Here is a 185,302-nt window from a genome sequence, read left to right on the forward strand (position 1 = left end):
GCGGCGACGCTGACGCTCACCTCGGGCACGCTCGTCAACGCCCCCGGCGCGCAGATCAACGCGCTCGCCGGCTCCGGCGGTGCGCGCAACCTGCACGCCCAGTACGACAACCAGGGCACGATCAACGTCTCGCAGAACCTGACGACGAGCCGCGCCTCGGCGGACCTCGCCAACGGCGGCACGATCAACGTGACGGGCGGCAACTACACGGTCGTGCTCTCGGGCACGACGCCGTCGTGGACCACGACCGGCACGATCAACGTCGCCGCGAGCCGCACCCTGACGCTGCAGGGCGTGGTCGCCGGCGGCGCCGGGATGGACTTCTTCTACGACAACGGGACGCTGGCCGGCGCGGGCACGGTGGCGCTGCTCAACTCGACGCTGCACCTGAACCGCCCGCTCGCGACCTCGGCGATCGGCGTCTCCGCCTCGACCTCAGTCCTCGAGGGTCCCGACACGCTGCGCGTGGACGCCGGCGCGCCCACGCTCACCTCGTCCACGATGGACGGCCCCGTCGTCTGCTCGGCCGGCTCGCTCACCGCCACGAGCTGCGACTGGAACGGGCTGCTCGACATGCGCGCGGGCGGATCGCTCGAGATCCGGGGCACGAGCACGTTCAACGGCACCTTCCAGTCGGCCCCGGGGAGCACGGTGCGCCTCATGGGGCTGTCGGCCTCGAACACGGCGCTCACCGCGACGGTGCCCATGCAGAGCAACGGCCTGTTCGAGCTGGGCACGGCGGGCGCGACCGCGGCGACGCTGAGCCTGAACGGCACGTTCACGAACGGGCCGACGGGCACGCTGCGCACGCTGGTGAACGGCGGCGGCGCGCGGCAGCTGCTGTGCGCGCTCGACAACCAGGGCCTGTGCGACCTGCAGCAGACGATGTTCCTCAGCCGCGCCACGTCGGCGCACGCCAACTCCGGAACGCTGCACGTCGCGGCCACGAAGACACTCACCGTGGGGGGCGCGAGCTTCACGAACACCCCGACCGGGACCCTCGCGGGCGAGGGCACGATCACGATGTCGGGCGCCACGGCGCTCGCTCAGTCGGGCACCGTGAGCCCCGGCGCCTCGCCGGGACGCCTCGCCTTCACCGCGACGAACTGGCCGTGCGCCGCGACGTCCGTCTACAACGTCGAGGTCGGCGGCGACGCGGCGGGCACCGGCTACGACCAGGTCGCGATCACCGGCGCCGCGCAGCTCGACGGCACGCTCAACGTCTCGCTCGTGAACGGGTTCCTCCCCACGCCGGGCCGCCGCTACGTGATCGCCACCTTCGCCTCGCGCACGGGCACGTTCGCGACCGTGAACGGCCTCGCGTACGGCCCGGGCCAGATGTGGACGGTCGCGTACAGCGACACCGACGTCGTGCTGCTCGCCATGGACCAGACGTGGACGCGCGTCTTCCCGACCGGCACGCCGCCGCTCGCGCGCGACGGCCATACCGCCGTCCTCGACCCCGCGGGCGACCGCATGATCGTCTTCGGAGGCCGCGGCGACGCGGGCCCGCTCAACGACGTGTGGGTGCTCACCCACGCCACGTCGGGCAACGGCAGCCAGTGGATCGCGCTCGCTCCGACGGGCACTCCGCCCGCGGCGCGCGCCGACGCGAGCGCCGTGTACGACGCGGCGACGAACCGCATGATCGTCCACGGCGGTGACGACGCGGCCGGCACGCCGGCGCCGTTCGGCGACACGTTCGTGCTGACCAACGCGAACGGCCTCGGCGGCGCACCGCAGTGGATCGCGCTCACGCCCGCGTCCCCACCGTCGGCACGCAGCGGGCACGGGGCCGCGTACGACGCGGCCACGAACCGGATGATGCTCTTCGGCGGCTCCACGACGCCGGGCGCCTGCGGCGGCGCGCTCGCCGACGCATGGGTGCTGGAGAACGCCAATGGGCTGGGCGGGGCCCCGGCGTGGACCGCACTCTCGCCCGCCGGCACGCCTCCCTCGGGACGGAGGTTCGCCGGCGTCGCCTGGGACGCGGCGAGCGCGCGCCTGCTCGTCACGGGCGGCGAGGACGAGTGCGGAGCGGCGAACACCGAAGCGTGGGTGCTGGACGGCGCGAACGGGGTCTCCGGCCCCGCCGCCTGGACCGCGCTCTCGCCCGCGTCGCCCGCGCCCGCGGGCTGGGCGCGCGCGCGCTACGCCTACGACGCGGCGTACCAGTGGACCGACGCGTTCGGCGGCACGCTGGGCGGCGGCTACGTGGACACCAGCTACGTGCTCACCGGCGCGGCTGGCGGGGGCGGCACGAGCTGGATGCGCCGCCTGTACTGGGGCACCCGCCCGGCGGCGCGCGAGCTGCACAGCATGGTCCTTTCGGACGCGAACCACGTCGCGGTCGTCTTCGCCGGGCTGACCGCGGGCGGTCGCGTGAACGACGTCCACCGCCGCGACATCGACCTCGGCGCGGTGCTCGACGTCGAGCCGCCGGTCACGCCGCCTTCGGCGCTGCCGCGGGTGACCGCGTTCGCGATGCCGCCGTCACCGAATCCGGCGCGCGGCGACGTCGCGCTCGCCGTGGACGTCGCGCGCGACCAGCGCGTCGAGCTGGACGTGTTCGACCTCGCCGGCCGGCGCGTCGCCTCGCTGCATTCGGGGCTGCTCCAGGCCGGCCGCCACGCGTTCCGCTGGAGCGGCGCGGACGCGCGCGGCGCCTCGGCGCCGGGTGTCTACCTCGTGCGGTTCCACGCCGACGACCGCACGCAGGTCGTGCGCCTCGTGCGGCTGCGCTGATCGCGGACCGCTCCGCGGTGAGGGAAGCGGGCCGGGAGGCGACTCCCGGCCCGATTCGCGTTCAGGCGCCGCGGGACGGCGTGCGCCGCCCGGGTGACGGGCGGCCGAACAGCGACTGCTTCGCCCCCTCCGTGATCGCCGCGACCGCCGGGTCCGTCAGCCGCCGCTCGGCGCTGATCGCGAAGAACTGCTCGCGGCACTCCTCGGTCCGTCCGAGACGCGCCAGGCCGTAGCGCTCGACCGCCTCGCGCTCGGCCACCGCGGGAATCGGCAGGACACCCAGCCCGTCGGCGGCGGCGATGGTCATGAGCGCGCCGTCGTCGTACTCGGCGACCACCCGGGGCCGCAGACCGCGCTTTTGGAACCAGTGGTCGAGCGAGCGGCGCAGCGCCGTGCGCTGGGTCGGCAGCAGCATCGGAGCGCCGTCGAGCACGCGCGGGAACCGGGCGCGCGCCCCGCGGGCCAACGCCGCCGTCGCACAGAAGGCGACGCCGCACTCGCCCAGCGGGTGGTTGAACGCCCGGATGTTGAGCGAGCTGGGCGCCGGCTCGTCGGCGAGGACGAGGTCGAGACGGTGCGCGCCAAGCTGCCCGAGCAGGTCGGCGGCCGAGCCCTCGCTCGCCACGACCCGCACCGGCGGGCCGAGACGGAAGAGCGGGCGCATGAGCGCGTGGCTGACCGGCTTGGGCAGGGAGTCGGCGACCCCGATGCGCACGAGCCGCGGGCGCGTCGCGCTGGCCCGGCTCACGGCCTCCACCAGGTCGTCGCCGAGCGCGAAGATCTCCTCGGCGTAGTCGAACACCCGGCGGCCGGCATCGGTGAGCGCCAGCCCGCGGCCCGCCCGGCGCGTCAGCTTCTCGCCGAGCTGGGCCTCCAGCGCCTTGACCTGCGCCGAAATGGTCGGCTGCGAGACGTGCAGCCGCTCGGCGGCCCGGCGCAGGCCGCCCTCGCGCGCGACCATCCAGAAGTAGCGCAGGTAGTGGAAGTTCAGAGGAGCCACCCGCGCAGACTATTCGGTATCGCCTAAGCGTTCATTAGAAAAGTCGTCATGGTCTAACCGTGCCCGCGCGGACATATTCGCCGCGACACCCGGCGCGGGCGCTCGGCGCCCCGCCTTTCCACTCAACCGCGAGGTTCCTCCTGGTATCCGTGCCGCTCATCGCCTGGGTCGGCTTCACGATCTTCATCTTCTTCATGCTCGCGCTCGACCTGGGCGTCTTCCACCGCCGCAGCCACAGCATCAAGGTGAACGAGGCTCTCGGTTGGACGCTCACGTGGGCGACCCTGGCCGTGCTCTTCGGCCTCGGGCTGTGGCGCCTCGAGGGACCCGAAAAGTCGCTCGAGTTCTTCACCGGCTACCTGCTCGAGCTCTCGCTCAGCGCCGACAACGTCTTCGTCATGGCGCTGCTGTTCGGCTACTTCGCGGTGCCGGAGAAGTACCAGCACAAGGTGCTGTTCTGGGGCGTGCTCGGCGCCGCCGGAATGCGGCTCGCGTTCATCCTCCTCGGCACCACCCTGGTGCGCCAGTTCGAGTGGGTGCTGTACGCGTTCGGCGTGCTCCTCGTGATCGCCGGGTTCCGGATGCTGGTGAACCGGGAAGAGCAGATTCACCCGGAGAGAAACCCGATCGTCCGCCTCATCCGGCGCGTGATGCCGGTGGCGAAGCGGTTCCACGGCGACCGCTTCGTCGTGTTCCGCGGCCGTCGCTGGTTCACGACGCCGCTCTTCATCGTGCTGCTCAGCGTCGAAGCCGCCGACCTCGTGTTCGCGATCGATTCGATTCCGGCCGTGTTCTCGGTGACCCTCGATCCGTTCATCGTCTTCACGTCGAACGTGTTCGCCATTCTCGGGCTGCGTTCGCTCTATTTCCTGCTCGCCCGCGCGGTGACCGCGTTCCGCTACCTCAAGCCGGCGCTGGGCGTGGTGCTCGCCTTCGCGGGCGCCAAGCTGCTGCTGGCGCACACCCCGTGGAAGATCGACAACATCGTCGCCCTCGGCTTCGTCGGCACGACACTCACCGCCAGCATCATCGCGTCCCTGCTGCACAGGCCGCGCGGCTCGCACGCGGGACGCGGCGGCCCCCCGGCCTGACCTGGCGCCGCCCGCGGCCGCGTCCGGAACACACCTCGGCGCCGGGCGGAAGCAGTCGCGCTGCTCCACCCGGCGCCGCCGGCTTGTGGCTGTGGTGGTCTATCGCAGGTGCGAGATGCGCTTCGTGAAGGTGCCCTGCGCGCTGGTCATGCGGACGAAGTAGATGCCCGCGGCGAGCGGCCGGCCGTCGTCGTCGCGACCGTCCCACGTCAGGCGGAAGACGCCCGCCTCGCGGGCGCCGTCGGCGAGCGTGCGCACCGCGCGCCCGTCCACGCCGTAGAGCACCACCCGCACCGGCCCCGGACGAGCGAGGCCGAAGGCGATGGTCGCCTCGCCGCGCGAGGGGTTCGGGAAGGGCAGCGAGAGCATGGTCGTCGCCGGAATCTCCGGCGCCGTCTGCTCGACCGAACCCGCGAGATCCACCGGCCGGTTCCAGGCGTCCCGCGCCCGGGCCGAACCGAGGGCGATGGCCGGATCGCCGGCGGCGAGCGCCCGGAACTCGACCGTCGCGACGACCCCGTCGCCGGCGAACCCGCTCTCGCGGGCGCCGAGCAACGCCACATCCACCGCCCCGGGCTTCGGTGAGAACGCGACGCCTCCCAGCTGATCCAGCCAGGCGCCGGCATGAACGCCGACCGGCTCGGCGATGCCCTGGGTCCAGTCGAGGGCCGCCGACAGCGCCTGCACGCGGCCGGCGCCCGTGACGCGCAAGCGCACGGCGAACGTCTCCCCGGGCGAGACCTGCTTGGGCGCCTCGATGATCAGCGCATCGCGCGCGGCGCCGCCCGCCGCCGGCTTCGCCGCCAACTGCGGCTGCGGGCCGGTGCCGAAGTTGATCGCCAGCATGACCAGGTCCTCGAAGTTGATCGCCTGGTCCGGAAGCGGCAGGCCGTTCACCGAGTAGTCGCTCGTCGGACCGACGTCGAGGTAGCGCACCGGTGCGACCGCGGCGCCGGTGAAGCCGTAGGAGCCGCCGAGCGCCGTGATGTCCTCGGTGAACACCCGGTTGTTGCCGACGCCGAGCCCTTCGGGCGAGCCGTCGGCGAAATCGCCGAGCAGGTAGTTGAGCGAGGCCGGCTGGTTCGAGGGTCCCGAAACGTTGGCGCCCGCTCCGTGAACGAACGCGACGTAGTGCCAGTAGTCGCGTCCGCCGGCGCTCTTCGGAACCTGCGGAACGTTGACCTCGTCGGTCTGACCCGGCGCCGTCACGGCCGTGAGCTCCCACGGCGGACCGGGCGTCGCGCTCGCCGGCGGCGCCGGCGGCGAGCCGCTTCCGTCGCCGTAGAGCGGGTAGTCGCCGTAGCGCGCTCGATAGACCTGCACGGCCGTGCCGCCGGGGGTGGCGGTCCAGCCGAGCGTCACGCGCTCGGTGCCGTCGCCGTCGTTCCCCGTGCGGACGGTGCTCGCGGTCAGATCGGTGATCGCCGCCACCGAGACCTCGGTCACGGTCAGGACGACGTCGAACTCGGTCGTGGCGACCCCGTCGCCGAGCCGCACCTTGAATGGATGGACGCCCGGACCCTGCGCCTCGCTGGGGGTCCAGGTGAACACGCCGCTGTTGCCGTCGATGGCGGCGCCCGCAGGTTCGCCGGAAAGGGAGAACGTCAGCGTCTGCGCCGGAAGATCGGCATCGGACCCGGTCGCCGTGAACGTGTAGGCGACCAGTTCGGGAATCGTCGCGGCCGCGGGCGCGCCACCCAGCACCGGCGCGACGTTGACCTCGGTCACGCGCAGGGTGAAGGGAGCCTCCACGAAGTCCACGCCGTCGCTGAGTCGGACCGTGAACGGGTAGTCGCCCGGCCCCTGGGACTCGTCGGGCGTCCACGCGAACGCGCCGGTGCCCGGGTTGATCGTCGCGCCCGCCGGCACCGTGCCCTGCAGCGAAAACGTCAGCGGCTGCGAAGGAATGTCCGCGTCCGAGCCGAGCGCCTGGAAGGCGTACGCGACCAGTTCGGGGATGTCGATCGTGCCCGTCGGCACGCTCGCGAGCACCGGCGGGTCGTTCACCGGCGTCACGACGATCGTGAACGTGCGCAGTCGGCTGTCCACGCCCCCATTGGCGGTTCCGCCGTCGTCGGTGGCGGTCACCGTGATGATCGCGGTGCCCGTGGCATTCGCGGCGGGCTGGAACGTCAGCGTCCTCGTCGCGCCGGAGCCGGTGACGACCGGGTCGGGCACGACCGCCGGATTGCCGGAAACGGCCGCGAAGCCCACCGACTGCCCCGCCTCGTCGGCTCCGCCGCCGGGGCCGACGCCGGTGATCGAAACCGCCGTCGGGCCGGGATCCTCGGAAACGGACTGGTCCGCGATGGCGTCGTAGTCCGGGCGGTCGTTGACCGGCGTGACGGTGATCGAAAACACCTTCACGGTCGCATCCACGCCGCCATCGGCGGTGCCGCCGTCGTCGGTGGCGGTCAGCGTGATGGTCACCGTGCCGTTCGCGTTCGCGGCGGGCGTGAAGTGCAGCACGCGGGCGGTGCCCGATCCCGTGATCGTCGGGTTCGGCACGATGGACGGATCGCTCGAGACCGCCGCGAACGACAGCACCTGCGGCGTCGGCCCCGCCCATTCGTCCAGCGGGCCGGCGAACACGCCCCCGAAGTTGACGTTCACCGTCCCGGGATCCTCGAGGACGGTCTGGTCGGCGGGCGCGTTGAAGAGCGGCGCGTCGTTGACCGGCGTGACCACGTGGTTCGCGACCCCCACGGCCGAGCTGAACGCCGTGCCGCCGCCGCGCGTCGTCACGCTCGCGGTGCCGCCGTCGCTGCCGCTGGTGCGGTCCCAGGCCAGCAGTTGCAGCGTGACCGTGCCGTTCCAGTCGGCGTTCGCCAGGAACCTCACGCGGTTGCCCGGCTCGTCGGCGAGCAGCAGCGCCGACGTCAGCGCGACGGCGCCGACCGGCGACCATGAGGAGCCCCCGTTCATGGAGAACTCCCAGACGCCTCCGGCGTTGGCCTGCGCGTCCGCGATCGCGATGCCGCGCTGCGCGCCGTTGTCCGGATCGCTGACCGGATCGCCGCCCGCGCCGCTCGCGAGGATCTGCGCGACCGTCGCGCCCGTCGCCGCAGGACCCGTGTCCTCGAGAATCGCCGGCAGCGACATCGCCGTCGAGATGTCGAGCGTCGGCGCGACATTCACCTCGTTGACCGTCACCCCGAAGGAGCCGGTGCCCGAGAGCGCCGGCGTGCCGTCGTCCTCGACGCGCACGTCGATCGTGTAGGAGCCCGGCCCCTGCGCCTCGGACGGGTTCCAGTCGAAGACGCCCGCCTCGGTCAGCGTCGCGCCGGCCGGCGGCGAACCCTGCAGGTAGAACTTGAGCGTCTGCGGCGGGGACTCGCCGTCGGTCGCCGCGAGCACGAGGTGCAGGTTCGTTCCTTCGTTGACCGTCTGCGGCGCCACCGGCGTGAGGACCGGAGCGGTGTTGGAGACGATGGTGAACACCGCGTCGCTGACGTCCGCGCCCGGGTTGCCGTTCGAATCGGTCGCCCGCACCCGCACGAGCGCGGTCGTGCTCGGCGTGTTCGGCACCGCCCACGAGTACGAGCCGTCGTTCGGCTCGCCCGTCGCGACGGCGGTCCAGCCGGAGCCGCCGTCCGTCGAGTAGTCGATGGAAACGGTCGGCACGGTCCCCGAAGCGTCGCTGGCCGACCAGGTGATGGCGTGGGTGGACTGATACGACCAGGTTTCCCCGCCATTGGGAGCGGTGACCGTGACCACGGGCGGCGTGTTGTCAATCGTCACGGACGCGACGGAGCCGGTGTTGACCGGGAGCGGCTGGTTGTTGCAGTCGCGCATCGTCACCGACTGGATCGTGACCGTGCCCGTTGCGGCCGCCGCCGAACTGCGGACGCGGACGGTGAACAGCGTGCCGGTCTGCGACGCCGGGCCACACGAGCCGCCGAGCGTGACGCCGTCCACGGTGTAGTTGCCGCCGCCATTGGAGATGACCTGCAGGTTGGTCGAACGTCCTCCCGCGGTGAGGAAGTCACCGAGCACGATGTCGGGGTCGCCGCCCCCGGTCGTGAGCGCGTCGAACTCCGCCGACAGCTGGATGCGCACGCTGAAGCCCAGCACGGGCGTGGTGGCGTCCCGGCTGAGGGTCACGGGGACCTGCACGGCCGGCAGCGCCGGCCCGATCGTCGTCCCGGGCGAAACCGCGTTCACGAGCCCGGGCGTCTGCGCGAGCGCGGGACCCGCGAAGGCGACCACCGCCAGCGCGAGGGCCGACAGCGCCCCGCGAACCGGAAACTTCGAAATGCCGTGCATCGGAAACACCTCCCCGGGGGAACGGGTGAAGAAACGGACGAACACGAACTTCGCTGGCTTCATCGGACCACCTGCACGCGCCGGGTCTGCACGACCTCCCCGGCTTCGAAGCGGACGAGATAGAACCCGGCGGGAACGGCGGCGCCGGTGTCGCCGCGGCCGTCCCACGTGACCACGTGGAAGCCGGCCGGTCGCGCACCGTCCTCGAGGTGCCGCACGACGCGGCCGGCGAGGTCGAACACGGCGAGCCGGGCGCGCGACTCGCGCGCGAGGGTGAACGAGACCGACAGCGAGCCGCGGAACGGATTGGGGAACACCGCTCCGAGCAGGGTCGCCCCCGGAACGGCGGGCGGCCGCGGCGAGTCGGAGCCCAGCGTCACCGGGTGGTTCTGCGCGTCGCGCGCCAGGCTGCCGGCGAGGCGGACTCCCGGGTCTCCGTCGCGTACGGCGCGGAAGCGCACGATCGCGAGCGTGCCCTCACCCGAGAGGCCGGGCGCCGCCCGGCCGAACACCGCCGCGTCCACGACTCCGGGCCGCGGCGAGAGCAGGCCGCCTCCCGCGGCGGTCAGCAGGTACCCGGCGGCGATGCCCTCGGGCTGCGCGACCGTGGCATCCCACGCGAAGCGCGCCGAGACCGCGTGGACGCCACCCGTGCCCCGCATGCGCAGCTGGACTTCGAAGAACTCGCCGGCCCGCACGTTCGCGGGGGCTTCCAGCGACAGCTCGTCGGCCTGCCACGCCACGTGCTCCGGCTGCGCCCGCGCCGCGATCGCGGGCAGCGGGACCTCGAAGTTGAGCGCGTAGAGCACCAGGTCCTCGAAGTCGAGCCGTCCGTCCGGCGTCGGGCGCGAACGGAGCCCGTAGTCCGCGGTCGGACCGACGTCGAGGCAGACGCGCGAGTCGGCCGTGCCGAAGGTCTGGCCGTACTCGCTTCCCAGCGCGGTGAAGTCGGCGATGCTGACCGTGCCGTCGCCGGCCTCGCCGGCTCCCGAGCAGACCGCCGCGCCACTGCTGACGTCGCCGAGCAGGTAATCGAGCGTTCCGCCCGTCACGTTCGACGGGCCGGAAACGACCGAGCAGGCGTTGGTGACGAACGCGACGTAGTGCCAGGCGTCGCGCACCGGCGGCGAATCGTCCGTTCCGGAGGCCGTGACGCCCGTCAGCGTCCAGCCCTCCGCGGCGGCGGCCGCCGGATTCGCCGGCGCGGCCGGAACCGCGCCGTGATCCGTGCGGTAGAGCGGGTAGTCGCCGAATCCCTTGCGGTAAACGGCCACCGCGTCGCCCGCCGTGACCCCGCTCCAGGTCAGCCGCACGCGCGAGCGGCCCGAGCCGGGGTTGGCGGTGGCGATGCCGGCGAGATCGGCGATGACCGCCGGCGCGCCCGCGTTGCACGCGCCGCAGGTGATGCCGACGTCGCGCAGCAGCGGAGAGCGGTCGAGCCCGGGGTTGGCCGACAGCGCCGCGGCGTACTGGACGTAGCTCGCCACCCCGCCGACGGGGTTGCCGGAAGCCGCGATCGGGGCCCACGCGCTCCAGGTGCCGTCCGGCGAGGGTGTGTCGCCCTTTCGCGCCGACATCGCCAGCGAAGTCCCCGCGGGAACGTCGGCGCTCCACGTCATCGCTCCCCACGACGAGCTCGTTCCCGAGTCGTAGACGCGCGAGGTGAACGTGCCGCTCGCGCCGTAGGGCGTCAGGCGCAGCCAGTCCACCTGCAGCACCGGGCTGGCGAGCGCGTAGTCGCTGATGCCCGGGCGCATCGGGGCCGACAGCGCCACCGCCCTGCGATCCACGCTCGCCCCGTCAATCGCGAAGATCACGCTGTCCGGGCGCCATTCGATGCGGTAGCGGTGCGCGCTGCCCAGATAGCCGGCGGCGTTGAGGACCGCGATGTCGGTCGTGGTCGCGCCGTCGTTGATGCGCGTGAAGAAGGTGTTCGGCGTGCTCGCGGTGCCGAACATCGCCCACGCCTGCGTTTCGCTCGCGAACATGCCGCTTCCGCCGGTCGTGTTGTCGCCCGCCCCGAGGCCGATGTTCTGGAAGGTCTCGCCCGCGAAGGTGGCGACGAACTCGAGGACCACCGGAACCGGAGCGGTCGGCGTCCAGCCCGCGGTGCTGGTCGGCGTCAGGCGCGCCCCGGTCACGCTCACCTGCCCGCCGGAGACGCTCGCGGTTCCGCCGGTCCACGACACGCTGGTCCAGTCCGGAGTCAGGCTCGCGCCCGAGAACTCGGCGGCAAGTACCGGCGCGAGCGCGACCTCGCCGTCGGCCTCGAACGTGACGATGGTGCCGGCGTGGGCGCCCGCGCCGAAGTCGGCCTCGGTCGCGTCGCTCAGGCACGGCTGCAGCGGCGTCGTGAAGCTGAGTGGCGCCGTCGGCGGCGCGGGGGCGATCGCTTCGTTGCCCGCGGGATCGGTGGAACGAACCCGGAACCAGTAGGTGTTGCCGGCCGAGAGCCCGGCCAGCACGAGCGAGTGCGATCGGACCGAGGCGGCGTCCGTGGCGCTGAGCGTGAGCGCGTCGGGGCTCGTCCCGTAGTCCACCCGCGAGGTCGCACGTTCGTCCGTGCTCCACACGACCGTCGCGCTCCCGCCGTCGGGCGCCGGCGTCGCGACGATTCCGGAGATGACGGGCGGCGTGAGGTCCGGTCCGGTCGAGCACGCGATCGCCACGTCGCGCAGGACGGGAGTCGCGTACGCAGGCGCGGTGCTGGAGAGGTCGGCCCGGTACTGGACATAGCGGGAGTTGGCGCCGACCGACGCGCCGCTCGAGAGCGGGTCGTAGGGCGTCCACGTCCCGTCCGGCACCGGCGTGTTGCCGGTCCGCACCGACATCGCGAGCGCCGTTCCCGGCGGAGTCGCGGCGGACCAGGTCAGGGCACCCCAGTTCACGGGGCCGCCGCCGTCGAACACGCGGCTGAGGAACGCTCCCGAGGCGGCATACGGCGTGACCCGCAGCCAGTCCACCTGGAGCGTGCCGCCGCCGGAGCCGACGTCGCTGATCATCGCCACGGAGTTCGTCCCGACGGAGGCGGGCAGCGTGGTCACCAGCACGCCATCCACCCAGAAGTCGAAGCTCGCGGCGTTCCAGTCGATGCGGTAGCGGTGCGGCGATCCCAGCAGTCCGGAACCCAGCGCGACGTTCGCGCCACCCCAGGTGCGGGCGTAGAGCGAACCATCGGGCGAGCCGCTCTGGCCGATGACGACCCACGGCGCGTTGAACGCATCGTCGGCGGCGAAGCCCACGTTCTGGTAGGCCGCCGAGGTGAACGTCGCCACGAACTCGAGCGAGCGACCTGGGCCGAAGGTCGCGACGGTCGAGGCGTGCCAGGCGTCCACCGTGAGCGCGCCGCCTGCGACCGTGGCGCTGCCGCCGCCATAGCTCGCCGCGGTCCAGGCGGCGGACAGCGACGTGCCCGCGAACTCCTCCGCGATCCCCGCGGGCTTCAGCACGACTTCGCCGTCGCCCTCGAGCGCCACCATCGTGTTCGCGTCGGGCGTCCCGAGCCCGAAGTCGGCGGCCGTCTGGTCGGCCGGGCAGGGCGCTGCGGGCGTCACGAACGTGAGCGTCGCCGGTGCGACCGGCGAGGAGGCGCCGTTGCCCGACACGTCCGCCGAGGTCACGCGGTAGTAGTACGTCGTTCCGGCCATGAGCCCGGCGAGCGCGAGCGCATGCGAGGAGACGAACGCGCCGTCGGTCGCGCTCGAGCCGAGCGAGCCGGCCGACGTGCCGTAGTCCACGCGCGAGTTCGCCGGCTCGTCGGTCGTCCACGACACCGTCGCCGATACGCCATCGCCTCCCGGCGTGGCCGATACGGCCGAGATCGCCGGCGGCGTGCCGTCGGGCGTGGCCGTGCACGCGATCGCCACGTCGAGCAGCGCGGGCGTCGTCGCGACATCGCCGGTCGCGAGGTCGGCCCGGTACTGCAGGTACCGCGCGGACGCGCCAATGCTCGTCCCGGGGGACGCGATCGCCGCGAAGGCTGACCACGTGCCGTCGGGAACCGGCGTGTTGCCGTGGCGTTCGAACATCGCGAGCGTCGTTGCGGAGGGCAGCGTACCGGTCCAGGTCGCGGTGCCCCAGGTCGCGAGGCCGCCCGCGTCGAAGACGCGAGACAGATACGATCCGGACGCGGCGAACGGCGTCAGGCGGACCCAGTCGGCCTGCAGCGGGTTGCCGCCGACCGGCCCGTCCGCGACGATCGGGCGCATGTTCGCGGCGATCGTGCGCGCGTGCGTGGCGACCAGCGATCCGTCGATCAGGTAGCGCACCTCGTTCGCCGCCCACTCGATGCGGAAACGGTGCGGAGCGCCGAGCCAGCTGCCGGGAATCGCCTCGTTCAGCTCGGTGCCGTCGTTCGTGCGCGCCATGAGCGCGCCACCCGAGCCGGTGCTGAAGATCGCCCACGGTGCGCCGTTCAGGTCGTCGCCGAACCCGGCGTGCTGGCCGGGAGCGGTGGCATCGAAGGTCGCGGCGAACTCGACCGCGCGGCCGGGCGGGTAGTAGCCCGAGGTCGTGACGTACGCACCATCCACGCTCACGTGGCCGCCGCCCACGACCGGAGCCGCGCCGCCGTAAAGTCCGGAGATCCAGCCGGCCGGCAGGCTGGCACCCGAGAACTCGGCGCCGGCCGCGGGCGCCAGGATCAGCTCGCCGTCCGCGGTCTCTGCGACGTACGTCGCCACGCCCGGCGTCCCGGCGGCGAACTCGGCCGCCGTCGCGTCGCTCGCGCACGGCGGGCCCTGGGTGGTGAAGCTGGCGGCCGCCGAGACAAGTGGCGGTTCGGTGGCGGAGTTGGCCGACACGTCGGCCGAGGTGACGCGGTAGTAGTAGGTGATCTCGGGCGTGAGCCCGGGCAGCGTCAGGCCGTGAACGCCGACGAATGCGCCGTCGGAGACGCTCAGCGTGAGCGCATCCGGCGCGGTGCCGTAGTCCACGCGCGAGTTCGCCAGCTCGTTCGTGTTCCAGGCGATCACGGCGCTCGTGCCGCCGACGCCGGAGGTGGCCGAGACGTTCGTGATCGCGGGCGGCGTCGCGTCGGGGCCGCTCGCGCAGGCGACGTGCACGCTCGCCAGCTCGGGCGCGACCGCCGGGTCGCCGGTCGCGAGATCCGCGCGGTACTGCAGGTAGCGAGTCGTTCCGCCGACCACGAATCCGCTCGCGGGCACCGGGGTGAACGCCGTCCAGGTTCCGTCGGGTGCCGGCGTGTCGCCCTGCCGGCTCGCGAGCTGCACGCTCGTGCCGGCCGGCAGCGTCGCGGTCCACGTCATCTCGCCCCACGTGGTCGGCGCGCCGCCGTCGTAGACGCGCGAGAGGAACGAGCCGCTCGTGACGAAGGGAGGCGCGACGCGGATCCAGTCCACCGACAGGACCGCGCCGCCCACCGTGTAGTCGCTCATCGCCACGCGCATGGGCGTGGCCGGACTGTTGGGATCGGTGTGGACCAGCGTCCCGTCCACCCGGAACTCGACGCTCGCGGCCTTCCAGTCCACGCGGTAGCGGTGCGGCGAGCCGAGCAGGCCCGCGCCGAGACCGGAATCGTAGAGCGTGCCGCCGATGTTGATCCGCGCGTACACCTGGTCGCCCGCGGTGCCGGTGCCGAACATCGCCCACGGCGGAACGTTGAAGATTCCCCCACCCCCGACCTCGTCGGTGCCGCCGCCGAAGCCGACATACTGGTGCGGGGCCGCGGTGAAGGTGGCGACGAACTCGACGGAGCTGCCGGCGCCCCAGGTGGTCGTGGCCGGCTCGGTGTTGAAGCGCACGCCGTCCACCGCGAGCAGGCCGCCTGAAGCAGTGGCGGCGCCGCCGGCGGCGAACGGGAACGCCTGCCACTCGCCGGTCGGCGGCAGCGCGGCGAAATCGGCGCCCGCCGCGGCCCGCAGGCTCAGCTCGCCGTTGCCGGTGGCGGTGACCACGATGCCCGCATCGGGCGTCCCGGCGGTGAACTGCGACTCGCTGTCGTCCAGGAAGCAGACGGACGCGGGCGTCGCGAACGTGAGCGGCGCGCCCGGCGGGGCCGGCTCGGTCGCGGCGTTGGACTGCGCGTCGGCCGAGGTCACGCGGAAGTAGTAGGTCGTGAGCGGCGCGAGGCCGGTCAGCGTCACCAGGTGGCTGGTGACGAGCCCGGCGTCGGTGCCGGAGAGCGCGAGCGGATCGGCCACGGTCGCGAAATCCACGCGCGAGTCGGCCGGCTCGGTCGTGGTCCACGTGACCGTGGCCGTGCCGTCGTCGTGCGGCGTCGCCACCACGTTGGTGATGAGCGGCGCGGTTTCGTCCACGTTGTACGTCGCGACGTAGCTGCCGGCGACGGCCGGGAAGAACGCGTAGGGAATCCCCTTGATCGTTTCGGTCGTGTAGGCGACCGGCGTCCCGCCGAGGGTGATGCCGGTGAACGGGCCGATGGCCGAGGCCATCGGCACCATCGCGCGCATGTTCCTCGAGCCGGCCGCGGCGGAGATGGTGAAGCTGAGCGTGTTGCCGCTCCACGCCAGGCCCCCGAACGACGAGTTGTTGCGGCCGTCGAGCCAGTCGAGCATCTGCTTCGCGGAAACGACCGGCACCCCGCGCGCCTGCGCGACGGCGACGATGTCGTTCGAGCCCTGGTGGTTGGTGTTGTCGAAGTGGAGGTTCGCGGTCAGGACGGCGTAGTAGCCCTCGGCCCCGAGCGCCCGGTTCAGGAGCTCGGTGGTCGGCGTCGTGAAGGAACTGTAGGAGTCGTCCGTCAACTGCGTGTTCGCCTGGTAACAGTCAATCAGGGTGCCGTCCTCCTTCGCGAAGCGCATCGGCAGACCCGAACCGGTGAAGTGTCCGCTCACGCCGTTGAACCATGCGTACGGCCAGTAGTAGAAGTTGGTGTCGAACCGGATTCCGTTCCGGGCCTCGAGCTCCGGAACGGCGGTGTAGTCGGTCCACGCGATGCAGTGCGTCCGGTTGGTCTGCGGCAGGGGGATGCCGGGGAAAGCGGCGGCGAAGTCGGCGCGCTGGCCGATCGCGTCCGACTCGTACTGCGCCGCGGGCACCGATGCGCAGCCCGTGTTGATGTGCTGCGCGATTTCGAAGCCGAGGCTGTTGTAGAAGACGGCCTGCGCGTTCGTGAATCCCGTGCCGACGAACTCGTAGCCGGTGGCGCGCACGCACTCCCAGTCCTCGAGCGAGCAGCCCACCGGGCTCTCGCTCCGGTAGATGTCGAAGCGCGGCTGCATTCCGCCGTCGCCGTGGTTGTCGCCGGTCATCACGACCGCGGCCTTGAGCCCCTTCGGCAGGTACCAGAAGCGCGGCAGCGGCATCCGGTGCAGGTTGCCGAGCGTCATGATGTTCGAGAGCAGTCGCTGCTGCTCGTCGGCCTGCGGGATCGCCACCTTGGCGAGGTCCACCCAGTCGGGTTGCGGGTCGAACGAAGCGTTGCCGTAGAACAGGTCGTCGGAACGGATCGGCGGAATTGCGCCGTCACGCTTCTGGTTCTTCCACGCCGGGTTGCCCTGGCGGGTCAGGACGACCGAGCGGGCGAGGTCGTAGGTGAACGCCACCGCCTTGCCGCCGTTTGAGCCCACGTCCCGGGTCGTCACCGCCGGGTAGGGCGTGGCGGTGGTCGCATTCGAGTAAAGGGTCGCGAGACTCGTGGCGCCACTCAGCGTGTAGAGGTCCGCCTTGCCGTGGAACTGGATCGTCTGGCCGACGATACCGGCGCCGGGCGCCGAGGCGGTGTTCACCAGCAGGTAGTCGTTCGAGAGCGTGTCGCCGACCGGGGTCACGCCCAGCAGCCCGGCCAGTTGCGCGTCGGGACGCATCGCCACCAGCGTGCCGCCCGCGGTCGTCCAGTCGGAAAGCATCGTGACCTGCGCCGCGTCGAGCGGCATCTCGCCGAGAATCACGACGTCGTACGCGGCGAGCACCGCCGGGGTCACCAGCGAGACGTCCATCGCGGTGAACGCATTGAGTCCTTCGGCGCGCAGGATCTCGACGTAGTAGCGGCTGAACGGATTGGCGGCGGCGCTGACGACGAGGATCGGGCCGCCCGGACCCTCGGTGGGCGGCGGAGGCGGCGGATCGCTGGTGGTGAACGACCAGCTCACGTCGGCGGCGAGCGCGTTGCCGGCGAGGTCCCGGACCCTCGGGTCGGCGGCGCCGCCCTTCACGGTCGCCGTGTAGCTCGCCGACCAGGCCAGCGCGGAGATCGGCGTGAGCGTCGCCCGGCGCAACGGGACGCTGTAGGTCACGGTCGCGGGGACCAGCGCGTTCGAACCGTCGCGCAGCTCGAACGAGGTGCCGTCCACGCTCGCGGGATCGATCGGCTCGTTGAAATCCACGCTCACCGCGGCGCCGGCGGCGACGTCGGTGGCTCCGCTCGCGGGCAACTGCGAGACGACCACCGGCGCAGTCACGTCCGGCCCGACTGAAGTCGCGAACACGACGTCCACCCAGTAGTTCGTCGAGATGTACGTCTGGTTCGGGAAGGTCGGGTTCGCCGACAACGCGTAGAGCCCGTTCGGCCCGTCCTCGCCGTCGGCGAGCGCGCGCAGCGGCGGGCTGTCCACGCCGGCCGCGAAGAACCCCGTGTCCTCGGCGTAGTACCCCGTGTTCGTGTGGTACGACGCCACGTAGGTGGTGGCCGCGGTGATCGCGACCGGCGCGCCGAACGTCACTTCCTGCCAGCCGGTCGCGGTCTCGCCGGTGAAGGTCGCGCTCGCGAGCAGCGTCCCACCGCTCGTCCACAGGCTGCCGACGTGGGTGCCGGTGTTGCCCGCGCCCTTGTAGAAGCGCACCCCCGTCACCCAGCCGTCCACCGCGGCGCGGAACCTGAAGCCGAGTTCGAGTGCCTGGGCGTCCGCGGCCGCGGCCGTGCCCGGCAGCGTCGCGGCACTCCAGACCGTGCACGGGCAGTTGAATCCGGCGACGGTGAACGTCCAGGTCGCGTCGGACGCGAGCGGGTTGCCGGCGAGGTCGGTGATCCGCGGGCTGCTCGCGCCGCCCGCGAGGCGCGCCGTATAGGTGCCGCTCGCGAGCGCCGCGGCCGGCACCAGCGTCGCGGTGCGCGTGTAGACGTTGTACGAGACGCTCGCGGACACGAGTGCGCTCGTCGCGTCGCGCAGCTCGAAGGTGGCGCTGGTGACCGTCGCCGGGCTCAGGGCCTCATCGAAGGTCGCGTTCACCGTCGCGGTGGGCGCGACGCCGCCGGCGCCGTTCGCGGGCGTGGTCGAGGTCACGGTCGGCGCGACCGCGTCCGGGGCCGTGGTCGTGAAGGACCACGAATAGTCGGTCGCGAGCGCGACGCCCCCGAGGTCCTTGATCCTGGGGTCGGTGACGCCGCCCACGAGCCGCGCCGTGTAGGTCGCCGACGCCGCCAGGAGCGTGGCGGGCGTCAGGGTCGCGGTCCGGCTCACCGGCTCGTAGTCCACGGACGCCGGGACCAGCGCGTTCGTCCCGTCGCGCAACTCGAACGTGGACGTGGTGACGGTGGCGGGATCGAGCGGCTCGCTGAACGTCGCGATGATCGCGCCGTTGGTCGCGACGCCGGTCGCGTTGTTGCCGGGGTTCGTCGCCGTCACGGTGGGAGGAGCGGAGGGCGAGCCCTCGGTCACGGTGACCGCGACCACGTTCGGGCCGGAGGCGCCGGGCGCCTCGAGATTCCCGAGGTCGTCCCACGCGCGAGACTTGAGCGTCACGCTGCCGGTGACGGCCGGCGTCCACGAAAAGGTCCACGACGTCGTGCCGGTCGCCGCCTGCCAGGTCGCGCCACCGTCCACGGACACGTCCACGCCCACCACGATGCCGCCCGCCTCGGAAGCCGTGCCGCTGATCGTGACGGCCGTCCCGGTGGGAAGCGACGCGCCGGGCGCCGGGAAACCGATGACGCTCGCGGGCGGCGTCGCGTCCGCGGACGCCGTGGCCGCGACCAGTCCGCCGCCCGTTTGCAGCGTCGCCGGCTGCGCACCCATGTCGGCGAACAGGTTCACGGTCGCCTGCTGCATCGCCAGGTTGGGCGCGTCGCTGCCCCGGTCATGGCTGTTGTCGAGGCCCCAGGACCACTGGCACGTCCCCGCCCCGAACACCAGCGCGCCGCTGGCCCGACGCACGAGCGACAGGTGGTGCGTGTCGCCGCCGACGTTCGTGCTCGACAGCCACACACGGCCCGGCGGGTAGTGCGCGCCGTACGCCGTCTGCTCGGGATCCCATTCGTAGCCGAGCGTGCCGGGGGTGAGCGTCGCGGTCTGGCCGGCTCCGAGCAGGGCGACGCTGGTGTTCCGCCAGAAGCGCAGATCTTTGTAGGCGTCGGGTACCTGCAGCGTGCCGGTCGTGCCGTTCCAGCTGATCTGCCCGGTCAGCTCGTTCTCGGGCCGGCAGCCGTCCGCGAGCGGGAACGCGCAGCCATCGCGCCACAGGCCGGTCCAGTCCGTCGTGTTGGGGTCGCACTTGCCGCCGCAGGTGTTCTCGCCGAGCGTGCCTTCCTTGTAGCAGACCAGCGTGCGGTAGGGCGTGGAGCCGAACGCGCTGCTCTCCCAGCGCGTCTTCCAGTAGACCTCGTTGCCGCTGAAGAACGCGAGGTGCCGGCCGGCGTCACGCGCCGCCTCGACCGCGGCGCGCGCGCCTCCCGACCAGTACTCGTCGTGTCCGACCGCGAGGAACACCCTGTGGTTCAGGAGCAGCGAGCCGTTGCGATCGGTGTCCACGTCCGTCGTGTAGGTGACGTCGTAGCCGTTCGCCTCGAGCCAGCGGACCATCGGGTACTCGGCGTTGAACAGCCAGTCCTCCTCGGCGCCACCGCCGCCGCCGCCCGCGCGGGTCACGAACGGACGGTTGTAGCTGACCTTCGTGGCGTGCCCGCCGGGATAGCCGCTGACGCTGCCGACGTAGAGGCTGTTCCCGCCGAACACGTTGTACGCCTGCCAGGTCGCATCGGAAGTCTTGAAGACCAGGTCCGACGTGCTCTCGTCGTCACGCAGCACGAATGCGATGTGGCTGGCGCCGCCGTCGTCCTCGCGCACGAGCCGCGCCAGGTAGATGCCCGACACCGAGCCAGCCGGCGCGCTCCAGGACGCCGAAACGCTCCAGCCGCCGCAGTCCACGAGGCCGGTCACGGGATCGGCCGCGGGCACCGCCTGCACGGCGCCCGCGAAAGGCCCGAGGGTCGTGACCTTGTGGGCGCCGTCTCCGCCGTACCAGCCGAGCCGGTAGATGTCGATCCGGAACGTCGCCGCGGTGGTGCTGACCTTGAAGTCCACGGTCGCGCCGGTCGTGGCGGTGACGTTGGTGCTGATGTCGGTGGCGAACCCCTGGATGGTCGGATCGCCCGAGCCCGCCACCTGCCACTCGCTCGCCGGGCTGCCGGGCTTGAGGTTCTCGTCGGTGATGGCGTTGCCGCGCGCGGCCGCGGGCGACAGCGAAACGAACAGGACCACGCCCAGCAGGGCCCTCGCGCAGGCCACGGCGATCGCGGATCGGTCCAGCTTCGTCACGTGCATCGTGCACCTCTCCCTGGCGGTTCGAAGCGGGGCCGAGGGCGCCCCGCGGTCGGAATGAAAAGCGCCCCGAGGGACAGGGCGCGTCGGTGAGCCGTGAAGTTTTCGCCGCGGCATGCGTCGCCCGCCGCCCCGGAACAGGGCGGACAAGGACGAAACCGGCCGGCTCCGTGGGGGGAGTCGGGCACTCGCATGGGCGGGTCTCCTTCCCCGTCGGAAGGAGTTGCGGCCTCGGCGTGCGCACCGGCGGGCGGGTGGCGCGCCTCAATTCAGGCAAGCTGGTCGTCCGGCGCCCGAACTGCGAATCGCGCCCGGGCGACGCCGGAGAGCGGGGGATCGCGGTGTCGCCGCCTGCTCGATGCGACGATCAGCCTGATGCTTCGCGATGACGACGCCGGAAGTCTGAACTCGGCCTGAACTCGATGCAACGAACTTGTGAGCCCGAACGCGCCGCACGGCGGTTTCGTTCGCCTTCTTCCGCGGGATGTTTAGTGCGATGCGACTCGGCGAAGAGTGGACACAACATCGCCGGGGCGCCCGGGGAGGAAGCGCGAAGTCGTTCGGGTCGTTCAGCTCCCGGACTGGAACCTGGCGACGTAGTCCTCGAGCGCGGCCTGCAACCCGACGTCGCGCTGCGCCCGCTCGGAGAGGAACCACTTGTGCTCGAGCACCTGGCAGTAGAGCTCCGCCGGGTCCGCGACGTGCTCGAGCAGCGGCGCGAGCGTCCTGAGCGCCGGCTCGTACTGCTCGCGCTGCCAGCGGTAGGCCGCGACCGAGAGCGGCACGCTGCGGTCGAGCTCGCGCGAGAGCGTCGCCTTGAGTTCCTTGATCTCGTTCAGCATCTGCTCGGCCTGCCGCTCGCCGACCGACAGGCCGGTCAGTCCGTGGAACTGATGCCTGTGGTAGTCGCGATCGGTGACGATGGCGCGAATGCGCAGGCGGTCCCCGCCTTCGGCCGTCTCGATCTCGACCTCCCCCACCGAGAAGCCGAGCGCGTTGAGCCGCCGGATGCGGTCCTGGATGCGCCAGTGCTCGTCACGCCCGATCATCTCGGCGCGCGTCGCTTCGGCCCACAGCGCCTCGTACTGCTCGCGGATTCGCGTGCCGGTCTGCTCGGCGTCGAGCGAGCCGGGCACCTCCATGAAGGCCTCGAGGTCGGCGAGATCGCCGGCGACGTTTTCCTCGAGGATCATCAGGTCCTGCCGGCGCGCGCCGTCGCCCAGCGCCTCGTGATGCTCGCTCGTCTCCGCGTCCACGAGGTAGGCCTGCAGCTCGCCCGCGTCGCGGCGAAACAGCGTGTTCGAGAGCGAGCAGTCTCCCCAGTAGAAGCCGGCCAGGTGCAGGCGCACGAGCAGTCCCGCCATCGCGTCCAGAAGCCGGTCGCGGTAGCGGTGCAGCCCGGGGTTCTGGAACAGCGTGCGGTACGGAAGCGCGCCGTCGAGGAAGCGGGTGACGAGGACGCCGCCTTCCTCGCCGTCCTCGCGACGCACGCGCGCCCTTCCGACCGGCGTCACCGCCGGCATGCGGCGCTCCTCGAGCAGCGAGAGCAGCTCGTACTCGCGTTCGGCGACCGAGCCCGGCAGTTCCTTGCACGCGTACACGACCGGCCCGTAGCTCACGAACAGCACCTCGTGGCGCGAAAGCCCGCGCGGCAGCTGGACGACGCGCCGGCAGTCCTCCGCCCAGCGCGCGAGCGGCAGGTGCCAGGGCAGGTCGAGGAAGTCCGGATGACCCTGCCGGACCTGCAGGGACCGGAGCCCGCGCTCAGGGGCCGGGTCCACCTACTCCTCGCGCCAGGCCATGCGCACGCCGCGTCCGGCCAGTCCGTCCACGATGAAGCGATAGGCGGCCTCGTTCCGCCCGACGTGTTCGAGCGGGTGGACTCCCGGCTCGCGCGCTCCGCCGCGCGCCAGCAGCGCGGCGGTCACGGCGGTCGTCATCGCGGTCGTTCGCGCCATCGCGGTCATCCCGGTCGCGGCGTCCCAGCGGTCCACCAGCGTCAGCCGCTCGCGCCGTCCGTCCTTCCAGCGCACGCGCACGACCAGCGCCACCAGGTCGCGCGGCTCCGGCACGACGCACCGCGCCCGGAACTCCTCGAGAAACCTTCCGCTCTCGACCAGCGGCCGCACCTGGGCCACGTGCCCGGGCCAGCGAAGCGTGCGCTCGCACATGTTCGGCACGTCGGCGAAGGTCTCGATCGCCGTGCGCAGGCCGTCGGAGACGAACGCCTCCATCTCGCCCACTCCGTCCACCTGCACGTTTTCCACCTGCGAGAAGACCGGCACGACCGTCGGTTTCCCGTCGCGCACGAACCGCGCGGGCCGCACGTATTCCTCGAGCAGGTCGTCGAGCGACCAGGTGACCACGTAGCCGTAGGGCCGGCTCGCGTCCTGCGCGACACCGCCCACGTCCATGACCAGCTCCTCGATCGCGCCCTGGGACGCGGCGTGACCGGCCGAGAGGTGCGAGAGCCCGGGCGCGAGGCCGCAGTCGGGCACGATCGCCACGCCGGCGGCGCGCGCCTGCGGATCCAGAGCGAGCGGGTTCTCGGCCGCGAAGCTCACGTCCACGAGCGGACGCTTCGCGTCGATCGCCGCGCGCATCGTGGCGAAGCCGAAGCGCGAAGGCAGCGCGCCGACCGCGAGGTCGTAGCCGCTGATCAGCCGGGCCACGGCGAGCGGATCGGAGCAGTCGGTCTCGACCCACGCCAGGTTGCCGGCGTCCGGCAGGAGCGGCGCGCGGAGGTCGGCGACCTCCACACGCGCCTCGGGAAGCGAGCGCGCCAGGTCCGCGGCGATGACGCGGCCCATCTGGCCCCCGCCCAGGACGACGATCTTCATGGCACAAGACTCCCACGGGCCCGAGGCATCGGAACGCACGCGGGTAGTCTAAGGGAGGGCAGCGGCGGCGGCACTCGTGCGCCCCGGCGGCGGTGGCCGCGGGAGCGCACGGAGCGCGGAGTGGCGGATCAGTCGAGCACGACGGTGCGGCGCGTCGCTTCGAGATCTCCCTGCCTCAGCCGCAGAAAGTAGATTCCGGCCGGCACGGCCCCGCCGCGGGACAGGTCCACGACGTGCCGTCCGGCGCCGAGCGCCCCCACCGGCGTCCTCGAAACCTGCCGCCCCGCCAGGTCCATCAGCTCGAGCACCGCGGGGGCGGCGGACGGGAGCGCGAACTCCACGTTCAGCCGCCCGCCACGCGCCGGGTTCGGCCGCGATCCGCGCAGCGCGAACTCAAGGCCCGGTGCGCCCGGATCGTCCACGTCCGTCGTCTGCCCGGGCCCGACGACCGCGAACGGGCTCTGCCTCCCGTTCCGGTCCACGGCCGTCAGCTTGTAGTAGCCGCCCGGAGCTCCGGTGTCCGCGAATCCGGTGTCGGCCGTCGCCGCGATCCGATTGCCGGGGGTGGGCACGAAATCGGGCGTTGCTCCCCGATGGAGCCGGAAGGTGGCGAAGTCCGCCGCGGGACTCACGCCCCAGTGCAGGTTCGTGGCGCCGCCCGAAAAGCTCGCGGTGAACGGCGCCGGCGCCGGTGGTGGGAGATTGTCCATGGTGTAGCCCTGTCCGGGCGCGGAATCGAGGAACGAGTACGGGTCCGCGGAGGCCGCGCGCACCATGAACGCCGAATACTCGAGCGCTGTGTTGGTGGCGTCCGCGAGCGTCGGAATCACGACGTTGTACTCGGACTCGCCGTGCGCCGGCACGGTCGCGACCCAGGTCCAGCCGGCCAGCTGGGCGGACGCGGGCGCCGCGGCGGAACCTGCGCCGGTCGCCCGAGCGGCGGGCCCGGGCAGCGGATCGTTCCGGCGGTAGATCTCATAGCCCGTGATCGTGAGCCCGGACCCGGGCGCGTCCGCCGTGGAGCGCAGGAAACGGATCTGCGCCTGCCGGCCCTGGTCGTTCCCCACGTCCGAGACGAGCGCGACGGAGGCGGGCATCGCGTACTTGACGACCCGCGAGTTGTTCGTGTCGGCGATGTAGACATTACCCGCCGCGTCGGCGCTGATGCCGATGGGCGCGTTGAGCTGCCCGCCGCCCGCCCCGAATCCGCCCCACCACGCGAGCGGCGTGCCGCCGCTGCTGAAGCGCACGATGCGATGGTTCGCGTAGTCGGCGACGTACACGTTGCCGATCGCGTCCGCGGTGACGGATGCCGGCCTGGCGAGCGATCCCGCCGGCGTGCCGGCCGTGGTCCAGGCGCCGAGGAAGCTGCCGTAGTCGGTGAACTGCTGTATCCGGTTGTTCATCTGGTCCACCACAAACACGCGGCCCGACGCGCTCACCGCCACGCCATAGGGGCCGTTGAACTGCCCGTTCCCGAAGCCCGGAGAACCCCACTTGAGCGCGAAAGCGCCGAGGGTCGTGAACTTCTGGATACGGGAGTTGCTGTAGTCGGCCACATAGACATAGTTCGCCGCGTCACAGGCGATGCCTGCCGGCGAGTCGAACTGTCCGTCGCCGTTGCCCGGCGTTCCCCACTGACCCAGGTAGGCGCCATTGCGCGTGAATCTCTGGATCCGATTGTTGTTTCCGTCCACGACGAAGACGTTTCCCAGGTGGTCCGCGCAGACGCTGCGTGGCCCGTCGAACTGCCCGTTGCCCGTGCCGAAGGCGCCCCACTGGGTGAGATACGCGCCCGTAGCCGAGAACTTCTGCACGCGGTTATTCTGGGTGTCGGCCACGTAGACATTGCCGGCGTCGTCGGTTCCGACGCCCCACGGGCCGTTCATCTGACCCGCACCGCCGCCGAAGGCGCCGATCGTCAGTACTGGGAGCGGCGCCCCCTCGGCAACGGGCGCACCCGCGCCGCTGAACTTCTGGACCCGGCGCGCGTCGTAGTCCGTGACATAGAGGTTTCCGGCCGCGTCGCAGGCCACATCCGATGGCGCGTTGAACTGTCCGTCGCCGTATCCGAAGGAGCCCCACTGGGTCAGAAGCGTGCCGTCCGCCGCGTACTTGAGCACCCTGGATCCATCGTGGTCGGCGACGTAAACATTTCCCATCGCGTCCAGTCCGAAGCCCCCGTCCGTGAAGTCCCCCGCCGGCAAGGGCCACGACGCGAGGTACGCGCCCGAAGGGGCGAACCTCACGACCTTCGCGTTCGTGTAGAAGCCGGGATCGAAGACCACGACATTGCCGTCGGGATCAATCTCGACCTCGCTCGGCCACCACAGGTTGGCGATGCTTCCGAACTGGCTCAGATAGACGCCGCCGCTCGAGAACTTCTGCACCCTGGCGTTGTTCGAATCCACGACATAGACGTTTCCCGCGCGGTCCACGGCCGCTCCGAGGGGGCCGTTGAATTGCCCGTTGCCGCTGCCGCTGGCGCCCCATTCGAGCAGGAGGGCGCCGGAACCGGAGTACTTCCGCACGCGGTCTCCGTCGTAGTTCACCGCGATCAGGTTCCCCGCGGGATCCAGGGCGATGCACCGGGAAATGATGTTCCAGCTCGCGAGCCGGTTGCCCATCCGGTCGTATTTCAGGATGCCGCCTTCGTCGAGGTAGACGTTTCCGAGCGCGTCCACCGCCACGTTCGTGACCGAGCCGAGTTCGTAGGGTGAGCCCCACTTGAGCTCGAACGTCGGCGTCACCGGGGCGGGGGACGGGCGCGCGGTCACCGGCACGAGCGTGGCGGCGAGCAGCAGGCCGGCCAGCGGGCAGGCGATGGATCTCATCGAATGCCTCCCTCATCGAGGCGCCCCCGCGGAACGATTCCCCGGGAGCCCTGCATGAAGGGGAACCCGGGAGGTGTCCGCGAATCACAGCCGGAAGCGCCGTGCCGGAACCCTACCGGGAGGGTCCGCCGTCCGACCACGCTTTCGCCCGCGCCCTGTGCGGCCCACGCGGGATCAGCCGGACCGTCGTCTCCGGGTCGCCGATCAGGACGAAGCCCGCCCAGTCGCGCAGGCGAGAATGCCGCCGCGAACGCGCGAGGCGCTGCGCGTCGCCCAGCGCATCACCCGCGGTCCGACCCTGCGCGAGCTCCGCATAGAAGTCGCGGACCATCTCGGCGGTGGCTTCGTCGCCCACCGGCCAGAGGGAGGCGATCACCGCACTGGACCCCGAAGCCAGCCACGCGGCGGCGAGCCCGGGCATGGCCTCGGATCCGAGCGCGCCGCCCGCGGATGTACAGCCCGTGAGCACGCACAATCGGGCCGTCCGCCCGAGCCCGGCAATGCGCGCAGCCGTCAGGTAGGCCTCCTCGTTCCGGCCGCGGCCGAGCAGAAAGCCGGCCCGCCAGGGCGCTTCCGGCGAACCCCGGACGTGCGAGGCGATGTGCAGCACCTCGCGCGGGCCGAGATGCGCGAGCATCGCGTCGAGCGGTCGCCGGCCGTCGTTCTCGCGCGATTCCGCATCGGGGAAGGTTCGGATCAGCCAGCGGATCTCGCGCTCGACTCCGGCGAGCTGCCGGCCCTGTCCATCGGTCGAGCGGCTCAGCGCCAGCAGCGCGTGCGATTTCGTTTGGCGTGGCGCGGCCTCGCTCCGCGTCCGCGCCAGCAGCGTGGCCGACGCGATGATCGCCCAACGCCTCCGGACCGACAGCGGATCGCTCTCGCCCGGAATGCGGAGCATCCCGATCGGGTACTGGGCGGAACGGCCCGTCGCGAGGAGCGCGGTTCGCGAGGAACGCAGCAGATCCGCGACTTTTCCGAACAGCTGGTCGCCGAGTGCGGCGGAGGCGGTCTCGACTAGCGCTTCGTCGGGATCCTCGGCCGCGAGAAGGTCGCGGAAGCGACGCAGGCCGGGCGACAGGCGCCTGCCTCCTGCCAGACCCACGGCACGGAGGGAATCGCGGGTCACCGCGAACAGAAACGACGTGTCCGGCGCCATGTAGAGGTCGAGAAGGATCTCGCCCGGACGCAGCACGCGGCGCTGCAGCACCGCCAGCGTCACACGCGGCGTGGCGCGTGTCCGCTCGCCGCCGCTGAGGGCATCCTCGAGCGTCCGTGCGCGAAACGTTTGCAGGGTCGAGAACGTGGACGCCGTGCGGTCCGGCGCCCTTCCGCCCGATGCAGGATCCAGCAGGAGCGCCGCGTACTGGGCGAAGAGGGACGCCGCCGCGCCGCCGAAGGCCTCGCGCCAGGAGCTTTCGCCGGGCAGGATACGGTTGCGCTCCCAGGCGGAGGTCGCGGCCCGCAGGTGCGCGAGCGCGCTGTCCCTGCGCCCCAGCGCCACGAACGCCCGGGCAAGTTCCCGCTCCCCCATGATGGCGGACGCCCCGATCGTCCCGCGGAACCGCTCCCGGGTGGCCAGAGCCTCCCGAAGCGGCGGAATCGCCGTCGCGGGATCTCCGGCATCGGTCCGCAACGCTCCGAGGGCGAGCAGGAGGCCGGCCCGGACGGCGGTCTCCATGCGTGCACCCCGCTGCGCGAGCGCGGGCTCGATCAAGGCGATGCCCTCCTTCGGCCTGCCCGCGGAGGCACGCGCGCGGGCGAGCGCCACGACGGCATCCGCCCAGGTGCTCGATCTCACGGAATCGCGCATCGCGACCACCCGGCCGGCGAGCGAATCCGCATCGGCAAGTCGATCGGCCTCGATCCTCAGCAGGGCGAGGCTGACGAGCGCCTTGTCGAGCACGTCACGCGCACCCGCCCGACCGGCCGCGGTGACCACGGTGTCGAGCAGCGCGCCCGCCTCGTCCACGTGTCCGATGCTGCTCAGGCATTGGGCGACGTTGGCGAGCGACATCAGCTCGTTGGCTCGATTTCCCGCTCGGCGCTGCAGCGCCGCGGCCTCCCGATAGTGCGGGATGGCCAGCGAAGGGTCGCCGTAACCGAACTCGAGGGCGCCGAGATCGTTCAACGCGTCGGCCGCGTTGCGCAGGTCTCCGGCCGCGCGCGACTCCGTCAGCACCCGCTCGTACTCGAGGCGGGCGGCGGCCGGCCGGCCCTGCTGGAGCAACGCGTTCGCGAGCCCCGCCCGGGCGGTACGGGCCAGGTGCGCCTCCCCCGGCTCCGTGATCCGCTCGATCGCGATCCGGTAACCGCGCTCCGCCTCGCGCGCGCGGCCATCCCGCATCGCGATGAACGCGAGGCCCACCCGCGCGTAGCCCTCCATGACGCCCAGCCGGGCCAGACGCGCGAGGCGCAGCACCTCGACGTAACTGGAACCCGCCTCGGAGAATTGCTGCCGCGAGAGACTCGAGTAGGCGATCGTTCGCAGGGCGATGCACCAGAGGAGCGTGTCGCGCGAAGCGCGCAACCTCGGCAGCCAGCGCCGCGACTCGGCCTGCGACTCACCGAAGCTGCCGTCGAAGAACGCGCGCATTCCGGCACGGCGGATCTCCGCCGCCATCTCGAGATCGGTGTTCCCGGTCCTTCGGGCGACGGCGATCAGCGAGTCCATGTACGCCAGGTAGGGGGTGCGACCGCGAAACGCCAGGGAGTCGGCGCGGGCGAACTCGCGCCGGAACCGCACGGACGGCGTGGCGGCGGGCGCCGCGGAGGTCATCACCACCGGGAGCGCGGCGAATACGATGACGGCGATTCGTGTGCGCGTGAGTGTCGTCATGGGCCTGGCGGCGACGTGCGCCGCCGCGGCCTCAGCGTAACCGAATCGCGCGTGCGGGTGTCGTCCTGATGACTGATCGCGCCCGCCATGCCTCCACCTCGACGGACATCCGCGCGTCGGGTGGCAGGGCCGCGGGCAACGAATCGCGGGGCACCGTCAGCCGGGTCGCCGTACCCGCCTCGAACCGGGCGATCGGCAGCAGCGTCGCGTCGAGGAACACGACCCGATACGACTCGGCGCCCGGCAGCGGCGGCCACTCGAGCTCGAAGCCGTCGCCGGCCTCGCGCACGGTCCGCAGTTCGAAACCTGACGGGACCTCGACGCTGCGCAGCCTGTCGCCGCGGAATCCCGGGCGCACCCACCAGCCGATGCCCGCGGCCACCGCGACCAGCGCGAACGTGAACGCCCAGCGCCCGGCGGGCGCCCGCAACCAGTCGAACAGCCCGCGTGCCGACTCCCGAGGGAACCGACGCCCCTGTCCGCCATGGCCGGCCATTCCGGAGGCCGGTTCGCGCCGCGCTTCGAGCGCCGCGTGCAGCCTGCGTTCGAGTTCGTGGCGCGTGGAACCCAGTTCGCCCGCGGACTCCTCCGGCCGGCGTTCCCCCGTGAAGTCGGACAGCATCGCCTTGAGAGCAGAGAACTCCGGGGTCCCCTCCGCGCGGATCCGCTCGGGATCCGACTCCGGCAGGGCCAGCAGTCGCGCGAACTCGGCGGGCGAATACCCGGATGGCCTCACGTGCGTCCCTCCCCTTCGGCCGGGCGGAGCGCCGCCCGCAGCTTTCGCCGCGCCGTCTGCAGCAGGCCCCGGGCGCCGGTCGCGCTCTCGAGCCCGAGGATTTCGGTGATGTCCGCGACGCTCATGCCTTCGTGCGCGCGCAGCCAGATCGCGGTGCGCTCGCGTTCGTCGAGCGCCGAGTCCATGGCCGCCTCGACCCGGCGCAGGCTCTCGGCCGACTCGTGGTCGTCCGCCGGCCCCGCGTCGCCGGCGATCAGCGTGTCCGCGTCGATCTCCGGATCCCGCAGCAGCGGGCGGCTCCTCGCGACCGTCAGGCAGCGGTGGTGCACGATGACGAACAGCCATGCCGGGAAGCGGCCCCGCGGCTCGTAGCGCGGCAGCGCCTCGAGCATTCTCAGCATGGCGTCCTGCGCCACGTCGAGCGCTTCGTCACGGTCACGCACCACGCGGCGCACCCAGCGAAGCACGCGCCCCGACCAGCGCGAGATCAGCGCGTCCACGGCCCGGCGGCCGGCGCGCCCGTTCGGATCCGCCAGGTACTCCCGGATCAGCGTCTCGTCGTCGCGATCGTCCGGAGGCCGCGGGGTCATGCACCGCAGCGTATCCGATGCCCGCGGGCGCACAAGCGCCCGTTCCCGGAGGCGCGGATGGTGTCGACCGGGCAGGCCGTCGAACGCCCGGCCCGCCTGGCCGGCATTGGAGCGGACGAGGATGTGCGCGTCCCCCGACGCGTCCAGCCAACACCGCGCTCGCCTTCCTTTCTGTCCCCCGCTGTACTGCGCCCCGCATGCGGCCCTCCACCAGGCCCCCGAAGGGGGCTCACTGCTTGATGAACGCAGCTGGCGGGCCGTAGTCACAGCCGCGGCGCGCACGCGCACCAGGCGACGCCGTCGCAGCGACTTCCCCCGGCGCCGACAAACGAAGTAGATTCCCCGATTGGTCCGACGAGAGTCGCCTCCGGAGGCGATTCCGTGGTCGGTGGGGCCCGCCCCACGACACGTCACGCAACCTTCTTCCCAGGGTGCCGCATGCGCATCGCCGTTCCCAAGGAAATCACGCCGCGCGAGACGCGCGTGGCGCTCGTGCCCGAGACCGTGGCCCGCCTCGTCAAGGCCGGCCAGGAGGTCGTCGTCGAGAGCGGAGCGGGCGAGGCCGCGGGCTTCACCGACGACGCCTACCGCCAGGCCGGCGCCAACCTCGCGCCCAGCGCGCCGAGCGCCTGCGAAGGCGCGAACATCGTCCTCAAGGTGCACGAGCCGCGGCAGAACGCCGCCATCGGCCGGCACGAAGCCGACCTCGTGCCCCAGGGGGCGGTGTTCGTCTCGTTCCTCGGCCGCGACCGGAACTCGGAAGCCGTCCAGAAGCTGGCGGCCCGCAAGGTCACCGCCTTCTCGATGGAGATGATCCCGCGCACCTCGCGCGCGCAGTCCATGGACGCGCTGTCGTCCATGGCCGGCGTCTCCGGCTACAAGGCGGCGCTCTGGGGCGCCGGCGCGCTCGGCAAGTTCTTCCCCCTCAAGATGACCGCCGCGGGCACGATCGCGCCCGCGAACGTCTTCGTGCTCGGCTGCGGAGTCGCGGGGCTCGAAGCCCTCGCCACCTGCCGCAAGCTGGGCGCCGTGGTCGAGGCGTACGACGTGCGCCCGGCTGTGAAGGAGGAGGTCGAGAGCCTGGGCGGCAGGTTCGTGCAGATCGAACTGGCCCAGAAGGACGTCGTCGCCGCGGGCGGCTACGCCAAGGAGCTGTCCGCCGAGGACCAGCAGCGCGTCAAGGAGCTGCTCGCGACGCACGTCGCCAAGTCGGACGTCGTCATCACGACGGCGGCGATCCCGGGCCGCAAGGCGCCGGTGCTCGTCACCGACGCCATGGTCCGGGGCATGCGGCCCGGTTCGGTCGTCGTGGACATCGCCGCCGAGACGGGCGGCAACTGCGAGGCGACCGTGCCCGGGGAGACGGTCGTCAAGTACGGCGTCACGATCATGGGCCCGCTCAACGTGCCCGCCACGCTGCCGTTCCACGCCAGCCAGATGTACTCGCGCAACCTGCATTCGCTGCTCAAGCTGATGATCGACAAGGAAGGCAGGCTCCGCCTCGATTTCGAGGACGACATCCTTCGCGACGCGTGCATCACGCGGGCGGCGGGCGAACCCGCGGCGGCCGCCGGAAAGGCGTCATGAACGAAGCCACCCTGATTCTCTACGCCATCTACATCTTCGTGCTCGCGGTGTTCGTCGGCTTCGAGGTCATCTCGAAGGTTCCGGTCCAGCTGCACACGCCGCTCATGTCGGGCACCAACGCCATCCACGGCATCGTCATGCTGGGCGGCATGCTCGTGCTCGCGGAGGCGGCCACCCCGCTGCTGACCTGGCTGGGTTTCGCCGCCGTCGTGCTCGGCGCCATGAACCTGTTCGGCGGATTCGTGGTCACGGATCGCATGCTCGAGATGTTCAAGACGAAGAAGCCGGCCGGAGGCAAGTCGTGAGCCCGAAGGTTCTCTCCGAGTTCGCCTACCTCACCTCCGCCGTCCTGTTCATCATCGGGCTCAAGTTCCTGAGCCACCCGCGGCGCGCGCGCAACGGCAACCTGCTCGCGGGAATCGGCATGGCCTTCGCCGTGGCCGCGTCGTTCATCTTCATCTGGTGGGGCGGGCTGCTGACGGGGCACCCGGGCACGGGCACGCTCATCATCGTCGCGATCCTGCTCGGCGGGACCCTCGGTTCGCTCGCGGCGCGGCGGGTCGCCATGACCGAGATGCCGCAGATGGTCGCCCTGCTGAACGGCTGCGGGGGCGGCGCGGCGGCGCTCATCTCGACGGTCGAGTTCGCGAACTTCATGAGCGCGAAGTCCGCCGGGCAGCCGGTGGACCCGCTCGGATTCGGCGCGACGCTGTTCGGCGGCGTCATCGGCTCGCTGTCGTTCTGGGGCTCGCTGGTGGCGTTCGGCAAGCTCAGCGGCTTCGCCGAGAAGGCCATCAACTCGCCGCTCCAGCGCATCGCCACCGTGCTGGTGACGCTGGCGCTGATCGGCACCATCGTCGTGAGCCTGGCCGCCCACGACGCCACGCCGTTCTACGCGCTGCTGGCCGTCTCCCTGCTGTTCTCCGTTCTCATGGTGCTGCCGATCGGCGGCGCCGACATGCCGGTGGTCATCTCGCTGCTCAACTCCTTCACCGGCCTCGCCGTCGCGGCGACGGGCTTCTCGCTGCAGCAGCCGGCGCTGATCATCAGCGGAACGCTGGTCGGCGCCTCCGGCACGCTGCTGACGCTGCTGATGTGCAAGGCCATGAACCGTTCGATCATCAACGTCCTGTTCGCGGGCGTCGGAGGCGGCGCCACGGCGTCCACGGGCGCCGCCGGCAGGAGCGGGCCGGCGAAGACGACCCGCGAGATCAGCGCCGAGGATCTGGCCATGCTGTGCACCAACGTGCAGAGCGTGATCGTCATCCCCGGCTACGGTATGGCCGTGGCGCAGGCCCAGCACGTCACGCGCGAACTGGGCGACCTGCTCGCGGCCCGCGGCGTGGACGTGAAGTACGCGGTCCACCCGGTCGCCGGCCGCATGCCCGGTCACATGAACGTGCTGCTCGCCGAGGCCAACGTGCCGTACGAGCAGCTCTTCGACCTCGAGCAGATCAACTCCGAGTTCGAGCGCTGCGACGTGGCGCTGGTCATCGGCGCCAACGACGTCGTCAACCCGGCCGCGCGCTACGACAAGTCGAGCCCGATCTACGGCATGCCCATCCTCGACGCGGACAAGGCGCGCAACATCATCGTCGTGAAGCGCAGCCTGAATCCGGGCTTCGCGGGCATTGACAACGAGATCTACTACAACCCGAAGACGTACATGTTCTTCGGCGACGCCAAGAACGCCATCGGCAAGCTGGTCGAGGCGATCAAGGCGCAGTAGGGCGCGCCCGGCCGTCGCGTGTCGTCCGGCGCCTCCGGGTGCGTTTCGCGCCGGTGGTCCGGCCGGGCCCGGCTCAGCGCGCGCCGCGCGCGTCGCGCTCGGCGCGCGCGGCGACGCCGTACAGGATGCGCGCGTTGAGCAGCGCCGCGGCCGCCGCGAGCAGGAAGCCAAGCGCGCGCAGGACCCCGGCCGGCAGGTGCGGGGCGAGGGCCTGCGCGACCAGCGCGAGTCCCGCCGACCACGGCGCGGTCAGCACCGAGAGCGCGACCGAGCCCAGGCCGCGCCGCCCGCTCGCGAGCTCGTAGAAGAGAAGCACGAAGGCCAGCGCGACCAGCGTGAGGTAGATCGCCGCGGCGCGCCGCCCCCACGAGCTGTGGGCCGGCGCGGGCGTGAGGGTGTCGGGTTCGGGGGGCAGGCTCATGCCTTCCGCACGCTAGCGGAGCGCGCGCGATCGCGCGACCGCGCGGCGGCGCGGCGATGCGCTCGCGCGCCGGCGGATCGCGCCGGGCGCGTCACCGGGTCGCCCGCGGGGCGGTCGCGCCGTCGCGCCGATCCGCCGCGCACACCGGCGGTCCGCCAGCGCCGCAGCGCGGCGAAGAGCGCCGGCATGTGCGCCCACGAGAAGCGCCGGCGCAGCGCCGCCAGTCGCGTCATCGGCACCCACTCGGCGCTCGCGGCGTCGTCGGCCGCCACGGGTTCACCGCGACGCCACTCGCCCACCCAGTACCAGTTCATGGTCGGGAAGCGCCCGAATCCCTTCAGCGCGTACTCGTCCCAGTGAAACGACAGCGGCTCGATCGGCCCCAGGGTCAGTCCCGTCTCCTCGCGCAGCTCTCGTCTCGCCGCCGCCTCGAGGCTTTCGCCCGACTCGACGAAGCCGCCGGGCACGTCGAGCCGACCGACCCGCGGCGGGTGCGCCCGTCGCAGCAGGAGCACCGCGTCGCCCCGGACGACGAGCAGCCCCGCGCACGGCCGCGGGTAGTCGTAGATCAGGAATCCGCAGCGCGGGCAGCCGAACCGGCGCGGCCGGCTCGAGGTCGCGGGCCGGCGCCTCAGCGGCCGCCCGCAGCGCGCGCACGGAAAGCCGGCCTTCACGGCGCCTCGACGGTGATCACGGCGGGCAGCGGCACCTGCGCCCCCGGCGCGCCGGCTTCGCCCTGCTTGGGCCAGCGCCCGAAGCTCGCATAGTGGTACGAGCCGCTCGCGACGACGAGCTGCGCTTCGAGGCCGCCGTCCATGCTCATGGCGTGCGTCAGGCGCAGCGGCGACTTCATGAGCAGCTCGGCGAATCCCGCGAGCGTGTACGCGCCTTCGGTCACCAGCACCACGACGTGCCCCTCCGGGTCCTCGGCCACCGCGGTGCGGTTCGCGATGCGGGTCGTGCGCTTGACGCGCACGCCGCCTCCGCGATCGAACAGCATGAAGGACTGCGCCACGTCGCTCCACCCGCTCTCGCGGGAGAGCGGCGAGGTCGCGAGGTCCAGCACGCGCGCATCGCGCGGGCCCTTGCCTCCCGAGGCGACCAGCGCGGCCTGAAAGCCCGGATGCACGCGGGCGGAAATGGTGTCGCCACCGCTCACGTACAGCCCCATGTAGCGCAGGTCGGGGTAGAACTGCCCGGCGTTGAAGACGGCCAGCGCCCCGGTGGTGCGCTGCCAGTCGAGCACGCCCGGCGGCTTCGCGCGGCCGAGCTGCGACCAGTGCCGCGCGCGCACCCGCACGAGGCGGGGGTCGAGCCGCAGCGCCGCGACCGTCGCGGAACCCATCTGGCAGTACGGGCTGCCGGTGAAGGTCGCGAACTCCGCCCCGGGCTGGAGCGTCCGCCAGTGCGGGGCGCGGCCGTTCTGCCACAACACCCAGGCCGCCGCGATCGCCACGACCGGCAGGACCCAGCGGGCGTGCAGCGAACGCCGCATCACGCCACGCCCGAGTGGCGTTGCCTCGCCTCCTGCACCAGCAGCAGCTCGCCGATGTTCTCGAGCGTGAGCAGCCCGACGAGCCGGCCGCGCGCCATGACCGGAAGCGCGTTGAGCCGCGCCGCACGCATGCGGACCAGCGCGGCCTCGAGCGGCATGGACAGTTCGATCGGCTCGACGTCGGTGCGCACCAGCCGGCCGAGCGGCGCGTCGGCGCCCTCGCGCCGCAGGCCGCCCAGCAGGTCGGCGCGGCTCAGCATGCCGAGGTACTGCCCGCCTTCGAGCACCGGAAAGTCCTGCTGCTCGCCGGCCAGCAGCAGGTCCACGGCGTGCGCGATCTCGTGCCGGGTCTCGAGGCTCACGAACGCGGTCACCATCGCGGCGCTCACCGGCAGCCCGGCCAGCGAGCTGCGGGTCTGCACGACGGCGCGCTCCTCCGCGGCGGTGATGAACACGAACATCGCGATCAGCACCAGCACCAGGTTGTGGAAGACGAAGACGCCGGCGGCCGCGAACAGCAGCGCGAACCCCTGCCCGATGAGCGAGGCGATGCGCGTGGCGCGCATGAACGGCAGGAACATCGCGAGCGCCCCGCGCAGGACGCGGCCGCCGTCCATCGGGAACGCCGGAATCATGTTGAAGACGATCATGAACACGTTGGCGAACAGCAGGAACTCGAGCGTGCCCTCGCCCGAAGCCCGCTGCACGATCGCGTCGAAGCCCAGGTGCGAGGTGGACAACGCCAGCAGGAAGATCGCGGCGAGCACCACGTTCACCGCCGGCCCGGCGATCGCGACGAGGATTTCCTGGATCGGCTTGTCGGGCATGCGTTCGAGGCGCGCGACGCCGCCGATCGGCAGCAGGATGATCTCGCGCGTCGCGATGCCGAACCGGCGCGCCATGAGCGCGTGGCCGAACTCGTGCAGGATCACGCACAGGAACAGCAGCAGCAGGTGCAGCACCGTGTGAAACGCGTCACGCGGGCTCGCCGACTTGATCAGCGCGACGAACGCCAGCAGCAGCAGGAAGGTGACGTGCATCTCCACGCGGATGCCGGCGAAGGTGCCGAGGCGGAGCGTCCAGCGCATGGATCGAGCGTCCTCCGGTGAATGGCGATCCGGAGTCTCGCACAGCCGCGGGCTCCCGCTCCACTGGGCGGGACCCGGGAGCGCGCGGCGCGAGGCTGCGACCGGTCAGGCGGCGCGGCGGCGGGGAGCGCGGCGGACCGGTCCCGATTCCTCGGCGCGGCGCGCGCGACGGTAGAGCTCCTCGTGCGCGTAAACCGCCCGGTCAATGTCGAACCGTTCCATGGCCGCGAGCCGGCCGCGTTCGGCGTACTCGGCACGCCCCGCGGGATCGCGCACCAGCGCGGCGATGGCGTGCGCGAAGGCTCCGACCGGCTCCGAGGGAATCCGCAGCCCTTCGACGCCGTGCGTGATGAGCTCGCCGATCGAGCCGGCGTCGTGCGCGACGACCGGCAAGCCGACCGACATCGCCTGCATGACCCGCAGGCCCCCGCTCTCGGGAAGGGTGCCCGGCAGGCAGGCGACGTCGCAGGCGGCGAAGAGGGCGGGCGCGTCGGCCGCCGTCAGGCCGCTGAACACGTGCACCTGCGCGCCGAGCCCCATCTCGCGGGCTTCCGTGAGCAGCAGCTGCGGCCCGGCCGGATCGTCGGGATCGCTGTCGGGCACGATCATCTCGACACCGGGCAGGCGCGCGTTCAGCGCCACCAGCAGGTCGGACAGCGAGACGGCGCCCCGGTGCTGGCCGGCGTTGCCCAGCACCAGCACGCGCGCCGGGCGCGCGCCCGTGAGCAGCGCCGCGACGTCGGGCGAGGAGGGCGCGCCCGGCTCCGGCGTGTAGGCGAACGCGTCCACGCCCGGGCGCACGCAATCCACCGGGCGGCCGAGGCCCGCCTCGAGCCGCTCGCGCGCGGCGGCCGTGTGCGCGATCACGACGCGCGCCTCACCGCCGAGCGGGGCCCGTGCATCCATCGCGCGCAGGTGCAGCAGGCCCGCGCACGCGCCGCACTGCTCATGCGGGTGCGCCAGCGGGCACGCCGTCAGGGAGGGACGCTGGATCAGGTCGCCGGCCGCGCACATCGGCCAGTAGCCGTGCGCGTCCAGAACCAGCGGGGATTCCAGCAGCGCCTGCAGGACCGGCTCGCTCCACGGGCCGGCCGAAGCGAGATGCACCACGTCGGGCTTCTGGCCGAGCGCCTGGAAGATGACCGGCTCGATGCCACCGGACGACGGCCTCCAGACGGCCACCCCGGGAACCTCCGGCGCGGGCGAGTCGTCCTCGGGCCAATGCGCGAGCACCGCGGTCACTCGGTGACCACGGTAGGCGAGCCGGGCCGCCAGGTCTTCCAGCCAGCTCCCGGTCTCTTCCGGGCGGGTCGCCTCGAAGCCGTCGGCGACCAGGAGAATCCTCAAGCCGCGCGATCCTCGTCTTCGTCGTAGTGGTCTTCGTACCGGTCCTCGTCGGGGACGAAACCGGACTCCATCTCGGCCAGATCTTCGAACGCCAGTTCGGGACCCGCAGCGCGGGCGTCCTCGCAGGCCGCGGCCTCCTCGGCCGTCATGCCGCCGGGAGCGTTCCAGCGCTCCTGCAGATAGGCGCTCAACGCCTGCAGGTCGCGGCGGGCGGCGCTGTGGCCGGGGTGGATCCACAGCGTGTGACGCAGCAACCGGATCGCGTCCTCGACCGCGCCGTACTCGAAGCACGCCGTGGCCGCCACGAAGAACAGCCCCGGATGATGCGGCGAGAAGGACAGTCCGCGGAGCGCGCGCGAAAGCGCCTCGCGCGCGTCGTTGTCCTCCATCGCCGAGTAGGCGGCGCGGGCGAGGAAGCGGGCCGCCTCGGGATCGGGCGGGGAGTCCAGGCCGGGGATGTAGCAACGCAGCTCCTCGCAGGCCCGGCGCAGCGACATCGACACGAACGGATCGAGCCGCGAGGCGGGCGATGCGGCGACACGTTCCCCGAGGCGCGCGAACGCATCGAGGATGTCCTGCAGGCTGGGATGCTGGGAGGGCGACACCGTCGGCTCCGGGGCTGTCGGACCCGGCCCTCCCCCTCCGGGGAGCGGCGGCGAGGTCCATGCAGGAGCGGGTATCGGCCCGGGCGCCGAAAGGCTGAACCGCGGAAACGGCCGACCGGCATGCGGGCGGCGGTCCTTCAGCCCCGGGAGTACCCCGGGTGGGCGGTTCGCAGGAACTGCGCGAGCAGGTTGCGCGCGACCGCCGAGCGGTATTCGCGGTCGGAGCGGATGTCGTCGATCGGCGCGATGTCCCGATCGAGCGCGGCCAGCGCCGCCGCCGCCGCCGCGCGGGACGGCGGCGAGGCGAGCAACGCCGCCTCGGCGCCGGCGGCACGCACCGGCACGGGCGCGACGCTGCCCCACGCCAGGCGCACGAGATCGGGCGCGCTCGCACGCCCGGCGTGCAGCAGCCCGGCGAAGACCACCTTGGAGATGCTCTGCGCCGCGCGCGTTCCGACCTTGCGGAAGAACGCCGGGGCCCCGCGCGGAGCGGGCGGCAACTCGAACGAAACGATCAGCTCGTCGGGCTCGAGCGCCAGCCGCCGGTAGCCGGTGTGGAGCGAGGCGAAGGCGATCTCCCGCTCGCCGCGCACCGAGGCGACGCGCACGAGGGCGTCGTGGGCGAGCAGCACCGGCAGCGAGTCGCCGGCCGGGGAGGCGTTCGCGACGTTGCCGCCGACGGTGGCGCGATTCTGGATCTGCGCCGCGCCGATCACACGGGCCGCCGCGGCCAGCGACGGCCAGCCCGCCGCGACTTTCGCGTGCGCGCCGAGCTCGCGAAACGTCGTGAGAGCGCCCATGCGCAGGACGCCGCCGGGCGTCACGCGCAGGCCCCGCAGGGCGGGGATTCCCGACAGGTCGAAGAAGCGCGTGGCCGTCAGGCTGCCGGCGTTCAGATAGACGTAGAGGTCGGTCCCCCCGGCGATCGGCGTGAGCCGCTCGGACCGGCACGAGTCCGCGAGCAGCCGCAGCGCGTGCGCCAGCGTGGCGGGCCGCTCGAGCGAAAGCCGCGACAGCGCCGCCTTCACCGCGCGGCCCGCCGCCGCTTCGTGGCGGCTCCGCGCCTGCCCGTCCTCGGCGCGGCGGTCCCGCGGGCCGCCGGCTTCGGCGGCCGGCCTGCCGCGGCGCGCGCGCGTGCCCGGGTCGCGGCCGCCCGCTTCCGCTTCCCGGAGGCGGACGACTTCGCCGGCCTCGCCGGGCGGGCGGCGGCGCGCACCGCGTCCACGATCTTCTGGTAGCCGGTGCAGCGGCAGAGCGTGCCGGCGAGGGCCACGCGCACCTCGTCCTGCGACGGCACGCGGCCGCGCAACGTCGCGAGCAGCGCCGCCGAGGTCACGACCATGCCGGGCGTGCACATGCCACACTGCGCGGCGCCCAGGTTCACGAACGAGCGCTGCAGGTTCGACAACCGGCCGTTGCGCGACAGGCCCTCGACGGTCGTCACCTTCGCGCCGGCCGCGTGCGCCGCGGGCACCAGGCAGCTGTTCACGGGCAGGCCGTCGAGCAGCACCGTGCACGCGCCGCACTCGCCCTCGCCGCAGCCTTCCTTCGTGCCGGTCAGTCCGCACTCCTCGCGCAGGACGTCGAGCAGCCGCTTGAGCGGCGGAACGGACACGCGCCGGCGCGCGCCGTTCAGCGTGAACGTCAGGGTCACCCGTCCGTTCATTCCCCTTCCCCTTCCTCCACGCCGCTCTCGTGCCGCAGGTTCGCGAACGGCGGCGCGCCGTACGCTTGCTCGAAAGCCGCCAGGAGCGCCGCCTCCTCGCCCGCGGCGTCCGCGCACGGTTTCCAGGCGATGGGCAGCGCGTAGGCGTCCGCGAGCTGCCAGACGTATCGCCCTCCCCAGTGGGCCACGTTCCTGCCTTCGCCGAAGCGCAGCCAGCGCTTGATCCGCTGCTGCAGCAGGCTTCGCACCCCGGGGCCCCGTGCGCGCCCGACGTACAGCACGCACGCGCCGGCCACCCACCTCTCCGCGAGAGCCTCGCTCTTCACGTTCGGGTCCATGCCCCGCCAGAACGCGGCCGTCCCGCGCGGATTGAAGCGCGGCGCTGCGCCGCTCTCGCGCACCATGACGTACACGCCCGTGTCGCGCGGCACGCCCGCGCAATCCTCGCGCCTCAGGTCGCGGGCGCTCACGAACCCCTCGAAACCCGCGGCCCGCAGGGTCGCGATGCAGTCGGATCCGGCGGCGCAGGCGATCGCGCTCACGCGCCGTCCCCGGCGAGCGCGCGCAGGACGCGCTCCGGCGTCGCCGGGATCTCGTCGAGCCGGCGGCCCGTCGCGTGCGCGATCGCCTCGATGACGGCCGGCGCGGGCACGTCAATGGGCAGCTCGCCGACGCCCTTGGCGCCGAACGGCCCGCCCGAGTACGGAATCTCGACGATCTCCACGTCGAGCGGCGGCGCGTCGGCCGAAGTCGGGATGATGTAGTTCGTGAGCTGGTGATTCCACACGCGCCCGTCCTTCCAGCGCACTTCCTCGAGCAGCGCCCAGCCCAGGCCCTGCAGGGTGCCTCCCTCGATCTGACCCGAGGCGAGCACCGGGTGAACGGCACGGCCGATGTCCTGCGCCGTCGTCACCCGCACCACCTTCGTCTCGCCTGTGTCGAGGTCCACCTCGACTTCGGCGGCAAGCGCCGCGTAGGCGAAACAGCCGTAGGCGTCGCCACGATAGGTCGCGTCGTCCCACTCGACCGCGGCCGGCTTCTCGTACTGCTGCTCGATCCTCAGGGCGCCGCGCTCCCGCGACCAGCGCAGCGCGACCGCGTGGAAGTCACGCTCCCCGGAGCAGGCGTGCTCGGCGAACAGCTCGAGCTTCTCCTTCATGCGCCGCGCGCAGCGCTCGAGCAGCCCGCCGACCACCATCAGCGTGCGGGACGCCACGGTCGGCCCGCTGTCGGGCACGAACGCGGTGTCGGGCACGTGGATCGCCACGCGCGTGGCCGGCAGTCCGAGCACCTGCCCGACGATCTGCGCGAACGTCGTGATGGCGCCCTGGCCGATCTCGGTGTTCGCGACCTTCACGCACGGCCAGCCGTCGGGCCCGAGTTCGAGCGCGGCCCGCGAGGCGAGCGTGACCTCGCCGCTGCCGGTGAAGCCCGCGCCGTGCTGGACGAGGGCGAGCCCGAGCCCGCGGCGCAGGCGACGACCGCCCGCCGTGGCGCGGCCGGTGCGCTCGGCGGCCGCGGCCTTCGCGTTCGCCCGCTCGAGTCGCGCGCGCGTGGCCCGCCAGCCGGCGCGCTTCAGCGTGCGCTCCAGCACCGCGTGCGCGCCGACGCTCTCGCGCAGCACCTGCCCGGTGGGCGTCACGTCGCCTTCGCGCACCGCGTTCCGCCGGCGCAGCTCGGCCGGATCCATGCCGAGTGCCGCGGCGATCCGGTTGATGTGGCACTCGAGCGCGAACAGCGTCTGCGGCGCGCCGAAGCCGCGAAAGGCGCCGTTCGGAGGCGTGCTGGTGGCGACCACGCGCGCGACGATACGCGCCGCGGGCCAGCGGTAGGGTCCGCCGGCGTGGATCGCGCCGCGCGAGAGCACGACCGGCGAGAGCGTCACGTACGCGCCGCCGTCCAGCACGACGTCGGCCTCGAGCGCGAGCAACGTGCCGTCGCGCTTCACGCCCGCGCGCAGCCGGGTGCGCGAGGGGTGGCGCTTGGTCGTGGCGGCGATGTCCTCGAGCCGGTCGTAGGCGATCTTGACCGGACGGCCGCTCTTCCACGCCAGCAGCGCCGCGTGCGCGGCGATGATGGACGGGTACTCCTCCTTGCCGCCGAACCCGCCGCCGGTGACCGTCTGCGTGACGCGGACCTTCTCGCCGGGCAGCGCGAAGGCGCGCATCAGCGCCTCGTGCACGTAGTAGGGGCACTGCAGCGACCCGCGCACCCACAGGCCTCCCTCGGCCGTGCGCTCTGCGAGCATCGCGTTGTTCTCGATGTAGAGCTGCTCCTGGTGGCCGGTGCGGTACTCGGCCTCGATCACCAGGTCGGCGTCCGCGAACGCGGCGGCGAGATCGCCGCGCTCGATGAGGATGCGCTTGAAGACGTTGTCCTCGCCGTACAGGAGCGTTTCGGCGGCGAGCGAAGCTTCGACGGTCAGCACCGCCGGCAGCGGTTCGTATTCGACGCGCACCGCCGCGAGGGCGGCCTCGGCGCGCTCGGGGTCCTCGTGCGCGAGGAGCAGGATGGGCTCCTCGGCGTGGCGGACGAATTCCGAGGCCAGCAGCGGCTGATCGTCCTCGATCAGGGCCACGACGTTGTCGCCGGGAATGTCGCGGTGGTCGCAGACCGTGACGCCCTTCCAGTCGAACGCCGGATCCAGCGTCACCCGCGTCACGCGCCCGCGCGCGATCGTCGAGCGCACCGTGCGCCCGTGCAGCACACCGGGCACCCTGAGGTCGTCCAGGTAGCGCGCGCGGCCCGTCACTTTGTCCGCGGCGTCGAGACGCGGCAGCGGAACGCCGACCGAGGCGGGCAGCTCGAGCTTTCGACGGGTGGTGATCTCGCGGGAAGACGTCCGGGGGCGCGCCATGCACGCACTGTAGAGGACTTTCGGCGATTCGGCATCCGCCGCGGGCCGGCCGGGCCTCGAGTTCACGCATCGCTCACGCGTCGCCGCGCGTGCGCCTTCTGCTATCGTCCGCCGCCGTGACGCCACTCCGTTCCGCCCGCACCCTTCGCATGCTCGCCACGCTGGCGCTGGCAGGCACGCTCGGCGCCTGCGCGCCGCACACCGGGACCACGCTCGCCACGCACGGCAGGCGCTGGTTCGGAACGATCTCGCCGCCGCGCGCGAACGTCCTGCGCTTCAATCTCGGGGCCGAGCCCGAGCTGATCGATCCCGGTGTCACCTCGGGACAGACCGAAAGCCGCGTCTCCCGCATTCTCTTCGAAGGCCTCACCAGCTCGGACCCGCAGACGCTGCAGCCCATCCCCGGGCAGGCGTATCGCTGGGAGATCTCGGCGGACGGGCTCACCTACGTCTTCCACCTGCGGCCAGGGCTGGTGTGGAGCGACGGCCGTCCGCTCGGCGCGGAGGACTTCCTGTGGTCGTGGCGCCGCGCGCTGGCGCCCCGCAGCGCCTCTCGCGCGGCGGGCCTGCTCTACCCGATCGTCAACGCGGAGCGCTACAACCGCGGCGAGCTCGACGACTCGACCCAGGTGGGGCTCGCCGCGCCGGACGACTCCACGTTCGTCGTCCGGCTGCGCGCGCCGACGCCGTACTTCCTGTTCCTCACCTCGTACACGACCTTCCTGCCCGTTCCCCGGCACGCGATCGAAACCTGGGGCCGCACCTGGTCGGCGCCCGGGCACATCGTCTCGAACGGCCCCTTCCTGCTGAAGGTGCACCGCCAGAACGAGCGCCTCGAGTTCGCGAGGAACCCGCGCTTCTGGGACGCGGGGAACGTGCGCCTCGACGGCATCGTCGCCTACCCGGTGGACGACCTGAGCACGTGCGTCAACCTCTACAAGTCCGGCTCCGTGGACTGGAACCCGAGCGGCTACATTCCCTCGCCGTTCCTGCCGCTCATGCGCGAGTACTCGGACTACGTGACCGGCGAGTACCAGGGCACCTACTTCTACAGCTTCAACGTCACCCGCAAACCGTTCGACGACGTGCGCGTGCGCCGCGCGCTCAACCTGGCGATCGACCGCGAGGCCATCGCCCGCGACCTGCTCAAGGGCACGCGCCGCGCGTGGGGCCGCATCACGCCTTCGGGCTATCCGGGCTACGAGGGTCCGCCGCAGATCGGCTACGAGCCCGGGGCGGCGCGCCGGCTGCTCGCCGAGGCCGGCTACCCGGGCGGCCGCGGCTTCCCGAAGTTCTCGATCCTGTTCAACACCAGCGAGGACCACCGCCGCATCGCCGAGGCGGTGCAGGCGATGTGGAAGCGCGAGCTGAACGTGCCGGTCGAGTTGCTGAACATGGAGTGGGGCACGGTGCAGCAGGCGACCGTCGCGCTGCGCTACGACGTCACCCGCCGCTCGTGGATCGGCGACTACCTCGACCCCAACTCGTTCCTCGGGATCCTGCGCACCGGTGACGGCAACAACCGCACCGGCTGGAGCGACCCGCGGTACGACGCGCTGCTGGACGCGGCGGCGCGGGAACTCGACGCGGCGCGGCGATTCCGGCTGCTGGCTCAGGCCGAGAAGATCGCGCTCGACGCGGCCGTCTTCATCCCCATTTATCACTACTCGACGCACGAGCTGGTCAAGCCCTACGTGCGCGGCATCTACCACACGGCGCTCGACGTGCACCCGCTGACGCGCGTCTGGATCGACCGTGACTGGCGCGAGCACGAAGCCATCGTGGCGGCGCCCGCCTCGCGCGCCGGGCGGCACGAGGCCCGCGGCGCTCCCGGCGCGCCCGCCCCGAGCGACGGCCGTCCTCCCGCGGGCGGCGCGTGGCGGCGATGACCACCTACGTCCTGCGCCGGATCCTGCTGTTCGTGCCCACGCTCTGGGTGATCGCGACGCTGTCGTTCTTCATCGTGCGGCTCGCGCCCGGCGGACCCTTCCAGTCCGAGAAGGAGATCCCGGCCGCGGCCAGGGCGCAGCTCATGCGAACCTACGGACTCGACCGCCCGCTCCCGGAGCAGTACGTGCGCTTCCTCGCCAACGCGGCGCGCGGGGACTTCGGCGTTTCGTACCGTTATCCGCAGCGCCAGGTGCGCGAGATCGTCTCCGCCGGCTTCCGGGTCTCGGCCGAGCTGGGCGGCTGGGCGCTGCTGCTCGCCGTGCTGGCGGGCGTTCCGCTCGGCGTGCTCGCGGCGGTGAAGCGGAACCGGCTGGCCGATCACGCCGTCATGGGGCTCGCGCTGGCCGGCGTGTCGGTGCCGAACTTCGTCCTCGCGCCGCTGCTCGTGCTGATCTTCGCCCTGACGCTCTACTGGCTCCCGCCCGCGCTCTGGAACGGGCCGGCGAGCCGTGTGCTGCCCGTGATCGCGCTGTCGCTCATGTACGTCGCGTTCATCGCCCGGCTCGCGCGCGCCGGCATGCTCGAGGTGCTGGGCCAGGATTTCGTCCGCACGGCGCGCGCCAAGGGGCTCGCGGAGCCCGCCGTGATCGCGCGGCACGCGCTGCCGCTGGGAGTCCTGCCGGTGGTTTCGTTTCTCGGGCCCGCCGCGGCTCGCGTCGTGATGGGTTCGATCGTGATCGAGCAGGTGTTCGCCATCCCCGGCCTTGGGCGCCAGCTCGTGGGCGCGGCCTTCAACCGCGACTACACGCTCGTGCTGGGCATCGTGCTTTTCTACGCGGCGCTGCTGCTCGTTCTGAACCTGCTGGTGGACCTCGCCTACGCGAAGCTCGACCCGCGCGTGGAGCTCTCGTGAGCATCGGCCTCGCCCCCCCGGCGACCGTCGCGCAGCCCGCGGGTGAGGCACGGGCCTCGCGCTCGCTCTGGTCCGACGCCTGGCGGCGCCTGCGGCGCAACCGCGTCGCCGTCGCCTCGGGGCTCTTCCTCGTGGCCGTCTGTGCGATCGCCGCTCTGGCGCCGTGGATCCCGTTCGTGCAGGACCCGGCAGCGCAGGATCTGGCCCGCGGCGCGACGCCACCGTCGTGGGCGCACTGGTTCGGCACCGACGACCTCGGCCGCGACCTGTTCGCTCGCGTCCTCTTCGGCGGGCGCATCTCGATGCTGGTCGGGATCGTCGGCACGCTCGTCAGCCTGGCGATCGGCGTCACCTGGGGCGCGGTCGCGGGCTATGCCGGCGGCAAGCTCGACGAGCTGATGATGCGCATCGTGGATGTGCTCTACTCGCTGCCCTACCTGTTCCTGGTGATCCTGCTGCTGGTGTTCTTCGAGCGCTCGCTGCTCATGCTGTTCGTCGCCCTCGGCCTGGTGCAGTGGCTGACCATGGCGCGTATCGTGCGCGGGCAGGTGCTGTCGCTGAAGGCGCAGGTGTTCGTCGAGGCCGCGCGCGCGCTGGGCGCCGGCGACGGTGCCATCCTCGCCCGCCACATCGTGCCCAACACGCTCGGTCCGGTCATCGTCTACGCGACGCTGACCGTGCCGGCGGTCGTCCTGCAGGAGGCGTTCCTCTCGTTCCTCGGTCTCGGCGTGCAGCCGCCCGACGCCTCGTGGGGCACGCTCGTCGCCGACGGGGCGCGGACGATGGCGATCTTCCCGTGGCTGGTCACGTTCCCGGGGATCGCGCTGTCGCTGACGCTGCTGGCCTTCAACTTCCTGGGCGACGGCCTGCGCGACGCGCTCGATCCCCACGACCACGGCGACGTGAGCTGAACCCGGGCGCGCGCCGCCCTCTGCCCCGGCCGTCCCAATACGAACGCCCGGGTGAGCACGAACGCGGCGTGTCCCCCCGTGTCGCGCCGGCCCACCCGGACGTTATTCATCGTCGTCAGCGCCGCGGACCCCCCGAAACGGCCGCGCGCGGGGAAAACCCGCGGAGGCCCTGGCCTGCCGGGCGTCCGCTGCGGGGTAGTCCCCGATTCGCAGCCGGTGTTACAGACGAACTCCTTCAGGTCGCCCTGCCGAGGTCGGGTATGCTGACGCCGACCCGGGCCTCGGCCAGGAGGATCGAACGTGTCGGACATGCAGGCGGACCGGGAGCGATTGCTGGTCCGGAGGCTCCGTTCAGGCGACGAGACGGCCTTTGCCGAGCTCGTGGACTCCATGCACGGCCGTCTGCTGGCCTTCGCCCGCACCTTTACTTCGTCCCCGGCGCTGGCCGAGGACATCGTGCAGGAGACCTGGCTGGGGGTGATTCGGGGCCTCGCGGGCTTCGAGGAACGCTCGAAGCTGCGAACGTGGATCTTCGGCATTCTCGTCCGCCGGGCCCGCACGCTCGCGGCGCGCGAGGCGCGGCGTTCCGAGGTGCCGCTCAAGGCTGCCGGCGACGACGGCGAACCGACGCAGGAGTGGGTGCCGGGCGCGGGCAAGGCGGGCCTGTGGACGGAGCGGCCGGTTCCCTGGGGGCTCGAGGATCCGGCCCTGGCGCTGCGGACGGCCGAAGCCGCCCGCGTCATTCGCGAAGCCGTCGAGTCCCTGCCGCCGGTCCAGCGGCAGGTCGTCCTGCTGCGCGACGTCGAGGACGTCGGCGCCCAGGAGGTCTGTAACATACTGTCCGTCAGCGAGACGAACCTGAGGGTGCTGCTCCACCGCGGACGCGCCCGCATCCGGCGGGCCCTCGACCGTCACGTGCGGGGCGCGATGTCGGCGCAGGCGCAGCTCGCACCGCGGAATCCGGGAGAGTCGGCATGACCTGCCATGAAGCCATTGACGTCATGGGCGAGGCGCTCGAAGGCCACCTCGATGTGGCGCTGCTGCCCGGCTTCGACGCTCACCTGGCCGAGTGCCGGCCCTGCGCGACGTACTTCGAGCACCTGCAGGTTGTCCGCCGGGCGCTGCTCGAGCTTCCCGGCGAGCCCTCGACGAGCCCGCATCGCTCCGAGCTGCTCGCCGAGTACCGTCGCCGCTTCCGCACGGACGTGAAGCGACGGTTACCATGATCTCGCCGTGTCGGGGGCCGAATCACTTCCTTCCGGGGTGTACCTTGTGCGTCCGTGCGTCGGCCCCGCGCGCATGACACGACGACTCGCGGTGATTCGCTGACCACCGAGCGGATGACGCTTGTGACGAACGACGCGGCGCCGGCTCCGCGCCACCTTCGGTTCCGCCCTGCGGAAGCCACCGCGACGCGTCCGCCTACATGTGCGCGACGATGTTGTCCCCGAACTCGCTGCACTTGATCTCGGTCGCGCCTTCCATGAGGCGCGCGAAATCATAGGTCACGCGCCGGCTGCCGATCGCGCCGTCCATGCCCTTCAGGATCAGGTCGGCGGCCTCGTTCCAGCCCAGGTAGCGCAGCATCATCTCGCCCGAGAGCACGACCGAGCCCGGGTTCACCTTGTCGAGGTCGGCGTACTTGGGGGCGGTGCCGTGCGTGGCCTCGAAGACGGCGTGGCCCGTCACGTAGTTGATGTTGCCGCCGGGCGCGATGCCGATGCCGCCGACCTGCGCGGCCAGCGCGTCCGAGAGGTAGTCGCCGTTCAGGTTGAGCGTGGCGATGACGTCGAACTCTTCGGGGCGGGTCAGCACCTGCTGCAGCGTGATGTCGGCGATCGCGTCCTTGACGATCACCCGTCCCGCGGCCACGGCGGCCTTCTGCTCGGCGTTCGCGGCCTCCTCACCCTTCGCCGCCCGGGTGCGCTCCCACTGGTCCCAGGTGTACACGCGGTCGGCGAACTCGCGCTCGGCGAGCGCGTAGCCCCAGTTGCGGAACGCGCCCTCGGTGAATTTCATGATGTTGCCCTTGTGGACGAGGGTGACGCTCTTCAGCTTCTGCGCCAGCGCGTACTCGATCGCGGCGCGGATCAACCGCTCGCTGCCCTCGCGCGAGACGGGCTTGAAGCCGATGCCGCTCGTTTCGGGAAAGCGCACCTTCTTGTGCATCGAGGGGAAGTTGTCCTTCAGGAACGCGAGCACCTTCTTCGCCTCGTCCGATCCTTCCGCGAACTCGATTCCCGCGTAGATGTCCTCCGTGTTCTCGCGGAAGATCACCATGTCCACCTTCTCGGGGTGCTTCACGGGCGAGGGCACGCCCTGGAACCAGCGCACCGGGCGAAGGCAGACATACAGGTCGAGGATCTGGCGCAACGCCACGTTGAGCGAACGGATGCCGCCGCCGATCGGCGTCGTGAGCGGGCCCTTGATGCCGACGAGGTGGGTGCGGAACGCGTCGAGCGTTTCGTCGGGGAGCCAATTGCCGGTGGCGTCGAACGCCTTCTGCCCCGCGAGGACTTCCTTCCAGACGATCTGCCGCCCGCCGCCGTAGGCCTTCGCGACCGCCGCGTCGAACACGCGCACCGACGCGCGCCAGATGTCGCGGCCGGTGCCGTCGCCCTCGATGAACGGCAGGATGGGATGGCTGGGCACGACGAGCCTGCCGTCGCGCAGCGTGATGGATTCGCCCTGAAGGACGCTCATGGCTCTCGTTCTCCTCGAATGAGGCCCGCGCTCGGCGGGCGGTGCGGCGGGTTCAACCGGGGCCGGGCCGCAGGCGGCGCGCCGTCCGGTAGGGAAAGACGTCGATGATCTCGCCCTGGTGCAGGCGGTCCTGCATGCGCCGCCACCAGCCGGCTTCGAGCAGGTCGCCGTGCGCGGCGAGGAACGCTTCGAGCAGGTCGCCCCGGAGCCCGAGAAAGGCCCGGAACTCCTCCGGGAAGACGTCGTGTTCGCCGACAAAGTACCACGGCTCCGAGGCCACTTCCTCGTCGTCGCCGCGCGGTGCCGGCAGGTCGCGGAAGCGCACCTGGAGCAGCGGGCACAGCTCGTCGTAGTCGTAGAAGACCAGCCGGCCGTGGCGCGTGACGCCGAAGTTCTTGAGCAGCATGTCGCCCGGAAAGATGTTGGTCGCCGCGAGGTCCTTGAGCGCCTGACCGTAGTCCACGACCGCCTCGCGCGCCGCCTCGGGCGCGGCTCCGGCGAGGAACAGGTCCAGCGGCAGCAGTCGCCGCTCGGTGTACAGGTGCGCGATCACGACGCGGCCGCCGCGCAGCTTCACGCTCTCGGAAGTGTGCGTGAGCAGATCGTCGAGCAGCGCGGGATCGAAGCGTTCCGCCGGGAAATCGAGGTGCTCGAACGTCTGCGCGTCCACCAGCCGCCCCGCCCGGTCGTGGCGGTAGACGAGCTCGTACTTCTCGCGGACCTGCGCGTGCGTCACGGTCTTGGGGTACTCGAAGCGGTCCCGGATCAGCTTGAAGACCACGTCGAAGCCCGGAAGCGCGAACACCGACATCACCATGCCGCGCTTGCCGGGCGCGATCGCGAACTTCTCGTCGGTGTTCGCCAGATGTTCGAGCAGCGAGCGGTAGAGCTCGGTCTTGCCGTGGCGGTGAAAGCCGATCGAGTTCCACAGGTCCGAGACCGGTTTGCGTGGCATGATCGTCCGCAGCCAGTCCACCATCTCGCGCGGCCGCCCGGTCTCGGCGAACAGGTACGAGCGCGCGAAGCTGAATACGACGCTGATCTCGTTCTCGGTGAACAGCGCGGCATCCACGACCACGCGGCCCCGGGGATTGAGGAGCGCGATCACCAGCGGAATCGAGCCCGTGTCGAGGTGCAGGTGTCCGACCAGGTAGGCGCCCTTGCCGCGGAAGAACGCGGTGCGCGCCACCTCGATGGCCCGCACGCGGGCCGCCGGAACCTCGGGCGGCACGGCGCGAACGAGCCGTTCGGCGTCCCCCCGCAGGTCGTCCCATGCCGCGCGCAGCCCCGCGCCCTCGAGCACGCGCCGGAAGGCCAGCGCGAGGTCGCCGTCGCACGGCACGGTGCGCGTGTGGCTCCACGGCGCGCGATACTCCCGCCGCGGAATGGCCGCGGAGACGAACTCGACCTCCGGATCCACGCCGACGGTGTGAAAGATGCGCCGGACGTTGCTGTTGAAGAACGTCTCGGCGAGCTCGGCGTAGGCCCCCGGCGTGACGAGGGATTCGAAGTTCGCGCGGATGGCGGTCCACGTGCCGCGGTCGGCGAGCCGCGCGCCGAGCAGCAGGCGCAGCCCCGTCTGCGTGCCGCCCACGGCGTCGCCGTACAGGTCGAGCCGGCGGCCGGAGTCGCGCTGCATCGCGTGCCAGTCGCGGTTCGAGAAGTGCGCCCCCGCGACGCGCGAGAGCGCGAGGAAGCGGCGCATGTACTGCGCGAAGGAGTCGGCGATCAGCGCGGCGGCCTCGCCGGCGAGCGTCGGGTCGGTGGACGGGGTCGGCATGAGCGGCCCGAGTCTAGGGCGGCCGCCATGGCCGGCCAAGAAGGGCTGGCGGAGGTGCTCGCACACGTACGGGCGCGCGGGATCCGCCCCCACCCAGCCGAGGGCGGCAGGACGGCCCGGACCCGGCGTACCGCCGGCCGCGGAAGAAGGGTGTCACCGGCGACGAAGTCCCATGACGGTTTTCCGGCGGTTCTTGCGCATATCTGGTCGTGACGTCGCCGTCCGATTTCCGCGCCGGCGCCGAGTCGCCGAACCGTTCGAACCCACCCTGCGGGAGAACATCTTGAGCCGACCCTTGCTTCGCACCGCGCCCGGCCGCCTGCTGCTCCGGCTGCTCCTACCGCTGTGGATCGCCCTGGGCGCCTCCCCGGCGTTCGCCCAACTGGTGGACCTCGACCTGTGGGTTCCCGATGGTGAGGTCAACGCCCTCGTCCGTTCCGGCGACACGCTCTACGCCGCAGGTCTGTTCAAGAACGTCGGGCCGTGGACGGGCGGGGCGCTGCGCTTCACGGCCGGGGCCAATGCGCCCCTCGCCAGCGCCGCCGTACGCGGCAGCGTGCACGCGATCATTCCCGATGGCTCGGGCGGATGGTTCATCGCCGGCTCGTTCGACTCGGTGGGCGGCCTGCGGCGCCAGAACCTGGCGCGGATCAACGCCGACGGCACGGTCGCCGCGTGGACCGCGAGCGCCAGCGACCGGGTGGAGTCCCTCGCGCTCGCGAACGGCGTTCTGTACGCGGGCGGCTTCTTCACCCAGGCCGGCGGTGCCCCGCGCAACCGGCTCGCGGCGTTCGACGCCGCGACGGGTGCGCTGACGAGCTGGAATCCCAACGCGAGCGCCACCGTCCATGCCGTGGTCGTCTCGGGCGGCATCGTCTACGCCGGCGGGTTGTTCTCGACCGTCGGCCTCCAGCCCCGTTCGTGCCTCGCAGCCATCGACACCACGGGGACCGGATCGGTGACCGCGTGGAATCCGGCCGTCGCCGACACCGTGACCCAGTTCCCCGAAGTCATGGAGCTGCGGCTCGACGGCGGCACGCTCTACGCCGGCGGTCGCTTCAACAAGCTCTTCGGCACGATCCGCAACGCGCTCGCCGCCGTGAACACCACGACCGGCGCCCTCACGGCGTGGAACCCCAACGTGGCCGGCGAGGTCGGCTGCATCGTGCCGAACGGGACCAACCTGTACGTCGGCGGCAACTTCTACATGGTCAACGGCAACGTCTCGCGCTATTCGCTGGCCGAACTGTCGGCCACGACCGGGATCGCCACGTCGTGGAATCCGAACCTGAGCGGCTCGGTCAGCGCGCTCGCCGTCGTCGCGGGCGTTCCGTACGTCGGCGGCGGATTCCAGACCATCGCCGGTCAGTCCCGGAACTTTCTCGCCGCGCTCGATCCGCTCACGGCGGCGCCGCTGTCGTGGAACCCGATGGCCAGCGCGAGCGTGGACGTCCTCGCGGCACAGGGGACCACGCTCTACGTCGGCGGCTACTTCTGGGCCATGAACGTGCTCCTGCGCAACAACCTCGCCGCGTTCGACCTCGGCACCGGAGTCGCCACCTCATGGAATCCGAACGCGGGCAGCGAGGTCAACACCATGCTCAAGGTCGGCGACAAGATCTACCTCGGCGGCCAGTTCACCAACGTCGGCGGCGTCTCGCGCAGCCGCCTTGCCGCGGTCCACGCCGTCACCGGCGCGGTGCTGCCGTGGAATCCCGCCGCCAGCAGCAGCGTCAACGCGCTCGCCGCCAACGACACCACGGTCTATCTCGGCGGTCAGTTCACCACCGTCGGGGGGCAGGCCCGCAACCGCCTCGCCGCCGTGGACACGGCGGGGGGCGCCGTGCGGACGTGGAACCCGAACTCCGGAGGCGTGGTCAACGCGCTCGCGCTCGGACACGGGCGCGTGTACGCCGCCGGCGCGTTCACCACGGTCGGAGGCCTGACGCGCAACCGCATCGTCGCGCTCCACCCGGATTCGGGAACCGTGCTGACGTGGAATCCCGGCGCCGACGGAACGGTCACCGGACTCACCGTGACGCCGAGCCGGGTCTACGCGGCGGGCCAGTTCTTCAACATCGGCGGTTTCAACCGTCCGCGCGTGGCGGTGATGGATCCGATCACCGGACAGGCGCTGGCGTGGCGCCCCAACCCGAGCGCGCCGTGCGACGAGGTCCTGCCCATCGGCTCGCGCGTCTACATCGGCGGCACGTTCACGATGATCAGCGGCGTGTCGCGCTCGAGATTCGCGGTCGTGGACTCCGCCACCGCCGTGGCGCTTCCGTGGACCGCGAACCTCGACTTCGGCCAGGTCAACGCGCTGGCGAGCGGCGGACAGATGATCTACGTCGGCGGCCTCTTCAACAGCCTCGCCGGCGTGGCGCGCACGCACCTGGCGGCGATCCAGGATCTTTCCATCACGACGGTGTCGGTGCCGTGGTCGCGAAACACCCGGCCCGGCGTTCGCCTGGCGAGCCCGACGCCCCACCCGCTGCGCGGCCACGGCACGCTCGCGTTCGACCTGCCCGCGCCGGGCCTGGTGACGCTCGAGCTGCACGACGTCCAGGGCCGGCGCGTTCGCACGCTGGTCGCGAACGAGTTGCGTGCCGCGGGGCGCCACCAGGTCGCGGTGAACTCAGCCGGGCTGCCCGCGGGCGTCTACCACGCCCGCCTTCGCACCGCCGACGGACAGGCCTCGACCCCGGTCGTCGTGATCGGGCGCTGAGCCGGGGCGACATGGGAGCCGGGAGGCGCCCGCGCCGGCCCGGTGAGCGAAGGCCTCGGTACGCGAGCCGCTCGCGGGTATTTCCAGCCCCGCGAACGGCTCCGTGGCCGGCCTTCGCTCACGTCCCTGCCGTGTCGCTACTCTCTGCCGCTCCTGCGTTCCTTCTCGAGCTTGTACTGCTTCTCGCGCTCGACGAAGACGGCGAAGGTCCTGTCGAGGCCGGCGACCAGCGCCTGCTTCTCGGCGGAGCTCAGACGCGCCTCCGGGTGTGCGAGGAGGTAGTCCGCGGGGGGCATTTCGCCCTTGGTGATGGTCTCCCCCGCCTCGCCGGCTGCGTCGGCCATGTCCTCGCTCGCCGGGTCGAACGCGGTCAGGTTGAGTTCCCCGCGGCCTTCGTCCACGTGCCGCTGGATGCGCCACGAGATCGGGGCGATGTTCGAGTACCACGGCCACTTCGTGCGATTGCTGTGGCAGTCGAAGCAGGCGCGTTCGGCAAGTTGTTTCGTGGCGGGCGAGTCGAACGCGACGAGCGCGCCGTCGGGCGGGTTCGCATGGTTGCGGCCGTAGGGCACGAGCTGGACCGCGGCGAACAGCAGGACGGGGACGATCACGACGAGAGCGAGCTTGCTGGAACGGGACATGGCGTTGCCTCCGGGTACAGGTTGGGACGTGAACCGCGGGACCGTCGCAGGCTAGGACCCCGAGGAGATCGCGCACATCGGGCAGATGCCGTATGGTGACCGCTCAAGTCGTTGCTACGGTGGACCCCCGGCAAATGACCGATCCCTTTTCGAACGAGCGCGCGGCCCGGACCCGGGCCATCGTCGCCTGGCTGCTGGTCGGCGCGGCGGTGTCGGGCACGATTGACCTCGTCACGGATTCGCCCGGGCTCTGGCGGGGCAGCCACGCGTACGTCGAGCTTTCGTTCATCGTGTTCGTGGCGGTCGCGGCGGTCCTGCTCCTGCGCGGCTGGCTCAGCACCGAGCGCTCGCTCGCCGGCGTCCGCGCGGCACTCGCCACCCGCAAGGCCGAGCGCGACCGCTGGCAGGCAGTCGCGCAGAACGCGCTGCGCGGCCTCGGCGAGGCGATGGACCGCCAGTTCGACGACTGGGCGCTGACGCCCGCCGAGAAGGAGACGGCGATGTTTCTGCTCAAGGGCTACAGCCACAAGGAGACGGCCGGCCTGACGAAGAGGAGCGAGCGCACGGTGCGCCAGCACGCGGTGAGCGTTTACCGCAAGTCGGGCCTTTCCGGCCGCGCCGAGCTGGCGGCTTTCTTCTTCGAGGACATGCTGCTGCCTTCGGGCGGCGGCGAAGCTCCCGGCGCCGGCCCCGCCTCACGCGAGTCGTAGCGAGGTCCTGCGGCGTCGTGCGCCGCGTCCGTCGCCACCGGGCCGCTAGTCGAGCGAGCGGGCGGCCGCGTCCGGCTCGCCGCGTGCGACGACGACCGCCGCGGCGAGGTCTCCGGTCACGTTGAGCGTGGTGCGGCACATGTCGAGGAAGCGATCCACGCCGAGGATCATGCCGATGCCCTCGGCGGGAATGCCGACCATGCCGAGGATCATGACCACGACCGGGATCGAGCCGGCGGGAACGCCCGCCGTGCCGATGCCGCCGAGCACGCAGATGAACACCACGCTCACCTGCTGCGCGAGCGTCAGCGGCACGCCGTAGAACTGCGCCAGGAACAGCACCGTCATGCCCTCGAAGAGCGCGGTGCCGTTCTGGTTCGCGGTCGAGCCGAGCGTCAGCACGAAGCGGCTCACGTGGCGCGGCAACCTCAGGTTCTCCTCGGCCACGAGCAGGGCCGTCGGCAGCGTGGCGTTGCTCGAAGCGGTCGAGAACGCGGTCACCATGGCGGGTCGTATGGCCAGGAAGAACTGCCGCGGGCTTCGCCCGCCGAGCCACGCCACCAGCGCCGGGTAGACGACGAACTGATGGACCGAAAGCGCGAGCACGACCGCGAACACGTAGGCGCCGAGCTGCCACAGCACCCCGAGCCCGAGCCGGGCGGTGAGCGTGAACATGAGGCAGGCGACGCCCAGCGGCGCGACCTCGAGCACCAGCCCGAGCAGCCGCATGACGACGTCGTAGAGCCCCTGCAGCGTGTCCTCGAACCTGCGCGCCGCGTCGCCGCGGGTCATCGCGAGGCCGATGCCGAGAAGCAGCGCGAAGACCATGACCGCGAGCATGTCGCCGTCGGCCATCGCCCGGATCGGGTTGTTCGGGAACAGCCCGACGAGGAAATCCACCCCGGTCGCGCCCGCGGCGGGCGCGGGCGGCGGCGCACCGCTCGCCAGCGCCGAGAGCCGCTCGCGCAGCCCGGGCGAAAGTCCCGCGCCCGGGCGTACGAGGTTGATGGTCGCGACCCCGATCAGCACCGCGATGAGCGAGACCACGACCGTGTAGGCGAAGGTCTTGAGCCCGATGCGGCCGAGGTTGCGCAGGTCGCCGAGCCCCGCGACGCCCAGCGCGAGCGCCGAAACGATGAGCGGTAGGACGAGCATGAACAGCAGCCGCAGGAAGATCCTGCCGCCCGGCTCGGAGACGAGCCTCACGAACCGCTCGAGGGCGACGCTGTCGTGCCAGAGCAGGTGCGCGCCCGCTCCGAGCAATAGCCCGGCCGCCAGGCCGATCAGCATGCGCGCCGACAGCCCGCGTCGCACGCCGTTCAGGCCTTCACCGGCAGGAGCGCGGCGCGCTCCGCCGCCGACATCGGTTTCGCGGCGCGGATCAGGTCGCGCGCCCACTCGAGCCGGTCGGGCACGTTGCACAGCAGCACGCCCCGCACGACGTCGTCCCGCAGGTAGAAGATCACGCCCTCGCGTCCCGGCTCGGGCCACACCTCATCGCTGTCGAGGCGCGAGCTGAGCTCGCCGACACCCTCGAAGCGCAGCGATCCGATCTGGAACCCCTTGAGCGGCAGGTGGTCGTAGGTCCGGTCCGCGCCCGCCATGTTCTCGCCGACGAGCCGGCCGTGCTGCCCGGCGTGGTCGGCGCCCTCGACCCGCATGAGCTGCCCGAGCGCGAGGTAGGGAAACTCGGCGACGTCCCCCGCCGCCCACGTGTGCGGCTTCGAAGCGCGACCGTGCTCGTCCACGACGATGCCGTCGTCGGTGTCGAGCCCGGCCGCGTCGGCGAGCTCCACCTGCGCTTCGCTGCCCTGGTCCACGACCACGAGCTGCGTCGTGAGGTCGTTGCCGCCGTACGTGCGCGCCTGCACGAACCCGTGCGCTTCGTGGATCCGGACCAGGGTCTCGCCCGAGACGATCTCGACCCCCATGTCGCGCAGCACTTCCACGAGCCCGGTGCCGAGCGAGCGCGGCAGCTGCCGGTAAAGCGGCCACTCCTCGGGGAACACGAGCGTGACCTGCAGTCCGCGCGCCCGCAGCGTCCCCGCGAGCTCGACCGCCACGAATCCCCCGCCCACCACGGTCGCGTGTTGCAGCTGCTCGATCCGGCGCTGCAGGTCGAGGAAGTCCTCGAGGTCCCGGTAGTAACGAACGCTGGGCGATTCGGCCGCGCCCTCGGCGTGCAGGCGTCTGGGCCGGCAGCCCGTCGCGAACAGCAGTTCGTCGAATCCGACGCTCTCGCCACGCTCGTCCCACAGCACCCGCGAGTCGGGGTCGAGCTCGACGACTTCGCGCCGCAGGCGGACCTCGACCTGCATCTCGTCGTAGTAGGAGTCGGGGTGCACCGCCAGCGCGCCGAGATCGAAGCCCGGCGTCCAGGCGTCCTTCGAGAGGGGCGAGCGCCGGTACGGCAGGTGATTCTCGCGCGAGAACAGCAGGATGCCGCCCTCGCGGTCGCGCGAGCGAATGCCCTCGATGGCCGATGCGGCGGCGAGTCCGCCGCCGACGATGACGTAGCGGTATTGCATGGGGTCCCTTCGGGTCGTGCGGAGGTGTCGGGCGGGGAGTCTAGACTGGCCGCTCCTCGTGCCGCCAGCGGGAGCGACTCGCGCTCCGTCAGACCGCCGCGCCGGGGTCCTCGGCCGTCGCCGTCGCGGCATGCCCGTGCAGCTCCGTCGCGAGGCCGCGCTTCCAGGTGCCACGCGCGGCCCACATCAGAATGGCCCCGGTGCGCACGACGCAGGTGAGGGTGATGAGCCAGGCGATGGACTGCAGCCCGCCGCCGGTCCAGCGCGGCACGAGCATCGCGAGCGGAATGCGGGCGAGCGAGACGATCGTGTAGATCCACGAAACGGCGAGCGTGTGGCCCGAACCCATCACCGCCTCGGCCGTGACGATCTCGAGCCCTGTCGCGACCAGCGTGAGCGCGATGACGCGCATGTAGGGCGTACCGAGCGCGAGCACCTGCGGATCCCGCGTGAACATCGCGAGGAACAGGCGCGGCCAGATCAGGTAGAGCGCGGTCAGCGCGAGCGAAAAGAGCAGCGCCCAGCGCTGACCGGTGCGAATCGTCTCCTCGGCGCGCGCCGACGCTCCGGCGCCGAGCGACTGGCCGACCATCGTCGCAGCGGCGAAACCGATCGCCGCCGAGACGACGAACTGGATCGCCTCGACACGGTTGACGATGCCGACGACCGCGACCGCCGCCGGGCCCCACTGGGAGGCCGCGCGGGTGAACGCGATGTAGACGAGCGAGAAGAGCAGGCCGATGCTCGCCGCGGGCAGCCCCACCTTCGCCATGCCGAGCACGCGCAGCGGCGGGCCCTCCGCCGAGCGCGCGAGCGGCAGCGACGGGTGCCTTCGCAGCGCGAACGTCGCGTAGCAGCCGAGCATGACGGCCTGCGCCGCCACCGTGGCGGTCGCGGCGCCGGCCACGCCCATGCGCGGGAACGGTCCCAGCCCGTAGATGAGGACCGGCGCCAGCAGCGCGTTGAGCGTCACCGCGAACAGGTCCACGAGGAAGGGCGTGCGAGTGTCGCCGCAGGCGCGCAGCACGCTCTCGCACGACAACGACATCATGATGAGCGGCGTGCCGAGCAGCACGATGCGCAGGTAGGACGCGCCGGCCTCGACCACGCCCGGGTCGGTCGTGACGAGCGAGTAGATCGGCCGCGCGAAGAAGAGCCCCGCGACCACGCCCGCGAGGCCCATGGCCGCCGAGGCGCGCAGCCCCTTCCAGGCCGCGAGGCCGGCGCGCCGGCGCTCCCCCGCACCGACCAGCTGGCTCACGTACGCGCCGATGCCGAAGCCGAAGACGTCGTACAGCGAGAGCACCGCCCACATCACGAACACCGAGGTCGTGATGGCGGCCGTCGCGTCCACGCCGAGTCCCCGCACCCACAGCGCGTCCACCCACTGGAACGCGAGTCGCAGGACCTGCGAGGCGAGGATGGGCAGCGCGAGCCGGAACAGCGCCCGCGGCACCGGCAGGCGCAGTGAGTCGGGCCCCGCGTCCGGACCGCTCAAGCCGGCCGGACCTCGCGCGAGCGCTGCAGCCCGGCGATGCGGACCGCGAAGTCGCCGGAGTTCAGATCGAGCAGGGCGTGCACGAGCATCGCGGGCCAGATCGCGCCCGAGATCCACATCACTCCGGTCAGGAACACGCCGACCGCGAAGGTCTGCAGCACGCCGCGGGCGCCCTGGTAGGCATGCGCGATCCCGAAGAGCGCCGCCTGCGCGAGCGCCGCCTGCCACCAGGCCGGCAGGAACTGCGCGAAGAGCCACAGCAGGAAGCCGCGGAAGAGCAGTTCCTCGCAGACGCCGGCGGTGAGGCAGAGAGCGACGAAACCCGGCCACTCGGCGCGCGAGGCCGGCATCAATCGTTTCACGGGCGCGAGCCGTTCCGAGAGGCGCGCGGCCACTTCCGGCGACGAGGCGAGGCCGCGGCGCTGCGCGCCGAACAGGACGGCCATGACGGCCACGCCGAGCAGCACTCCCGCCGCGCCCCAGCCCAGCGCCGGCGAGAGCGACAGCGAGTCGAGCGGGCGGCGCGTCACCAGCCACTGCAGGATCACCGCCGCCGAGAGCAGCCACTGGGTCGTGATCGCGCGCAGCCAGAGTCGCGGGCGCAGGCGTGCGGCCTCGTCTTCGCTCGCCGCGCGCAGGCGCCGCATGGCCAGCCAGGCGCGCAGCGGCAGCCCGAGGGCGAGGAGGACGAGCAGCAGCCAGTCGATCGGGTTCGGCGCGTGGGTGGTCACGTGGGGTGCGGCCTCGTGCGGGTTCGGCGGTGATCGGTCGGGGCCTTGGGCCGAGTCTGCGTCGGGTTCACGTTCGCCTCCGGGCGGTCACGCTCCCCGGTTCGCGTCCGACGTGCAGTCCATTCGCAGGGCCGCGGGTCGCGCGCAGACTAGCGCGAAGGCGTCCAGACTCGCCACGGCGGCGAACGCCCGCGCCGCAGCCACGCGCCGCTTCGCCCGGCGCGAGCACGCCCGCGCGCCGCTCGACACCGGCGTCGCGCGCGCTGCCGGGCGGGCGGCGGAACCTGCGGTATGCTGCAGCGCACTCACCGAACCGTGACCCGCGAACCCCGAGGCCCCCATGCGTAGCTCCACCCTACTCCTGCCGCTGCTCGCGGTCGCCACGCTCGCCGCCGCGTCGATCGCGGGCGCCCAGGCGCTCCGGCTCGGCGAGTCTCGTCCGCTCGAGACCTCACTCGGCGATCCCGCCATCCCGGCGGCACGCGACGTCTGGGTCGAGATGATCCGCGGCGCGAAACGCACGCTCGACCTCGAGCACTTCTACCTCTCCCATCGTCCGGGCGAGGCGTTGCAGCCGGTGCTCGACGAGATCGGCCGCGCGGCCGCGCGCGGCGTCCGGGTGCGGTTGCTGCTCGACGCCTCGATGTATCGCACCTACCCGATGCCGGCGGACTCGCTCGCCAGGCTCGCGAACGTGCAGTTCCGCCGCGTGGACTACCGCCGGCTCGCGGGGGGAGTCCAGCACGCCAAGTTCATGATCGTGGACGGCGGCGACCTTTGGCTCGGCAGCCAGAACCTCGACTGGCGCGCGCTCTCGCAGATCCACGAGCTGGGGGTGCGGGCCACAGATCCGGTGCTCGCGGCCGCGGCAGGCGCGGTCTTCGAGAGTGACTGGGGCGCCGCCGACACGACCGTCGCCTTCCACCCCGCCGCGTACGCCGGCCCGGCGTGGCCGCGGCGGGTCGTTCAGGCTCCGGGCGACACCGCGGAAGTGTGGTTCGGCGCGAGCCCGCGCGCCACCACCCCGGCCGGCATTCCGTGGGACCGCGACCTCATCGCGCAGCGCATCGCCGCCGCGCGGCGCGAGGTGGACGTTCAGGTCATGCAGTACGGCGTCGGCTCGCGCGGCCGCGTGGACTCGACGCTGCACCACGCCCTGCTCGCCGCCGCCGCGCGGGGCGTCAGGGTCCGGCTCATCGCCGCCGACTGGACGCTCGGCGGGGGCAACGAGGGCGCGCTTCGCGATCTCGCGGCGCACGCCAACGTCGAGGTGAAGATCTCGCGCGTTCCCGAGTGGAGCGGCGGCTACATCCCGTTCGCGCGCGTCGAGCACTGCAAGTACATGAGCGTGGACGGCGAGTGGCTGTGGGTCGGCACCAGCAATTGGGAGCCGAGCTACTTCCTGACGACGCGCAATGTGGGACTGACGATCCGCAACGCGAAGCTGGCGGCGCAGGGCCTCGAGATCTTCGAGGCGAGCTGGAACGCGCCGACCGCGGCCGTGTGGAAGCCGGACACGAAGCTGCCGCAGCGCGCGCACGGCATGGAGGCTCCCGCGGGCATGAAGGTGTACGGGGAATAGAGCCGGGGCTTCCCGCCGCCGCGCCCCGGCGTCGGGACCGCCGCGGACCCGGCGGTCGCCCGTCGTGGACGCGTTGCGCGGTCAACCCTTCGCGGAACGCTCCCGCAGCGCGACGCAACAGCATCCCTCGCGCGGGGCGAGCCTCGCCTCCACACCGGGCAGGCCGAGTCCCGAGAGCAGCCCTTCGATCAGGGCCAGGTTCATGCCGCAGATGAGCTCACGACGGTCCGCGCTGAGCGAATCGAACGGGCAATTGCCGAGAACGACCTCGCCATCGGGCGTCGTGCGCGGCTCGAATCCGCAGACACGCAGGACGCGGCTCGCGCGGGTCAGCGCGGGCCCGGGCTTTCCGCCCTCGGAGCTGTCCGCGGCGAGCCTGGCGCCCCACTCCCGTGCCGCGCGCACGAGCGACTCCCGCCGATCATCGGCCGGAGATGCCGCCAGCGCCTGCGCGAGGATGTGCGCGGCGAGCTCGTAGCGCCGCTGCGGCACGCTGAGGTCGAACTGGCCCTCGGCGCGGCGGTAGAGCTTCGACGGCCGGCCGGCGCCGGGTCCCGCGCGACCGGACAGCCTCCGAAACGAAGCGCGCAGCAGGTCCGCTTCGACCAGCTTGTCGAGGTGAAACGCCACCAGACCACGCGAGGCCCCGATGGCGCGTGCCGCCTCGTCCCTCCCGACCTCCCGGCCGAGCCGGACGACATACAGGTAGAGCCGGCGGCGGACCGGCTCGTCGAGGGCCGCCAGACTCTGGAGTTGTTTGGCGAAGTGCTTGGTATCCATGGATTCCGACCCGTTCGAGGAATCGGTGCAGTGGCCCGGGAAAACTACCCGAATCGCGGCTCATCTCTAAACATCCGATACATTGGTTTTAGACGCGATCCCAACTCAACCCAGGAGGGTGCCATGGTGGAAAGAAATGAAGGCCGAATGAGCTTCAGCGGTGCGCGACGGGTGCTGGTGACGCTCGCGCTGGGTGCGGCAATGAGCATCGCGCCGTCGGCACGCGCTGAGAGTCCTGCGTCTTCGGCAGCGAACACCGCCAAACTCAGCGATGCCAACATCGCGGCGATCGTGCTGGCTGCCAACACCATCGACGTCAAGAACGGGGAACTGGCGATCGCCCGGACGCGGAACAAGTCCGTGAAGGAGTTCGCCCAGTTGATGGTGACCGATCACACTTCGGTCAACGCCAAGGCGACCGCCCTGGCCACCCGGTTGAAGCTCGTCCCGCAGCCGAATCAGGCCAGCCGTTCCCTGATCGCGAGCACGGACTCGACCCGCAACGCGATGCGCAAGCTCTCCCGATCGGCGTTCGACCGCGCGTACGTGAACAACGAAGTGGCCTACCATCAGGCCGTTCTCGACATGCTGGACAAGACGATCGTGCCCGCCGTCGAGAACCAGGAACTCAAGGATCTGCTCGTCGCCGTCCGCCCGGCGTTCGTCGCCCATCTCGAGCACGCCAAGATGATCCAGGCGTCGCTGTCGTCGAAGTGAAGCGCGCGGCGAACTCGAGCCGCGCCGCAGGTCATGGAAGTCCGGCCCGCCGGCGAGCGAGACTCGCCGGCGGAACCGCCATGGCCCTCGGCGCCGCGATCGTCCTGGCTGCGGGCTGCGGTCCTTCGCCCCACCGCGCTCCGGTTTCGTATCGCGTGGACATCAGGGCCATGAAGTACGAACCCGCGGTCGTGCGTGCCGCCCGGGGCGACACCGTGCGATGGACCAACGGGGACCTCGTTCCGCACACGGTCACCTCGTCCACCCGGGCGTTCGATTCCGGGAGTCTCGCGCCCGATTCCTCGTGGACGCTGGTGATCGGTCAGGACGGCGCCCTGAGCTACTCGTGCCAGTTCCATCCGGCGATGCGGGGCAGCCTCGTGGTCGCCCCCTGAGAGGGGCGACCCGGCAAGGCCCCGGTCGTCTCCGCGGTCAGCCCGTCAGCCCGTATCGCTCGCGCAGCAGCTTCACGTGGTGCGCTTCGTGGCCCGCGATGATCGCCGCGAGTCCCCGGACGCTGACGAGAGCGTCGTTGGCGCGGCCACGGCGCGCGAGCGCCGCTTCGTCGAGGCTGCGCACGAGCGCCAGCGTGGCCGCTCGGACGGCGGCCAGTTCCGCGGCCAGGTCGGCGAGCGCGCGGCGGTCGAAGGTCGTGAACGGCATCCACGCGTTCTCGTCGAAGCCGGGCAGGCTCGTCTGGTCTCCGCGCGCGAAGCTCAGGATGCGATAGGCGAACACGCGTTCGCAGTCGGCGAGGTGGCCGATCACCTCCTTCACGCTCCACTTCCCTTCGCCGTAGCGGAATCCGCCCTTCGTCTCGGGCGTGGACGCGAGCAGCGCGGCCGTCGTACGCGCCTGCGACTCCAGCGCGGCGAGCACGTCGGGGCCGACGAGCGCGACGTACCTGCCGTAGTAGGGCGCGTACTCGTCCGCGGCGGGCAGTGCGATGGGGTTCATGCGGGTGTCTCTCCTCGCGTCGGTCGGTGAGTGCCGGGCCGCGCGGCCGCGGCGCATCGGCGTGGATCAGGGCATCGGCGCGACCCGCAGCCGGTCTTCGGAGCCGCGCACGAGCAGGTCGGGATCGTACATGGCCCCGGCCGAAGTCGGCAGCGCGGTGAAGGCGCCTTCGATCTCGGGCCGGAGCAGGTACTCGATCACCGTGTCGCCCGGCTCGAGCGAGCCGACGAAGAACACCGCGCGGTCGTCCCGGGCTTCCGCCCAGGTGCCGTACGGCCGGTCGGCGCCGGCGGGCAGGACGTCGTCGATTTCGAAGCCGGCCGGCTTGGGATCCTCGACGATCAGCCACGAGAGTCGCTTCGGGGCCGAGAGCGTCAGGCGCACCAGGACCGCGTCGCCGACACGCAGCGGCTCCGCCGTGTCGAACGGCGCGACGAGCCAGCGCGGGCGGCCGCGGCGGTCGGCGGTGCGGGTCGCACGCAGGAACTCGCGCCGGACCGCGAGGCGCGGGTCCTTCGCGGCCGGGCCCGGGCTCGGCACGTTCGCGAGAGCGCTCCACGCCCAGTGCAGGGCGCCTTCGCCCGTGCGCGTGACGACCAGGGTGTTCGGGCCGGGCTCGAGCCTGCCGCCCGGAATACGGACGGTGACGCCGGCACCGAAGCCGCGACCGCCATCGAAAGGCCCGTCGTGCACGACCTCGCCGTTCCAGCTCGCGCGCGCGGCCGCGGCGCTGGCGACCTCGCCGGGGCGCGCGACGAGGTAGTCGGCCAGCGCGATTGCCGCGACGCCGCTCACCCGCGTGCTCTTCCAACCGCGGCCGGTGCGGCGGGCCGCCAGCCAGCGCACGAGTTCGGGCGCTCGCGCGTCGTCCGGGCCGATCGCCGACAGGGCCGAGAGCGCGTAGCCGGTGTTCTCCACCGGGTCGCCGAACCAGGCGTCGGGATCGTCGGGCGGCAGAGAAAGCCCGTTGCCGTCCGGGGAGGCGCGCTGCATCAGGCTCGCGAGCAGCGTCCTCGCCTCGCCGGCCATGCCGAGCCGGGAGCACGCGAGCGCCGCGCAGCCGAGGCCGGCGGTGCCGAGTCGGTCCCGCTGCTCGTATGTCGAGCGCGCCAGCGTCACGACCAGCTCCCGCTGATCCTTCCAGTCCGACGCCTCGGGCAGCAGCAGCATCGTCGAGAGGTGCATCGCCACGTACGCCTCGCCGTCCACCTCGCGGACGTCGGCCAGCACTCGGCCGAGCGCCCAGAAGGTCTGCTGGATCTCGGCCAGGCAGCGGTCGCGGCGCACGCCGGCGAGCGCCGAGCGCGCGAAGGCGTCGAGCGCCAGCGCGGTCAGGTAGGCGTCGCTGTCGTCACCGCGCCACCAGCCCCACGCGCCGTCCTCATGGCGCAGCGAGGCGAGGTGGTCGAGGAACGGCGTCAGCCGCCTGCCGGGATCGTCCCAGCCCGGCGCGGCCACGCCCGCCTTCTTCGCGGCCGCGAGCAGGGCCGTCGCCGGCAGGATCGCGTTCGCGGTCTGCTCGGTGCAGCCGTACGGATACGCGACTAGGTACTCGGCCGCCGCCAGCGCCATCGCCGCCGGTGAAGGCGAAAGTTCGAGCGTGAGCGAACTGCCGCTCTTCACGAGGTTGGCCGGCATCGTCACGGTCACCGACTGCGACGCGCCCTTCACCGCCCCTGCTCCGTGCGGGTGCAGCGCCACGGCGCGGGGTGCGACCGGCACCGTCAGCTCGATCGCATCGGCGTCGGTCTTCGCCTTGACCCGGAACAGGAACTTCGCGCTCGCGTCGCCGCCGTCGCGCGGACTGTCGGCCGCGACGGTGACGCTCCAGCGGCCGCGGGACTCGCCGCCGCGGGCCATGCTCGTCGTCGCGCTTCCCGGTCCGACCAGCTTCGCCGCTCCCGAAACCTCGAGCCGCTCGCTTACGCCGGTCTGCGGCGTGCGGCCGCGGTTGGCGACCACCGAGACCAGCGTCGCCTCGTCGCCCGCGGTGAACGCGCGCGGCACCGAGAGGCGAGCGACGACGTCCTTGCTGACGAGCGTCTTCGCGATCGCGGCACCGACGAGCGTCGCGTCGGTGGCGCCGCGCGCGGTCGCACGCCAGGTGGTGAGGTTGTCGGGCCAGTTCAGCGTCACGCTCGCGCGGCCGTCGGCGCCGGTGCGCACCACGGGCGCCCACAGCGCGACGTCGCGAAAGTCGCGGCGGACTTCGCCATGGTCGCCCTTGTCGGCGCCGCCGTAATAGAGCGTCGGGAAGCTCACGACGGTCGTGACCCAATTGGGCCGGCGGCCGTAGAAGACGTCGTGCGGGTTCGGCGTCCGGTCGGCGCGCAGCGAGTAGAGCGCCTCGTCCACGACGCCCACGGCGACCTCGGCAGGCACCGGCCGGCCGGATCCGTCCTTCGTCTCGATGCCGATGGTCGCCGCCTCGCGCGGGCGGTACTGCGCGCGGTCGGGCGTCAGCGTGATCGCGAGGTCGTGCCGCGCGGCGTTGACGCTCAGTTCTACGACGCGCGAGTGCACTTCGCGGCCCCGCCGCACGTGCAGGGCGACGAACACGTTGGGCGCGTACTCCGCGCGCAGCGGCACGCGCACGAGGCCGCTGTTGCCGAACAGATGCTGGACGCGCAGCTCGTGGATCTCGCGGCCCTCGACGCTGACCAGCACGGCGGCGTCCTTGACGTCGGTGTTGACGAGCAGCCGGGCCGTGTCGCCCGGCGCGTAGCTCGAGCGGTCCGCGAGCACCTCGAGCGCGGGGTAGCGGTACGGATACGACCAGACCTTGTCGTCGAACCACCAGAAGGTCGCCTCGTCGCCGAGCGTGTTTCCGCGCTCGTCGCGCGCCCTGGCGCGCACGGTGAAGTAGCCCGACCGGGCCCGGCCGGGAGCGAGGGTGACACGGGCCGTGCCCTCGACCGAGCTGGTCGTGGCTTCGACGCTGGCGATCGGGCGGCTCGAGCGCGTGTAGCGGCGTTCGAGCGGGTTCCACGCGTCCTGGTCGAGCTCGACCGTCACGGCCGCCGAGACCGGATGGCCGAGCAGATCCTTCGTGCTCACGTCCACCTGCGCGGGCCGGCCGGCGAGGAACAGCCCCGAGACGGGCACGACGCTCAACGTGAACAGTCCACGGCCGACGAGAGCCGTGCCGCGCGAGCTGACGACGCGCTGCGAGCCGTCCACGACCTCGACCTCGAGCGACAGCCGCCGGTCGTACGAGACCCGTTGCGGCGTGAAGGGCAGCGCGACGCGGCCGTCCACGTCGGTTCGCGCCTCGCCGGACTCGAGCATGCGGCCGAAGCCCCCGGTTTCCCCGCCTTCTCCCCAGTCGCTCCCGCCCCGCAGGCGCGTCTCGAAGAGCGTCCAGCGCACCGTCGCGCCGACGACCGGAGCGCCGAAGAAATAGCTGGCCGTGATGGCGAAGCGCACTTCGTCGCCGTTCACGTACACCGGACGGTCGGGCGTCACGTCCACGCCGAACTCGGGTTTGCGGTACTGCTGGATCGCGACGATCGCGGACCCGCTCGCGCGCCCGGCGGTGGCCGAGAGCGACCAGTCCCCGAGCGGCGCGTCGGCCGGAATCACGACGCTGCCGTCGGCGGAGCCGGAGGCCGACAGGGACGCCCCGCTCACGTCGAGGCTGGAACCCTCCGGCCCCGAAAGCTTCAGCGTGACCGGATCGCCCGCGGCGGGCAGCGACCAGGCGTCACCGCTCGCCTGCCGCGTGAACAGCTTCCAGTACACGGTCTGCCCGGGGCGGTAGATGGGCCGCTCGGTGAACAGGAACAGCCGGTCGCCGCCGCCCTGGGCCTCGCCCGAGAGCGGGGATTCGAGGATCGCGACGCCGTGCTTCTCGCTCACCGCGAGCCAGCGCGTGCGGCCGGCGCGGTCGGTCGGCAGGCTCACGAGACCGTCTGCGTCGGTCAGCGCGCGCCCGGCGCGTGCCTGGGCCAGCACGCTCGTCCACTTCTGGCCGTCGGCGAGCGAGCCGTCGTCGAGCCCGACGGGCGCGACACGGAAGAGCGCCACGTCCGCGAGCGGAAGGCCGGTCCTGAGCGAGCCGGCCCACAGCGTGGTGCGCGAAGCCGAGCGCTTGGCGAGCAGGCTCAGGTCGCTGACGAAGAACACGATCCGGCGCGAGAGCCTTCCGGTGCGGGCCTCGAGCACGTAGACCCCGGCCGGCTGCTCTCGGGGCAGTGGCATCTCCTGTTCCCGCCACGCAAACGGCGGACCGTCCGGCAGGTCGTGCTCCCACGCCTCGATCCGTACGAGGCCCGTCGTGTCGGCGCCCTGCACGTAGGTCGCGCGGAAGTCGCGGGTGGAATCGAGCAGCCGCGCCTCCGGCAGGCGCCACAGCGTGAACGCGACGCGCGAGGCGCGAAACGCGCGCACGGCGAGCTGCTGCTTCTCGTCGGGCGCGAACACCTCGCGCTGCAACACCAGCGAGAGCGCCGGCGCTTTCGGGGTCGCGACCAGGTCCGGAAGCGTGCGCGCTTCGCCCTCCCGCAGGCCCGTGACCTCGCGGCCCGTGCCGGATTCGAAGCCTTCGTGCGCGACCTCGACGCGGTAACGGCCGGGCGCCAGCTCGCCGAGCACGTAGGCGCCCTCGGCGTCGGTCGTGGTGGTGGCCTCGCCCGCGCCGCGCGCGATCACGCTGACGCCCGCGACGCCGGTGCCGTCGGCGAGACGAACCGCGCCGGCGATGCTGGCGGGCCGGGCCAGCACGATCGCCACCGGCGTCGTCTCGCCGCGGCGCACGGGGACGCGATGCGATTCGGTCGCGCGCAGGCCTCCGGCGTCCGCGGCGATCGTCCAGTAGCCGGCCGCGAGGCCGTCGAACGCGACCGTGCCGTCCTTTGCGGTCCAGCGCGGATCGGGATCGCGGCGCGAGGCCTCGTACCACGCCGGGGCGCGCTCGCTGCGAATCGTGACCCGCGCCGAGCCGATGGGCGTGCGGCCGTCGGCGCCCGTGACCTTGACCGCCAGCCGGCCGGCCCGGTCCAGCGGAGCGACCACGCGAACTTCCCTCTGCGTGACCGGGAAGCGCCAGCCGTCCAGCGCCCAGTCCGTATAGCCGTCGGCGCCGACGGTGAACAGGTACCAGCGGTTCGTCTGGACGTCGTCGAACGCGAACTCGCCCCGCGAATCCGAGGTCGTGCGGTAGTAGCCGGGCCCGCCTCCCGAGTTCTGCAGCTCGACGTCGGCGCCCGCGATGGGCTTCTGCGTCTCGGCGTCCACGACCTGCCCGGTCACCCGCGTGCCCGCGGAAAAAGCCGGCGGCGCGAGCAGCGCGAGCAGGACGAACGAAGCGGCGAGCGTCGCGGCGAGAGCGCCCGCGGCGCGCCACGAGCCCGGAAGCGACCGGCGAAACGGCGTGCGGAAGGTCATGGGGTGCGGCATGGCGGTCCTCACGGGTTCGATGGGATCGGGCGGCGGGCCCGGGTGGTCGCGGGCCCCTGAAGCGTGACGACGTCGAACTTCGAACAGCGCGCCTCGGCGACCGGCCCGGCGAGCACGCCGATGCGCCGCGCTTCGCGGAGCGCCCACGCCACCGTGCGCGCCTCGCCGGGCAGGAACGCCACCGTGCCCTTCCCCGTTTCGATCTTGAGTCCCTCGCGCATCGGGTCCACGGACATGGGGTCCGCGACCGGCGTGGGATCGCCCGCGAAGGCCACGATCAGCCGCAAGGTGTCCAGTTCCTCGGCCCGCACGGGAGGGCGGCGGCGGTCGTTCGTCGCGAGCTGACCGCCCAGCCACCGCAGCGAGGCGGAGAGCGAACCGCCCGGAGGCACGTCGGAGCCCACGCAGGCGCGCGTCGCGCGCCCGCGCACCAGCGTCACGTAGAGCGGCCGGGGCGATCCGGGCCACTCGGGCGGCGCCGGGGGAACACTCGCAGCGCTCGCTTCCCCGGAGTCCGCTTCGGCGACCGGCGCACGTCCCGCCCCGTCTTCGGGCCCGCACACCGCTTCCCTGAGACCTTCGCGCACCTGGTCGAGCAAGGCGGCGCTCGCGACGCCGTCGTGCGAGAGCGCGCGGTAGGGATCGAGTTCGGGAGCCAGCGCGCCGGAGGCGGCCGCCAGCAGCGACGCCCCGAGGAGCAGCGCGTGCCTCACGGCCGCACCTGCGCTCCACGCGTCGGCGGATAGACGTCGCGGTGCACGAACTCGCGCGACTGCTCGCCATCCCGTCCCGTCCGCACGCGGTAGAGCTCGATCTCGCGGCCGGGCCGCGCGCCCTCGACGCCCGGATCGGCGGGCAGGTCACGCTCCTCGGTCGCGAGTTCGAAGGTGTTCGCCGCGGGCTGCTCGCCCTCGAACCGGGCACTCAGGGTCGCGCCGCGCACGAAGATCCGCAGGCGCACACGCTGGCCCGTGTCGTTCCGCAGCCTCAGATCCTTCGATCGCCACGCGATGGTCGCGTCCTCGCCGGGCGCGATGTAGTCCACCGGCGAGGAGTGCCGCCAGCGTTCGACGCTCGTGAGACCCGACAGCAGGCCGGCCACGAACATCGTCGAGGCGGTCTGGCAGACGCCGCCACCCACCTGCACCTGGCGCGTCTCGTGGAGGATGACGGGCGCGTCCTGGTAGCCGCGAGCGAGCGAGCGCGGCCCGACGAGCGCGTCGAACGACAGCACCTGCCCCGGCTCGAGCACCGCGCCGTCGAGCGCTTCGGCCGAAAGCCGGACGTTCGCGGTGCGCTCGGGCCGGCTCCCCGCCAGCGTCGTCGTGAAGCTGCCGAGCACGACGGGAAACGGCTCCTCCGCGGCTGCCCCGGCTTCCCTCTCCGCACGCACGAGCGTATCGGCGTCCATCTGCCCGAGCGCCGGCGCCACCGCGCACGACGAAAGCGCGACGACAGCAACGGTCATCCATGGCCAGCAGCGCATGCGCCGGAGATTAGCAGAGCAGGCCCACGCGCCGCCTCGACCGACTCGCGTATCGAGCCACCACCGCCTGCCGCCCCCCCGGCCGTTCACACGCAGCCCGGCCGAGGGCGCCCGACCTGCGCGTGGAACGGCGGAGTCGCGAGGGGCGCGAGAGCCAGGGATCGGCGAAGCGCCCCGAGCGCCTAGCGAACCGAGGGCAGGATGCCCGAGGTGAGCGTCCGCCGTTCCACGCGCAGGTCGGGCGCCCTCGGCCGGGCGGAAGCAGGCAGTCCTGGCGTGGCGCCGCCGCCCGGCGGGCGTCAGCCGCGCCGCAGGCGTGCTCGTCCCAGCCTGGCGCAGGGTTCGTGGCGAAAGCAGCTCACGAGGTGGTCGTTGACCATGCCCACCGCCTGCATGAACGCGTACACGATCGTCGAGCCCACGAACTTGAAGCCGCGCGCCTTCAGCTCCTTCGACATCGCATCCGAGACCGCCGTGCGCGCCGGAATCTGCCGCGTCGTCGTGAAGCGGTTCTGGACCGGGGTGCCGTCCACGAAACGCCACAGCCACGGCCCGAACTCGCCTTCGCGCTCGACCAGCGCGAGGTAGGCCTTCGCGTTGCCGATGAACGCCGCGACCTTCTGGCGATTGCGGACGATGCCCGGGTCGGAGAGCAGCGCCGCGGTCCTGCGCGATCCGTAGCGGGCGATCTTCTCCGGATCGAAGCCGTCGAAGGCGCGCCGGTAGTTCTCGCGCTTGTTCAGGATCGTCTCCCACGAAAGCCCCGCCTGCGCGCCGTCGAGCAGCAGCTTCTCGAACAGCGCCCTTCCGTCGCGCTCGGGCACGCCCCACTCCGTGTCGTGGTAGCGCACGTACAGCAGGTTCGAAGGCTTCGGCCAGGCGCAGCGGACGGGCGGTTCGCTTCCGCGGGCGGGCATCGTCAGCGTCCCGACAGCAACCGCGTGAAGCCGAGGAACGAAAGGACGACTCCCGCGACCGAAACCAGCGCGAGAAATCCGGCGAGCAGCAGCACGCCCATGCCTTCCCGGCGGTGGCTGGTGGGCATGAGTTCGGCCGTGCCGAAGCCGGCCGCGAAGCCGCCCGCGTGCGCCCAGTTGTTGACGCTGCCCATGGTGAAGCCCATCACGAACATGAAGATCGCGCTGATCCAGAGCTGCTGCGTGATGTGGCCCTGGTGGGTGCGCCGGCCGTACGAGATGAGCGCGCCCAGCAGGCCGAAGATCGCGCCCGAGGCGCCGATCGTCGGGTGTCCCGTCGCGACGTTCGAGATCAGGAAGCCGCCGATGCCGCCCGCCATGAAGACGAGGAACGCCCTCGGCGCCCCCCAAAGGTCCACGACGTTCGGCATGAACTGCTTCAGGATCAGCATGTTGAACAGGATGTGCAGCAGGCTGCCGTGCAGGAACGTCGCGGTCGCGAGCGTCCACCACTGGCCCGCCGCCCACGCATACCCGCCCGTCATGCCGAGGTGGTAGAGCGCGGCGCCCGAGGGTGCGAGCAGGTCGAACAGGCCGCGCATCTGGATCGCGCCCGGGTCGATCGCCAGCGACAGCAGGTAGAGCACGACACAGTACGCGATGATCACGTTGCCGAGGTCGAACGCCCCGCCGAAGGCGCGCCGCAGCACCGGGCCGTAGCCGAACATGCCCGGCTGCCAGGCGCCGCAATAAGGGCAGCTCTTCTCGCCCACGCCCACGAGCTTTCCGCAGCGCGGACACACCACCGAACCCGTCTGTCGTCTCATCATGGCGCGGCAGGTTAGCCGAGCGGCCGCCCGGGAGCGAACACGCGGGACGTCGTGCGCCCTGCAAGCGCGCCCGTGCAGCTTGAGCGAACCGCGCGGGCACCGCCCTCCGTCCGCGGGGTCGCGGCGCGCCAACCGCATGTCACTGCGATCCGCGCGCAACCCGTTGCGGGCCGCCGCCGATGGCCCGGCGCGTGCTGCGGGACCGCGGGCAGGGAGAGACCGCTCGCATGACCGCCACCACCTTTCACGCCCTCGTCTTCTGGTTCCCGGCGTTCCTGTTCTCGACGACCGTGCACGAGGCCGCCCACGCGTGGGCGGCGCTCCACGGCGGCGACGACACCGCGGCCCGTGGCGGCCAGGCGTCGCTCGCGCCGTGGCCGCACATCCGCCGCGCGCCGTTCGGCATGCTGGTCGTGCCGCTGCTCACGAGCCTGACGCAGGGCTGGACGATCGGCTGGGCGAGCGCGCCCTACGATCCGGAGTGGGCGGAGCGCCACCCGCGCCGCGCCGCGCTCATGGCCGCGGCGGGCCCGCTGGCGAACCTCGGCCTCGCCGTCGCGGCCTTCGCGCTGCTGCGCCTCGGGCTCGTCTTCGGTGTCTTCGACGCGCCCGCGCGCATCACCCTCGATGTCCTCGTCGAGCCGGCGGCCGGAGCGGATCCGCTCGGCGTCTTCGCGTTCGCGGCGCTCGCGCTGTCCGTGCTGTTCACGCTCAACGTGCTCCTGTTCGTGCTCAACATGCTGCCGTTCCCGCCGCTCGATGGCGCCTCGGTCCTCACGCTGGCGATGCCGCCCCGTGCGGCGAGCGCCGCCCGCACGTTCATCACGATGCCGGGCATGTCCTTCGTCGGCATCCTCGCGGTCTGGAAGTTCTTTCCCGTCCTCAGCGAACCCGTGCTGAAGGTCGTGATCGCGCTGCTGCATCCCGGGCAGTACTGAGGGTGCCGCTCGAACTCCCGGCCCGGGCGCCGCGCTAACGGGCCGGAAGCCTTCGCTGCGTCGCACGCACGGCGGCGATGCCGCGAATCGCCGTGAGCGCTTCGGCCAGTTCGGCGTCGGTCGGCGACAGTCCCCTCAACGTCTCGAGGCTCGCCAGCGCCGCGGTCCGCTCTCCGAGCGCCGCCTCGCATTGCAGCTTCGCGAGCCAGCCGGCCGCGAACGTCGGGCGCAGCCTGACGGCGCGATCGGCCGCGACGAGCCCGCTGTCCGGCGCTCCGCCCGCGAGCCAGGCGAGCGCGATGTTCTTGAGCGGCGCCGGCTCGGCCGGGAAGCGGGCCTGCGCCGCGCGCAGGGTCGAGAGCGCCTCGGCGGTGCGTCCCGCCTGCACGAGCGCGTAGCCGAGGTTGTTGGGGTACTCGGCGCGCGTGGAATCCAGACGCGAGGCCTCCTGCAGGTGGGCGACCGCGCCGGGCCAGGCGTGCGCGCGCAAGTCCAGCTCGCCGAGTCCGTAGTGCGCGGCGGCGAGCAACCCGGGCCGCCGCGGGTTCTCCCGCAGGACCTCGGCGTATCGCTGCGCCGCGCGATCGGCGGAGCCCGCGCGCGCCAGCACCGCCGCCAGGTTCAGTTTGGCCTCGGCGTAACGGGGCGCGATCGCGAGCGCCGCCTCGAAGCGCGCCTTCGCGACCTCGACCCGACCGGCCATGAGCGAGTCGTGCCCCTGGTTGTTGAGCGACACCGCCCGGCGGCTCGCGGCCGCGTTGCGCGCGAACACGCCCCAGGTGATCGCCGCGCCGACGGCCGCGATCACCGCCAGCGCGGCGCCGAGCCGGGCGCCGCGGCGCGGCCGACGCACGAGACCGCCGGCGGGAACGGGCAGGCCGGCCTGCGCGGCGGGCCGCCGCTCGACCGGCAGCGTCACGGCGCTGGTCGTCGCGCCGCCCATCTCACGGGTCACCGCTCCGGATTGGACGGGTTCCGCGGGGGCGAAGGCGCGGCTCACGCCGCTGGCCCACCCGCCGGCGGGCGCCTCCCCCGTCACCCCGCCGAGTGCGCTCGCGACCTCCGCGGCGTCCGGGCGGGCCGCCGGGTCGCGGGCCAGCATCCTCGCGAGCAACGCCTCGACCTCGGGCGGAGCGTCGGCGCGCCGCTCGCGCAGGGGCGGCGCGTCGTCGTGGGCGATCGCGTACAGGGTGGCCAGGGCGTTCGGCCCCCGGAAGGGCAGCGTGCCCGTGAGCATCTCGTAGAGGGTCACGCCGAGCGCGAAGACGTCCGCGGGCGCCGCGCCCACGTCCTCGCTCTCCGCGCCGGGCGACGACGTGCCGCGCACCAGCTCGGGCGCCATGTAGAACGGCGTCCCGAGCGTCGAGCCGGTGCGGGTCAGCCGGGAGGCGTCGGTCATGCGCGCGAGCCCGAAGTCGGTGACCTTGACCCGGCCGTCGGCGTCGAACATCAGGTTCTCGGGCTTGATGTCGCGGTGCACCACCGAATGCCGGTGCGCGTAGGCCAGCGCCGCCGCGACGTCGCGCACGATGCCGAGAGCGTCCGGCATCGGCAGCGGGCCGGCGGCGAGCACGTCGCGCAGCGTGCGCCCCGCGAGCAGCTCCATGACGAGGAACGGCCGCTCGGTGCTGCGGTCGAAGGCGAACAGCGTCGCGATGTGCGGGTGCTGCAGGGCCGCGGCGGTCCGCGCCTCACGTTCGAAGCGCCGCAGCGCCTCCGGGTCGTGCGCGTTCGTCCCGCTCACGAACTTGAGCGCCACGCGACGGCCGAGATCGAGGTCCACGGCTTCGTGCACCTCGCCCATGCCTCCCTGACCGAGACGGCGGACGATCTCGAAATGGGAGATGCGTTCCATCACGATCCGGGCCGCGGGCCGGGTCAGCGCGTTTCGCGGTGGAGTGCCAGGGCCTGCCGGAACTCCGCCGCCGCGCGGTCGGACGCGCCCACCTTCAGGTAGAGGTTGCCGAGCGCCTCGTGCGGCGCGGCTGAGCCGGGCACGAGCGCCGACAGCTCCCGAAACTGCCGGGCCGCGGCGTCGTAGAGCTCCAGCCCGCACAGGTACGAACCCGACAGGAAGCGCGCGGCGGCCGTGTCCGCGCTGGCGCCCGACGCGATCCGTTCCAGGTTCGCGCGCACGTCGTCGCGCGACGCCTTCGCGAGCAGGCGGACGCGCGCGCTCTCGCGGCGCAGACTGCCCCGGTCGTCCAGTGCCGTCACTTCCCACTCGTACTCGCGACCGTCCGCGAGCGGTGCCGCGTCGGGCGGGTAGGCGAGCGTCCGTTCGGGGCCGGACGCCGCGGGGACCTCGCGCGACCAGGTTTCCGGCCCTCCGACCGGCGCGAGGCTCACGCGGTAACGGATCGCCCCGGGCACCGAGCGCCACTCGAACACGGGCGCGTCCTCGAGCACGGCGGTGTTTCGCGGAGCGACCAGCAGCGGCGAGCCCGTGTCCGCGTCGGAGCGCATCTCCGACATGCTGACGAGGCCGGTCTCGCGCGAGCCGGAGGTGACGTACTGACTCACCTGCGCGAAGACTTCCTGCGGCAGCTCGCGCGCGGCGCCCGCCTCGGAGGCGCGGCCGCCGACCGTGATCGAGCCGCGCTCGCCGAGCGTGACGACGTTGCCGTCACCGAAGAACAGCGTGGCGCTGCCGCCCTTGCCCACCGTCACGCGGTCCCCCCGCCGCAGCGCCTGGCCGAAGGTCGCCGGAGTCGCGGAGGCGCCGCGGCCGGCGAAGACCTCGACGTGCCCCCTTACGGCCGCGAGCACCGCGACCGTCTCCGAAGGTGCAGCCACCACCGCGCCGGCGTTCGCGAACCCGACGAGGAGGACGACGGACAGTGCGAAAGCACGCATGGGAACCTCACCCCCTGAGGAGGGAACGGAGGGCGCGAAGAGCACGCCCGGCCGCGCGAAACCCGCGCGGGGATCGCCGCCGACATTAGAGGCTGACGCCGGCCGCGTCCACGCCCGACCCCCCGGTACGACCTTCGGGAATCGTGAGCCTTCGGTCCCGTGCGGGGATTGCGCTGGCGCGCCCGCGCGCGAAACCGCATGCTGCGCTCAGGCGATGAGACGGACCCGCGAACCCGGCGCGCACCGCGCGAAATCGAGCGTTCTCCTGGCGGCGCTGGCGCTGGCCGCGTCGATCCTGCCGGGCCCCGCCGCCGCGGCGCCCGCGGCCCCGCGCCCGGCCATCGAACGCCGCTTCGAAGCGGCGATGTCGGCGAAGCGCTGGCGCGAGGCGTCGAGCCTCGCCGACTCGCTGGTGCGCACGCGCGAGCTCCGTGAGCGGCTCCCGGCCCGGCAGGCGGCGGCGATTCTCGACAGTCTCGGCCGCCGGTTGTTCCTCGCCGGCGACCCCGGGGCCTGGGCGGCGGCCGAGCCGTTGTTCCGCGCAGGCCTCGTCGTGCGGGAGCTCGCGCTCGGTCCGGACGACCCGGCCGTCGCCGCCAGCCTCGCGACCCTCGCCACGCTCTTCGACTACCTGGGCCGCTGGGCGGAGGCCGTGCCGCTCGCCGAGCGCGCCGTGGGGATTCGCTCGCGGGTGCTGGGAGAGCGCCGCCCCGAAACCGCCGCCAGTCTTCGCCAGCTCGGGCTGCTGCGCTTTCAGCTCGGCGACTACGCCGGCGCCGCGACGCCGCTCGAACGCTCGCAGGCCATCTACGATTCCCTCGGCGCCGGGTTCGAGGCGAAGGCCGCCGACGGCCTCAACAACCTGGGCGAGCTCGCCCGCGTTCGCGACCGGCTCGACGAGGCCGAGGCGCGCTTCCGGCGCGGTCTCGAAATCGCGCGGGCCGCGCTTCCGCCGGACGACCCTACCCGCCTGGGCCTCGGGAACAACCTGGCCGGGCTGCTCAAGGATCGCGGGCGATACGACGAGGCGGAACCGCTGCTCGAGTCGGGCCTCGCGATTCTCGAGCACGACGCTTCGGACCCCGAGGCCCTGGCGACCGCGCGATTGAACCTCGCCGAGGTGCGCCGCCTGCAGGGCCGTCCGGAGCGGGCGGCGGCGCTCTACGCTTCGGCGCTCGAGGAAGCGCGCCGGGCACTGGGAGCGCGGCATCCCGGCCTCGTGCCGTTCCTGAACCAGACCGCCGTCTGCGAGCAGGACCTGGGACACTTCGCGCGCGCCGAATCGCTCTACCGCGAGACCGGCGAGGTTCTCGAGGCGACGCTGGGCCCGGAGCACCCGCTGCTGGCGCAGAACCTCGTGGACCTCGCGCGCTTCGAGCTGGCGGAGCATGCGCGCACGCCGGACCGGCCGCTCCCGGAAGAGGTGGACTCGCTGCTCGCGCGCGCCCGCGCGTTGCGCGAGCGGAGCCTGGGCCCGGATCATCCCGACGTCGCGCTGGTGATGCTCGAGCAGGCGCGTTCGCGCGCGCTCGAACCCGGCGCGGCGGCGACGGTCGGCGCGCTGCTCGGCCGGGCCATCGCCATCCTCGATTCTTCCGGCGCCTATCCGGACGCCCGGCTCGACGCGTACGCGCAGCGCGCCCGCTGGCATGGCGCTCGCGGCGAGCGCGATCCGGCGATGCGCGACATGGCGGTGGCGCTCGCCGCGCGGGACTCGCTGCGCGCCTGGCGCGGAGGCGGCGATCAGACGCGCGCCGCCTACATGGCGAGCCAGCTCGACCTCGTGGACCTCATGGTCGGCTGGCAGCTCGAGGCCGGCGAAGTGGACGCAGCGCTCGCGACGCACGAGCGCAGCCGCGCGCGAACGCTGCTCGACCAGATCGCGGCCAGCGGCGTGGACCTGCGCGCCGGGATCCCGGCCGCGCGGCGCATGCCGCTCGAGACGCACGAGCGCGCCGCCGAAGCGGCGCTCGCGGCCGTGCACCGCGCGATCCAGGACGCGCGCGCCGACGGCTCGGTCTCGGCACGCGAGCGGCTGGAGACGCTGGCGGCGCTCGAGGCGCGGCGCGATTCGGCCGCGCTCGAGCTGGCCGTGGCGCGCCGCCGCATCGAGGACGCGAGTCCGCTGTGGCGGGACATCCTGGGAGCCGGCGGCGGCGGCGCGAGCGTCGCGCAACTGCAGCACGAAGTGGTGCCGCGCGACGGAATGCTGCTCGACTACCACGTCGGCGAAAAGGCGAGCTGGGTTTTCGTGGTGCCCTCGCGCGGAGCGGCGAGGGCGTACGCCCTGAAGCTGGACAGCGACGCCGCCGCCGTGCTGGGCGAGGCGGCAGGGCCGCTCGGGTCCGCGGCGCTCGAACGAATCGTCGGCGGCCGGCCGGCGGACGCCGCGGGCGGCGAGGATCCCGGAATCGTCGGGCTGCTCGGCGGCACGCCCGTCGGCGGATTCCTGTCGCTGCCGCTGCGCTCGAAGGCGGCGCCCGATTCGTTCGAGCTGCGGCTGAACGCGCTGTGGCGAACGCTGGTTCCCGAGGCCCTCCGGCGTCCGCTGCGCGCGGCGCGCACCGCGGTCGTCGTGCCCGACGGCGCGCTTCAGCTGGTCGCGTTCGAGGCGCTGGTCACCGAGCCGCGCGGGCGCGCGAAGGCGACACGCTACTGGCTCGACGACGGGCCGGCGATCGCCTACGGGCCCTCGGCCGCTTCGCTGCTCAGCCTCGCGCTGCGGCCCCGTGCCGCGAACGCCCCGGCGGCCGGGAGGGCTCCGGTCTTCAGCGTGAGCAACGTGGCATTCGCCAGCCCGGCCATTCGCGGGCGCACCTGGTCGCCGCTGCCGGGCACGGCGCTCGAGAGCCGCTCGATCGAGGAGGCGTTCGGCCCCGGGCAGGTCGAGACGCTCTCCGGTTCCGAAGCCCGCGAGCCCGCGGTTCGCGCCGGGCTCGCCGGACGCCGATACGTTCATCTCGCGACACACGGCTTCACCGACGTTTCGCCCGAGCGCCTGCTCGCCGGGCTGGTGCTGGCTCCTCCGCCCTCGCCGCCCCGCGACAGCGACGACGACGGACTGCTCGAGCTGTTCGAAATCCACCGGCTGTCGCTGGGCTGCGAGCTGGCGATGCTGTCGGCCTGCGAGACCGCCCGGGGTCCGCGCGTCGCCGGCGAGGGATCGTTCGCGCTCTCGCGCGCGTTTCTCGCCGCGGGCGCGCGCCGCGTGGTGGCCAGCCTGTGGGCGGTGGACGACCGCGCCGCACCGGTCGTCGTCCGGCGGCTGTTCGACGCCGTCGCCGCGGCCGACCGGGCCGGACGTCCGTGCGACTACGCCGCGGCGCTCCGCGAGGCGAAGCGGGCGCTGCGGCGCGATCCACGCTGGGCGGACCCGTTCTACTGGGCGCCCTTCGTGCTCAGCGGCTCGTGAACGGGCCGCCGGCGCTCAGTGACCGGCGAGCTTGAGCGCCCCCCAGCTCTTCTTCGCGACGGGCACGCCGGCGAGCGTGGTGATGGAGATGGTCAGATAGTCCGTGTCGTGCGGGAAGCGCACGAAGCCGGCGTCCCACCAGGCGTCGAGATCGTAGCTCACACCCTGATTGAGGTTGCCGAGCGTGATGCTGGCGCTGGCATGGCTGCCGGCCGTCGGCGTGCCGCTGCCGTCGCCAAGACCGAGCGAGCCGCCCGTGGCGTCGGTCAGGTTCTCGACATCGCGGTCGGCGCTGCGGGAGCCGTTGAAATAGGCGCCGTCGGTCATGTTCCAGCCGCGCGGGGCCGGGTCGTCGTCGAACAGTTCGAGCAGGTCGTGCTCGAGCCCCGAGCGGTTGAAGCGGAAGTAGGGCGTCGGCTGCGGGTCGCCGATGTAGCACGACTCCTCGTTCGAGCCCGCGGGCGGCGGCAGCGTGTTGGCCGCGACCTGCGTCGTCGGCGAGACGGTCACGTTGTCAATGAGCTGCTGCGTCCAGGTCAGCGTGCCGCTGCCGTCGTCCACCCACTGGAGGGCGGTGAACGTGATGACCACCGGTTCGACCGGCGCGGTGAACGAGAGCGACACCGGCAGCGCGCAGAACAGTCCCTGCGGGAACTTGCGCACCAGGGTCTTGGCGGGAATCACCTCGTCCTGCGCGACGGCGGTGCCGGGGAGCGCGAAGCCGGCGAGCGCGAGCAGCGTGACGACGGACCAGAGAAGAGCACGAGACATGGGGACCTCCGGGGCAAAAGGCAGGGCCGTTGTCTCGAGGGCGGAACGGCCGCGGCTGCGACGGGCCCCGGGCGGAGCCGGGGCGTGAAGGGAAATCGTATCCGGCGCCCGGTCCGGCTCTCAACACATTTCACCTCGGGCGTGCCGGATTTCGGGCCGCCGGGCGCGGGAGGAACCTGCTGCCGGGCCCCGCAACCGCCGCTCCCCGGGCTGGGGGGGGCGCCTCCAGCGGGTCTCCCCGCGGGCCCCGCGGCTTGCGCTTGCCGGTCGGCGGGCGCATGGTGCCGGCCGTCCGCGCGTCTCGGCGGACCGTCGTTCGGGGTGGCCGGCATCGGACAAGCGCCGGCCTGAGATCACACCCGTCGAACCTGAACTGGCTAAGACCAGCGTAGGGAAACGGCCAAGACGACCCGGTTGTCCCCGAGTTGCCTTCCACGCCGTCCCTTCGCGGGCGGCGTTCGCGTTTCGCGGCCCCGCCCGGAAGGCATGACTTCGCGATGTTCAGCAGCAGCCCGCTCGATTGGGCGCTCGTCGGCGCCTATTTCGTGTTCCTTCTCGTTCTCTGGCTGCGGCGCTTCGGCTCGCGCCCGCCGGCCGAGGACTACCTCGTCGCCGGCCGCGCCGTGACGCTGCCGGCGTTCGTCGCGACGCTGGTGACCACCTGGTACGGCGGCATCCTCGGCGTCGGCGAGTACGCCTGGAAGTACGGGCTGGCGAACTGGGTCGTGTTCGGCGTGCCCTACTACCTCGGCGCGCTGCTGTTCGCGCTGCTGTTCGCGCGGCGCGCGCGCGAGGCGAAGCTCTACACGATTCCCGACCTGCTCGACCGCGCGCACGGCCGTGGACCCGCGCTCGCCGGGGCGGTCGCGGTGTTCGTCACCTCGGCGCCCGCGGCCTACGTGCTCATGCTCGGCACCCTGTTCGCGGTCATGTTCGGCGCGCCGCTGGTTCCCTGCGTGTTCGCCGCGGCGGTGCTGTCGGTCTTCTACGTGGACCGCGGCGGCCTGCGCACCGTGATCTTCACCGACCAGATCCAGTTCGTGCTCATGTACGGCGGCTTCGCGTTGCTGCTGGTCTTCCTCGTCGTGCAGCACGGCGGGCTGTCGTTCCTCGAGGCGCGGGTTCCGGCCACGCACTGGCGGTGGAACGGCGGCAACGGCCCGGCGGCCATCTTCGTCTGGTACGTGATCGCGCTCGGCACGCTCGTGGACCCGGGCTTCTGGCAGCGCGCCTACGCCGCGCGCGACCCGCGCGTGGCCCGCGACGGCGTGCTGTGGTCCATCGCCTGCTGGGCGGTGTTCGACTTCATGACCACGACGACGGGCCTGTACGCGCGGGCGCTGCTGCCGAGGCTGGCCGAGCCGGTGTTCGCCTTCCCCGAGGTCGCGCGCCTGACGCTGCCGCCGGTCGCGCTCGGGCTCTTCTACCTCGGCATGATCGCGACGGTGATGAGCACCATCGATTCGTACGCGTTCATCGCGGCCACCACCGTCGGCCGTGATTTCATCTGGCGCCTGCGTGGCGGCGACGAGGCCCGGCTGCCCTTCTACTCGCGCATCGGCCTGTGGCTCTCGACCGCGGTCGCCACCGCGCTCGCGGTGGCGAGCCAGAGCGTGATCGCGCTGTGGCACGACATCGGCTCGGTGGCGACGCCGATGCTGCTGCTGCCGGTCGCGGCCGCGCTCACTGGCCGCGGGAGGCTCTCGTCCCGCTGGACAGTGGGGTTCATGGTCATCCCCGGCGTCATCTCGCTCTACTGGGTGCTCGCGAAGTCGCTCGCCTGGACGCCCGGCTATCCCCTCCGACTCGAACCCATCTACGCGGGGCTCGGCGCGTCGCTGCTCGTGTGGCTCGCCGGCCGCGCGTTCGACCGACAAGGATCCGCGTCATGACCTCCCCCCTGCTTCTCGCCGCCGCGCTCGCGGCCGCCGTCAACGCCGCTCCCGACACGTTCCCGCGGATCGTGCCGCTGCCGCCCGTCGAGGTGAGCACGACCCGCGCGGACGCGCGCGCGCCGCTCGCGCGCACGACGCTCACGCGCGGGCAGGTGCGAGAGCTCAACTGGGGCCAGGACACCCCCATGGCGCTCGGCACCCTGCCGGGCGCCTACGCCTACTCGGACGCGGGCAACGGCGTCGGCTACTCGTATCTGTCGCTGCGCGGCTTTCCGCAGCGGCGGATCAGCGTGCTCGTGAACGGCGTGCCGCTCAACGACCCCGAGTCGCACGAGGTGTGGTGGATCGACCACCCCGACCTGCTCGCCTCGACCGCCGAGCTCCATGTGTCGCGCGGAGTCGGCCCGGCCCTGTACGGCGCGGCCGCGCTCGGCGGCAGCGTCTCGCTGAACACCGCGCCGATCGGCGAGGTCGCGCGCCGCACGGCGAGCGTATCGTACGGCGCGTGGGGCACGAAGCGGCTGCTGCTCGAGGGCGACTCCGGCAGGCTGCCCGGCGGCTGGGGTCTGTACGGCCGCTACTCACGCATCGAGACGGACGGCTATCGCGAACGGTCGTGGTCCCGGCTCTGGTCGTACGCGCTCTCGGCGCAGAAGACGTCCGCCACGCAGTCGTGGCGGCTGAACCTGTACGGCGGACCCGAAAACACGCACCTCGCCTATCTCGGCGTGACGCCCGGGTACCTAGCGGGCGCCGTGACCGGCGATGCCGACCGCGACCGGCGCTTCAACCCGATCACCTACCCCGGCGAGCAGGACCACTTCTTCGAGCCGCACTACGAGCTGCTCCACACCTGGACGCCGACGGCCGCGGTCACGCTGTCGCAGACGCTCTTCTGGTTCGACGGCCGCGGCTGGTACGACGAGCGGCGCCTGGGCCGCTCGCTCGCCGACTACCGGCTCGCGCCGTGGACGACGTCCGACACGACGCTGTTCGCGCACGATTACTACGCGCTCGACGCGAACGGGAACGTGGTCCTCGACGGGCAGGGTCGCGCGACCGTCGAGCGTTTCGACCTGGTCCGCCGGCGCGAGGTCGTGAACCGGCACTACGGCTGGGTGCCGCGCGCGCGGATCGCGCATGACCGCGGCGCGCTGACGCTGGGCGGCGAGCTGCGCTTCCACGACGGCCGGCATGTCGGCACCGTGATCTCGGGCTCGGGACTGCCGCCCGGCACGGAGCCGGACCACGCCTATTACGACTATCACCCGCGGACTTTGTCCGCGGGCCTGTTCGCCCGCGAGGAGTTCGACGTCACGCCGGCGCTGCGCGCGACCGCCGACTTCGCCTGGCGCCACCAGGGCTACCGGATGCGGGGCGACCGCTTCGACGGCATCGCGTTTCGTCAACAGTACGACTTCGCGCTGCCGCGGCTGGGCCTTTCCTGGACGCCGAAGCCGGCGTGGAGCGTTTACGCGTCGTTCGCGCTGGCGCGCCGCGAGCCCGCGTTCCGCGACCTCTACGACGCCGAAGGCGCGGGCAGCGTGCCGCTCTACCGCCGTGTGGACGTCGCGGCCGGCGTGTACGAGGACCCGCTCATCCGTCCGGAACGCGTGAACGACCTCGAGCTGGGCGGCAGATGGACGGGTGACGGCCTCCTCGCCAGCGTGAGCGCGTTTCGCATGGACTTTCGTGACGAGCTGGTCAACGCGGGCCAGTTCGACACCGACCTGGGCTACCCGATCCTCGGCAACGCGGCGCGTTCGGTGCACCAGGGCGTCGAGCTGGCGGGCTCGGCGACGCGCCGCTTCGGAGCGCTCCGCGGCGCGCTCGAAGCGAACGCGACGCTGTCGGACAACCATTTCGTCCGTTACCGCGAGTCCTGGGGGCCGGCGCCCGCCGACGGGGCGAGCTACGACGGCAGGCCGCTCGGCTTCTTCCCCGCGGTGATGGCGAACTCCGGCGTCCGCGCCACGTGGCGTTCGGCGTCGCTCGGCGCGAGCGTTCAGCACGTCGGCCGTATCTACGTGGACAACACGGGCACGAAGGCCAACAGCATCGCGCCCCGCACGACACTCGACCTGTCGGGCTCGCTCGCGCGCGAGGTCGGCGGCGCGCGCGCGGAGCTGTCGCTGCGGGTGATGAACGCCACCGGCGTCCGCTACGCGACGAGCGGCTGGATGGACTACGACGCCGCGGGCAACCTCGTGCCGGTGCTGATTCCGGCGGCGACGAGAGGCTGGCTCGCGGGGCTGCGCGTGGACTGGTAGCGGGCGCCGGGTCCGGGGGGCGACGCCGGTGCGGTGATGCTCCCGGGCCTCAGCGTCGGTCGGCGGCATCCTGCCGCCTTCCTCCTCGCTCCGCGCCGTCTCCGCCGTCCCTGGCTGCGACGGCGCTACGCGCTGAGGCCCGGGAGCATCACCGCACCGGCTTTCAGCAGCGCCAGCGCCTGAGCTCCTAGCCCTTGCCGCCGCGGTTCGCGAACAGGGAGTTCAGGCCAAGCGCGATCAGGATCACGGGCCAGAGCTTCCAGACGCTCTCCAGCTTCAGGTAGCCGAGGTTCTTGAGCAGCAGCGCGAGGCCCACCGTGAGCATGATGATGGGGCCGAACACGGAGGCGGGTTTCTCGATCAGTCCGAGCAGTCCGGCGATGACGAGGATCGCCGGCCACCAGGTGTGGAAGACCGCACCGAAGTGGATCGCGCCGAGCTGGTCGGCCAGGAAGAGGCAGCCGAACACGACCAGCATGACGCCCGAGAACGAGATGCGCGGACCTGAAGCCATCGGTTCCTCCGTGAACATGGGTGGGCGGACGCGCGGCATCCTGCCACGGCCGCGGCGCCCGCGTCACGCGCCCCGGTGGCCGCTTTCCCGACGAAGCCTGCATCGCGCTCCGCGGCGACGGGCGCTGCGCAAACGATCGGGGCGGCCCGGCGAACCGGACCGCCCCCGTACCGCCCGGGCCAACCTGGCGCGAGGACTACTGCACCTCGACCGTGGCCTTCTCGATCCACATCTTCTTCGACGTCGTGCCCGAGCGCGAACCGTTCGCCTCGAGCTTCTTCAGCACGTCCATGCCCTCGACGACCTCGCCGAAGATCGAGTGCTTGTCGTTGAGCCACGGCGTCGCGGCGAACGTCAGGAAGAACTGGCTGCTGTCGGTGCCGGGGAGGCCGGTATTCGCCATGGACAGCAGGCCCGGCCGGTCGTGCCGCGCTTTGGGGCTGAACTCGCTCGTGAACTGGTAGCCGGGCCCCCCCTGGCCGTTGCCGAGCGGATCGCCGCTCTGCGCCATGAAGCCGGGGATGACGCGATGGAAGATGATGCCGTCGTAGAAACCCATGCGTGCCAGGTAGAGGAAGTTCGTCACGTGCATGGGCGCGATGTCGGGCATCATGCGGATCAGGATCGGGCCTTCGCTCGTCACCATGCGCACGAAGTACTTCTTCGCCGGATCGAACTGCACGACCGTTGGGATCGTCAGGTGCGTCTTCCAGCCGGCCTGGCTCTTGTTGGGCTTGTGCGCCGCGATCTGGGCGTCAATGGCGGCGATCGCCTTGTCGGTCGAGGGCGCGGCGGCCTTCGCGGGAACCGCGGCCTTCACCTCGGCGGCCCTGGCGGGAACGGCCGCCTTCGCCTCGGAGACCTTCGCGGGAACGGCGGCCGTCGCCTCGGTGGCCTTCGCGGGAACCGCGGCCTTTGCCGCATCGTCGGCGAGGGCGAACGTGACGGAACAGGCCATCATCGTGAGCGTGGCGGCGGCCACGAGGGAAACGCGCTTCATCTTCGGACTTCCTCCTCTGGAGGGATGACTACGCGAAGCGGGGGGCGTCATGCAGGCCATCGAGGATGGCCCGCCGGCACCCCCCCGGCAAGCGACATCGCGTTTCGGAATCGTCAATCCGTGTGCACGAGGCGCGCCGCTCCGCTGCGTCCGTCGGCCTGCCAGCGCAACAGGTAGAGCCCCGGCTCGACGCGGCGCCCGGCGTCGTCGCGGCCGTCCCACGTCACCGTGTGCTCGCCCGCGTCCAGCGCGCGGGCTCCCGAGACCACGCGGCGTCCGGCGAGGTCGAACACGTCCCAGCGAAGCGGGCCGCCGCGCGCGAGCGTGAACGACAGCGTCGCGGAGTCGCGGAACGGGTTGGGGCCCGCCGCGCGCAGCGCCGTGACGAGGGGAACGTCGGGCGTCACCGGCCCGTTCGCGAGCACCTCGAGCCGAAGTCTGCGGGGAGTCGCGGAGAGGACGAGCGGCACCGACACGCCCGAAGCGACCTCGCGCGACCAGCCGCTCGCGGGCTCGGACAGCACCACGCGCCGTCCGTCGGGCAGGTTCGTGAACGCGAAGGTCAGCGCCGACTCGGTCAGGCCCGAAGCGGCGCTCGCGTCGAAGTCCCACGCGAGCGTCGCCGCGTCGGGACGGAAGACGGACGCGTAGCCGCCGTCGTCCGCGCCCCAGTCGGAGACACGCGCGACGAGCCCGAGGGCGTCACCGGGCCCCTCGGGCGGCGCGTGCGCCGAGAGCCGGTTCCAGCGACCCGGTTCGACGGGCGCGGCGCCGAGCACGAGACTCGCCTCGCGCGCGCCGGCGCGCGCGCTGACCGCCACCGACCAATCGCCGAGCGTCGCGAGCGAGGGCTCGAGCCCCCCGGTCGCGACCGGGTTCCACAGACACGGGAACTGCAGCGTGATGCCCGTGGCGCTCTGCCGCCACAACCAGTACGCGCGGCCCGGCTGCAGCACGCTCACCGCGCCGTAGGAACTCGAGCCGGGATTCCACTCGAGCACCTGCGGATCGGTCGCGGTGTTGCCGGCGTCGGAGATCGGCACGTCGGGCCCCGGCGAGACGCGCAGCTGCGAAACCGCGAGCGGGAAGCGGAACGGCGAGCCGAACTGCGTCCAGCCGCGGCCGTTCTTCGTGCTGCCCAGCATCGTCAGGTTGAACTGCGATTCGGCGACCGCGGTGCCGCTGAACGTGAGCGTCGTGTCCTTGAGCCCGATGAACCAGTAACCCGCTCCCGGCACGATCGTGGTGAGCGCGGGCGTGGTGGACGGATCGAGGTACATGCTGTCGTCGGCTTCGTAGTGGCCGAGCCGCCAGCGCACGGGGTCGTAGGGCATCCACGACGCGAACAGGCTCGAGATCGTCGCCGGCGAAAGCGTCGCGGGCACCGAGAACGCCCGGTAGGAGCCCGCCGGAACCGCCAGCTGCGTGCCCACCGGAGCGTTCGAGAAATGCGCCTGCAGCGTGCTGTCGGCGGTGACGGCGTGGAACGTGTAGTTGGGCACGGCCGCGAAGTTCGTCGCGCCGACGATGACGTGGTCCACGTGGTGGCCGGACGTGCCGGCGAACTGCACGCGCAACGAGTCGCCCTGAGCGACCCAGCTGCGGCCGCCGCCCGCGGAGAACGCACCGTTGCCCGCGGCGATGGTGGCGTAGATGCGGAAGTAAATTCCCCTCGTGCCGCTCGGCGAGACGCGTTGTGCGTAAAGGTCGGGCCCTGTCGTGCCCGCGTCGCGGTCGTCCACCCACGCCGCGAGCAGATCGGTCCCGCCCACGGCGACCGGATAGGTCTGCGACGGCGTCACCCCGGTCGTGAGCGCGACCGGGCCCGCCCAGTCGGCGGCGCCCGAGCCCGTGACGTGTCGCGCGAACGCGGCGCCGCCCGAGGCCCAGACGGCGTAGTAGCCGTTGCCGCCATCGCCCGCGGCGGACAGGTTCGAGGTGGCATCGAGCGTCTGCCCGGTCGCGAGATTGACCGGCGTGCCGGGGGTTCCGGCGGACGTGACGGCGACCGACTGCACCGTGCTCGTGACCGGGGCCAGGAGCTTCGCAGCGCCGCCCGTAAACGCCAGCAGCCCCGCCGGCGCCGAGGCGGTGTTCAGCCACAGCACGCCGCTCGCGCTCACGAACGTTCCCGCGGGCGTGAGCTTCGTGCCTTCGATTCGCGTGCTGTTCGCGTCGGACCACGCCACGACGAGCGAGTCGGTCGCGGGGATCCGTGCCATGAGCGCCTCGACCGACGAGCTGGACGTCGAGGTCACACCGCCCTCGGTCCAGGCCCGAGTGCCCGAGGCGTCGAACTTCTGGAAGAACGTCTGCGTGTCGGCGCCCTGGTCGTCCTCCCACGAAACCCACGCGCCGCCCGCGCCGTCGGCGAGCAGCCTCGGGTTGAGCTGAGGATCGGTGTCGGCGCTGTCCGCGCCGACGCCCCCCGCGAGCCATGCCCGCGAGCTGTCGGCCAGAATGCGCTGGATGTAGACGTCGTCGTCGGTGGCGCCGCGGTTCTCGACCCACGCGACGATCGCCCCGCCCGCGCCGTCGGAGGCGATTGCGGGCGAGCCCTGCACCGTGTCGGGCGAGGTCGGATCCACGATCAGGCCGTTGGCCGGCCACACCGCCGAGCCGCTCGCGTTCAGGCGCTGGACGTAGATGTTCTTGCGCGTGACCGCGCGGTCGGCGGTCCAGGCGAGCAGGACGCCGTTCGCGCCGTCGGGGGCGGCCGTCAGACCCGAGAGCCCGGAGAAGCTGCTGTTGACGAGCACGCCGCTGCTTCCCCACTGCGTCGCGCCGGTCGAATCCACGCGCTGGCTGAAGATGCGCGGGCTGCCACCGTTCGTGTCCACCCACGCGGCGATGAATCCGCCGCGGCCGTCGGTCACGGCGCGCAGGCTCGACTGCGCCCCGTTGGCGGCGCTGAAGGCGAATCCGGAGGGCGACCAGGCGGCGAACGCCGACGCCGCGGCGCACAGCGAAAGGGTGGTCACCAGGGTCGCCGTCGCAACCACGCGCACGGTGAAGTGGCCCGGGTTGCCCGGGACGCGAACACGCGAATCCTTCGACATGCGTTCCCTCGCCTCGATGGATGGGGATGGACGCGGTCTGCTACCGTGCGCCCGTCGCGCCGCTCCCCGGTTCGGGGCATCGCGCGAAAACGAAACCCGGCAGGCACATCAACCGCCCGCGCTACCCCGAGAAGGTGCCCGCCGGAGCCCCGAGGCGCAAGCGGTAACTCACGCGAACCGATGGGCGCCCGCCGCGCGGGCCTTCGCAGCCCGGGCGGCCGGGCGGCGCTGACCGAAAGGAAGAGAGCGATGAGCACGCTGCCGTGGCGGATCCTGGTCGTCACCGATCTCGGAACGGACAGCCGGACGCCGGCGCGCGTCACCGCCGACACGCTGGCCGGGTGGTTCGCGGGTCTGAACGCTTCGATCCCGCTGCCGGGTGGCGCCGCGCACGCGGCGGGTTCGCTCGACGCCCTCGCACCGGCGGCGCTGAAGGCGGCCGGCGTCGCGGAAGGCTCGCTCGACGCGGCGCTGCACGAACCGCGCACGCAGCGGCTCGAGGCGGCCTGGCGGGGACTCTCGCTTCTCCTGTCCCACGCGTCCGGGCCGGTCGTGATCGAGGCCCTCTCGCTGCCGCGCGGTTCGCTGGTGCCTCGCTTCCGCGAAGCGGTTCACGGACCCGAACTGGTCGCGGCGGAACCCGTGTCGCTGGTCGTCCTCGACTACGATTTCACGAACAAGGCCGCCGACCTCGCGGCGCTCGGCGAGCTCGCGGCGATGGCCGCCGAGCTGCAGGCGCCGATCGTGGCCAACGCCGGCGCCGGGTTCTTCGACCTGCGCTTCCTCGTCCAGGCCGGCGCCGTCAAGGATCTCGCCGGCCGGCTGGCGGATTCGGCGCACTCCGGCTGGCAGGCGTTCCAGAAGTCCGACGAGGCCCGCTGGCTGTGCCTGACGCTCAATCGGTTCCTGCTGCGCGAGCCGTGGAAGCTCGGCGGGTGGAGCGAGGCCTGCACCGACTCGAACCCCGACAGCTACCTGTGGGGGCGCGGCGGGTGGCTCGTGGCGGCGGCCGTCGCGCGCAGCGTGGCGGCGCACGGGCACGCGCTCGATCTGTCCGGCACGGGCGGGCGGTTCGACGGGCTCGCGACCCGCGACTTTCCGGTCAACGCCAACGAGTCGAAGGCGCTCGCGAGCGAGGTGCCGTTCGCCGAGACGCAGGCGCTCGAGCTGACGCACGCGGCGTTCACCACGCTCACGGGCGGCCTGGACCTGCCGAGCGTGATGATGTCGCTGGTCGTGACCGCGCACCGCTTCGCCCCCGGCCGGCTGACGGTCGAGGGCACCCTCGCCTACCAGCTCACGGCGGCGCGCGTGGCGCTGGCGTGCGGCGTCGCGGCGGGCGCCGTGGACGGTGCGGCCGGTGCGGACGCGATCGTCGCGGGCGCGAGCGCGGCGCTGCGCGGGCAGCTCGGCGGCCTGCTCGGCGACTCGGCCGAGGCGCTGACCGTACGCGTACTCGAGGCCGAGGGCGGGGCGCCGCGGCGCGCCCAGGTCGTCGTCGCGCCGATGCTCAAGCTCGAGGGCAAGTCGCCGAAGTTCGAGGTCGAGATCGCGCTGGACTGAACCGCGCGCGTCGGCACGCGCGGCCCGGCGAGCGCCTCAGCTGCGCCCGTGCCACGGGTACGGAACCACGTCGAAGTGCGTGTGTGGATTCCGGTCGCGCAGCTCGGCGAGCAGGCCGTACGGCGTCATGATCGGCGGCGGCGGAACTTCGAGCCCGCAGGCGCGCGCGACGTCGGCGCTGAAACTCACGCAATCCTGCACGCCGATCGCGTAGAAGGATTGGCGCCACGTGCCGTCGGCCTGGGTCAGCGCGCGGCTCAGCCGCTCATCGGGCACTTCGAAACGGACGTAGTGGTTGATGAACGCCTCGCGGTTCGTGGTGTCCACCTCGCCGCGGCCCGCGGGCGAGCGATGGCGGCGCGGGTGGAAGCCGCGCCAGACCTGCCGGCCCCACGCCCCGATCTCGAACAGGCACGCCGAATGGAACATGCCCGTCTCGGTGATGACCGTCAGGTAACCCATCGCGCTCTCCCGCCTTCGGCTCCCGCGCGCGAACGGCGCGGGCCACGCCCGATCACACCTGCAGCAACTCGCGACGTCCGCCGCTCCCGCCGCCCTTGAAGCGCGCACGCATCATTGTCTCGAAACGCGACCCCAGGTCCAGTTCCGCCGCCACGCCCGCGCCGTCGGCGTCGAGTCCGCGCGCCCAGCGCCCGCCCTTCGCGAACTCCTCCTTGCGCTCCTCCCACTGGCGCTGCGCGTGCGCCGGGTCGGGCACGAACGCCTCGTCGGCGAACTCGGCCGCGTCGGGGCCGGCGTCGGCGGGCGGAGGCAGCGCGACGCGCTTCGCCGGGCCCGCGCCGAATCCCGTCAGGCGCAGGAACGCCGCGCCGGCGGCCTCGGCGTCCTTCGCGTCCTTCGCGGCCATGCCGGCGAGGCAGGCCTCCATGCTCGCGAAGTTGCCGCAGGCGGCGAGCATTGCGAAGCGGACGGGACCGAGCGGCGCATGCGCCCCGAGCGCCGCGACGAGAGGCGCGTCGGCCTTCCCGGCGAGCGCGCAGAAGAGCGCGAGCTGGCGGGTGTTCGACTCGTCCTTCGCCTTCGCGCGTTCGCGCCCGAGCGCGAGCGCCCACGGCGCCCGCATCCACACCCCCGCTTCGTAGGCCGCGAACCGCACGGCTTCCTCGGCGTCGCCGCGCGCGAGCGGCTCGAGCTTGTCCGCCGCCACCTCGGCCCACGCGGCGACGCGGCACGCGGCCAGGCGCACGTCCGCGTCGGCGCTCGAGAGCCAGCCGGCAAGCGCCAGCGGCGCGGGCGCGGTGCCGTGGGCGGCGAGCGCCTCGGCCGCCGCGACCGCGATCGCGGCGTCGGGATGGGCGGCCAGCGCCTTCAGCCCGGGAAGGGCCGCGCCGAGCGGCCCGCGGACCAGCGCCTGCCGCGCACCCTCGCGCGCCGGCGGCGGGCCGGATTCGAGCGGGCCCGGCACGGCCATCGCTTCCGCTTCGCCGCCCATGCGAAGCAGCGTCCAGGCGGCGGCCGCGACGCGCGAAGACTCCTTCGCGCCGAGCGCTTCCTCGAGCAGCGGCCAGGCGAGGCTCGGCACCGCCTCGAGCCCCGCGGCGTTCGCGGCCATGCGCCCGTCGAGGTCCGCCAGGTTCTGGGCGAAATGCTCGAAGGAGCGCACGGTCGCTTGGCGCCGCGACCACAGCCACTCGAGCTCGTCGAGATGCTCGGCGGGCAGGTCGTCCACGAGCACGCGCGGCTCGCGGCCGGTCGCGGTGGCGGGCACGGGGCTCACGAAGGTCGCGCCCCGCTCAATTGATGTGCACCGTGCCGCCGCGGATCTTCTGCGTCCGCTTCGCGCGGGTGACGATGTCCTTGCCCCTGACGAGCACGCGTCCCTCGGCGTCCATCGTCAGCGCGCTCTCGCCGCACTTGAGTTCGATCCGCCGGCTCGCCTCGAGCGTCAGCTCGGCCGGCGCCGACGTGTCCGGCCGCGGCGTCTCGTAGGGCGCGACCACGCCCAGCACGACCCCGCGCTCCTCGCCGGCGCCCGGCAGCAGGACCAGCACCTGAGCACCCAGCGACAGCGACAGCGTGGGACGGTCGGCGGTGCGCAGCACGTTGCAGCGCAGCCGCAAGGGCGGCGCGCCCGGCACGACCACGCCGACATCGCCGAGCTCGGTCAGCTCGATGACGCTGGCGAGCGCGGCCCTGCCGGCGGCCGCGGCCGCGATCGGATCGGTGTTCATGATGTTCCTCCCTCGATGGCGGCCGCCGTCGGCGCGGGGCCGCGGGTGTTCACGACCGGGCGACGACGCGCACCTCGACGACGCGCGAGCGCAGCGCGCCGAGGTACGCCGACACGAAGTAGCGGCCGGCACGCGGCACGAAGCCGCTCTGCCCGAAGACGTCCGCCTGGAACCAGCCGCGGCGCAGGTCCGGCGGCGCCGGCTGCGTCTGGGGGCCGATCGCCGAGCGCGCGGGCCGCAGCGCGACGCTGCGGGCCGAACCGACCTCGACCAGCAGGAGCGTGAGCGCCGCGAACGGGTCCTCGCGCGGCAGCGCTCCGGCGTCCTTCGCCGCGATCTGGAACACGCCCGAGACGGCGAGCGCGGCGGGCCGCTCGAGCGGGACCGCCGCCGGGGCCTGCAACTCGATGCCGGCCACACCCTCGGCGAGGGCCGGGGAGTCCGCGACGGGTTCGAACCAGGGCAGCGTCACGCTCATTTCACGACCTCGAATTCCACCTCGTTCGATTGCACGTCATGCAGCACCAGGTGGACCCGCCACTTCCCGGGCCGCTCCGGGACCTTCCAGACGCGGGCGAGGTTGAAGTTGAAGTACCCGCGCGCCGTGATGTCCTCGTCGGAGATGAGTTCGTCGTCATGGGACGCGGGCGGGGGCGGCGCGTCGTCCGAGGTCGTCATGTCGGAGGCCCGCGCGGGGTCCTCGTGCATGCGGAAGTGCCCAGTCGCCGTCTCGTGCGTCTGCACGTTGCGCGCGAGGAACACGAGGCTGTCCTCCACGATCGGGAACTGGCCGAGCACTTTGTTGTTGAACGACCACACGCCGCACAGCGGGATCCGTTCGAGCGAGCCCGCGGGGAGCTTCGAGGGCATGGCGATGAGGATGCCCTCGAAATCGTCCCCGGCCTTCGGCGTGCCCGCCGATTCCTCGAACGTGTCCAGCTTCACCTTGTCGAATGCCGCGTCGCTCATCGTCGCTCCCGCCTGCCCCGGCGCCTCGCCCGGGGCGTTCGAAGGGTCACCGTGGTCACCCGGCGCGCAGCCCGCTCCGGCCAGCAGCACCGCCGCGAGCAGGGCAGCGCACCGGTTCGACCGCATCGCCTAGCCCCCGCTCGCCCGCGTCGGCCAGCGCATGTCGTCGCGGTTCATGTTTAGCCGCTTCAGGATGGGCGCGCAGGAGCCGCAGAACTCGAGCGAGCGCCCGTCGTGGCCGTAGTGGAACATCACGCAGGTGCCGTCGATGTAGTTCGGGTTCGACCCGCCCGCGGCGGTGCTGCAGTGGCCGCCGCCGTTCATGTACTGCGTCGGGTTCTTCTTGAGCCCCGTCTTAATCGGGTTGCCGTTGTACTCGTTGTACTCCTGGATGCTCGGGGGGACCATGCCGAGGCCGTGCCCCATCTCGTGGATCATGGTGCCCTGCCGCGGCGAGATGTCCCGCGGGGTGTTGCCGAGCGTGCGATACGCGACCACGATCTTGCCCGAGCCGCTGTTCGCGAAGCCGTTCAGCACCTTGCAGAACCAGACGCTGAACTTGTAGACGAGCTTGCCGCGGCCGGCGGCCTCGTCGAGCGCGGTCGCCATGGGCGTTCCGTCCGGGATCGACACGCGCAGTTCGCGGTCGCCGGTGCGGGTGATGTGGGGCGTGAAGTTGTAGACGCCGATCCCGACCCCGCCGACGTTCCCGGTGGCGAACTGACCGCGCGGCCAGAGGATCCAGTTCGCGTTCACGGTGGTGGCCGGGTCCGACGTCTGCGGGAAGGAGTTCACCCGGAACGTGCGTTTCGTGGTCTTGACGATGAACTCGCGCTGGTACGAGAGCCAGATGCGATCCACGAGCAGGATCCGCGCCTCCAGCCGGTCCTGCGTCACCGGCTGGATGAGATTGTAGCCCTCCTCGTACTTCTGGAGGATCTCGTCGTAGGTCACGCGTGGCGAGCCGCCGGCCGCCGCGACCTGCTCGGGCCAGACGCCGTGCTTGTGGTACTCGCTGCTCACCGGCCCGAACGTGAACAGGAACTTGGGGTCCATGTAGCGCACCGAGAAGAAGACCTGGCGCCAGACCTCGTAGTCCTCGTTCGTCTTCTTGTCGGAGCCGTCCGGTTTGAGCCCGACCGAGACCTTGAACTTGTCGAGGCCGCACACCGAGATGCGGAATTTGTCGTGCTCGCAGACGCCGTTCTTGTCGGTGTTCATCGAGAACTTCATGGCGCCAGCGCTGCCGAAGCCGGCGCGGTGCGCCGCCGGCAGGAACTTGAGCGGCACGTTGCCGCCGTCCGGCTCGAGGAACCAGTAGAGCTTCCGCTCGGCCTTCTTGTTCAGCTCGGCCTTCGAGTGAATGGAGCGATGCTCGCTCTTCAGGTTGATGATGTACTTCTTCATCACTGCACCTTCTGCTGCTCGCCCTCGGGCTGCTCGAACTTCGAGAGCGACGAGTCCGAGTCCTCTTCGGAAGCCGGGATCATCACGACGATCGACGGGGGCTGCATCACCGGGAACGGCGGCGTGTTCTTGTCGTTGAGCAGGAAGATGTCCATCAGCCGGACGACGTTCTTGCCATCCACCTTGACGTCGAACGAGTACATCTGCGGCTCGGCCTTGCCCTTGATCTTGCCCGACACGACGCCGCCGATGCTGCCGGCCTCGTCACCGGTGCTCATCTTGAAGTTGGAACTCTGGAGCATGATCGGGTTGCCGTCGCACTTGACCGTGGTGCTGCCCGAGGCGGTGTCCGAGGACTGCGCGATGTTCGGATAGGGAATCGGAATCGGCGACGGCGAAGGCGGAGCCGGCGTCTTGCAGACGTCGGGAAAGCCCGTGCAGATGCCGTTGCTGCTCGCGTGCACCACGGTGCGCATGTTGACGCTGACGGTCGCGGGCATGCTCAGTCCTTTCCGGTTCCGGTGGCGCCGCGCAGGAGCAGCCCCGCGCGCGCGGGGCCGTCCGACGAGGCGACGAGCAGCGCGCCGCGGGCCGGCGCGGCCTCGCGGCGGAACGTCTCGGCGGCCATCGCCGTGAGGAGCGGCACCGAGGCGGAGCCGGTGTCGCCGAAGTTCTCGGCCGGGTGCCACAGCTCGAGGCCGGGATCGAGGAACTCGTGCAGGCGCGACACCGCCAGCGCCCACTCCTTCGCGCGGTGGCGCTCGCCGTTCTGGTCCGAGAGCACCCACGCGGCCGGCGGACCGGCCGCGCCGCCGCGGCCCGCGCGGGCCGCCGTCTGGCGGATCGCCTCGCACAGGCCCTCGGCCGCGCACGGCTCGTCGGAGCCGAGCGGGCGCGGCTCGTCGGCGAGCCCGTAGCCCGCGAGCGTCGCGAGCGGCTTGACGCCGCGCTCGGCGGCGCGGGTGGCCGTCTCGAGCACGACGAACGCCGCGGCCTCGCCGGGCAGGTAGCCGTCGGCGCTCCGCTCGCTGCGGAGCCGGAACGCGCGATCGAGCGCCTCGACCGCTTCCGGGTCGAGGAACGTTTCGGCGCCGCCGACGACGCAGCACGTGCGCTCACCGGCGCGCAACGCGCGCGCCGCGTCCACGATCGCGACCGCGCCGGCCGCGTGGCCCTCGAAGCGCACCGCGGCCGCGCGGGGCTTCGGGAGCGCGCCGTCGGTCCACATCGCCTCGAGCACGTAGCGGCCCATCTCGGCGGGCGCGGCGCCGCCGGACGGCGTCCGCAGGCAGAGCGAAACGTGCGCGGCGGGCCACGCGCGGCGCGTGAGGCGCGCGCTCTCGAGCGCCTCGTCGAGCGCGGGCAGCGCCAGCTCGACGAGCCGGTCCCACGGGTGCGAGCCGTCCCACGCGGGCGGCGCCTCGGCGGCGGTGAGCGCGGAGGGCAGGTCGAACTCCTCATCGGGCCCAAGCAGGTGGAAGTCCTCGCGCTCGGCGATGCGCGAGAATCCGGCCCGCATCGCGGCCCAGCTCTGCGCCGCCTGCCCGAGCGAGGTGAGCACGCCGGCCCCGGTCACGACGATCGCGTCCGCGTCAGCCACGGCCGCCTCCTGCCCCGGCGGGAGCGGCCTCGGCCGTCTCCTCGGGCGCCGGGAACTTCTCGCTGCGGATGCGCACGTGCTGCAGGCGCGTGAGCGGATCGGGCGCGCGCACGCACGCGCGCCAGACCAGCTGCACGAGCCCCTTGTCGGCGTCGATCACGACGGTGTCGAGCACGGCCGGGTGCGTGTCGAGCCGGTCGCCCGGCGTCAGCAGCTGCACGTCGATCCGGTCGCGCGGCAGCTCGAAGGCGACCTCGCCCTCGGCGTGCAGGCCCTCGAGCTTCACCGGCTCGCCGCCCGCGAAGTACTTCGCCGCCTGGAGCGCGGCGGGCGCGACGTTGAAGAAGCCCGGGTCGAAGTCCTCGGGCAGGAGCGGCATCCGCGACTTCTCCCACTTCGCGTCGTGCGTGCCCGCGAGCGACGCGCGCGGCTCCCAGTCGGGCGAGACGAACGCGAAGCACGCAGGCGCGGGGCGGCTCGCGAGCTTCTTGAGCGGATCGTCCGGCCACTCGAGGTTCGGCATCGGCTGGTCGGCTGCGTCCTTGTCGGTCAGCCAGTAGCCGCGGCCGACGGGATTCGCGCGGAAGCTGTCGAGGCCCTCGCCGTCCTTCGCCGGGCAGGCGCCGCCGTAGGCGCGCTCCCAGACGAGCGGCATCTCGGCGAAGCGCTCCGGCTTGCCGGGCGAGACGCCCATCAGGCCCTTCTTCCACAGGCGGTCGCCGGTCACGTCGAGCTTGGCCGCGACGGCGCCGACGCGGATCGAAACGGTCATCTCGGTCACGGGCCGGCCGCCCGGCGAGCGCGCGCTGCCCAGCACGATCACGTCGGCGCGCGGCTTGGCGAACGCGAACTCGCCGGCCGCCGCGAGGCTCGACTTGCCCGGCTTCTGCCGGTACTCGTCGGCGCGCACGAGCGGCGTCGGCGGGTCGGCCGGCTCGAGGCGCCGCCCGCGGCCGATCGCGAACGTCGCCTTGGCGACGGCGAGCACGACGTCGCGGCCGTCGGCGTCCGTCAGGATCGTCGCGGTGGCGGCGTGGCGGGTGGCGTTCGTGATGGCGAACATCGCGGATGCGTTCCCCGGGTGGGCGCGTCAGTTCTCGGAGACCTTCGAGCCCTTGATCTGGATGTCGCCGTCGGCCTTCATGTCGATCTTCTTGCCCTTGATCTCGATGTCGCCGCTCTTCTTGAGCGTGATGCTCGCGCTGCCGCACTCGAGCTTGATCTCGTTCGTGCCCTCGATCTTGATCTTCTTTCCGGACTTGATCTCGACGTCCTTCTTGGCGTCCACGCCGTACTTGCCGTCGGACGACGTCTCGTGCTTGCCCTTCGTCTCGACGGAGATGTCGCCGTCCACGCTGAGCGAGTAGTCCTTCTTGACGCTGATCGACTGGCCGGCGCCGACGCTGACTTCCTGGTCGTCGCCCACGCTGAGCGTGTCCTTGGCGCCGACCGACGTGGTGCGCTCCTTGCCGGTGGTCTCGCTGCGCGTGCCCACGGCCTCGTGCGTGAGGTTCTTGTCGATCTTCACCGACTCGTTGCCGGCCACCGCCTCGGTGCGGTCGGCGCCGATCTTGATCAGCTGATCCTTCGCGATGTCCACCGCTTCGTTGTTGCCGACCTTTCGGAAGCGGTCGTGCTTGACCTCACGCGTCTCGTCGTGGCCGACGTTGTGCGTGTAGTCGTTGCCGATGTCCTCGGTCTTGTCGTGCAGGGTCTTGACGTTCATGTCCTTCTGCGCGTGCATGAACACCTCTTCGCTGCCGGAGGCGTCCTCGAAGCGCAGCTCGTTGAAGCCTCCTCCGCCGGGCGAGGAGTAGGTCTTGAAGCTCGACTTGGTCTTGTCGCCGGGCAGCGAATACGGGAATGGCCGCGTGCCGTTGTAAACGTGCCCGGTGATGATCGGCTGGTCCGGATCGCCCTCGAGGAAGTCCACGATCACCTCCTCGCCGATGCGCGGGATGGCGATGTCCCCGAGGCGATGGCTCTGGGCGACGCGGATCCAGACCGAGGCCTTGTCGTCGGCCTTGCCGTAGCGGTCCCAGTGGAACTTGACCTTCACCCGGCCGTGCGCGTCGCAGTGGATTTCCTCGCCGGCGGGCCCCGTGACCGTGGCGGTCTGCGGGCCCTCGACGAGGCCGCGCTCGGTCGTCTGCGCCGGACGGAACGGGACGTCGGCGGGAATCGCCTCGAAGGCGTTCACGTAGGCGCGCTGTCCGGCGCCCGCACCCATCGCGTCGGCACCGGCGGCCTGAGGCTGCTCCCCCGCGTGCTTGACGCGCACCAGCACGAAGTCGGAGTTGAATTCGTCGCGCGGATGTTCCTGGACCCCGAACTTGTAGCCGGCCGTCAGGTGCCGGCAGTTCGACGATCCGGTCAGCACGCGCCGGGTCACGGCGTAGGACTCCTGTCGGATCTTCGCCAGGTCCTTGCCCGCGCCCTCCGCCACGTAGCGTCCGTCGTAGTCGTAGTCCACGTAGTCGGCGTCGGCGTCGGCCTTGGACGTCGTCTCCAGCGTCAGCGCCGTCTTCTCGAAGTTGAACGAGCGCATGGCGACGGAACCGGTGCGCAGGGAGCGCGAGTAGCGCAGCGCCGACACCTCCTCCTTGTCCGACTGCATGCCGGTGTCCACCGCCCGGAAGTCGAGCACCGCGTTGCCGGCGATGTCGGCGTGCTTGCCGGGGTCGTCGGCCAGCACCAGCAGGTGTCCGTCGCTCGTGTGTTCGAAGAAGTAGAAGATGCCCGTCTCTTCCATGAGCCGCGTGACGAACTCGAGGTCGGACTCGCGGTACTGGACGCAATACTCGAGCTTCGGGTAGCCCGCCGCCAGGCGCAGCTCGAAGTCGGAACCGCTCGAGAACCCGCCCGAGGTGAGGATGTCCTTGATGACGTCCGGCACGTTCATCGCCTGGTAGATGCAGGAGTCCTTGCGCAGCCCGAACGTCCACAGCGCGGGCACGATGGTCACCGAGTAGTTCGTGAACTTCGGGCCGACACCGTACTCCTCGATGCTCGCGACGATGCCGTGCACGCATCGCGGGTCGTCGTTGGTCTGCATCTCGAGCAGCGCCGGTTTTCCGACCGTGCCCTCGAAGTCGATGGCCGGGTCGTCGCTGACGAAGTCCACTTCGAACTCGAACAGCTCCGAGATGCCCTCGGTGCCGCGGAAGCGCACGACGCGCAGCTCCGACGACAGGCCTTCGATCTGGAGCGAGTAGAACTGTTGTTTGTCCGGCATCGCCTCCCCCTACTTCGCCGACTCGATGAACTCCAGCCGGAACGATTCGTCCTCGGCGACCGTCATGCGGACGGCGCCCGGCAGCGGCCCCAGCGCCATGCGCTCGAGCAGGGCCGTGGACAGCATGGGCAGCAGCGTCTGCGTGATGATGTGATCGATGTTGCGGGCGCCCGTCTCGACCTCGGTGCAGCGCTTCGTGATGACGTCGATCATCTTCGGGTCGAGCTCCAGCGTCATCTTGTGGCTGTCCTTGAGGCGCGCGGCCACCTTGCCCAGCTTGAGCTGCACGATCTCGCGCAGGAACTCCGGAGCGAGCGTGAGGAACGGAACGATCTCCATGCGCGCCAGCAGCGCGGGCTTGAACCACTGCGAGAGTGCCGGGCGGATGGCCGCGACCAGCTCCTCGCGCGTCGGCCGCACCGGCGAGCTGCACAGCTGGGTGATCGTGTCGGTCGCGAGGTTGCTGGTCAGGAACACGACCGTGTTCTTGAAATCGATGACGCGGCCCTCGCCGTCGGCCAGCACGCCCTTGTCGAACACCTGGTAGAACAGGTTCAGCACCTCGGGGTCGGCCTTCTCGACCTCGTCGAGCAGCACCACCGAGTACGGGCGCTGCCGCACGGCCTCGGTCAGGACGCCGCCCTCGCCGTAGCCGACGTAGCCCGGGCCCGTGCCGATGAGGCGCGAGGTGCTGTGCTTCTCCTGGAACTCCGACATGGCGATCGAGGTCAGGAAGCGCTCGCCGCCGAACATGAGATCGGCGACGATCGTGGCCAGCTCGGTCTTGCCGACGCCGCTCGGGCCGACGAACAGGAACACGCCGATCGGCGTGCCCGGGTTCTTGAGCCCGGCGCGCGAGGCGCGCAGGCCGCGGTCCACGGCGTCAATCGCGTGATCCTGACCCTTGAGCCGCGACGCGACCCGGTCCTTGAACTGCAGGATCGAGGTGGCTTCGTCCTGCGCCATCTTGCCGACCGGGATGCCGGTCCAGCTCTCGACCACTCCGCCGACCAGTCGCGCGTCCACGTCCAGCGGAACCAGCGGCGAATCGCCCTGCGCGGCGGTCAGCTCGGCCAGCGCCGCGTCGAGCTCGGCCTGCGGCGGCGCCTCGCCGCCGCCCTTCGCGGCCGCTTCGATCTTCCCGCGCAGGTCGAGCACCTTGAGCACGGCCGCCTGCTCGCGCTCGAAGCGCTTCATCAGCGCGTCGCGCTCCCCGCCGAGCTTCTTCAGCTCCTCGTCCAGCTCCGCGAGACGGTCGCCGCTCTGCGTGGCGCGCATGCGCGCGTCGCCGAGCAGCGCCTCGCGCTCGCGCTGGTGCGCCTGCATCGTTCGCTCGAGCTGGTCCACCGCTTCGGGCCGGGTCGCGCGTCCGATCTTGACTCGCGCCGCGGCGGTGTCGAGCAGATCCACCGCCTTGTCCGGAAGCTGGCGGCCGGCGATGTAGCGGCTCGAAAGCCTCGCGGCCGCGACGATGCCCTCGTCGAGGATGCGGATGCCGTGCGCCGCCTCGTACTTGTCCTTGAGCCCGCGCATCATCACGACCGCGTCGGCCTCGCTCGGCTCGTCGAGCTTGACGAGCTGGAAACGCCGCTCGAGCGCCGGGTCCTTCTCGAAGTACTTCTTGTACTCCGACCAGGTCGTGGCGGCGATCGTGCGCAGCTCGCCGCGCGCGAGCGCCGGCTTGAGCAGGTTCGCCGCGTCCCCGGTGCCGGCGGCACCGCCGGCGCCGATCAGCGTGTGCGCCTCGTCAATGAACGTGATGATCGGCGTGGTCGAGCCCTTGACCTCGGCGATGACGTTCTTGAGCCGGTTCTCGAACTCGCCCTTGACGCTCGCGCCGGCCTGCAGCAGACCCAGGTCGAGCGACAGCAGGCGCACGTTCTTGAGCACGTCGGGCACGTCGCCCTGCGCGATGCGCAGCGCCAGGCCCTCGACCACGGCGGTCTTGCCCACGCCCGGCTCGCCGACCACGATCGGGTTGTTCTTCCGGCGCCGCGCGAGGATGTCGATCATCTGCCGGATCTCGCGGTCGCGCCCGAACACCGGGTCGATCTCGCCCTTCGCCGCCTTGGCGGTGAAGTCGGTCATGAAGCGGGCGATCGCCGATTCGCCGCCGGTGCCGCCCCCCAGCGGGGCGCTGCCGGCCGGTCCGCCCGCGCCGCCCTGCACCGCCGCCGCCTCGGCGATCTCGCCGTTCTCGCGCGAGGTCCTGCAGATGGACTCCATGTCGCGCTTGAGCTCGTCGAACCGGACGTTGTCGAACATGGACGAGAAGTCCTCGCCGCTGTAGCGCCCGGCCGCGCCGATGAACGTCGAGAACAGCACGCCCGAGCGGATGAGCGGCTGGCCCATCGTGATCGAGGCGTTGATCCACGCGTCCTTCATCAGCAGCGTGAGCAGCGGCGAGAACACCGGCCGCCCCGGGTTGCCCGCCTTCATCTGGTCGAGCGCGCGCTGCAGCGTCTTCTGGAAGACGACCTGCGAGATCTCGAAGTGCCTCAGGATCGGCATCAGGTCCGAGCCCGGGTCCTCGAGCAGCTGGATCAGCCAGTGCTCGGCCGTCAGCTCATAGTGCCCGGCCGCCATGCAGCGGCCGAGCGCGGCCTCGAGGGTGCGCCGGCACGTCGGGTTCAGCTTGCGCGGCAGCTGCTTGAGGTCGACTTCCATTCCCGTTCTCTCCCGGCCGCCGCTCAGGCGGCGTTGATGGTCTCGTCGTTCGCGTGCGCGTCCGCCGCGGGGACGCGAAGGCGCGTGGCGCCCTCGCGCGCGTCGGTGGGCGCGATCCAGGTGGTCTGACCCAGGCGAAGCCCCTCGCGCGGGTCGAGGCTCAATGCCGGGCGCTGCGTGGCCCGCAGGCGCAGCTCGACGTCGAAGTCGAGCGGGTCCTGCACGTAGAGGCGCGTCAGCCTTGCGAGCGCCGTGAAGTCGGGCTCGCCCGGCAGGAAGCGCCGGAACTCGGCGAAGTCCATGGGGCCGAGCGAGACGCGGAACGCCGAGCTGGAATCCACGCGGCTCGTGCCGAGGCAGGTGTCGCGCCCGAGCCCGCTGAGCGCGTCGCCTCGTCGCGGGGCCGTCCGGCGCGGGGGCTTGAGGTACAGGCGCTGGTCGGCGGGAATGCCCAGCCGGCGGGCGACGCACGAGACCACGCTCACGCCGATGCCGGGGAAGCAGGCGCGCAGCATGTCCTCGAGGCCCGCGGCGCTGCGGTGACGGTTCGCCAGCACGCCGAGCCCGCGCAGGACCTGCTGCATGCTCGCCCCGGACGCGCCGCGGACCGCCTCGTCGTCGAGCCCGGCGAGCGCCAGCACCCGGGCCGTGAACTCGTCGCCGCCCCCGCGCTCGAAGCGCTGGGCGTGGCGGTACTTCTGGCGCGCCCGGAAGAGCAGCGACACCATGCGGTGGTTGAACAGGTCCAGGAAGTCGCGCTGGCGCCGGCCCTCGGGCTCGTTCAGGTCCCAGAGCAGTTCCTGCGCATAGGTCAGCGGCAGCGGCGATGCCTGTCCCTGCAGCCCCATGAAGTTCACCGTCACGGTCGCGACCTCCTCGCCTTCGCGACCGCTCCACTCGACCGACTCGACCTCGGACGCGGGAAATCCGAGGGACGGATTCGAGACGAACCGGATGCGTTCGTGCTCGGGGCGCCCCGGCTGGCCAGGCCCCACGCGGGGTTTCAGGCGCTCCACGAGATGGCGCACCAGCGGGTGGAAGTCCCACGCGTGCGCGGGATGGCGGAGCGGCTCGCTCACAGCCGCTCCTGCCCGAGCCGCGGCGGCCACTGCAGCGGCAGCCGGCTCTCGTCGTGACGAAGGTCGAGCTGCGTGAAGGTGTTGATCGTCGCGTGCGAGGCGAAGAACTCGTCGAGCACGCAGCCGAACAGGTGCAGCGCCCCGATGCCTTCGAACGGCTGCGGATCCACCGCCACCGTGATCCGCGACCCGCGGATCATCCCGCCGCCATGGATGCGCTCGACCGGTTTCGCGTCCACCGTGCGGATCGCGCGGATGCGGCGCTGGATCTCGCGGGCCGCGCGTTCGTCCTGCCCGCCGGCGCCGAAGCCCTTGTCGCCGGTCGCGGTGCCGGCGTTCAGGGACGCCATCAGCTCGAGCGTGAGCGAGAGCGTTTCGGCCGACGCGAACCGCAGGTGGTTCAGGCTCATCAGCGACAGCAGCCGCCACAGCAGGCCGATCCGCTGCGGCACCTCGATCTGCGGGGTCGGCTTGGTGATGTTCTCGAACGTCGCGCCGGTCGGGCTCGTGTCGGTCACCCCCTTGAGCACGCCGGCTTCGAGCGCGGCGACGCCGCGCCCGTTCGTGCACGTGATCTCGAACGTCGCCGTGCCCTCGCCGATCGGGTGCGGGTCGCCGCTCGCCTCGACCACGGTCGCCCAGGTGAGGAAGCTCTCGCCGTCGGGCGCGACCTGGCGCCGGACGCTGAAGTAGGCCGGCGACTCGCGGAAGACGTCGGGAGAAAACGAGTAGAACCACGGAATCTCGCGATCCACGCGGTCGGTGCCGCGCACCGACATCGAGTCCACCGACCAGATGTCGAGCCGCGAACGGTCGGCGCCCTGCGGCCGAAGCGCGTAGCGCGCGCGCGTCGCCTCGAGCGTCACCGGCTCCGTCTCGTGCGTGAACAGGTTCAGCACCGGCGCGCAGTGCAGGCGGATGTCGTCCTTGGCCACGCGCATGCCGGATTCGGACTCGCCGTCGAACACGATGCGCACCGTGAAGCGCGACTTCACCTGGTCGCCGCGCAGGGCCTCGAGTCCGCACAGGTCCACGAACCCGAACTTCTGCGGGAAGACGAAGTACTCCTGCAGCAGGCGGTGCCCCATCGGCACGCCGTCACGGTGCGGAAGCACCGCCTCCTCGCGCGAAAAGCCGACGGGCTCGAGCCGCAACGGCACCGGACCGTCGCCGGCGTCGGCGGTGGCGGTCGCCTCGGCCACCCGCCGAAGCAGGTGGTAGTGAAGCTGCCAGGAGTGGCGCACGTCCTCGTGCAGGTAGAGCCGCAGGCTCGGCAGGTCGAGCGAGTCGAACTTGACGTTCGGGTGCAGGGCGAACTGCAGCACCAGGCTCGACTCGCCCCGGCGCGTCGTCTCGATCGCCGCCGAATCCAGCTCCAGCGGCTGAACGCGCACGTCCCAGCACGTGCGGTAACGGAAGCGCAGGTCCGAATCCGACTCCTCGCTCACGACCTCGGCGCCGCGCGGCACGCGGAGCGAATGGCGCAGCGCCCCCTGGCGCCCCTTGAACTGCTCGATCGCGAGCGACGGCACCGGCCGCAGGAAGTGCGGCCAGAGCATGTTGAAGAGCCCGTGCGTGAGCTCGGGAAAATCGTCGTCGAGCGTCTGCCTCACCTGGGCCGCGAGGAACGCGAAGCCCTCGAGCAGCCGCTCGACGTCGGGGTCCTGCCCGGGCTCGACGAGGTGCGCCGCCTCGTGATGGTTCGCGCCGAACTCGCGCGCGAGATTGCGGATGTACTCGAGCTCCTCGTCGTAGTACGTGAAGCGCACCGCTACTCCTTCACGCTCAGGTGGCCGGAGTTCTCGACCCGGGTCTCGAAGTGCACGCGCGAGCGCCGGCCGCCGAGGACCAGCTCCGCGGTGATGTCGAAGCGCAGCAGCGTGGCCTCCTCCCCCTTCGGGACGAGGCGGACGCGCACGTTGCGAAGGCGTGGTTCGTAGTCCTCGATGCTGCGCTTGATCTCGCCCGTCAGGTCGCGCAGCGAGTCCGAGCCTCCGTGCATGACGTCCTCGAGGCTCGGGATGCCGTAGTCCAGGCACGTCGGGGCGCTGCCGTGGCGCGAGTTCAGCAGGCGCTCGAGGTTGCGCAGCACGGACTGCGCGAGCCGGCCGGCGTCGGGGTCCACCGACCGCCGGTCCTCGCGGTCCGGGTGCTTGATGCGATCGAGCAGGCTGAGTTCGCGGGCCACGGGGCGCTCCGGGTGACGGGTCCGACCGCGGGGGAACACCCCCCGCGGCCGGCGACCGTGGTTAGCGCTGCGCGTCCCAGGTGTCCTGGTGCGTGACGCCGCCGTTCTCGTAGGTCCACGTGATCGTGTGGAAAACGAACGACACTTCCTCCATCGGCGGCATGTTCGTGGAAGCCGGATTGATCGTGTCCGGCACCCACTGCTTCTGGCTCGCGACGCGGCCCTTCTTGATCTCGACCGTGTAGAACTGCTCGGTCGTCCCGTCGCCGGTCGGGTTCGGGCGGAAGAACTTGAACGTGCCCTCGATGACCTCGTTGTTGCACAGCGCCTTCGCCAGCAAAGGCGACGCCTTGTCGATCCGCTTGAGGATGTGGATCGGCTCGTGCTGCCGGCGGCCGGTCGCCATGCCGCTGCCGGTCTCGCGCGCGGTCTTGACCGCGGTCTCGAAGTGCACGCACTCGATGCTGTTCTCGCGTCCCAGCGAGGTCTGCGAGCTCTCGCCCTGGATGTCGCTGCCGTTGGACTTGAGGTACAGGTGGACGGTTTCAGCCATCTGCAATCACCTCCTGGGTGACGTTCGAGGTCGAGGACGGGAACTGCGTCACCGGGCAACGGCCGGCGTGCGCCGGCCGTCCCGCCCCCGGGATGGATCAACCCTTCTTCTTGTCGAGCTTGCCGACCAGCGAGAGCGTGAAATCCGCGCCCTCGTACTTCATGTGCGGCATGACCTTCAGGCCGACGCGGTACCAGCCCACCTCGCCCGGGATCTCCTCGACGTTGATCTCGGCCTTCTTGAGCGGGCGGCGGCCGATGGCCTCGTCCGACGGACTGTCCATGTCGGAGACGTACTGCCCGACCCAGTCCGAAAGCATGCGGTTGAGCTTCTCGACGGACATGTTCTGGCCGATGTTCTCGCGCTGGATGCACTTGATGTAGTGGGCGAGCCGCGAGATCACGAAGATGTACGGCAGGCGGGTCGCCACCTTGAAGTTGGCCTCCGCCTCCTTGCCCTTCGCGCTCTGGCCGAAGTACGCGGGCTTCTGCGCTGAGTTGGCGGCGAAGAACGCCGCGTTGTCGCTGCCCTTGCGCCAGCTCAGGCTGACGAAGCCCAGGTCCGAGAGCGACAGGTCGAGCGCGTCGCCGATCTGCACCTCGGTCGGGATCTTCATCGTGTCGGCGCCCGCCGCCTTGAAGACGTGCACCGGCAGTTCCTCGACCGCGCCGCCGGCCTGCGGGCCGATGATGTTCGCGCACCAGCGGTTCTTCGCGAACGCGTCGGTCAGCCGCGAGGCGAACGCGAACGCCGTGTTGCCCCACAGGTAGTTCTCGTGCGACGAGGTCACCGACTCCTCGTAGCCGAACTCCTTGACCGGCACCGTCTCGGAGCCGTAGGGCAGCCGCAGCAGGAAGCGCGGCGCCGCGAGCCCGACGTAGCGCGCGTCCTCCGAGTCCCGGAATGAGCGCCAGCGAGCGTACTTCGGGCCCTCGAAGACGCTCTTCACGTCCTTGATCCCGGCCAGCTTCTCGTACGACTCGACCCCGAACGTGCGCGCGCCGGCCGACGACAGGAAGGGCGCGTGCGCCATGGCCGCGACGCTCGCGCAGTAGCCGAGCAGCTTCACGTCCTGCGGCGCCGAGGCGTCGAACTCGTAGTTGCCGACGATCGCGCCGACGGGCTCGCCGCCGAACACGCCGTAGCCGCTGTCGTAAACGTGCTTGAACATGCCCGTGCGGGTCATTTCGGGCTCGTCCTCGAAGTCCGTGAGCAGGTCGTCCTTCGTCACGTTCACGAACTCGAGCTTGATGTTCTCCTTGAAGTTCGTGCGGTCCACCAGGAAGAACAGCCCGCGCCACGCCGATTCGAGCTTCTGCACGTCGGGGTGGTGCAGGATCTCGTCCACCTGCAGGCTGAGCTTCTTGTCGAGGTCCGCCACGAACTCGGTCAGCAGCGCGGCGTTCACCTTGACGCCGGGCTTGCCGAGCAGCCGCCGGACGAACTCACGGATGCCGGTGCTGACCAGTTCGTAGCCTTCCTCCTGCGGCGAACCGGCGGTGGTGCTGATCAGCTCCTCGAGCTGCGGCACGCCCTCGCCGAACTGGGCCGCCTGCTGCTGCTGCTGGCCTTCCGTCTCGTCTGCCATCTCACGACCTCCACGCACGCGTCACGCGTGCCGACGTTCCGTTCGAGGGGGTGCGCGGCGCGGCCCCCGCTTCGTCACTCTCCGAGCATACCCTCGAGCTTCGACCGCAGCTCGGGGTCCGTGACCAGCTGTTCCAGCTTCTTGCGGAAGTCCGCCTTGTTGAGGTCGCTCTTGAGGGCCATGAGCGCCTCGCGCACCTGCATGAGCTTCGCGAGCTCGGGCACCTGATGCGCGAGCTGGCCCGGCGTGAAGTCCTTGAGCGAGTCGAACTTGAGCTTGAGCGCGAGCTGCGAATCGGGATCATCCGTGAGCTTGTCCTTCACGGCGATCTGCGCCTCGAGCTTCTGCTTGCTCATGACCTCGTGGAAGTTGTCCTTGTTGAGCGAGATGGCCTTGCGATCCGCCAGCGGCGTCGAGTCCTGCTTGCCGGTGAAGTCGCCCATCACGAGCAGGCGCAGCGGCAGCTCGATCTCCTTCTGCGCGTCGCCGATCGCCGCGGTGTACTTGATGTTGATTCGTGACCGCGGCCCAACCGATCCGTCCTTCGCCATGGTTTTCTCCTTTCCTCGGGTTCAGTAGTGCCCGCTGCCGCGGGCTTCACTGCGCCGGGCGTTGGAACTCCAGGGCCGCCGCCGCGTCCAGTCGGGCGAGGCGTCGGAGCAATTCGCGCGTCTTCTGCTGTTCCTCGGCGCCCGCGCCCGCCGGCACGGCCTTCTGCCGGGCGGAGAGCTGCAGGCGGAGCATCTGCGAGGCGAGCTCGGGATCCCAGGCCTCGAGCGTCGTGGAGTGCAGGTCGTCCTGCAGCGCCTCGAGCTGCGCGAGCGCCACGTCGTGCCGGCCGGCGTCGGCGCACACCCGCGCGACCGCGACCTTCCACGCCGCGCGTTCGCGCGCCTTGATCGCCCGCGCCGCACCGGTCTCGAAGCGGCGCACCGCGTCGCCGAGCTTGCCGCCCGCGACCAGCGCCGCGGCTTCGTCGCGCGCTTCGGAGAGCCCTTCGGGCTCGCCGCCTTCGGCGGACAGCATCAGCCCGCCGGAGGACTTCGCGCCGCCGCCCGGGGCGGCCATCACGGTCTCGCGAATCCAGGCGCGCGTCGCCTCGCTCGCCAGCGGCACACCGCCCGCGAACGAAAGATCGGGCAGCTCGGGCAGGCGCTGGAGCAACCCGCGCACCTCGGCCGCCACCGCGTCCGAGGCCGGGAGGAAGTCGGCGCCCATGCCGCGCAGGGCGCTGTAGGCGCAGTAGTGCAGGTCGAGCCAGAAGACCGCGTTCGCCATGCGGCTCTCGGTCTCCTCGAGCACGCCCGCCCACTGCTGCGCGGCGAGCTTGCCCTCGAGCTTCGCGAGCGAATCGGGCGGCTGCGGCGCCGGAATCGACGTCTGCCCTCCGGTCGCGGGCGGCGACTGCTTGATCGCCATCCATAGGGCGATGCGAGGCAGCCGGTAGGCCATCGGGTCGCGCGGGTTCGCCGAGCGCTTGAACTCGCCGAGCGCGCGCAGCGCCGGGCGGATGGCGGCGACCGCCGCGTCGAAATCGGCCTCGCTGCCCACCGACGAGGGCGCCGAGACCGCCGGCGCCGAAAACGACGACGCGGCGGCCGGTGCGCTGGACGCCGCGGGTGGCGGCGGCGGCGCCGAGGTCTGGTTCAGCACGTCGCGCAGCTCGCGCGTCAGCTCGGAGAGCAGCCCCGAGCCGCCCTCGAGCTTCTCGGAGAGCAGCGCGTCGATCTTCCCGACGGTGTCCACGATGCGCTGCAGCGTTTCGCGGCTCGCGCCCTCGGGCCCGCGCTGGCCGACCCGCTTGCCGCCGCGGTCCCCGAGGTACTGGAACGCGGTCTGCCTCGGGCGGACGCGCTCGGGGTGCATCGTGTCCCAGTAGCTCGACAGCATGTCGTGCAGGACGGTCACGCCGTCGGCCAGGCCCTCGTAGCCGCGCGACTCGAAAAGCGCCATGGCCAGGTAGACGCCCGCCATCACGTCCTTCGACTTGCCGCCGAGGATGTCGCTCGCGAGCTTGACCGCACCGGGCCAGTCCACCGCGGGAAGCTCGGGAAGCTCCAGCTTGCGGAATTCGGTCGCGAGCGCCTCGTACGCCGGGTCGTCGCGGCTCGGCACCCCGGTGGGCGCCGCGTCCGAGATTGGCTTCCTGCCGAGTTCGAGAACTTCCACGCTCACGGCCTCCGGATCGATCGGGTGAAGACGCCGCAGGTGCGGCGCAAAACCTAGTCGTTCAGGGAGATGCGGGGCAACGGCATTTCTGCGGGGCCGGCCCTGCCGGCACCGCGGTTCGAAAACCCGAAGCGGCTTGCGACGCGGTCAGTTGCCCCCGGCCGGGGGCGGCGGACCGAGCCGCAGGAAACCGGAGACGAACGGGTGAACGTTCGTCTTCGGGATGATCTCGACCACCATGGTGACGGTGCCGAATCTCCAGGTCGCGCGCACGTGGTCGCCGGCCGTCGGGCTGAGCGACGCTTTGTCGAGCACGCGGAAAAGTCCCCATTCGCCCTCGGCCTTCGGGCCGTCCACGGGCGTGCCGTTGACGTCGGCGCCGACCGACGAGCCCTGCCCGGCGTTCTCCGCCGACCAGGTGAGCGTCACCGGAAGGTCGTCGCCCATCTCGTAGAAGAACGACGTCGTGCCGACGAGCCAGGTGATCGAGCGCAGCGCGCCCGCAGGCTTGAGCTGGTCGGCCTTGGATTTCACGTCGAACATCAGCTTCGCTTCGGGGCCGCTGCTGAAGAACGCGTCCTGGATCGCGAACGCCTTCTTCACCCACGCGCGCATCGCCGGAGTGGTGCCCGCGATCTGCTGCCCGATCTCCTGGCCCTCGCGGCTCACGCGGTTCTTCAGGTGCGTGTTGTAGACCTGATCGAGTCCGCCGCCGGGCTTGAAGTAGTTCGAGAACTCGCTGATCTTGACGTCGCTGCCGCCGGCGTTGAACGGATAGTCGCCGGCCATGGACGCGAACGGCGCGACGACCTGCGCCTGCCAGTCCTGCGCGAAGGCCACCGGGTCGCCCGGGTCGGTGGCGCCGCCACCGCCGCCTCCGCCGCCACCAGCCGCGATCGAGCCGCCGCCGCCACCGCCGACATTGAACGGCTTCATGATGGTCAGCACGGCGCGCAGCGCCCGGGCGACCCCCGGGTCGGTCTTGCGCCAGGGAGCGCTCGCCGGATCGGTGAAGTCGAGCGCCACGATCGTGACGTTCTTGTACATGCCGCCGTCAATGCCCTGCTTGTCCTTCGCCTTCGCCGCGGCGGCGAGGCGGGCGCGGAAGTCCTCCTCCGGTGAGCGGTCGAGGTCGCTGCGCAGGAACGGCACCTTGGACTTGAACGCGGCGAAACCTTCGCGTTTCGGCGGCGAGAGCCAGATGTCGAACAATCCGAAACGCTCGCGCACGGAGGCGATCTCGCGCGGCTCGCCCTCGAGCTGCGTCTCGGTGCGCACGCGGCGGAGCACGGCCTCGATCTCGGAATCGAACGACGCCTCGCGCTGCAGCGAGGCGCGGCCCTTGCTGCCCTGCGGGCGGCCCTTGAGCCCCGTGAGGAACGTCACCCACGCGTTCACGTAGTCGTCGGCGTAGCGCTTGCCCAGCTCGGCGGTCAGGCCGCTCACGGCAGCGCCGAGCTGCGCCTGCAGCTCGGGGTCCTTCTCGCGCCGCACGGCATGCTGCATGACCGCGAGCCGCGGGCGGACGAAACCCTCCCAGCCCGCGCGCGTGTAGGCGCCCGGAAGCGTTCCCGTATCCACGAACAGCTCCTGCTTCTTCTTCGCGTCGGCGAGGATGCGCTTCACGGTCAGCCCGTCGATGGCCTCGTTCGCGTCGGCGATCATGTCGTCGTACAGCGTCGGCCATTCGTTCCAGCGCCGCTGCAGCGTCGCGATCGCGCGGGCGGCCAGCCCTTCGTCGAAGTCGCCGAAGCGCCGCTTGGGCTCGCCATGATCGGCGAGGCAACGCGCCTGCGCGCGCGCCAGCGCCGCGTAGTAGCGCAGCGAATCGTCCGAGACGCGCTCGAGCTCGGGGCGCAGCATGGTGACGACGACCTTGCCGAACACGACCGAATCCGAGGGCTCGACCGTCGAGTGCGGGTCCGAGAGCAGGCGGTAGGCCTGGTACTGGTAGAAGAGGTTGGCGAACCTCGACTGGTCGCTGGCGAGTTGCGCCTCGAGCGTGTCGCGAACCTCCTTCGCGATGGGCTGGAGCAGGTACTGCTCCGCGCGCCGCACGTACAGCTCCCGTGCGGCGTCCACCACGCCGTCGCCGGCGTAGGCGCCGAGCCGCATGCCGAACGTCTTGTGCGCGCGGTTGTCCTCCAGCTTCTCGAGCGCCACGCGCATGGCGTCGAGCCGCCCGAGCGCCTGCCGCGGCACGAAGTCGTCGCCGAGGTCGGCCAGCGTCCGGGCCGCGCTGGCGGCGTCGCGCACGGGCCGGGCGACGTTGACCGCGAGGATCACGAACAGCAGCGTGAGCAGCAGGTAGGCGCCGCCGACGCCGCCGAGCAGCATCCAGCGCTTGCGCTGGGCCGCCGTCCGCGCCCACTGGCTCGCCGAGGCCAGCATCGCGTCCTTCAGCACGATCCGCCGCCACAGGCCGGTCGTGAACCACGCGCGCCGTGCGACCTCGGGAGTCGGGGCCTCGAGCCGGGGCGGCAACCCGGCGGACTCGGCGGCGGCTCCGATGACGCGGTCCACGGTCTCGCCACCGACCTTCGAGCAGACGAAGTAGAACCCGCGGAAGAGCCCGCCCTCGGCCGGGCCCTTGCCCTTGTGGAAGACCTGCTGGATGAAATGCTGAAGGTCCGGCCGCAGGCTCTCGATCTGCGCCGGGAACGCCAGCGCCCGCATGCGCTGCGCGTCGTCGGCGAGCGCGTGCACGCGCTCGGTGCGCAGCGTGCCGAGCGTGGCGACGAGCGTGCCGAACTCCGCCTCGAACAGCGACTCGGCCGCGGTCTCGCGCGACTTGGCGAACGACACGGTCGCGCCCCAGGCCTGCTCCGCCTGCTCGTCGCCGAAGCCCTCGAACGTCTCGGCGAACCCGGCGATGCGGTCGCAATGGGTGAACACCACGTAGACCGGGAACTCCATGCCGAGGTGGTGGCCGAGGTCACGAAGCCTTTCGCGCAGCGTGACCGCGAGCGGGTCCACCTTCTCCTTCGCGCCGCCGGCCACCTCGTGCACCGGCACGGTGATCACGACGCCGTTGATCGGCCGCTCGGGCCGCTGCCGCTGGAGCGACCTGAGGAACGCCACCCAGTCGTCGGTGTCGTCGAACTGCGAGCGCTTGAGCGTCCGTCCGGACATGTCGAGCAGGAACGCCTGCTCGGTGAACCACCAGCTGAAGTCGCGTCCGCCGCCGACGCCCCGCACCGCCTTGGGCCGGCCCTGCGCGTCGCGCAGCACGCTCGTCAGTCCCGACTCCTCGATGAGCGCGCTCTTGCCCGCACCCTCGGGGCCGATGACGAAGTACATCGGCAGTTGAGCCAGCGCGCGATCACCGAGCCGCTTTCCGACCGGCGACTTGCGGAACTCGGCCATCGCCTGGTCCCACTCGGCCTTCACGTTCCGGACCGCGACGTCCTGGCCGAAGGTGGACTTCTGGATTTCCTCCTCGACCTGCCGGTCGAGGTCGCCCTGGATCTCCTTGCCGGCCTTGGCGGTCTTGAGCTCGACCATCATTCGCCACAGCACCAGCGCCAGCACGATGAGCGCGATGACCAGCGTCAGCACCAGGAACAGAACGAGGTGCCTGCGCAGGAAGAAACCGAGCGCGATGACGACCCCGAGCGCCGCGAGCGCGACGAAGCGCGGATTGGTGTACCGGCTCAGGATCACGCTCACAGCCTCGACAGCGCGCCGGCGACGCCGCGCGCGTGCAGGAAGGTGATGAGCACGACCGTCAGCCAGCTCAGCAGCACCGCTCCGGCGAGCACCGCCGGTGCGAGCCAGGGCGGCAGCTTCTTGAGCGTCTCGCCCGTCTCGTCGTCGGTGCGCCGGGCGTTCGGCGAAATCGAGGCCGGAGCTTCGCCGCGCACGGCGGTGATGTCGGTCTGCAGCGCCGTGACCAGCGCGTCGCGCCCGGCCGGATCGGCGACGTAGCGTCCGCGGTAGCCGAGCGCCAGGCACGCGTCGTACACCTCGATCGCCTCGATCGAGGCGTCGCGCGTCTTGCGCAGTTCCTCGAGCCGCTGGAAGAAACGCTGCCCGCCGACCAGCTCGCGCTGCTCGTGGAACTCGAGCTGCAGCGCGCCCGCCTGCAGCCAGGCTCCGATCTTGTCCGGGTGGCTCATGACCGCCTCGTCGAGCGCCACCGACAGCGCGTACACCGACAGCTTCACGTCGTTCTCGCGGTGGCCGTGCTCCTTCGCGGCCGCCTCGAAGGCGGCGCGCTGGGCCAGCCAGCGCTCCCGCACGCGCGCCGCGTCGAGCGGCGCGCCGGGCGCGAACGCCGAGTGCAGCAGGGCCAGCGGCTCGATCGCCAGGTCCACCAGGCGCGGACGGCGGTCGGGCTTGCCGGCCGGACCGCCGGCCTTGGGCGCGCCCGAGGCGACGCGGATGACGGTCTCGAAGATGCCCGGCGAGGAGGCGTCCGCCTCGAACTGCGACCGGGTCGCACGCTTCTTCGGGCCGCGGTTCTTGGGACCCCGTTGTCCGAACACGGCTACTCCCAGATGCCGACGAGGTCGAGCTTCGCGCTCGCGAACTCGGGCGGCAGGTAGACGGCGACGTCCCGGGCGGCCGCGATGTCGCGCCACAGGTCGTGCTGGCGGTCGAGCTCGAAGTAGTCGTACGAGTTGTGGTTGGGCGTGCCCGCCGGGACCGGAGCCGGAGGCTGGAGCTTGAGGCCCGGCAGCGCCGCCGCCATCAGCCCGAGCACGGTGCGCTCTGAGGCGACGACCGCACGCAGCGCGAACGTGGCGATGACCTGCTGGCGGTCCATCTCGGGGTGCGAGACGCCGAGGAACAGCCGCGCGCGCGGCTCGAGCAGCTTGGGCTCGCTGAGCGCGCCGACGTGGATCGGGCCCGGCTTGGCGATCAGCTCGATGCGCTTGCCGCGGGTCGGGATGTTCTCCTGCAGCAGCTCCTCGAGCGTCCGGCACAGCTGACCGAAGCAGGTCCCGAGCGCGCCGTGCTCGTAGACCGGCAGCTCGCGCGCCGAGATCTTGGTGTTGAACGTGCACAGCTCGCCCGCCAGCGTCGTCAGCGCGAGGAACACGGCCTCCGGATGGACGCGCGGGTTGTCCACGTAGTGCCGCAGCAGCGGCACGTAGGTGTTCACGCTGTGCAGCTGCCAGAAGTTCGCGGTGTCGCTGCGGCCGAACTCCGCGACTCCGCCGCGGTTGGTGCGCAGTTCGCTCAGCTCGCGGCTGCGGTCGAGCAGCAGGTTCAGCATGCGCCGCACCTGCGCGTGCAGCGAGCGCGAGCCCTCGAGCGCGATGACCGGCGGGATGTAGGGGTCGGCCGCTCCGCCGAAGGGTTCGCGCATCGCGAAGCCGGTCGAGCTGCGCACCACCTCGCCGAGCGGAACCACGTCGTGCTGCGAGAGCGCCTCGTCGGGCAGCAGCAGCACGAGGTTGCGTCGCGCCAGCGCCAGTTCGCGATCCACGCCCTCGACGAGGTCGTCGGCGAGCACGGTGTTCTGGCGCGTGTAGCGCGGGCCCGGAATCGCGTCGCCGGCGGTTTCGGCCGACAGCGCCTGCCCGGGGCGCTGCACCGGCAGGCCGAGCGAAACCAGCAGCCGGTCGTGCTGACCGTCGAACCACTTGCCGATGTCGCGCGGCGTCGGAAGCGGGTCTCCGGCCTCGGTGTCGAACGAGGTGCCGTCGGGAAACACGCCCGAGGCGCGGATCAGGCTGAAGCGCCCGTGCAGGAGCGCCTGGTCGTCGAGCGTGAACGAGCGCAGGCCGTGCCCGAAGGGCTCGCTGAAGCGGAATCGCTGGGTCAGCCGCTGGTGGTTCGCGCGCTCCATCTGCTGGAAGTGCTGCGGCGAGAGCAGCATGCCTTCCTGCCAGACGACGCCCAGTCCCTGCGCGTTCGCGTCCTTCGACGGCTCGGCCATCGCGTCACTTCCCCGTTGTGAGCGTGAACCCCATGGCGCCCGACGTCAGCTTGAGGGACTTCTTCTTCGCCGGGTGGACGAAATACCAGTCGGCGCCCGCCTTCTTGCAGTAGTTGCCTTCGACCACGATGACCTTGGCCTTCGGGTCGCGGGCGATCACGAGGGTCTTGCTGGTTCCGGGGGCGACGAAGTCCTCGACCGGCTTGCCGAGCACGTTGGCGCCCGCGGCCTCGATCTGCTTGCTCCACGACAGGCCCTTGTTGTTGAGCACGGTGCGGATGCCGGCCTCGTCGGCGACGGCGAAGACACGCACCTTGAGCGCCGAGGCGGCGTCGCCACCGCAGTTGTTGGAGTTGGCCGCCGCGGTGATGGTGACCTTCACCTTGCCGCCGCCGCCGAGGAACGGCAGCGGAACGCCCGCGAGGGCGGGGCCCGCGAGGACGCAGGCGAGCGCGATCGCGGGGAGGCCGACCCGCGAAATCCGATCGTGGGATGTGCGCATGGAGTCGCGAGATTAGGCCGGTGACTCGTTCAAGGTCAAGGGCTTGGAGCAGCGACCGCACGCGCATGTGCGGGCCTTGTCAGAAACGCGGCCATCGGCGTGCGGAACCCGACACGGCGGATACCCGGAGCGTGCATCACGCCTCGTGAGAGCGCGGGCGCCGGCCGTGAACCGCCGTCGTCAGGGGCGCGCCGGGACTCCCGGGAAGCCGGGCAGGGCCTGCGGGCCGGGAGGCGTCGAGCCTCCGCCCCCGCCGCCGCCCGCGGCGACTCCGATCGCGACGCCGCCGCCGACGATCAGCCCGATCGCCAGGTACTTGTTCCGCTTGAGCCAGCTTTCCTTCTGCCCGGCGGGCGCCTCGGTGACCGGCTTGTGCAGCTGCGGGGTGGCCGGCTCGGTCGCGGGCGCCTTCGCCGGCGGTTCCTTGCCCGGGCTCGCCGGCTTGACCGGCGTCTGCGGCCTGGTCGCGGCCGGAGGCGCGACGACCCCCTTCACCTCGTTGAACACGGCGATCTCGTCGGCGTCGGCGCGCGTGCGGTCGAGGGTGAAGGCCGGATCGAGCGCGAGGATCGCCTCGAAGTGCGTCTTCGCCCGCGGCAGGATGCCCTTCTTCACGTAGCAGCGGGCAAGCACGAGCCGCGCGTCGATCAGCGTCTGTCCGCTCAGCTCCTTGCGCAGGACGGGACCCGCGAGCAGACCGATGGCCTCGTCGTAGCGTGCCTCGCGGTAGAAGCCCTGGGCGCGGATCACGAGGCTCGAAGCCGAAGCCGCGCTCGAGCCTGCCGCCGCCGGAGCGGGCGCGGCCAGCGCCGGCGCGGCGTTCGCGAGTTGCGCGGTGAGCAGCAGGACCGCGACCAGCTGCATCAGCGGTCGGCGACGATCGTCCATGGCGTCTCCTCCGGGCTGCGAAACGTGACGGCGTTCGGCCTCGATACCGGCCACCGTAGGGCAGCGGCCGCCGGCCGCGCAACAGGTCAAATGCGGCGGGCCGCCCCCGCGAGGGAGCGGCCCGCCTCGACGGCGATGCGGATCAGTACCCGATGTAGCCGCGCAGCCCCAGCGTCACGCCGAACCCGGAAAAGTCCAGATCGCGGTCGCCGATCGTGACCGGGCCGCCGTACTGGGAGAAGGTCGATCCCTTGTACATGTTCGTGGCCTTCGCCGAACGGACCAGCGCCCGGCCGGTCACCGACAGCTTCGGATGGAGCAGGTACTCGCCCTCGAGCCCTCCGTGGAAGTAGGTGCCGACCTTGGTGTCGGTCACCTTGATCGCGATCGAGCCGAAGAACAGGAACTTGTCGGCGGCGTAGGAGTTCAGCATCGGGCCGCCGCCCGCGAACGCGTTGACCCGCAGCTTGCCGGTGTCCTTGAGCAGGTAGATCACGCTCACGACCATGGGGGTCGCGGTCAGCTCGTAGGTCGCCTTCGCCGAACCGGAGACCGAGTCCTCGTTCGTCGCCCGGAAGCGCTGCAGCTCGAGGTCGAGCGACCAGCGCGGCGCGAGCGGAAAACGCACGCCGAGTCCGAAGAACGGCTTGTTCTCGAACTTCTTGTCGCCGCCACCCACCGCGACGTATTCGCCGAAATCCTCGTTGCTGCCCGAACCCAGCCCGTAGAAGCCCGAGAGGCTCGCCGGAATCCGCCGGCCGGCCTGCGCCTGCTCGGCCTCGAACGTGCGCAGCGCCTCGCGGAACACGGCGATCTCGTCCGGCGGAGTCGTGACGTCGTCGAGTCGGTACTGCGGATCCTCGCGGAGGATCTGGAGGAACGTCTTCCGCGCCGCGGCGACGTCGCCCACCTTCGCCTGGCAGCGCCCCAGCAGCTGGCGGGCGGCGAGCGCGTCGCTGCCGGTCACCGTGCCGCTCGCGAGCGCGTTCTGAAGCGTGGTCAGCGCGTCGGCGAAGTTGCCGGCGTCGTACTGCTGCTGCGCCTGTGCGACCGGAGCCGCCTGCGCGAACGCGGTTCGCGGCGCGATCGAAATCACCGCCGCGAGGAGGACGAAGATCGCCCCTGCGAGCGCGCGCGCCGTCCCCGATCCGAAGAGCATCCTGCGATTCATTGCATTGCCTCCCTGCGCGGCCGGCAGCCCGTGGGCCCGGCCGGCGGATCAGTAGCCGATGTAGGCGCGAAGCCCGAGGGTCGCGGAGAAGCCGGAGAAATCAATCGAGCGGTTCTTGAGCGTCGCCACGCCGTAGGCGTCGAAATCGAACTCGTCCAGCACCTTCTCGGCCCTGGCGGCGCGGCCCATGACGCGGCCGGCGATCGCGACGCGCGGATGGACCAGCAGCTCGGCTTCGAGCCCGCCGTGGAAGTAGGTTCCGTTCTTCTGCCCGGACACGGTCAGGGGCGTGCCGCCGAAGTCGCCGAACTCGATCTTCGAGATCGCCGACGACAGCAGCCCGCCGCCCGCGAACAGGTTCGCCCGCACCCAGCGCTGCGTGTAGGCCGTGTAGTAGACGCTCAGCGAGAGCGGGTAGGCGGTGAGCTCGAAGCGCGTGTCGTTCGGCGGCGCGTTGGAATCGCGATTCGTGGCGCGCAGCCGCTGCAGCTCCAGCTCGAGCGACCACTTCTGCGCGACCGGGAAGCGCACCGAGCCGCCGATCTGGGGCTTGACCGAGTACTTGTCCTTGCCGCCGCCGGGCACGGCGATCTCCGCCATGTCCTTGTTGTCGCCGTTGCCCGAGCCGAACGAGAACGACAGGCTCGCAGGAATGCGCTTGCCCGCTTCGATCTGCTCGGCAGTCAGCTCCTTCTGCGCCAGCTCGAAGACCTCGACCTCGTCGGGCCCGACGCTGGCGTCGGGGCGCCAGCCCGGCTCCTGCCGGAGGACGAACTTGAAGGCCTGCTTGGCCTCGAGGCGCTTGCCCGACTTGACGAGGCAGCGCGCCATCAGCGCGCGCGCCGCGATGGCGTCCCTGCCTGCGAGTCCGCCGGAGGCGAGCGACTGGCGGAGCTTCGTGATCGCGTCCGCGAAGTTCGCGCCGTCGTAGAGCGCCTGCGCTTCCTCGAGGGCGGGGGCCGCGGCCCACGCCGTCGATGTGCCGGGCATCGGCGAGGCGACGAGCGCCAGCGTCAGTGCCGCGAGCACGAGCTTCCAAACCAGGGATCGCATCGGAGCCTCCTTGCCTGAAGCGAGTTTCGCCGGGAGCGGGGGGCTCGCGGCGCCGGTAAGTCGGGCTACTTCTTCTGCTTCACCTTGAACGAGACCTTCGCCTCCTGTCCCGCCTTGACGGTCACCGTCTTGGCGCCGCCATCCACCGTCCAGCCGTCGCGCACCAGCGTGATCTCGTGCCTGCCGGGCAGGACGCCGGTGATCACCCACGGCGTCGCGTGGCCGACCTTGTCACCGTCGAGGTAGATCTCCGCCCAGCCGCCCTCCGAGGTCACGCTGATGGTGCCGGAGGCGGCCGCGAGGAAGTCGTAGGCAAGTTCCTTCGTCTCGCCCGCCGCGAGGTCGAGCGACCACTCCTGCTTTCCGAGCGTCGGGTGCTCGATGCGGACCGTGTGCTTGCCCGGCGCGAGCTTGCCCCGCCAGGACCGGGCGTTCTGCGACTTCGGCTGCCCGTCCACGGTGAAGTTGGCGAACGGCGAGGCGGTCACGATCACCGTGGCGTCGCCCGCCTCGGGTGGCGTCACCGCCGGCGCGGCGCTCGCGAGCGCGGCTTTGGCGGCGGCCTTCGCCGCGGCGATCGAGTCCCGCACCGCCCTGAGGCGCGAGGCGTGCGTCTTCACCGACTCGACCTGCGCCGGAGTCAGCACGGGCGCGACCGGCACGGCGGGCGCCGACGTGGCGGGCGGCGTCTCGACCGCTGGCGGGGTCTCGACCTGCGGAGTCTCGGTGCTCGTCGCCAGCGGCGCTTCCGTCCCTGGCGTCTCGGGCGTGCCGGCACCCGGCTGCCGCCCGAGCACGAAAATGGCGGCGACGGCGACCACGATCACGCCGACGATGATGCCGACGAGTGCCGGCATCGGCAGGCCGCCCTTCTTCGCGCCCGCGGGCTGCGGTGCGGCCGCGGGCCTGGCCGGTGCGCCGGACGCCGGCGGCCGGGAAGAACCCTTCGCGTCGGGCTTCGCGGCGGCCGGCGAGGGGGCCTTCGCGTCGGACTTCGCGGGCGCCGGGGCGGGCGCCCTGGATTCGGACTTCGCGGCCGACGCGGTCGGCGCGGGCTTCGGGGCGGCCGCCTGCGCGGCGGCCTCCTCGGGCGTCATGACCATCGTCGCGCCGTCGTCCACCGTGCCCGGCGCGACGGGCGCGCCCTTGGGCTGGCTCGCGACCAGCTTTTCGCGCTCGCGCTCGAGCTTCTTCAGGTGGTCGCGCGCGACCGCGTTGTTCGGATCCAGATGCAGCACGCGGCGGAACTCGAGCAGCGCGTCGTCAATCTTGCCGAGCCCCATGTTCTCGAAGTACAGGCCCTGGTCGAGATGGCGCGACAGGCGCTTCTGGCGCCACTTCTGCCCGACGGCCTCGGGCTGGCTCGCGTACTCCTTGAGCAGGTCCTTGCCGCGCAGCAGGCCGAGCTGCTCGATGATGCCTTCCAGCTCCTCGCGCGCCTGCGTGATGGTCGCGTAACGCTTGGTCACGTCCTTCGCGAGCATCTTGCGCACGATCGCGGCGACGTCCTCGGGCACCAGCGGGTTGAAGCTCGACAGCTCGGGCGGGTCCACGGTCAGGATCGCGCGCAGCACCGTCGAGTAGGAATCGCCCGGGAACGGCCGGGTGCCGCCCAGCAGCTCGTAGGCGACCACGCCCGCCGAGAAGATGTCCGAGCGCTCGTCCACGACCTCGCCCGTCGCCTGCTCGGGCGACATGTAGGCGGGCGTCCCCAGCACCGAGCCGACCATGGTCATCTGCGTGCTCGTCTCGGTGCCGCTGCGCGCGAGGCCGAAGTCCATGATCTTGATGGTGCCGTCCGGCGTCAGCATGATGTTCGCCGGCTTGATGTCGCGGTGGATGATGCGGTGTCCGTGCGCGTGCTCGAGGCCGCGGCAGACGTCGCGCATCATGAGCAGCGCCATCTCGATCGGCGGGGTGCCGTGGGCCTCGAGCCACTTCTTGAGGTCCATGCCCTCGACGAACTCCATGCAGATGTAGGCGACGTCGTCCTGCCGGCCGCAGTCGATGACCTGGATGATGTTCTCGTGGCGCATCATCGCCGCGGCGCGCGCCTCGCGCTCGAAGCGCTGCACGAGCTTCTCGTCCTCGGCGAGGTGCGGATAGAGCACCTTGAGCACGACCGGCCGCTGCAGCGACTTCTGCACGGCGAGATACACGGACGCCATGCCGCCGCTGCCGATCTTTTCCTTCAGCTCGAACGGGCCGAAGTCCTTGTTCATCGCCATGTCGTCAGCGTTCCTCTCGTCGCTCGTCGCCGCGGGCGGCCGTGAGCCACCCCGTCAGCGGACCAGCATGCTTCGGCGGGCCCCTCTCGCGCAACGGGTGATTGCGCCCGGGTCCTGGGTGTCAGCGCCCTTCGTACGCCAGTTCCACGTCGTGCCCCAGCCGGATGACGTCGTCCTCCTCCAGCGCGTGCCGCGCGACGCGGGCGCCGTTCACGAACGTTCCGAACTCCGAGTTGGTGTCCACGAGCACGACCGACCCGCCCTCGCGCTGCAGCAGGCAATGGTTTCGTGAAATGCCTTCGCGCACGATGACGATGTCGTTCTCCCGGCTCGAGCCGAGCCGCAGCGGCAGCTCGAACACTTCGTACCACTGTCCGTCCTCTTCGCCGCCCTGGACGACGAGCAGGCAGACCTGCCTGCGCCGGCGTCCGAGCAGGACGACGGCGGCGACGATGGCGAGCGCGAACAGCACGATCCAGATCGCGCCGGTCGCCCACCAGGCCGGCTCGAAGACCTCGATCGGCTGGTAGGAACGCGTGCCGCTCGGCGCATCGGTCGCGTCACCGACGCGCGCCTCGAGCTGGTGGGTGGTCTCGTCGCGCTTCCAGCGGGCGTCGCGGAAGGTGATCTCGTAGCGGTCGAGCAGCGCGCGCACCTCGGCGCCCAGCGACGGCGGCAGCGGCGAGCCCGGCGTGGCGTTCCACACCGTGCCTCCGGTGCGGGCGGCGAGCCGCTCGAGCTGCTGCTCGCCGCCCTGCCCGCCGCCGGAAACCGCGACGATGCCGATCGAGGTCACGCCGCCGCGCAGCGCCGCGGCGAGCACGTCGCTGGCGCCCGAGCGGCTGCCGTGGTCGGCGCCCCGGGTCACCACCAGCATCGCGCCCGAGCCGTCGCGCCGCCGTCCGGCGGCCCGGTTGGCGCCCGCCTTGAGGGCGTCGAAGAGCCTCGGGCCTCCCGCCGCCGCGATCGAAGCCAGCCGGTCGCCCGCCTGCGACATCTCGCGCGCGCTCCACTCCTTCACCACCGGCTTCTCGCCGGCGAGCACGACCACGATGCGGTCCTCGGACGCGAGCTCGCGCGCGACCGCCCGCAGCGCGTCGTCCACCACCGAGGCCCCTTCGCCGCGGAGCAGCGTCGCGTCCACGACCACGACCAGCGTGCGCGGACCGGCATCGCCGGAGTATCGGGTGCGCGTCTCCCCCACGCCGTGCCCATCCAGCGTCACGCCGAGTTCGCGCTCGAGCCCTTCGACCGGTGCGCCGTCGTCGTCCTGGACGCGGACGACCAGCTCGTGCTCGCCTCCGCCGGTCACCCGCACGTAGTCGATCGAAACGCGCGTCGGCGCCGCCGGGGCGGCGGAGCCCGGCACGGCGAGCAGCAGGGCGGCGAGGAACAGCGCCGGGAGCCGGCGGGGGGCACGCATGCGGCTCAGAACCCGAACCGCCGCGGATTCTCGGCGATGATGCGGATGGCGAACACCTTCGGCACGTACATCCGGGTCTCCTCCGTGAGCATCCGGCGCTCGACGAGGTACCAGTACTTCCGCGTCGAGCCGAGCATGGGATCGTCGATCTTCTGCTTGAGCGCCTTGAGGGCGTTGTGCCCGCGATTGTACGAAGCCAGCACCAGCATGAAGTACTCGGGGCCCTGGTCGCGAAGCATCTCCGCCAGGTAGCGTGCCGCCGCGCGCGTGGACTTGTCCACCCGGGTCCGCTCGTCGCGGGCCAGGATGTCGGTGTTGACCTTCAGGCCACGCTCACGGGCGGTCGCCGGCATCAACTGCCACAGCCCGACCGCGCCGGCGGGGCTCACCTGCATCGAGTCGAGCCTGCTCTCGACCCAGGCGACGTAGGCGACCGCTTCGGGAAGGTGCTGCTCGGCGAGGAGCGCCCGGATGCGCGGCTGCAGCGTGCGGGCGCGGCGCAGCATCAGGCGAATGTCGCCCGGGCTGCGCATGAAACCGTCCACGTAGCCCTGCACCTGCGCCACGAACTCGGGCGGCAGGTTCGGGTCCTGCCCCAGTTCGGCGCAGTAGCGGCGCAGCTCGTGCTCCACGAAGCGCGGGTTGTCGAGCGCTTCGACCGAGGCCTGCTCGCTGGCGAGCGCCTGACCGCTCGTGAGCGAGGCGAAATCGAAGTCCCGCGCTTCCGGCGGCAGGTCCGGCAGCACTTCGGCGAACAGATCGTGCGGCCGATCGAGCGTCGCGCCCGCGGGAGCCAGCCCGGCCAGCTTCACGAGGTCGGCGGCGTGCGCGAGATGACCGCGCGCCACGTCGGCCGAGCCCGCGCCCGCTTCCCGCGCCGCCTCGGCGAGGCTCGCGGCGGCCTCGTGGCGGAACGACTGCTCGACGCGGCTCGTCTGCTCGTGCTCGAGGACGAAGCTCACGCCCCACGCGGCGGCGAGCAGCACCGCGAGGATGATCAGGACGAGGCGCCAGTTGCCGAAGAGGGCGCCGGGGTCGAAGCCCACGCGGCGTTCGAGCACGTACTCGATGTCGCCGAAGCGCACGCGGTCGCCCTCCCGGACCGGGGTGCACAGCACGCGTTCGTCGTTGACGAAGGTGCCGTTCGAGCTCTTGAGATCGGTGAGCAGCCAGCCGCCCTCGCGCGCGTCGGCGCGGGCGTGCACGCGTGAGACGCTGGCGTGATCGATCACGCCGCCGACGCCCGGCTCGCGTCCGAAGGTCGTGATCGGCCGCCGCAGCGCGAGGGCCTCGCCGTCGCCGGACGCGGGGACCAGCCGCCACTTCTCGCGGCGCAGGAACCCGGGCGCCGCCGCCGGCCGCCGCGCGGCGGGCTCGGGTTCGCCGGCGTCCTCGGCCCCGGCTTCCGCCCGGGGCGCGGCCGCGTCCTCCGCGGTCCGGCCGCCGAGGCGCAGCACCTCGATCGTCACGTCCTCGGCGAGCGAGATTTCGTCGCCCTCGACGACGACGCGATCCTCGATCTTCTCGCCGTTGACCCGCGTGCCGTTGCGGCTGCCGAGGTCGCGCACGCGCCAGCCCCCGCGCTCGCCGGCGAGTTCGGCGTGCTCGCGAGACACCCCGGCGGACTCGAGGCGGACTTCGCATTCGGGCAGGCGCCCGAATCGCACCCGCACGGCCTCCAGTTCGACGTCCCGCGTGCGCTCGCCCTCGCGAATGCGCAGCCGGATCATCCGCCCCCGCCCTGCTCGACCCGGAAGGTGGTGTGGCCGGCGTGGATCTCGTCGCCGGCCTGCAGTTGCCGGCGATTCACCTTCTCGCCGTTCACCTTGGTGCCGTTGGTCGAGCCGAGGTCGTGGATCGTCCAGCCTTCGCCGTCGGGCACGACCGCGAAGTGATCCCGCGAGAGGTGGGTGTCGGGCAGCTCCAGCGGCTCCTGTCCGCCCGCGCGGTTCGGCGAGCGCCCCACCCGGACGCCCCTGCCCTCGAGCTCGATGCGTTTGCCGGGCAGGATCCCGTCGGTCACGAGGAGCGACCAGGCCAGCGGCCTTGCCGGTTCGGGCTCGATCGCCGCCGCGACGACCGCCGGCTCGATGATCCGGGTGGCCTCGGCGAAGTCCCTGGGCTCCGGCTGCATGAGCGGCGGCTGTCCCGTGCACTTCGGGCAGGTGCGCCAGAGCACTTCCATGAGGTGCCCCTCGGGGCAGTGCTTGAGCACGCGGGGACGCGATGGCTTCGTCATGGTCGGCGGCAAGCTAGCACCGGCCGACGGCTCCGACCAGCAGCGGATCGGACCCGCGGGCGACAAGGTGCGGCAGCGGCGCTACTCTCCCCCGGACCGCTCCCGCGACCCTCCGCGGGATCACCCGGCGACTTCCGCCCGAACTTCCCGAGCACGAAAGGATCCCCATGAAAAGCACAGCGACCGCCGTCTGGAGCGGCGGACTCAAGGACGGCAAGGGCCTGCTCGCCGCAGGCACCGGTTCGTTCGCCAACCTGCCCTACGATTTCGGCAAGCGCTTCGAAGGCACGACGACGCCCGGCACGACCCCCGAGGAGCTGATCGCGGCGGCGCACGCCGGCTGCTACGCGATGGCGCTGTCCGGGGACATCGGCAAGGCCGGGTTCACGGCAGAAAAGATCAGCGCGAAGGCCACCGTCACGCTCGAGTTCGTGGACGGCAAGCCGACGGTCGTCTCGTCGGCGCTGGTCGTCGCCGCGAAGGTCCCCGGTCTCGACGCGGCGAAGTTCGCCGAGCTGGCCGAAGGGACCAGGGGCGGCTGCCCGATCTCCCGTCTGCTCAACGCGAAGCTCTCGGTGGAGGCCAGGCTCGAGGGCTGACCGCGCGGCGCGTGAAACGATCGCGGCCCGGCGGAGGAATCCGCCGGGCCGCTTCGTTGCAGGCCACCTAGAACCGCACCTCGACCGGCTTCGAGGAGTTGCCGACCTTGACCTCCCTCGAGGCGATCACCTTGCCGCCGCGCTTGTCGCGCAGTTCGACCAGGCGCGTGCCGGTCTTCACCTCGCGGATCACCAGCGGCGTGTAGCCGCGGAACTTTCCGTCCAGGAACACCTGCTGGCTGGCCTCGGACGAGGACACGGACAGGATGCCGTCGCCGGCGCGGAAATCGTTGCGGACGGTCTCGGTCTTCTGGTGCTTCTTGAGCTTCTTGCTCTGGGTCGCGTCGAGGTAGTCCGGGTGGGTGAACTTGAAAGTGTGGTTGCCGGGAGCGAGCGAGAGCTCGGTGCGCTCGACGAGCGTCGGATAGGCGACGCCGTCCACGTAAAGCTGCCCCGCCGGCTCGCACACGACGGTCACACGCGTGCCGTCCACGGCCTGCCAGGGGCGATTGCCGGCGGGCGCGGCCGGCGGCGCCGGCTCGCCACCGGGCTCCGGCGTGGCGATGGTCGCGACCGGCTCGGAGACGCCCGGCCGAAGCGTCACGCGCACGCGCGCGTTCGCCCCCGAGGCGACCTTCGCGGCCGCCACCTTGCTCCACTTCTCGAAGCCCGCCGCCTGGATGTCCACCGAGTGGGTGCCGGGCTGAACGGGCATGAACCAGGCCGCCGAATCCACGCGCGTCGCGGCGAGGCCATCCACCAGCACCTCGTCGGCACGCGGATTCACGGCCACGAACAGCGTGCACGCGGTCGCGGTGAGCGAGACCAGCTCGACGCGCAGCGCGCCCGGCGAGCCGGGCTCGAGCTGCAGGACCGTGTCACGGGCCACGTACCCGGCGAGCGTGACGCGCACGCGCGTGGCGCCGGGCTTGAGGTTCTCGAACCAGGTCGGGCTGAGGCGCGTCTCGCCGGTGGCGGGCAGCATGACCTGCGCGCCTTCGGGCACGGTCTCGACGTCGAGTCGCAGCGTCGAGTCGGCGGCGGTCAGGCCGATGCCGCCCAGGTCCTGGCGCCTGGGGGACCACGGGCGCCAGACGAACAGCGTGAAGGCGACCGCGATCACCGCCAGCGCCGCGCCGGCGCCAACGAGCAGGCCGCGAAGCTTGTGCGCGGGCTCCGCCGCCGGCGAAGGCGCCGGCGCCGGCGCCGGACGCGCGCGCACGACGGGTGGAGCGGGCGGAGCGGCCGCGGGCTTCGCCGCGGGCGCGGGCTTCGCCGCCGGTATCGGTTTCGGAGCGGGCGGAACGACCGTGAGGGGCGGCGCCGGTCGCGCGGGCGGCGTCTCGCCCGGGATGTCGAGCATCGTCTTGTCGGGATCGAAATTCTTCGGCGCGGGGGTCGCCGCGGGCGCGGCCGGCGCGGGCGCCGCCGCGGCCGGCGGCACGCGACCCGGGTCCGAGGAAGGCTTCAGCCTGCGCACCAGCGAGGCGGCCTGCTTGTGGTTCGGGTCGGCGGCCAGCAGCCGCTCGAGTTCCTCGATGGCCGCGCGCCGCTCGGCGTCGCTGCCCTTCGAGAGCCGCTCGGCGTCGCGCATCATGATCTCGAGCGAACGCCGGCGGGCCTGCTCGGTGTAGTCCGGCGGGTTGCCCAGGTAGAGCTGCAGCAGGTCCGACGTGTGCATGACCCGGTATTCCTCGAGCAGGTCGTCGAGCGCGCGTCGCACCTCGCCCGCGTCGGCGGGCCGGTCCTCGCGCCGCTCGGCGAGGCAGCGCTCGATGAGGCGCCCGAACGCCGCGGGCACGAGCGGGTTCTTCTCGAAGATCGAGGGCGGCTTGCGCTGCGGCTGCCTGCCCGCGGGGCCGACGATGGTGTCGAAGGGCATGCGGCGCGTGAGCAGCTCGTACAGGATGACGCCGAGCGTGTAGAGGTCGCCGCGCACGTCCTGCGGTTCCTCGCGCACCTGCTCGGGGGGCCGGTAGAGCTCCTCGCGCAGCGCGTCGGGCGCGAACGCCGACACCAGCACGCTCTCGCGCTCGCGCAGTCCGAAGCCCAGCACCTTCACTCCGCCCTCGGGCGTCACCTTGATGAGCCGCGGCCTCAGCCGGCGGTGCAGGATGGACTTGCCGTGCGCGTGTTCGAGCGCGCTGGACACCTCGCGCATGACCGCCGCGGCCACCTCGGGCGGCGGCGGACCGAAGCGCTCGAGCAGTTCGTTCAGCTCGAGCCCCTCGATGAACTCGAGCACCGCGTAGATGCGCTCGCCGTCGTCCTTCAGGTCGAGCACCGAGGCGATGCAGTTGTGGTCGAGCCGCGCGGCGATGCGCGCTTCCTCCATGAAGCTGCGCACGAACGCCGGGTCGGCGGCGCTGTCGGGATGCAGCACGCGCAGCAGCACCTTCTGGCTGCGCATGGCGGAGTTCTCGGCGAAGTACGAATCCGCCGAGCGGCCGTTCCGCAGCAGCCCCTTGATGATGTAGTGGCCGATCTGGGTCAGGTCGGACATGTCGCGAGTTCGTTCCTCGAGATCGCCCGGTCAGGGCGGAGCCGACGGTTCCCGGTCCGCGGGTTCAGCGGCCGGCGGAAAAGTCCAGCATGACGTTCTCGGAGCCCTGCGGCACGACGAGCCGCCTCGATGCCACCACCTCACCGGTCTCGCGCGAGCGCACCTCGACGAGGTGGGGTCCCACGCGGAGCGGCCGGACGGGCGAAGGTGTCACGAGCCTTCGATAAGTTCCATCCACCCAGATTTCGAGTCCATTGCGCGGACCGCTCACGTACACGCCACCTTCGCCGGCCGTCAGATCCATCTCGAACGAGAGCGCCGTTTCGTGCGCCTTCGGCTTCCTTCGCTGCTCGCGCGTGCCGTACTCGCCGGCGTCCACGCGGACGGTCCAGGTCTTTCGAACGACACGGCCCGACCACGAGGTCGCCGACGAGGCCACCTTGTGGTCGTCCAGGTAGATGTCCGAGGGAGGCTCGACCCTGACGTCGAGCGAAATGGAATCCACGGCGCTCGCGGCCGTCGCGGCGACCACGGGCGTCGCGAGCGTACTTCCCGGCGGCGGAACCGTCACGCCGGTGGAGCCGGCGGCCGCCGGCGCGTGCGTGGCGCCGGCCGTCGCCGCCGCGAGCGCGGCCGCGTGCGCCCGCGCGGTGTCCGGCTGCGCCGGCGCCACGACGGCGCTTTCGGCCGCGGCGGGTGCGGCCGGCGTGGGCATCGCGGGCGCCGCCCCGGGCGCGGCCGAGGCGCTCACCCCGGCGGAGTCCGCGCCGCCGGCGGCCCCGCGCGCTCCGGCTCCGCCGCCCGACAGGCGCACGACTACGAACCCGAGCGCGACCACCGCCACCACCGCCGCGGCCGCGTACGCCCAGGGACGCCAGCGACGCTGCGCCCGGCGCCGGGCCATCAGCCGCACCGCGCTCTCGGGATCGGCGACGTAGCGGGGCAGCAGATCCTCGCTGGCCTTCAGGCCGATCTTCTGCCCGATGTCGCTCAGCGCCTCCTCGACCTCGCGCATGTCGCGCGGGCGCTGCGTCGGCTTCTTGGCCATCATCCGCTGCACGAGCCTGACCAGCTCGCGCGGCGCCTCGGGGCACAGCCGGTCGAGCGGAACGGGCTCCTCGTTCTTGATCTTCATGCAGACGGTGGCGATCGTGCCTTCGAACGGGATCTTGTTCGCGAGCAGCTGGTAGGCGACGACCCCGAGCGCGTAGACGTCGAACGCGATGGTCGCCTCGTGACCGTCCACCTGTTCCGGCGACATGTAGGCGTACGTGCCCATCAGCGTGCCGGGCGTGCTGCGCCCCTCGCCTTCCATGTCGCGCGCGAGGCCGAAGTCGAGCACCTTGACCTGCCCGTCGCTCGTCAGCATGACGTTCCCGGGCTTCACGTCGCGGTGGATGATCGAGCGTTCGTGCGCGTGCTGCAGGCCGGCCGCGAAGCGCTGCAGCACGAGCACGGCGATCTCGACCGGCAGCCGGCCGTGCTGCTTGAGCCAGCCGCTCAGATCCCAGCCTTCGACGTACTCCATCTCGATGAAGTACGCGTCGCCCATCGGGCCGGTCTGGCGAACGCGGACGATGTTCGCGTGGTCCATCCGGGCGAGTTGCGAGGCCTCGGCGGCGAAACGCTCGACGAAGCTTTCGTGCCGGGCGAGGTGGTCCTTGAGGATCTTGATGACGACGCGCTTCTCGAGCGCCTTGTGCGTCGCGAGGTAGACGAGCCCCTGTCCGCCTTCGGCGCTGATCAGCTTCTCGAGGACGTACGGACCGAAGTCGCGTGGCTCGACGGCAGCCATCGTTTCCGCTCCGCCTTCAGCGTCCGGCGCCGAATCGGTACTCGGCGCGCGTCGTCGCTCCCGCCGTGACGGTCACTTCGGCCGGCCCCTGCGCGGGCGCGCTCTTCGGCCGCACCACGGTGATGCGGTGCGACCCCGGCGAGAGCCCGCGCACCGTGCAGGGCGCCGGCTCGGGGTACTGCGCGCCGTCCACCATCACGCGCGCGGTCGAGGCGCCCGAGAGCACGATCTCGACGCTGCCGAGCGTTCCCGCGTCGGGGAACTCGGCGACCAGCGAGTAGCTGCCGCCCGGCTCGACGTGGACCTGCACGTCCACCGCTCCGCCGCTGATGCCTTCGACGCGCAGGACGTGGTCGCCGGCGGGCATGGTCTTGGAGAGGAAGCCGACGTCGAACGCGTAAGGGTCGCCGTCCACGAAGAACGTGCTCGGCTGGAACGGCCGCGTCATCAGGCGCACGGTGCCGGTGCCCGCCTTGCCGCTCGCCGCGGCCGCGGGTTTCGGCGTGGCCGGCGCCGGCTTCGTCGCCGGGGCCGCGGGTCTCGGCGTGGTCGGCGCCGGTGTGGCCGGCGCCGCGCTCGTCGCTGGCGGCGCGACCGAGGAGGACGGCGCTCCGGTCACCGGTGGCTCCGACTGCGGCGTCACGGCCGCCGGCGCGCCCTCGGGCGATGTCACGTTCGCGTTCCCGGACACGAGTGGCGAACCCGCTTCGGGATTCGCCGGCGCCGTCCCGCCGTCGCGAACCGCGGCGGACTGCGGGCCGGCGACGGGCTTCTTCAGTTGCCCGAGCAGCATCGCTCCCACCGCCACGACCAGCAGCGTCATCACGACCGCCGCGCCGCCGAGCAGGCCCAGGTTCGGCGGCAGCCCGCGCTTCGGTTCGCCTGCGGCCGGCCGCGCCGACGCCGCCTTCGCGCCCGTGGCCGCCGGGGCGCCGGCCCCGCCCACGCGCACGACGATGGCGGTGATGTTGTCGGGGCCACCGCGCTCGTTGGCGAGATCAATGAGTCCCTCGCAGGCTTCCGCGGGCGGGTACTCGGTGGCGATCGCGCCGATCTCGTAGTCGGTCACCTGTCCGTGCAGGCCGTCGCTGCACACGACGAGCGCGTCGCCGGGCTTGAGCTTGTCCACGACGCGCTCGGCGTCCACCTGCACGCTTTCCAGCGCACCGACGCTGCGCGTGACGACGTTGCGGCGGTGGTCGTGCTTGGCCTCGGCCTCGGTCAGGTGCCCCTTCTCGATCAGCTCGGCGACCAGCGAGTGGTCGCGGGTCAGCTTCTGGACCTTGCCGCCGCGGACCAGGTAGGCGCGGCTGTCGCCGACATGCCCGACCCAGACCTCGCGCCCGCGCAGCAGCACGGCGGTGCAGGTCGTGCCCATGCCGCGCTGATCCGCGTTGGCCGCCGCCTGCGTGTGGACCTTGTCGTTGGCGGCCTCGATCGCGCCCCGCAGCGCGCCCGCCGGGTCGTTCGGGTCGGCCGAGCGCACCCCCGCGAGGACGGTCTCGACCGCGAGCTGGCTCGCCACCTCGCCGGCGCTGGCGCCGCCCATGCCGTCGCACACGACCAGCAGCATGCCGTGCTTCGCGCGCACGGCGCCGTCGTCGCTCACCCACAGCGCGTGCGAATCCTCGTTGCCCGTCCGCTTGCGTCCGACGTCGGTCGCGCTGGCGATGAGGAGGCCTTCGGCTTCGAGTTGGTTCGTTACCGGATGGTCCACGGCCACCGACTTGGGTTCGGGTTCCCGTTCACCCCCGGCTCGGGGGCGGCCAGTTGATCGGACAGGCGAGACAAACTGCCATCGGACGCGGTGTTCGCCAAACGAAATCTAACGGACTCTCGATGATTCGGCACGCGCGACCGGGAGCCGACCCGCCCGGTTCCCGGACGTCGTCGAGTGGGCGGTCGTCCGACGCGACGCCGTGCGTGTCGCGTGCATCGGTGCGGCAGCATACACGAGCGGCGCGCCGTCGCACGCGGCCCACGCCCGGCGCGAAAGCGCCGTCAGCGCGAGATCGCGTGTCCGCGGATCGGCCCAGCGCAGCAGCCCGCCCGTTCGACGCGGGCCGCGCGGGACGACCGCCCACAGTTCGACCTCGATGTCCCTGTGGGTGATGACGTGGCGGACGCGAATGCCGGTATCGCGCAGCTCCGCGACCACCCCGAGCGACGCGAGCCGCGCGCGCAGCGCCGCCGCCGCGTCTTCGCGGCGCCCCAGATCCACGCCGGGCGGCTCCCAGAGCCGCTCGAGCAGTGCGCCCTCGCGGCGTGCGACCAGCAGCCGGCCGCCGCGCGAGACGATGGCCACGGCGCGCCGCAGGCGCACGCGCTCGCGCCGGGCCGCCGCGGGCGGAAAGGCGTCCGGCGTGCCGCGCGCGAAGGCGCGGCAGCCGCGCCGCACAGGGCAGTCCGCGCAGCGCGGCGCGCGCGGCGTGCAGAGCGTCGCCCCGAGCTCCATCAGCGCCTGGTTCCAGTCTCCGGGGGCCTTCGCGGCCTGCGGCGTCGCGACGAGCGCTGCGGCCAGCGTCCACAGCGCCCGCGCGCCGGCGGGAGTCTTCACCTGCAGCGGCCGTGCGCTCCAGCGCGCGAGCACCCGCGCGACGTTGCCATCCACCACCGGCACCCTCGCGCCGAAGCCGATGCTCTGCACCGCGCCCAGCGTGTAGCGCCCGACCCCCGGCAGCGCGGCGAACGCCTGCGCCTGCGCGGGAACCCTCCCGCCGTGCTCGCGCACGACGGTGCGGGCGGCGGCGTGCAGGTGGCGCGCGCGGCGGTAGTAGCCCAGGCCAGCCCAGGCGGCGAGCACGTCGTCCGCGGGGGCGGCGGCGAGCGAGGCGACGTCGGGGAAGCGCGCGACGAAGCGTTCGTAGTAGGGCGTCGCGGTCGCGACCTGCGTCTGCTGGAGCATCACCTCGGACACCCAGACGCGGTACGGGTCGCGCGTGCGGCGCCACGGCAGGTCGCGGCGTTCGCGGCGGTACCAGTCGAGGAGCGCGGCGCGAAGCCGCGGCGTCAGCAGGAGCGGGGCACGCATGGGGCGACCGAACCGGATTCAGCCGCGCTTGATCTCGGCGATGTCCTTGAGGTTGGGCGTCGGCACCTGCGTGCCGGTCCAGGCGCACTGCATGACGACGCCGCAGCGCGGGCACTCCATTTTCGTGCTGGTGCCTTCCTCGGCCGTCGCCATCCAGCGCTCCAGCTTGGTCTGGCAGCCCGGCGTGTAGCACAGGTAGATGCACAGCGGCATCGCTTGCTCCTCTAGCGGGGCGCGTCTCCCCGGTCCCCGTCCTCGAAAACCAGCGCGTGCAGCGTGACGCCGGACTCGTCCGGCGAGAGCTTGAGGACCCGTTCGCCCCGTCCTCGTTCGATCCAGTAGAGCCCGGGCGCGGCGACCTCCAGGAAGGCCGCGCCCTGCGAGTCCGTGACGACGTCCTCACCGCGCAACTCCGCGGCCGGCCAGTGATCGTCGAGCAGGATCCACAGCCGTCCGTGCGCACCGGCGGGCGGACTCACGACCACGCCGACGCGCGCCGCACTATAGCGAATGGCCGCGAAGTTCGCCGCCCCGCCACGCGTCGCCTCGAGTCCGTCGGTGCGCAGCCGCCACCCTCCGACCGGATACGGCACCCAGCGCCGGCCCTGCTCCTGGTAACGGAACTCGGCGGTGAAGACGCCCTCGTACCCCGCCGGAAGTCCCTTGAGCGGGCCCCCGGCGTTCTCGCCCGCGCCGAGTCGGACGATCCGGACGGCGGGCAGAGGAGGCGGTGACAGCGCCGGCGGCGCCCCCGCTCCGTGCGTGCGCACGGCCCAGGCGTGCAAGGCGGCGTCCGCCTTCGCGAGATCGTCCACCTCGTCCACGATCACCCGGCCGCTTTCGTCGGCGACGACGACGTGCGGCCCGTCCGTCGCTCCGCCGAAGCGCGCCGCGAGGACGCCCGCGGGGTCGCTCGCGACGGGGAACGAGATCCCCTCCCGCCGCACCATCGCGCCCACGAACGAGGTGTCGGCGGCGTACGCGTACTCGGGAACGTGAATGGCGAGCACCCGGACTCCGAGCGGCCGGTAGGCCGCGTTCCAGGCTTCGAGCGTCGCGAGCGCCGTGGAGGCGCGCGGATCGGCGCTGCTCAAGAGGAGCGCGACGACGGGATGGCCGCGCAATGAATCCGGGGCGAAGGGCCCGCCGTTCCACCAGGCGAGCGGCGCATCGAGCGACGGAAACCCCGACGCCGCGGGCACGGCGGGCCGCAGCCCGGGCAGGAACCGCGGCGCGAGCCGCAGGGTGAGCAGCACGAGCGCGAGCACGAAGACGACGGCGACGAGCGGGATGAAGAGGCGGCGCATGGCGCCGGCAGTATACGGGCGGCGGCCCCGGGCACCCCGGGCGGAGCGTCACCGTGCGAAGGACGCGAGCCGCCGTCCCTCGGGCCCGATGGCGCCGGCGCCGGACGCGAAGCCTCCCCACGGAACCGCCCCGACAGCGGCGTCGCGTGCCCGCGAGCGGAGCCTACAGACCCAGTTCCACCCGCACGCGCTGGTAGACCTCGAGCGTCCCCGCATCGAAGCAGGCGCACGTCACCTGCTTCAGGTGCGCCGCCCAGCCGAGCGCGCTCGCGATCTCGCGCAGGGCGATGCGCGTCGCACGCTCGAGCGGGAAGCCGTAGATGCCGGTGCTGATGGCCGGGAAGGCGACGGTCGCGAGCCGGCTGCTGTCGGCCAGCGAGAGGGCCGCGCGATAGCAGGTGGCGAGCAGCCGGTCCTCGTCGTGACTGCCGCCCTTCCACACGGGACCGACCGCGTGAATCACGACGCGGGCCTTGAGCCCGAAGCCCGGCGTCGCGCGCGCGTCGCCGGTCGGACACGGCCCCGCGTCCTGGCAGGCTTCGGCCAGCTCGGGCCCCGCGGCGCGATGAATCGCGCCGCACACGCCACCGCCCGGCATGAGCGCGATGTTGGCGGCGTTGACGATCGCGTCCACGTCGAGCGTGGTGATGTCGGCCTGAACGAGCACGAGCCGGTCGCCGAGCGACATGGCTCCCTCCTCGGGGTGTGCGCGACACTTTCTTCTCCGGCCGTTCCCGAAGGCGGCGCGTCCGGACGCTACCCCAGCCCGGGCGCATGGCTCCAGCGGCAACCGCCCGGGCCGCCTGCCGGTTCGCGGCCGACGTCGCGCGCCGGCCGCATTCCCGAGGCGGCGGCGCCCGCGGGCGCGCGCAGGGCCGTCCTGCCGAACCCGCATGGCGCTTCATTGCCCGGGCCACGGCCCGCGCGTACCCTTGCCGCCGTGCCACCGATCCAGCCCGCTTCTCGCGCACCGCTCGTGGACACGCACGGCCGCACCGTGCGGGATCTGCGCATCTCGGTCACCGACCGCTGCAACCTGCGGTGCGTCTACTGCATGCCCGCCGAAGGCATGCCGTGGCTGCCGCGCGCGGAAATGCTCACCTACGAGGAACTGGCGCGGCTCGCGCGCGTGTGCGTCGAGTGCGGGGTGACGGGCATCCGCCTGACCGGCGGCGAGCCGACCGTTCGCGCGGACCTGCCCGTGCTCGTGCGCATGCTGGGCGAAATCCTCCCGGGCCTCGACCTGAGCCTGACGACGAACGCGCTCAAGCTGCCGAAGCTGGCGGGAGAGCTGCGGGCGGCCGGATTGCGGCGCGTCAACATCAGCCTCGACACGCTCTCGCGCGAGCGCTTCCACCGGCTCGCGCGCCGCGACCGGTTCGAGGAGACGCTCGCCGGACTCGAAGCCGCCCGGCGCGCGGGGTTCTCGCCCATCAAGATCAACTCGGTGCTGATGCGCGGCCACAACGAGGACGAGGCGGTGCCGCTCGCCCGCTGGGCGCGCGAGCGGGGCTTCGAGCTGCGCTTCATCGAGTGGATGCCGCTCGACTTCGGACGCACGTGGGACCGCTCGCGGCTCGTCACGGCCGACGAGATCCTCGCGCAGGTCGCGGCCGAGTTTCCGCTGGAGCCCGAGCCGGGCGCCGACCCCTCCGCGCCGGCCACGATGTACCGCTACCGCGATGGCGGCGGCCGCGTCGGCGTCATCGCTTCGGTGACGCGCCCGTTCTGCGGCCGCTGCGACCGCATCCGCCTGACCGCCGACGGGCAGATCCGCACCTGCCTGTTCGCCCACGACGAGTACGACCTGCGCGGCCTGCTGCGCTCCGCGGCGGACGACGACGCGCTCGAGCGGCGCCTGCGCGAAGCCGTGCTGCGCAAGCAACCGGGCCATCTCATCAGCCGGCCCGGCTTCGTCCAGCCCGCGCGCGGCATGAGCGCCATCGGCGGCTGACACGGCCGGCCGCGCCCGGCCGCGAGGCGTTCCCGGGGCGGCTTCAGGAGTCCCGGGCGACTTCCTCGCCGTAGATCTTTTCGCACAGGCGCGACAGTTCCAGCGCCTCGTCCTCGGTCAGCCGGCCCGCGAAGGCCTGCTCCACCGCCCGCACCCTGGGCTGCGTGAGCGCCAACAGCTGCCGCCCGCGCGGCGTGATGCGCGCCACCGAGTGGCGTCCGTCGCGCTCGGACCGCCCGCGCTGGACCAGCCCGCGTCGGACGAGCCGGTCAATCAGCCGGGTGAGATCGGAGGCGCGGTCCAGCATGCGGCGCGCCACCTCGGCGCGGCAGTAGCCCTCGGGATGGGCGCCGTTGAGGATCCGCAGCACGTTGTACTGCGTCATGGTCAGATCGGCGTCTTCGAACACGCCGTCGTACAGGCCGCGCACGAAGGACGCCGTCACCCAGAGGTTGAGGATCGCCTCCTGGACCGGCCCGTCGAACTTCTCGGACAGGAGCCGCTTATGGAGAGTCCGTCCCATCGGCGGCCAAGCTATCCCGCCCGCGGCGTCCGCTCAACCGGCGGCCGGCTTCTCGCCGAGGAACATGACCTCCTCCTCGAGCTCGACGCCGAAGCGTTCCCGGACGAGCGACTTGAGCCGCTCGGCCAGCGTCAGCACGTCGCGCGCGGTGGCGCGGCCGGCGTTGACCAGGATGTTGGCGTGCTTCGCGAACACCATCGCGTCGCCCACCCTCATGCCGCGGGCGTCGCAGGCGTCGAGCAGCGCGCCCGCGGCCACGCGGTGCGTTCCCGGCGAATGCGGCAGACCGGGAACCTGAAAGCCCGGCGGCAGGTTCTTGAAGTACGAGCCGGCCGTCGGCTCCTCGCGCCACTGCGGGTGCTTGACGCGGCGGATCTCGAGCTTCTCGTCCATCTCGCGCTGGATCTGCGCGGGGTCACCCGCCTCGAGCTTGAGCAGGCACGACAGCAGCACGCGCGGTTCGCGCTTCAGCCGCGAGTCGCGATAGGCGAACTCGAACCACGCCGCCGGCAGCGTCTCGAGCCGGGAGCCGTCGAGGCTCGCGACCGAACACTCGACGACGCGCGAGCCGATGTCCTGCCCGTAGCAGCCCGCGTTGCCGAACACGGCCCCGCCCACCGAGCCCGGAATGCCGGCGGCGTAGGCGAGCCCGGCGAGCCCGCGGCGCTGGCAGCGGCGAAGGAACTCCAGGTAGTCGGCGCCGCACCCCACGAGCGCCGCCGTTCCGTCGAACTGGACGTCCTCGCAGGCGTTGCGCACGACCAGCCCGCGGAATCCCTCGTCGGAAACGAGCAGGTTGCTGCCGCCGCCGAGCAGGAAGACCGGCAGCTCGAGCGCGTGCGCGGCCGACAGCGCGGCGACCAGCGACTCGGGAGTGCGGGCGGCGACGAACCAGTCGGCCGGCCCGCCGATGCGGAACGTGGTGTGGTGCCGGAGCGGCTCGTCGGTGAGGAGGGCGTCGCCGACCGCCTCGCGAAGGCGGGACTCGACGGAAGCGCGTGCGAGTGTCATCGGCGCCAATGTGCCCGCGGCTCCCCCGCGGGTCAAACCGCCGGCGACCCGCTTCGCCTGCGCGTCAGGCGCGCCGATCCGCCTTGAACGACAGCATGCGCTCCTCGAGCAGGTGCCACGACGGCACCGCCAGCGCGAGCGTCAGCGGCAGCGTCGCGAGCGCGATGCCGGCCGCCGAAATGCCGGGGACCCACGCGGCCATGCACTGGCCGATCGGGAACGCGTACACGTAGGTGCCGTACGAGTAGTCGCCGACGCGGCGGTAGAACGCCAGCGGCCCCGCCGGCGCGTACGCGAGCCAGACGACCAGGTAGGTGAGCGTCACCGCGTACACGGCCATCAGCGGGCGCGGCAGCAGGAAGTCGAGCACGAGCAGCGCCGCCGCGGCGAGCGCCAGCCGGCCCGAGAGCGGCACCCGAGCGCTCGCGACCATGAGCGTCGCGCCGCCGAAGAACAGCGACGTCAGCCGAAGGGCCTGCGAGACGTGGAACTGGTACGGAAAGTCGAACGCCTCGTAGAGCGTGAAGCCGAGCGTCGCGACGACGCCGATTCCGACCAGCACCCGGCGCAGCAGGCGGTCGGAGAGCACGCGCGGACCCGTGTACGCGAGCGCTCCGAGCGCGGCGAGCGTCACGTACATGCTCATCTCCCACGGCAGCGACCACAGCGAGCCGTTGACCGCGCCGCGCACCGGCACGTTCAGGAAGACGCCCGGCAGCGTGTAGCAGACGCCCAGCGGCCACGGCACGCTGTTCATCGCCACGAACTTCCACGTCGCCGGGTTGGCGAAGTACGCGCCGGGCGGCAGGTGCGTCTGCAGAGGCCCGACGACCAGGGCGCCGAGCAGCGCCCCCACCAGCAGCACCGGAAACAGCCGCAGGGCGCGGGCCGCGGCGAACGACGCGAGGTCGCGGCGCGAGAGCAGGCTGCCGGTCACGAGGAAGCCGCTGATCACGAAGAACACGTCCACGGCCAGGTGTCCGAACGAGAAGCCCACGAGGCGCTCGAGCGGATCGGACGGCGCCCCGGACATCGGAAACGAATGGCTGTAGATGACCACCGCGGCGGCCAGGAACCGCAGCAGGTTGAAGTTGTTGTCCCGGCGGCCGCCGAGCCGGCGGGACAGAAGTTCAGCCATGGACGCCTCGTGTTGGCCGCGACGGGCGCCACGCGGCACGGCCGCGGCGCGGGCGGAGAGGCGAGGAGTAGCAGGTTGCCCCGCGCGCGGCCAGCGCCGCGAGTTTGCGCATGACCGCGCGCGCCAAACTCTCTAATGTGGCTGGCAGGCCGGGTCGGGGGGCGCGTGCCGCCCGGGCCCGCGCACCAAGTCCCGGAGGTCCGCATGCAGCTCGAGATTCGATACTGCGGTCAGTGAGGCTACCTTCCCCGGGCCTCCAGTCTGGCGGCCGAGATTCGGAAGGAGCGCGGCGTCCAAGCGACGCTCGTGCGCGGCAGCGGCGGCGAGTTCGAGATCACGCTCGACGGCAGGCTCATCTTCAGCAAGCGCGCCGAGGGCCGCTTTCCGCAACCCGAGGAGGTGCTGGCTCGGATTCCGGCGTAGCGCGTCCGCCGGGCCGCCCGGCGGCGGCTCAGCCCGCCGCCTTCTCGAGCCTCAGCCGATAGACCCGCTCTCCCGCGGCTTCGAAGACCAGCGTGTCTCCGGGCTCGAGGTTCCGCTCGCGGCACCATTTCATCAGGCCGGGTTTCGCGGGCGAGCGGGGCCGGAAGATCCAGGCTCCGTACTGGATGTCGGTCTCGAACGACCAGCCGAGATCGGTTTCGATCGTGATCGGCTTCACCTCGTACGGCCGCGGCGCGTCGGCGGGGCCGCGCGGGCCGATCGCGTCCGGCGGGAAGAACTCGAGCACGTCCCACAGCGGCACGTTGCGCTGCGTGAACGTCCACACGTCCTCCGGTCCGCGGACCGGTATGCGCGCGACGCCGCTCACGTGCCTCAGGGCCGCGGAGGGGCCGCGTCCGTCGGCGGGCCCAGCTCGCGAAGGAAGAAGCCGGCGAGGCGCCCGTACACCTGCCGCACCTGCTCGGGTCCGACGACGCCGTGCGTCTGTCCGGGCAGCGGCAGCAGCGACCAGTCCCGCCCGGCGCGGTTGAGCGCGTCGGCGAGCTTGAGCGTGTTGAAGAAGTAGACGTTGTCGTCGGCCGTGCCGTGCACGACCAGCAGCGGCCGGGACAGCTTCGCGGCGTCGGTCAGCGCGGAGCTGCGGGCGTAGGCGGCGGAGTCGGCCTGCGGCAGACCGAGGTACCGCTCCGTATAGAACGTGTCGTAGTCGCGCCAGTCCACGACCGGGGCGCCCGCCACCGCCGCGCGGTAGGTCCCGCCCTCGCGCTCGACCGCCAGCACCGCGAAGTAACCGCCGAACGACCAGCCGGTCACGCCGATTCGCTCCGGGTCCATCTCGGGATGACGTGCGACCAGATCGCGCAGGCCGCGGACATGATCGGCGAGCGCCGGGCCGATCAGGTCGCCGCGGATCGCGCGCTCCCAGGAGCGCCCGCGCCTGGGCGTGCCGCGGCCATCGAGCGAGACGACGATGAAGCCCTGGTCGGCCAGCCACTGCTGCAGCACGTAGCGGTCGGCGTCGCGCTGCACGGTCAGCGAACGCGGCCCGCCGTACGCCCAGTCTACGACCGGATAGCGGCGGCCCGGGTCGAAGTCGTGCGGCCGGACGATGCAGGCGCGCAGCGAATCGGGGCCCACGAGCGTGAACTCGGGCGAAGGTTCGGGAACGGGCCGCTCCGCGACCGAACGCACGCTGCCGCGCACGCGCCCGTCGGCGTCCACGACCTGCCAGCGCGCCGGCCCCCGTTCCGGCCGGACCGTCACGACCCGCGGCGCCGCCCCGCTCGCGGACTCGATGCCATGCACGCCCTTCCCCAGCGCCAGCGGCTCCGGAGCGCGCCGGGCCTTGAGCCACACGCGCCAGACGCCCATTTCGTCCGGCTCCCTCGTCGCCTCGATCCAGGCGATGCCATGCGCCTCGTCCACGCCCTTCAGCGCGCTCACGCGCAGGCCCGCGGGCGTCAGCCGGCCGAGCAGCCCGCCGTCCGCGCCGCGCAGCTCGAGCCACGGGCCGGAGTCGTCCCGCTCGGCGATCCACAGGAAGGCCCGACCGCCTTCGATCCAGCGCGGCACGCCCGCGGACAGGTTCAGCCACGCCGGGTCGCGCTCGACGAGCAGCGTGCGCGTCGTGCCCGTGCCGGGATCGCAGGCGAGCACCGCCAGTTCGGTCTGCTCGCGATTCATCACCACGATCGTCGGCGGGCCCGCGTCGGGCCATGTCGCCCTGCACAGGTACGGATACTTCGCGCGATCCCACTCGATCCCGACCGGCGCGCCACCGCCGGACGCGACGACCGCCAGCGTCACCACCGCGTTCGCGCGCCCCGCGCGCGGGTAGGCGAACTCCACGGGAGGGGCCTCGGGCCGGTAGGGATCGGAGATGCGCATGCGCTCGACGCCCGACTCGTCGGTGCGTTGCACGAGCAGGCGGCGCGAATCGGGGCTCCACCAGTAGCCCTCGAAGCGGCCCATTTCCTCCTGCGCGACGAACTCGGGCGTGCCCCAGTTGACGCGGTCGCCTTCGTGCGAGGTCAGCCGGCGCTCGAGCCCCGTGGCGGCGTCCACCACCCACAGATCGCCCTCGCGGACGCAGGCGATCAGGGAACCGTCGGGCGAAAAGCGCGCCTCACTCGCGGCCGGGCGGTTCGGCGAGACCTCGCGCGCCGCGCCGCCGCCCAGGTCGTACACGAACAACCTCCCCGAGAACGGGACCAGCACCCGGCGGCCGTCGCGCGCGAGCGAAAACGACACGAGCCCGCGGGCCGAAAGCCGCAGCCGCTCGCGCCGGGCGCGTTCGGCGACGCTGAGCGTTTCGGGGGCGCCGTGCAGCAGCGCACCCGCCGACAGCAGCTCGCGCTCGCGGCCCGTGCGCAGGTCCAGCGACCAGAGCGTGTTCATCCGGTCGCGCGGGCCCGAACGCAGGAACAGCACCTCGCGGCCGTCCGGCGTCACGACCGGCGTGCGCGGCTGGCCGGAGCGGAATCGGTCGGTCGCCGCGTAGCGGTCGAGCAGGTCCTCCGCGTTCACCGCCCGGGCGCCGGCGACCAGCGCCACGGCGAGCGCGCACGCGAGGGCGGCTCCGACAGCGGCGCCGCGTTTCATCCGAGCGGCGAACCGGTCGCGCGTGAGACGCGTGGACGGTTCTCCTTCACGACCTCGCGCAGCAGCGAGTAGTACTCGCCGCCCAGGCGTCCGACCGGCCTGAGCTTGAGCGGGTCCACCCGTCCTTCCGTCAGCACCTCGTCGCTGACGCGGGCGAGCACCACCTCGCCGACGACGAGGATGCTGTTGCCGAGCGGAATCTCGCGGTGCAGCCGGCACTCGAGCTGAATCGGCGATTCGGCGACGCCGGGCGGGGCGACGCGCTCCGAGGGCGACGGCGTCAGCCCCGAGACTTCGAACTCGCTGGTGCCCCGCGGCCACTCGCCCGCCGTCCTCGCCATCGCGGGCAGCATGGGTTCGCAGACGAGGTTGACGACGAACTCGCCGGTCTCGCGGACGTTGCGCAGCGTGTCCTTGTCGTCGCCGGGCCGGTCCACGATCGCGATGCCGACGAGCGGCGGGACGCTCGAGATGCTGTTGAAGTACGAAAACGGCGCCAGGTTGACGACGCCATCGGCGCCGCGCGTCGAGACGAACGCGATCGGGCGCGGCACCACCGCGCTGATCAGGAAGCGGTACATCTCGGGGCCGGGGACGCCGGCCGGATCGAGCAGCATCGGGCCCTCTCCCAACTCGGTTCACACCGCCCGCGACTCCGGCGGAGAGGGGCACAGCCTGCCGCGCTCCGGCGGGGCGCGCAAGCCCGGCGCGCCGCGCGGGCCCGCGACGCGTCGCCCCTCCGCGCCACGGGCCGCGCCCGGCGCCGGTCTTCGCGCGCGATTCCGACTATGCTGCGCCCGCCCGCGAAAGTCGCCCGGCCCGGAGCGCCCATGTCCACCTGGTCCCATACGCGCATCGAGACCTTCCGGCAGTGCGCCCGGAAGTACTTCTACCAGTACGTCGCACGCGTGAAGCTTCCGCGCGAGCCCGAAGGCATCGAGGCCTTCCTCGGCTCGTGCGCGCACGACGCGCTCGAGCACCTTTACCTCGAGGTGCGGCGCGGGCGCGTGCCCGGCGAGGACCAACTGCTCGCCTGGTTCCGCGAAGCGTGGGACGCCGGGTGGAACGACGACATCGTCTCGCCCGCCGACGGCCGCGCTCCGCTCGAGCAGCGCGCCGAGGCCGAAGGCTGGCTCGCCCTCTACCACCGGCAGCACGCGCCCTTCGCCGGCGGGCGCATCGTCGGCCTCGAGCAACGAATCACCTTTCCGCTCGACGACGAGGGCGCCGTGCGGATGCGGGGATTCGTGGACCGGCTCGAGATCGCCCCCGACGGAACGTGGCGCATCCACGATTACAAGACCAGCCGCAGGCTGCCCACGCAGCAGGACAAGGATGCCGACCCGCAGCTCGCCTACTACGAGATCGGAGTGCGCCGCATGTGGCCCACCGCCGAGCGGGTCGAGCTCGTCTGGCACTTCCTCAAGTTCGGCGTCTCGATCACCAGCCACCGCACGCCGGATCAGCTCGGGGCCCTGCGCGGCGAAGCGCTCGCCACCATCGCCGACGCCCAGTCGCGGGCGAAGGACGAAGCCGCCTTCCCCATCCACGAGTCGCGGCTGTGCGACTGGTGCGCGTTCCAGCAGATCTGCCCGGCCCGCAAGCACCTCTTCAGGGTGGCGGAGCTGACGCCGGCGCGGTTCGCGAAGGAACCGGGCGTCCGGCTGGTGGACGCCTGGACGGAACGCGAGGCGAAGCGGAAGGAGTTGCGGGCCGCCCTCGACGAGCTCGAAGGCGAGATCGCCGAGATCCGGCAGGCCCTGGCCGACTTCGCCGCCCGCGAGGGCGTCGAGGTGGTCGCGGGCAGCGAACGCGAGGCCACGGTCCGCGCGGGCGAGTCCGTCGTCTTTCCGCGCAAGACGGTCGAGTCCGACGAGGCGGCCGCGCTCGAAGCCCAGTTGCGTGCCTCGCACTGGTGGAACGAGGCCAGCGCGCTCGATCGCGCCGCGCTCAAGCGCCTGTGGGACCGGCGCGCGGCCCTCGACGCCGACCTGCGCGCGCTGCTCGAGGAGTTCGCGCGGATCGAAACGCAGGTGGACGTGCGGCTGCGCAAGCCCCGGGGCTGACCGCCCGCCGCCGTGCTCCCAACGCGGCGCGAATGCTTGGCGCGGCCCGCGCGCCTCCCCTATTCTGCGCCGCATGACGAAACGCTCCCGCACCACCCGGCCCAGGCGCGATTCGGGCGTCGTGCGCGTGGCGATCACGCAGATGGCCTGCGGCCCCGACCCGAAGAAGAACCTGGCCCGGCAGATCGCGCTGCTCGAGGGCGCGGCCCGCGGCGGCGCGAAGATCCTGTGCACGCAGGAGCTGTTCGCGAGCCAGTACTTCTGCCAGAGCGAGGACCATTCGTTCTTCCGGCTCGCCGAGAAGATCCCCGGCCCGAGCACCGACGCGCTGGCGAAGGTCGCCAGGAAACACGGCACGGTGATCGTGGCGAGCCTGTTCGAGCGGCGCGCGGCCGGCCTGTACCACAACACCGCCGCGGTGATCGACGCCGACGGCTCGCTGCTGGGCATCTACCGCAAGATGCACATACCCGACGACCCGCTCTACTACGAGAAGTTCTACTTCACGCCCGGCGACACCGGCTTCCGCGCCTGGAAGACCCGGCACGCCGCGATCGGCGTGCTCGTCTGCTGGGACCAGTGGTTCCCCGAAGGCGCACGGCTCACCGCCATGCAGGGCGCCGAGATCCTCTTCTACCCGACCGCCATCGGCTGGCACCCGTCCGAGAAGCGGAAGTACGGAAAGGCCCAGCACGAGTCGTGGGAGCTGATCCAGCGTTCGCACGCCGTCGCCAACGGCTGCTTCGTGTGCTCGCCGAACCGCATCGGCCTCGAGAAGGTCGCGGGCGCGGACGGCCGGCACGTGAACCCGGACGGCATCGAGTTCTGGGGCCAGTCGTTCATCGCCGCGCCCGACGGACAGATCGTGGCGAAGGCCTCGGTCGGCCGCGAGGAAGCGCTCGTCGCCGACCTCGATCTCGGGCGCGTCGAGGCGTTCCGCACGCACTGGCCGTTCCTGCGCGACCGGCGCATTGACGCCTACGGCGATCTCACGAAGCGCTTCGTGGACCGCCGCTGACGATCCGCTCCGCGACGAGGCCCGCGAGATCGCGAACATGACCGCCGCGAACCGCGAACCGCGCCCGCTCGCCGGCACGCCCGCCGGGCTCGGCTACTCGTTCCCGGCCGAATGGGAGCGCCAGAGCGCCGTGTGGCTCTCGTGGCCGCGGCCCGAGGGCATCTCGTTTCCCGGCCGCTGGCACGCGGTGCCGGCGGTGCTGGCCGCGATCGTGCGCGAGATCGCCGCGCGTGAGCGCGTGCGGATCAACGTGCCGAACGCGAACTGGGAGCGCCTCGCGCGCGAGCAACTGCGCGCGTTCGGCTGCCCGCTCGGGCGCGTCCAGTTCTTCCACGTCCCGACCAACGAGTGCTGGTGCCGCGATCACGGGCCGGCGTTCGTCGTGAAGCGAGGCGCGCGCGGCGCGCGGAAGCTCGCGATCGTGGACTTCGGCTACAACGCCTGGGGCGGCAAGTATCCGCCGTACGACGCCGACGACGCCGTGCCCACGCGCCTCGCGGGACTGCTCGGCCTGCCGCTGTTCCGCACGCCGGTGGTGATGGAGGGCGGCGCCGTGGATTTCAACGGCGCCGGTTCGGTGCTGACCACCGAGAGCGTGCTGCTGAATCCGAACCGCAACCCCCGCATGTCGAAGCGCCAGGTCGAGAGGTTCCTGCGCGAGTGGTACGGGCAGCGGCAGGTGCTGTGGCTCGGCGAGGGCATCGAGGGCGACGACACCGACGGCCACGTGGACGACCTCGCGCGGTTCGTGGACGAGCGCACGATCGTCACCGCGATCGAGGACGACCCGCGCGACCCGAACCACGCCGTGCTGCGCGAGAACCTGCGCCGCCTCACGAAGCTGCGCGACCCGGCCGGGCGGCCGTTCGGGATCGTGACGCTGCCGATGCCGAAGCGCGTGGAGCGCGAAGGCCAGCGCCTGCCCGCGACCTACCTCAACTTCCTGTTCGTGAACGGCGCCGTGCTCGTGCCCACGTTCCGCGACCGGCGCAGCGAACGCGTCGCGCTGGCGACGCTGGCGAAGGCCCTGCCGCGACACCACGTCGTCGGCATCGACTGCCACGAACTCATCTGGGGCCTCGGCGCGATCCACTGCCTGACGCAGCAGCAGCCCGCGGGGTGACGCGGGACGGCGGGCGGCCCGCCGCGTTCCCGGCGCCTAGTCCCCGCCCTTGGCCGCCGACGCCGCGGCCGAGGGGGCGCCGGCGGCGGCGCGGGCGGCGCTCGATTCGCGCAGGGCCTTCGCCAGGTTCTGGTCGAACAGGTGGATCCCCGGCGGCTCGTCCTGGATCAGGTACTCGAACTGCTCGCGGAACTCCTCGAGCGACAGCTTCGCGGTCGCGGCGAAGCGCGCCAGCTCGTGCTCGTCCGCGAAATCGTCGCGGCGCAGGCGGATCATGTAGCGGCGAGCGATCGCGTAGCGCGTCGAGTGGATGTCCACGACGCGCGTGCGGGCCCGGCCGGAGACGGGGTCGAACAGGTCCTTGAACGGGATCGGCACGAACTGTCCCGACTGGATCGAGACCAGAACCGAGTTGCCGCCCTCGAGCAGGTACTTGGCGGCGCAGTAGCCCAGGTCGCGCGTGTATTCCATGTCCTGCGGCACCGGGTCCGCGCAGCGCAGCTCGTAGCCGATGTTCTTCTCGACGATGGTGGCCGAGAGGCCGAACTCCGCGAGCCGCTTCTGCACGGCGCGCTTGAGCATCTCGCCGATGTTCACCTCGGCGATCCGCACGTGGCCGTGCGCGTCGCGTTCGACGTCCTCGAAGCCCTCGAAGTCCCTCGGGTCGATGCTCAGCACGACGCCCTCTGCGATCACCGCGACGCCGTCGCGCCGGCCGTAGGCGCGCCGCTTGATGATCGAGCAGACCAGCGTGTCCACCAGCACCTTCAGTCGGATCGGCTGGGACGGGAACTCCTCGGGCACGAGCGTCAGCGTCGCGCCCGCCGCCTTGCCGATGCCGAGCGCGAGGTGGCCGGCCTTGCGGCCCATCGCGATGATGAAGTACCAGCGCGAGGTCGTCTTGGCGTCCACCATGATGTTCTTCACGAGCTCGACGCCGATGTGCCGCGCGGTCTGGTAGCCGAACGTGTCCACGTACGACGGCAGGTCGAGGTCGTTGTCAATGGACTTGGGCACGTGCACCACGTCAATGCGGCCGGCCGCCTTCTCCTCCAGCTTCATCGCCGAGAGGGCGGTGTCGTCGCCGCCGATCGTGATCAGATCCGTGACGCCCAGCCGGAGCAGCGAGAGCACGGCGTTCTCGAGCAGCTCGGGATCCCGCGTGGGGTTGGCGCGCGAGATGCCGATGTGCGAGCCGCCGCGAAAGTGGATGCGCGAGATGGCGTCAATGGTGAGCGGGCGGACGTGATCCACGTTGCCGCGCATGATCCATTCGAAGCCGTCCTCGATGCCGAGAACGTCCACGCCCTCGAGCAGCGCGCGGATCGTCGCGGCCGCGATGACGCTGTTGATTCCGGGGGCGGGTCCCCCGCCGACCAGGATCGCGAGCTTCCTGCGGTGCGTCATGGGCTCCTCTTCCCCGTCGGCGCCGGCGAAGCGGCGCTCAACCGGCGGCCACCACGCGCGCGAGTCGGCCCAGCGCCTCGGACAGGCCGGAGTGCAGCGCGGCGACGTCGGCGGGCTTCCACTGATCGCGCTCGGCGCGCACGAACGAGGTCTTGTCCACGCGGTTGTCGAAGCGCGCGACCGGCAGGTAGTACGTCCTGCCGCGCGTCTCGACCCGGACCGAGTCGGGGCGGCCGGAGTTGCGGATGAGGTGCTCCATGTCGTCGCAGCCGTAGTCGCCGAGCATCACGGCCATGGGCACGCCGTGGTGGAGGATCGAGCCCGGGTCGTTCGGATCGGTGCGCTCGTGGTTCTTGCGCCGCGACTCCTCGGGCGTCACCCACACGTACAGGATGGAGGCGCGCGACAGCACGGCGTCGCTGAACCGGGCCAGCGAGTACTGGTAGCCGAGCGGCGCCGGCAGCGGCGGCGTCGAGCCGTCGGGGCCGCCGCGCGCGGCCTCGATCACGATCGTGCGCCCCTCGAGCGAGTCGGGAATGCCGGCGTTCTTGTCGCGCAGCAGCTCCGCGGCTTCCTTTTCGAGCGCGGCGATCAGCTCGGCGCGCAGCGGTGCAGGCAGCGCCGCGAAGGCGGGCTCGGCGCCGACCGCCGCGCGCGCGGCGTCGTAGCGGTCGAGCAGCCAGGCCGCGGCCGAAGCGGGCGCCGGGCGGCGCCGCTCGAGCAGGTCGGCGAAGTCGCCATTGAGCAGCTCGATCAGCGTGCCCCAGTCGAGCGGCTGCTTCATGGGCAGGTCGTCGGAGTCGAAGAACACGCCGTCGTGCCCGCGCTTGCGCAGCTCCTGGCTGACGCGCCGCATCATGTGCACGTACGGGTAGTCGTCGAGCTGCACGGTGGGCCCGAGGTGCATTTCGCCCTCGCACTGGGCGGGCGTCAGGCTGGCCAGGTAGCGCCGGACTTCGGACTTGCCCGAGGCGGGCAGGGCGAGGAGCAGGACGACGTCGAGGACCGAAGCCATGGATTCTTCCTTCTTTCGAGTGCCGGGGGCCGCGCGGGCGCTGACGAAGAAACCGCGCGGGGAATGTAGCACCCGCGCGGTTCCCGCGCCGTGTGGCGCCGCTGCTTCGTTACGCGTGTTTCAGTGGCGATCGCCGGGAGGCGGTCCGCCCGGTCCGCCCGGTCCGCCGCGGCGCATCGCCCGCCGCATGGCGGCCATGGGCTCCTTCTCGCCCCGGTGGCACGTCATGCAGCCGACGTGCGGCTTGTCGTCCCCGCCGAAGTCCATCTTGGCGAGGTAGTCCTCGTTGATCGCGCCGCTCATCTTCATCATCTGGCGCGCGATTTCCTTGGGCTTCTTGTCCTCGTCCTTCCAGTGGCCGGGGACGTGGCAGAAGCGGCAGCTCACGCCCAGCGAGCGCGAAAAGCCGTTCATGGCTCCGAGCAGCCGCTCGGCCGGCACGCCCTGCATGTTCTTGATGTTCTTGAACACGCTCTCGGCCGGGGCGCTCCTGCGGTCGCCGAGGTCCGCGAGGATGACCTTGATCATGCTGTCGCGTTCGGCGGCGAAGCTGTCCACGGGCATCCCGGTCATGCCGACGGGGGGCGGTCCTCCCTGCGGCGGGCCCTGGGCATCCGCGCGCTGCGGTCCCTGCCCGAGGGCGAACGTCAGCACGAGCGCGGCGACGGCGAGGAATGCGAGAGCGGTTCTGCGCATGGAGCCTCCGGTGTTGGGTCTGGCGCGGCGCGAAGCGCCGAGAGTGCGGGAAAGCCGGCGCGGGGGCCAGCGGAAATTGCGGCGTGCGGACGGCGTTCGTCGCCCCGGCGCACGCGCGTCCGTCGGGGCCCCGGCGACCGTCCCCCGCGCCGTCGCGAGACCGGGCGCGTGGCCGCGATCGGTGCTTGCCGCGCGCGCCGGGCTTTGGAACACTGCCGCGCCATTCACGTCCCGCGCGGAAGGCGCGACCGCACGAACCAGCGAGCCACGGGAGTCCCATGAACCACGACAAGCCCGCCGCCGTCCCCGTTGACGAGCTGTTCGACGTCACCATCATCGGTGCGGGGCCCGTCGGCCTGTTCGCCGCGTTCTATGCCGGCATGCGCGGCATGCGCACGAAGCTGGTGGACAGCCTCGCCGAACTCGGCGGGCAGCTCTCGGCGCTCTACCCGGACAAGTACATCTTCGACATGGCCGGCTTTCCGAAGGTGCTGGCGCGCGACCTGGTGCGCGAGATGGCGGCGCAGGCCGAGCAGTTCTCGCCGACGATCTGCCTCGAGGAGAAGGTCACGACTCTGACGCCGGTCGAGGGCGGCTTCGAACTGGGCACCGAGACGGGCCGCACCCACCGCACGCGGACGGTCATCATCACGGCGGGCGTCGGGGCGTTCGCGCCGAAGAAGCTGGACCGGCCGGAGCACGCGCGCTTCGAAGGCAGGGGCCTGCACTACGTGATCCCGAACCTCGAACGCTTCCGCGGCCGCCGCATCCTGGTCGTGGGCGGCGGCGACTCGGCGGTGGACTGGGCGCTGCACCTGGAGGAGATCGCGAGCGAGGTGACGCTCATCCACCGCCGCGACTCGTTCCGCGCCCACGAGGACAGCGTGCGGAAGTTGCACGCCTCGACGGCGCGGGTGGTGCTCTTCCACGAGCTCAAGGACCTGGTCGAGGGGCCGGACGGCCGCATCTGGAAGGCGGTGGTGTTCGACAACCGCACGAAGGCGGAGACGACGCTCGAGGTGGACGACGTGGTGGTCAACTTCGGCTTTCTCGCCAACCTGGGACCAATCCGCACCTGGGGGCTGACGATCGAGAAGCTCTCGCTGGTGGTGAACCAGCAGATGGAAACGAACATTCCCGGCGTCATGGCGGCGGGCGACATCACGACCTATCCGGGCAAGCTCAAGCTGATCGTGACGGGCGTCGGCGAGGCGACGATGGCGGTCTGCACGGCGAAGATGCGCTGCGACCCGAAGGCGAGCTATTTCCCGGGGCACTCGTCGGGCAACGCGGCGTTCGAGGGCGCTTCGCACTGAAGCGAACGCGGCTTGTGTTGACAAGCCGGACGCCGGGCTCGATCGCTTGAGCTACGCCTGCTCCTCCCAGATCTTCACGAGTTCGAGGCAGGTCTCGACGGAGCGTTCGAGGTCCTGGGCGCTGATCCACTCGAGGCGCGAGTGGAAGTTGTGCTGGCCGGTGAAGAGGTTGGGGGTCGGAAGGCCCATCTCCGAGAGGATCGAGCCGTCGGTGCCGCCGCGAATCGCGGTGGCCACGGGTTCGAGGCCGGCGCGGCGGATGGCTTCGCGGGCGTTGGCGACCACGTCGGGGTGGCGGTCCAGCACCTCGCGCATGTTGCGATAGGTGGGCTTGACCTCGACGGCCGCGCTCGAGCCGGGCCAGTCGGCGACGGTCTGCCGCGCCAGCTTCTCGACGAGCGACTCCTTCTGCGCGAGCCCGGCGGTGACGAAGTCGCGGATGATGAACTTGACGGTCGTGCGGTCCACCGACGCCTCGACGGCGTGCGGGTGCACGAAGCCGTCGCGGCCCGCGGTGGTCTCGGGCGCGAGGCCGTCCTTGGGCAGGCGGTTCACGAAGTCCGCCGCGACCTTGATGGCGCTCACCATCCTGCCGGTCGCGAAGCCGGGATGCGTGTTGAAGCCCTGGAAGGTCACGTTCATCGAGTCGGCCGAGAACGTCTCGGCCTCGTAGGTGCCGAGCGCCGCGCCGTCGAGGGTGTACGCGCAGTGCGCGCCGAAGCGCTGGATGTCGAACTTGCGCACTCCCCGGCCGACCTCCTCGTCGGGCGTGAACGAGACGCGCAGCGTGCCGTGCGCGATCTCGGGATGCTCGGTGAGGTGCTGGAGCAGCGCCATGATCACCGCGACGCCCGACTTGTCGTCGGCGCCGAGAAGCGTCCTGCCGGAGGCGGTGACGATGTCCTCTCCCCGCTTGCCGGCGAGGTCGGGGTTGTCCGCGGCGCGAATGACGGCGGCGGGATCGTCGGGCAGCGCGAGGTCGCCGCCGTCGTAGGCGCGGTGGACGATCGGCTTGACGCCGGCGCCGCTCATCTCGGGCGAGGTGTCCACGTGCGCGAGCAGGCCGATCACCGGCACCCCGGACTTCTTCGTGTTCGCGGGCAGCGTCGCCATGACGATGCCGAACTCGTCGCGTGTCGCGTCGGCGAGGCCCAGCGCCTTCAGCTCGGCGACGAGCGCATCGAGCAGGACGAGCTGCTTTGCGGTGCTGGGCACGCTCGCCGAGTCGGGATCGGACTGGGTGTCGTAGGTCACGTAGCGCAGGAAGCGCTCGAGCGCCGAGGTCTTCAGCAGGGTCTTCATGGGGGGCATCCGGGGGTTCGGGCCGGCGGGGCGAAGCGGGAACCCGCGAAAGCTAGTGCCGCGCGCGCCGCGGCGGCAAGCGCGACCGGCGCGCCGTCGCCCGCGTTCGTGACGCCGCCGGTGGCGGTCGTCACCCTCACGGGACTATCCTGCCGCGTCGCGTTTCCCACCCCGATCCCGGCGGAGGAGATCCCGAATGTCGAACGCCACGCTGGCCACGGCCGCACCCCGTGATGGCGGCAAATGGCTCGGACACCCGCGAGGGCTGTTCGTGCTGTTCCTGACCGAGATGTGGGAGCGCATGAGCTATTACGGCATGCGGTCCCTGCTCGCGCTGTACATGCTCAACTTCCTGTTCGTGAAGCCGGAAGTCGGCCGCGAGGTGCTCGGCTTCAACTTCGTGAGCGGCGTGTTCCAGAACCTGTTCCACGCCGCGTGGACGCCGCAGCCGCTGCAGTCGTGGATCTACGGGCTGTACACGGGCCTCGTCTACCTGACGCCGCTGTTCGGCGGCCTGATGGCGGACAAGCTGATCGGCCGGCGCAAGTCGGTGATCATCGGCGGCGTCATCATGGCCATCGGCCAGTTCCTGCTGATGGCGCCGAACCTGTTCTTCCCCGGGCTGCTGATGCTCATCCTCGGCAACGGCTGCTTCAAGCCCAACATCTCGACGCAGGTGGGCGCGCTCTACGCCCCCGGCGACCGGCTGCGCGACAGCGCGTTCTCGATCTTCTACGTCGGCATCAACGTCGGCGCGTTCCTCGCGCCGCTCGTCTGCGGCACGCTCGGGCAGAAGGTCGGTTGGAACTGGGGCTTCGGCTCCGCCGGCGTGGGCATGGTGCTCGGCGTGATCTTCTACGTCATGAACCAGAAGCTGCTGCCCGTCGAGCCGCCGCCGACGCAGTCCACGACCGCGCCGCTGATCGGGCTCGTGGGCTATCTGGTGGGCGTGCCGGTCGGCGTCCTGGCGCTGCTCTTCCTGCTCACGCTGCCCACCTGGATCCCGCTCACGCTCGCCATCCTCGCGGTGGTCTCGGCGATCGGCTGGATCGTCCGCCTGCCGGGCGACGAGAAGCCGCGCGTCATCGCGATCGTGGTCGCGTGCGTGATCGTCGCGGCGTTCTGGGCCGTGTACGAGCAGCAGGGCAACACCATGCAGGTCTGGGCCGACCAGAACACGCACTGGCCGACGATCTTCGGCTTCACCCTGCCCTCGACCTGGTATCAGGCGTTCAACCCCTTCATGATCTGGTTCTTCACTCCGGCCCTGACCTGGTTCTGGGCGCAGCAGGCGAAGAAGAAGCAGGAGCCGACGAGCCTGACCAAGATGGCGCTCGGCTGCATCCTGCTGGGGCTCGGTTTCCTCGTCATGATCGCGGCCTCGAACGGCATGGCGCCCGACGCCCGCCGCAGCATCCTGTGGCTCGCCGGCTCGACCGCGGTGTTCACGCTCGGCGAGCTCTACCTCTCACCGATCGGCCTGTCGTTCGTGACCAAGGTCTCGCCCGCGCGCATCGTGTCCATGATGATGGGCGTGTGGTTCCTCGCGAACTTCATCGGCAACTACATGACCGGCTATCTCGGCACGTTCTACACGAAGATGCCGAAGACGCACTTCTTCCTGATGCTGGCCGGCATCGGCGTCGCGGCCGGCGTCGTGCTGTTCCTGATGAGCCGCCCGATGGAGAAGGTCGTGGCGGCACACGACAGCCACCAGGCCTGACGGTCGCGCGACCGTCGCACGAAGGCCCGGGCGGGGGATCGCCCGGGCCTTCGCCCGTCCGCGAGCCGGGGGTTCAGCGCATTCCGGCCGTCACCGCGACCAGCGACTGGTGCAGGTGCTGGCGCCAGTAGCTCCACGAGTGCGAGCCCGGAAACTCGTGGTACTCGTGCGCGATGTGCAGCGAGTCGAGCCTGGCGTGGAACGCGCGCGTGAGCGAAATGGACTCGTCGCCGGTGCCGCAGTCCACGTACAGGCGCAGCCGGCGCGCGACGTCCGCGACCCGCCCGATGTAGAGCGCGGGACTGTGCGCGGCCAGGATCGAGTCCGCGCCGGGATCGGGGCCGTAGATGGCGCCGCAGCCGAACGTCTTCTCGAGCACGTAGTCGCCGCTGTGGCCCGCGGCCGCGCCGAACAGGTCCGGGTGGCGCAGCGACAGGTCGAACGCCGCGTTCGCGCCGTCGGACAGCCCGATGATCGCCCGCGCCGACGGCTCGCGCCGCGTGCGGAAGCGGCCGTCCACCCACGGCACCAGCGTGCGCGTGAGCCACGTCTCGAGCCGGCAGCGGCCGTCGTAGGAGTCGATCCAGTACGAACGCCCGAGGAGCCCCGTGCCGTTGCCGTTCGGAAAGACGAGGATCACCTCGGGAATGGCGCCCGACGCGGCGAGCGAATCGGCGATCTCGGGCGCGTGACCCAGTTCCATCCAGTTGCCGTCCGAGCCCGGCCAGCCGTGCAGCAGGAACACGACCGGATAGCGGCGGTTCACGGCCGCGGGCGAATCGTAGCCGGGCGGCAGCCAGATGCGGACGTTGCGCTGCGTGCGGCCCGGCTCGTCGCTCGCGACCGCCTCGCGCAGCACCGTGCCCGCGGCGGGAGCCGCGGCGCGCGCGGGCGCGGCTTCGCCCGCGAAGCGCGCGAGGGCGAACGTCAGCAACGCGCCGGAGGCGAGCGCCGCGGCGTGCGCCAGGCGGTCCCGGACCGGGCGCGTCCGGCCGGCTTTCATCGCGACAGCTTCGCGATCTGACGGATGGCGCCCAGGTGGTACGCCGAGTGCGCCAGTCCGGCAGCGATCCCGCCGGCGGAATGCTCGTCCCATTCGGTGCGGCCGCCGGCCCACGCGACGAAGGCGTCGTAGGCCGTGCGCATGCGAGCGCGTGCGGCCCGCCAGCCCGGTTCGTCCACGACGCGCGGCTCGAAGCTGCCGAGCCAGTCGAACGGCCCGCGGTCGCCGTTCAGCCAGCGCAGCGTCACCTCGAGGCTGTACGCGAGGTGCGAGGCATGTGCGGCGACGCTCGTGCCGTGCGCCATCGGGCGCGAAGCCTGCTCGGCGGTCAGCGACTCGAGCGTCGCGAACAGTCCGCCGTTCCCGCTGCCGTCGGCCCGCGTGTTCTCGACGAAGCCGGTGCCCGCGCCCGGGCGCCCGCCCTCGTAGGCTTCGCGCAGCAGTTCGAGGATGCCCTTCGCGAGGGCCGCGGTTCCGCTCCCGTCAGCGTCCATCGGCCGTTCCGCGCGTCTTCCCGCGCCCCAGCCCCGTCGCCAGCAGCAGCGCCGTCAGCGCGGCGAACGGCAGCAGCGCCAGCACGTCGGCCTTCGCGCCGGCGTAGAACGGGTTGTGCGCGGCCGACCACTCCGACAGCGCCTGGTCCACGTGGCTCAGCGCGCCGGCCATGTAGGCGATGACGATGCCGGCGATCGCGCCGCCGGCGATGTAGCCCGAAGCCATGAGCACGCCGGGGCTCTTGTCGCCTTCGGCCTGCAGCTCCGCCTCGCTCAGCGCCAGGTGCGCGAGCTTCCCACGCTGCGCGCGATCCACCAGCCAGCGCACCATCCCGCCGATCAGGATGGGCGACGAGGAGGAGATCGGCAGGTAGACGCCGACCGCGAACGCCAGCGACGGAATGCCGGACAGCTCGAGGACGACCGCGATCATCACCCCGAACAACACCAGGCCCCACGGCAGGTGCCGGTCGAGGATGCCCTTGATGATGTAGCTCATCAGCGTCGCCTTGGGCGCGTCGAACTTGCGCACCGTGCTGCCGTCGGGGCGCCGCGTGATGGTGCCGTTGATGCCCGGGTCCACGTACCAGACCGGATGCCCCGAGTCGTCCACCAGGTACTTGCCCGGAGGCCCGCCGCGGTCGTCCACGCGGTGCCACACGCGGTAGGTCTTCGTGTCCTCGTGCGCCTGCTCGCCGCGGATCGCCTCGCGCTTCGCGGTCAGCTTCGAGACGTCCGCCACGAGCGTTCCCGACGTCACCTGGGACGCCGGCACGTAGACGGTGGCCGCGTCGTTCAGCTTGAGCAGGATCGGGCCGAGCACCACCGCCGACAGCAGCGCGCCGACCAGGATCGCGATCTGCTGGTACCTCGGAGTGGCCCCGACGAGGAAGCCGGTCTTCAGGTCCTGCGAGGTCGTGCCGCCGTTGGAGGCGGCGATGCAGACGATGCCGCCCACCGACAGGGCGGTGACGTACCAGCGCTGCCCGGTCCAGCCGACGAGCAGGAAGATGAGGCAGGTGAGCAGCAGTGTCGCCACGGTCATGCCCGAGATCGGATTCGACGACGATCCGATCTCGCCCGTCAGCCGGCTCGACACGGTCACGAACAGGAAGCCGAACAGCACGATCAGCAGCGCGCCGATCAGGTTCATGTGCAGCGAAGGAGACAGCAGGATGGCGAGCACCAGCAGCGCGCAGCCGACGAGCACGAACTTCATGCTCAGGTCGCGCTCGACACGGCTCACCTGCGCGCCCGGCCCCTTCGCGCCGCCGACGTCCTTCAGCCCCTCGCGCAGCCCGTGCCAGATGAGCGGCAGCGAGCGGAACAGCGAAATGATGCCGCCCGCCGCGACCGCGCCGGCGCCGATGTACAGGACGTAGGCGCCGCGGATCTCGTTCGGGCCCATCTCGGAGATGAGCTTCGTGCCCGGGGCGAGCGGCTCGAGCAGCCCGCCGCCGAAGAACTTGATGAGCGGGATGAGCACGAGGTAGGCGAGCACGCCGCCGCCGCACATCACCGCCGAGATCTTCGGGCCGATGATGTAGCCGACCCCGAGCAGCTCGGGCGAGATCTCGGCCGCCACCGAGCCGGCCGCGTACGGTTTGCCGAACACCTTCTCGGGCGTGTCCTTCCACAGCTTGAACGCCGACATCGCCGACTTGTACGCGAGCCCGATGCCGAAGCCGGTGAAGATCGTCTTCGCGCTGATGCCGTGCGCGCCGGACTTCGCCGCCTCGGCCTTCGCCTCGGCCGATGCCGCGTCGCGCGACTCGGCCGAGGCGCCCGCCTTGAGCACTTCGGCGCAGGCGGTGCCCTCGGGGTACTTGAGCCGGCCGTGCTGCTTGACGATCAGCGCGCGCCGCAGCGGGATCATCATCAGGATCCCGAGCAGTCCGCCCAGCACCGCGACGAGCGCGACGCGCGTCAGCTCGAGGTCGTAGCCCAGGATCAGGATCGCCGGCATCGTGACCCCGAGCCCGAAGGCGATGGACTCGCCCGCCGAGCCGGCCGTCTGGACGATGTTGTTCTCGAGGATCGTCGCGTCCTTGACCCGGAAAAGCGTCAGCGCCTTGAAGAAGGTGATGGAAATGACCGCCACCGGGATCGAGGCGCTGACCGTGAGCCCGACCTTGAGCACCAGGTAGAGCGACGACGCCCCGAAGACCACGCCGAGCAGGCTGCCGACCAGCACCCCGCGCCAGGTGAACTCGCGCAGCGAGGTTTCCGGCGCGATGTAGGGAACGAACGGTGGTGCGGGGCTCTGCGCGCTCATGCGGGTTTCTCCGGTGAACGGTCGGCCGGCTCGGGCGAAGGTCAGGGCGCCGACACTACTTCACCGCGTCTCGGCCCCGCGAGAAGTAAGCGCGGAACCGCCCGGGCCGGGCGGAGCCCCGGCGGTTCCTGCCGGGTGCCCGTCCGCCGCTCGGTCGCGCATGCGGGCGAGCCTCCTGCCCGGATCGCGCTGCAGGGCGCGGCGGGCACGAGGACAGGATTTCGTGCCCGGCCCGCCGCGCCGGGGTGTAGGGTTCCCGCGCCGGTATCCGGGCGTCGGTCCGGCGGCGTCCGCGGCGTTGATTCCGTTCGGCGCGGCAAGGCGCAGCCTGCGCTGCGCCATCGCGCGCCGGCGCCCCGGCGCGATCCACCACCCACCGGGCATGGAGGACACCCTCCCGTGATGCTTCCGAACCGAACCTCGACGACCTGCGCGGCACGGGACGGACCGCATGTGCTCCGGCGCGCGGCGGCGTTCGCGGCGCTCGTGATGAGCGTGCCCGGCATCGCGTGCGCGATCGCGCCTCCCGATTCGCTCACGCGCCTTCGCCTGCAGTCGTCGTGCGATTCGGCGCGGCAGGTCCGGATCGTCACCCGCACCGCGACGAGGGTCCTGCACCGCGTCGAGTTGCGCGCCGACGGCATCCGCGTGGACCATCCCGAGGGTCGTCCGGCGCTCGTCGTTCTGAACGACCCCGGCCCGTCGGAACCCGAACGCATCCTGCCGTGGTCGGAAGTCGAATCGCTCTCGCTCGCCCGTCCCCGCGCCGCCCGGGGTCTGCTGGTCGGCGCCCTCATCGGCGGTGCTGTCGGCGCCGGCGCGGTCGCGACGCTGGGGCCGAACCTCTCCGAGCCAGACGACCATTTCGTCGTGGTCGTCGCCGCCGCCGCCGGCCTCGGCATGGCGGGACTCGGCGCGCTCATCGGTTTCGTCCATCCCGAATGGAGGCCGCTCTACCCATGAACCCGCCCCGCCTGAACGAGTCGGCCGCGCTCGTGACACATGCCCTGGTCGCGATGCTCGCGCTCGCGCCGCTGCGCGCATACGCGCAGCCGGCCGACAGCGCTTCCACGAAAGCGGACAGCGCCGCACCCGCGCCGGAGCGTTCCGCGCTTCGCACGAGCGAGGAGCGCCACTGGATCGACCTCGTGCGCGCGTGCAGCGCCAACGCGAGGCACGTGCGCCTGCACCTTCCGGGCCGTGCGGTCGAGACCGACCACGTCGCGCTGGAGGACCCGGGCGTCCGGTTCCGGACTCCGCATGCATTCGGCGGATCAGGCGGGCTGAGCGAGCCCTGGCCCGCGACCGACACGCTCGTCGCCTGGGCCGACATCTCGAAGGTCGAGGTGCGAAACGTCGCGACCTCCGGCGAAGCCGCGGCGACCGGAACGTTCGTGGGCCTCGCGATCGGCCTGCCCATCGCCCTCCTTGCGAGCCTTGGCGGGGCGCTGGGAAGCCTCCTTGCGTATCAGAAGCAGGATTCACGCGCGGGAGGCATCCTGCTCGGCGCGGCCGCGCTCGGCCTGGTCGTGGGCGCGGTCAGCACCCGCCCGAGGAACGGCGGCTGGGTCACCTGCTGCGAGCGCGACACGACGGCGGCCGTCTCGGCTCCGGGGAACCTTCCCGCGGGTGGAAACGCCGAACCGGCGGGAGTTCAATGACGCGAGGTCTTGTGAGAGGCTTCGTCCGTGACCTCGTTCGAGTGATGTCCAACAGGAGACTCCCATGCCCCGCAAGCTCATCGGCGGCCTGATTCAGTGCGCCAACCCGCTCAACGACGAATCGCAGCCCGTCGAAAAGATCAAGCAGGCGATGTTCGACAAGCACGTGCCGCTCATCGAGGAGGCCGGCAGGAAGGGCGTGCAGATCCTCTGCCTGCAGGAGATCTTCAACGGCCCGTACTTCTGCCCGGGGCAGGACAAGCGCTGGTACGAAGCGGCCGAGATCGTTCCGGGGCCCACGACCGACGCCGTCGCGAAAATCGCCGCGAAGCACAAGATGGCGGTCGTCGTGCCGGTGTACGAGAAGGACATGCCGGGGGTCCTCTACAACACCGCGGCCGTCTACGACGCCGACGGGAGCTACCTCGGCAAGTACCGCAAGAACCACATCCCGCACACCAGCGGGTTCTGGGAGAAGTTCTTCTTCAAGCCCGGCAACCTCGGCTACCCGGTCTTCCAGACGCGCTACGCGAAGGTCGGCGTGTACATCTGCTACGACCGCCACTTTCCCGAAGGCGCGCGTGCGCTGGGCCTGAACGGCGCCGAGATCGTCTTCAACCCGAGCGCCACGGCGGCGGGCCTGTCGCAGTACCTGTGGAAGCTCGAACAGCCGGCGCACGCCGTCGCCAACGGCTACTTCGTCGGCGCCATCAACCGCGTCGGCACCGAGCCGCCGTGGAACGTCGGCAAGTTCTACGGCTCGTCGTACTTCGTGGACCCGCGCGGCAACTTCCTCGCGCAGGCGAACGAGAACGACGACGCGCTCGTCGTCGCCGAGATGGACCTCGATCTGATCGAGGAGGTGCGCGCCACCTGGCAGTTCTTCCGCGACCGGCGCCCCGAGACGTACGGCGAACTGGTCGAGCTCTGAGGGCGCGGCCGGGCGCGGATTTCCCGTGCGCGGGTGACGCCCCGCCGGTGTATGCTGCGCATCGTCCCCGCCCCGTATCGGGGCCGTGGACAAGGCGATGCGCCCGCATCACGGCGCACGCGCACGGCAGCGACGCCAGACTGCCGGGAGACACGGGTCCCGCGAGCCCCGACTTGGCCGGCTTCGAGCCATACGGAGTTCGCGAGGACCGGAGCCGGGCCGTCCGCCGCCCGGTGACCGCGGCCTCCTCATCGGAGGTGGCAGCATGGGTCTCCTGATTCGCAACGGCGAGGTCGTGAACGCCGGCGAACGCTTCATGGCGGACGTGCGGGTGGACGGCGGCGTCATCACCGACCTGGCCGGCCGGCTCGAGCCCCGGACCGGCGACGAAACCGTGGACGCCGCGGGGCAGCTGGTCCTGCCGGGCTTCATTGATCCGCACGTGCACATGGAGCTGCCCTTCATGGGCACGGTGAGCGCCGACGATTTCGAAGTCGGCGGAGCCTCGGGCGCGGCGGGCGGCACGACCTGCTTCATAGACTTCTGCATTCCCGCGCCGGGCGAGTCCATGCTCACGGCGCTCGCGGCCTGGCGGCGGAAGTCGGCGAAGGCGGCCGTGGACCACACCTACCACATGGCGATCACCTCGTGGGGCGACAACAGCGCCGACGAGATGCGCGCGGTCGTGCAGGAGCACGGCATCACCAGCTTCAAGGTGTTCATGGCCTACAAGGGCGCGATCATGGTGGACGACGCCGCGCTCTACTGCGTCATGCGCGAGGCCGCGAAGCTCGGCGCCGTCGTCACGGTGCACGCCGAGAACGGCGACGCGGTCTGGCACCTGCAGCGCGAGCTGCTCGCGAAGGGATGCACGGGCCCCGAGTTCCATCCGGTGTCGCGCCCGAGCCTCGTCGAGGGCGAAGCCACCGGGCGGGCGCTGGCGATGGCCCGCCTGCACGGCGCGACCGCGTACATCGTGCACATGACCTGTCGCGAGTCGGTGCGCGCGCTCGAGCGCGCGAAGCTGGCCGGGCAGCGCTGCTACGGCGAGACCTGCCCGCAGTACCTGCTGCTCGACGACTCGGTGTTCGATCAGCCCGACTTCGGCGGCTCGGCGTTCGTCATGAGCCCGCCGATCCGGCCCGCGCACCTCGGCCATCACCACGCGCTGTGGAGCGGGCTGTCGAACCGCATGCTCGACTCGGTCGGCACGGACCACTGCCCGTTCACGCACGAGCAGAAGAAAGCGGGCGTCGGCGACTTCACGAAGATCCCCAACGGCGCCGCCGGCATCGAGGACCGCCTGCTGCTCCTTTACACGCACGGCGTCCGCGGCGGGCACTTCGACCTACAGCGGCTGGTCGAGCTGGGCAGCGCCGCCCCGGCCCGCATCTTCGGGCTGGCGAAGAAGGGGGCGATCGCGGTCGGCATGGACGCGGACATCGTCCTGCTCGACCCCGAGGGCGAACGCGAGCTGAGCGCGCGGACGCACCATTCGAACGCCGACCGCAGCGTGTTCGAAGGGTTCCCGGTGCGGGGCCGCATCGCGCGCACGATTTCCGGCGGCCGCACCGTCTGGGACGGCAGCCGGCTCACGACCACGCGCGGCGCGGGCCGTTTCATCGCGCGCAAACCCTCGCACTTCGCTCCGGATCGGGAGGCCCGCGCGTGACGGCCGCGGTTTTCGGGCGGCTCCCGCGATCCGCCCCTCACCGAAAGGACCGCGCGTGAATCCCACGCCGCCGCCGCTTCCGGAAGACCGCCTCGAACGCGCCCTGCCCGACGCCAAGCCCCTGTTCACGCCGGCCGAGGCGGTCGTCGAGGCGAACCGCTGCCTGTACTGCCACGACGCGCCGTGCATCGCGGCCTGCCCGACCGGCATTGACGTGCCGACCTTCATCCGCCGGATCGCCAACGACGACGTGAACGGCGCCGCGCGCACGATCCTGTCGGCGAACGTGCTCGGCTACTCGTGCGCGCGCGTCTGCCCCGTCGAGGTGCTGTGCGAAGGGGCATGCGTCTACAACGCCTGGCACCGCGACCCGCCCATCCTGATCGGCCGGCTCCAGCGCTACGCGACCGAGTCCGCGCTGCGCGCCGGCCGCTCCGGCGCGCTGCTCTCGCGGGCGCCCGCCAACGGCCGGCGCGTCGCGTGCGTCGGCGCCGGGCCGGCGTCGCTCGCCTGCGCCGCGTACCTGACGCTCGAGGGCGTCGCCGTCACGATCTACGAGAAGCGGCCGCGCGCCGGCGGGCTCAACACCTCCGGGGTCGCGCCCTACAAGATGCCGGCCGAGGACGCGCTCGCCGAGGTGGAGTTCGTGCGCTCGCTCGGCGTCGAAATCCGCACCGGCGTCGAGGTCGTGCCCGGGCCGACCGCCGAGGCGCTGGTGCGCGAGTTCGACGCGGTGTTCCTCGGGCCCGGCCTCGGCGCCGACACGAAGCTCGGCGTGCCCGGCGAGGACGGCCCCGGCGTCCTCGGCGCGGTGGACTGGATCGAACGGATGAAGCTGCGGGCCGGTGAGCAGCTCGCCGGCGTGCAGCGCGCGATCGTGATCGGCGGCGGCAACACCGCCATTGACGTGGCCCGCGAGCTCGCCGGCCTGGGCGTGCCGTCGGTGACCATGCTGTACCGGCGCTCGACGAAGGACATGAGCGGTTACGCGCACGAGCTGGAGCACGCGCGGCTCGAGGGCGTCGTGCTCGCCGAGAAGGCGGTGCCGGTCCGCTTCGAGCGGGACGACAGGGGCGCGCTGACGGGCGTTGCGCTCCAGTCCGGTGAGACGCACCGCTGCGACTTCGCCGTCGTCGCGATCGGCCAGGCGCGCCTGCGGCGGATCGCCGACTGCTTCCCGGGCGTGCGGCTCGACGAACGCGGGTCGCTCGTCGCCGACGCGAAGACCGGCGCGACCGGCCACCCCAAGGTGTTCGCCGGCGGCGACGCCATGCGCGGCGGCGAGCTGGTCGTAACCGCGGTACAGGACGGCAAACGCGCCGCGCGCGGCATCTGCGCGGCGCTCGGCATCGAGATCCGCACCGGCTCGCCCATGCGCGCCGGGCACGAATAGAACGGAGCCAGGGCCCATGGCCGACCTGTCCATCAACTTCGCCGGCATCTCCGCCCCGAATCCGTTCTGGCTCGCGAGCGCCCCGCCGACCAACACCGGCGAGCAGATCATGCGGGCGTTCGACCACGGCTGGGGCGGCGCGGTCTGGAAGACGCTCGGCGAGCCGATCGTGGACACCTCGAGCCGCTTCGGCGCGATCTCGGTCGGCAACGAGCGCATGGCCGGCTTCAGCAACATCGAGCTCATCACCGACCGGCCGCTCGAGGTGAACCTGCGCGAGATCCGCGAGTGCAAGCGGCGCTACCCGAAGCACGCGGTGATCGTCTCGCTGATGGTCGAGTCGAGGGACGACTGGCGCGAGATCATCCACCGCGTCGAGGACACGGGCGCCGACGGGCTGGAGCTGAACTTCGGCTGCCCGCACGGCATGTGCGAGCGCGGCATGGGCTCGGCGGTCGGGCAGGAACCCGAGGTGCTCAAGATCGTCGCGGGCTGGGCGGTCGAGTTCTCCAAGCTGCCGGTGCTCGTCAAGCTCACGCCCAACATCGGCGACATCACCGTGCCCGGAGTCGCGGCGGCCGAGGCCGGCGCGCACGGCCTGAGCCTCATCAACACGATCAAGAGCATCGTCGGCGTGGACCTCGACCGCATGGTGCCCCACCCCGTCGTCGGCGCGCGCTCGACCAACGGCGGCTACTGCGGGCCGGCGGTCAAGCCCATCGCGCTGCACATGGTCGCGGCCCTCGCCCGCGACCCGCGCGTCTCCGTGCCGATCTCGGGCATCGGCGGCATCGCCACCTGGCGCGACGCCGCGGAGTTCATCGCCCTCGGCTGCACGAGCGTCCAGGTGTGCACGGCGGTGATGCACTACGGGTTCCGCATCGTCGGGGACATGATCGACGGTCTCTCGAACTTCCTCGACGAGAAGGGCATGAAGTCGGTGAACGAGCTGCGCGGCCTCGCCGTGCCCGCCTACTCCGAATGGGGCGATCTCGACCTCAACTACAAAGTCGCCGCCGCCGTGGACCCGAAGAAGTGCATCGGCTGCGACCTGTGCCTGGTCGCCTGCCGCGACTCGTCGGTGAACTGCATTCACATCGGCGAGCACCCGCTGCCCGCCGGCCACCGCGCGCCGTCGCGCGAAGCGGCCAACGCGCGTGCGAAGGAGACCGGGATCAAGGTGACGTGGGTGGACTGGGACGAGTGCACCGGCTGCAACCTGTGCTCGCACGTCTGCCCGGTGCCCGGCTGCATCACCATGGTGGACGACACACGCGGCAAGCCGTTCGAGAGCTGGAACGACCGCATCGCGAAGGGCACCGACAAGGTGCCCGGCGGCCTGCACGGCTGATCCGACCCGGCGGCGGGCGCCCGGGCGCGCCGCCGCGAGCGCTCTTCCTCCGGAGGTCCGCATGCAGTCGAACCAGCGCGAGCTGCCCGACGGCCGCGTCGAGATCATCTACGAAGCGGTCATCGCCGGCAGTCCGCTGTACAACCGCGACCTCGCCCCCGTCCCGATCTACCAGCGCACCTGGACGACCTACAACTACGCGGCGCTGTGGATCTCGATGGCGCACTGCATCCCGACCTACATGCTGGCGTCGGGGCTCATGGCGCAGGGCATGAACTGGTGGCAGGCGCTCATCACCATCCTGCTCGGCAACACGATCGTGCTCGTGCCCATCCTGCTGAACTCCCACCCGGGAACGAAGTACGGCATCCCCTTCCCCGTGTTCGCGCGCGCCGCCTACGGCACCGCCGGCTCCAACCTGCCGGCGCTGATGCGCGCCATCGTCGCCTGCGGCTGGTTCGGCATCCAGGCGTGGATCGGCGGCGAGGCGCTGCAGACGTTCTTCGTCGTGGTCGTGCCCGGCTGGAAGGGCCTGCTCGGTCCCGGCTTCGCCGGCCACACGGGCACGGAGTGGCTGAGCTTTCTGCTCTTCTGGGGACTCAACGTCGGAATCATCTACCGCGGCATGAGCGTGCTGCGCGTGGTCGAGAACTGGGCGGCGCCCTACGTGCTGGTGGTGACCGCGGTGCTGCTCGTGTGGGCGGTGAAGGCGGCCCACGGGTTCGGGCCGCTGCTCTCGCAACCCGGAAGGTTCCACACGCTGCACGAGTTCCTGCCGGTGTTCGTGCCGTCGCTGACCGCGATGATCGGCTTCTGGGCGACGCTGTCGCTGAACATGCCCGACTTCACGCGCTTCGGACGCAGCCAGCGCGAGCAGGTGGTCGGACAGGCCGTCGCGCTGCCCACGACCATGTTCCTGTTCGCGGCGATGGGCGTGCTCATCACCAGCGCGAGCGCCATCCTGTACGGTGAGCCGATCTGGGATCCGGTCAAACTGGTCGGACGCTTCTCCGATCCGCTGGTCGTCGGCTTCGCGATGTTCTCGGTCGTGATCGCGACGCTGGCCGTGAACATCGCCGCCAACGTCGTCTCGCCCGCCAACGATTTCGCCAACGCGCTGCCGCGCTGGATCTCGTTCAAGACCGGCGGGCTCATCACCGGGCTGCTCGGCATCGCCATGCAGCCGTGGCGGCTGCTGGCCGACCCGAAGGGCTACATCTTCGCCTGGCTCGTCGGCTACTCGGGCGGGCTCGGCTCGATCGCCGGCGTGCTGATCGCCGACTACTGGATCGTGCGGAAGAAGAACCTCAGCCTGACCGATCTCTACCTGCCGAAGGGCGAATACGGCGGCTGGAGCCTGCCGGCGGTGATCTCGACGCTCGCCGGCTGCGCGCTCGCCTGGGGCGGACTCGTGTACGCGCCGCTGCGCCCGCTGTACGACTACGCTTGGTTCGTCGGCTTCCTCGTCGCCGGCGGACTGTACGTGGCGCTGAAGCGCCCCGGAAGGCCGGCGCAGGCGCCGGCCGCGTGAGCCTGAGGGGCGGTGCTCCGGCGCTAACCCGGGTTATTCATGAATTCGAAGTTCGAGGTCGAACTGGCCGTGACGCTCCGGAACTCAGGTCGATCAGCTCCTTGATCCGGTTCTCGGCGTCGCCGCGGGCGCAGTTGACGCGCTCGTGGTTCCGCTGCGGCTTCGCCTTGCGGTTGATGACCACGAAGCGCGGGTAGAGGCGCAGCGCGCGGCCCCCCCGATCAACCGCAGAGTTCACCCGTCCACCGAACCGGGGGAACTCCAGTTCATTGACCTGGGACTTCCACGACCTGCCGGGCCGCACGGCGGTCCATCAGATCCCGAATGACTCTCCTCAGGTCGCTCAGCGTGGGATCACTGCGCACCTCGGCCTCGTCAACCCTTGCGAGCACGCGACGTGCTTCGCTGTCGTGATTCTCGAGCTCGAGTACAAGCGCCTCATGAAGCATCTTCGCGGATCCGCTCCAGCCCAAGCGAACCGCAGCGTCGAACGACTGGCGAGCTTCACCGACGCGTCCGGTCTGACATTGGAGCCGCACGAGGGCGCCCCAAGCGAAGAACGTTGGATCGGGCACACGGCTCATGCGAACGAACAGGCTCTCAGCCTCTGCATACCGACCCATCTGGGCCGCCCTGATCGCGCGCTCGCGGAGTGGAAGCATCTCGGATCGCTGCTTCGTCGTGCGTCCGATCCACTCCGCAATCCCCGGTAGTCCCGGCGACAACCTTCGAGCCCGCAGAAACCACTCATGTGCTCGCTCTGGTTGTCCCGACTCGAGTAGCGCCCGGCCGAGGGTCATGGCATGCACAGTCAGCGGCGCGGTCATTGCCGTACTGCGACTCCAGCCCCGGCCGGAACGTGCCTCGATCTCCGCGGCGTCCTCCAACTGCTGGATCGCCAGATCATAGCGACCCGCGCGAAACGCTCGTTCGCCGATGTCCATCGCAATACCCCAGGACTCGCGCGTTGGTCCCAGGCTTGGAAGGGGCATGGTCGACAGCGCGAGTCCGACCACGCATGCGGGAATCGCACGACGAAGTTGCCGGCGGTCATGTCGCCGCAGCGAATCCACGAGTACCTGGGCGCCCACCGCACCAAGACTCAGTAGAGGTGGAATCAGGTGAAGGCGGTAACGGTCAGTCACGAAGAAGGGGACGAGGACGCTCACCTGGAGCAGCAGCTCGGCGATCAGGAGCCGAACCACTGGCGCCTGGCCGCGAGCCAATGCCCCGACCACCGAGAGACAGACCAGCAGGGGGATGACGAGTTCGCTGGGCAGGCCCACTGGACCGAGCAGCTGTTCATAGGTGTGGAGGTTCTCGATCTGCGGATATTCGTGACGATTGAACAGCATCAGGATCTTCAGACCCGCAAGCCTGAGCGCCCGGACAGGATCTTCCCGGATGGCCGCGAGCGCGACGCTGCCCCAGTATCGCGAACTCTCCTGAGGCGTGAGAGCCCGACCCGTTCTTCGCTGGATCTCTTCGCGCCCGTCCCATTCTGCGCCTCCGACGAGTCCGGCTCCGGGCGTCCGCATCGTGAGTCCGGTACCCGTCGGCGGTGCGAAGCCCCCGGTGGCGCCAGGGCCAAACCCAACAGCCATGTTGTACCCAGCGCTGTATGTCGTGGGTATGAGCTCGTGACACGCACGGTAGTTGTGAAGCGTCACCGGGGCGACAACAAGCAGCGCGACCACCGCCGCGAGCGCCGTTCCCGCAAGCCGGGACGCTCTTGAGCTCAGGCCGAAGGGAAGGGCAAGGAGTAGGACAAGCTGAGTTCCCCTTCCGATCGCGAGCAGTCCAGTCAGGACTCCCAATACCACATACTTGCCGAGGCGACGTCCATTCTCAGCGTCCCACGTCGCAATCCACACCCAGCAGGCGCCAAGCAGGAAGAGCAAGGACTCCGACAGGATAAGGTTGTCATGCAGAATCAGCGGCGCGAAGCAGGCCACGACAAGCCCCACGACTCCGCCGATCACCGGAGAGGAGAGCTTGCGCGCCACGTCACCAAGCAGGGCGACCCCCAGGCTTCCGCCAATCGCCTGTAGGCATACGACCGCCAGCCAGCTGTCTCCGAGCACTCTCCGAACCCCGGCGAGGGCATAGGGGTAGAGGGGTGCCAGGAAGAACGGCCCGGTCTGCCGGGAACTCTGGAGTAACTGTGTCGCCCAATCCCAGTAGCTCTGTGAATCGGCAGCCAGCGTTCCACCCAGCACGGAGCTTTGGATACGGAAGCAGAGTGCAAGCCGGATGCAGAGCGAGACGAAGAACAGTATCGACGCACTAGCCAGTCTCGAACACGGTTGTTGACGAGGAAGAGTATTGACTTGTGAATGTGCTTGTGGCACCCCAGGCATGTGTCGAGGTTTGGCTTTTGCCCGTTTCATTTGCAGTACGCCTTACTCCTTCTCCCCCGCCGCAGGGCACGGTGTGCCCGAACGTCAACACAAGGAGGAAATGGCATGAACTCTCTCACTCGACTCGTCGCGGCGCTCTGCCTGTTTGGCAGCTTCGCCTTGTCACCGTCAGCCCGGGCCGCCACTACGTTCAGCGGTCGGGTGCTCGACTGCAACAACCAGGGTGTTGCCGGCGTGAACGTGACGGTTGCGCTTCGGCTGGGAGCAAGCTGTGGATCGAACAACAGCAACAACAGCATCCTGACCTGCACGTCGACGGATGGATCAGGGTACTGGAGCTACACCCAAGCCACACCCCTGGTGCCGGGAGGATGGGCCGGCAACTGGTGCTTCAATACGTACGGCAACACGTACAACGGATACTGCACGAACAACTTGCCTTGCTGCAACGGATACATCTGCATCGGCGGCGGCACGGGCATCACGACCCCGGACGTTGACGGTCAGTCCTACACCAACCTCAATATCGTTCTTGCCTACTCCGGCACCTGCCCTGCGGGAGGCGGTGGGGAGGGTGACCCCGATCCAAAGCTTCCGCACTAGCCGTAGTTCCCTTCGAAGGTAGGGAATACGAAGGCCTCCGCGTCGTCGAAAGCACCGATCCATGGCCTTTCGCGCAAGGCGGGGGCCTTCGATGTTCCCGGCCCCCAATCGATGTCCTCTCCGCCGTGCGGAGTTGACCCGGCGGCTTCAAGGCGCCCTCGCACCATAACGGCGTGCAGTCCATTGTTCGCGCCGTCAGGAAGGGCAACCGCATGGGCCAGGGATTCGCTACTGCACATCCGTTGATACCTGCTGGGTGCTTGGAGTTTCTGCGCCTGGTGCGGGCAGGCGAAACCTACCAGGCCGCGCTGAGGCGGACGGATGCTCCTCGAAGTCCGTTCAGCGCTTGCTGGCGAAGACCGGAGGCATGAAGTCCAGGCCGTCGCGCGACACGCGGGCCGTCGGCGAGCGAGCAGGCGAACGAGCGCTTGCTCGGGCGCACCCGCGTGATGAAGCGCCCCGGAAGGCCGGCGCAGGCGCCGGCCGCGGGAGCCTGAAGGGCGGCGCTCCGGCGTCAGCCCACCTTCGCCGGGTACGCCGCGAGCGCGGCCGCGAGGATGCGCATGGCGCGCTCGAGGCGCGGCACCTCGAGCACGTAGGCGATCCGCACCTCGTCGCGCCCGAGGCCGGGCGTCGCGTAGAAGCCGTCGAGCGGCGCGACCATGACCGTCTCGCCGTCCAGCGCGAAATCCTGCAGCAGGAAGATCGCGAACGCGTTGGCGTCGTCCACCGGCAGCCGCGCGCACGAGTAGAACGCGCCCTCGGGCGTTCGCGCGAGCACGCCCGGCATTCTCGCCAGCGCGGCGGCGACGGTGTCGCGGCGCTTCGTGTACTCGGCGATCACGCCCTGCGTGTACGAGGCCGGCACGTCGGTCAGGCCGCAGCACGCCCACTGCTCGACGGTCGGCGGGCAGAGCCGCGCCTGGCCCATGCGCAGCACCGCGTCCATGAACGCGCGGTTGCGGCTGACGATGTTGCCGAGCCGCGCGCCGCACAGCGAATAGCGCTTCGAGACCGAGTCCACGACGATCACCTGCTGCTCGAGGCCCTCGAGCGTCAGCACCGAGCGGTGCTTCTTCCCGCCATAGGTGAACTCGCGGTAGACCTCGTCCGCCACGAGGTACAGGCCGCGTTCGCGGCAGATCGCGGCGAGCAGCTCGATCTCGGCGTCCGAATAGACGGTGCCGGTCGGATTGTTCGGCGAACAGATGAGGATCGCCTTCGTGCGCGGGCCGATCCTCGCCTCGATCGCGGCACGCCCGGGCAGGTGATAGCCGTCCTCGGCGCGGGTGGTGACGGGCGCGGCCTCGACCCCGAGCAGGGCCGCGAAACCGTTGTAGTTCGTGTAGAACGGCTCGAACACCAGCACCTGGTCGCCCGCATCGCACAGCGCGGCGAGCGTGAAGAGCAGCGCCTCGCTGCCCGCCGTGGTCACGAACAGATCCTCGACCGCCAGCTTCACGCCGAGCCCGCCGTAGTAGCCGCGCAGCGCCTCGAGGAACTCGGGCAGGCCCTGCGACGGCCCGTACGGCACATGGCCCTCCGGGAACGTGCGGTAGCGCTCGAGAATCTCCTTCGGCGTCGGGATGTCCGGCTGGCCGATGTTGAGGCCGTGCACGGTCACGCCGCGCCGTCGCGCGTCCACCGCGTACGGCGCGAGCCGGCGAATCGGCGAAGCGGGCATCGAAGCGGCGCGACGCGACAACGAGGGTGTCATGGTCGGACTCCAGCAGGCCGTGCGGCGCCGCGCGCCGCGTACGCTCAGAGAATCGGGAACTCCAGCCCGGCGAGGACCTGCACGCTGCCGTTCTTGAGCTCGGGCCCGAACGGCAGCTTCGAGACGTCGGCGAGGCCCTGCTCGTAGCGGCCTTCGATCGTCCATTGCAGACCGGCCGCCCTGCCGAGCAGCCCGGCGCCGCCGGCGATCCCGTAGTCGAACGTCTCGACCTGGTTGCTGCCCAGCGAATAGTTCGCGAGCCCCGAGACCCCGAGCTTTTCGTCCATCTTGAAGCTGACGGTCGGCCCCGCGACGAGCATGAAGTTGACCGGCCCGGGCGAGGAGGTGCGCAGGCGAAGCAGCACGGGAATCGTGACGTAGTCGAGATCAATGCCCGTGCGCACGGTGCCGAAGCTGACGCCGCCGATGACCACGTCGTTCTCGGTGAACGTCGAGCCCTTGCGCAGCCACAGCAGCTCGGGCACCAGCTCGAGGTTCGGCGTCAGCCCGAGGGCGAGCGAGGCGCCGCCGCCGGCGCCGCTCCGCCACTTGAGGTCGCCGAGGCTCGAGCCGAGCTGCGAGGTGACGATGCCGGCCTTGAGGCCGAGGCGGACGTCGGCGCGCGCCGGCGCGGACGACAGCGTGAGGAGGATCGCGGCGGCGAGCGAAGACAGGACGGCGATGCGCTTCATGGCTTCTCCGATGGGTGGGGCGCCGCGGACGCGGGGAACGCATCGCCCGGGGCGGGAAACGACGCGCAGTCTAATGGACTTCGCCGGATTCGGCATCAGGCCCGGACCGCGCCCGGGGCGCCGTCAGTGCAGGCGCTTGCGCCGGTTGCGCACGAAGTCGCGGAACACGTAGGCGCCGAGGTTGTTCGGGTCGGTCTCGTAGATGCGGCCGTGGTTCAGTTCGGTGAGCCGCCGCACGAAATCGAGCAGCGCCGGGTCGGCCGCCAGCATGAACGTGGTGATCGTGATGCCCCTGCGGCGCAGGAACGCGGCCTCCTCGAGCGTCTTGTTGACGATCTTCGGATCGAGCCCGAACGGGTTCTTGTACAGCCGCCCGTGCTCGCGGATCGCGCTCGGCTTGCCGTCGGTGATCATGAAGATCTGCTTGTTGACGCCCTTGCGTCCGCCGAGGATGCGCTGCGCGAGCTGCAGCCCGGCCTTCGTGTTCGTGTGGTAGGGGCCCGCCTGGATGCGCACCAGGTCGCGCAGCGGCACCTGCGCGGCGTCGTCCCCGAACAGCACGACGTCGAGCGTGTCCTTGGGGTAGCGCGACTGGATGAGCTGCGTGAGCGCGAGCGCGATCTTCTTGGCCGGCGTGATGCGGTCCTCGCCGTAAAGGATCATCGAGTGGCTGATGTCCACCATCAGCACCGTCGCGCACGCCGAGGCGTGCTCGGTCTCGAAGACCTCGAGGTCATCCTCGGTCACCGACAGCTCGTCAATGCCGCCGCGCTTGACCGCGTTGCCGACCGAGCCGAGCGGATCGAGGTTCGCGAGGTCGTCGCCGAACTGCCAGGCGCGCGTCTCCGACAGCCGCTCGCCGCCCTTGCCGGCCGCGGGCACGCGGTGGTCGCCCGCACCGCCCGCGCGCAGCGTCGAAAAGATCTCGTTCAGCGAATCCTGGCGGATGCGGCGCTCGCCGCGCGGCGTCATCTCGAAGCCGCCGGCGGTGCGCTGCGCCTCGCCCGATTCCTCCAGAAGCTTCTTGAACTCCTCGACGCCGAACCGGTCGTCGAAGAAGCCGTACTCCCGGCCGAAGCGCTCCATCCAGCGCAGCGCCTCGTCCACGTCGCCGCCCGTCTGCAGCAGCAGGTTGCGGTAGATCTCCATGAGCTGCCGCAGGTGCTCGAGGTCGTCGGGGCGCGGCCCGCGCCAGCGGGTGTAGTCGAAACGCATGCTGCTCTGCTCTCCGGGAGGCGGGAGGACCTTGCGGCGCGCAACGGACGCGATGATGCCATGCCTGGCGGCCGCGCCAAAGTCGGGCTCCGGATCCGCCCGGGCGGGAGCGGCGTGGCCACGCGGATCGCGTGCCGGTGCGGCGGGTCGCCGGTCGCGCACGCGTCGCCTGAGCCGGCCGCGGCCGGCTCAGGCGGCCGGCGCGGCGCGCGTCGGCGCCTCGCGCCGCGCGATCACGACCGCGTAGCCGGGCACGCCCTCCTTCGGCTGGCGGCCCTCCTCCGCGATCGCGAACCCCGCCTCGCCGAGCCAGCGCCGGTAGCTCGCGACGTCGGCGTGGCTCCAGTACATCGGAACACCGGCACCGCGAAAATCGGGCTCGATCCCCGTCCACGGATCGCGGCCCACGGTGGCGAGCAGCCAGCCGCCGGGCGCGAGCCAGCGGGCGACGCGCGCGAACAGCGCCGGCTGCTCGCGGACCGGCACGTTGATGATCGAGAAGAACGCGACGACCGCCCCGAACACGCCGGCCGCGAACTCGACGTTCGTCATGTCGGCGCAAAGGAACGTCGCCGCCGGCACGAGCGCGCGAGCCCGCCCGATCTGGACCGGCGAGAGGTCCACGCCGGTCACGGCCCAGCGCCGCGCCATCTCGCGCGTCGCCGGCACGCCGTTGCCGCAGCCCAGGTCGAGCACACGCTCGCCCTCGGGCACTCGCGCGGCGAGCCGCCGCAGCCAGTGGCCGTAGCCCGACATCTCGAGGTCGGCGTCGTCGCCGCGGTAGGCGTGCGAGGCGCGGTCGTAGCCCTCGCGCACGACGCGCCTCGGGTCGGCCGGCGGCGGAACCCGCGGGCCCGGTTCCGGAGCCTCAGTCGTCGCCGAGCCCCGAAAGCATGCTCTTCAGCATGTCCTTGTACTCGGTGCGGGCGGCGTCGGTGCGCTCGCGCGAGAGCATCGAACTCTGGTGCAGGCCCTCGAGCACCAGCTCCATCGCCACCGCGTGTTCCTCGGGATTCGCCGGGTGCAGGTACTTGGCCGCCAGTTCGGCCAGTCCCTTCACACGCCGCAACTCGGCCGCGTAGTCGGCGGCCGGCAGGTCGTCGGCGATGGCCAGGTGTTCGCCGCCCGCGAACCATTCGAGCACCGGGCGGTACTCGACGTTCGCGCGCGTCTCGTCGTCGTCCGCCGGCGGCGCGCTGGCGCCGCGGCCACGCGTGCGGCGCGGCTTGAAGGCGTCGGGGAACGTCTGGTTGAAGACCGCCTTGACCCCGCGGCCGAGCAGCGCCCGCGCCACGTTCTGCGCGCCCTCCTGCTCGCCCTCGAGCACCAGTTCGACCTTGCCGCTCACCGCGCTCACCGCGTGCTGCAGGTCGCACACGCGGGTGGTCACGCGCTTCTCGCCGGTCGCCAGCGCGCGCCGCTCGGCGTTGCTCACCAGGTTTTCGAGCAGCGCGATCGGCAGGCGCGCCGAGACGCCCGAGTTCTGGTCCACGTACTCGCTCTTGCGCGCCTGGATCGCGACCTCCTCGACCAGGTCGCGCATGAACGACGGGATCGCGACCTCGACGCCGGCGGCGCGCTCGGTCCACGCCTCCTGGCGTGTGATCGCGACGCCCTGCTCGCGGGTCTGCGGGTAGTGCGTGACGATCTGCGAATTGATGCGGTCGCGCAGCGGCGTGATGATGTTGCCGCGGTTGGTGTAGTCCTCGGGATTGGCGCTGAAGACCATCGCCACGTCGAGCGGAATGCGGACCGGAAAGCCGCGGATCTGGAAATCCTTCTCCTCGAGGATGTTCAGCAGCCCGACCTGGATGCGCGGCTGCAGGTCGGGCAGCTCGTTGATCGCGAAGATCCCGCGGTTCGTGCGCGGAATGATGCCGTAGTGGATGACGCGCTCGTCGGAGTAGTCGAGCCGGAGCGTCGCCGCCTTGATCGGGTCGATGTCGCCGATCAGGTCGGCGATCGTCACGTCCGGCGTCGCGAGCTTCTCCTGGTAGCGCGCGTCGCGATGGATCCAGTGGAGCGGCGCCTCCTCGCCGTGCACCTCGAGAAGCTGGCGGGCGTGGTGCGTGAGCGGGCGGAACGGGTCGCTGTTGAGCGGGCAGCCCTCGAGCGCCGGAATCCACTCGTCGAGGAACTGAACGAGCGAGCGCAGCAGGCGCGTCTTCGCCTGGCCGCGCAGGCCGAGCAGGATGAAGTCGTGGCGCGACAGGATCGCGTTCACGACCTGCGGCTCGACGGTCTGCTCGTAGCCGACGATGCCGGGGAACAGCGGCCCGCCGGAGCGCAGGCGCGCGATCACGTTGGCGCGCAGCTCGTCCTTCACGGAACGGGGGCGGTAACCGCCGGCCTTGAGCTCGCCGAAGGTGCGGGGTCGGTTCATGGGTCGTCTGTGCCTTTGCGGCGGCCGGGTGCCGGTGCGGCCGGTCGGATGCGGGGGGCTGCGAGGCCGGGAGTCTAGCCCGGCGGCTTCATGCCCCGCCAGCCGGCGGCCGGCGGTCCGCCGGCCCGGCGCCGGGGCGCGCCACGTGCGCGACGCCGCGTCCTCCTCTAGCCCGACCTATTCATGAGCCCATGGCCTGCAAGTGACGGCTGCCCGCGAATCGCTGCGTCGCAGGGCTGGCCAGCTTCCTCGACGTGTCACCGACACGACTGCGTCGCTGGCCAGCCCTGCTCCTTGCGCTTCACGGGCATCCGTCACTTTCGGCTCACGGTTCATGAATAGGTCGGGCTAGCCTTTGCCCCGTGAGTCCACGCGATCCCGAGTACCGGGCGGAGTGCCTCGCGCTCGCCGCGGCGGTGCGGCCCTTCGCCACGATCGAGGCGCTGCGTGGCGCGCCCGCCTGGCAGGAGCTGCGCCCGCGATTCGAACGGCTGCTGCGCACCGTGCGGCGCTTCGAGCCCCCGCGCGCGCCGGCGCCCGCCCGCGCCGCCGGCGCCGTCACGCACGCGCAGTGGAACATCGAGCACGGCAACTGGTACCCGCAGGTCGAGCAGGCGCTGCGTTCGCACCCCGGGCTGGCCGGGGCCGACCTCGTCACCCTCGAGGAGGTGGACCTCGGCTGCGCGCGCGCCGGCAACCGCGACGTCGCCTTCGACCTCGCGGCGGCGCTCGGTCTGCACGCGGCGTGGGCGCCGCTGTTCCTCGAGACGACGCTCGGGCGCGACGACGACGAGCGCATGGCGTCCGGGCGCGCCAACGAGGAAGGCCTGTTCGGCATCGCGGTGCTGTCGCGCTGGCCGCTCGGCGAGGCGCGCGTCATCGAGCTGCCGAGCCCGCGCCGGATCCAGTTCGACATCGAGCGCATGATCGGCCGCCACGTCGCGCTGGCCGTCGAGGTCGTGCATCCGGAGCGGCCGTTCGTCGCGGTGGCCGCTCACCTCGAGGTGCATCGCACGCGCAATCACCGCGCCGTGCAGGTGCGCCGCATCCTGGCGGCGCTCGCGCACGAGCGGCGGCCGGTCGTGCTTGCGGGCGACTACAACACGCACACCTTCGACCGCGGCCTGTGGCACTCGGCCCTGCACGGCGCGGCGGCGCTGATGGCGATGCCCGGCGGGATGCTGCGCCGGCGGCTGCTGCGCCCGGACCGCGGCTTCGCGCACGAACCGCTGTTCGACGTGCTGCGCGAGGCGGGCTTCGTGTGGGAGCCGTTCAACGACTTCGCGCCCACGCTGCAGGTGCGAAAGGAGCGGCTCGAGGAGATCCAGGCTCTTCCGCCGCTGCTTCGCGGCCCGGCGAACGCCATGCTCGAGTGGGCCGTGCACCGCGGCGCGCTGCGCCTCGACTGGATCTGCGGCCGCGGCTGGCGCGGCGGCTCGGGCCGGACGATTCACGGTCTCGACGGCGCGGGCCTCGCGAGCGACCACGCCCCGATCGTCGCGGAGCTGCAATGCCCCGCGTGAGCCGCGCCGGAGTCGCCGTCCGCGGGGCCGCCGCGGGGCCACGATGCTCCCTGCGGTCCGTGCTGCTCGGCGTGCTCGCGGCCGCCGCGGCGTCGGGCGGCGCGGCTCCGGCGGGCGCCGAGCCGCGACCTCTGCCCGCGCGGGTGGTCGGGCAGTTCGCGCCGGCCGGCGCGCTGTTCGCCCGCGGCGCCGAGGACTCGGGCTACGTCGCCCTCGCGGCGCTGGCCGAGCGGGCGCTGGCCGCGGGGGACGACACGCTGCGCGTCGCGGCGCAGTTCGAGCTGGGCGCGCGGCTGGCCTGGTTCGGCCACTACGCCCGCGCCATTCCGCCGCTGCGCGACGCGCGTGCACGGGCCCGTGCGCTCCGCGACTCGACGCGCTGGGTGCAGTCGTCGCAGTGGCTCGCCTTCGCCCTCAACAGCACCGGCGGGCTCGCCGAGGGCGGCTCGCTCGCCCGCGCGACGCTGCCCGCGGCGCTCGCGCTGGGCGACCACCGCGCGGAGGCCTACCTGCGGCTTTCGGCGGCGTTCGCCGCGCTGCGGGCGGGTCGGGCCGCGGAGGCCATCCGGGGGTACCGGCGCGCCCTGCCGATGTTCGACCGGCAGCGGGACGAGTTCGGCGCCTGCGAAGCGCTCCTGGGCCTGGGACGCTCCTACGAGGTGAGCGGCCCGCGCGACTCCGCCCGGGCGTTGTTCCGGCGCGCGGCGGTGCGCGCGGAGCTGGCGCACCAGGCGCGCGGCGCGGCGTCGGCCTGGAACAACCTCGCGTCGCACGTTTACCTGGACGGCGATCCCGAAGCGGCGCTCGAATCCTGGCGCAGGGCGGCGCTCGTGGCGCAGTCCGCCGGCGACCTCGAAACCACGGTCTCGGCGACCGTCAACGTCCTGCTGGCGCTCTCCGATCTCGGCCGCGCCGACGACGCGCTCGCCCTGGCCGATTCGCTGCTCGCGCGGGTCGAGCGCGCCGGATCCGCCGACGGCATCGCCCGCGTGCGTTCGCGCATCGCGCTGCTCGAGCTCAAGCGCGGCCGGACGGACGCCGCGGCGCGCCAGTACCGGGCGGCGCTCGCGCTCCTCGAGCATGGCGACACCGGACTGCGCGCGCAGTGCCTCTCGGGACTCGTGCGCACCCTGTTCGCCCGCGACAGCGCCGCGGCCGCTCTCGCGCTCTACCGGCGGGCGGCCGCGGAGCTGTCCGGGCGTCTGCCGCCCGCGCTCGAGCGGGATCTGCTGCAGGCGGGCGCCTTCGCGGCGCTGCACGCCGATTCGCTGGCGGCCGCGCGGACGATCGCGCAGCGCACGTTGTCGGCCCTGCGGACTTCGGGCCTCGCGCGGGACGATCTCGGCGCCGAACGCGTGCTGGCGCTCGTGGCGGCGCGTACGGGACGCCTCGCCGAAGCGCGCGAGCACCTTCGGCGGGCGGAGCTGGCGCTGCGGCGGCAGGGATCCGACGTCACGGGTCTCGAATGGCGGACCCACCTCGGTAACCCGATCGCGCTGGGCGCGACCTGGGGCGAGGTCGAACTGGACCGGGACGGTGGACGCCGGCGCGACCACATCGCCGGCGCCTTCGCGGCCTTCGAGCGTTTGCGCTCCTCGCTGCTGCTCGAGCTCGCGGCCGGCCCCGGCGGCCGCGCCGCGCCGCTTCCCGCCGTGACGCTCGAACAGGCGCAGCGTTCGGTGCTTCGGCCCCGTGAGCTGCTGCTGCTCGCCTGGACCGGGCGCGAAGGCGGCTGGCTGCTGGCGGTCACGCGCGACACCGCCGCCTGCGTGCCGCTCGCGGGAGACGCGGCGCTCGCGCGCGACACCGGGCTGCTGCGCGACGCGCTGGCCGCCGTGCCGCCGCTCGAGCCCGCGACGCTCGAGCGGATGCTTTCGCAGGCGGGCGCCGGGCTGCTCGGCCCGCTCGTCCCGCTGCTGCGCCGCTGCGGCAGCGTGATCGTGGTGCCCTCGGGGCCGCTCCAGCGGACACCGTTCGAGGCGCTGCGCCTGCCGCTCGGGCCCGGCGGCGCGGACGCGCCGCTCGGCGTGACGCACGTGCTGGCGCGCGCGCCCTCGGCGTCTCTGCTCGCGCTCGCGCGCTCGCGCCCCACCGCGCGCCGGCGGGAGCCCGCGCTGCTCGCGTTCGCGAATCCCCGCGGACCCGGCGGTCGCACGCTGCCCGGCGCGCTCGCGGAGGTCCGCTGGCTCGAGGCGCGCTACCGCGGCGTGCGCGTGCTCGATCCGCCGCGCGACGACGAGACGGCGCTGCGCGCCATGGCCGCGGCGCCGGTCGTGCACGTCGCCGCGCACGCCGCCTTCGATCCGATCTCGCCCTGGCGTTCGTCGCTCGCCCTCGCCCCCGGCGATCCCGTGCGCGCCCGCGACCTGCTCATGCGCCCGCTGCGCGCCGAGTTGGTGGTGCTTTCGGCCTGCGAGACGGCCGGCGGCTCCTCGGGCGGAACCGGCGGCATGGAGGGCCTGAGCGCCGCGCTGCTGTGCGCCGGGGCGCGGGCCGTGATCGCGACGCTCTGGCCCGTGAACGATCGGGCCGCGCGGCGGTTCGCGACCGCCTTCTACGAGGAGGCCGAACGCGCACCCGACGCGGGCACCGCCCTCGTCCGGGCCCGGGCGCGGCTGCGCGCCGGGGGCGCCGGCCCTTACGACTGGGCGGCCTTCACGCTGGTGGGCGACCCGGGCAGCCGCATCCAGCTGGCCCGCAGGTCCCTGCCCATTCCGGGCTTCTGAAGCGGGCGGCTGACAGGCGCGCGCAACGCGTGGCATCCTGCGGCGCGCCGCAGGATGGTCTGTGACCTCCGACCCCGGAGCCGCGACTACACCGATGGACACCCTCGACGACGACGGAACCTCCGACGACGAGCTCGTGCGGGTCGCCCGGCGACGGCCGCAGGATCCGGCCGCGCTCGATGCGGCGGACCGCTTGCTTCGTCGCTGGCAGGGCCGTGTGTTCCAGTGGTGCCGGCGCCAGCTCGGCGATCGCGAGCTGGCCCTGGACGCGATGCAGGAGGTGCTGTTGAACGCCTACCGCAGCCTGCCCTCGATCGAGGACCCGGCCCGCTTTCCCGGCTGGCTGTTCACCATCACGCGCTTTCGCTGCATCAGCGAGATCCGGCGCCGCGGCCCCAGGTGGGAGCCCGACGAGGTGCTGGAGGGAATCGCCGCCGATACCGACGGCCCCGAGCAGCAGCTCGCACGCGGCCTCGAGGACGAGGGCCTGCGTTCCGCGATCGAGGAGTCGCTCGACGAGGAGGAGAAGCTGGCGGTGATGCTGCGCTACTGGGAGGGGCTCCCGGTGGAGGAGGTGACGCGCCTCGCCGGCATCCGCGGCAGCACCGGAGCGCGCGGCGTGCTGCAGACGGCGCGGCGCAAACTGCGGGCAAAGCTCGGCAGGGCGCGAAAGGAGGAGCGGCCATGAACGAATCCCGGGAGGAGCGCCGACTGCTCGAGCTGGCGGCCCTGCCCGCCGAGGATCCGCGCCGCATCGAGGCGGCCAGGGATCCGCGCACGCGCGCCTGGCTGCTCGAACACGACGCGTTCCTCGAAATCCACCCGCTCGACCCGCAGGACGAGGGCGAGGTGTCGCGCGTCGCGGCTTCGGCCCTCGCGCGCGCCCGGGCCGAGGCTGCGCACACGCACGGCGCCGTGCTCGAGCTGCCGCGCGCGGCACGCCGGCGCGAAGGCGGCCTGCCGCGCTGGGCGCTGGCCGCCGCCGGCGTCGCGATCGTGGCGGGCGCGGCGGTGGTGGTGCCGCGACTGCTGGTTCAGGGTCCGGGCAACCTGCGCTCCCTCTCTCCCGAGTCGTCCGCCGGCGCGTTCGTCAGCCGCGCCGCGTCGCGCGACGCGCAGGGCCGCGTGGTGCTGGCGTGGCGGCCGGCCGCGGGTGCGACCGCGTACCGCGTCGAGCTGCTGAGCGGGCTCGACGCGGTCGCCACCCGCGAGGTGCCGCAGGGCGATTCGCTGGTGCTCGATCCCGCCTCGCTGCCCGCGGGCCCGCTCCTGTGGCGCGTGCTCGCGCTGCGCGACGGCGCGGTCGTGGCCACGACGGCGCCGCGCGAGCTGCCGCGCTAGCGGGGACTCCGCCGCGAGCCGGCCGCGGGCCGCGAACACCGCGTTCGTCGCGTCCGCGTGGTCGGCCCGTGCGTTCCGGCCGCGCCCGCGCAGGCGCCTGCGGTATGGTTCCGGCTCCCACCCACCGCACGGAGCCGCGATGTCCTTCGCCATCGAAACATTCGAGTTGACCCGCACCTTCGGCGCGCAGACCGCCGTGGACCGACTCTCGCTGCAGGTGCCGGAAGGTTCCTTCTACGGCTTTCTCGGGCCCAACGGCGCCGGCAAGTCCACGACGATCAACATTCTCACCGGCCTGCTCGCGCCGAGCTCGGGGCGCGCGAGCGTCATGGGCTTCGACGTCGCCTCGCAGGACCTCGAGGTCAAGCGCCGCATCGGCGTCGTGCCCGACGGCCTGCACCTGTTCGAGCGGCTGAACGGCGAGGAGCACCTGCGCTTCGTGGGCGAGATCCATGGCCTCGCCCCGGCCGAGGCCCGGCGCCGCGCGCACGAGCTGCTCGAGGCCATGGATCTCACCGGCTCGGCGCGCAAGCAGGTGTCGGGCTACTCGCACGGCATGCGCAAGAAGCTGGCGCTTTCGTGCGCGCTCATCCACGAGCCGCGGGTGCTGTTCCTGGACGAGCCGTTCGAGGGCGTGGACGCGATCGCCACCCACGAGCTGCGCGAGCTGCTGCGCAGGCTCGTCGCCCACCGGCGCGTGACGGTGTTCCTCACCTCCCACGTTCTCGAAGTGGTCGAACGGCTCTGCAGCCACGTCGGCATCATCGCCAGGGGCCGGCTGGTCGTGGACGGCTCGCTCGACGAACTGCGCCGCGGCGCCGACGGCGTGACCCGCTCGCTCGAGGAGCTGTTCCTGGACGTGGTCGGCGCCGAGCGCGGCGACGTCGGCGCCGGCCTCGACTGGCTGACGGGCGGACCGGAGGCGGCGGCCGCCGGCGGCGCCCCGGGAGGCGGCCCCGCCTCGTGAGGACGCTGCGGCTGCTCGCCTGGCTGCGCTGGACCCTGTTCCTGCGCGCTTCGTCCGTCTCGAACCGCTGGGGCGCCATCGGCCTCAACGTGATGCTCGCGCTGGCGTTCTCGCCGTTCTGGTTCGGCGGCGCGCTGCTGGCCTTCGGAGGCGTCCTCAAGTTCGGAGCCCCCGCCGCGCTGCTCGTGTTCGGCGCCAGCCAGGTCGCCTGGATCTACTTCGGCATGCTGCTCGGCGCCATGGGCCGGCCGTTCGACCTCGACCGGCTGACGCGCTACCCGCTGCGGGCCGAGTCCGTCTACGCGACCAACATCCTCGCCTCCTGCCTCGAGCCGGTCTGCCTGATGACCCTGCCGGCCGTTCTCGCCGCCGCGGCCGGCGCGTTCATGCGCGCGGGAGCGGGGCCGGGCGTGGCCACGCTGGCCGCGGGGCTGCTCGTGACGCTGGTGACTTCGGCGCTGCTGCAGTTGCTGCTCGCGGTCCTCGACGAGGTCATGCGCCGCGAGTGGGTGCGCTACCTCGCGATCGCGCTGTTCTCCCTCACCTTCCTGCTCTTCCAGCTGACCGTCCGCGGCACGGCGCAGCGCCTGATCGCGCGCCTCACGGGACAGCCGCTCGATCCCGAACAGCTGGTCGGCCTGCTCGCCGGCTACCTCGCGAAGCTGCCGACCGTGGGCTGGCCCGGCGCGATCGCGACCGGAGCGCTCGACGGCTCGCCGCTGCGGCTGCTCGCCGGCCTCGCCGGCACCGTCGTGCTCGCGGCGGTCCTGATCTCGCCCGGCGCGCGGCTGATGCGGCACACGGCGCGCGCCGGCGAAAGCTCGGGCGGTTCCGGCCCGGCGAAGCGTCCGTCGTCGCGGGGCAGCGTGGCCCTGCTGCCGGGCATTCTCCCGCGCGGCGTCGGACTGCTCGTCGCGCGCGAGCTGCGCTATTCGCTCACCAGCCCGCAGCGGCTCCTCGCCCTCTTCCTCACCCCGCTCGTGCTGCTGATGCTGCTGTTCACCCGCAAGATGGGCCGCACCGAGGGGCCGGTGTTCGTGCTGCTGCTGCTCAGCTCGAGCCTCTCGTCCACCGCGATCACGCAGTTCAGCTACGACGGGCCCGGCGTGCGTTCGTTCTTCCTGCTGCCGTGCCGCGCGCGCGACGTGCTGCTCGCCAAGAACCTCGACGTGTTCTTCCGCATGACGGTCCAGCTCGCGCTCGTCCTCGCGCCTCTGACCGTGTTCCGCCGGACGCAGTGGGACGCCCTCGGTTCCGTCGCCATGATCGGCGCGGCGGCGGTCGTCTTCGGTGTCGTCGCGCTCGGCACCTGGGTCTCGATCCGCTGGCCGGTGCGCGCACGCCGCCGCGGGCTGAGCACGCGCGGCGATTCCGGCTGGGGCGGCCTCGTGGTGTTTCTCGGCGTCGCCGCGATCATCGGTGTCGTGTTCGGCGTCGTGTGGGCCGCTCGCGGCGTCGCCGGGCCCGCGTTCGCCGCTCCGGCGGGGATCGCGGTTTCGACCGTGATGCTCGCAGCCGCCGCCGCGACCTGGTGGGTGTCGCTGGACCGCAACGCGGGGGCGCTGCTCGGCAACCGCGAACGCCTGATCGAGGTGATCGCCAAGGTCGAGGAAGTGTAGGAGCGCTCCGGCGGTCCGGCGCCGCTGGCTCCACCGGGGCCCGCGCCTTGTGCGGCGCGCAGGCACGCGGCTAGATTCCACCGCCGCACCAAACACCCGCCCACCGGAGAGTCCCGCCCCATGCCCGTTCCCGCCCGCAACACGCTCGCCATCGTCGGCGCCGGATCCGTCGGGCTCGAAGCCGCGGCCGCGGCGCTCGAGCGCGGGTTCGACGTCCACGTCTTCGAGCGCGGCGAGGTCGGCGCGCACCCGATCGCCTGGGGGCACGTGCGGCTCTTCACCACGTGGGGCGCGAACGTCGGGCCGGCCAGCGCGCGGCTGCTCGCGCGCCACGGCTGGAGCGCACCGCCCGCCGACGCGCGCCCCACGGGCGCCGAGCTGGCCGGACGCGTACTCGCGCCGCTCGCCGCGACGCCGGAGCTGAAGGGCCGCGTGCACGAGCACGCGCAGGTCGTGGCGATCGGCCGGCAGGCGACGCTGCGCGCGGAGCAGCCGGGCGACGCCTCGCGCGCGGCGCGGCCGTTCCGGCTGCTGGTGCGCGACCACGGCGGGCGCGAGAGCGTGCTGCGCGCCTTCGCGGTGCTGGACGCCTCCGGCACCTGCGGCTCGCCCGCGTGGGCGGGCACCGGAGGCGTGCCGGCGCGCGGCGAGCTCTACCTGGCGCCGCAGATGAGCTACCACTGCGACGACGTGCGCGGACTGCGGCGCACCCGATACGCCGGCAAACGCACGCTCGTGATCGGCGGCGGCGCGACCGCCTGCACGACCGTCCTCGAGCTGGCGCAGCTCGCCGCCGAGGAACCGGGCACGACGATCACGTGGGTGACGCGCGAAACCGGCGCGTTCACGGGCGAGATCGCGAACGACCCGCTCGCCCCCCGCGCGGAGCTGTTCGCGAACGCGCACGCACTTCGTTCGGGCGGCGACCCGGTGATGACCTGGGTCGGCGGCGCCGAGGTCGAGGGCATCGAGTACAACTCGGCGACGCACAAGTACCGCGTCGCGCTCGAGGTCGCGGGCCAGCCGCGGCTCGAGGAGGCCGACCAGGTGATCGTCAACGCCGGCTATCGCC

The 185,302-nt window shown here is 71.9% G+C and carries 135 protein-coding genes, 2 pseudogenes and 1 riboswitch; of the genes and pseudogenes, 43 read left to right on the forward strand and 94 right to left on the reverse strand.

Features of this window, described 5'->3' with window-relative positions; all coding sequences use genetic code 11:
• A partial coding sequence (locus tag IT347_02600; protein MCC6348464.1) for a T9SS type A sorting domain-containing protein occupies positions 1 to 2,745 on the forward strand: 2,745 nt, incomplete at its 5' end.
• 61 nt (positions 2,746 to 2,806) lie between these two features.
• On the opposite strand, the gene IT347_02605 is transcribed toward IT347_02600, so the two are convergent.
• Positions 2,807 to 3,745 carry a LysR family transcriptional regulator gene (locus tag IT347_02605; protein ID MCC6348465.1) on the reverse strand — a complete coding sequence of 313 codons (939 nt, stop codon included), beginning with the start codon at positions 3,743 to 3,745 and terminating at the stop codon, positions 2,807 to 2,809.
• Between the two features lie 194 nt (positions 3,746 to 3,939).
• Here IT347_02605 and IT347_02610 point away from each other — a divergent pair, with 194 nt between their 5' ends.
• Complete coding sequence (locus IT347_02610; protein ID MCC6348466.1) at positions 3,940 to 4,836, forward strand: TerC family protein; 897 nt, start codon at positions 3,940 to 3,942, stop codon at positions 4,834 to 4,836.
• A 99-nt stretch (positions 4,837 to 4,935) separates the two neighbouring features.
• On the opposite strand, the gene IT347_02615 is transcribed toward IT347_02610, so the two are convergent.
• From IT347_02615 to IT347_02650, 8 genes are all read right to left on the reverse strand, one after another.
• A complete protein-coding gene (locus IT347_02615; GenBank protein MCC6348467.1) occupies positions 4,936 to 9,165 on the reverse strand; it encodes a putative Ig domain-containing protein in 4,230 nt (1,409 codons plus the stop codon).
• Positions 9,162 to 20,561 carry an Ig-like domain-containing protein gene (locus IT347_02620; protein ID MCC6348468.1) on the reverse strand — a complete coding sequence of 3,800 codons (11,400 nt, stop codon included), beginning with the start codon at positions 20,559 to 20,561 and terminating at the stop codon, positions 9,162 to 9,164. The genes IT347_02615 and IT347_02620 overlap by 4 nt, the downstream gene beginning before the upstream one ends.
• Before the next feature lie 566 nt (positions 20,562 to 21,127).
• Entirely contained in the window at positions 21,128 to 22,339 is a 1,212-nt protein-coding gene (locus tag IT347_02625) for a DUF4032 domain-containing protein (GenBank protein ID MCC6348469.1), read from the reverse strand.
• Positions 22,340 to 23,398: a saccharopine dehydrogenase NADP-binding domain-containing protein gene (locus tag IT347_02630; GenBank protein ID MCC6348470.1), complete on the reverse strand. Its 1,059-nt coding sequence runs from the start codon at positions 23,396 to 23,398 to the stop codon at positions 22,340 to 22,342.
• A 128-nt stretch (positions 23,399 to 23,526) separates the two neighbouring features.
• On the reverse strand, positions 23,527 to 26,232 hold the full coding sequence (locus tag IT347_02635; protein MCC6348471.1) for a T9SS type A sorting domain-containing protein: 2,706 nt from the start codon (positions 26,230 to 26,232) through the stop codon (positions 23,527 to 23,529).
• Positions 26,233 to 26,344: 112 nt separating this feature from the next.
• Entirely contained in the window at positions 26,345 to 29,068 is a 2,724-nt protein-coding gene (locus tag IT347_02640) for a CHAT domain-containing protein (GenBank protein ID MCC6348472.1), read from the reverse strand.
• A gap of 31 nt (positions 29,069 to 29,099) precedes the next feature.
• Positions 29,100 to 29,804, reverse strand: a complete 705-nt coding sequence (locus IT347_02645; protein MCC6348473.1) for a hypothetical protein — start codon at positions 29,802 to 29,804, stop codon at positions 29,100 to 29,102.
• Positions 29,801 to 30,394 (reverse strand): sigma-70 family RNA polymerase sigma factor, encoded by a 594-nt coding sequence (locus IT347_02650; protein ID MCC6348474.1) that lies wholly within the window; start codon positions 30,392 to 30,394, stop codon positions 29,801 to 29,803. The genes IT347_02645 and IT347_02650 overlap by 4 nt, the downstream gene beginning before the upstream one ends.
• Positions 30,395 to 30,832: 438 nt before the next feature.
• On the opposite strand from IT347_02650, the gene IT347_02655 reads away from it, so the two are divergent.
• From IT347_02655 to IT347_02665, 3 genes are read left to right on the forward strand one after another with little or no spacing between them, the layout of a single operon-like run.
• The gene (locus tag IT347_02655; protein ID MCC6348475.1) at positions 30,833 to 31,981 is read left to right on the forward strand and encodes a Re/Si-specific NAD(P)(+) transhydrogenase subunit alpha; all 1,149 of its coding nucleotides are present in this window, start codon (positions 30,833 to 30,835) and stop codon (positions 31,979 to 31,981) included.
• On the forward strand, positions 31,978 to 32,286 hold the full coding sequence (locus tag IT347_02660) for an NAD(P) transhydrogenase subunit alpha (protein ID MCC6348476.1): 309 nt from the start codon (positions 31,978 to 31,980) through the stop codon (positions 32,284 to 32,286). The genes IT347_02655 and IT347_02660 overlap by 4 nt, the downstream gene beginning before the upstream one ends.
• Positions 32,283 to 33,710 (forward strand): NAD(P)(+) transhydrogenase (Re/Si-specific) subunit beta, encoded by a 1,428-nt coding sequence (locus IT347_02665; protein ID MCC6348477.1) that lies wholly within the window; start codon positions 32,283 to 32,285, stop codon positions 33,708 to 33,710. Before IT347_02660 ends, IT347_02665 begins: the two co-directional genes overlap by 4 nt.
• A gap of 73 nt (positions 33,711 to 33,783) precedes the next feature.
• On the opposite strand, the gene IT347_02670 is transcribed toward IT347_02665, so the two are convergent.
• The 10 genes and pseudogenes from IT347_02670 to IT347_02715 all read right to left on the reverse strand — a co-directional run bounded on the left by IT347_02670 (position 33,784) and on the right by IT347_02715 (position 43,189).
• Complete coding sequence (locus IT347_02670; protein ID MCC6348478.1) at positions 33,784 to 34,131, reverse strand: hypothetical protein; 348 nt, start codon at positions 34,129 to 34,131, stop codon at positions 33,784 to 33,786.
• Between the two features lie 383 nt (positions 34,132 to 34,514).
• Positions 34,515 to 34,700 (reverse strand): annotated as a pseudogene (locus IT347_02675) (NUDIX hydrolase).
• A 101-nt stretch (positions 34,701 to 34,801) separates the two neighbouring features.
• Positions 34,802 to 35,626: a phosphodiester glycosidase family protein gene (locus tag IT347_02680; GenBank protein MCC6348479.1), complete on the reverse strand. Its 825-nt coding sequence runs from the start codon at positions 35,624 to 35,626 to the stop codon at positions 34,802 to 34,804.
• Positions 35,626 to 36,714 (reverse strand): M50 family metallopeptidase, encoded by a 1,089-nt coding sequence (locus tag IT347_02685; GenBank protein MCC6348480.1) that lies wholly within the window; start codon positions 36,712 to 36,714, stop codon positions 35,626 to 35,628. The genes IT347_02680 and IT347_02685 overlap by 1 nt, the downstream gene beginning before the upstream one ends.
• A gap of 105 nt (positions 36,715 to 36,819) precedes the next feature.
• Positions 36,820 to 38,061, reverse strand: a complete 1,242-nt coding sequence (locus IT347_02690) for a glycosyltransferase family 4 protein (GenBank protein MCC6348481.1) — start codon at positions 38,059 to 38,061, stop codon at positions 36,820 to 36,822.
• A complete protein-coding gene (locus tag IT347_02695; GenBank protein ID MCC6348482.1) occupies positions 38,058 to 38,666 on the reverse strand; it encodes a hypothetical protein in 609 nt (202 codons plus the stop codon). The genes IT347_02690 and IT347_02695 overlap by 4 nt, the downstream gene beginning before the upstream one ends.
• A 137-nt stretch (positions 38,667 to 38,803) precedes the next feature.
• Positions 38,804 to 39,694 carry an FAD binding domain-containing protein gene (locus IT347_02700; GenBank protein ID MCC6348483.1) on the reverse strand — a complete coding sequence of 297 codons (891 nt, stop codon included), beginning with the start codon at positions 39,692 to 39,694 and terminating at the stop codon, positions 38,804 to 38,806.
• Positions 39,691 to 40,320: a (2Fe-2S)-binding protein gene (locus tag IT347_02705; GenBank protein ID MCC6348484.1), complete on the reverse strand. Its 630-nt coding sequence runs from the start codon at positions 40,318 to 40,320 to the stop codon at positions 39,691 to 39,693. The genes IT347_02700 and IT347_02705 overlap by 4 nt, the downstream gene beginning before the upstream one ends.
• A gap of 8 nt (positions 40,321 to 40,328) precedes the next feature.
• Positions 40,329 to 40,874, reverse strand: a complete 546-nt coding sequence (locus IT347_02710) for a hypothetical protein (protein MCC6348485.1) — start codon at positions 40,872 to 40,874, stop codon at positions 40,329 to 40,331.
• The gene (locus IT347_02715) at positions 40,871 to 43,189 is read right to left on the reverse strand and encodes a xanthine dehydrogenase family protein (GenBank protein ID MCC6348486.1); all 2,319 of its coding nucleotides are present in this window, start codon (positions 43,187 to 43,189) and stop codon (positions 40,871 to 40,873) included. Before IT347_02715 ends, IT347_02710 begins: the two co-directional genes overlap by 4 nt.
• 116 nt (positions 43,190 to 43,305) lie before the next feature.
• Between IT347_02715 and IT347_02720 the strand changes: the two genes are divergently transcribed.
• From IT347_02720 to IT347_02740, 5 genes are all read left to right on the forward strand, one after another.
• Positions 43,306 to 45,078: a peptide ABC transporter substrate-binding protein gene (locus tag IT347_02720; protein MCC6348487.1), complete on the forward strand. Its 1,773-nt coding sequence runs from the start codon at positions 43,306 to 43,308 to the stop codon at positions 45,076 to 45,078.
• Positions 45,075 to 45,992, forward strand: coding sequence for an ABC transporter permease (locus IT347_02725; GenBank protein ID MCC6348488.1), 918 nt, complete (start codon positions 45,075 to 45,077; stop codon positions 45,990 to 45,992). Before IT347_02720 ends, IT347_02725 begins: the two co-directional genes overlap by 4 nt.
• Before the next feature lie 2 nt (positions 45,993 to 45,994).
• On the forward strand, positions 45,995 to 46,903 hold the full coding sequence (locus IT347_02730) for an ABC transporter permease (GenBank protein ID MCC6348489.1): 909 nt from the start codon (positions 45,995 to 45,997) through the stop codon (positions 46,901 to 46,903).
• 300 nt (positions 46,904 to 47,203) lie between these two features.
• Complete coding sequence (locus tag IT347_02735; protein MCC6348490.1) at positions 47,204 to 47,881, forward strand: RNA polymerase sigma factor; 678 nt, start codon at positions 47,204 to 47,206, stop codon at positions 47,879 to 47,881.
• Positions 47,878 to 48,129: a hypothetical protein gene (locus IT347_02740; GenBank protein ID MCC6348491.1), complete on the forward strand. Its 252-nt coding sequence runs from the start codon at positions 47,878 to 47,880 to the stop codon at positions 48,127 to 48,129. The genes IT347_02735 and IT347_02740 overlap by 4 nt, the downstream gene beginning before the upstream one ends.
• A 196-nt stretch (positions 48,130 to 48,325) precedes the next feature.
• Here the strand turns inward: IT347_02740 and icd are convergent, their stop codons facing one another.
• Both icd and aceK read right to left on the reverse strand, forming a co-directional pair.
• Complete coding sequence (icd, locus tag IT347_02745; GenBank protein MCC6348492.1) at positions 48,326 to 49,606, reverse strand: NADP-dependent isocitrate dehydrogenase; 1,281 nt, start codon at positions 49,604 to 49,606, stop codon at positions 48,326 to 48,328.
• A 52-nt stretch (positions 49,607 to 49,658) separates the two neighbouring features.
• On the reverse strand, positions 49,659 to 51,386 hold the full coding sequence (gene aceK / locus IT347_02750) for a bifunctional isocitrate dehydrogenase kinase/phosphatase (GenBank protein MCC6348493.1): 1,728 nt from the start codon (positions 51,384 to 51,386) through the stop codon (positions 49,659 to 49,661).
• A 283-nt stretch (positions 51,387 to 51,669) separates the two neighbouring features.
• Here aceK and IT347_02755 point away from each other — a divergent pair, with 283 nt between their 5' ends.
• Positions 51,670 to 54,111 (forward strand): PQQ-binding-like beta-propeller repeat protein, encoded by a 2,442-nt coding sequence (locus IT347_02755; GenBank protein ID MCC6348494.1) that lies wholly within the window; start codon positions 51,670 to 51,672, stop codon positions 54,109 to 54,111.
• A 137-nt stretch (positions 54,112 to 54,248) separates the two neighbouring features.
• Here the strand turns inward: IT347_02755 and IT347_02760 are convergent, their stop codons facing one another.
• On the reverse strand, positions 54,249 to 54,752 hold the full coding sequence (locus tag IT347_02760; GenBank protein ID MCC6348495.1) for a heme-binding domain-containing protein: 504 nt from the start codon (positions 54,750 to 54,752) through the stop codon (positions 54,249 to 54,251).
• A 134-nt stretch (positions 54,753 to 54,886) separates the two neighbouring features.
• On the opposite strand from IT347_02760, the gene IT347_02765 reads away from it, so the two are divergent.
• On the forward strand, positions 54,887 to 55,462 hold the full coding sequence (locus IT347_02765) for a response regulator transcription factor (GenBank protein MCC6348496.1): 576 nt from the start codon (positions 54,887 to 54,889) through the stop codon (positions 55,460 to 55,462).
• Between the two features lie 45 nt (positions 55,463 to 55,507).
• Here IT347_02765 and IT347_02770 read toward each other — a convergent pair whose 3' ends face one another.
• The 4 genes from IT347_02770 to IT347_02785 all read right to left on the reverse strand — a co-directional run bounded on the left by IT347_02770 (position 55,508) and on the right by IT347_02785 (position 60,219).
• A complete protein-coding gene (locus IT347_02770) occupies positions 55,508 to 56,752 on the reverse strand; it encodes a dicarboxylate/amino acid:cation symporter (GenBank protein ID MCC6348497.1) in 1,245 nt (414 codons plus the stop codon).
• 29 nt (positions 56,753 to 56,781) lie between these two features.
• Complete coding sequence (locus IT347_02775; GenBank protein MCC6348498.1) at positions 56,782 to 57,990, reverse strand: FAD-dependent oxidoreductase; 1,209 nt, start codon at positions 57,988 to 57,990, stop codon at positions 56,782 to 56,784.
• Between the two features lie 88 nt (positions 57,991 to 58,078).
• A complete protein-coding gene (locus IT347_02780; protein MCC6348499.1) occupies positions 58,079 to 59,488 on the reverse strand; it encodes an MATE family efflux transporter in 1,410 nt (469 codons plus the stop codon).
• Positions 59,485 to 60,219: a CPBP family intramembrane metalloprotease gene (locus IT347_02785; GenBank protein MCC6348500.1), complete on the reverse strand. Its 735-nt coding sequence runs from the start codon at positions 60,217 to 60,219 to the stop codon at positions 59,485 to 59,487. Before IT347_02785 ends, IT347_02780 begins: the two co-directional genes overlap by 4 nt.
• A gap of 340 nt (positions 60,220 to 60,559) precedes the next feature.
• Here IT347_02785 and IT347_02790 point away from each other — a divergent pair, with 340 nt between their 5' ends.
• Positions 60,560 to 61,801: a hypothetical protein gene (locus IT347_02790; GenBank protein ID MCC6348501.1), complete on the forward strand. Its 1,242-nt coding sequence runs from the start codon at positions 60,560 to 60,562 to the stop codon at positions 61,799 to 61,801.
• A gap of 81 nt (positions 61,802 to 61,882) precedes the next feature.
• Here IT347_02790 and IT347_02795 read toward each other — a convergent pair whose 3' ends face one another.
• Positions 61,883 to 62,581, reverse strand: coding sequence for a transcriptional regulator (locus tag IT347_02795; protein ID MCC6348502.1), 699 nt, complete (start codon positions 62,579 to 62,581; stop codon positions 61,883 to 61,885).
• A gap of 147 nt (positions 62,582 to 62,728) precedes the next feature.
• Here IT347_02795 and IT347_02800 point away from each other — a divergent pair, with 147 nt between their 5' ends.
• A complete protein-coding gene (locus IT347_02800; protein MCC6348503.1) occupies positions 62,729 to 63,298 on the forward strand; it encodes a DUF4142 domain-containing protein in 570 nt (189 codons plus the stop codon).
• 80 nt (positions 63,299 to 63,378) lie between these two features.
• A complete protein-coding gene (locus tag IT347_02805) occupies positions 63,379 to 63,693 on the forward strand; it encodes a cupredoxin family copper-binding protein (GenBank protein MCC6348504.1) in 315 nt (104 codons plus the stop codon).
• A 37-nt stretch (positions 63,694 to 63,730) separates the two neighbouring features.
• Here the strand turns inward: IT347_02805 and IT347_02810 are convergent, their stop codons facing one another.
• From IT347_02810 to IT347_02835, 6 genes are all read right to left on the reverse strand, one after another.
• On the reverse strand, positions 63,731 to 64,255 hold the full coding sequence (locus IT347_02810) for a DinB family protein (protein ID MCC6348505.1): 525 nt from the start codon (positions 64,253 to 64,255) through the stop codon (positions 63,731 to 63,733).
• A gap of 66 nt (positions 64,256 to 64,321) precedes the next feature.
• Entirely contained in the window at positions 64,322 to 69,652 is a 5,331-nt protein-coding gene (locus IT347_02815; protein ID MCC6348506.1) for a carboxypeptidase regulatory-like domain-containing protein, read from the reverse strand.
• 8 nt (positions 69,653 to 69,660) lie between these two features.
• A complete protein-coding gene (locus tag IT347_02820) occupies positions 69,661 to 70,365 on the reverse strand; it encodes an AMMECR1 domain-containing protein (protein MCC6348507.1) in 705 nt (234 codons plus the stop codon).
• Positions 70,362 to 71,138, reverse strand: coding sequence for a VanW family protein (locus IT347_02825; GenBank protein ID MCC6348508.1), 777 nt, complete (start codon positions 71,136 to 71,138; stop codon positions 70,362 to 70,364). The genes IT347_02820 and IT347_02825 overlap by 4 nt, the downstream gene beginning before the upstream one ends.
• 299 nt (positions 71,139 to 71,437) lie before the next feature.
• On the reverse strand, positions 71,438 to 72,055 hold the full coding sequence (locus IT347_02830; protein MCC6348509.1) for a DNA-3-methyladenine glycosylase I: 618 nt from the start codon (positions 72,053 to 72,055) through the stop codon (positions 71,438 to 71,440).
• 2 nt (positions 72,056 to 72,057) lie between these two features.
• Positions 72,058 to 72,882 (reverse strand): rhomboid family intramembrane serine protease, encoded by an 825-nt coding sequence (locus IT347_02835; protein MCC6348510.1) that lies wholly within the window; start codon positions 72,880 to 72,882, stop codon positions 72,058 to 72,060.
• Between the two features lie 230 nt (positions 72,883 to 73,112).
• Between IT347_02835 and IT347_02840 the strand changes: the two genes are divergently transcribed.
• Positions 73,113 to 73,823 carry a site-2 protease family protein gene (locus tag IT347_02840; GenBank protein ID MCC6348511.1) on the forward strand — a complete coding sequence of 237 codons (711 nt, stop codon included), beginning with the start codon at positions 73,113 to 73,115 and terminating at the stop codon, positions 73,821 to 73,823.
• A gap of 34 nt (positions 73,824 to 73,857) precedes the next feature.
• On the opposite strand, the gene IT347_02845 is transcribed toward IT347_02840, so the two are convergent.
• Together IT347_02845 and IT347_02850 are read right to left on the reverse strand one after the other, a co-directional pair.
• The gene (locus tag IT347_02845; GenBank protein MCC6348512.1) at positions 73,858 to 75,678 is read right to left on the reverse strand and encodes a protein kinase; all 1,821 of its coding nucleotides are present in this window, start codon (positions 75,676 to 75,678) and stop codon (positions 73,858 to 73,860) included.
• A gap of 23 nt (positions 75,679 to 75,701) precedes the next feature.
• The gene (locus IT347_02850; protein MCC6348513.1) at positions 75,702 to 76,679 is read right to left on the reverse strand and encodes a hypothetical protein; all 978 of its coding nucleotides are present in this window, start codon (positions 76,677 to 76,679) and stop codon (positions 75,702 to 75,704) included.
• A gap of 214 nt (positions 76,680 to 76,893) precedes the next feature.
• Here IT347_02850 and IT347_02855 point away from each other — a divergent pair, with 214 nt between their 5' ends.
• Positions 76,894 to 80,091 (forward strand): CHAT domain-containing protein, encoded by a 3,198-nt coding sequence (locus IT347_02855; protein ID MCC6348514.1) that lies wholly within the window; start codon positions 76,894 to 76,896, stop codon positions 80,089 to 80,091.
• 15 nt (positions 80,092 to 80,106) lie between these two features.
• Here the strand turns inward: IT347_02855 and IT347_02860 are convergent, their stop codons facing one another.
• Positions 80,107 to 80,862: a hypothetical protein gene (locus IT347_02860; GenBank protein MCC6348515.1), complete on the reverse strand. Its 756-nt coding sequence runs from the start codon at positions 80,860 to 80,862 to the stop codon at positions 80,107 to 80,109.
• Positions 80,863 to 81,169: 307 nt separating this feature from the next.
• Positions 81,170 to 81,274: riboswitch (TPP riboswitch) on the forward strand.
• Between the two features lie 85 nt (positions 81,275 to 81,359).
• Here IT347_02860 and IT347_02865 point away from each other — a divergent pair.
• Together IT347_02865 and IT347_02870 are read left to right on the forward strand one after the other, a co-directional pair.
• Complete coding sequence (locus IT347_02865) at positions 81,360 to 82,754, forward strand: sodium:solute symporter family protein (GenBank protein ID MCC6348516.1); 1,395 nt, start codon at positions 81,360 to 81,362, stop codon at positions 82,752 to 82,754.
• The gene (locus IT347_02870; protein ID MCC6348517.1) at positions 82,751 to 85,027 is read left to right on the forward strand and encodes a TonB-dependent receptor; all 2,277 of its coding nucleotides are present in this window, start codon (positions 82,751 to 82,753) and stop codon (positions 85,025 to 85,027) included. Before IT347_02865 ends, IT347_02870 begins: the two co-directional genes overlap by 4 nt.
• A gap of 187 nt (positions 85,028 to 85,214) precedes the next feature.
• Here IT347_02870 and IT347_02875 read toward each other — a convergent pair whose 3' ends face one another.
• The 3 genes from IT347_02875 to IT347_02885 form a co-directional block, all read right to left on the reverse strand.
• Positions 85,215 to 85,541 carry a hypothetical protein gene (locus IT347_02875; GenBank protein ID MCC6348518.1) on the reverse strand — a complete coding sequence of 109 codons (327 nt, stop codon included), beginning with the start codon at positions 85,539 to 85,541 and terminating at the stop codon, positions 85,215 to 85,217.
• A gap of 196 nt (positions 85,542 to 85,737) precedes the next feature.
• Positions 85,738 to 86,541, reverse strand: coding sequence for a peptidylprolyl isomerase (locus IT347_02880; protein ID MCC6348519.1), 804 nt, complete (start codon positions 86,539 to 86,541; stop codon positions 85,738 to 85,740).
• Between the two features lie 113 nt (positions 86,542 to 86,654).
• Positions 86,655 to 89,600, reverse strand: a complete 2,946-nt coding sequence (locus tag IT347_02885) for a hypothetical protein (GenBank protein ID MCC6348520.1) — start codon at positions 89,598 to 89,600, stop codon at positions 86,655 to 86,657.
• 249 nt (positions 89,601 to 89,849) lie between these two features.
• On the opposite strand from IT347_02885, the gene IT347_02890 reads away from it, so the two are divergent.
• Positions 89,850 to 91,163, forward strand: a complete 1,314-nt coding sequence (locus IT347_02890) for a type VI secretion system contractile sheath large subunit (GenBank protein MCC6348521.1) — start codon at positions 89,850 to 89,852, stop codon at positions 91,161 to 91,163.
• Between the two features lie 36 nt (positions 91,164 to 91,199).
• On the opposite strand, the gene IT347_02895 is transcribed toward IT347_02890, so the two are convergent.
• From IT347_02895 to IT347_03035, 29 genes are all read right to left on the reverse strand, one after another.
• A complete protein-coding gene (locus IT347_02895) occupies positions 91,200 to 91,625 on the reverse strand; it encodes a hypothetical protein (GenBank protein ID MCC6348522.1) in 426 nt (141 codons plus the stop codon).
• A gap of 52 nt (positions 91,626 to 91,677) precedes the next feature.
• Complete coding sequence (locus IT347_02900) at positions 91,678 to 92,901, reverse strand: hypothetical protein (protein MCC6348523.1); 1,224 nt, start codon at positions 92,899 to 92,901, stop codon at positions 91,678 to 91,680.
• Between the two features lie 16 nt (positions 92,902 to 92,917).
• A complete protein-coding gene (locus IT347_02905; GenBank protein ID MCC6348524.1) occupies positions 92,918 to 93,355 on the reverse strand; it encodes a hypothetical protein in 438 nt (145 codons plus the stop codon).
• 49 nt (positions 93,356 to 93,404) lie between these two features.
• Positions 93,405 to 93,833 carry a hypothetical protein gene (locus IT347_02910; GenBank protein ID MCC6348525.1) on the reverse strand — a complete coding sequence of 143 codons (429 nt, stop codon included), beginning with the start codon at positions 93,831 to 93,833 and terminating at the stop codon, positions 93,405 to 93,407.
• A complete protein-coding gene (locus tag IT347_02915) occupies positions 93,830 to 94,450 on the reverse strand; it encodes a hypothetical protein (protein MCC6348526.1) in 621 nt (206 codons plus the stop codon). Before IT347_02915 ends, IT347_02910 begins: the two co-directional genes overlap by 4 nt.
• Before the next feature lie 3 nt (positions 94,451 to 94,453).
• Positions 94,454 to 95,731, reverse strand: coding sequence for a hypothetical protein (locus IT347_02920; protein ID MCC6348527.1), 1,278 nt, complete (start codon positions 95,729 to 95,731; stop codon positions 94,454 to 94,456).
• The gene (locus tag IT347_02925; protein MCC6348528.1) at positions 95,731 to 96,231 is read right to left on the reverse strand and encodes a DUF4150 domain-containing protein; all 501 of its coding nucleotides are present in this window, start codon (positions 96,229 to 96,231) and stop codon (positions 95,731 to 95,733) included. Before IT347_02925 ends, IT347_02920 begins: the two co-directional genes overlap by 1 nt.
• 2 nt (positions 96,232 to 96,233) lie before the next feature.
• The gene (locus tag IT347_02930) at positions 96,234 to 97,331 is read right to left on the reverse strand and encodes a hypothetical protein (protein MCC6348529.1); all 1,098 of its coding nucleotides are present in this window, start codon (positions 97,329 to 97,331) and stop codon (positions 96,234 to 96,236) included.
• Positions 97,324 to 98,394, reverse strand: coding sequence for a DUF2169 domain-containing protein (locus IT347_02935; protein MCC6348530.1), 1,071 nt, complete (start codon positions 98,392 to 98,394; stop codon positions 97,324 to 97,326). Before IT347_02935 ends, IT347_02930 begins: the two co-directional genes overlap by 8 nt.
• A gap of 27 nt (positions 98,395 to 98,421) precedes the next feature.
• Complete coding sequence (gene tssI, locus IT347_02940) at positions 98,422 to 100,566, reverse strand: type VI secretion system tip protein VgrG (protein MCC6348531.1); 2,145 nt, start codon at positions 100,564 to 100,566, stop codon at positions 98,422 to 98,424.
• Between the two features lie 9 nt (positions 100,567 to 100,575).
• Positions 100,576 to 103,233 carry a type VI secretion system ATPase TssH gene (tssH, locus tag IT347_02945; GenBank protein ID MCC6348532.1) on the reverse strand — a complete coding sequence of 886 codons (2,658 nt, stop codon included), beginning with the start codon at positions 103,231 to 103,233 and terminating at the stop codon, positions 100,576 to 100,578.
• Between the two features lie 23 nt (positions 103,234 to 103,256).
• Complete coding sequence (tssG, locus tag IT347_02950) at positions 103,257 to 104,312, reverse strand: type VI secretion system baseplate subunit TssG (protein ID MCC6348533.1); 1,056 nt, start codon at positions 104,310 to 104,312, stop codon at positions 103,257 to 103,259.
• Positions 104,309 to 106,081, reverse strand: coding sequence for a type VI secretion system baseplate subunit TssF (gene tssF / locus IT347_02955; GenBank protein MCC6348534.1), 1,773 nt, complete (start codon positions 106,079 to 106,081; stop codon positions 104,309 to 104,311). Before tssF ends, tssG begins: the two co-directional genes overlap by 4 nt.
• A gap of 2 nt (positions 106,082 to 106,083) precedes the next feature.
• Complete coding sequence (tssE, locus tag IT347_02960; protein MCC6348535.1) at positions 106,084 to 106,500, reverse strand: type VI secretion system baseplate subunit TssE; 417 nt, start codon at positions 106,498 to 106,500, stop codon at positions 106,084 to 106,086.
• Between the two features lie 61 nt (positions 106,501 to 106,561).
• On the reverse strand, positions 106,562 to 107,053 hold the full coding sequence (hcp, locus tag IT347_02965) for a type VI secretion system tube protein Hcp (protein ID MCC6348536.1): 492 nt from the start codon (positions 107,051 to 107,053) through the stop codon (positions 106,562 to 106,564).
• Positions 107,054 to 107,150: 97 nt separating this feature from the next.
• Entirely contained in the window at positions 107,151 to 108,641 is a 1,491-nt protein-coding gene (tssC, locus tag IT347_02970) for a type VI secretion system contractile sheath large subunit (protein ID MCC6348537.1), read from the reverse strand.
• Between the two features lie 74 nt (positions 108,642 to 108,715).
• Positions 108,716 to 109,192 carry a type VI secretion system contractile sheath small subunit gene (gene tssB, locus IT347_02975; protein MCC6348538.1) on the reverse strand — a complete coding sequence of 159 codons (477 nt, stop codon included), beginning with the start codon at positions 109,190 to 109,192 and terminating at the stop codon, positions 108,716 to 108,718.
• Between the two features lie 46 nt (positions 109,193 to 109,238).
• The gene (gene tssA, locus IT347_02980; GenBank protein MCC6348539.1) at positions 109,239 to 110,816 is read right to left on the reverse strand and encodes a type VI secretion system protein TssA; all 1,578 of its coding nucleotides are present in this window, start codon (positions 110,814 to 110,816) and stop codon (positions 109,239 to 109,241) included.
• A gap of 141 nt (positions 110,817 to 110,957) precedes the next feature.
• Positions 110,958 to 114,473: a type VI secretion system membrane subunit TssM gene (gene tssM / locus IT347_02985; GenBank protein MCC6348540.1), complete on the reverse strand. Its 3,516-nt coding sequence runs from the start codon at positions 114,471 to 114,473 to the stop codon at positions 110,958 to 110,960.
• 2 nt (positions 114,474 to 114,475) lie between these two features.
• Positions 114,476 to 115,297, reverse strand: a complete 822-nt coding sequence (locus tag IT347_02990; GenBank protein ID MCC6348541.1) for a DotU family type IV/VI secretion system protein — start codon at positions 115,295 to 115,297, stop codon at positions 114,476 to 114,478.
• 2 nt (positions 115,298 to 115,299) lie between these two features.
• Positions 115,300 to 116,697, reverse strand: coding sequence for a type VI secretion system baseplate subunit TssK (tssK, locus tag IT347_02995; GenBank protein ID MCC6348542.1), 1,398 nt, complete (start codon positions 116,695 to 116,697; stop codon positions 115,300 to 115,302).
• 4 nt (positions 116,698 to 116,701) lie between these two features.
• Complete coding sequence (locus IT347_03000) at positions 116,702 to 117,199, reverse strand: type VI secretion lipoprotein TssJ (GenBank protein ID MCC6348543.1); 498 nt, start codon at positions 117,197 to 117,199, stop codon at positions 116,702 to 116,704.
• A 180-nt stretch (positions 117,200 to 117,379) separates the two neighbouring features.
• Positions 117,380 to 118,087: a hypothetical protein gene (locus IT347_03005; protein ID MCC6348544.1), complete on the reverse strand. Its 708-nt coding sequence runs from the start codon at positions 118,085 to 118,087 to the stop codon at positions 117,380 to 117,382.
• Positions 118,088 to 118,229: 142 nt separating this feature from the next.
• Positions 118,230 to 119,258, reverse strand: a complete 1,029-nt coding sequence (locus IT347_03010) for a tetratricopeptide repeat protein (GenBank protein ID MCC6348545.1) — start codon at positions 119,256 to 119,258, stop codon at positions 118,230 to 118,232.
• 48 nt (positions 119,259 to 119,306) lie between these two features.
• The gene (locus IT347_03015) at positions 119,307 to 120,311 is read right to left on the reverse strand and encodes a hypothetical protein (GenBank protein MCC6348546.1); all 1,005 of its coding nucleotides are present in this window, start codon (positions 120,309 to 120,311) and stop codon (positions 119,307 to 119,309) included.
• A 65-nt stretch (positions 120,312 to 120,376) separates the two neighbouring features.
• A complete protein-coding gene (locus tag IT347_03020; protein MCC6348547.1) occupies positions 120,377 to 122,539 on the reverse strand; it encodes a protein kinase in 2,163 nt (720 codons plus the stop codon).
• Between the two features lie 121 nt (positions 122,540 to 122,660).
• On the reverse strand, positions 122,661 to 123,962 hold the full coding sequence (locus tag IT347_03025; protein ID MCC6348548.1) for an FHA domain-containing protein: 1,302 nt from the start codon (positions 123,960 to 123,962) through the stop codon (positions 122,661 to 122,663).
• Between the two features lie 5 nt (positions 123,963 to 123,967).
• Positions 123,968 to 125,692, reverse strand: coding sequence for an FHA domain-containing protein (locus tag IT347_03030; GenBank protein MCC6348549.1), 1,725 nt, complete (start codon positions 125,690 to 125,692; stop codon positions 123,968 to 123,970).
• Positions 125,689 to 126,201, reverse strand: a complete 513-nt coding sequence (locus IT347_03035) for an FHA domain-containing protein (GenBank protein MCC6348550.1) — start codon at positions 126,199 to 126,201, stop codon at positions 125,689 to 125,691. The genes IT347_03030 and IT347_03035 overlap by 4 nt, the downstream gene beginning before the upstream one ends.
• A 167-nt stretch (positions 126,202 to 126,368) precedes the next feature.
• Between IT347_03035 and IT347_03040 the strand changes: the two genes are divergently transcribed.
• Entirely contained in the window at positions 126,369 to 126,800 is a 432-nt protein-coding gene (locus tag IT347_03040) for an OsmC family peroxiredoxin (protein ID MCC6348551.1), read from the forward strand.
• 67 nt (positions 126,801 to 126,867) lie between these two features.
• Here the strand turns inward: IT347_03040 and IT347_03045 are convergent, their stop codons facing one another.
• The 7 genes and pseudogenes from IT347_03045 to IT347_03075 form a co-directional block, all read right to left on the reverse strand.
• Positions 126,868 to 129,303, reverse strand: a complete 2,436-nt coding sequence (locus tag IT347_03045; protein MCC6348552.1) for a serine/threonine protein kinase — start codon at positions 129,301 to 129,303, stop codon at positions 126,868 to 126,870.
• 1,006 nt (positions 129,304 to 130,309) lie between these two features.
• Positions 130,310 to 131,149: pseudogene (locus tag IT347_03050) on the reverse strand (serine/threonine protein kinase).
• Positions 131,115 to 132,815, reverse strand: coding sequence for a Stp1/IreP family PP2C-type Ser/Thr phosphatase (locus IT347_03055; protein MCC6348553.1), 1,701 nt, complete (start codon positions 132,813 to 132,815; stop codon positions 131,115 to 131,117). Before IT347_03055 ends, IT347_03050 begins: the two are co-directional and overlap by 35 nt.
• Positions 132,816 to 132,923: 108 nt before the next feature.
• Entirely contained in the window at positions 132,924 to 134,129 is a 1,206-nt protein-coding gene (gene mutY / locus IT347_03060; GenBank protein MCC6348554.1) for an A/G-specific adenine glycosylase, read from the reverse strand.
• Between the two features lie 18 nt (positions 134,130 to 134,147).
• A complete protein-coding gene (locus IT347_03065; GenBank protein MCC6348555.1) occupies positions 134,148 to 134,342 on the reverse strand; it encodes a hypothetical protein in 195 nt (64 codons plus the stop codon).
• A gap of 11 nt (positions 134,343 to 134,353) precedes the next feature.
• Positions 134,354 to 135,436 carry a hypothetical protein gene (locus IT347_03070; GenBank protein ID MCC6348556.1) on the reverse strand — a complete coding sequence of 361 codons (1,083 nt, stop codon included), beginning with the start codon at positions 135,434 to 135,436 and terminating at the stop codon, positions 134,354 to 134,356.
• Between the two features lie 163 nt (positions 135,437 to 135,599).
• The gene (locus tag IT347_03075; GenBank protein ID MCC6348557.1) at positions 135,600 to 136,124 is read right to left on the reverse strand and encodes a macro domain-containing protein; all 525 of its coding nucleotides are present in this window, start codon (positions 136,122 to 136,124) and stop codon (positions 135,600 to 135,602) included.
• Positions 136,125 to 136,385: 261 nt separating this feature from the next.
• Between IT347_03075 and moaA the strand changes: the two genes are divergently transcribed.
• Entirely contained in the window at positions 136,386 to 137,390 is a 1,005-nt protein-coding gene (gene moaA, locus IT347_03080; GenBank protein ID MCC6348558.1) for a GTP 3',8-cyclase MoaA, read from the forward strand.
• 43 nt (positions 137,391 to 137,433) lie between these two features.
• On the opposite strand, the gene IT347_03085 is transcribed toward moaA, so the two are convergent.
• From IT347_03085 to IT347_03095, 3 genes are all read right to left on the reverse strand, one after another.
• Entirely contained in the window at positions 137,434 to 137,913 is a 480-nt protein-coding gene (locus IT347_03085; protein ID MCC6348559.1) for a MarR family transcriptional regulator, read from the reverse strand.
• Positions 137,914 to 137,946: 33 nt separating this feature from the next.
• A complete protein-coding gene (murB, locus tag IT347_03090; protein MCC6348560.1) occupies positions 137,947 to 138,924 on the reverse strand; it encodes a UDP-N-acetylmuramate dehydrogenase in 978 nt (325 codons plus the stop codon).
• A gap of 64 nt (positions 138,925 to 138,988) precedes the next feature.
• Complete coding sequence (locus IT347_03095; protein MCC6348561.1) at positions 138,989 to 140,062, reverse strand: acyltransferase; 1,074 nt, start codon at positions 140,060 to 140,062, stop codon at positions 138,989 to 138,991.
• Positions 140,063 to 140,323: 261 nt separating this feature from the next.
• Between IT347_03095 and IT347_03100 the strand changes: the two genes are divergently transcribed.
• The gene (locus tag IT347_03100) at positions 140,324 to 140,485 is read left to right on the forward strand and encodes an Rdx family protein (GenBank protein MCC6348562.1); all 162 of its coding nucleotides are present in this window, start codon (positions 140,324 to 140,326) and stop codon (positions 140,483 to 140,485) included.
• Between the two features lie 28 nt (positions 140,486 to 140,513).
• Here IT347_03100 and IT347_03105 read toward each other — a convergent pair whose 3' ends face one another.
• From IT347_03105 to IT347_03115, 3 genes are read right to left on the reverse strand one after another with little or no spacing between them, the layout of a single operon-like run.
• Complete coding sequence (locus tag IT347_03105; protein ID MCC6348563.1) at positions 140,514 to 140,873, reverse strand: hypothetical protein; 360 nt, start codon at positions 140,871 to 140,873, stop codon at positions 140,514 to 140,516.
• A gap of 5 nt (positions 140,874 to 140,878) precedes the next feature.
• Complete coding sequence (locus IT347_03110; protein ID MCC6348564.1) at positions 140,879 to 143,107, reverse strand: DPP IV N-terminal domain-containing protein; 2,229 nt, start codon at positions 143,105 to 143,107, stop codon at positions 140,879 to 140,881.
• Positions 143,104 to 143,724 (reverse strand): flavin reductase family protein, encoded by a 621-nt coding sequence (locus tag IT347_03115; GenBank protein ID MCC6348565.1) that lies wholly within the window; start codon positions 143,722 to 143,724, stop codon positions 143,104 to 143,106. Before IT347_03115 ends, IT347_03110 begins: the two co-directional genes overlap by 4 nt.
• 213 nt (positions 143,725 to 143,937) lie before the next feature.
• Here IT347_03115 and IT347_03120 point away from each other — a divergent pair, with 213 nt between their 5' ends.
• From IT347_03120 to IT347_03130, 3 genes are all read left to right on the forward strand, one after another.
• On the forward strand, positions 143,938 to 145,173 hold the full coding sequence (locus tag IT347_03120; GenBank protein ID MCC6348566.1) for a PD-(D/E)XK nuclease family protein: 1,236 nt from the start codon (positions 143,938 to 143,940) through the stop codon (positions 145,171 to 145,173).
• Positions 145,174 to 145,246: 73 nt separating this feature from the next.
• A complete protein-coding gene (locus tag IT347_03125; GenBank protein MCC6348567.1) occupies positions 145,247 to 146,191 on the forward strand; it encodes a carbon-nitrogen hydrolase in 945 nt (314 codons plus the stop codon).
• A gap of 37 nt (positions 146,192 to 146,228) precedes the next feature.
• Positions 146,229 to 147,314, forward strand: coding sequence for an agmatine deiminase family protein (locus tag IT347_03130; protein ID MCC6348568.1), 1,086 nt, complete (start codon positions 146,229 to 146,231; stop codon positions 147,312 to 147,314).
• Between the two features lie 36 nt (positions 147,315 to 147,350).
• On the opposite strand, the gene IT347_03135 is transcribed toward IT347_03130, so the two are convergent.
• The 3 genes from IT347_03135 to IT347_03145 all read right to left on the reverse strand — a co-directional run bounded on the left by IT347_03135 (position 147,351) and on the right by IT347_03145 (position 150,432).
• On the reverse strand, positions 147,351 to 148,721 hold the full coding sequence (locus IT347_03135) for a 6-phosphofructokinase (GenBank protein ID MCC6348569.1): 1,371 nt from the start codon (positions 148,719 to 148,721) through the stop codon (positions 147,351 to 147,353).
• A gap of 37 nt (positions 148,722 to 148,758) precedes the next feature.
• Entirely contained in the window at positions 148,759 to 149,736 is a 978-nt protein-coding gene (locus IT347_03140; protein MCC6348570.1) for a hypothetical protein, read from the reverse strand.
• Positions 149,737 to 149,856: 120 nt separating this feature from the next.
• Entirely contained in the window at positions 149,857 to 150,432 is a 576-nt protein-coding gene (locus IT347_03145; GenBank protein ID MCC6348571.1) for a c-type cytochrome, read from the reverse strand.
• A 278-nt stretch (positions 150,433 to 150,710) separates the two neighbouring features.
• On the opposite strand from IT347_03145, the gene IT347_03150 reads away from it, so the two are divergent.
• The gene (locus IT347_03150; protein ID MCC6348572.1) at positions 150,711 to 151,748 is read left to right on the forward strand and encodes an NAD(P)/FAD-dependent oxidoreductase; all 1,038 of its coding nucleotides are present in this window, start codon (positions 150,711 to 150,713) and stop codon (positions 151,746 to 151,748) included.
• A 51-nt stretch (positions 151,749 to 151,799) separates the two neighbouring features.
• Here the strand turns inward: IT347_03150 and pepT are convergent, their stop codons facing one another.
• Positions 151,800 to 153,050 carry a peptidase T gene (gene pepT / locus IT347_03155; protein MCC6348573.1) on the reverse strand — a complete coding sequence of 417 codons (1,251 nt, stop codon included), beginning with the start codon at positions 153,048 to 153,050 and terminating at the stop codon, positions 151,800 to 151,802.
• 196 nt (positions 153,051 to 153,246) lie between these two features.
• Between pepT and IT347_03160 the strand changes: the two genes are divergently transcribed.
• Positions 153,247 to 154,773 (forward strand): peptide MFS transporter, encoded by a 1,527-nt coding sequence (locus tag IT347_03160; GenBank protein ID MCC6348574.1) that lies wholly within the window; start codon positions 153,247 to 153,249, stop codon positions 154,771 to 154,773.
• 73 nt (positions 154,774 to 154,846) lie between these two features.
• Here the strand turns inward: IT347_03160 and IT347_03165 are convergent, their stop codons facing one another.
• From IT347_03165 to IT347_03175, 3 genes are read right to left on the reverse strand one after another with little or no spacing between them, the layout of a single operon-like run.
• On the reverse strand, positions 154,847 to 155,776 hold the full coding sequence (locus tag IT347_03165; protein MCC6348575.1) for a hypothetical protein: 930 nt from the start codon (positions 155,774 to 155,776) through the stop codon (positions 154,847 to 154,849).
• Positions 155,773 to 156,270 (reverse strand): DinB family protein, encoded by a 498-nt coding sequence (locus IT347_03170; protein MCC6348576.1) that lies wholly within the window; start codon positions 156,268 to 156,270, stop codon positions 155,773 to 155,775. Before IT347_03170 ends, IT347_03165 begins: the two co-directional genes overlap by 4 nt.
• Positions 156,260 to 158,545: an oligopeptide transporter, OPT family gene (locus IT347_03175; GenBank protein ID MCC6348577.1), complete on the reverse strand. Its 2,286-nt coding sequence runs from the start codon at positions 158,543 to 158,545 to the stop codon at positions 156,260 to 156,262. Before IT347_03175 ends, IT347_03170 begins: the two co-directional genes overlap by 11 nt.
• A 402-nt stretch (positions 158,546 to 158,947) precedes the next feature.
• On the opposite strand from IT347_03175, the gene IT347_03180 reads away from it, so the two are divergent.
• From IT347_03180 to IT347_03210, 7 genes are all read left to right on the forward strand, one after another.
• Entirely contained in the window at positions 158,948 to 159,508 is a 561-nt protein-coding gene (locus tag IT347_03180) for a hypothetical protein (GenBank protein ID MCC6348578.1), read from the forward strand.
• Complete coding sequence (locus tag IT347_03185; protein ID MCC6348579.1) at positions 159,505 to 160,206, forward strand: hypothetical protein; 702 nt, start codon at positions 159,505 to 159,507, stop codon at positions 160,204 to 160,206. The genes IT347_03180 and IT347_03185 overlap by 4 nt, the downstream gene beginning before the upstream one ends.
• 64 nt (positions 160,207 to 160,270) lie before the next feature.
• The gene (locus IT347_03190; GenBank protein ID MCC6348580.1) at positions 160,271 to 161,137 is read left to right on the forward strand and encodes an acyltransferase; all 867 of its coding nucleotides are present in this window, start codon (positions 160,271 to 160,273) and stop codon (positions 161,135 to 161,137) included.
• Between the two features lie 265 nt (positions 161,138 to 161,402).
• Complete coding sequence (gene hydA, locus IT347_03195; GenBank protein MCC6348581.1) at positions 161,403 to 162,809, forward strand: dihydropyrimidinase; 1,407 nt, start codon at positions 161,403 to 161,405, stop codon at positions 162,807 to 162,809.
• A gap of 103 nt (positions 162,810 to 162,912) precedes the next feature.
• Positions 162,913 to 164,202: an FAD-dependent oxidoreductase gene (locus IT347_03200; GenBank protein MCC6348582.1), complete on the forward strand. Its 1,290-nt coding sequence runs from the start codon at positions 162,913 to 162,915 to the stop codon at positions 164,200 to 164,202.
• Between the two features lie 16 nt (positions 164,203 to 164,218).
• Entirely contained in the window at positions 164,219 to 165,553 is a 1,335-nt protein-coding gene (preA, locus tag IT347_03205; GenBank protein ID MCC6348583.1) for an NAD-dependent dihydropyrimidine dehydrogenase subunit PreA, read from the forward strand.
• A gap of 61 nt (positions 165,554 to 165,614) precedes the next feature.
• Entirely contained in the window at positions 165,615 to 167,084 is a 1,470-nt protein-coding gene (locus tag IT347_03210; GenBank protein MCC6348584.1) for an NCS1 family nucleobase:cation symporter-1, read from the forward strand.
• Positions 167,085 to 167,350: 266 nt separating this feature from the next.
• Here IT347_03210 and IT347_03215 read toward each other — a convergent pair whose 3' ends face one another.
• Positions 167,351 to 169,303: a tetratricopeptide repeat protein gene (locus IT347_03215; protein ID MCC6348585.1), complete on the reverse strand. Its 1,953-nt coding sequence runs from the start codon at positions 169,301 to 169,303 to the stop codon at positions 167,351 to 167,353.
• A 246-nt stretch (positions 169,304 to 169,549) separates the two neighbouring features.
• Between IT347_03215 and IT347_03220 the strand changes: the two genes are divergently transcribed.
• Positions 169,550 to 170,047: a hypothetical protein gene (locus tag IT347_03220; GenBank protein MCC6348586.1), complete on the forward strand. Its 498-nt coding sequence runs from the start codon at positions 169,550 to 169,552 to the stop codon at positions 170,045 to 170,047.
• Positions 170,048 to 170,561: 514 nt separating this feature from the next.
• On the opposite strand, the gene IT347_03225 is transcribed toward IT347_03220, so the two are convergent.
• From IT347_03225 to IT347_03245, 5 genes are all read right to left on the reverse strand, one after another.
• A complete protein-coding gene (locus tag IT347_03225) occupies positions 170,562 to 171,764 on the reverse strand; it encodes a pyridoxal phosphate-dependent aminotransferase (protein ID MCC6348587.1) in 1,203 nt (400 codons plus the stop codon).
• A gap of 44 nt (positions 171,765 to 171,808) precedes the next feature.
• Positions 171,809 to 172,456, reverse strand: coding sequence for a PorT family protein (locus IT347_03230; protein MCC6348588.1), 648 nt, complete (start codon positions 172,454 to 172,456; stop codon positions 171,809 to 171,811).
• A 123-nt stretch (positions 172,457 to 172,579) separates the two neighbouring features.
• Positions 172,580 to 173,671 carry a VWA domain-containing protein gene (locus IT347_03235; protein MCC6348589.1) on the reverse strand — a complete coding sequence of 364 codons (1,092 nt, stop codon included), beginning with the start codon at positions 173,669 to 173,671 and terminating at the stop codon, positions 172,580 to 172,582.
• A 189-nt stretch (positions 173,672 to 173,860) separates the two neighbouring features.
• Entirely contained in the window at positions 173,861 to 174,427 is a 567-nt protein-coding gene (locus tag IT347_03240) for a class I SAM-dependent methyltransferase (protein ID MCC6348590.1), read from the reverse strand.
• 112 nt (positions 174,428 to 174,539) lie between these two features.
• A complete protein-coding gene (locus IT347_03245; protein MCC6348591.1) occupies positions 174,540 to 176,054 on the reverse strand; it encodes a magnesium chelatase in 1,515 nt (504 codons plus the stop codon).
• Between the two features lie 362 nt (positions 176,055 to 176,416).
• Here IT347_03245 and IT347_03250 point away from each other — a divergent pair, with 362 nt between their 5' ends.
• The 7 genes from IT347_03250 to IT347_03280 form a co-directional block, all read left to right on the forward strand.
• Positions 176,417 to 177,577: an endonuclease/exonuclease/phosphatase family protein gene (locus IT347_03250; protein MCC6348592.1), complete on the forward strand. Its 1,161-nt coding sequence runs from the start codon at positions 176,417 to 176,419 to the stop codon at positions 177,575 to 177,577.
• Entirely contained in the window at positions 177,565 to 180,303 is a 2,739-nt protein-coding gene (locus tag IT347_03255) for a CHAT domain-containing protein (protein MCC6348593.1), read from the forward strand. Before IT347_03250 ends, IT347_03255 begins: the two co-directional genes overlap by 13 nt.
• 94 nt (positions 180,304 to 180,397) lie before the next feature.
• Positions 180,398 to 180,991: a sigma-70 family RNA polymerase sigma factor gene (locus IT347_03260; GenBank protein ID MCC6348594.1), complete on the forward strand. Its 594-nt coding sequence runs from the start codon at positions 180,398 to 180,400 to the stop codon at positions 180,989 to 180,991.
• Positions 180,988 to 181,644: a hypothetical protein gene (locus IT347_03265; protein ID MCC6348595.1), complete on the forward strand. Its 657-nt coding sequence runs from the start codon at positions 180,988 to 180,990 to the stop codon at positions 181,642 to 181,644. The genes IT347_03260 and IT347_03265 overlap by 4 nt, the downstream gene beginning before the upstream one ends.
• A gap of 139 nt (positions 181,645 to 181,783) precedes the next feature.
• The gene (locus IT347_03270; protein MCC6348596.1) at positions 181,784 to 182,611 is read left to right on the forward strand and encodes an ABC transporter ATP-binding protein; all 828 of its coding nucleotides are present in this window, start codon (positions 181,784 to 181,786) and stop codon (positions 182,609 to 182,611) included.
• Positions 182,608 to 184,230, forward strand: a complete 1,623-nt coding sequence (locus tag IT347_03275) for a hypothetical protein (GenBank protein MCC6348597.1) — start codon at positions 182,608 to 182,610, stop codon at positions 184,228 to 184,230. The genes IT347_03270 and IT347_03275 overlap by 4 nt, the downstream gene beginning before the upstream one ends.
• Positions 184,231 to 184,350: 120 nt before the next feature.
• The coding region (locus IT347_03280) for a flavoprotein (GenBank protein MCC6348598.1) at positions 184,351 to 185,302 on the forward strand (952 nt) is incomplete at its 3' end.

The organism is Candidatus Eisenbacteria bacterium (assembly GCA_020847735.1).
Lineage (GTDB): Bacteria > Eisenbacteria > RBG-16-71-46 > RBG-16-71-46 > RBG-16-71-46 > CAIXRL01.

Coding starts and splice junctions, on each gene's coding strand:
- IT347_02610 (MCC6348466.1), top strand. CDS start 3,940: ATGCTCGCGCTCGACCTGGGCGTCTTCCACCGCCGCAGCCACAGCATC.
- IT347_02615 (MCC6348467.1), bottom strand. CDS start 9,165: ATGAAGCCAGCGAAGTTCGTGTTCGTCCGTTTCTTCACCCGTTCCCCC.
- IT347_02620 (MCC6348468.1), bottom strand. CDS start 20,561: ATGCACGTGACGAAGCTGGACCGATCCGCGATCGCCGTGGCCTGCGCG.
- IT347_02630 (MCC6348470.1), bottom strand. CDS start 23,398: ATGAAGATCGTCGTCCTGGGCGGGGGCCAGATGGGCCGCGTCATCGCC.
- IT347_02635 (MCC6348471.1), bottom strand. CDS start 26,232: ATGAGATCCATCGCCTGCCCGCTGGCCGGCCTGCTGCTCGCCGCCACG.
- IT347_02640 (MCC6348472.1), bottom strand. CDS start 29,068: ATGACGACACTCACGCGCACACGAATCGCCGTCATCGTATTCGCCGCG.
- IT347_02650 (MCC6348474.1), bottom strand. CDS start 30,394: ATGACCCCGCGGCCTCCGGACGATCGCGACGACGAGACGCTGATCCGG.
- IT347_02655 (MCC6348475.1), top strand. CDS start 30,833: ATGCGCATCGCCGTTCCCAAGGAAATCACGCCGCGCGAGACGCGCGTG.
- IT347_02660 (MCC6348476.1), top strand. CDS start 31,978: ATGAACGAAGCCACCCTGATTCTCTACGCCATCTACATCTTCGTGCTC.
- IT347_02670 (MCC6348478.1), bottom strand. CDS start 34,131: ATGAGCCTGCCCCCCGAACCCGACACCCTCACGCCCGCGCCGGCCCAC.
- IT347_02680 (MCC6348479.1), bottom strand. CDS start 35,626: ATGCGGCGTTCGCTGCACGCCCGCTGGGTCCTGCCGGTCGTGGCGATC.
- IT347_02685 (MCC6348480.1), bottom strand. CDS start 36,714: ATGCGCTGGACGCTCCGCCTCGGCACCTTCGCCGGCATCCGCGTGGAG.
- IT347_02715 (MCC6348486.1), bottom strand. CDS start 43,189: ATGGCGCGCCCCCGGACGTCTTCCCGCGAGATCACCACCCGTCGAAAG.
- IT347_02725 (MCC6348488.1), top strand. CDS start 45,075: ATGACCACCTACGTCCTGCGCCGGATCCTGCTGTTCGTGCCCACGCTC.
- IT347_02740 (MCC6348491.1), top strand. CDS start 47,878: ATGACCTGCCATGAAGCCATTGACGTCATGGGCGAGGCGCTCGAAGGC.
- icd (MCC6348492.1), bottom strand. CDS start 49,606: ATGAGCGTCCTTCAGGGCGAATCCATCACGCTGCGCGACGGCAGGCTC.
- aceK (MCC6348493.1), bottom strand. CDS start 51,386: ATGCCGACCCCGTCCACCGACCCGACGCTCGCCGGCGAGGCCGCCGCG.
- IT347_02760 (MCC6348495.1), bottom strand. CDS start 54,752: ATGTCCCGTTCCAGCAAGCTCGCTCTCGTCGTGATCGTCCCCGTCCTG.
- IT347_02765 (MCC6348496.1), top strand. CDS start 54,887: ATGACCGATCCCTTTTCGAACGAGCGCGCGGCCCGGACCCGGGCCATC.
- IT347_02770 (MCC6348497.1), bottom strand. CDS start 56,752: ATGCTGATCGGCCTGGCGGCCGGGCTATTGCTCGGAGCGGGCGCGCAC.
- IT347_02775 (MCC6348498.1), bottom strand. CDS start 57,990: ATGCAATACCGCTACGTCATCGTCGGCGGCGGACTCGCCGCCGCATCG.
- IT347_02790 (MCC6348501.1), top strand. CDS start 60,560: ATGCGTAGCTCCACCCTACTCCTGCCGCTGCTCGCGGTCGCCACGCTC.
- IT347_02795 (MCC6348502.1), bottom strand. CDS start 62,581: ATGGATACCAAGCACTTCGCCAAACAACTCCAGAGTCTGGCGGCCCTC.
- IT347_02800 (MCC6348503.1), top strand. CDS start 62,729: ATGAGCTTCAGCGGTGCGCGACGGGTGCTGGTGACGCTCGCGCTGGGT.
- IT347_02805 (MCC6348504.1), top strand. CDS start 63,379: ATGGCCCTCGGCGCCGCGATCGTCCTGGCTGCGGGCTGCGGTCCTTCG.
- IT347_02810 (MCC6348505.1), bottom strand. CDS start 64,255: ATGAACCCCATCGCACTGCCCGCCGCGGACGAGTACGCGCCCTACTAC.
- IT347_02815 (MCC6348506.1), bottom strand. CDS start 69,652: ATGCCGCACCCCATGACCTTCCGCACGCCGTTTCGCCGGTCGCTTCCG.
- IT347_02825 (MCC6348508.1), bottom strand. CDS start 71,138: ATGCGCTGCTGGCCATGGATGACCGTTGCTGTCGTCGCGCTTTCGTCG.
- IT347_02830 (MCC6348509.1), bottom strand. CDS start 72,055: ATGCCCGCCCGCGGAAGCGAACCGCCCGTCCGCTGCGCCTGGCCGAAG.
- IT347_02835 (MCC6348510.1), bottom strand. CDS start 72,882: ATGAGACGACAGACGGGTTCGGTGGTGTGTCCGCGCTGCGGAAAGCTC.
- IT347_02840 (MCC6348511.1), top strand. CDS start 73,113: ATGACCGCCACCACCTTTCACGCCCTCGTCTTCTGGTTCCCGGCGTTC.
- IT347_02845 (MCC6348512.1), bottom strand. CDS start 75,678: ATGGAACGCATCTCCCATTTCGAGATCGTCCGCCGTCTCGGTCAGGGA.
- IT347_02850 (MCC6348513.1), bottom strand. CDS start 76,679: ATGCGTGCTTTCGCACTGTCCGTCGTCCTCCTCGTCGGGTTCGCGAAC.
- IT347_02855 (MCC6348514.1), top strand. CDS start 76,894: ATGAGACGGACCCGCGAACCCGGCGCGCACCGCGCGAAATCGAGCGTT.
- IT347_02860 (MCC6348515.1), bottom strand. CDS start 80,862: ATGTCTCGTGCTCTTCTCTGGTCCGTCGTCACGCTGCTCGCGCTCGCC.
- IT347_02865 (MCC6348516.1), top strand. CDS start 81,360: ATGTTCAGCAGCAGCCCGCTCGATTGGGCGCTCGTCGGCGCCTATTTC.
- IT347_02870 (MCC6348517.1), top strand. CDS start 82,751: ATGACCTCCCCCCTGCTTCTCGCCGCCGCGCTCGCGGCCGCCGTCAAC.
- IT347_02875 (MCC6348518.1), bottom strand. CDS start 85,541: ATGGCTTCAGGTCCGCGCATCTCGTTCTCGGGCGTCATGCTGGTCGTG.
- IT347_02880 (MCC6348519.1), bottom strand. CDS start 86,541: ATGAAGCGCGTTTCCCTCGTGGCCGCCGCCACGCTCACGATGATGGCC.
- IT347_02885 (MCC6348520.1), bottom strand. CDS start 89,600: ATGTCGAAGGATTCGCGTGTTCGCGTCCCGGGCAACCCGGGCCACTTC.
- IT347_02890 (MCC6348521.1), top strand. CDS start 89,850: ATGAGCACGCTGCCGTGGCGGATCCTGGTCGTCACCGATCTCGGAACG.
- IT347_02895 (MCC6348522.1), bottom strand. CDS start 91,625: ATGGGTTACCTGACGGTCATCACCGAGACGGGCATGTTCCATTCGGCG.
- IT347_02905 (MCC6348524.1), bottom strand. CDS start 93,355: ATGAACACCGATCCGATCGCGGCCGCGGCCGCCGGCAGGGCCGCGCTC.
- IT347_02910 (MCC6348525.1), bottom strand. CDS start 93,833: ATGAGCGTGACGCTGCCCTGGTTCGAACCCGTCGCGGACTCCCCGGCC.
- IT347_02915 (MCC6348526.1), bottom strand. CDS start 94,450: ATGCGGTCGAACCGGTGCGCTGCCCTGCTCGCGGCGGTGCTGCTGGCC.
- IT347_02920 (MCC6348527.1), bottom strand. CDS start 95,731: ATGAAGAAGTACATCATCAACCTGAAGAGCGAGCATCGCTCCATTCAC.
- IT347_02925 (MCC6348528.1), bottom strand. CDS start 96,231: ATGCCCGCGACCGTCAGCGTCAACATGCGCACCGTGGTGCACGCGAGC.
- IT347_02935 (MCC6348530.1), bottom strand. CDS start 98,394: ATGTTCGCCATCACGAACGCCACCCGCCACGCCGCCACCGCGACGATC.
- tssI (MCC6348531.1), bottom strand. CDS start 100,566: ATGCCGGACAAACAACAGTTCTACTCGCTCCAGATCGAAGGCCTGTCG.
- tssH (MCC6348532.1), bottom strand. CDS start 103,233: ATGGAAGTCGACCTCAAGCAGCTGCCGCGCAAGCTGAACCCGACGTGC.
- hcp (MCC6348536.1), bottom strand. CDS start 107,053: ATGGCTGAAACCGTCCACCTGTACCTCAAGTCCAACGGCAGCGACATC.
- tssC (MCC6348537.1), bottom strand. CDS start 108,641: ATGGCAGACGAGACGGAAGGCCAGCAGCAGCAGCAGGCGGCCCAGTTC.
- tssB (MCC6348538.1), bottom strand. CDS start 109,192: ATGGCGAAGGACGGATCGGTTGGGCCGCGGTCACGAATCAACATCAAG.
- tssK (MCC6348542.1), bottom strand. CDS start 116,697: ATGGCCGAGCCGTCGAAGGACGCGAACGCGCAGGGACTGGGCGTCGTC.
- IT347_03000 (MCC6348543.1), bottom strand. CDS start 117,199: ATGCGCACATCCCACGATCGGATTTCGCGGGTCGGCCTCCCCGCGATC.
- IT347_03005 (MCC6348544.1), bottom strand. CDS start 118,087: ATGGACGATCGTCGCCGACCGCTGATGCAGCTGGTCGCGGTCCTGCTG.
- IT347_03010 (MCC6348545.1), bottom strand. CDS start 119,258: ATGAATCGCAGGATGCTCTTCGGATCGGGGACGGCGCGCGCGCTCGCA.
- IT347_03015 (MCC6348546.1), bottom strand. CDS start 120,311: ATGCGATCCCTGGTTTGGAAGCTCGTGCTCGCGGCACTGACGCTGGCG.
- IT347_03020 (MCC6348547.1), bottom strand. CDS start 122,539: ATGGCGATGAACAAGGACTTCGGCCCGTTCGAGCTGAAGGAAAAGATC.
- IT347_03025 (MCC6348548.1), bottom strand. CDS start 123,962: ATGCGTGCCCCCCGCCGGCTCCCGGCGCTGTTCCTCGCCGCCCTGCTG.
- IT347_03030 (MCC6348549.1), bottom strand. CDS start 125,692: ATGATCCGGCTGCGCATTCGCGAGGGCGAGCGCACGCGGGACGTCGAA.
- IT347_03035 (MCC6348550.1), bottom strand. CDS start 126,201: ATGACGAAGCCATCGCGTCCCCGCGTGCTCAAGCACTGCCCCGAGGGG.
- IT347_03040 (MCC6348551.1), top strand. CDS start 126,369: ATGAAAAGCACAGCGACCGCCGTCTGGAGCGGCGGACTCAAGGACGGC.
- IT347_03045 (MCC6348552.1), bottom strand. CDS start 129,303: ATGTCCGACCTGACCCAGATCGGCCACTACATCATCAAGGGGCTGCTG.
- mutY (MCC6348554.1), bottom strand. CDS start 134,129: ATGCGTGCCCCGCTCCTGCTGACGCCGCGGCTTCGCGCCGCGCTCCTC.
- IT347_03065 (MCC6348555.1), bottom strand. CDS start 134,342: ATGCCGCTGTGCATCTACCTGTGCTACACGCCGGGCTGCCAGACCAAG.
- IT347_03070 (MCC6348556.1), bottom strand. CDS start 135,436: ATGCGCCGCCTCTTCATCCCGCTCGTCGCCGTCGTCTTCGTGCTCGCG.
- IT347_03075 (MCC6348557.1), bottom strand. CDS start 136,124: ATGTCGCTCGGCGACCGGCTCGTGCTCGTTCAGGCCGACATCACCACG.
- IT347_03085 (MCC6348559.1), bottom strand. CDS start 137,913: ATGGGACGGACTCTCCATAAGCGGCTCCTGTCCGAGAAGTTCGACGGG.
- murB (MCC6348560.1), bottom strand. CDS start 138,924: ATGACACTCGCACGCGCTTCCGTCGAGTCCCGCCTTCGCGAGGCGGTC.
- IT347_03095 (MCC6348561.1), bottom strand. CDS start 140,062: ATGGCTGAACTTCTGTCCCGCCGGCTCGGCGGCCGCCGGGACAACAAC.
- IT347_03110 (MCC6348564.1), bottom strand. CDS start 143,107: ATGAAACGCGGCGCCGCTGTCGGAGCCGCCCTCGCGTGCGCGCTCGCC.
- IT347_03115 (MCC6348565.1), bottom strand. CDS start 143,724: ATGCTGCTCGATCCGGCCGGCGTCCCCGGCCCCGAGATGTACCGCTTC.
- IT347_03120 (MCC6348566.1), top strand. CDS start 143,938: ATGTCCACCTGGTCCCATACGCGCATCGAGACCTTCCGGCAGTGCGCC.
- IT347_03125 (MCC6348567.1), top strand. CDS start 145,247: ATGACGAAACGCTCCCGCACCACCCGGCCCAGGCGCGATTCGGGCGTC.
- IT347_03130 (MCC6348568.1), top strand. CDS start 146,229: ATGACCGCCGCGAACCGCGAACCGCGCCCGCTCGCCGGCACGCCCGCC.
- IT347_03135 (MCC6348569.1), bottom strand. CDS start 148,721: ATGACGCACCGCAGGAAGCTCGCGATCCTGGTCGGCGGGGGACCCGCC.
- IT347_03140 (MCC6348570.1), bottom strand. CDS start 149,736: ATGGCTTCGGTCCTCGACGTCGTCCTGCTCCTCGCCCTGCCCGCCTCG.
- IT347_03145 (MCC6348571.1), bottom strand. CDS start 150,432: ATGCGCAGAACCGCTCTCGCATTCCTCGCCGTCGCCGCGCTCGTGCTG.
- IT347_03150 (MCC6348572.1), top strand. CDS start 150,711: ATGAACCACGACAAGCCCGCCGCCGTCCCCGTTGACGAGCTGTTCGAC.
- pepT (MCC6348573.1), bottom strand. CDS start 153,050: ATGAAGACCCTGCTGAAGACCTCGGCGCTCGAGCGCTTCCTGCGCTAC.
- IT347_03160 (MCC6348574.1), top strand. CDS start 153,247: ATGTCGAACGCCACGCTGGCCACGGCCGCACCCCGTGATGGCGGCAAA.
- IT347_03165 (MCC6348575.1), bottom strand. CDS start 155,776: ATGAAAGCCGGCCGGACGCGCCCGGTCCGGGACCGCCTGGCGCACGCC.
- IT347_03170 (MCC6348576.1), bottom strand. CDS start 156,270: ATGGACGCTGACGGGAGCGGAACCGCGGCCCTCGCGAAGGGCATCCTC.
- IT347_03175 (MCC6348577.1), bottom strand. CDS start 158,545: ATGAGCGCGCAGAGCCCCGCACCACCGTTCGTTCCCTACATCGCGCCG.
- IT347_03180 (MCC6348578.1), top strand. CDS start 158,948: ATGCTTCCGAACCGAACCTCGACGACCTGCGCGGCACGGGACGGACCG.
- IT347_03185 (MCC6348579.1), top strand. CDS start 159,505: ATGAACCCGCCCCGCCTGAACGAGTCGGCCGCGCTCGTGACACATGCC.
- IT347_03190 (MCC6348580.1), top strand. CDS start 160,271: ATGCCCCGCAAGCTCATCGGCGGCCTGATTCAGTGCGCCAACCCGCTC.
- hydA (MCC6348581.1), top strand. CDS start 161,403: ATGGGTCTCCTGATTCGCAACGGCGAGGTCGTGAACGCCGGCGAACGC.
- preA (MCC6348583.1), top strand. CDS start 164,219: ATGGCCGACCTGTCCATCAACTTCGCCGGCATCTCCGCCCCGAATCCG.
- IT347_03210 (MCC6348584.1), top strand. CDS start 165,615: ATGCAGTCGAACCAGCGCGAGCTGCCCGACGGCCGCGTCGAGATCATC.
- IT347_03220 (MCC6348586.1), top strand. CDS start 169,550: ATGAACTCTCTCACTCGACTCGTCGCGGCGCTCTGCCTGTTTGGCAGC.
- IT347_03225 (MCC6348587.1), bottom strand. CDS start 171,764: ATGACACCCTCGTTGTCGCGTCGCGCCGCTTCGATGCCCGCTTCGCCG.
- IT347_03230 (MCC6348588.1), bottom strand. CDS start 172,456: ATGAAGCGCATCGCCGTCCTGTCTTCGCTCGCCGCCGCGATCCTCCTC.
- IT347_03235 (MCC6348589.1), bottom strand. CDS start 173,671: ATGCGTTTCGACTACACCCGCTGGCGCGGGCCGCGCCCCGACGACCTC.
- IT347_03240 (MCC6348590.1), bottom strand. CDS start 174,427: ATGTCGGGCTACGGCCACTGGCTGCGGCGGCTCGCCGCGCGAGTGCCC.
- IT347_03245 (MCC6348591.1), bottom strand. CDS start 176,054: ATGAACCGACCCCGCACCTTCGGCGAGCTCAAGGCCGGCGGTTACCGC.
- IT347_03255 (MCC6348593.1), top strand. CDS start 177,565: ATGCCCCGCGTGAGCCGCGCCGGAGTCGCCGTCCGCGGGGCCGCCGCG.
- IT347_03260 (MCC6348594.1), top strand. CDS start 180,398: ATGGACACCCTCGACGACGACGGAACCTCCGACGACGAGCTCGTGCGG.
- IT347_03265 (MCC6348595.1), top strand. CDS start 180,988: ATGAACGAATCCCGGGAGGAGCGCCGACTGCTCGAGCTGGCGGCCCTG.
- IT347_03270 (MCC6348596.1), top strand. CDS start 181,784: ATGTCCTTCGCCATCGAAACATTCGAGTTGACCCGCACCTTCGGCGCG.